This is a genomic window from Paenibacillus amylolyticus (genome assembly GCF_036894225.1).
Lineage (GTDB): Bacteria > Bacillota > Bacilli > Paenibacillales > Paenibacillaceae > Paenibacillus > Paenibacillus amylolyticus.
Map to the genome: position 1 here is coordinate 1,384,116 of NZ_CP145892.1, position 230,686 is coordinate 1,614,801.

The 230,686-nt window shown below is 46.0% G+C and carries 206 protein-coding genes and 1 other annotated feature (2 of these 207 only partly in view); of the genes, 152 read left to right on the forward strand and 54 right to left on the reverse strand.

The window, feature by feature from the left end; translation table 11 throughout:
• Positions 1–493, reverse strand: the 5' portion of a protein-coding gene (locus V6668_RS06090; RefSeq protein WP_338707951.1) for an MBL fold metallo-hydrolase. It extends 260 nt beyond the left edge of the window; 493 of the gene's 753 nt are visible here — the first part of the coding sequence; the start codon lies at positions 491–493; the stop codon falls past the left edge of the window.
• Between the two features lie 131 nt (positions 494–624).
• Here V6668_RS06090 and V6668_RS06095 point away from each other — a divergent pair, with 131 nt between their 5' ends.
• Positions 625–1,056, forward strand: a complete 432-nt coding sequence (locus V6668_RS06095; protein ID WP_036611514.1) for an Lrp/AsnC family transcriptional regulator — start codon at positions 625–627, stop codon at positions 1,054–1,056.
• 34 nt (positions 1,057–1,090) lie between these two features.
• Here the strand turns inward: V6668_RS06095 and V6668_RS06100 are convergent, their stop codons facing one another.
• The 3 genes from V6668_RS06100 to V6668_RS06110 form a co-directional block, all read right to left on the reverse strand.
• Entirely contained in the window at positions 1,091–1,591 is a 501-nt protein-coding gene (locus tag V6668_RS06100; RefSeq protein ID WP_338707952.1) for a hypothetical protein, read from the reverse strand.
• A gap of 104 nt (positions 1,592–1,695) precedes the next feature.
• Complete coding sequence (locus V6668_RS06105; RefSeq protein WP_338707953.1) at positions 1,696–3,513, reverse strand: ABC transporter ATP-binding protein; 1,818 nt, start codon at positions 3,511–3,513, stop codon at positions 1,696–1,698.
• Positions 3,506–5,248, reverse strand: a complete 1,743-nt coding sequence (locus tag V6668_RS06110) for an ABC transporter ATP-binding protein (RefSeq protein WP_338707954.1) — start codon at positions 5,246–5,248, stop codon at positions 3,506–3,508. Before V6668_RS06110 ends, V6668_RS06105 begins: the two co-directional genes overlap by 8 nt.
• Positions 5,249–5,609: 361 nt before the next feature.
• Here V6668_RS06110 and V6668_RS06115 point away from each other — a divergent pair, with 361 nt between their 5' ends.
• On the forward strand, positions 5,610–6,533 hold the full coding sequence (locus tag V6668_RS06115; RefSeq protein WP_047841909.1) for an S-layer homology domain-containing protein: 924 nt from the start codon (positions 5,610–5,612) through the stop codon (positions 6,531–6,533).
• Positions 6,534–6,986: 453 nt separating this feature from the next.
• Here V6668_RS06115 and V6668_RS06120 read toward each other — a convergent pair whose 3' ends face one another.
• Entirely contained in the window at positions 6,987–8,501 is a 1,515-nt protein-coding gene (locus tag V6668_RS06120) for a glycoside hydrolase family 43 protein (RefSeq protein WP_338708902.1), read from the reverse strand.
• 164 nt (positions 8,502–8,665) lie between these two features.
• Between V6668_RS06120 and V6668_RS06125 the strand changes: the two genes are divergently transcribed.
• Entirely contained in the window at positions 8,666–9,538 is an 873-nt protein-coding gene (locus V6668_RS06125) for a helix-turn-helix domain-containing protein (protein ID WP_405158697.1), read from the forward strand.
• Between the two features lie 80 nt (positions 9,539–9,618).
• On the opposite strand, the gene V6668_RS06130 is transcribed toward V6668_RS06125, so the two are convergent.
• From V6668_RS06130 to V6668_RS06145, 4 genes are all read right to left on the reverse strand, one after another.
• Complete coding sequence (locus V6668_RS06130) at positions 9,619–10,188, reverse strand: YdeI/OmpD-associated family protein (protein WP_036668782.1); 570 nt, start codon at positions 10,186–10,188, stop codon at positions 9,619–9,621.
• Positions 10,189–10,199: 11 nt separating this feature from the next.
• The gene (locus V6668_RS06135) at positions 10,200–10,709 is read right to left on the reverse strand and encodes a DinB family protein (protein WP_338707955.1); all 510 of its coding nucleotides are present in this window, start codon (positions 10,707–10,709) and stop codon (positions 10,200–10,202) included.
• Positions 10,710–10,792: 83 nt separating this feature from the next.
• A complete protein-coding gene (locus V6668_RS06140) occupies positions 10,793–11,710 on the reverse strand; it encodes a YafY family protein (protein ID WP_338708903.1) in 918 nt (305 codons plus the stop codon).
• Positions 11,711–11,985: 275 nt separating this feature from the next.
• Entirely contained in the window at positions 11,986–12,903 is a 918-nt protein-coding gene (locus V6668_RS06145; RefSeq protein WP_036668788.1) for an ArsR/SmtB family transcription factor, read from the reverse strand.
• A gap of 396 nt (positions 12,904–13,299) precedes the next feature.
• On the opposite strand from V6668_RS06145, the gene V6668_RS06150 reads away from it, so the two are divergent.
• The 6 genes from V6668_RS06150 (at position 13,300) to V6668_RS06175 (ending at position 20,691) form a co-directional block, all read left to right on the forward strand.
• Positions 13,300–14,211 carry a glycoside hydrolase family 43 protein gene (locus V6668_RS06150; RefSeq protein ID WP_051154000.1) on the forward strand — a complete coding sequence of 304 codons (912 nt, stop codon included), beginning with the start codon at positions 13,300–13,302 and terminating at the stop codon, positions 14,209–14,211.
• A gap of 132 nt (positions 14,212–14,343) precedes the next feature.
• Positions 14,344–15,684, forward strand: a complete 1,341-nt coding sequence (locus V6668_RS06155) for an ABC transporter substrate-binding protein (RefSeq protein ID WP_076319039.1) — start codon at positions 14,344–14,346, stop codon at positions 15,682–15,684.
• A gap of 157 nt (positions 15,685–15,841) precedes the next feature.
• Positions 15,842–16,732, forward strand: a complete 891-nt coding sequence (locus V6668_RS06160; protein ID WP_036611613.1) for a carbohydrate ABC transporter permease — start codon at positions 15,842–15,844, stop codon at positions 16,730–16,732.
• 26 nt (positions 16,733–16,758) lie between these two features.
• On the forward strand, positions 16,759–17,601 hold the full coding sequence (locus tag V6668_RS06165) for a carbohydrate ABC transporter permease (RefSeq protein ID WP_036611483.1): 843 nt from the start codon (positions 16,759–16,761) through the stop codon (positions 17,599–17,601).
• A 56-nt stretch (positions 17,602–17,657) separates the two neighbouring features.
• Positions 17,658–19,079 carry an arabinan endo-1,5-alpha-L-arabinosidase gene (locus V6668_RS06170; RefSeq protein ID WP_338708904.1) on the forward strand — a complete coding sequence of 474 codons (1,422 nt, stop codon included), beginning with the start codon at positions 17,658–17,660 and terminating at the stop codon, positions 19,077–19,079.
• A 628-nt stretch (positions 19,080–19,707) separates the two neighbouring features.
• Positions 19,708–20,691, forward strand: a complete 984-nt coding sequence (locus tag V6668_RS06175; protein WP_338707956.1) for a family 43 glycosylhydrolase — start codon at positions 19,708–19,710, stop codon at positions 20,689–20,691.
• A gap of 110 nt (positions 20,692–20,801) precedes the next feature.
• On the opposite strand, the gene V6668_RS06180 is transcribed toward V6668_RS06175, so the two are convergent.
• The 4 genes from V6668_RS06180 to V6668_RS06195 form a co-directional block, all read right to left on the reverse strand.
• Positions 20,802–21,464 carry an ABC transporter ATP-binding protein gene (locus V6668_RS06180; protein WP_338707957.1) on the reverse strand — a complete coding sequence of 221 codons (663 nt, stop codon included), beginning with the start codon at positions 21,462–21,464 and terminating at the stop codon, positions 20,802–20,804.
• A complete protein-coding gene (locus V6668_RS06185) occupies positions 21,461–22,576 on the reverse strand; it encodes a hypothetical protein (protein WP_338707958.1) in 1,116 nt (371 codons plus the stop codon). The genes V6668_RS06180 and V6668_RS06185 overlap by 4 nt, the downstream gene beginning before the upstream one ends.
• A 117-nt stretch (positions 22,577–22,693) precedes the next feature.
• Positions 22,694–23,683 carry an ABC transporter permease gene (locus V6668_RS06190; protein WP_338707959.1) on the reverse strand — a complete coding sequence of 330 codons (990 nt, stop codon included), beginning with the start codon at positions 23,681–23,683 and terminating at the stop codon, positions 22,694–22,696.
• Positions 23,684–23,784: 101 nt separating this feature from the next.
• Complete coding sequence (locus V6668_RS06195; protein ID WP_338707960.1) at positions 23,785–24,231, reverse strand: hypothetical protein; 447 nt, start codon at positions 24,229–24,231, stop codon at positions 23,785–23,787.
• Between the two features lie 201 nt (positions 24,232–24,432).
• Here V6668_RS06195 and V6668_RS06200 point away from each other — a divergent pair, with 201 nt between their 5' ends.
• Positions 24,433–25,278, forward strand: coding sequence for an EcsC family protein (locus V6668_RS06200; RefSeq protein ID WP_083669829.1), 846 nt, complete (start codon positions 24,433–24,435; stop codon positions 25,276–25,278).
• 58 nt (positions 25,279–25,336) lie between these two features.
• The gene (locus V6668_RS06205) at positions 25,337–25,825 is read left to right on the forward strand and encodes a prolyl-tRNA synthetase associated domain-containing protein (protein WP_076319041.1); all 489 of its coding nucleotides are present in this window, start codon (positions 25,337–25,339) and stop codon (positions 25,823–25,825) included.
• 422 nt (positions 25,826–26,247) lie between these two features.
• Here V6668_RS06205 and V6668_RS06210 read toward each other — a convergent pair whose 3' ends face one another.
• Positions 26,248–27,522 (reverse strand): MFS transporter, encoded by a 1,275-nt coding sequence (locus tag V6668_RS06210; protein WP_047841924.1) that lies wholly within the window; start codon positions 27,520–27,522, stop codon positions 26,248–26,250.
• A gap of 253 nt (positions 27,523–27,775) precedes the next feature.
• Here V6668_RS06210 and V6668_RS06215 point away from each other — a divergent pair, with 253 nt between their 5' ends.
• Positions 27,776–27,988, forward strand: a complete 213-nt coding sequence (locus tag V6668_RS06215; RefSeq protein ID WP_100530027.1) for a hypothetical protein — start codon at positions 27,776–27,778, stop codon at positions 27,986–27,988.
• 153 nt (positions 27,989–28,141) lie between these two features.
• Here V6668_RS06215 and queF read toward each other — a convergent pair whose 3' ends face one another.
• The 6 genes from queF to V6668_RS06245 all read right to left on the reverse strand — a co-directional run bounded on the left by queF (position 28,142) and on the right by V6668_RS06245 (position 32,269).
• On the reverse strand, positions 28,142–28,633 hold the full coding sequence (gene queF, locus V6668_RS06220; RefSeq protein WP_076319044.1) for a preQ(1) synthase: 492 nt from the start codon (positions 28,631–28,633) through the stop codon (positions 28,142–28,144).
• A 149-nt stretch (positions 28,634–28,782) separates the two neighbouring features.
• Positions 28,783–29,556, reverse strand: coding sequence for a 7-carboxy-7-deazaguanine synthase QueE (gene queE, locus V6668_RS06225; protein WP_100530026.1), 774 nt, complete (start codon positions 29,554–29,556; stop codon positions 28,783–28,785).
• Positions 29,549–30,040, reverse strand: a complete 492-nt coding sequence (gene queD, locus V6668_RS06230; protein WP_100530025.1) for a 6-carboxytetrahydropterin synthase QueD — start codon at positions 30,038–30,040, stop codon at positions 29,549–29,551. Before queD ends, queE begins: the two co-directional genes overlap by 8 nt.
• Complete coding sequence (gene queC / locus V6668_RS06235) at positions 30,037–30,717, reverse strand: 7-cyano-7-deazaguanine synthase QueC (protein WP_100530039.1); 681 nt, start codon at positions 30,715–30,717, stop codon at positions 30,037–30,039. Before queC ends, queD begins: the two co-directional genes overlap by 4 nt.
• Before the next feature lie 373 nt (positions 30,718–31,090).
• The gene (locus tag V6668_RS06240; protein WP_036611462.1) at positions 31,091–31,795 is read right to left on the reverse strand and encodes an AIM24 family protein; all 705 of its coding nucleotides are present in this window, start codon (positions 31,793–31,795) and stop codon (positions 31,091–31,093) included.
• Positions 31,796–31,813: 18 nt separating this feature from the next.
• Positions 31,814–32,269, reverse strand: coding sequence for a hypothetical protein (locus tag V6668_RS06245; protein WP_100530024.1), 456 nt, complete (start codon positions 32,267–32,269; stop codon positions 31,814–31,816).
• A 330-nt stretch (positions 32,270–32,599) separates the two neighbouring features.
• Between V6668_RS06245 and V6668_RS06250 the strand changes: the two genes are divergently transcribed.
• The 3 genes from V6668_RS06250 (at position 32,600) to V6668_RS06260 (ending at position 34,802) form a co-directional block, all read left to right on the forward strand.
• A complete protein-coding gene (locus V6668_RS06250; protein ID WP_165790126.1) occupies positions 32,600–32,767 on the forward strand; it encodes a hypothetical protein in 168 nt (55 codons plus the stop codon).
• A gap of 207 nt (positions 32,768–32,974) precedes the next feature.
• A complete protein-coding gene (locus V6668_RS06255; RefSeq protein WP_017690195.1) occupies positions 32,975–33,679 on the forward strand; it encodes a hypothetical protein in 705 nt (234 codons plus the stop codon).
• Between the two features lie 151 nt (positions 33,680–33,830).
• Positions 33,831–34,802, forward strand: coding sequence for a helix-turn-helix transcriptional regulator (locus V6668_RS06260; RefSeq protein ID WP_338707961.1), 972 nt, complete (start codon positions 33,831–33,833; stop codon positions 34,800–34,802).
• Positions 34,803–34,859: 57 nt separating this feature from the next.
• Here the strand turns inward: V6668_RS06260 and V6668_RS06265 are convergent, their stop codons facing one another.
• Positions 34,860–35,531 carry a 3'-5' exonuclease gene (locus V6668_RS06265; RefSeq protein ID WP_338707962.1) on the reverse strand — a complete coding sequence of 224 codons (672 nt, stop codon included), beginning with the start codon at positions 35,529–35,531 and terminating at the stop codon, positions 34,860–34,862.
• Positions 35,532–35,966: 435 nt separating this feature from the next.
• On the opposite strand from V6668_RS06265, the gene V6668_RS06270 reads away from it, so the two are divergent.
• Both V6668_RS06270 and V6668_RS06275 read left to right on the forward strand, forming a co-directional pair.
• The gene (locus V6668_RS06270) at positions 35,967–37,913 is read left to right on the forward strand and encodes an FAD-dependent oxidoreductase (protein WP_338707963.1); all 1,947 of its coding nucleotides are present in this window, start codon (positions 35,967–35,969) and stop codon (positions 37,911–37,913) included.
• 369 nt (positions 37,914–38,282) lie between these two features.
• Positions 38,283–40,067: a proline--tRNA ligase gene (locus V6668_RS06275; RefSeq protein ID WP_338708905.1), complete on the forward strand. Its 1,785-nt coding sequence runs from the start codon at positions 38,283–38,285 to the stop codon at positions 40,065–40,067.
• A gap of 597 nt (positions 40,068–40,664) precedes the next feature.
• On the opposite strand, the gene V6668_RS06280 is transcribed toward V6668_RS06275, so the two are convergent.
• The 3 genes from V6668_RS06280 to V6668_RS06290 form a co-directional block, all read right to left on the reverse strand.
• On the reverse strand, positions 40,665–42,464 hold the full coding sequence (locus tag V6668_RS06280) for a 5'-nucleotidase C-terminal domain-containing protein (protein ID WP_036611451.1): 1,800 nt from the start codon (positions 42,462–42,464) through the stop codon (positions 40,665–40,667).
• Positions 42,465–42,636: 172 nt separating this feature from the next.
• Positions 42,637–43,053 carry an ImmA/IrrE family metallo-endopeptidase gene (locus V6668_RS06285; protein WP_133386683.1) on the reverse strand — a complete coding sequence of 139 codons (417 nt, stop codon included), beginning with the start codon at positions 43,051–43,053 and terminating at the stop codon, positions 42,637–42,639.
• Between the two features lie 42 nt (positions 43,054–43,095).
• On the reverse strand, positions 43,096–43,539 hold the full coding sequence (locus V6668_RS06290) for a helix-turn-helix domain-containing protein (protein WP_082219000.1): 444 nt from the start codon (positions 43,537–43,539) through the stop codon (positions 43,096–43,098).
• A gap of 707 nt (positions 43,540–44,246) precedes the next feature.
• On the opposite strand from V6668_RS06290, the gene V6668_RS06295 reads away from it, so the two are divergent.
• From V6668_RS06295 to V6668_RS06325, 7 genes are all read left to right on the forward strand, one after another.
• The gene (locus V6668_RS06295; protein ID WP_017690187.1) at positions 44,247–44,729 is read left to right on the forward strand and encodes an ArpU family phage packaging/lysis transcriptional regulator; all 483 of its coding nucleotides are present in this window, start codon (positions 44,247–44,249) and stop codon (positions 44,727–44,729) included.
• A gap of 42 nt (positions 44,730–44,771) precedes the next feature.
• A complete protein-coding gene (locus V6668_RS06300; RefSeq protein ID WP_338707964.1) occupies positions 44,772–46,496 on the forward strand; it encodes a GAF domain-containing sensor histidine kinase in 1,725 nt (574 codons plus the stop codon).
• A gap of 18 nt (positions 46,497–46,514) precedes the next feature.
• Positions 46,515–47,249, forward strand: coding sequence for a response regulator (locus tag V6668_RS06305; RefSeq protein WP_036611442.1), 735 nt, complete (start codon positions 46,515–46,517; stop codon positions 47,247–47,249).
• A 187-nt stretch (positions 47,250–47,436) separates the two neighbouring features.
• Positions 47,437–48,012: an NAD(P)H-dependent oxidoreductase gene (locus tag V6668_RS06310; protein WP_338707965.1), complete on the forward strand. Its 576-nt coding sequence runs from the start codon at positions 47,437–47,439 to the stop codon at positions 48,010–48,012.
• Positions 48,013–48,059: 47 nt separating this feature from the next.
• Positions 48,060–48,518: a VOC family protein gene (locus V6668_RS06315; protein WP_036611437.1), complete on the forward strand. Its 459-nt coding sequence runs from the start codon at positions 48,060–48,062 to the stop codon at positions 48,516–48,518.
• Complete coding sequence (locus V6668_RS06320; protein ID WP_338707966.1) at positions 48,515–49,150, forward strand: VOC family protein; 636 nt, start codon at positions 48,515–48,517, stop codon at positions 49,148–49,150. The genes V6668_RS06315 and V6668_RS06320 overlap by 4 nt, the downstream gene beginning before the upstream one ends.
• A gap of 179 nt (positions 49,151–49,329) precedes the next feature.
• Positions 49,330–50,289, forward strand: a complete 960-nt coding sequence (locus tag V6668_RS06325) for a hypothetical protein (RefSeq protein ID WP_422395244.1) — start codon at positions 49,330–49,332, stop codon at positions 50,287–50,289.
• Between the two features lie 99 nt (positions 50,290–50,388).
• Here the strand turns inward: V6668_RS06325 and V6668_RS06330 are convergent, their stop codons facing one another.
• A complete protein-coding gene (locus V6668_RS06330; RefSeq protein ID WP_338707968.1) occupies positions 50,389–50,871 on the reverse strand; it encodes a hypothetical protein in 483 nt (160 codons plus the stop codon).
• A 536-nt stretch (positions 50,872–51,407) separates the two neighbouring features.
• Here V6668_RS06330 and V6668_RS06335 point away from each other — a divergent pair.
• Positions 51,408–53,258, forward strand: a complete 1,851-nt coding sequence (locus V6668_RS06335; protein ID WP_338707969.1) for a DUF4127 family protein — start codon at positions 51,408–51,410, stop codon at positions 53,256–53,258.
• Between the two features lie 4 nt (positions 53,259–53,262).
• Here V6668_RS06335 and V6668_RS06340 read toward each other — a convergent pair whose 3' ends face one another.
• On the reverse strand, positions 53,263–53,607 hold the full coding sequence (locus V6668_RS06340; RefSeq protein ID WP_338707970.1) for a DUF3139 domain-containing protein: 345 nt from the start codon (positions 53,605–53,607) through the stop codon (positions 53,263–53,265).
• Between the two features lie 434 nt (positions 53,608–54,041).
• Here V6668_RS06340 and V6668_RS06345 point away from each other — a divergent pair, with 434 nt between their 5' ends.
• From V6668_RS06345 to V6668_RS06565, 45 genes are all read left to right on the forward strand, one after another.
• Positions 54,042–54,965, forward strand: a complete 924-nt coding sequence (locus V6668_RS06345) for a hypothetical protein (RefSeq protein WP_338707971.1) — start codon at positions 54,042–54,044, stop codon at positions 54,963–54,965.
• A gap of 393 nt (positions 54,966–55,358) precedes the next feature.
• A complete protein-coding gene (locus V6668_RS06350; protein ID WP_017690177.1) occupies positions 55,359–55,559 on the forward strand; it encodes a hypothetical protein in 201 nt (66 codons plus the stop codon).
• Positions 55,559–57,022, forward strand: a complete 1,464-nt coding sequence (locus tag V6668_RS06355; RefSeq protein ID WP_338707972.1) for a phage tail sheath subtilisin-like domain-containing protein — start codon at positions 55,559–55,561, stop codon at positions 57,020–57,022. The genes V6668_RS06350 and V6668_RS06355 overlap by 1 nt, the downstream gene beginning before the upstream one ends.
• A gap of 49 nt (positions 57,023–57,071) precedes the next feature.
• A complete protein-coding gene (locus tag V6668_RS06360) occupies positions 57,072–57,479 on the forward strand; it encodes a phage tail tube protein (protein WP_036611426.1) in 408 nt (135 codons plus the stop codon).
• Between the two features lie 174 nt (positions 57,480–57,653).
• Complete coding sequence (locus tag V6668_RS06365) at positions 57,654–58,088, forward strand: phage tail assembly chaperone (protein ID WP_017690174.1); 435 nt, start codon at positions 57,654–57,656, stop codon at positions 58,086–58,088.
• A gap of 35 nt (positions 58,089–58,123) precedes the next feature.
• Positions 58,124–58,246 carry a hypothetical protein gene (locus tag V6668_RS06370; protein ID WP_255319811.1) on the forward strand — a complete coding sequence of 41 codons (123 nt, stop codon included), beginning with the start codon at positions 58,124–58,126 and terminating at the stop codon, positions 58,244–58,246.
• Positions 58,247–58,270: 24 nt separating this feature from the next.
• Complete coding sequence (locus tag V6668_RS06375) at positions 58,271–60,010, forward strand: hypothetical protein (protein ID WP_036611425.1); 1,740 nt, start codon at positions 58,271–58,273, stop codon at positions 60,008–60,010.
• 56 nt (positions 60,011–60,066) lie between these two features.
• Positions 60,067–60,699, forward strand: coding sequence for a LysM peptidoglycan-binding domain-containing protein (locus V6668_RS06380; RefSeq protein ID WP_036611596.1), 633 nt, complete (start codon positions 60,067–60,069; stop codon positions 60,697–60,699).
• Positions 60,696–61,682 (forward strand): XkdQ/YqbQ family protein, encoded by a 987-nt coding sequence (locus V6668_RS06385; RefSeq protein WP_036611423.1) that lies wholly within the window; start codon positions 60,696–60,698, stop codon positions 61,680–61,682. Before V6668_RS06380 ends, V6668_RS06385 begins: the two co-directional genes overlap by 4 nt.
• Positions 61,675–62,085: a hypothetical protein gene (locus V6668_RS06390; protein WP_036611420.1), complete on the forward strand. Its 411-nt coding sequence runs from the start codon at positions 61,675–61,677 to the stop codon at positions 62,083–62,085. The genes V6668_RS06385 and V6668_RS06390 overlap by 8 nt, the downstream gene beginning before the upstream one ends.
• Positions 62,078–62,533 (forward strand): DUF2634 domain-containing protein, encoded by a 456-nt coding sequence (locus V6668_RS06395; RefSeq protein ID WP_036611417.1) that lies wholly within the window; start codon positions 62,078–62,080, stop codon positions 62,531–62,533. The genes V6668_RS06390 and V6668_RS06395 overlap by 8 nt, the downstream gene beginning before the upstream one ends.
• A 4-nt stretch (positions 62,534–62,537) precedes the next feature.
• Complete coding sequence (locus V6668_RS06400; RefSeq protein WP_036611414.1) at positions 62,538–63,677, forward strand: baseplate J/gp47 family protein; 1,140 nt, start codon at positions 62,538–62,540, stop codon at positions 63,675–63,677.
• A gap of 137 nt (positions 63,678–63,814) precedes the next feature.
• A complete protein-coding gene (locus tag V6668_RS06405; protein ID WP_036611410.1) occupies positions 63,815–64,405 on the forward strand; it encodes a YmfQ family protein in 591 nt (196 codons plus the stop codon).
• Positions 64,405–65,358, forward strand: a complete 954-nt coding sequence (locus V6668_RS06410; RefSeq protein WP_036611408.1) for a pyocin knob domain-containing protein — start codon at positions 64,405–64,407, stop codon at positions 65,356–65,358. The genes V6668_RS06405 and V6668_RS06410 overlap by 1 nt, the downstream gene beginning before the upstream one ends.
• Positions 65,359–65,523: 165 nt before the next feature.
• Complete coding sequence (locus V6668_RS06415) at positions 65,524–65,967, forward strand: hypothetical protein (RefSeq protein WP_143781078.1); 444 nt, start codon at positions 65,524–65,526, stop codon at positions 65,965–65,967.
• A 15-nt stretch (positions 65,968–65,982) separates the two neighbouring features.
• Positions 65,983–66,309 carry a hypothetical protein gene (locus V6668_RS06420; protein WP_036611401.1) on the forward strand — a complete coding sequence of 109 codons (327 nt, stop codon included), beginning with the start codon at positions 65,983–65,985 and terminating at the stop codon, positions 66,307–66,309.
• A 3-nt stretch (positions 66,310–66,312) separates the two neighbouring features.
• On the forward strand, positions 66,313–66,450 hold the full coding sequence (locus tag V6668_RS06425) for a hypothetical protein (RefSeq protein WP_179088673.1): 138 nt from the start codon (positions 66,313–66,315) through the stop codon (positions 66,448–66,450).
• 22 nt (positions 66,451–66,472) lie between these two features.
• The gene (locus V6668_RS06430; protein WP_076319058.1) at positions 66,473–66,697 is read left to right on the forward strand and encodes a phage holin family protein; all 225 of its coding nucleotides are present in this window, start codon (positions 66,473–66,475) and stop codon (positions 66,695–66,697) included.
• Positions 66,698–66,778: 81 nt separating this feature from the next.
• Positions 66,779–67,210, forward strand: coding sequence for a phage tail terminator family protein (locus V6668_RS06435; protein WP_036611398.1), 432 nt, complete (start codon positions 66,779–66,781; stop codon positions 67,208–67,210).
• Positions 67,211–67,449: 239 nt separating this feature from the next.
• Positions 67,450–67,659 carry a hypothetical protein gene (locus V6668_RS06440; RefSeq protein WP_036611395.1) on the forward strand — a complete coding sequence of 70 codons (210 nt, stop codon included), beginning with the start codon at positions 67,450–67,452 and terminating at the stop codon, positions 67,657–67,659.
• Positions 67,659–68,975 (forward strand): phage tail sheath family protein, encoded by a 1,317-nt coding sequence (locus V6668_RS06445; RefSeq protein ID WP_036611392.1) that lies wholly within the window; start codon positions 67,659–67,661, stop codon positions 68,973–68,975. Before V6668_RS06440 ends, V6668_RS06445 begins: the two co-directional genes overlap by 1 nt.
• Before the next feature lies 1 nt (position 68,976).
• Positions 68,977–69,435: a phage tail tube protein gene (locus tag V6668_RS06450; protein WP_017690162.1), complete on the forward strand. Its 459-nt coding sequence runs from the start codon at positions 68,977–68,979 to the stop codon at positions 69,433–69,435.
• Positions 69,436–69,606: 171 nt separating this feature from the next.
• Positions 69,607–70,029, forward strand: a complete 423-nt coding sequence (locus tag V6668_RS06455; RefSeq protein WP_036611390.1) for a phage tail assembly chaperone — start codon at positions 69,607–69,609, stop codon at positions 70,027–70,029.
• A 201-nt stretch (positions 70,030–70,230) separates the two neighbouring features.
• The gene (locus V6668_RS06460; protein ID WP_036611387.1) at positions 70,231–72,204 is read left to right on the forward strand and encodes a hypothetical protein; all 1,974 of its coding nucleotides are present in this window, start codon (positions 70,231–70,233) and stop codon (positions 72,202–72,204) included.
• Complete coding sequence (locus tag V6668_RS06465) at positions 72,205–72,900, forward strand: LysM peptidoglycan-binding domain-containing protein (protein WP_036611385.1); 696 nt, start codon at positions 72,205–72,207, stop codon at positions 72,898–72,900.
• 13 nt (positions 72,901–72,913) lie between these two features.
• Positions 72,914–73,924, forward strand: coding sequence for an XkdQ/YqbQ family protein (locus V6668_RS06470; RefSeq protein ID WP_051447219.1), 1,011 nt, complete (start codon positions 72,914–72,916; stop codon positions 73,922–73,924).
• A gap of 6 nt (positions 73,925–73,930) precedes the next feature.
• A complete protein-coding gene (locus V6668_RS06475) occupies positions 73,931–74,188 on the forward strand; it encodes a DUF2577 family protein (RefSeq protein ID WP_051447218.1) in 258 nt (85 codons plus the stop codon).
• Positions 74,185–74,598 (forward strand): DUF2634 domain-containing protein, encoded by a 414-nt coding sequence (locus V6668_RS06480; protein WP_036611382.1) that lies wholly within the window; start codon positions 74,185–74,187, stop codon positions 74,596–74,598. Before V6668_RS06475 ends, V6668_RS06480 begins: the two co-directional genes overlap by 4 nt.
• On the forward strand, positions 74,591–75,649 hold the full coding sequence (locus V6668_RS06485; protein WP_036611379.1) for a baseplate J/gp47 family protein: 1,059 nt from the start codon (positions 74,591–74,593) through the stop codon (positions 75,647–75,649). Before V6668_RS06480 ends, V6668_RS06485 begins: the two co-directional genes overlap by 8 nt.
• Complete coding sequence (locus tag V6668_RS06490) at positions 75,646–76,191, forward strand: putative phage tail protein (RefSeq protein ID WP_036611377.1); 546 nt, start codon at positions 75,646–75,648, stop codon at positions 76,189–76,191. The genes V6668_RS06485 and V6668_RS06490 overlap by 4 nt, the downstream gene beginning before the upstream one ends.
• Positions 76,192–78,498: a hypothetical protein gene (locus tag V6668_RS06495; protein ID WP_051447217.1), complete on the forward strand. Its 2,307-nt coding sequence runs from the start codon at positions 76,192–76,194 to the stop codon at positions 78,496–78,498. It begins immediately after the preceding gene.
• Positions 78,498–79,100 (forward strand): hypothetical protein, encoded by a 603-nt coding sequence (locus V6668_RS06500; RefSeq protein ID WP_036611375.1) that lies wholly within the window; start codon positions 78,498–78,500, stop codon positions 79,098–79,100. Before V6668_RS06495 ends, V6668_RS06500 begins: the two co-directional genes overlap by 1 nt.
• Entirely contained in the window at positions 79,101–79,625 is a 525-nt protein-coding gene (locus V6668_RS06505; protein ID WP_036611373.1) for a hypothetical protein, read from the forward strand.
• Positions 79,626–79,776: 151 nt separating this feature from the next.
• Positions 79,777–80,004 carry a hypothetical protein gene (locus tag V6668_RS06510; RefSeq protein ID WP_051447216.1) on the forward strand — a complete coding sequence of 76 codons (228 nt, stop codon included), beginning with the start codon at positions 79,777–79,779 and terminating at the stop codon, positions 80,002–80,004.
• Positions 80,001–80,162, forward strand: a complete 162-nt coding sequence (locus tag V6668_RS06515) for a hypothetical protein (RefSeq protein WP_162158977.1) — start codon at positions 80,001–80,003, stop codon at positions 80,160–80,162. Before V6668_RS06510 ends, V6668_RS06515 begins: the two co-directional genes overlap by 4 nt.
• 320 nt (positions 80,163–80,482) lie before the next feature.
• Positions 80,483–80,980, forward strand: a complete 498-nt coding sequence (locus V6668_RS06520) for a phage holin family protein (protein ID WP_036611369.1) — start codon at positions 80,483–80,485, stop codon at positions 80,978–80,980.
• Positions 80,981–81,231: 251 nt separating this feature from the next.
• Entirely contained in the window at positions 81,232–82,179 is a 948-nt protein-coding gene (locus V6668_RS06525) for a glycoside hydrolase family 25 protein (protein WP_338707973.1), read from the forward strand.
• A gap of 945 nt (positions 82,180–83,124) precedes the next feature.
• Positions 83,125–84,771: an ABC transporter substrate-binding protein gene (locus V6668_RS06530; protein WP_338707974.1), complete on the forward strand. Its 1,647-nt coding sequence runs from the start codon at positions 83,125–83,127 to the stop codon at positions 84,769–84,771.
• A 206-nt stretch (positions 84,772–84,977) separates the two neighbouring features.
• Positions 84,978–85,982 carry an ABC transporter permease gene (locus tag V6668_RS06535; protein WP_338707975.1) on the forward strand — a complete coding sequence of 335 codons (1,005 nt, stop codon included), beginning with the start codon at positions 84,978–84,980 and terminating at the stop codon, positions 85,980–85,982.
• A 230-nt stretch (positions 85,983–86,212) separates the two neighbouring features.
• Positions 86,213–87,112 carry a nickel transporter permease gene (gene nikC, locus V6668_RS06540; protein WP_338707976.1) on the forward strand — a complete coding sequence of 300 codons (900 nt, stop codon included), beginning with the start codon at positions 86,213–86,215 and terminating at the stop codon, positions 87,110–87,112.
• Between the two features lie 1,252 nt (positions 87,113–88,364).
• A complete protein-coding gene (gene htpG / locus V6668_RS06545; protein ID WP_338707977.1) occupies positions 88,365–90,245 on the forward strand; it encodes a molecular chaperone HtpG in 1,881 nt (626 codons plus the stop codon).
• 594 nt (positions 90,246–90,839) lie between these two features.
• Positions 90,840–92,255, forward strand: a complete 1,416-nt coding sequence (locus V6668_RS06550) for a deoxyguanosinetriphosphate triphosphohydrolase family protein (protein WP_036668883.1) — start codon at positions 90,840–90,842, stop codon at positions 92,253–92,255.
• 21 nt (positions 92,256–92,276) lie between these two features.
• The gene (locus V6668_RS06555; RefSeq protein ID WP_422395245.1) at positions 92,277–93,302 is read left to right on the forward strand and encodes an MsnO8 family LLM class oxidoreductase; all 1,026 of its coding nucleotides are present in this window, start codon (positions 92,277–92,279) and stop codon (positions 93,300–93,302) included.
• Between the two features lie 285 nt (positions 93,303–93,587).
• On the forward strand, positions 93,588–95,300 hold the full coding sequence (locus tag V6668_RS06560; protein WP_338707978.1) for a methyl-accepting chemotaxis protein: 1,713 nt from the start codon (positions 93,588–93,590) through the stop codon (positions 95,298–95,300).
• A 337-nt stretch (positions 95,301–95,637) separates the two neighbouring features.
• Entirely contained in the window at positions 95,638–96,615 is a 978-nt protein-coding gene (locus V6668_RS06565) for a TRM11 family SAM-dependent methyltransferase (protein WP_338707979.1), read from the forward strand.
• Positions 96,616–96,738: 123 nt separating this feature from the next.
• On the opposite strand, the gene V6668_RS06570 is transcribed toward V6668_RS06565, so the two are convergent.
• A complete protein-coding gene (locus V6668_RS06570; protein WP_338707980.1) occupies positions 96,739–97,695 on the reverse strand; it encodes a D-2-hydroxyacid dehydrogenase in 957 nt (318 codons plus the stop codon).
• Positions 97,696–97,902: 207 nt separating this feature from the next.
• On the opposite strand from V6668_RS06570, the gene thpR reads away from it, so the two are divergent.
• Both thpR and V6668_RS06580 read left to right on the forward strand, forming a co-directional pair.
• Positions 97,903–98,505 (forward strand): RNA 2',3'-cyclic phosphodiesterase, encoded by a 603-nt coding sequence (thpR, locus tag V6668_RS06575; RefSeq protein ID WP_282319125.1) that lies wholly within the window; start codon positions 97,903–97,905, stop codon positions 98,503–98,505.
• A gap of 130 nt (positions 98,506–98,635) precedes the next feature.
• On the forward strand, positions 98,636–99,493 hold the full coding sequence (locus V6668_RS06580) for a cell wall hydrolase (protein WP_338707981.1): 858 nt from the start codon (positions 98,636–98,638) through the stop codon (positions 99,491–99,493).
• Positions 99,494–99,768: 275 nt separating this feature from the next.
• Here the strand turns inward: V6668_RS06580 and V6668_RS06585 are convergent, their stop codons facing one another.
• On the reverse strand, positions 99,769–100,983 hold the full coding sequence (locus V6668_RS06585; RefSeq protein ID WP_047841963.1) for a UDP-N-acetylglucosamine--LPS N-acetylglucosamine transferase: 1,215 nt from the start codon (positions 100,981–100,983) through the stop codon (positions 99,769–99,771).
• Between the two features lie 382 nt (positions 100,984–101,365).
• On the opposite strand from V6668_RS06585, the gene V6668_RS06590 reads away from it, so the two are divergent.
• From V6668_RS06590 to V6668_RS06605, 4 genes are all read left to right on the forward strand, one after another.
• Entirely contained in the window at positions 101,366–101,947 is a 582-nt protein-coding gene (locus V6668_RS06590) for a TetR/AcrR family transcriptional regulator (protein ID WP_036611349.1), read from the forward strand.
• A gap of 206 nt (positions 101,948–102,153) precedes the next feature.
• The gene (locus tag V6668_RS06595; RefSeq protein ID WP_047844153.1) at positions 102,154–104,436 is read left to right on the forward strand and encodes a YhgE/Pip domain-containing protein; all 2,283 of its coding nucleotides are present in this window, start codon (positions 102,154–102,156) and stop codon (positions 104,434–104,436) included.
• A 671-nt stretch (positions 104,437–105,107) separates the two neighbouring features.
• The gene (gene gltB, locus V6668_RS06600) at positions 105,108–109,706 is read left to right on the forward strand and encodes a glutamate synthase large subunit (protein ID WP_338707982.1); all 4,599 of its coding nucleotides are present in this window, start codon (positions 105,108–105,110) and stop codon (positions 109,704–109,706) included.
• A 230-nt stretch (positions 109,707–109,936) separates the two neighbouring features.
• On the forward strand, positions 109,937–110,092 hold the full coding sequence (locus V6668_RS06605) for a hypothetical protein (RefSeq protein WP_017690128.1): 156 nt from the start codon (positions 109,937–109,939) through the stop codon (positions 110,090–110,092).
• Positions 110,093–110,189: 97 nt separating this feature from the next.
• Here V6668_RS06605 and V6668_RS06610 read toward each other — a convergent pair whose 3' ends face one another.
• A complete protein-coding gene (locus V6668_RS06610) occupies positions 110,190–110,558 on the reverse strand; it encodes a helix-turn-helix domain-containing protein (protein ID WP_047841965.1) in 369 nt (122 codons plus the stop codon).
• Between the two features lie 378 nt (positions 110,559–110,936).
• On the opposite strand from V6668_RS06610, the gene V6668_RS06615 reads away from it, so the two are divergent.
• The 28 genes from V6668_RS06615 to V6668_RS06750 all read left to right on the forward strand — a co-directional run bounded on the left by V6668_RS06615 (position 110,937) and on the right by V6668_RS06750 (position 138,206).
• Complete coding sequence (locus V6668_RS06615; RefSeq protein ID WP_338707983.1) at positions 110,937–111,341, forward strand: hypothetical protein; 405 nt, start codon at positions 110,937–110,939, stop codon at positions 111,339–111,341.
• Between the two features lie 155 nt (positions 111,342–111,496).
• Positions 111,497–112,255, forward strand: a complete 759-nt coding sequence (locus tag V6668_RS06620; protein WP_036611338.1) for a tyrosine-protein phosphatase — start codon at positions 111,497–111,499, stop codon at positions 112,253–112,255.
• 32 nt (positions 112,256–112,287) lie between these two features.
• The gene (locus tag V6668_RS06625; protein WP_235193748.1) at positions 112,288–113,043 is read left to right on the forward strand and encodes a YveK family protein; all 756 of its coding nucleotides are present in this window, start codon (positions 112,288–112,290) and stop codon (positions 113,041–113,043) included.
• Positions 113,024–113,701 carry a CpsD/CapB family tyrosine-protein kinase gene (locus tag V6668_RS06630; RefSeq protein ID WP_036611333.1) on the forward strand — a complete coding sequence of 226 codons (678 nt, stop codon included), beginning with the start codon at positions 113,024–113,026 and terminating at the stop codon, positions 113,699–113,701. Before V6668_RS06625 ends, V6668_RS06630 begins: the two co-directional genes overlap by 20 nt.
• Before the next feature lie 187 nt (positions 113,702–113,888).
• Positions 113,889–114,791 carry a UTP--glucose-1-phosphate uridylyltransferase GalU gene (gene galU / locus V6668_RS06635; RefSeq protein WP_036611572.1) on the forward strand — a complete coding sequence of 301 codons (903 nt, stop codon included), beginning with the start codon at positions 113,889–113,891 and terminating at the stop codon, positions 114,789–114,791.
• Positions 114,788–115,486 carry a sugar transferase gene (locus tag V6668_RS06640; RefSeq protein ID WP_036668903.1) on the forward strand — a complete coding sequence of 233 codons (699 nt, stop codon included), beginning with the start codon at positions 114,788–114,790 and terminating at the stop codon, positions 115,484–115,486. Before galU ends, V6668_RS06640 begins: the two co-directional genes overlap by 4 nt.
• Before the next feature lie 34 nt (positions 115,487–115,520).
• Positions 115,521–116,897: an O-antigen ligase family protein gene (locus tag V6668_RS06645; RefSeq protein ID WP_338707984.1), complete on the forward strand. Its 1,377-nt coding sequence runs from the start codon at positions 115,521–115,523 to the stop codon at positions 116,895–116,897.
• Positions 116,894–117,352: a PssD/Cps14F family polysaccharide biosynthesis glycosyltransferase gene (gene pssD, locus V6668_RS06650; protein ID WP_091033847.1), complete on the forward strand. Its 459-nt coding sequence runs from the start codon at positions 116,894–116,896 to the stop codon at positions 117,350–117,352. The genes V6668_RS06645 and pssD overlap by 4 nt, the downstream gene beginning before the upstream one ends.
• Positions 117,349–117,828 (forward strand): PssE/Cps14G family polysaccharide biosynthesis glycosyltransferase, encoded by a 480-nt coding sequence (gene pssE / locus V6668_RS06655; protein ID WP_036668909.1) that lies wholly within the window; start codon positions 117,349–117,351, stop codon positions 117,826–117,828. The genes pssD and pssE overlap by 4 nt, the downstream gene beginning before the upstream one ends.
• A 38-nt stretch (positions 117,829–117,866) precedes the next feature.
• Positions 117,867–118,934 (forward strand): glycosyltransferase family 4 protein, encoded by a 1,068-nt coding sequence (locus V6668_RS06660; protein WP_338707985.1) that lies wholly within the window; start codon positions 117,867–117,869, stop codon positions 118,932–118,934.
• A 21-nt stretch (positions 118,935–118,955) separates the two neighbouring features.
• Positions 118,956–119,900, forward strand: a complete 945-nt coding sequence (locus V6668_RS06665; protein WP_338707986.1) for a glycosyltransferase family 2 protein — start codon at positions 118,956–118,958, stop codon at positions 119,898–119,900.
• A gap of 11 nt (positions 119,901–119,911) precedes the next feature.
• Positions 119,912–120,934 (forward strand): glycosyltransferase, encoded by a 1,023-nt coding sequence (locus V6668_RS06670; RefSeq protein ID WP_338707987.1) that lies wholly within the window; start codon positions 119,912–119,914, stop codon positions 120,932–120,934.
• Between the two features lie 43 nt (positions 120,935–120,977).
• Complete coding sequence (locus tag V6668_RS06675; RefSeq protein ID WP_338707988.1) at positions 120,978–121,883, forward strand: glycosyltransferase; 906 nt, start codon at positions 120,978–120,980, stop codon at positions 121,881–121,883.
• A gap of 8 nt (positions 121,884–121,891) precedes the next feature.
• Entirely contained in the window at positions 121,892–123,268 is a 1,377-nt protein-coding gene (locus tag V6668_RS06680) for a lipopolysaccharide biosynthesis protein (RefSeq protein ID WP_036668918.1), read from the forward strand.
• The gene (locus V6668_RS06685; RefSeq protein ID WP_338707989.1) at positions 123,255–124,283 is read left to right on the forward strand and encodes a polysaccharide pyruvyl transferase family protein; all 1,029 of its coding nucleotides are present in this window, start codon (positions 123,255–123,257) and stop codon (positions 124,281–124,283) included. Before V6668_RS06680 ends, V6668_RS06685 begins: the two co-directional genes overlap by 14 nt.
• A complete protein-coding gene (locus V6668_RS06690) occupies positions 124,280–125,662 on the forward strand; it encodes a sugar phosphate nucleotidyltransferase (RefSeq protein ID WP_338707990.1) in 1,383 nt (460 codons plus the stop codon). Before V6668_RS06685 ends, V6668_RS06690 begins: the two co-directional genes overlap by 4 nt.
• 32 nt (positions 125,663–125,694) lie before the next feature.
• The gene (locus V6668_RS06695) at positions 125,695–127,026 is read left to right on the forward strand and encodes a UDP-glucose dehydrogenase family protein (RefSeq protein ID WP_036611311.1); all 1,332 of its coding nucleotides are present in this window, start codon (positions 125,695–125,697) and stop codon (positions 127,024–127,026) included.
• A 13-nt stretch (positions 127,027–127,039) separates the two neighbouring features.
• A complete protein-coding gene (locus V6668_RS06700) occupies positions 127,040–127,960 on the forward strand; it encodes an LCP family protein (protein WP_036668922.1) in 921 nt (306 codons plus the stop codon).
• Positions 127,961–127,981: 21 nt separating this feature from the next.
• The gene (locus V6668_RS06705; RefSeq protein ID WP_338707991.1) at positions 127,982–130,141 is read left to right on the forward strand and encodes a hypothetical protein; all 2,160 of its coding nucleotides are present in this window, start codon (positions 127,982–127,984) and stop codon (positions 130,139–130,141) included.
• A 10-nt stretch (positions 130,142–130,151) separates the two neighbouring features.
• A complete protein-coding gene (locus V6668_RS06710) occupies positions 130,152–130,736 on the forward strand; it encodes a VanZ family protein (RefSeq protein WP_253506283.1) in 585 nt (194 codons plus the stop codon).
• 84 nt (positions 130,737–130,820) lie between these two features.
• Positions 130,821–131,342 (forward strand): hypothetical protein, encoded by a 522-nt coding sequence (locus tag V6668_RS06715; protein WP_338707992.1) that lies wholly within the window; start codon positions 130,821–130,823, stop codon positions 131,340–131,342.
• Between the two features lie 323 nt (positions 131,343–131,665).
• The gene (locus tag V6668_RS06720) at positions 131,666–131,845 is read left to right on the forward strand and encodes a hypothetical protein (RefSeq protein ID WP_036611302.1); all 180 of its coding nucleotides are present in this window, start codon (positions 131,666–131,668) and stop codon (positions 131,843–131,845) included.
• 32 nt (positions 131,846–131,877) lie between these two features.
• Positions 131,878–132,786, forward strand: coding sequence for an ABC transporter ATP-binding protein (locus tag V6668_RS06725; protein ID WP_036611301.1), 909 nt, complete (start codon positions 131,878–131,880; stop codon positions 132,784–132,786).
• Positions 132,779–133,570: an ABC transporter permease gene (locus V6668_RS06730; RefSeq protein ID WP_076319075.1), complete on the forward strand. Its 792-nt coding sequence runs from the start codon at positions 132,779–132,781 to the stop codon at positions 133,568–133,570. The genes V6668_RS06725 and V6668_RS06730 overlap by 8 nt, the downstream gene beginning before the upstream one ends.
• Before the next feature lie 177 nt (positions 133,571–133,747).
• Positions 133,748–134,821, forward strand: a complete 1,074-nt coding sequence (locus tag V6668_RS06735) for an AI-2E family transporter (RefSeq protein WP_081745953.1) — start codon at positions 133,748–133,750, stop codon at positions 134,819–134,821.
• Between the two features lie 216 nt (positions 134,822–135,037).
• On the forward strand, positions 135,038–135,433 hold the full coding sequence (locus V6668_RS06740) for a GntR family transcriptional regulator (protein ID WP_036611299.1): 396 nt from the start codon (positions 135,038–135,040) through the stop codon (positions 135,431–135,433).
• A gap of 24 nt (positions 135,434–135,457) precedes the next feature.
• Positions 135,458–136,558 carry a DUF1648 domain-containing protein gene (locus tag V6668_RS06745; RefSeq protein ID WP_338707993.1) on the forward strand — a complete coding sequence of 367 codons (1,101 nt, stop codon included), beginning with the start codon at positions 135,458–135,460 and terminating at the stop codon, positions 136,556–136,558.
• 58 nt (positions 136,559–136,616) lie between these two features.
• Complete coding sequence (locus V6668_RS06750) at positions 136,617–138,206, forward strand: stalk domain-containing protein (RefSeq protein WP_338707994.1); 1,590 nt, start codon at positions 136,617–136,619, stop codon at positions 138,204–138,206.
• 125 nt (positions 138,207–138,331) lie between these two features.
• Here V6668_RS06750 and V6668_RS06755 read toward each other — a convergent pair whose 3' ends face one another.
• Positions 138,332–139,690 carry a hemolysin family protein gene (locus V6668_RS06755; RefSeq protein WP_253506293.1) on the reverse strand — a complete coding sequence of 453 codons (1,359 nt, stop codon included), beginning with the start codon at positions 139,688–139,690 and terminating at the stop codon, positions 138,332–138,334.
• Positions 139,691–140,066: 376 nt separating this feature from the next.
• Between V6668_RS06755 and cls the strand changes: the two genes are divergently transcribed.
• Together cls and V6668_RS06765 are read left to right on the forward strand one after the other, a co-directional pair.
• Positions 140,067–141,506, forward strand: coding sequence for a cardiolipin synthase (gene cls / locus V6668_RS06760; protein ID WP_338707995.1), 1,440 nt, complete (start codon positions 140,067–140,069; stop codon positions 141,504–141,506).
• Between the two features lie 348 nt (positions 141,507–141,854).
• Entirely contained in the window at positions 141,855–142,766 is a 912-nt protein-coding gene (locus tag V6668_RS06765; RefSeq protein WP_036668942.1) for a YitT family protein, read from the forward strand.
• A 55-nt stretch (positions 142,767–142,821) separates the two neighbouring features.
• On the opposite strand, the gene ligD is transcribed toward V6668_RS06765, so the two are convergent.
• The 5 genes from ligD to V6668_RS06790 all read right to left on the reverse strand — a co-directional run bounded on the left by ligD (position 142,822) and on the right by V6668_RS06790 (position 148,169).
• Complete coding sequence (gene ligD / locus V6668_RS06770) at positions 142,822–143,712, reverse strand: non-homologous end-joining DNA ligase (protein ID WP_076251456.1); 891 nt, start codon at positions 143,710–143,712, stop codon at positions 142,822–142,824.
• A 71-nt stretch (positions 143,713–143,783) separates the two neighbouring features.
• The gene (locus tag V6668_RS06775) at positions 143,784–144,734 is read right to left on the reverse strand and encodes a DNA ligase (RefSeq protein WP_338707996.1); all 951 of its coding nucleotides are present in this window, start codon (positions 144,732–144,734) and stop codon (positions 143,784–143,786) included.
• Between the two features lie 35 nt (positions 144,735–144,769).
• Positions 144,770–145,882, reverse strand: coding sequence for an endospore germination permease (locus tag V6668_RS06780; RefSeq protein ID WP_338707997.1), 1,113 nt, complete (start codon positions 145,880–145,882; stop codon positions 144,770–144,772).
• Between the two features lie 177 nt (positions 145,883–146,059).
• Positions 146,060–146,929 (reverse strand): VOC family protein, encoded by an 870-nt coding sequence (locus V6668_RS06785; protein WP_036611283.1) that lies wholly within the window; start codon positions 146,927–146,929, stop codon positions 146,060–146,062.
• A gap of 325 nt (positions 146,930–147,254) precedes the next feature.
• Entirely contained in the window at positions 147,255–148,169 is a 915-nt protein-coding gene (locus V6668_RS06790; protein WP_074093934.1) for a Ku protein, read from the reverse strand.
• A 250-nt stretch (positions 148,170–148,419) separates the two neighbouring features.
• Between V6668_RS06790 and V6668_RS06795 the strand changes: the two genes are divergently transcribed.
• From V6668_RS06795 to V6668_RS06825, 8 genes are all read left to right on the forward strand, one after another.
• Positions 148,420–148,716, forward strand: coding sequence for a hypothetical protein (locus V6668_RS06795; RefSeq protein ID WP_076209630.1), 297 nt, complete (start codon positions 148,420–148,422; stop codon positions 148,714–148,716).
• A gap of 4 nt (positions 148,717–148,720) precedes the next feature.
• Positions 148,721–148,897 carry an H-type small acid-soluble spore protein gene (locus tag V6668_RS06800; RefSeq protein ID WP_338708907.1) on the forward strand — a complete coding sequence of 59 codons (177 nt, stop codon included), beginning with the start codon at positions 148,721–148,723 and terminating at the stop codon, positions 148,895–148,897.
• A 266-nt stretch (positions 148,898–149,163) separates the two neighbouring features.
• Positions 149,164–149,646 carry a tRNA (adenosine(37)-N6)-threonylcarbamoyltransferase complex ATPase subunit type 1 TsaE gene (gene tsaE, locus V6668_RS06805; protein WP_338707998.1) on the forward strand — a complete coding sequence of 161 codons (483 nt, stop codon included), beginning with the start codon at positions 149,164–149,166 and terminating at the stop codon, positions 149,644–149,646.
• A gap of 2 nt (positions 149,647–149,648) precedes the next feature.
• Positions 149,649–150,497: a tRNA (adenosine(37)-N6)-threonylcarbamoyltransferase complex dimerization subunit type 1 TsaB gene (gene tsaB, locus V6668_RS06810; protein ID WP_422395269.1), complete on the forward strand. Its 849-nt coding sequence runs from the start codon at positions 149,649–149,651 to the stop codon at positions 150,495–150,497.
• Between the two features lie 17 nt (positions 150,498–150,514).
• Entirely contained in the window at positions 150,515–151,036 is a 522-nt protein-coding gene (gene rimI, locus V6668_RS06815; protein ID WP_036668955.1) for a ribosomal protein S18-alanine N-acetyltransferase, read from the forward strand.
• Positions 151,033–152,088, forward strand: coding sequence for a tRNA (adenosine(37)-N6)-threonylcarbamoyltransferase complex transferase subunit TsaD (tsaD, locus tag V6668_RS06820; protein WP_017690086.1), 1,056 nt, complete (start codon positions 151,033–151,035; stop codon positions 152,086–152,088). Before rimI ends, tsaD begins: the two co-directional genes overlap by 4 nt.
• Positions 152,089–152,476: 388 nt before the next feature.
• Positions 152,477–152,623, forward strand: coding sequence for a hypothetical protein (locus V6668_RS32210; RefSeq protein ID WP_422395246.1), 147 nt, complete (start codon positions 152,477–152,479; stop codon positions 152,621–152,623).
• Positions 152,598–152,936, forward strand: a binding site (T-box leader). Its footprint overlaps the gene before it by 26 nt.
• Positions 152,937–153,271: 335 nt before the next feature.
• A complete protein-coding gene (locus V6668_RS06825; protein WP_036668956.1) occupies positions 153,272–154,831 on the forward strand; it encodes a 2-isopropylmalate synthase in 1,560 nt (519 codons plus the stop codon).
• Positions 154,832–155,483: 652 nt separating this feature from the next.
• On the opposite strand, the gene V6668_RS06830 is transcribed toward V6668_RS06825, so the two are convergent.
• A complete protein-coding gene (locus V6668_RS06830) occupies positions 155,484–157,442 on the reverse strand; it encodes an ABC-F family ATP-binding cassette domain-containing protein (RefSeq protein ID WP_338708000.1) in 1,959 nt (652 codons plus the stop codon).
• Between the two features lie 279 nt (positions 157,443–157,721).
• Here V6668_RS06830 and V6668_RS06835 point away from each other — a divergent pair, with 279 nt between their 5' ends.
• The 12 genes from V6668_RS06835 to V6668_RS06890 all read left to right on the forward strand — a co-directional run bounded on the left by V6668_RS06835 (position 157,722) and on the right by V6668_RS06890 (position 168,482).
• Positions 157,722–158,360 (forward strand): 5-formyltetrahydrofolate cyclo-ligase, encoded by a 639-nt coding sequence (locus V6668_RS06835; protein WP_338708001.1) that lies wholly within the window; start codon positions 157,722–157,724, stop codon positions 158,358–158,360.
• A 27-nt stretch (positions 158,361–158,387) separates the two neighbouring features.
• Positions 158,388–158,879, forward strand: coding sequence for a cyclic pyranopterin monophosphate synthase MoaC (gene moaC / locus V6668_RS06840; RefSeq protein ID WP_338708002.1), 492 nt, complete (start codon positions 158,388–158,390; stop codon positions 158,877–158,879).
• A 37-nt stretch (positions 158,880–158,916) separates the two neighbouring features.
• Positions 158,917–159,402, forward strand: coding sequence for a MogA/MoaB family molybdenum cofactor biosynthesis protein (locus V6668_RS06845; protein ID WP_017690080.1), 486 nt, complete (start codon positions 158,917–158,919; stop codon positions 159,400–159,402).
• A gap of 208 nt (positions 159,403–159,610) precedes the next feature.
• Positions 159,611–159,859 carry a twin-arginine translocase TatA/TatE family subunit gene (gene tatA, locus V6668_RS06850; RefSeq protein ID WP_036611264.1) on the forward strand — a complete coding sequence of 83 codons (249 nt, stop codon included), beginning with the start codon at positions 159,611–159,613 and terminating at the stop codon, positions 159,857–159,859.
• A gap of 78 nt (positions 159,860–159,937) precedes the next feature.
• Positions 159,938–160,720 (forward strand): twin-arginine translocase subunit TatC, encoded by a 783-nt coding sequence (tatC, locus tag V6668_RS06855; protein WP_017690078.1) that lies wholly within the window; start codon positions 159,938–159,940, stop codon positions 160,718–160,720.
• A 399-nt stretch (positions 160,721–161,119) separates the two neighbouring features.
• Complete coding sequence (groES, locus tag V6668_RS06860; RefSeq protein ID WP_017690077.1) at positions 161,120–161,401, forward strand: co-chaperone GroES; 282 nt, start codon at positions 161,120–161,122, stop codon at positions 161,399–161,401.
• A 73-nt stretch (positions 161,402–161,474) separates the two neighbouring features.
• Positions 161,475–163,109, forward strand: coding sequence for a chaperonin GroEL (gene groL, locus V6668_RS06865; protein WP_017690076.1), 1,635 nt, complete (start codon positions 161,475–161,477; stop codon positions 163,107–163,109).
• A 628-nt stretch (positions 163,110–163,737) separates the two neighbouring features.
• Positions 163,738–164,061 (forward strand): hypothetical protein, encoded by a 324-nt coding sequence (locus V6668_RS06870; protein WP_338708003.1) that lies wholly within the window; start codon positions 163,738–163,740, stop codon positions 164,059–164,061.
• Complete coding sequence (locus V6668_RS06875; protein ID WP_338708004.1) at positions 164,027–166,108, forward strand: hypothetical protein; 2,082 nt, start codon at positions 164,027–164,029, stop codon at positions 166,106–166,108. The genes V6668_RS06870 and V6668_RS06875 overlap by 35 nt, the downstream gene beginning before the upstream one ends.
• Before the next feature lie 434 nt (positions 166,109–166,542).
• On the forward strand, positions 166,543–166,779 hold the full coding sequence (locus V6668_RS06880; protein ID WP_100529979.1) for a hypothetical protein: 237 nt from the start codon (positions 166,543–166,545) through the stop codon (positions 166,777–166,779).
• A gap of 219 nt (positions 166,780–166,998) precedes the next feature.
• Positions 166,999–168,084 carry an NAD(P)/FAD-dependent oxidoreductase gene (locus V6668_RS06885; RefSeq protein ID WP_338708005.1) on the forward strand — a complete coding sequence of 362 codons (1,086 nt, stop codon included), beginning with the start codon at positions 166,999–167,001 and terminating at the stop codon, positions 168,082–168,084.
• Between the two features lie 50 nt (positions 168,085–168,134).
• Complete coding sequence (locus V6668_RS06890) at positions 168,135–168,482, forward strand: hypothetical protein (protein WP_338708006.1); 348 nt, start codon at positions 168,135–168,137, stop codon at positions 168,480–168,482.
• 281 nt (positions 168,483–168,763) lie between these two features.
• Here the strand turns inward: V6668_RS06890 and V6668_RS06895 are convergent, their stop codons facing one another.
• Together V6668_RS06895 and V6668_RS06900 are read right to left on the reverse strand one after the other, a co-directional pair.
• Positions 168,764–169,354: a hypothetical protein gene (locus tag V6668_RS06895; protein WP_338708007.1), complete on the reverse strand. Its 591-nt coding sequence runs from the start codon at positions 169,352–169,354 to the stop codon at positions 168,764–168,766.
• A gap of 254 nt (positions 169,355–169,608) precedes the next feature.
• Positions 169,609–172,728, reverse strand: a complete 3,120-nt coding sequence (locus V6668_RS06900) for a glycoside hydrolase family 2 TIM barrel-domain containing protein (RefSeq protein ID WP_338708008.1) — start codon at positions 172,726–172,728, stop codon at positions 169,609–169,611.
• Positions 172,729–172,833: 105 nt separating this feature from the next.
• Here V6668_RS06900 and V6668_RS06905 point away from each other — a divergent pair, with 105 nt between their 5' ends.
• The gene (locus V6668_RS06905) at positions 172,834–173,688 is read left to right on the forward strand and encodes an AraC family transcriptional regulator (protein ID WP_338708009.1); all 855 of its coding nucleotides are present in this window, start codon (positions 172,834–172,836) and stop codon (positions 173,686–173,688) included.
• 5 nt (positions 173,689–173,693) lie between these two features.
• Here V6668_RS06905 and V6668_RS06910 read toward each other — a convergent pair whose 3' ends face one another.
• Positions 173,694–175,748, reverse strand: a complete 2,055-nt coding sequence (locus tag V6668_RS06910) for a helix-turn-helix domain-containing protein (protein ID WP_338708010.1) — start codon at positions 175,746–175,748, stop codon at positions 173,694–173,696.
• A 496-nt stretch (positions 175,749–176,244) separates the two neighbouring features.
• Between V6668_RS06910 and V6668_RS06915 the strand changes: the two genes are divergently transcribed.
• The 6 genes from V6668_RS06915 (at position 176,245) to V6668_RS06940 (ending at position 181,573) form a co-directional block, all read left to right on the forward strand.
• A complete protein-coding gene (locus V6668_RS06915) occupies positions 176,245–177,465 on the forward strand; it encodes a metal-dependent hydrolase family protein (RefSeq protein ID WP_076327284.1) in 1,221 nt (406 codons plus the stop codon).
• A 56-nt stretch (positions 177,466–177,521) separates the two neighbouring features.
• The gene (locus V6668_RS06920; protein ID WP_036668987.1) at positions 177,522–178,688 is read left to right on the forward strand and encodes a hypothetical protein; all 1,167 of its coding nucleotides are present in this window, start codon (positions 177,522–177,524) and stop codon (positions 178,686–178,688) included.
• A gap of 255 nt (positions 178,689–178,943) precedes the next feature.
• The gene (locus tag V6668_RS06925) at positions 178,944–179,879 is read left to right on the forward strand and encodes a helix-turn-helix domain-containing protein (RefSeq protein ID WP_338708011.1); all 936 of its coding nucleotides are present in this window, start codon (positions 178,944–178,946) and stop codon (positions 179,877–179,879) included.
• A gap of 27 nt (positions 179,880–179,906) precedes the next feature.
• Positions 179,907–180,395, forward strand: coding sequence for a DinB family protein (locus V6668_RS06930; RefSeq protein WP_338708012.1), 489 nt, complete (start codon positions 179,907–179,909; stop codon positions 180,393–180,395).
• Positions 180,396–180,584: 189 nt separating this feature from the next.
• The gene (locus tag V6668_RS06935; protein WP_253506327.1) at positions 180,585–180,872 is read left to right on the forward strand and encodes a hypothetical protein; all 288 of its coding nucleotides are present in this window, start codon (positions 180,585–180,587) and stop codon (positions 180,870–180,872) included.
• 179 nt (positions 180,873–181,051) lie between these two features.
• On the forward strand, positions 181,052–181,573 hold the full coding sequence (locus tag V6668_RS06940) for a GNAT family N-acetyltransferase (RefSeq protein ID WP_338708013.1): 522 nt from the start codon (positions 181,052–181,054) through the stop codon (positions 181,571–181,573).
• 53 nt (positions 181,574–181,626) lie between these two features.
• Here V6668_RS06940 and V6668_RS06945 read toward each other — a convergent pair whose 3' ends face one another.
• Entirely contained in the window at positions 181,627–181,977 is a 351-nt protein-coding gene (locus tag V6668_RS06945; protein WP_036611232.1) for a hypothetical protein, read from the reverse strand.
• Positions 181,978–182,414: 437 nt separating this feature from the next.
• On the opposite strand from V6668_RS06945, the gene rhaD reads away from it, so the two are divergent.
• The 8 genes from rhaD to V6668_RS06985 all read left to right on the forward strand — a co-directional run bounded on the left by rhaD (position 182,415) and on the right by V6668_RS06985 (position 196,636).
• On the forward strand, positions 182,415–183,260 hold the full coding sequence (gene rhaD, locus V6668_RS06950) for a rhamnulose-1-phosphate aldolase (protein WP_338708014.1): 846 nt from the start codon (positions 182,415–182,417) through the stop codon (positions 183,258–183,260).
• A gap of 277 nt (positions 183,261–183,537) precedes the next feature.
• On the forward strand, positions 183,538–185,355 hold the full coding sequence (locus V6668_RS06955; RefSeq protein WP_282319086.1) for an APC family permease: 1,818 nt from the start codon (positions 183,538–183,540) through the stop codon (positions 185,353–185,355).
• A gap of 439 nt (positions 185,356–185,794) precedes the next feature.
• Positions 185,795–186,661: a carbohydrate ABC transporter permease gene (locus tag V6668_RS06960; RefSeq protein WP_372238423.1), complete on the forward strand. Its 867-nt coding sequence runs from the start codon at positions 185,795–185,797 to the stop codon at positions 186,659–186,661.
• The gene (locus V6668_RS06965) at positions 186,658–187,479 is read left to right on the forward strand and encodes a carbohydrate ABC transporter permease (RefSeq protein ID WP_336759487.1); all 822 of its coding nucleotides are present in this window, start codon (positions 186,658–186,660) and stop codon (positions 187,477–187,479) included. The genes V6668_RS06960 and V6668_RS06965 overlap by 4 nt, the downstream gene beginning before the upstream one ends.
• 381 nt (positions 187,480–187,860) lie before the next feature.
• Positions 187,861–189,219, forward strand: coding sequence for an ABC transporter substrate-binding protein (locus V6668_RS06970; RefSeq protein ID WP_338708015.1), 1,359 nt, complete (start codon positions 187,861–187,863; stop codon positions 189,217–189,219).
• A 186-nt stretch (positions 189,220–189,405) separates the two neighbouring features.
• Complete coding sequence (locus V6668_RS06975; RefSeq protein WP_338708016.1) at positions 189,406–190,560, forward strand: copper amine oxidase N-terminal domain-containing protein; 1,155 nt, start codon at positions 189,406–189,408, stop codon at positions 190,558–190,560.
• Between the two features lie 572 nt (positions 190,561–191,132).
• A complete protein-coding gene (locus V6668_RS06980; RefSeq protein WP_338708017.1) occupies positions 191,133–196,289 on the forward strand; it encodes an S-layer homology domain-containing protein in 5,157 nt (1,718 codons plus the stop codon).
• A gap of 134 nt (positions 196,290–196,423) precedes the next feature.
• On the forward strand, positions 196,424–196,636 hold the full coding sequence (locus tag V6668_RS06985; RefSeq protein WP_047842001.1) for an immunity 17 family protein: 213 nt from the start codon (positions 196,424–196,426) through the stop codon (positions 196,634–196,636).
• Positions 196,637–196,889: 253 nt separating this feature from the next.
• Here V6668_RS06985 and V6668_RS06990 read toward each other — a convergent pair whose 3' ends face one another.
• The gene (locus tag V6668_RS06990) at positions 196,890–199,478 is read right to left on the reverse strand and encodes a glycine betaine ABC transporter substrate-binding protein (protein ID WP_338708018.1); all 2,589 of its coding nucleotides are present in this window, start codon (positions 199,476–199,478) and stop codon (positions 196,890–196,892) included.
• The gene (locus tag V6668_RS06995; RefSeq protein WP_338708019.1) at positions 199,444–200,673 is read right to left on the reverse strand and encodes a glycine betaine/L-proline ABC transporter ATP-binding protein; all 1,230 of its coding nucleotides are present in this window, start codon (positions 200,671–200,673) and stop codon (positions 199,444–199,446) included. The genes V6668_RS06990 and V6668_RS06995 overlap by 35 nt, the downstream gene beginning before the upstream one ends.
• Positions 200,674–201,174: 501 nt before the next feature.
• Between V6668_RS06995 and V6668_RS07000 the strand changes: the two genes are divergently transcribed.
• Positions 201,175–201,750, forward strand: a complete 576-nt coding sequence (locus V6668_RS07000) for a GbsR/MarR family transcriptional regulator (RefSeq protein ID WP_036611216.1) — start codon at positions 201,175–201,177, stop codon at positions 201,748–201,750.
• Positions 201,751–201,878: 128 nt separating this feature from the next.
• Here the strand turns inward: V6668_RS07000 and V6668_RS07005 are convergent, their stop codons facing one another.
• The gene (locus V6668_RS07005) at positions 201,879–203,510 is read right to left on the reverse strand and encodes a helix-turn-helix domain-containing protein (RefSeq protein ID WP_338708020.1); all 1,632 of its coding nucleotides are present in this window, start codon (positions 203,508–203,510) and stop codon (positions 201,879–201,881) included.
• Between the two features lie 187 nt (positions 203,511–203,697).
• Complete coding sequence (locus tag V6668_RS07010) at positions 203,698–204,984, reverse strand: DUF5050 domain-containing protein (RefSeq protein ID WP_338708021.1); 1,287 nt, start codon at positions 204,982–204,984, stop codon at positions 203,698–203,700.
• A 278-nt stretch (positions 204,985–205,262) separates the two neighbouring features.
• On the opposite strand from V6668_RS07010, the gene V6668_RS07015 reads away from it, so the two are divergent.
• The gene (locus V6668_RS07015) at positions 205,263–206,249 is read left to right on the forward strand and encodes a Gfo/Idh/MocA family oxidoreductase (protein WP_338708908.1); all 987 of its coding nucleotides are present in this window, start codon (positions 205,263–205,265) and stop codon (positions 206,247–206,249) included.
• 3 nt (positions 206,250–206,252) lie between these two features.
• Here V6668_RS07015 and V6668_RS07020 read toward each other — a convergent pair whose 3' ends face one another.
• The 3 genes from V6668_RS07020 to V6668_RS07030 all read right to left on the reverse strand — a co-directional run bounded on the left by V6668_RS07020 (position 206,253) and on the right by V6668_RS07030 (position 208,915).
• Complete coding sequence (locus V6668_RS07020; RefSeq protein ID WP_256720035.1) at positions 206,253–207,047, reverse strand: MurR/RpiR family transcriptional regulator; 795 nt, start codon at positions 207,045–207,047, stop codon at positions 206,253–206,255.
• A 136-nt stretch (positions 207,048–207,183) separates the two neighbouring features.
• Positions 207,184–208,017 (reverse strand): ABC transporter permease subunit, encoded by an 834-nt coding sequence (locus V6668_RS07025; protein ID WP_076251509.1) that lies wholly within the window; start codon positions 208,015–208,017, stop codon positions 207,184–207,186.
• Positions 208,010–208,915: an ABC transporter ATP-binding protein gene (locus V6668_RS07030; RefSeq protein WP_338708022.1), complete on the reverse strand. Its 906-nt coding sequence runs from the start codon at positions 208,913–208,915 to the stop codon at positions 208,010–208,012. The genes V6668_RS07025 and V6668_RS07030 overlap by 8 nt, the downstream gene beginning before the upstream one ends.
• A 446-nt stretch (positions 208,916–209,361) precedes the next feature.
• Here V6668_RS07030 and V6668_RS07035 point away from each other — a divergent pair, with 446 nt between their 5' ends.
• Positions 209,362–211,197, forward strand: a complete 1,836-nt coding sequence (locus V6668_RS07035) for an HSP90 family protein (RefSeq protein WP_338708023.1) — start codon at positions 209,362–209,364, stop codon at positions 211,195–211,197.
• Complete coding sequence (locus V6668_RS07040; RefSeq protein ID WP_338708024.1) at positions 211,197–212,246, forward strand: hypothetical protein; 1,050 nt, start codon at positions 211,197–211,199, stop codon at positions 212,244–212,246. Before V6668_RS07035 ends, V6668_RS07040 begins: the two co-directional genes overlap by 1 nt.
• A 153-nt stretch (positions 212,247–212,399) precedes the next feature.
• Here the strand turns inward: V6668_RS07040 and V6668_RS07045 are convergent, their stop codons facing one another.
• From V6668_RS07045 to V6668_RS07060, 4 genes are all read right to left on the reverse strand, one after another.
• Positions 212,400–214,607, reverse strand: coding sequence for a serine hydrolase (locus tag V6668_RS07045; protein ID WP_338708025.1), 2,208 nt, complete (start codon positions 214,605–214,607; stop codon positions 212,400–212,402).
• Between the two features lie 50 nt (positions 214,608–214,657).
• Complete coding sequence (locus V6668_RS07050; RefSeq protein ID WP_076251515.1) at positions 214,658–215,428, reverse strand: DUF3169 family protein; 771 nt, start codon at positions 215,426–215,428, stop codon at positions 214,658–214,660.
• 1 nt (position 215,429) lies between these two features.
• On the reverse strand, positions 215,430–215,639 hold the full coding sequence (locus V6668_RS07055; RefSeq protein WP_017690042.1) for a helix-turn-helix transcriptional regulator: 210 nt from the start codon (positions 215,637–215,639) through the stop codon (positions 215,430–215,432).
• A gap of 174 nt (positions 215,640–215,813) precedes the next feature.
• Positions 215,814–217,094, reverse strand: coding sequence for an MFS transporter (locus tag V6668_RS07060; protein WP_338708026.1), 1,281 nt, complete (start codon positions 217,092–217,094; stop codon positions 215,814–215,816).
• Positions 217,095–217,187: 93 nt separating this feature from the next.
• On the opposite strand from V6668_RS07060, the gene V6668_RS07065 reads away from it, so the two are divergent.
• A complete protein-coding gene (locus V6668_RS07065; RefSeq protein WP_338708027.1) occupies positions 217,188–219,071 on the forward strand; it encodes an ABC transporter substrate-binding protein in 1,884 nt (627 codons plus the stop codon).
• Between the two features lie 243 nt (positions 219,072–219,314).
• Here the strand turns inward: V6668_RS07065 and V6668_RS07070 are convergent, their stop codons facing one another.
• Positions 219,315–220,808: a serine hydrolase gene (locus V6668_RS07070; protein WP_076319103.1), complete on the reverse strand. Its 1,494-nt coding sequence runs from the start codon at positions 220,806–220,808 to the stop codon at positions 219,315–219,317.
• 248 nt (positions 220,809–221,056) lie between these two features.
• On the opposite strand from V6668_RS07070, the gene V6668_RS07075 reads away from it, so the two are divergent.
• The 6 genes from V6668_RS07075 to V6668_RS07100 all read left to right on the forward strand — a co-directional run bounded on the left by V6668_RS07075 (position 221,057) and on the right by V6668_RS07100 (position 229,918).
• The gene (locus V6668_RS07075; RefSeq protein ID WP_076319104.1) at positions 221,057–222,253 is read left to right on the forward strand and encodes an outer membrane lipoprotein-sorting protein; all 1,197 of its coding nucleotides are present in this window, start codon (positions 221,057–221,059) and stop codon (positions 222,251–222,253) included.
• 394 nt (positions 222,254–222,647) lie between these two features.
• Positions 222,648–223,835, forward strand: a complete 1,188-nt coding sequence (gene alr, locus V6668_RS07080) for an alanine racemase (protein WP_127551307.1) — start codon at positions 222,648–222,650, stop codon at positions 223,833–223,835.
• A gap of 260 nt (positions 223,836–224,095) precedes the next feature.
• A complete protein-coding gene (locus V6668_RS07085; RefSeq protein ID WP_017690037.1) occupies positions 224,096–224,377 on the forward strand; it encodes a CopG family ribbon-helix-helix protein in 282 nt (93 codons plus the stop codon).
• 3 nt (positions 224,378–224,380) lie between these two features.
• On the forward strand, positions 224,381–224,731 hold the full coding sequence (locus V6668_RS07090; protein WP_024630714.1) for a type II toxin-antitoxin system PemK/MazF family toxin: 351 nt from the start codon (positions 224,381–224,383) through the stop codon (positions 224,729–224,731).
• A gap of 234 nt (positions 224,732–224,965) precedes the next feature.
• Entirely contained in the window at positions 224,966–227,155 is a 2,190-nt protein-coding gene (locus V6668_RS07095; RefSeq protein ID WP_338708028.1) for an alpha-galactosidase, read from the forward strand.
• Between the two features lie 540 nt (positions 227,156–227,695).
• Positions 227,696–229,918 (forward strand): Tex family protein, encoded by a 2,223-nt coding sequence (locus V6668_RS07100; protein ID WP_338708029.1) that lies wholly within the window; start codon positions 227,696–227,698, stop codon positions 229,916–229,918.
• A gap of 180 nt (positions 229,919–230,098) precedes the next feature.
• On the opposite strand, the gene cmpA is transcribed toward V6668_RS07100, so the two are convergent.
• Both cmpA and V6668_RS07110 read right to left on the reverse strand, forming a co-directional pair.
• On the reverse strand, positions 230,099–230,242 hold the full coding sequence (gene cmpA, locus V6668_RS07105) for a cortex morphogenetic protein CmpA (protein ID WP_017690033.1): 144 nt from the start codon (positions 230,240–230,242) through the stop codon (positions 230,099–230,101).
• Between the two features lie 184 nt (positions 230,243–230,426).
• Positions 230,427–230,686, reverse strand: partial view of a hypothetical protein gene (locus V6668_RS07110; protein ID WP_017690032.1) — the 3' portion only. It continues 97 nt past the right edge of the window; the window shows 260 of its 357 coding nt (coding positions 98–357); the start codon falls outside the window, past its right edge; its stop codon occupies positions 230,427–230,429.

Here is a 230,686-nt window from a genome sequence, read left to right on the forward strand (position 1 = left end):
CCTCAGCAGGTTCTTCACACCAGATCGTATCCCCCGCAATATAGGTGACAGGTTCTCCATCTGCTTCAAGTACGAAACCGGACACCTTGCCCATACGTTCGCCGATTTCACCTGTGCCATGATGCCCGGATGTGCGGGCGAATCGGACAGAGTGATGCTCATGTTTTTTATCTACAGCTGTTACATTCGTGAATCCGGCACCCAGAAATACATTCTCGTCCCCAGGCTGGCAGATCAGGGGAATGTCTTTGCCAAGTTGTTTTGCCGCGGCTTCGTCCCAGTGGTCCACATGGGTGTGTGTCACAATCAACAGATCCGGATTCAGATAATCCGTTTCGGTTTCGGGCAAACTCACTCTTGGATTACGTAGCTCATTCGGTGTGTTTGGAAAAGCAGGCATGACTTCGGCGTCCATCAGCATCGGATCAACGAGAATGTTCAGCCCTCCGTATTCCAGCCACAGTGTAGCATTGCGAATCAATTGAATTTTCATTATATTTGCACTCCTTCGAGTTGTTTAATAGTATTACCCTATATGGTATACAACCTGTTTAACGGCGTACATAACATGATGAATGGAATTAGGCCACGCTAATTTCACCGTGAAAGGATTGCTGAAGCAAGATGAATGAAATGATAGATGACACGGATATACGTATTTTGCAGATTCTGATTCAGGATGCCAAACGTTCTCACAAAGAGATCGGTGAAGAGGTTCATCTCACGGGACAGGCCGTTGGTGCAAGAGTGCGCAAGCTGCAAGATCTGGGTGTGATTGAAGGGTATACGGTAAAATGGAACCCGGAACGCCTTGGCCTTGGTCTACAGGCCTTTGTCACAGTTTTCTTGAACTCCGGCGACAGACATGCCGCCTTTCGTACATTCATTGCTGAACGTGAGGACATCGTTGAAGTCCATCGCGTCAGTGGAGAAGGCTGTTATCTGATGAGAGTGCAGACTGGCACCACAGAGCAGCTTGGCCAACTGCTTGAAGCGTTGTTGCCTTACGGCAATTACAAAGTCAGCCTGTCCATAGGTGTAGAGAAATCACAGTGATGTGTGGGGAGCTTGTCCTCATCCATCCCGGTACTCAACGATCCTGTTTCTGTTCCAGCAAAGTCTCCTGAAGTAAGGACACCGCCTGGTTCAGCTCTTTTTTGCTCAGCAGATGATCTGTCTGAATATGAGACCGTGTGCCGTCTTTTAAGTACAGGACAAACATGGGAGAAGCGGACAGGAGCCACTTGCTGCGGGCAGGTGAGGCGAGTTCGACTTTGCGAATCTGGCTCCAAGCAATCTTACGTTTGCCCGTGCTTAACGCATCATCATCCCAGGATAACAACACGGCAGGGGTTCTGGTTAGTCGTGACACAAACATGAAGAACAGCGGTCCGATCAACCACATACCCAGCACGGCTGCAATGGAATAGTATATGGTCTCCAGTCTTTCGGCTTGTCCGTCCACGATGATCCATAATAAGCTCACGCACAAGAGAAGGAAAAGGAAGCATAAACTTCCCTTCCATAGAGCTGTGCTGCGTTGGTAACGAATCTGCTGATGGTCACGCTTGGGTGTTTCGGGTTGTTGCATAGATGTTCCTCCTAATTAACAATGCTGATCGATATGCCAAACGTGCCGCCTGCATAAGCAGAGCGGCATGTTCAACGTTCTGTATTTACTATAACTCAGTTTCATTACCCTGATATAGCTGAATTTTTACCTGCATCACGCGCATGGGTGTACAAGTCTGCATATACACCTTTGGCTGCGATTAGTTCCTGGTGCGGTCCTTCCTCCACAATCTCACCATTTTCCATCACCAGAATTCGATCGGCATGCATCACCGTGGACAGACGATGAGCAATGACAATGGTGGTGCGTCCCTGGGATACCGATTCCAACGCCTGCTGAACAAGCTGTTCCGTGTGTGAGTCCAGATTGGCGGTTGCCTCATCCAGGATGAGTACTCGGGGCTGGAACACCACGATTCGGGCAAATGAAATCAACTGCCGCTCCCCAGCGGATAGTCCGCTTCCGCGTTCGGATAGATGTGTATCATATCCTTGAGGCAAACGTGAAATCATCGCATGTGCTCCGACAAACCGGCAGGCCTCAATCGCCTGCTCTCGCGTAATATCCTCACGAAACATTCTCACATTATCAATAATGGAACCGGAGAACAGGAAGGGTTCCTGTTGAATCAGACCCACGATCCGATGAAGCTTAGCCTGCGGCAGATGCCGGATATCAGTACCATCAATCTCGATACTGCCCTTGTCTACATCATAGAAGCGATTGAGCAGGGAGATCAGTGTGCTTTTGCCAGCGCCTGTTGTGCCTACAATACCTACCATTTCACCCGGATAGAGGTGCAGGTTCATCTGTTGGATCAAAGGCCGGTCTGCCCGATAACCAAACGACACATCGTTAAAATCAATCTGGCCCATCACATTTTGTGGTTCCAGCGAGGAGGCCATCACGGGTTTGGGATCGGCAACTTCAGGCCGTGTATTCAGAATGTTCCAGATGCGATCCATCGATACGGTCGTGGACTGGAATGTATTCCATTGCATCGTAATCTGGTTAATCGGTTGAAAGAACTGACGAATATAGCTGATAAACGCATACAATACCCCGACTTGCAGGGACTCACCCAGTACGGCGCGACCTCCAAGCCAGACCATCATAACCAGTGCCGCATTGCCAAGGATATCAAACGTCCGGTTGAAGATAACATTGGAGCGGGCTTGAGCAATGTTGGCTTTCAGGTGAAGTGCGTTCTGTTCCGAGAAACGTTTCTTCTGTTCTTCCTCTTGGTGAAAAGCCTGAATCAGAAACATACCGGACAAGTTCTCCGCCGTAAATGCGATCAGACGGGAAAGACGCGTACGGGCATTTTGATAAGCTTTTCGCAGTCGACTACGGAATAATACCGCAACCACCGCAATGACAGGCAGAACGATCAGGGAGTAACTCGCCAGCACCGGATCAAGTTGGAACATAAAGACGATAATCAGCACCAGCATCATGCCATCTCGAATCAGACTGAGCAGTACTTGGGTGAAGAAGCTGCTGATGGTCTCCGTATCACTGGATACGTTTGTGACCAGACTGCCGATATGAAAACGGTCAAAGAAGGACATGGACATCTTGGAGATATGCTTGAACAGGTCCTTTCTGATCCGGGATACAATGTTCTGACCCACATGCTGCAACAGATTATTCTGGATATAGGTAAAAATAAAACTGATGACAGCCAGCCCAAGAAAGATGGCTGTGAGCTGAACGAGAAAGCCCACACTGGTCTGGCCCACGGCCAGATGATCATCGATGGCGATCTTCACCAGATAGGGTTGCAGCAGATCTGCCGATATGCCAAGCAGTGAGCAGAAGAAGATACCGGCAAAAGCCCATTTATGCGGTTTGGCGTATGCCATCATCGCCTTAAACGAAGTTCGTTTACTCTGATCGGCCTCTGCATCTGGGTGAAGTTCAGCGTTAGTGTTAGACATGATGTAATCCCTCCTCCTGCAAACGGTAGGTGGCCGCATATAACCCCTTGGCAGCCATCAACTGCGCATGTGTTCCCTGTTCAGCGACTCGCCCTTCATCCAGAACGATAATATCGTCCGCATGACGGACCGCGCTGATGCGATGAGAGATGATTAATGTAGTCTTGCCCTTGCCAATCTCGCGCAAACTGCGCAGAATACCACTCTCGGTGACGGCATCAACCGCGCTCATACTGTCATCCAGAATAAGTAACTGTGCTTGTTTGATCAGTCCTCTTGCAAGGCTGGTTCGCTGACGTTGTCCACCAGACAGGGTGAGTCCACGTTCGCCAAGCAGTGTATCGAAGCGATCAGGAAAACGGACAATATTATCATAGATCATGGCTTGCCGTGCACTATGTTCCACTGTATCCAGCGATACTTCCCGGTCGCTAAATGCGATGTTATCTCGGATGGTGGTACTAAACAGGAATCCATCCTGAGGGACATAGGCGATGCGCGATCTTAGACTTTCCAGCGACAGCTGCCGAATATCGGTACCATTGATGCGAATTGTTCCTTCAGGTGGTTCATATGTACGCAGCAATAGCTTAACGAGGGTGCTTTTACCTGAGCCGGTCTTGCCTACAATACCGACCGTTCGCCCGGCACGGATATTGAGTTGAATGTTTTTGAGAGCAGGAGATGAACTGCCAGGATAGGAGAAGGTTAGATTCTCCATGGTGATATCTTGTACGGTTTGGAGCGCTGTGGCTTCAGGAAGTTCACGTACATCTGCTACTTCGCTGAGCAGGTCATTCACCCGCTCCAGTGATGCGCCTGAGCGCTGAACGGTATTAATAACATTGCCGATCTGTTGAAGCGGTCCCATAATAATGCGCAGATATAAGGTTAAGGCGACAAAACTCCCGAGTGTAATAGAATTCTGCATGGTCATAATACCTCCGACAAGCAGAGAAACGACCAATGAGATGGCTCCCAGCAGCGGGAGCAATGCTTGAAACAACGAAGACAGACGAACGAGTCGAAGCTGTTTGCTCTTGATCTCATCGACGGTGGTTCCAAAGCGTGCACGAGCACTGTCTTCGATGGCAAACGTCTTGGTTACGCGAATGCCACCCAGCTGCTCTTCCGCCGATTCCGTCATGGTTGCAAGAGCTTCCTGCACGTCGCGAGAGCGCTTGCGAATCCGCGGACCAAAAAACACGACCAGAAATGGGATCGCCAGCAAAGGGACAACACTGATTAAAATGAGCGTCAACGGAATCCCGCTAAGCAGCATCATGACAATGCAGGACAACAGCAGGAAGGTGGCATTGGTCATGAGTGTCACACCATTGGATATCGCTTCACGTACGGAAGTAACGTCATTCATGACATAACTGAGGAGTTTTCCGTTCCCCTGTTTGGAGAAATAATGTTCGCTAAGTTCGGAAAACTTACTGAATATACGCTCACGCGTCATGAATTCGAAGCGTCGACCGAGCTTCATAATCATGAATTGCCCGGTACCGAACAGCAGATTATACCCGATGGCAATAGCTAGAAGGGACAGGCTGTACCTTACGACCGTCTGCATCTGAAGCGTGTTCTGCATCAACTGATCCGTGAAGCTGCCGAGTATGCGGGGCAAGGATGCTTGCCCGACATTGGAGGCAATAATCAGAAGAACAGCAACCAGATAAACAGGCCAGTTCGACACAACATAACCGCGAAGTAATCCTTTCTTGGACATAAGCGTTGTTCTCCTTTTGTTATAGGTGAAGTCAGTTCAGCAGGTGGAGTCAAGAAAAGGGCCGACACCTGTTATTAGCGCGTCGTGCCCTCTTACTGTATGCGATCCAGTTCGTTGTTTATCCGTCATCCGATAGATTTCTCTATTCTTATTTTTGCGCTAATCCGATGGGATGTCAACGAAGCCACTTAGCAAAAAGCAGGTGATTTAGATTATCGGCGTTGGAGAAGGGTTCTATGCCGTGTTCTCGTGTTGTATTCACCAGATGTCGAAATTACTGAAACATTTTCTAGGGATGCCCCGTCTGTAGGAATGAAGAGGTAAAAAATAGGCTTTACTAATCATATGGAGGTGCCAGGAAATGAAACATAAAAAAGGATTGGCTGCAACGCTTGCGCTCTGCGTTTCTTTGACAGCAGGAGGTGCATCGGTATTTGCTTTCACAGATGTGAAGGATGAAGGTCAGAAGTCGGTTGTGGATTCATTGAAATCAAAAGGTATTGTTAACGGAGTAACGGCGGATCTGTTCCGTCCAGATCTTGCATTGTCCGAGCCACAGGGTGTTCAACTGATTGTGAATGCATTTGGTCTGAAAAATGAATTTGCGGAAGCATCCGCTCAGAATAAAATCAGTCCGGATACGTGGTATGCCGATGCGGTGCAGGCCGCTACTCAGAATGGACTGTCCATTCCGGTTGAAGTGAACCCGCAGGGCAAGATGACACGTGAACTGTTTGTCATTTTGCTGAATGAAGGGATTAACACAACCGGGAATTATCCGGTCATCATGAAGTATAATCTTGTTAAGGACGAAAATAAAATCGGTAAGGACGCCATATCTGCAGTCCAGAACCTGCTGAACATGAACATCATTGAACTGGATAAGGACGGTAACTTCCGTCCAGATCAGTCGCTTACCCGTATGGAGGCTGCAAGCATGATCTTTAATGCACTTGAATTTGTGGATAAACACGGCAATGGCGGCTCAGCAGAGCCAACTCCAACCAATCCAGGTGAAGGCCAACAAGCGATTGTACCTGAAGTAACAACGACCAAGGTTGATGACAAAACAACCAAAGTTAAACTCAGTGCTGAAATGCCGCACCCTGGTTATGGATTGAAGATTGATGATGTGAAATTGGAGAAGGATGGACGCGCCATCGTGCTCTATTCCATTATTCAACCTGATCCAGACATGATGTATCCAATGGTTATCACCAATGTGACTGCAGAAACGGATATCCCAACAGGGTATACAGCAGAAGCTCAACCTTCTGGCAAGTAAATTATTCTTTGAGATATCAAACTTGCGCTAAGCACAACGTCAATGAACAGAATATAGCTTAACTTAAAAACTCACCCTTCATGCGTGCATGGAGGGTGAGTTTTTAAGTTGCTGGAGAGGCGAGACCAATAACCAAGATCCAACTGATGCAAGGTGAGATATGCTAACGAACTCAGCGCACCTTATTTGGACGTTTATAGTGGTTATGCAATTCTAACGAACTTGAGACGCGTTATTCCCGCAAATAAGACTGGAAACAACATATAAAGCATCTAACAGGCAGGAATAACGCATCTACGATTCGTTAAAAATCCCAATCAGTGAAATAGCGTCGAATAACGTGTGCTGGGTTCGTTAGACTTTCCAGATTCACGACGCTTCTGCGAAAGGTAAATTAGTGAGAGGTTACATAGTTACAAACCTGATCGAAAGGTATTGGATCTAGCGGTTTGATTATTCGTCCAGAGGTTCATAGTCAAACCAATCGAAACTTGCAGGCGTACACTCCCCCGATGGAGCATAAGCGTACATGGCGATCATCACACCTGTGAAACCACTTGCCACTTCGGTAGATAACAGATGTGTTTCCCCTGAACCCACTTCGATGGCATCGGATGAACCTTGCTGGTAGAGGAACGTGAAGTGATTACGGTCAGCCTTGATTTGTAATACAACCGGCCCCGTGTCACAGTCAAGCACCTGTTCGGTTCGCAGAGAGCCGACGGTTCGCCGCAATACGATTTTCTTCTGACCGTCGATCTGTGTTACAGCCAAATCGTAATGATATTTATCATTCATAAATAAGGTTAATCCGGCTTCCTCACCGCTCGCATTTGGCTCATAACGTAGCTCGGTTGCCATATTGCATAAGAAATGGCTCAATCGACGCCCGACAAAGGCTGGATTTTGTCCGTCATCGAGTGAAACCGAATGACCACGGAGGATGAGCTGCCCGGGATTTTCTGTGAGTGTCCAACTATTCGGAGCCGGGTTCCGTAAGAAGATCCAGTTCATGTCCAAAGTTGGTTCGTCAAAATGATCCCGTATAGCCCGAGGTGACCAAGGATGCTCAGGCAATGAAGGTCCGGTCATCTCTGGTTCAATATGTCCGTCCACACCGATTATCGGCCAACCGTCATCCGTCCAAGTGACAGGTGCCAGGAAGGTTTCGCGTCCCAGATGGTGTCGCATGGGGTAACCTGCTGGACGAAGGCCCAGACATAAGGCCCACCAGCTTCCATCCTGGATCTGGACAAGGTCTGCATGACCGGTTGCGTGAATGCTGGATTTCATGCTCCGATTGGACAGAATCGGATTATGAGGACACGGATCAAATGGTCCGTATGGCTCTGTGCTCCGAGCAATGGTCTCCATATGACCATACTCGGTTCCACCTTCGGCGATCATCAGATAATAGAGGCCGTTTATTTTATACATGTGGGGAGCTTCGGGTGCTGCTCCTCCGGTTCCAGTCCAGATCAATCGACTATCGGTTAGTCTGGCTCCAGTCGTGATGTCTATCTCACACTGATAGATGCCCTCGCCTTCATTGCCATTACAAGCAGTTTGAAAGTATACACGTCCATCTTCATCAAAGAAAAAAGAGGGATCAATGCCGCCCTGATCAACAAAAAACGGAGCTGACCATGGTCCCTCGGGCTGGGCACTACGTACATAAAAATTTCCGCCGCCGCTGACATTGGTTGTTGTTATATAGAACCAGCCTTCATGGTACCGGAGTGTTGGGGCAAAAATACCGCCAGAACTGCCTGCGTTCGCTAAAGGGAGTTGCTCCGTTGTTGTGAGGACATGGCCGATCTGTCGCCAGTTCACAAGGTCTTTGCTGTGGAAGATGGGCACACCAGGGAAATATTCAAAGGTACTGGTTACCAGATAATAGTCTTCATCTACACGGCAGATACTTGGATCTGGATAAAATCCAGGAATGACCGGATTAGTATATTTCATCATTTATGCTCCTATTCATTTCGAGAGTTTAGTATGAATCTGGACACATTGAAAATCCCTGCTACAAGGCGAATTATAACGCTTATAAGTATATGGAACCTTGATTTTTCGGTCCTGGAATAGCATGATATAGACATTCAACCCAACATGGTTTGCGGAGGGGGATGCTTTTGAGTAATGCATATTTGAGATGGTTTACCTCGGACCATCAACAATTTCCGTTTTTTATTCAGTACGGTGGACATGTTGAGGACATGGAGCTTCATAATCATATGGATTTTACGGAACTTGTGATTGTTCTGAATGGTCATGCAACCCATGTGGTGAACACCGAAGAATTTTTTATTAAAAAAGGGAACGCATTTGTGATTAATGGCGACACCCATCATGCGTATAAAGACCCTCATGATTTTAGGATCTGTAACATTATGTTCAGTCCCGAGATGCTTGCTTCGGCGGGGCCCGATCTGAGAAAATCTAACGGCTTCCAGGCGCTGTTTGTTTTGGAACCGTTTTATCGTAATATTCACTCCTTTCCGAGTAAATTGGCGTTATCCATTTCCAGTCTGGAGTATGTAGAATCGCTGATATCGTTCATGATTGAGGAGTATCAGAGTAAACAGCAAGGGTATCAGACGATGTTGATCTCACGTCTTACGGAGATGGTTGTTTATTTGTCGAGGCAATATGATACACAGGAGAAAGGGATCGAAGGTAATAATCTGATGCATCTGGCAAATGCCATTTCATTTATTGAAGATCATTATCTGGAGCCACTGTCGCTAGAGGATATTGCGGGGAAGTCGAATATCTCAATAAGGCATCTGAACCGGATTTTTCGATCCTATTATCAGATGACCCCGATCTCTTATCTGCAAAAGTTGCGTCTGGAGAAGGCGTGTCATTTGTTGAAAAACGGGAATCTGTCCATCACGGAAATTTCGTATGAATGTGGATTTAACGACAGTAATTATTTCACCCGCCAGTTTAAGAAAGCCTTTGGCAAGTCTCCCAAAACATACAGGCAGACTCATTAATACATGACCGAATATAAAACACCAAAACAGGGCCTCCTCATATGGAGGTCCTGTCTGCTGTCTCAGGGAAAAGGGGGAGTTCAATAGTTCAAGAGCCGTCCGTTGTCATGCCACTGACCGTACATTTTATTTTCCTTTGTGTGGGTTATGAACTTATCCAATCTGCTCTGGAATAATGCTGGCTGATTCTTAACACTTTGGATCGTATCGATCCGAACGTTTTGGTACAGGGTAGGGAAGGCCATGAAATTTGCATAAACCTGATGATCTTCTTTCAGCCTTTGTTCGATCACACCATCAATTATGAAAGCATTTGGCTCCATAACAGGAAGAACCTTTCTACCCTCGTCATGCATGAGGCCCAACTTTTCAAGACGACGGACACGTTCCTTGTTCAATTCAGTCCATGAGCTGCGTTTACTTCTAGGAGATAATCTCTGTGCTAATTGAGTCTCGGATATTTTCTTTTTGACTCCATCGATCCAGCCAAAGCACAGCGACTCCTCAACCACGTCCAAATACAGCAGGGTATTCGGCACGGGTTTTATGCTTATCATTACCCAGCAAGAATTCTCAACTTTTCCATGCGTCTGCAACCAATTTCTCAATTCATCCCTCGACGTCACGGGGATACAATGTACATTTTCCATCCGATTGTCAACTATACCTGAGCCGGTTCCTGATACCAAAAGAGTGAATAGTCATTCATGATGGAGGCATGCCCCAATTGACGTAGCATGGTAGAAACATTGCCTCGATGATAGGTTCCGTGGTTAACCACATGGATTACTATATCGGATAAGCTGGTTTCGCGAACTCCTGCAAATGGATTATCGAGTAGAGTGGTTTGCTCCAGATCAGCATGGCCTCGTAACCACTCACTGTATTGTGTCGACAGGTCGGTAAAACGTTTGATGTACTCATCTACAGAACCGTGAATCTCACCATTAAGCAGTATACATGCTTGCAGTGCCTCGGGCATACTGGTGCCATTCAATACCTCGTACCACATTTTATCTACCGCGTAGATATGGCTGAGTGCGTGAGCAATGGTTGGAAATGAACTGTTCACTACCTGACTCAGTACAGAAGAGGGCAATTCCTTGATTCTGCCCAGGATCGTTTGGTTGGCCCATGCGTGGTAGTTATACATTTGTTCCGGATGATTCATTGATGATCGTCTCCTTTAATTTGGCTATAGATTAGGTTAACTTACTGAGATGATTATAAAAAAAGAAGTATGACAACAGCGTGTCATACTTCTTCATAGAGCTTAAGTGCGTTTCGAAGTTGTTCTTTCAGAATGTCTCTTAATTCAATCGGTTCAAGTACCTCGGCGCCACTACCTAAACTAAGTAGAAACGACCATAACCACTTGGCTTGTAACGGTTGATGAACCGAGATACGCATTGTCATACTTCCACCCTCGTGAAATTGCTTATCTTCCTGTTGAAAATGATCCATGGCTTCCGCGAGCGCTTCCGGGTTCACCCGAAATACCACATCACTTACCTGATCTTGCCATGACGGATCTGAGACAACCGTCTCTTGGGGAAGCTCAAGGTGGGGTTGGAAGTGTTCCGATGTCAGTTGCACGTTCATCATCCGGGACAGTCGGAACTCGCGATAATCCTGCCGTGTCTGGCAAAATCCGTATACATACCAATTACGATATTTAAAATGAAGTCTTACCGGTTCCAGATGGCGGGGTGTATGTTCATTCTTTGTATTGATGTAGTCAAAACGGACAACCTGATGATCCGTAATACCTTTACGCAGATGAGGAAGGGCATCCGGTTCTGTTCGGCGAGTCTCCAAATCCACCGACAGACTTGAGGTTTGATGCTCCGGTCCAATCGTTTGCAGACGTTCAATCGTGCCTTGTGCACGTGCATCTTCGAATACTGTGGATAGACTGCTCAGAACCGTGATCAGGGAATCCACATCATAAGAACCGAGCAAGCTTTTATCCATCTTGTATCCGTCCATCATGCCGTAGCCGCCTTTGAGTCCCTGATGGGAGACGACCGGGAAGCCGGCGGCACAGATTACATCAATATCCCGATAGATCGTTCTTGGGGACACCTGAAACTCTTCCGCCAAGGTGGAAGCAGACAATACTTCGTGGTTCAGCAGTTTGTATATAATTGAGATTAATCGCTCCAATTTCAAAAGGTATCCCCGCCCGTTATTCCATTTTGTCATTACAGGCCATTATTATATCACGCCAGGGTAAACAACATGGAGGATTACAGAGGGGCTATAGGAGTCATATCATCCAGTATGTTTTGTTCCAATATGATTGGACAAGTTCTTAGGCGAGAGCAAACAAAAAAAGAGTGCTGGATAGCACCCTTTTGAAGACACATGATTGTTGTTGTGTTGAACAGTTATGTTAGCAGATCGGTCGAACTTAATTAATATCGAGTGAAAAGTCAGAGCCGACTCTACTCTTCTTGCACGTTATAGAGAACCCGAGCGAGCAGATTCTGTCCATAGTTACCAAAGTTTTTGCCAAAGATCGTTAAGCCCCGTTTGTTCAAAGGTTCGTCCGTAACCGCAATGCGGAAGTGAATATCGCTTTTGTAATCCAGCCCAATCTGGTCCAACGTCACATCCGAGATGCGGCATCCGTCGATATAGCTGCCTTCCTGTGTAATCCGGATCAGCTTCAGCATGCCGTACTGATTCAAATGCGGAGGCCACCATTCCGGATTAAAGGTACCGCGTGTATTGCCAAAATCCCCCGGACTTGTCCAGCAGCCAATCTCAATCCCATTGACATAGAAGTAAATATCCGAAGGGTAATTGTCACAAAAGCCAGGGGCCTCCGAACCCAGTTCCATCGACAACTGAATTTCGCTAAACGACTGATTAGGCTTGAGATAGTTGGGAATCCGATATTCCAGATAACCTTCAGCCAGCCAGATCATCTCCGCATCAATTCGCAGTGGATCAGCAAAGTACCGCGGATCATCGAACTCTCCAACAATGCTGTCCCGGGTAGCGAGACCACATGTAGGTGCGGCCTGATAATCGCTGTAATGACCGACCTGAATTTCCACCTCATAACGATTGTTAATCTCTTGTGAACGCAGATCAACCATCAATTTTTCCTCATTGAGATAACATATCTTCTGAATTCCATGTTTGCCAACGGCGGTGTTGATCTCAATCAATCCGCTCTCTTCAAGCTTCTTGATATGCATCGTGATGGCGCCATTGCTCAGTCCCAGCTTGGTTGCTAGATCATTGAGATTAAGACTTTGGTTCTTGGCCAGCAGCTCGATGATCTGAATCCGGATTTCCGAACTAAGCGCTTTGAAGATATTCACACCCGACATCAGATCTTTAATATAAATCATAGGTGGATTTCCTTTCCCCGTTCTGAACAAAGTCTTCGACACAGACATTTGCACATTTATATGTTTTATTTCAGATAATTATAAATCATTCCCTCATGGAAGGGAAGGGTGGAGAAATAGAAGCCAAAACCCTTGTATATAGCGCAAATACGAGAATATAACCTATTTTTTGTCCACTATTCCGGTTAAAATAAGTGTTAATCAGTTCACATATATTTGAAATATACCATTGAAATGTCATGTAACCGCTTTTATAATCCTATTATACCTAAATTGATTCAATACTTCATGAACCTAATTAACCATTTGAACAGGAAAGGTGGAGTTGGTTTGGAAAAGTTAAGCAATGTGAAGAGGTTTAAGTGGAAACGGTTAGCGTTACCGGCATTATTTGTGATGGTATTACTGCTGGCAGGTCAGTCAAAAGCTTTGGCGGCATTCTGGAATCTGACCGGAGATACCGCTGTTCATGATCCGTCGATTATCAAAGAGGGCAGTTCCTGGTACACCTTTTCAACCGGCCCGGGCATTCAAGTATTGAAATCCGATAATGGTTCGTCCTGGTATCGTGTTCCACAAATCTTCTTAAGTAAGCCATCCTGGTGGGCTTCTGCCGTTCCGGGACAAAGCGGATTGGATGTATGGGCACCGGATGTAGAGCAGTATAACGGAAAAGTATGGCTCTATTATTCAATCTCCACCTTTGGCTCCAATCGGTCTGCGATTGGTCTTGCTTCTGCGAACAGCATTGGGGCAGGGCAATGGAAGGATGAAGGATTGGTGCTTCAAACCACGACCGCCAATAATTATAATGCCATTGATCCAAATCTGGTCATTGATGCTTCAGGCAATCCATGGCTGGCCTTTGGTTCTTTCTGGAGTGGCCTGAAGATTGTCAAGCTGGACAAAAACACGATGAAACCAACGGGAAGTATAACTTCCATTGCTGCGCGCCCGAATAACGGAGGTGCTATTGAAGGACCAAGTATTGTATATCGTGGCGGCTACTATTACCTGTTTGCTTCCATTGATTCTTGCTGCCAAGGTGTGAACAGTACCTACAAAATGGTCTATGGACGTTCGACCAGTATAACAGGCCCTTATGTGGACAAAAACGGAGTTAATATGCTGAATGGTGGCGGAACGATATTGGATACAGGCAATGTAAAATGGAAAGGTCCAGGTGGTCAGGACGTGTACAACGGCAATGTCATCGCAAGACATGCCTATGATGCAGAGGATAATGGCAATCCGAAATTGCTGATTAATGACTTGCTTTGGGACTCGAGTGGCTGGCCGAAATACTGATTTATTTTATATAAATATAAAATGTTTTATAAAAGTGTTGACTAAAGTGATCTGGATTTGATAAATTTAACAACAGAAATCTTATTTCATCCAATTGAATACGGTTACAAGTCCAGATCAGGAGGGGTTCAGATGGTAAAGAAAAAGAGTTGGGTCACATTTATGCTTCTTATGCTGGTAAGTGCACTGGTACTCGCAGGTTGCGGAGGAAGCAGCGGTGCAAGTGGGGACAAGGAGTTAACATTTATGTTCCGCGGCGGTACTGATGAGCAGAAAGCATACCAAGCGGTGGTCAAGAAATTCGAAGAAGATCATCCGGGTGTGAAAGTCAAAATTATTGTAACGGCTGCGGATCAATATGCAACCAAGCTAAGAGCGGCAATTACAGGCAACAGCTTGCCTGACGTATTTTATATCAATCCGGGTGACGTGAAAGCGTATGTGAACAGCAATGTGCTGATGAACCTCACTTCGTATATTGAAAACAATCCGGATGTTGATCTCGATAATATCTGGAAATACGGCGTGGACCTGTATCGATATGACGGCCAAATGGCAGGTCAAGGTGATATCTACGGTATGCCGAAGGATCTGGGGCCATTTGCACTGGGCTACAACAAAACGTTGTTTGAAAAAGAGGGCATCCCACTCCCTGACAAGGATAAACCATACACATGGGAAGAGTTCATCAAGGTGAATCAGCAAGCGACCAAGGATACCAATGGAGATGGTAAACCGGATGTATACGGTACTGGATTCAACGTACAGTGGGCACTGCAATCCTTTGTATGGAGCAACGGTGGGGATTGGTTGGATGAGACCAAAACAAAAGTAACGATTGATGATCCAAAATTCGCTGAAGCACTGCAGTTCTTCGCGGATATGCAGAATGTATACAAAATTACACCTTCCATTGAGGAAGCGCAAACATTGGATACGTATCAACGCTGGATGAAAGGTGAAATGGCTTTCTTCCCTGTAGGCCCATGGGATATGAGTACATTTGAGAAATTGCCTTTCGATTATGATTTGCTGCCATTCCCTGCGGGATCAACTGGCAAATCGGCAACGTGGATCGGATCTCTGGGAATCGGAGTATCCGCGAAAACGAAACATCCAGAAGAAGCAGCAGCATTGGTGAACTACCTTACGGCTTCGAAGGAAGGCATGCAGCAACTGGTAGATGCCAAGGTACAAATTCCGAACTTGCTTGATATGGCAGACGAGTGGGCCAAAGATACATCCACGAAACCAGCCAACAAACAGGAATTCATTGATATCGTTGAAGATTACGGCCGGGCTCTGCCAGGTAACTACACGTACAATGCGGAATGGTATGACCTGTTCTTCACGGACATCCAGCCGGTATTGGATGGCAAGATTACAGCCGCAGACTATGTGAAGCAGCAACAACCGAAAATGCAAAAACTGCTCGACAAAGCGGTTGAACAAGAAAAGAAATCTCAGAAATAGTAGATAGGAAAGGGTGATGCCGGCAGCCTGCAATCATGCTGCTGGCATCATTCGTATTGGAACTTATTGGATTCCATACGGGCATGTGGCATTCGTTGATCGACAAGGTTCAATCGAAGAATGCCACATGCTGATACTAGAAACAGGGGTGAACGCCGTGATTACGAAATCGAGTTTGTATCGCAAAGAGATGCTGTACGGATATCTGTTTATTTTACCTCCGATTCTTGGATTGCTGATCTTTGTCATGTTCCCGTTCCTCTACTCCCTTTATGGTTCCTTTACGGATTGGGACGGACTGGGACAGATGAACTTTATCGGTTTGGCCAACTTCAAGGATTTGCTCACGGATGACCTCTTTTACAAAGCGATGTTTAATACATTCTTCCTGATGCTTGGTATTCCAATTGGATTGTTGCTCGCATTATTGCTGGCGATGGGTCTGAATCGTAAAATTCCCGGCACCACGACATTCCGAGTAATCTATTACATCCCGGTCATTTCTTCCCTCGCTGCGGTGTCCATCATGTGGAACTGGGCGTACAACGGGGATTACGGTCTAGTGAACCAGTTCCTTGACCTGTTTGGGATTAAAGGGCCTAACTGGCTCGCGAACAAAGACACGGTCAAACCCGCTCTGATTATTATGACGGTGTGGAAGGGTCTTGGATACACGATGTTGTTGTACCTGGCAGCATTGCAAAGTGTATCACGTACATACTACGAAGCGGCTGAGCTGGATGGAGCCAATGGGTTCCAAATCTTCCGCAATATCACTTGGCCTATGGTGAAGCCGGTTACCTTTTTCCTCATTGTTACAAATATCATTGGTGGTTCCCAGATCTTCACCGAGATGAACATTATGACACCTACGGGTGGTCCTGAATATTCTTCGGCATCGATCGTTTTCTACATCTGGCAGAAAGCCTTCAGTAACTTGCAGATGGGTTATGCCTCAGCGATGGCCATGATTCTTGGTATTTTCATTTTTGTCATTACCCTGGTGCAATTCAAAATGAACGAAAAATCAGCCTATGATGGGGATTGATTGTCAAGGAAAGGAGTGAACCGGAGATGTCTTACAGTCAAAAGAGGAAATTAACAAACTCGATCATCTTTATCGTACTCGCGATTGGTGCGATTGCGATGATTGCACCACTGATCTGGATGTTGTCCACGTCATTGAAGGAGAAGCAGGATGTATTCGCGCTTCCGCCTGTATGGATACCTGAAGTATTCCAATTTGGAAAGTATAAAGAAATCTGGGAAGCAGGACCGCTGCTCAGCGGGATCAAAAACAGCCTCATCGTTGCGGTGAGTGTAACGGTGGTGGGTACGTTTACGTCCAGTATCGCAGCCTTTGCTTTTGCCAAGTTAAGATTCCCGCACAAAAACAAACTGTTTCTCGCGTTGCTGGCATCCATGATGATTCCTTATCCAACAGTCATGATCCCGCAATTCATCATGTTTGCAAAGCTGGGCTGGGTGGATACGCTGTTGCCACTGATTGTTCCTGGCCTGTTCGGTAACGTAATTATGATCTTTTTCCTGCGCCAGTACCTGCTTAGTGTACCTGATGCGATTATTGAGGCGGCCAAGATTGACGGTAGTTCCTACTTCCGGCTGTACTCCAGTATTACGTTCCCGCTCATCAAACCGGCGATTGCTGCACAGTTGATTCTCTGGTTCATGGGCATCTGGAACGATTATCTGGCACCAATTATTTATCTGAATTCACCGGAGAAGCAGACGTTACAACTCGTTATAGCAAACTTTAATGCCACGTATGCGATTCAAACCGATTACCCGCTTATTATGGCGGCGTCGATTGTGGCTCTGTTACCTGTATTAATCATCTTCCTGATCTTCCAGAAACAGATTATTGAATCGGTTGCGATTTCGGGAGTGAAGGGATGAAACAGCGGAAGAAATTCCGAGGATGGACATTTTCGAAGAGAGGGGTGGTTGCTTCCATGTTGCTGATGCTGATTGTTGGAGCTACGGGTTGTTCTGGAGAAGGAGCAGGAGAAACGGTGTCCCGTCCCGTCTTTCCTGAAGCTCCTCAAGATACTCAGTTGTATGACACTTCCATTTTGGATGATGAATCACGCTGGACGGTGAACAATGCGCATGATCCGGCCATTATCAAAACAGACCAGGGATACTACGTCTATTCCACAGACGTTCGTGTAGCAGGAGAAGCGAAACCCGGCGTCATGGTACGCAAATCAGATGATCTGATCCACTGGAAGTGGGTAGGTCAAGCTCTCCCGGGTATTCCGCAAGAAGCGCTGGACTGGACAGGTGCGGTCAATCTGTGGGCACCGGATGTGGTCCAGGCTGGTGATACCTATCGGATGTATTATTCGGCTTCTTCTTTTGGCAGTACCCAGTCGGCTATTGGTCTTCAGACATCTTCATCTCCCGAAGGTCCTTGGACAGATGAAGGACTCGTTGTGAAAACTTCTGCGAATGAACAGGACAAATTAAATGCCATTGATGCCAATCCCATCGTAGATGCCGAAGGCAATCCGTGGATGGTATATGGTTCATTCTTTGACGGCATCTACATTGCGCCACTTGATCCCGATACCGGGAAATTCAAGGACGAGGGTTACGGTACTCGCATTGCCGCTCGGGATCGTGCAACTGAAGAGGGCGCAGTGGAAGGTCCATACATTGTGTTTAACCCGGAGTTCAAAAAGTATTATCTGTTTGTTTCCTATGATTCCTTATTCGAGGACTATAACGTGCGAGTTGCGCGTGCTGATTCAATCACAGGACCGTACACAGATATGAACGGCATGAACATGCTGGATACGGATCATCTGCCGCAATATGAGATCGGCACCAAAATTCTCGGCGGTTATCGCTTCACAGAAGGCGAGGGCTGGGTTGCGCCCGGACATAACTCCGTTCTGAAGGACGGAGACGATTATTACATCGTGCATCATGCACGGGGCGAGACGGATAAAAACTGGCCCTATCTGCATGTACGCAAAATGTTATGGACCAAGGACGGCTGGCCTGTCGTTTCACCTGAACGTTATGCAGGTGAGACAGCACAGGACATTCCGAAATCCATGATTGCCGGGGAGTGGGAAGGCATGGCGCTTGATCCGTCCGTAGACGGGCAGATTCAAGCCGTGCCTTATACCCTAACAAGCAACGGCAAAATTAAAAGTGAAAAAGGTTCAGGAACCTGGACCTTTGATGACAAACAAACACTGACACTGAAGTGGAAAGAAAGCCCATGGGGCGGAGCTTCCACGGAAGAGCTGAAACTGCTCCCGTCCTGGGACTGGGAGCGAGACCAGCCCGCGCTGGTGGTAACAGGCCTCGATGACCACGGCGTGGCGGTCTGGGGCAAGCAGATCAGCGCAGCGGAGGAGTAAGGGGGCGAGCAGCGAGCGCTGTAAGAGCGGGCTGTTGCGCCAAGGTGCACAAGCAGTGAGGGGGAGGAAGGAGCCGCAGGAGCGAGTTTGGCATCCGATTTCAACCGTCAAGAGCGGTGGGGAAAAGAAATCGGAGGACAAGAGAGCACCAAGGCCCCACCACCCCCGAACGTCCGCTGTGCATGACAAAGTTGGCATGTTAAGGTGCGCTAACGCCAAGGTGTTGCAGCTTTTAGACACTCAAGATTCATCTGTGCTGGACTATGTCTGAGGCCAATCGTTTACTGAATATGGGGAGAGTTGACCCTGCGAAGTGGTCAACCCCATAAGACCGAGCCACCAAAAAGGCTCGAAGTGAGGTTGTGACCCAGCGAGCGCGGAAAGAGCGAGCTACTGCTCTGATGGTGCACAAGCAGTGAGGGGGAGGAAGGAGCCGCAGGAGTGAGTTTGGCATCCGATTTCAACCGCCAAGAGCGGTGGGAAAAGAAATCGGAGGACAAGAGAGCACCAAGGCCCTGCCACCCCCGAACGTCCGCTGTGCACCACCCCAAAAGGGTTTTCGCTTTTTCGCAATTGGGTTACATCCCCAAACTTCGAGCCAAACAACATTTGAAAGGGGAGCATTCCCATGACTGATTCCATTACATTTACTAATCCCATCCTGGAGCAACGCGCTGATCCGTGGGTGTACCGTCATACAGATGGTTACTATTACTTCTCCGCTTCCGTACCAGCCTTTGAAAGGATTGAGATCCGGCGAGCAGAGACTTTGGAAGAGTTAAGAGATGCTGAGCCGGTAACGGCTTGGACCAAGCGTGACACGGGGCCAATGAGTGCCAACATCTGGGCACCGGAAATTCATTTTATTGATGGCAAATGGTACATACACTACGCTGCCGCTCACACCAGTGAGACCAACGAAGGTCTGTTCGATCATCGGATGTATGTCCTGGAGAACGATTCCGCGAATCCACTCGAAGGAGAGTGGGTAGAAAAGGGACAGATACACACACGGTGGGAATCATTTGCGCTGGATGCAACAACCTTTGAACATAAGGGGATTCGCTATCTGGTCTGGGCGCAGAAAGATCCCGATATTGTGGGCAACTCCAACCTGTACATCGCCGAAATGGAGAACCCATGGACGCTACGCGGCGAACAGGTTATGATCTCTACGCCAGAGTATGATTGGGAGATCATCGGCTTTAAGGTCAATGAAGGAGCAGCCGTGATGCATCGGAATGGGCGTTTGTTCATCGGCTACTCGGCCAGCGCGACTGATTACAATTATTGTATGGGTCTGCTCACTGCAGATGAAAATGCCGACTTGCTTGATCCGGCCAGCTGGGTGAAATCACCCGAGCCGGTATTCCAGACTTGTGAAGCGAACGGCCAATACGGTCCGGGCCATAACAGCTTTACGGTGTCACCGGATGGCAAGACCGATATTCTGATTTATCATGCGCGTAATTACAAAGACATCGAGGGTGATCCCTTGTATGATCCGAACCGCCATGCCCGTGCTCAAGTGATTCATTGGCGTGAAGATGGCACACCTGATTTCGGTGTTCCGGTCCCAGATGGCAGCGCAGTAGTTGAAGTGAAAGGTTAAATTACAAGGTTGTGCGCCTTAATAACTCATTTACACACAGAAAGACCCGTAGAGAGCACTTGTTCAAAGTGCGCTTCTTACGGGTCTTCATTATGGAGAAGAAACTTATTTTACAGTTCAACCATTTTCCCATCGACAATGGTATATAATCTCTTACAAATATCGGATACCACCTGATTATGAGTCACGAGTACAATGGTAACACCTTCTGTTACATTTAGAGATTGAAGGATATCCAAGATGTTGGACTCGGCGGACTCGTCTAGAGCACCTGTAGGCTCATCTGCCAGGATGATTTTGGGTTTTCTGATAAGTGCTCTTGCAATAGCCACTCTTTGAGCTTCACCCCCGGAAATCTCATTGGGATATTTATGGACTAAATCAGAAATGTGCAACTGGTTGGTAATAGCTTCAACGCGATGTTTCAATTCCTTTTTGGGGGTGTTCTTACTTAGTAAAGGCAGGGCAATGTTATAAAAGATATTTTTTTCTTTAATCAGTCCATAATCTTGAACAATAAAGCCAATTTCATCTCGCCGTAACTTTGTTTTTCTCTTTTCATCTTTGGGTTTGATTAGTTGATTATCAAAGAAATATTCCCCTTCATCAGCTGTATCCATACAACCTAGAATGTTCAATAGCGTTGATTTTCCAGACCCGCTTCTGCCTATGATCCCTACCAATTCTCCATCCTCTACACGAAAGGAGACATTAGAAAGTATCATTCTTGTACCATAAGATTTATTGACGTTTTTTAAGGCAATTACACTCATTGGTTTCCACCCCGTATTGTTTTTGACAATTGTAGATGATTAATTGTTATCCATGAAGGAATAAAGGATATAACCGAAAGTATGATACTGAATAACAGCAAAGTTGGAATACTTATACTTTTAATCATTACATATGACAACAAAAAGGCCATAAGCAGGGAAAAGGTATTTACGAGAAATATCTCCAGAAGAATGGATAAATTAATGACCAATCTACTCACCCCGTTGGCAATCATGACCCCATACGTAAATTGACGCAGGCTGATTTTAGCGGCAATACTGGTAGATAAGCTGAACAGAGTCGTAACACCAATGACAAAGGCAAATATAATAAATACCTGTTGTAGTTGCTCTCCCTCAAGGCCCCACATCGTCAAATAAAAATTGGATACACCCTCTACGACATAAGGTTCCATGTCAAGTTGCAAACTTTTTTTCGTGAAAAGCTCCTGAATTGAATTTGCTGAGAGGGAAGAATGTATATACCCGCTGGTTTTATCCCAAAGTAGTCTCAACATAAACGTTCCATCATGAGCATAAATATCGTCTGCTTCAAAAGAAGGGAGCATAACGACCCGATCCAGGTATTTCAACGAATATCCATCATTGTAAAAACTGTGTTTCTCCAGAATGCCAATGACCTTGCATTTCAAATCTATCCCCATATAACCCACATCTAAAATTTGCCCAAGCTGAAGGTAATCCTTGTATTCGTAACCTGCAACAATAGGGATGATCGTGTTGTCTATATCGTAATCCCCTGCACGGAAAATACTGCCCTGATGAGTACGGATAGAAAAGTGGTCCATAAACGCTTGATTTATCTGAATACTTTCATAGGCGTCTGGAGTCTCTTGTCCAGCCTCATACCCATACTGGAATTTTGCAGGTAAGTCTTGAACATCTAAAAAAAGATGTTGTTTGCTTGCAACAATATACTTAAAAAGGGGATTGTTTTTTTCCCACTCGTACAGGTCATTTAAGGTTTGCAAATGATCAGATTGAGCGAGGAAGTCCCGTTCCTGTTCATCAAAATAATGATCATTGACTTTATACAGAGTGGATGCAGCATTTTGGACACTGGTTGAAAGTTCTTGTGTATTGGAATTCAAGCTCAATATCAAAATAATTAAAACGTATGATACGGTGCACTGTAATGCGATCCATATCGTTCTTCGCCTGCGTTCTTTTAATGATTCAATCAGCAAATTGAGTATCATAGATCACCTTTAGGCCAGCTTTCTATAGGAAATAAAAATCACAGATAATGAAAATGAACAAAACAGGATGATCATGCCTAGCAATGTATGTAGAACACTTACATGGATACTCTGTAAGTAACCACCTATAAACCAAGAAGAGCAAATTGCCAAAACTAAGGCTGTAGATAATAAAGGGGCGAAATCTTTCCAATTATCCATTATGATTTTCCGTTTAGAATATCCATTGTTCCACTTAATTCTCATTTCATTATTTTTCTTTTCGATCCAAAATAGTAGTACAGATAGACTATTAACTAGCAGTATAAAGATAAAAATAATGGAAGTGATCAATTGCCTGTTTCCTCGATCAACGAGATGCAGAATATTTACATTTTCTCTTTCAAACAGAGTGACTTGTCCAAACATGTTCTCATTTCCGATAAAATTAAGACTATCTTGTACGCTTGAACTACTAACAATATATTCGACACTTGACGTGATATTATCCGCGTTTAAATTAAGTAAAATGGTGCGATCCATCCGAGTTGGAAGGTTGTAACCTATGGTTCCGATAACTTCATAATTCAAATTGTTAAATTCAATCATCTTTTTGTTATGAACAGTCTTGCGAATAGGCACATCTTTACCAATGACCGCTAGATGCGCATTAGATGTAAAGTCGGTCTCCTCGAAGAATCTTCCACTTGTTATATTAGGTGAAGCGTAACTTCCTTTGTATACGACGCCACGTATATCCTCACCTCGTCCAAAAAATTTACTGAACAGTACACTGTTATGAGGAAGACTGTCATATAAAGATGTAAAATCAAAATTAGCCTGTGATGTTCTGAAAAATAGAGAATCCTCATCATAAAAATTATTACTAAGTTTCTGAATATGATTTACATTTTGATGATAAAACATCGTAAATAAACAAGAGAAACAGAATAGGCTCATAACAACTACCAAAAATATATCGAAAGCTCTAATTCTTGCTGTTAGACGAATAATATTCATGGGTATCCTCCAAGACAGGTCAAAAGGTGAATTAATATTATTATTTTTATAGCAAATATAGTAATGTATCGAGTGCAAAATTCAAATCAAACGAGAATTAATTAAATGCCGTAATATGTTTTAGCGACACCAGAGTTTGTTGTGCTATAGTATTCCCAATCGGAACGGGCATAAGATCTTCCTTTTTTGGAACTCCACACTCTACCAGAGTCTCCGTAAGATCCTCCACCCTGAAACCACGCACGCTCAAAGCGTGCTCTTGAGTAACTGTCTAATTTCACTGAGCCTTGTTTAGCTTGAGTATTTCCCCAAACTTGTCTGCTGCCTCGATCCCAATCTATTCCCGATTTGTGATCATAGGTGATAGATGAAGCTTGAATCACCTGGTCAGTAGCGAAAGTAACATTACCAGGGATCGTGATCTCTTCTTTCGTTGAAATAACCAGATTGGGATCGTTGGGTTGATTGGAATTTCCATCTGCATATGCAGGAATACTGCTTAATAATAGACATGAGCACATTGCAACTGCCATAATTTTTTTCTTCAAAATGAACCATCCCTTCTCTTAATTCACCTCGTTAACCTGTTATAACATTATACACCTATTCCATATAATAGAAAATAGTACAATCATTTGTTTTTGAAATAGACACAAATATACCTGATTTAATAGTAGTAACTCAAATGATTTTTTCACGTATATAACAGGTATGACTAGTGATAGATATAATAGATAGGAGGATCATATATGGATTCACGCGAGACGTTGGACAAGGAACTTGAACAGATTTTGAAATGGGAGAAACAACAGAAAGACTTGTTTATTTGGGATAAAATAGGGCGTTTGCCCTTTGCGATGTTGGATAAAGTGATGCCTAAAGCGCTGAAACAGAAGATCGGAGATTCCCTGAACGACGTGGGTCAGTATGTGCAGAATGGGGGCAAGTTCCTCGTACAGAAGAAAAAAGTAGCCAAGCTGTTGCAAGAGGAAGCCGGGAGGTCCGGTTATTCCATGATGGATACGACCTATCGTCTGGAGCAGGAATCTGAAGCGGAGGGGACAGCAAAGATTCATAGTGTAGAGAATCTGCCACTTCAGGTGCTGGACCAGGTGGCTGATAACATTACCGAGAGTCGAACGAAGTTTGCCGCGGCTCAGGGAGCAGCTACAGGGTTTGGTGGCATTGTAACCATTGCTGCAGATATTCCGATGGTGATGGGGCTTTCCTTGAAGGTACTGCAAGAGATGGCTCTGTGTTATGGTTATGATCCAGATGAACCGCTGGAGCGTATCTTCATTGTCAAATGTCTGCAATTCTCTTCCGCTGATATTGTAGGCAAGAAAGCGATCATTGAAGAACTGGCCGCTTATGATGATCCCGACAAACCCATTGAAGTAGTATCGCAGATGCAGGGATGGCGGGAAGTGTTTAACTCCTACAGTGAATCTTTTGGCTGGAAGAAGCTGTTCCAACTTGTGCCGATTGCAGGCATGGTGTTTGGTTCGGTGAGCAACAAAAATACAATTCGAGATGTCGCCGAAGCAGGCAAAATGTTGTACAAAAAACGGCTGATCCTTCAGCGTTTGAAGTAATATTACAGAAGAAGTCATATGATAGAAGAATATTTATATTGAAAGAGATGAATTTGATATGTTAAACAAACAGGGTTTCTATGATCTTTTAGATCGCAATAATATTGTTTACAAAAGTATTGAACATCCCGCAGTATACACGATGGAGGAAATATTCTCTTATCAGATTCCACATACAGAACGTATCGCTAAAAATCTGTTTCTGCGTGATGACAAGAAGCGCAACTATTATCTGGTGACGATTGCTGGGACGAAGTCCGTTGATTTGAGAAGTTTAAGCGAAAAGATACCTAGCCGCAAATTAAGTTTTGCCAGTGAAAAGGATTTGTTGGAGTTCCTCGGATTGGAAAAAGGGCACGTCAACCCTATGGGGGTTCTCAATAATATTCAGAAAAACGTGACCGTAGTTTTTGACAAGGATTTAGTTGGTCAGAAAATTGGAATTCATCCCATGGAAAATACGGCAACGGTATTTCTTGAATTTGAAGATGTGAAGGAACTGATTACAGCTCAAGGTAGCAGCGTTGTCATGTGTGACGTGGAATAAACGGTTGAAGCTAAATACGAGAAAAACATATATAACAAAAGGGTTCCTGCCAGTCTGTGAATACAGAGTTGGCAAGAACCCTTTTGTTATGGTTCAAACATTTTATTTAGACTGCAAATGTAGGTGACTAAAGTGAAATCTAACGAACTCAGCAGACGTTATTCGGCGATATTTCACTAATCACGATTTCTAAAGAATCTCAGACACGTTATTTCTGCATCTCACACGCACATTCCAAGGTTTTCGGCCTTTTTCTCGGGAATAGCGTTGCTCAGATTCTTTAGATTGGGAAACCGGCAGTATTCGTTCAAATAAGTGCTGTCATGTTCGTTAGCGCAAGATAACGTCTTATAAGGGCGATGCTGCCACGTAAGGATTGGATCTAATATAGAATAAAAAGTGGACACCTGTTGATGAATTTTTTACTCTTCACTACCGTTTTCTTTCGCCCAGATATTCAGTAATTTATCGGATGGAAGCAGGAATGTGAAAATCCCGAGCAGTGGTAGGAAGCTGCACATCTGCATTACCGGTGATACGCCGAAGACGTCAATCCAGTTCCCCAGCACGAGTGCGCCCAGGCCTCCCATACCAAATGCCAGACCAGTAATTAGACCGGAAACCGTTCCGATTTTGCCTGGAATCAGCATTTGCGCGTATACAACAGTAACCGAGAAGCTGGATAACATGATAAAACCAATAATGGTTAGCAGTACGCCTGTCCAGAACAGATTCGCATAGGGCAACAACAGAGCCAGAGGAGCAGCTCCGGCCATGGACAGGAAGATCAGGTTACGTTTGCCGAATCGATCCGCCAAGGGGCCTCCGAAGAACGTACCCAGTGCTCCGGCAGCCAGGAACAAGAAGATATAGATCTGCGCGTCCTCTGTGGACAATCCAAAAGTATCTTTCAGATTAAATGCATAGAAGCTGCCAATGGAAGCGATATACCAGGAACGAACAAAGACGAGCAAGATCAATAGCGTGATGGCGGCAGTAATCTTTTTGCGCAAAGCAGGATTGGGTGCACGACGGGCAGCAGCCTGTCTACGCAGATATCCTCCCGATTGCAGCATACGTCCATACCAACGGGCTATGTAGATTTGAACTGCAATCCCCATGGCAGCAATGCCTGTAAATCCAATGGCACCGAACAGTCCAAACGGGATAAAGATCCAGCGTGTAAGCAATGGGGCAAGGGACTGCCCGGCGTTACCACCAACTTGGAAGATGGACTGTGCCAGTCCACGGCGTTGACCAGCAGCCATATGGGATACCCGTGAACCTTCCGGATGGAAAGCGGCGGAACCTAGACCGACAAAGATAACGGAAATCAGGACAGCCATATAACTGTCGGCGAAAGCCAACAGCAACATGCCGGTAAATGTAAAACCCATGCCTATGGGCAGGATAGATGGTGTCGGTTTTTTATCAGCAAACCAGCCTACCACAGGCTGCATAATGGAAGCGGTAAAGTTGATAGCAAAAGAAATCCATCCGATCTGAGTATACGTGAGATGCATAGAGTCTTTCAGAATCGGAAAAATGGCGGGAATGACCGACTGGATCGAATCATTGAAGAGATGAACCAGACTTATTGCGATGAGTATCCGGTAAACGGTGCTTTGGGCATCCGATCCGGGTGGGGCTTTCGAACGCGCTGTGGCGTCCTTGGTTAATGAGGTTTGTGTAGACATGTACAATTCTCCTTTGGTCGCGGTCACGAGGGATCAGCGCCTGATGTTGTAATATATGCGTGTAAGCATATTGTTACATAATAGGATAGATTGATTGGACCGACAAGGGGAACAAGGGAAAACGTTGATGAATTCAACTCTATTTCTGAGGTGTTTATTAATAGCATTACATTTACAAAATAAACGTATTACTTTAGCATCTACTGTAAGAAGACCCATATTTATGTGTGAAAAGACCAGAGGAGGGATGGATGTGAAAAAGATATCACCTTATGCTTCTACCAAACGTGAGTTGGTGATGACCATTATATATATGGCTGTAATAACGTTTCAGGCTGTCTATGTTGCACCGAAATCTCTATCCGCTGCCATCGTCATATTTATCATTTTTCAATCGATTGGTGTGCTGATGTTGAGACATTACATTAAAAAAATCAAAGCACTAAAGGAAGATCAGTCTACTTGAATGCGCTGCGATCCAATTGCGTTGAGACACTTAGTCTCATACAGGTGTATACTAACCAAAGAAAAAGCCGGATCTCTTCAGGTTTTGAAGAGTTCGGCTTTTCTGTGTCCTATAATTTATTTTAGTTATAGCAGAGTTTATTTACCCGCCAGTTTAACGATTATCAATCGTCTCCGGGTACATATCATGGTTCATCATGCGGTGGTCGGCCATCTGCTCGTATTTCGTTCCAGGCTTACCATAGTTCGTATACGGGTCAATGGAGATGCCGCCGCGCGGTGTGAATTTGCCCCATACTTCGATGTAGCGGGGGTCCATCAGCTTGATCAGGTCGTTCATGATGATGTTCACGCAGTCCTCGTGGAAATCACCATGGTTACGGAAGCTGAACAGGTACAGCTTGAGAGATTTACTCTCGACCATTTTCACATCCGGAATGTAGCTGATATAAATCGTTGCAAAATCCGGCTGACCCGTAATCGGGCACAGGCTAGTGAACTCCGGGCAGTTGAATTTCACAAAATAATCGCGGTACGGATGTTTGTTATCAAAGCTCTCCAGGATGCCCGGATCATATTCAAACGTATATTTTACATTCTGGTTGCCCAGCAACGTCACATCTTGCATCTCATCAGGTTGTCTCATCGGTTCGTAAACGCTCCTTGTTTCCGCCAAAGCCCGAAGCCTCGCGGTATATATGAATAGGCAATTTTGCCTGATTAATTCTCTTTATTATCTGAGTGAATTTCATCCTCATCTGTACATCATGCCGCCCATTTCACCCATACTGCCCATTAAACGCCGCGTTTGTTGCCCCATACCAACGTATGTAGCTGCGGAAGAACACGAACATCATTCAGGTCATCGGAGGCACTAACTTGGTCGATCAGCCACTCATAACGAGCAAGCAGTGAGGACGCCAGATCTGGCGTATCGGCGGAAGTCACATCCGGGTTCCCGGTTTGTAAAAATAAATCCGTGCCCGGATACCGCGCATGCACACGGCGAGCATAGTCCAGGTCTGTCTCATCGAAGATCACGATCTTCAGACTGTGACTTCGTTCTACCGGGCCAGCGGCCAGCCGTTCGATCAGATCATCCAGCACGGCCCAATCGGTGTCCATGCCGGAGCTGGGTGGCTTAGGCGAGACGGTGACTTCGTCAATGTCCGTCAGCCAAGGCTGCCAGCGGGAGCCTTGTGTCTCCACCGCGGTGCGGATGCTGTTCTCCCGCAGCAGGACAACCAACCCGCCCAGCGAAGCGAGCAGGGCGGGATTACCGCCGGAGATGGTAACATGGGAGAAACGGGTGCCGCCAACGCGGCGCAATTCTTCCCATACATCCTCTGGCGTAATCATTCGAATCAGGTCCTTGCCACTGCCGTCCCAGGTAAAGGCCGAGTCGCACCAGGAGCAGCGATAATCGCAGCCCGCGGTGCGAACAAACATCGTTTTTTGCCCGATGACCATGCCTTCGCCTTGAACAGTCGGACCAAAAATCTCCATCACGGGAATACGAGCCTCTTTGCGAGATCCCGTCTCATTCACCTGGTGTGTCACACTACTCATGGATCATCCACTCCCGTCTCGCTTCCGCGTAACTGGTGGGTGTCTCGAAGAGTCGGACAAACTCCGTCCGCCCACCATCGGTCAGCCCAGCATAGGGCTCCGTCTGGAGCGCATGTTCCATCTGTTCAAACAGCCAAACGACCATATTTTCAGCCGTTGTATTCATTAAAGGAAGTGTTTCGTTGAGGTACTGATGATCCAGATATCCCTCAATCTGAGTTTTCCATATATCTTTGATATGTCCAAAATCAACCGTCAGCCCGGTTTCACCCGGATAACCGCTGATGCCAAAAATAACTTTATACGTATGACCGTGCAGGTTCTTGCACTTGCCTTCATAACAATGCAGGTGATGTGCTGCGTCAAAGGTGAATTCTTTGCTTACAAGCACACGTTTGCGGTGATAGCGCAGCTGGGTGGGGAGAATATCTTCTCCGATGCGTTGCAGATGCTCTACAATACGGAATGTTCCCGGCTCTCTCATCGTATATCCACTCCCGCCGATTCAGCAGCAGTACGTTGCTGTACATAACGATCCAGTCCGGCTTTGCGCAGCTTGCAAGCGGGGCATTCTCCGCATCCATCGCCGATCACGCCGTTATAACAGGTCAAGGTACGCTCGCGGACATAATCAAAAGCACCGAGATCATCGGCCATCTTCCACGTTTGGGCTTTGTCCAGCCACATGAGCGGGGTATGAATGACAAATGGATAGTCCATCGACAGGTTAAGTGTCACATTCATCGATTTCACAAATGAATCCCGGCAATCCGGGTATCCGCTGAAATCCGTCTCGCATACACCTGTAACCAGGTGACGTGCTCCTTTTTGCTTGGCCATAATGGCTGCAAAACTGAGGAACAGCAGATTCCGTCCATCTACAAATGTACTCGGCAGTTCACCTTCTTCATGCGTAATCTCCACATCCGTGCGAGTGAGCGCATTGGGGGCAAGCTGATTTAACAGGCTCATATCGAGTACCGTTTGCTGTACGCCCAGATCACGTGCGATCTCTGTTGCACATTCAATCTCTAACTTGTGGCGCTGACCATAATCAAACGTAACGACCTCTACTTCGGCAAACTGTTGTTTGGCCCAGAACAGACACGTGGTACTATCCTGACCGCCGCTGAATACAACGACTGCTTTTTCTTCGTTCAACATAAAAAAACCTCTCTATCTTCTTGAGATCAAACCATGCACATAGGCATAGAGTGTCGGAAGAACAGAGAAGTTCATGAACTGGCATCCATCAAAAAACACACCTTCTCGATAACCGCTTCAAAAAAGCAGGCAAGAGTAAGTGTCCTTAGTTTTTTACGTACATGATTGCATGGTGACCGCAACGTGTACGCAAGACTTATACTGACCATCACATGGTCAAGTCTTATAGAGGGAGTTCGCGAACCTCTCCCATGCCACAGGCATGGATTTTCTTCTTTAATTGTCTGAACCATTATAACATGAAACGGTGTGGTGACCACCCCACTGGAGCATAGTGGCAGCTAATTGGTCGGCTCCATCAACTAACAGCTTATTTGATCAATACATTGCCGAAAGGGATCACTTCTTTCAGAATTCGTTTGAACAGTCCCTCATCGTTAAGATCCTGTTCCAAGCGGTGATTCTCACGTCCAGCCTGAAAGAGTACAGATCCATGTCCTGTCATCTTCCAATGATAATTCATATGCTGACTGGCAAGGTTGTTACCATATACGGTGAGTTCCAGATGTGCATTTTCAGGATAGGCAATAATACTGCCAGCATCCACATAGAGTGGCGCTGTTGGATGAAGTTCCTGTTGGCAGACCTGACCTTGAGTGAGCAATCCGATTTTGCCTTTGCCGGAAAATTTCATTTTCACTGCATCACGGGTGATCAGCATGTTTTTGATTTTCTGGATTTTGGTATGCATGGTTACACCATCCGAGTAGAAGAACAGGTGGCGGAAGTCGTAGAGCAGATCACTGTCCTCCGTGAGCTCCACTTCCTTCATCGTGAATCCGGGAGGCAGGGCAGCCACAAATTGGCAGGGTCCGGTGATTTCGGATTTAATCAGCTTTTTTTTGCGATATATGCCCGTGATATTCATGAATTTGTCATTGCGACTCCCACTTGGACCGCGGAAGGCCACAATTTGCTGCGGATGCAAAATATGAAGGCGGTCATCTTTAATCAGTGAAAATGTGACGACTTGTCCTGCTCCGCTTGCTTCAGCATTGTTCAGGTGTATGTTCATGCAGTTGCTCCTGTTCTTTTATACTCGGCCGGAACGGCGACGCATTCCCCAGCGCATCACACGAATCAGAACAAAGTAACCCAATATGAGCGAAACGACAGTGATGATCGTCGTCTGAATTCGTTTGGTGGTAGCTGCTTTGGCATTCTGGTCGTCCTGTAATTTACTTACCATTTCAGTGAGTTTCTGGTTCTGAGCCAGCAGTTGTTCGTTCTGGGTCTTAAATGCTTCGACATTGGCCTGGGCTTGTCCCAACTGAGCAGACGTTTGATTTAATTGCTCCATCGTTTGCTTATAACTTTCCTGCAGAGCGTTCACTTCTCCGGGCAATTCGGAGACTCGCTCCCATCCACTGTATATATCCGTAAAAATATTGGCACTGGCAGCACTTACTGTCGAAACGATCGAAACGGTAAATAGAATGCATGTGGTGAATAACACCCGAATGAAATAACCCTGAATGGATTTTGGCATCGTTAACACCTCTTTCTTCGGTTAGATAGATCAAGCGCCGAATTCGTCGTCTATTGTTGAAATACGGCTCTTACATTATACGTCAAAACCGGGACGATGGGTTCAAGATGATATCGTGTTATTACCCGAAATATTTAAAATGATTTAGGAACAAGGCTGTTTAACTTACAAATCTGCCGGGTAATAGAACGATAGGCAAGCACACCGGACCGTTTAACAGATCTTTTACTTCAGTTCCGGGTGCATGCTATTCACAAATGCGCAATTTAATGAACGATACCAATATATCCGATTGAATATAAGATCGTGAACATGAAGGAGTAGAAACATATGTATACAGCAGATCAGAACACATCAACCAAAACAATCATGATCACTGTTAATGGAGAGCCAGTAGGGCGTAAGCTGGTCATTGACAGTGTCACCTATGCACCGGTAAACGAAGTAGATGGTGTACAATATTTACACAAAATGGGAAACGATCATCCTACTGTTTAATTTGGGACTTGTCATAGATAAGTGATTGATAAGCTTGGCCTAGTGCCAGGTTTTTTCGTCGTTTATTGTCGTATTGAGACGGATTTAGGGATATAAAACTAATATATTGGAAAAATTTAATGAGAACATGTGTTCCGTGACAATATAGTGTCCATTCACCCTGATAACTTAGAAGATAATACATATAAATCGGGGGAGAGACTACCAGTGAACTCAGTCTTTGAAGTATCTTATTCGTGGAATAAAGAGGCCATACCGACAGGGGGAGCCGACCCCGTATATATGATGGTAGAGTGGCGTAACGGTGCCCCTGCCAAAAGACTTAGGAAAATAGCACCCAAAATTGTATCAAGAGATTTGGAACTTTTGCTCAAACCGGAATATGGAGTACAGCTAAAAGGCATCTATGGATGTCGTTCCAAGGAAACGGATATTGGCTGGTTATTGAGGCTTGGGGATATGTACAAGGGAGAAAGTAAACAAATTTTGCTTGAATTCGTCATGGGACCCCGTGTATCAGGAAAAGCTGCCGTATGTTCAGCCTACTGGAGCACAAGGAAGTTGAAGCAAAGTCAACGTGTGTTGTTACGAAGAGAACAGTTGTATATTCAGTACACCAGTCATCTGGGCATGTTGCGACAGCCGGAAGATCCCAAGGTGGAGAAGACGATCAAATTAAGTGAAACCGTGCCCCTGATCAAACAAGCCCTGCGCGCCTACGAAAGAGGCCGGGTTCAGGAGGGAAGTAATATGTTGCGTCGCCATGCTGATGCGTTGTTAATTGAAGCTGCGCGGAAGCAAGATTTGGACTATTACGCGGAAGCCGAGATCGTTGAAAAACTACGTTATCACTATGAGATAACGTTTACAACGGGATATCATGATCGTGAAAAAAAGATATTAGGAGAATAGGGTTGATTTCAGATGGTGACGGTATAGAGAGAGTCTACATATTTGAAGGTGAAGTTTAGGAGAAGGTCGAATGTATGTATCAATATCATATTAAACAATGGATGGAGTTGTATCAAATTTATTGAAACAACATCGTGGAGGGTCCGGCAAAATGACAGACCGACTAATCCGATTAATGCGCATTATCACACTGGTGCAGGCCAAGCCGGGTATACTGGCACGTGAGCTCGCCCAGCGATGCGAGACGACGGAAAGGACGATATACCGCGACATGGAGGCCCTCAGTGCAATGCATATCCCGATCGCCAATATGGGACACGGACAAGGGTACATGTTTATCAGCCAATTTGCCATGTATCCGCTAAATTGGTCTGATGAAGAAGCCCAAGCTTTCATGCATCTTGCTGAAGTTATGGAGAATATTCGTCCTTTGCTGAAACCTGCTTTTGAGAGCGCTTATGAGAAAGTGGTTGCTGCGAGTCAGAAAAACAAAACAGAACGAGTGGAATGGTCGGAGCAAATTAGTGGATTGTTCAAAGCGGGATTGCCAGCATGGCAAAATGAAAACAACGATTCGCAGAATCAATCCATGATTACCCTGCTTCAGGCTGGCATTTCACAGAACACCATTGAAGGGGAGTATCTGTCTCAAGGTAAAAAAGGGATCGTACGTATAGATCCTTACTGTCTTATCCCTCGTGAATACAGATTTGAGCTGTTAGGGTATTGTCACCTGTCGGAGAAACTTCGAATATTTCAGGTGAGCCGGCTGCAAAGGATACGGATATTGCCACGCACGTTTCGCAAAGAGGATTATCTGATGCAATCGCACTTCCGCATTCCTTGGGCATACGAGGGAAGTGCGGAGTGGACTGCGTTCAAAATTCGATTTGCACCCCATGCTGTGGAGCGTGTGATGCAGGAGCAATTTTTTATGCGACCCATCCTAACCATTGAACCGGAAGGTAGCCTGTTATTTGAAGCCATATTAAGTGATGTTGACGAATTTCTTGTATGGATATCTAAATATGGACCTGATGCGGAAATTCTCGAACCTGAGATTTGCCGCATCAAGATGAAAGAACGCCTAAACTATTGGCAACAAATGTACAATAAAAGTTGAGATTAGAATGCCACCTATCCTAAGGCAAAACACGATTAAGTACTGTGCTGTGGACGGTTACTCTTTGGTTTTGAAAAGGCTTGCCAGATTGCCAAAAGGGGATTCTTTCTCTTCATCTTCTGTGGAGCTGGAATAGACAACCTTGGATGTAATGCCCTCATCATCGGCTGCACAGTTGTTTTCGAGAGTGAATCGGTCAAATTGATGCATAAACACCTTGGCTGTATTAATGGCATCATCCAAAGCACGGTGCTGGGTACCATCAAATTCAATTCCGCAGATTTCAAGAGCCTGAGCGAGACCGAGTTGACGGAATTTGCCTTCTTTGCGAACGGTACGGGACCATTGCTGCTGAAGATCGTTATGATTGGTGATCCAGGCCACATCAAGTTGATGGGTGCGACAATGAGAGATCAGTTTGCTGCGGTCATCGGGTCCCCAGGAACACATGTAATAGGGGGCACTTCCCATCCAGGCGATGAATTGATTCAGTGCTGCCGGAAAAAGGGGGGCTGCATCAATATCTTTCTGTGTGATACCTGTAAATTGAATTGTGTCAGTGGACAGAACAGACTTATTGGAAGGACGAACATACGTATGGAACGTATCCGTTACAACCAATCCATCCGCATTTTCCGTAACTTTGACGGCACCGATATCAATAATTTCAGAAGAATAGCGAGTATTGCGGCTTACCGTGAATTCAAGATCATATATGATATATGGCATAGGACAAGCTCCTTTATCGATTAATACCTGTGATAGATTTCTATTTCTCTATATTACAGGGAACGTGCTGCCATGTCAGCCATCGCCAGAGAATTCATTGTAGTCAGGATGAAGGAACAGTCTGAGTGTTTAATGATCTTTCTGATGCATTTCCGTTTTTGGTAAGTCTTTACTTCGCAAAAAGTGGTCGTTATAATGAGGAAAGTTAGGGACTTCCCTATATTTTGTTTGTATGTATGGCAACATAAAAGTAGAATTTTCCGTCTTATTATCAAAACTTCCTAACACCGTTTGAAGTGTTGGGGAGTTTTTTATTGTTTATAGCATACTCGTGTAGGAAAGGAGAAAAAGTTAGTCGGTTGTTGCTATAACATAGGAAAACTAATTCACGAGTTAGTATTATTGAATTTCAAGTACATATGGAGGTTTGTTTCTTTGATTAGTAGAAAATTGAAAATAACAGCAATTATAGCCAGTGTGTTTATTGTTTTAATGAGCGCTGCATATGGTGCATTCTATATCTGGAACAAGAATTATAAATTTAATAATAATTATGTATGGCAGCCTTTGGAGGACGTGCAATCTACACTAAACCTGAAAGATTCCTATAACGTTATTGTAGCCGGAACGGATCCGGAAGGTATTACTGCTGCCTTATCAGCTGCTCGTAATGGGATGCGTGTATTGCTGGTGGAAGCAAGAGATCGCAACATGTTGGGAGGATTGTTGACCGAGGGAGGTCTTAATACGCTGGATCTAAATTATTCCCCTGAACAACCGCAGTTATTGAGTAGTTTGCGGCAGCCTGACTTTTTGAACAAAGGTATCTTCCAGGAATGGTTCGACCAGATCGAGGGTAGTTCATTTGATACCAATACAGCGGCTAACATTTTCTATCGGATGGTTCGTTCTGAACCTAATATTGACCTGTTGATGAATGTTAAGGAATTAGTCCCCCTTACTGAACAATCTACGGGAGATCACACGACAATAACGGGTATGAGCATAACTAAAGAAGATGGAACAACTGTTCAGATTTCAACCCGCTCCATCATTGATGCAACGCAAGATGCGGATATTGCAGCCGCTGCAGGAGTTCCATACTCCATAGGTAGACAAGATATTGGAGATGGTAAATCCAAAATGGTCTCTACGCTTGTATTCAAGTTAAGCGGTGTTACTGATGTGGTATGGCAAAAGTTTAGGGAAAGAGAGGGAACCGGGGTTGATAAGATGAGTGCTTGGGGGTACGGTGATGCTAGAAAATATGAATCCTCCAATCCACAACATATTAAGATTCGAAGTCTGAATATCGGAAGACAAAATGATGATACAATCTTGATTAATACGATGCAAATCTTTGGGGTAGATCCGTTAGATCCGATATCTGTGAAAAAAGGTCTGGAAATCGGGCGTAAAGAAGCCCCACTAATTGTTGATTTTCTGAAGAAAAATTATGATGAATTTGCAGGGCTACAATATGCTGGAACAGCGAACGAACTTTACGTGAGGGAATCACGTCATATCTATGGCGAGTACCGATTAACATTAGCTGATGTCATGGAAAATCGTGATCATTGGGATGCTATTGGATACGGCTCATACGATATTGATATTCAGAGCACGAGTGTTGGAAATCCCGGCACGATTATGTTGAGTCCGATTCAATATGGTGTACCTTTTCGCTCGCTTGTACCGCTAAAGGTTGATGGTTTGCTCGTCGTTGGACGTGCAGCAAGTTTTGATACAATCCCACACGGTAGTGCAAGAGTTGTCCCACTGGGAATGGCAGAGGGAGAAGCAGCAGGAGCGGCGGTCAAGCTGGCATATATCCATAAGGAGTCCTTCCGCGAACTCTCAACTTCCGAAGAGCGAGCATCTGAACTACGTAAGATGCTGGAGAATCAGGGGATGGATCTGAAAGTACATCGTTTCGAGCAGCCTGATTATATGGAGCATAAGGATTACAAGGGATTGCTGGCTGCAGCGAGTATGTATATGACTTCAGGCGATTATAATAACGATGGTTGGGAACTGGATAAAGGAATGAATCCAGAACGATTTTTAAGTAAATTGAAAAGAATGCAAGCGATGTTTCCAGAAGCCTACACAGGCAGTGCCGACAAAGCTCTAGCAAATATGGAGAATGCCGTAACCCTACCTTTAACGTTGGATCAGGCTGCGTATATGTTATGTCTGGCAATGGGAACTTCAGAAACGGAAACTTCACTTGAACAGGCACTTGCTCAATTACAAACGCAAAACTTTATAAGTGCTGACACGCTTGCTGGCATTGCTGACAAGAACAATCTTACCAATGGGGATGCGTTTATGCTCATTCGTGATGTAGTGGAGTATTATTCTGGAGTTGTATTCGACTAATTGGTTGACAATTACTTGTAAATGAACTAATGTGGTCAAAAATGATAACAGCGTTATAACGAGGACATGATTGTGCAATCCAGCTTCAACAGAGAGGGAACAGTGTGGTGCAAGGTTCCTGTAGCTGCTTCATAAATTCCTACCTCGCGAGCTGCGGAAGAGAATGCCCCTACAGGGTTGCAACCTCCGCCGGCAGGGCCCGTTATGCCCCGTAGGACTGCATGTTACAGATCGCAAAGGTTGCGAACGGATTAATTTGCAGTTAAATAAGGGTGGTACCACGACACATTCGTCCCTTGACGGATGTGTCTTTTTGCTGTTTATGCGCCGTATTTTGATAACAAAAAGGAAGATTAGGAGTGTGTTATGATGCGTCAAAGTGAAATGCTTGTCCCAACATTACGTGAAGCGCCAGCGGAGGCAGATGCAGCGGGACATCGCTGGTTACTGCGTTCCGGTATGATTCGCCAACTGGCAGCAGGGATATACAGTTACCTGCCCCTCGGACGGCGTATATTGTTAAATGTTGAACGGATCGTTCGTGAAGAGATGGATCGTGCTGGATGTCAGGAAGTGTTGCTGCCGATTATGCAGCCTGCGGAGTTGTGGGAAGAATCCGGAAGATACACACAGTATGGTCCCGAATTGATGCGTCTGAAGGATCGTCATGCACGGGAATTTGCTCTTGGACCAACACATGAGGAAGTCGTAACCGCTTTAGCGCGGGACGAGGTGAGTTCGTATCGTAAGCTGCCATTCACCCTGTACCAGATCGGAACCAAGTTCCGGGATGAACGTCGTCCTCGATTTGGATTGCTGCGTGGACGTGAGTTCATCATGAAGGATGCGTACTCTTTTGCTTCGGACTGGGAAGAGCTGGATCGGACTTATCAGGCTATGAACACGGCGTATAGTCGCATTCTGGAGCGTTGTGGTCTGGACTATATCCGTGTTGAGGCTGACGCAGGAACGATTGGCGGTCAAGGAGAAACACATGAGTTCATGGCTCTTGCTGATGTGGGTGAGGACACAATTGTAACCTGCAAACATTGTGGATATGCTGCAAATCTGGAGAAAGCGGATTATCAGACTTCTGGAGATATGGAGAAAAAAGAAGGAAGCTTGGAAGTTCCAGCTGATTCTGCGAGTGCAGACTCCACGCTTCAAACGGATCAACATTCAGGAGCGGAGAACGTAGTACGCATCTCCACACCTGACGTTCGTACGATCGCAGAGTTAACCACTTTTGTGGGCAAAGGTGCTGAACATATGATCAAAACGTTGCTTTATGTGGCGGATGGTCAGCTCGTCGCTGCGCTTGTACGTGGAGATCATGAATTGAATGACATCGCATTAAAGCAGGTGTTGGGGGCAGAGGAACTGATCCTTGCAGACGATGCAGCCATTGCGGCACATCCAAATCTGAAGGTAGGATTCCTGGGTCCGATTGGACTAAATCTGCCGATGGTGGTGGACGCTGACGTGGCAGTGATGAAGAGTGCAATTACAGGAGCTAATGAAGTGGATGTGCATGTTTCCGGTGTACGCCCAGGGGTTGATTTTGCATTGGAGCGAGTAAAACGAATCCGCTTTGCTGCGGAAGGGGATGCTTGTCCAACATGTGGATCGCCACTTGTGTTTACCAAAGGCATAGAGGTTGGACACATTTTCAAATTGGGAACGAAATATAGTGATGCCATGGGCGCTTCATTCCTGGATCGTAATGGTCGCCAGTGTGCGCCCGTCATGGGATGCTACGGCATTGGCGTATCCCGCCTGATGGCCGCTATAGCTGAACAATATGCAGGAGATGAAGGCATACGATGGCCTGCCGCTGTTGCGCCTTATGATGTGCATCTAATTACAGTAAGTTGGAAGGATGAGCAGCAGCGTCAGCTCACCTTCGAACTGGAACAACAATTGATCGATGGCGGTTACTCTGTACTGGTTGATGACCGGGATGAACGTCCGGGTGTGAAATTCAAGGATGCAGAGCTGATCGGATTGCCTGTGCAGATCGTCATTGGCCGAGGAGCAGCCGAAGGACAGGTCGAACTGGGATCACACGCACTTGCAGCATCAGGTGAATCGAAACGAATCGGTTTGACTGCACAGGAAGCTGTGCTTTATGTGAAGGAACAGCTCACTTCCTAAATTCAGGGGATTTTCTAATTATATGAGTTCATATAATAGTACCGAATATGATGCGTTAGCTGATTTTGATTGCTGAAATTCCAATGAGAGCATGAAAAAGAGGGCTATAGGCATGTAATTTGGCAGGATTTTATGAGTGATATCATACGAAATAACTATATTTGGACATATGTATTTAGTATACACATGATTTTATAATTAAGGATCTGAAGATGATCATACTCAGGCGGATTTATGTGCAAGTATGCAATTTTGAGAAGATAGAGATGTCGAAATAAAAGTACAATAACCGCATGAACACGGTCATTCCGGAGAGTTTTTATATAGTTCGGTGTGGAAGGCACATGATGAAGTTGGTCCGTAAAGGCCTGGCTGGGATTTATTTTTGCCTCAGATGATTGTCAGGATCAGCAGGATATGTCCACAGGAAATGTTCAAGTATCTGATGTGGATTGATGTTTAAGAACAGAGATACAAAAGGGTGTCCCCTTAACCAGTAATCTGGCTTTGGGTACACCCTTTTAGTTATGACAAGATAGATCGGTATGCTGATGCACTATAAGCGGTCATGCCTATATGCACTTTGCTTTGCTGAGCTTAAGAAGCTGCAGGCAATTTCAATTGTTGACCTGGATAAATCCAGTGTGGATTTTTGATATTGTTCAGCTTTTGCAATGCCTGCCAAGTTGTGCCGTATTGTTTGGAGATAGAGTACAGGGAGTCTCCGGATTTCACAACATGCAGTTTGGCTGGAGCAGGTTTACTTGGTGTTGGTTTAGACGGTTTTTCCGGTTTTGGTGTTTCTGGTTTTGGCTTAGTTGGAGCTGGTGTTTCTGTTGCCGGAGTTTCCGGCTCTACTGCAGGTTTTACCGCTTCACTGATCCGACCATCTGTTTTGATGTCTACAGCGCCAAGCTTCTGCATGTAATTGATCAATGCTTCGTCCAGCGCGCCATACATACCCGTAGTTGGATATTTGGCAAACATGGTGTATTCGTCACCACCAACAGCTGTGAAATCATTCGTTGCCAGTGTATACGTTGCTTCCGGATCAAGGGCTTTATCGCCAACGGTTACGGAATGTACACGGCTACCTTCTGCAGCGGAAGTGTCGATTTTGAACTTGATACCAGATACTTGCGGGAATCCACCGCTTGGTTCCGGGTAGGAAGCTACACCGACTTCAAGGGCTGCCAGAATATCGGACCCTTTTACTTCAAGGGTTACCACTTGATTACCAAAAGGAAGCACTGTGATGATATCACCTTTGGTTACGATCCCTTTTTCGATGGAAGCACGGATACCACCACCGTTAGTCAGTGCAATATCGGCTTTGCTGACATCACGAATGGCATCTGCAAGCAGGTCACCCAGGTTAGTTTCACCTGCACGTACCTGTTCACGTTTACCATCCAGCAGAATAGCTGTATTTGCTACTTCTTCTTTCAAAATAGGTTCTTGTTCTTTTTGAATGGAGTTCACGAGAGTCGCGACTTTCTCATTTGGTTTGATGTCTTTTGCTTCCGTTTCATCAATTAATGTTGCTTGTTTCTTTGTTACTTTACCACCGTCTACCCACAGATCGATGACACCTACGTAGTTAGTGTATTCTCCTGCACTTGCAATCAATGTTCCGTTATCGGATACAAGTCCATCTTGCAGTACAGTGTGGCTGTGACCATCGATGAATACATCGATGCCAGGAACTTCTTTAACAACTTTAAAGCTAGTATCCGTGCTGGACGCGTCTTGTCCAAGATGTCCCAGAACAACAACAACATCTACTTTGCTGCGGATTTCGTTCACCAGAACTTTGGCTTCTGCAGATGGATCTGTAATATCAAGACCTTCTACGTTTTTCGGATTTGTTTTGTACAAAGTTTCTGGTGTAGTCAAAGCGATGATACCAATTTTCACGCCATCCACCTCTTTAATGAGGTAAGGATCGAAGAGACGTGTTCCATCTTTTTTCTTCACGTTGGCACTCAGCATGGGGAAGTTCATCATGTCTGCCAGTTCGATCAGGCGATCTGAACCGTAGTTGAATTCGTGGTTACCCGGTACGATGGCTTGGTATCCCATTTCATTCATGACTTTCACGATGCTCTCACCATTCACGAGAGTGGCAAATGTTGTACCATGCACAGCATCTCCAGCATCGAGCAAGAGTGTGTTCGGGTTTTCGCTACGATATTTGTCAGCGATTCCAGCTACTTTGGCAAAACCCATAGCAGGTGAAGATTCAACTGCACGGGCATGCGTATCATTCGTATGTAGAATGGTAATGTGTTTACCTGTGCCCGGAGTGGTATCCGTTGCAGCTGCGGCAATACCTACACTGCCAAACAGCAAACAGACCGTTAGCAGAAGTGAAACGTAATTCTTCCAGATTTTCATATGAATCCGAAACCTCCCCAATTAATAATCTACTTGAGCGTTCACACAGCTCACGTAGTATTTTAACAGACTATTATTAGGAAATCTCGCGAATTACGTAAAAATAAGTAACCTGAAAGTGACATGTAATTCTGCTGTTGGAAAATATAATCTTCGGAAAGAACGTATGTTCTTAAAGTGTGTAAAAAAAATGCTGCGCTTCACGCGGCAGTCCGGTACGTAAACAAAATTTCTCCAAAGATTCTTCGGGTTCAGGCATCACTCCGGAGGTTAGCAATTGAATGGCAAAACGATTGGCCTGTCTTTCCAGCTTGCCTGGAGCAAAATAGGAATGTTCCTCCAGAAAGAATCGATTAATCCCTTTATGAAGTCGGTCATGACCAAGCTCATGTGCGCACACGAACCTTTGCCATTCCGGCGGCAAATCATTGTGTATGACGATAAACCTGCGCCGGAGCTTGCGAAAGTACAGTCCCTTGGTGGACTTCCCCAAATTGGTGAAACGAATCTGTATTCCAACCGCGCGGGCAATGCTGAACGGGCAGTTGGTCCGGTGTTTTCGAATCAGCTTTGTTACGATGTCATCCATATGATCTCACCTGCTGCCTTATTAAATTCAGTGGGTCATGCCTCATGGGCGATTGTCCGATTCGTCTGTCTTTTTGCGTTTGTTCATCTGTTTGGCTTCCCAGAACAGACCTGTCAGCACATCCTTGATTCGTTTCTTGTCCTCTTCATCGAGTGGAATGCCGTCAAACATCAGATCATCATCGTCTTCCAGCATCTTTTTGAAATCACGACGGTCTTTGTATGTAGCCCATTCCGGTACGTCCTGAAGTTCAGCAGCACTCCCTGGTTCAATATAACCAGCCTGCTTCATCATCTCTGTATAGGGCACCGAGAGTGCATCTGAAATCTTGCGGATGGTCGCTGGTTTTGGTACACCCCGGACTCCATTCTCAATACGTGAAATCTGTGAGTTGCTTATTCCGGCTGCTTCGGCGAGCTGATTGATGCTGTATCCCTGTTGCTCGCGCAGTTGTTTCATATAAGGACCAAAAGCGTGCTCCACAATTATGCCAACTCCTTTGATTCGTACAAGTGCTTGAGTTATAAAGAAGACAGTTGGATGGGGGGGAGGTAGATGTGCGTTCTATGCGCCGTTCCGGATTCGGATCGTTCTTTTGATCGCTGTTATCCCCAGATTTCCTATTTCCCTCTCTAAAGGGAGAAATCCGGGGATAAAGGCGAACGCTTCGCTTCTACAGAATCGATTCCGTCTCCTTCACTGCGTATGCGCGTGATACACACCTAAGTCCCTTCCCTAAAAATCTCAGTGGCTTCTTTATAAAAATCAAATGACTTGTACGGAAGTTCATTAATTAAACAGTACTATAACGTATATATACCATTAGGTAAAGAGATATGAAACAATTATGCCAAAAGGCATAGGAAATGAGAGCGAAGGTTTTATTTTATCGTCAAAACGAACCAAAATGAAGGTTTACTCCGATCTCCAGAAAGTGGTATCCTCAAATAGAAATACGAACACTATACGAACAAAATGTAAAGTTGAGGCGGAGCGTGTATTTTGTAATCACCTTCTGAAAAGTGGAATTCCCCGGATTATAGCGGTTTGGAGTGATTCCAAAAGGCAACAGGGGGAAATTTAAAAAATGTCGTTACTTTTTTGGAGAACTGGACAACTCTATGAATAAGAGCGTTTTGTCATCGACTATTAGAAATTTATTTTATAAAGAATACTAAAGGAGGAAGATAAATATGGAATTGATGCTGCCCGAATTGGACCGACGCAAAACGCAAACAGCTGTTGAAGCTGCGCTGGAAAAATACCGAATCTATAAAACCATTGCATTTGAAGAACGAGAGGTTATGGTGACGGCAAGTTATGCCGAGCGTTTCCACGGTGCAACCAATGTGACAGGGGATTCCACGGCGAGAACGGCGATCTACAATGTGGACGTGCAGCGCGCGCGTCAAGCATACTGCGATACGATTGATTTTGTTGTGTCCCGGCTGAGTGAAAAGGAACGTGTACTCGTCTGTGAACGATATCTGAAAGACGATGATGTGTTTGACTATAAAGTGTATAACCATGTGTTTGATCCGCCTGTCAGCAAGGATACGTATACGAAGATTCGTACACGTGCTTTCTACAAAATGGCGCTGGCTCTGTCAGATCGAGGTCTGATTAATATGGAGCCTTTGTCTGTGTCCCGCAAAGAGCGACAGAAGCTGGGCTGAGTGAGCGATTGAAGAAGTTGATCCTTTAATATCCAAGGTGGATTGGTTACAATAGTTGAACAAACCACAGTTGGTACAGCCAAAGGAGAGAATTCTGCGATGTCGGAAGAAGTCGGAATGCAGGAAATGGTCACGTTGAAGATAATCGCGGAAACGCTCAATACGTCCAATGATCTGAACTTAATGCTGGATACCGTGGTCGGCAAATTACTGGAGTTGACCGGATTAACGGCAGGCTGGATGTTTCTGATTAATGAACGTGGAGACTATACCTGTGTTTCGGATTATAATCTGCCCCCGGCATTACTGCGTAAAGATAAAGAGCCCATGCGAACGGGTACCTGCTGGTGTGTGAACCGCTTTAAGGACGGTCAGCTCAATCATGCGGTCAACATCATTAACTGTAAACGGCTGGAGGATGCGGTGGAATTCCGATGGGGAGATACTCATGATATTACCCACCATGCAACCGTTCCATTAAGGTCAGGGGAGAAGATGCTCGGCCTGCTCAACGTGGCTGCGCCAGCCAAGGAACATTTCAGCGACAGTGAACTGGCACTTTTACAGGGCGTGGCGTACCAGATTGGTAGTGCGGTAGAACGGATGAGATTGTATCGTGCGGAGCAGCGAAGAGCTGATCTGTATGCCAAGCTGGGAGAGTTCAGCACGGCTTTGGGTCTTGCAGTGAACGAGTGCAGCAATTCTGATGCTTTTTGTTTAAAAGTTGTACAGCTGCTTGGGCAGCATTATGATTGGCCTTTTGCTACAATCATTCAGCAGAAAAATGGATTGTTCGTTGTGCAGGCAGCCTATGCAGATGATAAGGTTCGAGCGTTATCAAGTACTCCGTTATCTTCAGAAGTGACGAGCCACATTAACCATATAATCAATAGTCATCGTGTAACATCTTTGTCTGGGACAGAGATCGCTGAGATATTTACCCTGTGCAAGCCTGACCAGACTGCGAATTCCATTGCCTTGGGAATTGCTGCTCCACTTCCGTACCATACGCCAGGGGAAACGGGAATTCTGGTGATCGGAATAGGAACATCAGGTCCTGCGCAGGCAGACCGTGAAGTGCTGGAGGCATTGGCTGAACATATTGCGGCCTCATGGGAGAGTCTGAAGCTGGCGGAGAATCGCCGCGAACTTGCACGAATGGAAGAGAGAAACCGGTTGGCTCGCGATCTGCATGATTCGGTTAATCAGATTTTATTTTCACTATCGTTAACGGCTAAAGGCGCGGAAAGTATGTTATCCAGCTCGGAACAGTTGCACCCGGCAGCGGAAGCGATGAAGGATATTCGGGCTTTGTCTCAGGAGGCTCTCAAGGAAATGCGTGCATTGATTATGCAGCTCCGTCCCGCGGGACTGGAAGCAGGGCTGCTCCATGCGCTACAGGAATACGGTACCAGCCAGGGGCTTCAAGTGGTGATGAACCGGACGGGAATGCGGTCTTTACCGCGTAATATAGAAGAAGCATTGTGGCGAATCGGACAGGAAGCGCTGAATAATGTAAGAAAACACGCGGATGTTCCTTCTGCTGAGGTCACCCTCAAGTTAAGTGATCATGAAGTGGTGTTCACCATCACAGATCAGGGAAAAGGTGGTGCGAACAGGCCAAAAGCGTCGTCTGGAAGCTCCCTTGGCCTGTCCATTATGAAGGAACGGGCTCAATCGCTCGGTGGCAGCTTAGAAATAGTGAGTTATTCCCGCAAGGGAACGACAATAACGGCAGTCATTCCACTTCCGTTCGAATCTGTATAAAGTCAGGGGGAAGAAGAGATGCCGATTACGATTTTGCTCGCAGACGATCATGCGATGGTGAGACGGGGGCTGCACGTTTTTTTGACGACACAGCAGGACATGAAGGTTGTGGGCGAAGCATCGAACGGACAGGAAGCACTGGCTCAGGCGGAAGCGTTAAAACCTGACGTGGTATTAATGGATCTGCATATGCCGATCATGGACGGAATTGAAACAGCCAGAAGGCTGCGCACGTTATTGCCAGCAACGCGAATCATTGTGCTCACCTCGTTTTCGGATCAGGATCATGTCGTTCCTGCTGTTCGCGCAGGGGTGAAAGGATATCTGCTCAAGGATATTGAACCGGAGGATCTGGCCGTAGCCATTCGTAATGTGCATGCAGGTCAGGTGGAATTGCATCCCGCCGCAGCAGGTCAATTGATGCATGTGATGGCTTCATCCGATTGGTCTATAAATGAACAGCAACCACAGGATATACCGACAGATCAGTCAGCAGACAGTCAACATCAGGAGCCAAAGCAGAAGGGTAAATCAACTGAAGCGTCTCTTGGCGGACTGGATATGCTCACTCGCCGTGAACAAGAAGTCTTGGGGCTGATTGCTCAAGGATTGAGCAACAAGGAAATTGCAGTTCAATTGGTCATCACCGAAAAAACGGTCAAAACACATGTCAGTCATCTGCTCGACAAACTGGGACTGGCGGATCGGACGCAAGCGGCTCTTCATGCCGTAAGAAATGGCTGGGTCGTGTGACCAATTCCGACATATGTTCATACTTAAGTCGTATAAACTCAACCTAAAGGTTGAGTTTTTTGGCATTTCAAGTTAAGTCTATCTGCTGACGATTTGGATGCAAAAGAAAGGTAAGATAAGAGTAGAAATAACAGATCGGTTGAAACATGAGAGTTTGAATTATTAAAAAACCAAGGAGAGTGACTTTATGAATATCGTTATTTTGGCAGGCAGTAATCGGAACAATGCAACCAGTACACGTCTGGGAGAGTATGCTGTGGAGATTATTCGAGGTCAGGGACATCAGGCCAGCCTGTTTGATCTGTATCAGACACCACTCCCATTATATGCACCAGATGAAAAACAAGCGGATCATGAACATCTGGCAGATCTGAATACACGTATGCTCGCGGCTGATGCGATCATCTTGTCTACACCAGAGTATCACGGCAGTATTAGCGGTGTGCTCAAAAATGCATTGGATCACCTGAGTCAGGCTCATTTCAGCGGCAAGCCCGTCCTGTCCATCAGCTCCTCTGGTGGAGCGGTGGGGGTAAGTTCACTTTTACAACTGCAAGCGATTGTTCGCAATCTGCATGGCATTAATGCCCAGGAGTGGATATCCATTGGTGGTGCGCAACGCAGACGATTTGAAGCGACATTTGACGGATACGAGGAGTATGAAGGCAGTCAGGATATAGAGGACCGGGTGCAGCGGGTCATTGGATCGTTTTTAAATCTGGCCCAGACGTTAACGAATGCGCGGAATTCTACCATGAGTTGAGAACCAAGGAAGATGAAAAATCGGAAAAGGAAAAGAGGTTGAGCATTATGATTACAGGCATATTTGAAACACATTTAAACGTGACGGATCTGGAGAGATCCCATCATTTCTATGAAACGGTCCTGGGTTTACCTCATGCCTACGGGCAGAAAGAACGTGGGAACTCCTTCTACTGGATTGGTGGAAAAGGCAATGCCATGCTGGGATTGTGGCAAAAGGAACCTTCCGAGGTGAAACGTCAGCACTTTGCTTTTCATGTATCTCTGGAGGATATGAAACATGCGGTGGCTCACTTGGAGAACAAAGGGATCAAGACACAGAACTTCCTGAATGATGATATCGGTGAACTGTACGTCTTTGGCTGGATGCCTGCGGTATCTGTATATTTTAACGATCCGGATGGTCATATGCTTGAATTCATCGCCATGCTCCCGGATGAAGCGAAGCCTGAACTTGGCATGGTGCCGTGGAGTCAGTGGGAGGAGATGCAGGAGAAGACCGTATGATGATTGAAGAATTACAGTTATATACAACACGGCTGGAGGACCTCAAGCATTTTTATCGTGATACGTTGGGAATGGAGGTCTCCAATGCCACGGATCAGGCCTTCAACCTGCAGGTTGGAGGGACAAAGATGATTTTCAAACCGTGTGAAACAGATCGTGAGCCCTTTTATCATGTGGCCTGGTCGATTCCGACGAATCGGTTCAAGCAAGCGAAGAAGTGGGCTGCATCACGTGTTGTTTTAAGCAGAGAAGGAGATCGGGATGAGACGTACTCTACTAACTGGAACTCTCATTCTCTCTATTTCGAAGATCCGGCAGGCAATATTATTGAGCTGATTGCTCATCATCGTATTCAGAACGAGAGTGACCATGACTTCTCGACTCAAGATATATTACAGGTGTGTGAGATTGGCCTGGTGACGGAGGATGTTCTGTCTGTGGTGAATGAGCTTCAGCAGATTGGACTCACGCGCTGGGGTGAGGTTAGTGATACCTTCGCTCCTGTAGGAGATGTACATGGTTTATTTATTGTGGTGAGGAAGGATCGGACATGGTTTTTCTCCAAGCAAAAAGCACAGATCTATCCGTTGGAAGTATCCATCCTTGGCGTGGGCAAGCTTCGAATTGGCTAAACTTTACATTCCGGGGCAAAACGGGCATATGTGGAGCATTTCCATCATGTTATAGAAGTAAGCGCTCTATTTATTAATTAGGATATATAAGTTGAACTAAATTTAGACGATAACGGAGAGGACAAATCTTAGTTCAACTTATATAGTTTCTCTGATGGGTTTACATATAATGAAGGGTGGTGGCAAGCTTGGATCGACGTTTGTTGGAAGATGGACTAGCGATTATCGTTTCCAGTCGGGAACGTACAGGGGATCTGTGGCACGCCCATTATGGGGCGGGTGCGATTGCGGCATATTTTTGGTTGCGGGAAAATCGTCTCACTGCCCTTGCCGCCGGCAGTGTTACGGCCGAAGCAAAAGCCATGCTTCGCCAGCATGGAATCAGCCCTGGCCAGACCTCTCCGATTGGTGAAATGATGCCCAGGGAAGATGCCGAGGCGTGTATTACGGACGCATTGGATCGAACGATTGGAGAACTGCACTGGGTTGGACACCAGGCCATCTACGGGGCAATCAGTCTGAAAGCCATTCGTGAACTGGATGGATGGGGCACTACGGAGGATATTGGTCGGCTGGTTGAACTGATCGATTCATTCGATCGAACCATCCCGGGAAGATCCTGGATGAACACAACGATGAAAGAAATTCGCAGTCTGAAGCCGGAAAACAGCGATGGTTTCCCCGAGATCGAAGATCCAACGCAGTTGTCACGCCTGATTCTGGATGAGCTTGGTGCGTTCCAGACCATATATCACGCGGAAGCGCATCATGATCTGATCGGTCATATGCTGACCTATGGACATGCGCTTAACATATTATATGAATTGGGTTATCCGGCATTATTCCACAAAGGCATTCCGCCTTTCCTTACCATGGTGAAGGCACTACGCTTAAGCCGAGATGTGGATATTGAACAGGAGATGCCGACATTGCAATCACCCGTAGACCTGCTGCCACTAGAACGGGCGGAACGATCAGTGGCGCTCCCTCATGAACTGGAATATTGGCTCACCGACAGACGTTCCCGTGACTGGAACGGAGGTCATGTATTTAAATTCCCGTTCAGTTTCTATCATCATGCCAAGAACGGGGAACCTATACCGGAAACATGGGAGAATTTTCGTTATATCATCGCGTGAGATAAACATACATTTCAGAAGGGGTGTCCGACATGACGGACACCCCTTCTAGGCATTATTCTGGTCTACCGAATTGTAGGGTAGGCATCCTGTACCTTTTTAACGGGGCCAAATTTCAAGGATAAAAAGGATCAGCATGACTCTGGACACCAGCATGTATGGTGATTTTCGTATGGGCTGACGCGCTGCCCATATTCCCCAGGAACTCATAAGTGCAATACTCCCCCAGAACATCCATAAGGAGATGCCTTCGGGTGTAAATAGAAAGGACAGCTTGGGCAGTCCCCTGTTGCCAGCCCCAAGAAGAACAGTAGTCATATAGACGAGGATAAGGAAAAACAACTCGAAGAGCAGGGTTTGCAGCCAGAAATAATAGATGTTGAACACTCGTAGCATGATGACTGTGATTAGGATAAACAGGATACCAACGGATAAGAATGTTGCCGCGGTCCATCCAATGAGAGATGTTGTTACAACATCTGTTTCCTGATATAAGATGTACATCGCCAACGCATACATAGCGGGACCCGCCATATAACTGGTGACAGCAATCCAAAGATAGAAGAAATATCTCTTTTTCATGGTCATATCCATCCTTTATTGTTCGTAGGATTTGAAAGCTACTTATGTCATATAAACATCATCAGGATGGGTTTGGTTGGACTATCAATAGGAGTTTTCTCCAAGAAATCGGCATTTAACCACCCCGGACACGACTACATTCATGCGTAATTCATCCCGATTACCATCAGCGCGAGTGGGGAAAGGCGGTAAAATGGTATTATCGGATCAGCAGCAAGGAAGACACACCGACAGCTCATACGCTAACGTACAGCCGGCTAGGGGGCCGGTTTTTTAATTCGGTGATTGCATCCTTGCCCTGATCGGGTATTAAAGACTAGATATATAAGTTGAACTAACGATTTACACGAGAACGAAGAGGACAGAAATAACCTGAAGAAGCGGAGCGTGCGCCTTTATCCACGGATTTCTACCTTTATATAAGTGGATCAAGAAAATCCGGGGATAACAGCGATCGGAAGGTTGTTCTGTCATCGAAGTGGCAAGTGTAAATATTCTGTAGTTCAACTTATATAGATAACAGGAGGCTACGTGATATGAAAACAGTATTGTATGTTCCACTCGATGATCGTCCAGCGAATCTGGATGATGTGATTGTGCAAGGGAAAGCAGCCGGTATCCATATCGTTACACCGAACCTGAGTGATATTAAGAATCGTCTCGACTCGGAGAAAACCGTAGATGGCACAACGCTGCTCGGCACCTCCACGCCGGTTTATGGCAAACCGTCCAAGATTCACGACTTTATTCTGAAACATGCTGCCAAGGTCGACGGATTCATAATCTCATCCGATATGCTCGCTTATGGCGGTCTGATTGGCAGTCGTCAGCTCCGCGAAGATGGAGGAGGCACCTATCCTGAGTACGATGAGGAAACCACTCGTTTCCTGGATGTGATCCGCGTGATCAAGCAGAAATACCCACGCAAACCCGTATTTGTAATGGACACCATCATGCGTTTGGCTACGACCTCGTTTGCAGATGGCTTGGCGCTTGATGCATATAATGAGTCCCGTGCATTGATGCAGCAGCCACGTCAGACATACACCGAGTTTGAGGATATTATCGAAGGTTATAACCTGTCCCCGGATGGAGTGGAATATGGGACAACGACCTATTTTGATAAAGAACAGTATTACAATACAAGACAGCATAAATTCAAAACAAATCTGTACATTCTGGATCATCTGGCTCGCACAGGTTATATCGATTTCCTTGCAGTTGGAGTCGACGATGCTAACACGCAGGGTGTTCAGATCAATGAAATCAAATATGTAGAAGCGCGGATCAATGAATGGCTGGGTGGAACCAATGGGCAAAATCCGGATCGAGCTATCGTATTGCCGGATGCGGATGGTCTGGGGCACGCTTTGGTTGCTCGCATGGCTAACCAGTTGTTCCGAGGCGGGGCGAGGACACGTTACGCAGTGAAATATTTTGGTCCTCACGGCAATACCATCATTAACACGTATGAATACATGGATGTACACGAGAATGTGGTTCGTCATGTGGATATTGTAGGTGGTGTGCTTGTAGCGGATTCGGCATATCCTGAACCGGATGTGGTGACGGATGTGGGTGCTGGCTTGGAAAATGAACAGCTAGTGGCTGTAGCAGCCGATCAAGTTGTCCCGTTTGACATGACCTCCGAACTGGATCGTATGACGAAGGGTCACCCAGGTAATTCCGGGGAGAACACGGGCATCGACATTGAGATTATTGCCATTACGGCTCTGGATCAGGTGCAGGCTGCGTTGGAGCAATTGACGCTGAATAGTGAGCAAGGTCTGCCTTCGGTATTGATTGATTTTGTGGGTAAAGGACCAGCGAATGTCGATGTTGCCGAAGCATTGCTCAACAGTCCATATACCGGACGGGTTCTGGGTTACAGTGCATGGAATACACCAGGTAACAAGATCGGTATTGCTGTAGGTATGGGGCAGTCGAGGTACGCATTGATCACAACAGAGAAGCATGAGCATAAGTTGCGAGATGCGATGAATGCGCATGGCTCGCTGTTGTTTAAGCGTTTCCTGAAGGATTACTACTACAAAGCGGTAGCGATTGCGGACATCCGCACGTATTCCCGAACCCATGCGTTGTATACCAACGTGGCTACACTTTCGGATCAAAATATGTTGCTGTTCAACTCAGAGGAAGACTATGCCCATTTGCAAACATTGCTCCGTGACTTGATGCAAACTTACACAACGGCACTTGCGAATAAAACAGCCTTCCAGACAGGCAATGTGGCGATTAAGCAGATCTGTGATGACGAATTGTCTTATGCGACGTATAGCAGTGCGCTGCTGGAATATGGGAATCCTGATTTCATCTGGGGCCGTGCATTTGAAATTACGTTGAACCCGCAAGTTACGCTGAACTAAACTGTTATCTTACCATGGGCTTCTCATGTTTGGGATCATCACTGGTATGACTGTACTGCTTAATCTCGCCGTTGTTAAAAATGATATATTGGTACTTCGCTTCGAGTTCATCCGCGAATGTTACTGAGGCACCGTAAGGTGCTTCAGAACTTTTTGAGGAGTAAGTACCTTGTACTTCGATAAGCTGTTCGGGTGAGTAACCTTTCTGTTCAATCAGGTAAGTGGTTACCTGTTGTTCAGCATCATTTTTCTTGAGCGGATTACCAAGCAGTCCGAAGTAAGCCCAGCAGGATATCCCGAGTATAAATGCTAAGATGACAAGTGAAGTGATCTTGAATGTTTTACTCATAGGTATTTCTCCTTCTTTTACGTAAGAGACAATGAATTTGATAATAAAATATTAATATATTTGGATAAATTTATCAATTATTTGATCTTAAAGCTTACTTAGGTATTCTTTAAAATGATGATTCTAGAATCGTCTTTTTTCCACCCGAACGTCTCCCTTAATCGCACCGAAGTCGTACGGAACACCATCCGCGCTAGGAATGAAAGGGTGTAAGATTGTATTATCGGATCAATAACAAGGGACACACCGAAAGCACATACGCTAATGTACAGACCGGCCAGGTGGCCGGTCTTTTTGATGCGGTGAATGTAGTCCCGGTACTGGTTCGATAGCAATACAGACTCTGAGTTAAAAGGGGGAGTCTACTGCTGCTGCATTGTCGCTGCACGGTGTGGGCAGATCTCAAACTTGCAGCCAAAGGGGGCGAAATGAATGTGTCTATGAGAAATAAAATTAGCACTGCCATGAGCACCGGTAAAATGAGTACGCTCATTAAAAAAACGCTGAAACAGAAGCTTGCGGTACTTGTTCCAGATTGGAATGGTCGTGTGCTGGATGTACCTGCGTCAGGCGAAATGTTGGCCGGGCCTTGTGCAGTGGTTGCGTTTGCCGAAGAGGTGCCGAAGTCTGCTTGGGCGGGATATCGACGGATTATTAAAATCTCACCATACGCTCGTCCGGAAGATGGTGGCGCTGAACAAGTGGAAGCTTGGTCAGCCCATCTAATCGAAGGGTTGCACCAGGTAAGACTGGTGGATGAAGCAGGTGAGGCCTTCACTTGCATCTATTTGGGTTCTTCAGATAGTGACCGGGTGGATGCAGGGTCTGGAATGTTTACGCGCAGTCTGCGGTTCGGAGTGTATGTTCCCGAAGACTCGGGAGTTGTCCTCGCTGAAACAGGGGACGCGTGGTTAGCTGCGCTTCAAGACTGGACACAGTCGGAACTTGGTTCGAACTGGTCTGTATATGGTGATGCCTGGCCTAGAGGATATGAGATGCCGTCTGTGTTATGGCGATTGGCTGGATGCAGCACGTCTGTGGCGGGCACTTCGGCATTGGAGGTTCGACAACAGTGGATTGGGCATGTGCTAACCGATCATCCAGTACTAACACGTCAGACCGTTACTCGGTTGGTAGAGCAACTTGCAGTGCAATCTCGTCTTGCCGTCACTGAAACGGATGGCGAAGAGCACGAAGGTAACACGCGATATATCACAGTGGATGAGGTCACAGCAGATTTACAGGCAGATGCCTATCTGAATGGACAGATTCGTCTGACACTACAGCAGCGGATTCGCCGTCCCGGTACGAATGTACCTTTGATTCGTGAGATTCACCATAGCAAAGGTATGGAGTAAACGTTAGTCGAGAGGAACCTTCTATTAGAGGTTGTTCAAAAAGCCCGCTTTTGATTACAAAGGATGCCTAACGGCATCATCAGCATCGAATATGGAATTCAGCCGAATAAGCATAAGCTTACGAAGTATGTTTCCTTTGGAAACATTGTAGTTGCTCACGTAGTTTTCCATACGCTCTGCTACTCCATTTCTAACTTCATCCCATCTTCTCGGTACTGAAAACCGATCTTTTTGAACATGCACTTTTAAGAGTGGTTCCAGATTATAGCTTTGAAATGATAGATGTGGCTTCAATATTATAGCTTCATATTCATAGGATCAAAAATTCATAGATCAAGCTTAAAGATCATCGTTTCACGAAATTAGTAGTCCAACAAATGAGGTGAGATGGCAATGGCAAGCTCAGTGAAAAAAAGCAAACAGACAGCCCCGCGGTATACACGGGCAGAATTGATGAATCATGCAGAAGCCCTCTTTGCCGTTAAGGCAGAGGTGCTGTACGGTGCGCTGTACGAAGCGGCGCAAGAGACGTTTTCCATTGAAGAAACGCAAGAACGAATTAACCAATTTATGAAAGCGAAGGTGAAGGGATAATGGCAGGTGGAAATTGGGAGCAAACGAATCGTCCGGTCCTTCCGGGCTTATATATGAATTTTCAGGCGGCAGCCTCCTCGGCCATTCAGGCAGGTACGCGGGGAACGGTCGTGGTACCAATCAAGGCCAACTGGGGTCCTGTGGGGACTTTTGTTGAAGTAGGGAGCGAAGCGGCGATTGAACGTATCTATGCGGCGAATGTGCTGGATAACGGTACGGCTTATACTTCCTTGAAGCTCGCCCTGTTGGGTGGGCCGAAGAAGTTGCTCGCTTGTCGGGTAGCAAGTGCTGCGGCCAAAGCAGCCACGCTTACTTTGAAGGACAGCAGTGATGCCAATGTTCTGCAACTGGATGCGAAGTATCCGGGAGATCGTGCAAATAGATTCTACGTCACCATCCAGCCAGGTGTGATTGATAATACGAAGCATGAAGTGCGCCTTTTTGAAGGCAACCGGATGTTGTATGCGCTCCTGACAGCGGATATTACAGCAGCTTCTCTGGCAAAAGAGATCAACGCGGATGAACAAAATGTCTGGTTAACGGCTCAGGCGATTGGCGATGATGCAGGTGTAGTTGCAACAATTGCGGGTGCGGCATTCAAAGGCGGCGTAAGTGGCAACGATGACCTGACCAATGCAGAGTACATTGCTGTACAGGGCGCGCTGGAAGGGGAGCAATTCGACGTCTTGGCTTTGGATCAGGCGGCTGATGCACCTCTGCTTGCGAGTTTTGCGGCATGGGTGAAACGTGTGCGTAGTGAAGGTAAACCGGTGGTGGCTGTATTTGGCGGTTCCTCAGCGGATGACACTTCTGCTACAGCAGCACAAAAAGCGGCAGCACGTTCGCTTGCGCTCAACCATGAAGGTGTGATTAATGTCGGTACAGGCGTACGCCTTGGAGATGCATTCTACAGCTCGGCGGAAACATCCGCCTATGTTGCAGGTCTGATCGCCGGACAACGTCTGAACCAATCCACAACCTATGCAGCTACTCCGTTCGATGATGTGACACGTCGCTGGACGCGTGCAGAACAGGAGCAGGCGGTACAGAATGGCGTATTTATTTTCTTCCATGATGGACGCCAGGTGAAAGCACTTCGTGGTGTAAACACACTGGTAACGCCAGCCGCTGGACAGAATAATGCGTGGAAAAAAATCCGTTCCATTCGTGTTTTGGATGCGATCAACACGGATTTGCAGCGCTCCGCGGAAGATACGTATATCGGTAAAGTGAACAATACTGAAGAGGGTCGTCAAGCACTGATTAGTGCCATGAAGGCCTATTTGGCGTTGCTCGCACAGAGTAATGTGATTGAAGCTGACGGTTACGATGTCATTCTTGATCCGGCGTATTATGGCACTGCTCCAGTTCTCAAACCGGAAGCGGATCAGGTATTCCTGCAATGGAACGTGAAGCTGACGGATGTGATGGAGCAGTTGTTTGGCACATTTTACGTGCAATAAGGTTGTGTGAAAGGAAAACGCGATTTTTTAATTTTAAGGAGGAAAATATATGTTGGATGCGTCAAGAGTAATTCTCGGTACCCATGGTCAGTTGCATATCGATGGTGTGTGGCAGACAAACATTAACAAGTTGGAAGCGAGTGTGGAGATTGAAAAGCGTGAGCTGAACCTGGTCGGTAACGACTGGAAGGTGCACAAAAACGGCGCGAAAAAAGGAACAGGCACGATGACGGGCTACAAAGTCACTTCCGATATGATCCAGCGCGGCTTCACCAAATTCGAGATTATTTCCAAGCTGAACGACCCAGAATCGTATGGACATGAGAGTGTATTGCTGAGAGGTTGCATGGTGGACAAAATCCAGCTTGCCAACTGGACAGCTGGCGAAGAAGTACCGGAAGAAACAGGCTTTACGTTTGAAGGATTTGAATTGCTGAATCCGATTGTGGCGAACTAAACTTTGAAATAGGCAAGTGATTGAGTTAGTTGCTTAAGCTTGGTTGCATAGTTACTTCATATTAATATGGACACCAATGCGGGCCGAGATGATCTCGGTCTCTTTGTTGTCTCTACAGGCTTGGAAGCTGGCATAGATGAACCCATTTGTGAAATAAGAAGGAGATAACGCCCGATGAGTATGAATGAAAATATGTCCGAAGAACAGATCTTGGATCAGTTGTTTGAAGCAGCAGAACGTCTGCCAGAGGAGAATGTGCGCATTCAGCGTCTGGATCTGCTGTTGACTTTGCGTGGACTGACGTCTTCCAAAGTGGATCACATTCGCGAACGCTGTACGATTCGAAAAACGACCAAAGGCCGCACCGAGGAAAAGGTGGATACCGAAACGTTTAACGCGCTGCTCATTTCTGAAGCAACGGTGAAATTAAAAGTCCGCAGCCTGGAATTGTCCGGCTGGGGGGATACCCGTATTACTGGCCGTATGAAGCTATCTGGTGGCGAACAGGCGGTACGTCGTATGTTGCTGGCTGGTGAATTGGATGCCGTAGGTGATAAAGTGCTGGAGCTGTCCGGCTTCGGTGTGGAGATTGAAGACCTAAAAAACTGATTCACTCCGGCGGGATGACCACGTTCCTGTATCACATGTGGGTACGTCATCATCTCCGGCCCGGAGAGTTCTGGTCTTTGCCACGTGGGGAGCGCTCGCTGTTAATTGCGTTCTCGGAAGAGGAAATGTCAGCGATAACTTCGCAAATGAATCGATAACGAAATAGGCTAGGAGGTGAAAAAATGGCAGAAATGATTGTAGGTTTATCCAAATCTAATGCGGAAATGCGGACAACCCTTCGATACCTAGATCAGATCCAACGCTCAACCGAACGTCTGGGCAGAGTTCGTTATCAGAGTCTGATTAAGGTGAACAATGAACTGAGAACGACAGGACGCAGGTTGGAGCATATTTATAGTATGGCTGTGCGAATCAGCAGGCTGCGAATTACACCGACGATTGGGTTGATTGATAAGCTCAGTCCAGCGTTGGATCGCGCATGGGCGAAACTGAACAGTTTCAGGGACCAGATGGTTACGGCTTCGGGCACAGTATCGCTTGAGGTTCGGCAGAAGATCGAAGTGGCGATGGGCAAAGGTGGGCCAACTGGCCCAACTATGGCTGTCATGATCCAGAACAACAAAAACATTACTAACAATACGAAGGAAGAAGAACCTAAAAAGTGGTGGGAAAACGTACTTGCAGCGGTCCAAGCATTCAATGATTTGAAGGATGCAGCCTTTAATGTAGGAGATATTTTTAAATTGTTCAAAAAGAAAAAAGAAGAAAGTCCTGCATCAGATCCAACCAGAAGTCCAGCATCCAAATGCTGCTGTTGTACAGGTGGAAAGATGGGCAAGAACCGTAGAGTTCGTTCACCGAATGCGGATGGTGGTGGATCAGATCGTGGAAGACGAAATTACCGAAGTGGTAGAAGGTCTAGTAATCGTTCGAACCGGGGCCCATCACCAGTACCCAATCCTGTACCTGATACTCCGACTCCTCCGGCCGATCGCAACCGTAATAGGGGAGGCGGTAGAAGAATACGAGGAAGCGGTAGATTAGGATTTGCGGATGGTGGATTGGGATCTTTAACTGACATGCTGGCTGGTAATGGATTGATGGATAATTTAAGTAGTGGCTTTGCCAAAGGAGCAAAAAGGTTGCTTGGACCTATCAGCATGCTTGCTGATGTAGCGAATGTAGCGACAGCACCTCCGGAAGAGCGTGGCCGAGCGGTGGGTTCGATGATTGGCGGCACAGCAGGTACTGCGATTGGTAGCGCCATCGGTAGCGTTCTTTTGCCTGGCATCGGGACATGGGTTGGTGGTGCAGTAGGTGGTTGGGCCGGAAGTACAGCAGGTGGCTGGATTGGAGACAAAGCGAAGGATATTGGAAACTTTATGTCTAGTGCTACCGAAGGTGTAGGTGATGCATTGTCAGGTGCAGCCGATTACGTCTCTGAGAAAACAAAAAAAATCACCGATGGCATATCCAACTTCTTTGGTTTTGGTTCCAAAAAAGAAGAGAAGACGATCTCGGCAGCAACGGTGGCCGCACCGTCTCCAGTTGCAACAGGCCCCCAGATGGCCCCTGCCTATATGCCACCGGCACTGACTATGACAGGCCCAGCCGCATATATGAACAGCAAGGTAGGCCAGCCTACCTCTGCTGGATTCATGGGTACAAGCATAATGCAGAACCAAGCGATGGCGGCTGGTAACGGCGCGCAGACGACTGGAAAAACGTCCACGATGACGGTACGGATATCCGAAGACCAGATGAGCAGTCTGTCCGGTTACTTGAAGGATTTCAAAACCGAAACTACCAATCAGATTGCGATCAATATTCCACCAGGTGCGGTGCAGGTGACCGTGCGCGAAAATGCGATTGATTATGACGCAGTTTCTCACCAGGTGGGGCAACGGATATCTAACGAGTTCCGCCGTGCGATGCAAAATCGCAAAACAATTATGGCCTAAGCAGAAAGGAGGCCGCAGATATGTCTGTACTTGAAGATAAAGTTGGTCCTAACAAAATGTCATTTACGTTGAAGGATGGCAATACTCCATTTCAATTTCCGGTAAACCCTGAAGAAGTTAATATTTCCAGATCTAAGGGATATGAAACGGTCAATATGTTGGAGCATGGCGAGTTTGATTTTGCACAAGGGGAGAAGGTGAAGGAGATCACCTTCTCTTCTTTTTTTCCGAAACGATATGATCCGTCCTATTGCATGGATGAAAAATATTTTCTGGATCCACGCGTGGCGATGAATGTGTTGAACACTTTTCTCATCTCCAAAAAGCCGCTGCGTTTCATCATTTCAGAGACGGGCGTGAACGTGCCTGTTTTTATTGTTTCGCTTAATTCGAGCTTTCGTGGGGGGGAGACAGGGGATATTTATTTCGACCTGACCCTACGCACATGGCGGGATTCCAAGGTGGAGAAGGTGGGCTCTGCGGCATCCGCGAGCAAGTCAGGTTCGCGTACCGATTTGAAAAAGAACAGCAAGACCTACACCGTCAAATCTGGCGACTCCCTGTCCAAAATAGCAAAGCTTGAGCTGGGTAGCAGTTCCAAATGGAACGAGATCTACAAGCTCAACGCAAAGATCATCGGGAGTGATCCGAACCGGATCAAGCCCGGACAAAAGCTGGTGATGCCATGACCTACAAGGTCATTGTCGACGACAAATACGACATCACCAAGTTGGTGGAGACGATTACGCTGAAGGACTCGCTTGACCAGATTGCCTATCAGGCTAACATCCGGCTGGCGGTGTCTGCATCTTCCGGTCTGCCTTCGATCTCACCGGGTATGGCGGTGCGGATTAGCGGGGTTCCTTTTGGCGAAAAATCCATGGTTCATCTGCTGCATCCTGCGGTCATCTGGGAGGTGGAAAGCTCGAACAGCGGCACTAAGCGGCTATCTCTCACGGTGTACGACCGAATGATATATCTGGAAAAATCGGAGGATGAGTTCCTGTTGCCGAAGGATCAGACTGCTACGCAGCGACTCAAAACCTACGCCAAAGAGTGGAAGATTCCATACGCTACATTGCCGGAAACCAAGACAAAGCTGGGAAAAGCCGTGTATCGGTCACAGACGATCTTCTCGATGATGTTTGCCGATCTGAAGGAAACGGCGAAGTCCGGCGGGGAGATGTATCATCCACGGATGACCCCCGGCGGGTTGCAGCTCTTTCAGGTCGGAAGTAATGCAAAGGTATATGAGCTGGATCGACTAATTGATCTGACCCAGATGCGTACGCTCGAAGGAGCGGTTACCAAAGTTAAAGTCATGGCAGCTTCGGAGTCCACGAGTGGCAAAGAGGTCCCTTCCAAAGTGCTCGCGATTGAGCAGAATGGTGTGGAAGAACTGGGCACATTGCAAAAGCTGATTGAAGACGATCAGGTCAAAACAGCAACCGCCGCTAAGAAACTGGCGAAAAGTCATCTGACGGGGATTCAGGAGACCTTTACGATATCCGCACCGGATGTGAATACGATTCGCGCCGGGGACGCAGTGTTGTTGAAAGGATTGAAGCTAATCGTGATGTCGGTCAGCCGTGATCTGTCTGCCGGACCTGGAACGATGACGTTGGAGCTGGGGACTGCTGAGCTGGTGAAAAGGAGGTATTACCTTGAATAAAGATGATCCGTATGGGCATTTTGCCGACGTCATGCGGGGCGCGATGAGTACCCATTCTCGTCAGGCCTTGAGCGGTCTGGGAGCAGTACTGGGTACGATGACCTCATCCGGCGTGAAGCTGGATGATTTCAAGCACGAAGTGCAGGATTATCTCGTGGCCGAGTTACCGGGCACGCTTGGACTGCCGGAGCGCGAGGCTGCTGGCGCGATTTCCGGTATACCTGACGTGGCAAATGGCGGAACGACGGGCACGGGACGGTTTCTTTTGCAAGAAGAGGAAGTGGAAGAAGCGGTGTGGTCTCTTGGTAAAGGATTAAAAGCGGGAGATCGCGTGCTGGCGATGCGGGTGAATGGCGGTAACGACATTGTGGTGCTGTGTAAGGTGGTGAGTGCGCATGCCTAGTTTGTTCCCGGAAACGGGTGTGGTCTGGGGAGATGAGGAGGATCTGTCGGGGACGGCTTCGGATGAGGTACGCTTTGGACGGAGCTGGCGATTCGATTATGATGCAGGGGATTTTGTATTGACCCCGAGTGGCAAAGTAGCTGCGGCGGGTGCGCATGAAGCCTGGGTGCAGTGGTGTATTAAGGCAGTGAAAACGCCACGGTACAGACATGTGATTTACTCCCGGAACTATGGTTCGGAGCTGGAGGATCTGGTAGGGCAGGGTGATAGCCGGGGTGTGATGGAAAGTGAGATTACACGGATGGTGACGGAGACGTTGCTGGCTGATCCACGCACGGATTCGGTAGACCAGTTCACGTTCGATTGGAATCGGGAGCAGTGCATGTTCTCTTGTCGGGTGGCGAGTGTGCAGGAAGAGATGTTTATTCTGGAAAGTGAGGTGATCTGACGGGATGGCTGAGATTCCGCGTTATTTGGAGGACCAGACGGAGGAACAGATTATGCAGCGTATGCTGGATCGTCTGCCCGCGGATCTGGATAAGTCGGAGGGTTCGTTCCTGTGGGATGCGGAAGCTCCAGTAGCGTTTATGCTGTCTGAGGCGGCGTTGTGGGCGCAGGAATTACTGCGGCGGGGGTTTGCAAGTACGGCTGCGAGCAGTGATCCGAATTTTCGTTCGGAAGAGCTGGATCTGCGGGCGGGAGAGCACGGTATTACGCGGCGAGCTGCTGTGGCAGCTCAGGGTGCTGTGAGATTCGCGGGTACGCCGGTGAAAGTGGTGCCTGCTGGAACGGTCGTAGCTACGCTCGCGGATGAAGTATCTGCTGAAGCTTCGCTCGAATATGAGACGGTAGGACGTGTGGAACTGGATGCTGAGGGCTCCGGTGTGGTAGGCGTGCGAGCGCTTGTTGCCGGAAAAGAGAGCAATGTGCCTGCGGGCACGGTAACTGTGTTGTCTACACCTGTAAGTGGCGTGACCTCTGTCACGAACGTTGATGTGATCAAAGGCGGTGCGGATATTGAGGCCGATACGGCATTGTTGGAACGCTTTTATGCCAAAGTCCGCAACCAAGGGACAAGCGGCAACAAAGCACAATATGTGCAATGGGCCAGTGAAGTGCCAGGTGTTGGTGCAACGCGTGTGATTCCGTTATGGCAGGGGCCAGGCACGGTGGGATTGTATCTGCTTGACACGGACAAACGTGCTGCAGGTACTGATCTGGTGGCGGCTGTGCAGAAGTACGTCGATCCTACGCAGGATGGACAGGGTGAAGGTGTTGCCCCGGCGGGGCCAGTGGTGTCCGTGATGCCCGCCGAGGAAGTGCCAATGAACATTCAGGTGAAGTTGACGTTGGCAAGTGATGCGACATTGGCCGATGTACGGTCATTGATCGAACGCGGGGTGACCGCGTATTTGAAACAGTTGGCTTTTGCCGATCCGCTCGTTCGTTACACCCGTATTGCCGCGATTCTATTGGACATTCCGCCCATTATCGACTATTCGGAGCTGACCGTGAACGGTGTGAGTGACCAGAATATCGAGATGACCGCGAGTCAGGTCGCCGTGCTGGGGGCGGTGGATGTGCATGAGTAGTGTTGGGCAGATGGTGGATGAGGAAGTAGTTAGGGAATGTAGAGACCGAGGAAGATTGGGAGAAATACGCCGATCTGGGTTGGATCTGGTGAGCGAGACGCTCCATATTGATGTGCAAGGAAGGGAGGGGACAGGGCATGAGTGCTCCTTCTATTGTAGATGTTGGACTAACGAGTGAGAAAGGGCGGGAATTGTTCTCGTATTTGCCAAGGTACTATGAGACTTCTCGTGTAATGCAGGCCGATATGCAGGCCAAAGGCACCGAGATGGATCTGTTGTACCAGGCGTTGGATGAGACGCTGGAGCAGTTTTTTGTCCGCACGGCGACGTGGGGGCTGGACTTCTGGGAACAGGAGCTTGGCATTGAGACAGATCGTCTCAAACCTCTGGAGCAGCGGCGTGCGGTGGTGGAGTCGAAGTTGCGCGGGGCAGGAAAGTTTTCGTGCAGGCAGGTTGCGAATGTGGCTGAGGCGTATGCCGGGGGCAAGGTGGATGTAACTTTTCAGTCGGAAGCGTGGAGTTTTACAGTAAGCTTTGTGGATACGCTGGGCATTCCGCCTAATATCGATGACCTCAAACGGGCGATTGAAGAATTGAAACCGGCCCATATGGCCGTGGAATATGAGTATCGTTATCTGGTCTGGGATGATCTGGACAAGCGACAAAAAACGTGGGATGAACTGGATGCCGCGTCCTTGACGTGGAATGAACTGGAGGTGTGGGCGTAATGCCACAAGAAACGGATCGATTGAAGTTACCTCTACCTTTGGGGAACGAGAATGTGACCCGGGAGAGTATTAATGGAATTTTTGAAAAGATTGATGCTGGTGTTGCGACGCAGGCGGATTTGGATACGCTTCGTGAAGCGGTGAGTCAGATGGATATTCCTGATGCGTCTTTGACGCAGAAAGGGAAGGTGCAATTGTCGAATAAGACGGATGGCTCGTCTGAGACGGTGGCGGCGACGGAGAAGGCGGTAAGGGATGCGTTGACAGCAGCTAAAGCAGCAAGCTTGTTGCGTACAGGCGGAGCTATGACAGGACGATTGATTATGAATCAGTGGGGAACGTTTTCTGGCTCTTCAAATGGTTCGGTGTTGTACGGTAGTAACTGTTTTCTTGATGGGAATACATTCAAGTACGAAAACAATCATTCTAACTTAGGCGCTCGTGGTATTTACATGCGGTATTCAGGCGCTGTTGCGACGGAAGTTTACATGTTTGATACAGGCCCGGTCGCAACCACAGCAGGAGCGGTTTTCACGCCAAATTTGGCTCGAATTGTTCACATGGGGGACTTGTTCCAAAAGCACAAATTAACGGCTGATGATGGAAAAAACCAATCATTAGCGGCAGGAACTGACCTTAACTCTGTGGTGGTTAATGGACAGTATAATGGCTATAACTTAGTAAATTCGCCCTTACCGACAAATGCCGACGGATGGTGGTGGTACGTTGAAGTTCAATGCCACACAAATGGAAACGGGTATGTACTCCAAAGGGCTAGTCGGCTCAACGGTGGGGTACAAACTTTGTATCAAAGAACCAGAGAAAATAACACTTGGTCGCCTTGGAGTCCCGATCTTTTTCAGGCTGTGGCTGATGCTAAAAACAGGCATATTATCTCGTCTGTAGCGCCTTCTGGCGGCAATGACGGTGACATCTGGTATCAATACTCATGATAGAGGGGAGGAGCATAATGCATGGCTTTAGGCATTAAGGTTGGCGGGACTTGGAAAACGCCTAATAAGTTATCAGTCAAGGTCTCAGGGAATTGGCGGGCTGTCCAACAAATTTATGCGAAAGCCGGGGGAGTATGGCGACCCATTTGGTCAATCGCACCGACTATGCGTAAGGGTTACGTATGGGGTAGCAATTCATATGTGGTCAAACAATCGGACCATGTCGAATGCTACGCATATAACTCAAGCACGGGCGGCGGCGAGGCAGCTGTGGTGACAAACATACCAGTGGATTTAACTGGCGTTTCTTATGTGGTGTTCGATTACGCTCTAGAAGGTTCATCTGACATCCAATCGGACGGAATCTTTATTGCTTCCTCTTCGCAGATGGGTGGAGCTGGAACATTTGACGCTCGAACGTATCGTGGTTCACTGACGACAAGGACTACAGTCAGCTTAAGCGTGTCCAGTCTGTCCGGGCCCTACTATTTGCGGGCGCACGCTTCAAACAACGGCGGCGTAGCCGTATGGAAACGTGTGCGTCTTTACCGCATCTTGCTGGACAGCAAAGAGATTTGGAACGCCAGTGCGGGCGGATCTTACGTCTAATAAGGAGGCGCGATCATGTCCGATTACAATTATGTGCAATACTACGAGGAAACCGGTAACGTTGTGACCATCTCGACGACAGAACCACCAGCGTCGGATGTGTACGCGGTGGCCAAAACGGAGAAGGACAAGCCGGGCGACGAGTTCACATACACCATAACGGTATTGAATGTAGATATTGAAAAGAGGATTATTGATTCAGACTATTCAGTCCTGAACAACCCGAAGGCGGCGCGGCTTCTTGCTGACAATGCCGCATTGAAAGAGGAAAAACGCCGAGCTGAAAACTGCAGTAGCAGAACTGACTATGATGATCGCTGCAGGTCAGGCATGAGGGGATAAGCGATGACATTTACATCTAACAGCGGACTGGTCAAAGTTTGGGTCAGTTTGGTCATGACCGGCACGTATAAACTGGAACAGGTACCTAATCTATATAACCTTAAAGCAGTCGTGTCGGATGTTATTAACGCAACAGCATAAGCGCCGCAAGGCGTTTTTTATTATGTCCTCTGGAGCGGTCAGGAGGCTTTTCCTATTACAAAGAAGGGTTTGCGGCGGCAGACATGACAGGCACACCAAGAGTAATACTGGATTATTCGGGATCACACGTAAGATGCGCTCGCCTTTTTATATCGCAAATGAGTTGTTGTCCATTATTGAAAATGGAGGCAAACTGGGTGCGCCGATTAAGTCTCTCACAGGATCAGCTCTGAACGTATATTTATAACACGTAAGATCGGATGCTAGTCCTTGTTAAATAGGAGACCTGACTTAATTTCAGTTCTCACCAATAAAAAGGAGGTGAACCATGAGTACAAACCAACTAACCACTGCCATCGCAGACGCTCTGACGCGGCATTTCCCCAACATCCCGATCCAACCTGCAACAGGCGATACAAGCTCCACCTCAGACTCCAAAGGCATCACCTACCGCCTGCTATCCGCCCAACTTACCCGTGAACGAAGCGATCGCTTCGTGCAATCTTACGGCTTTGAAATCCGATGGCTCGATCCAAACGATATCCCGGCAACTCTACCGGACGAACTATTCGAAGCATTGGAAACCATCGACGTGGAGGGAACGTCCTATCGCGCAACGGAATTGCGTTGGGAGACTGAGAACGATACGCCTCGAATGCTGGTGTATTACACCATGCGAACCACCAAAGTGTCGGAGTCCGCCGCTACCATGCAACAACTGGAACAGCGTTCTACTGCACTTAAAGCTGCTAAAGAATAACTATATAAATTGAACTAACATTTACACGAAAACGGAGAGGACAGAAATAACCTGAAGAAGCGGAGCGTGCGCCTTTATCCCTGGATTTTCCCCTTTAAAAAGGGAGTCAAAAAAATCTGGGGATAACAGCGATCGGAAGGTTGTTCTGTCATCGGAGTGGCAAATGTAATTATTCTTTGGTTGAACTTAAATAATCAAATGAGGGGATTAACATGAAAGGAATAGGAGGCGCATTGGCGATGTTTACGAAAAAAGAATCGGACCCTAAAAAAACGGAAGCTCAACAGAAAAACAATCAAAAATACAGCAAAGCACAGTTCGCCGAATCCCGGCAACTTAGCCGGATCGAGAAAGATATTTTGGCAGCAGTTCTGCTGGAAAAACAAACATACACCATAGAAGAAGCGCAAGAACACATCCAACAATTCATGAATGGGGAGGCACAATAATGGCTGGAGGAACATGGACGACACAAAACAAGGTACGCCCTGGCGTATATATGAATTTTGCATCAGAGGGCTCATTGCCGGGAACGGTAGGAGAGCGGGGAACGGTGGCTTTGGCACTTCCATTGTCATGGGGGCAAACAGGCTCAATCCTGACGGTACAAGCAGGTGAAGATGTACAAGCCAAATTGGGCTATGACTGGACAGCACCGCAATTGCTGCTGATTCGCGAGGCATTGAAACGGGCGCAGACCTTGCTTCTTTACCGACTCAATGCAGGTACCCAAGCCAAGGCAACCTTGGATAAACTGACAGTAACAGCCCAACACGGCGGCGTACGCGGTAATGATCTGGCTGTTGTAATCTCTGCAAATATCAATGAACCGGAACAACTGGATGTCTCTACTTTGCTTGCGGGTAAAGAAGTGGACAAACAAACTTCGTCCAGCATCGAAGCTCTGGTATCCAACGCATACGTTACATTTACTGGTGAAGGTGCACTCACAGCTACAGCGTCACTTCCACTAACAGGTGGTTTGGATGGTACAGCATCTAACCAAGAGCATGCTGATTTTCTGACCAAGCTGGAAGTACTGGATTTTAACACGGTTGGTCTGATCTCAGACGATGCTACACTCAAGTCAGTCTACACAGCCTACATCAAGCGTTTGCGTGATACCGAGGGCAAGAAGGTACAACTGGTTCTGTCGGATTATCCGGCTGCAGATCATGAAGGCATTATCAGTGTCAAAAATGGTGTTGTGCTCGCAGACGGTACCGTTCTTACGCCAAAACAAACCGTAGCATGGACTGCCGGTGCAACAGCGGGAGCTAACCTGAATGAATCTCTGACGTTCCGTGCATATGACGATGCCGTGGATGTGAATGGCAGATTGACACATACTGAGACAGAAGCAGCATTGCGCAACGGCGAGTTTGTGTTTACAGCGAGCAGCAACCGCGCGGTGGTGGAGCAGGATGTAAATACGTTCCGTTCGGTGACACCGGATAAGGCACGTCATTTTGCCAAAAACCGTGTTGTCCGTGTTCTCGATGGCATCGCTAACGATATGAAACGGATTTTCGAGTCCTATTATATCGGCAAAGTGAACAATAACGAAGATGGGCGCAGCCTGTTCCGTTCCCAATGTGTCACTTATCTGAAGCAGCTTCAGGATATTGGGGCGATTCAAAATTTCGATTCCAAAACAGATATCACTGTTGCTCCGGGCAATGAAACTGACAGTATTCTGATCGAGATTCAGGTCCAACCTGTGGATTCCGTTGAAAAAGTATATATGAAAGTGAAGGTGGTTTAAGATGGCATTTTTGAAAGCAAGTGACACGATCTCCGGTCAGGAAGGCCGCGCATACGCAACGATTAACGGACAGACGGAAGAAATGTTCTATGTGAAGACGCTGGAAGCAACAGTGGAGAAACAAAAAGCAGAGGTCAAAACCTTGGGTCGCCGCGGCGTACAGCACAAAGCAACCGGTTGGTCTGGCTCAGGTTCCATGACGATCTTTTATACCACTTCCCGTTTCCGCGAGCTGATGCTCCAGTACATGCAGAATGGTGTAGATACGTACTTCGACATTGAAGTGACCAACGAAGATCCTTCCTCTACGATTGGCAAACAGACCGTTACACTCAAAGGCGTCAACCTCGACAGTGTGATTATGGCATCCCTGGATACCGAGGCCGAGGCGTTGGAGGAAGAAGTGAGCTTTACCTTTGAAGATGTCGATATGCCTGTATCGTTCAATCTGCCGAAGTAATGTAGCGTAGAAAGCATAATACCTTAAGATTTATAAAGAGTATAAATTAGCAGCGGGTTTGTAAAAGAAACCTGTTCCACTTGCCTGTGTTACGGGCTATTTGGCGTGTCAAAATACTGTTCTTCGCCGCTTCGTGCGGCGGGGGACCTAACTTTAGAGGAGGAACAATACATGAGTGGATTGAGTATGTTTTTTGCCCAAAATGCAGCAACAGATACAACGGAGGAGTTTATCGTATCCCCCCGATTCAAAGATGAGAAAGGCGAGCCGGTTGCATGGAAACTGCGCAGCATGACCGAGGACGAAAACCAGGAATGCCGCAAAGCGGCTACCCGCAAAATCAAGGGCAAGAACGGTGTCTACACACCCGACATCGATGCGAATGATTACATGGCTCGCCTGATGAGCGCAAGTGTCGTTTATCCCGATTTGAAAAACGCAGAACTCCAGCGTTCATATGGCGTGATGGGGGCGGAATCGCTTTTGCGGAAAATGCTGTTGCCTGGGGAATTTGCTTCGCTCGGTGAACAGGTCCAGAAGCTGAACGGCTTCAATCAGGATATGAACGAACTGGTGGATGACGTAAAAAACTAATTAAAGAGGGCGATTCCGAAGCCAATCTGGCTTATTACGCTCTCCATGAATTAAACATTTTGCCGCATGAGCTAATGGCCTTCTCTATGCGAGAACGAGCGGCAATCTATGCGATGATCTCCATCCGGGTGGAGGAAGAGAAGAAAGAACGGTCCAAGAATCGCGCCCGAAAGAAATAAAAAGGAAAGGAGGGAGAAATGAATGTATGCCATGTTTGCAAGACTGTACCTTACTTCAACACGTATAGTAACGCAATTTCAACAATTACCTGCTGCTATAAGTACCATGTTTAATTCTGCTCGACTGAACAGTATTGCAATGGCATCCAAATTGCTGCAGGGCGTATCCGAGGAACAAGCCAAAGTGAACGCGGCTTTTGCAGAAGGAGCCGGGCGTGTAAGAGCCTGGATCAGCATGATCAAGTCAGCAGGACAAGCGGTTCTTGTTCCAGCAGCACAAGAAGAGGATCTGAAGCATCGCTATATGGCTGCTACGGGTGATGATGCTCAGGGGGAGACGATCTTTAATCGCTACCGTGCGGAAGCTTTCAAGAGCGGACAGAATGTTACGGATGCTTTGAAAGGTACACTATCTCTCATTCCGTATGCACAGAATACGGATCAGGTTGACCAACTGAGAGATATGACTAAACGGTTGAGTATGCTTTCTCCAGATGGGAAAAGTATGTCAGATGCATCCAGTGCCTTGGTTGCTGCCATGAACGGAGACAATGGTGAACTTGCTAATTCTTTTAACATTCCTGCTGAAGCTCTAAGTGGAGCGGGTCTGCAACAAACTATCGATTCATCCAATCTGGATGGATTTATCACCAAGCTTGATGTCATTTTGCAAAAACAAGGCTATACCCAACAGGCTTTTGACACTATGCTGGATTCACCACTACAGAAGTGGAACATGCTTGTGAATCAGTTTAATGGGGTTCTGGGCCAGATTGGACAGGTAGCTCTTGTTGCCTTGACGCCTCTACTAGATCGATTAAATGAGGCATTTGCCAATGGTGAATTCACTGGCATTATTGAATGGCTTAGCAATGCATTTACGGTTGCGGCAAACGCGCTGACGATGCTGGTAAATGGCATTCTGTATATAGCAAGTGTGATCCAACAAAACTGGGATATTATTCAGCCGATCCTTATGGCGCTTGCGCTTGTGGCTCTGGCTTTGGTCATTATCCAAGTTTACAGTTTGGTTGCAGCCTGGTTATTACTGAATTGGCCTATTCTGCTCGTCATCGCTGCCATTGCAGCTGTTATCGGTATTTTAAGCATGATGGGAATATCGGGAACTGAGATTTTGGGAGCAATTATCGGTACATTTATGCTGCTTGGAGAGATGGTAAGGGTTGTGATTGCCACGATGTGGAATCGATTTGCTATATTCGCAGAGTTCATAGCCAATGTCTTCAAAGACCCATTCTATGCATTCCAAAAATTGCTTTACGATTTGGGAATGTTCGGGATGCAGATATTTTACAATCTTATTGTAGGAATTGAGGACTTTCTGGGCAAAGCGATGGGGGCAATTGGGAAGGTAGCTTCCTTTATTAATGATATCTTTGGTACAAATTTTGCTGTCATGTCCGAAGCCGATATCAACATTGCTAGCAAAAGCGTCAAGGGTTGGATGGATACACTGAAATCAATTGAGCCACAAAGTGACAAAGATGTATTCCACATGAAACGGATGGATGGAGAATTCGATCCAAAGGTTTCTGACAAGGGACAAGATATAGCAAAAAATCTATTATCAAAAATACCTTCTCTGCCTGTTCCAAGTTCCAAAGAAACAAAATTACCCGGAAACTTTGGCGGCTCAACTCCCAAAACGCCTTCCATGCCATCGATGCCAACTGCACCTGCTCCCAATATTGTTCCCAACAGCAACATGAGTAACATCAACAAAATCAACAATATCGGACAGGTGGACAAGATCGGTGACGTGGACGGCACAGTGGATGTGACGAGCGAGGATCTGAAACTGATGCGTGAGCTTGCAGAGATGCAGGCGATTCAGCGATTTGTCAGTCTGACGCCAACCGTTCAGGTCACCACAGGGGATATCAACAGCGGACATGATGTGGACAGCATCATCAGCAAAATCACCGATGGACTGAACAGTCAGATCGTCTCCAGTGCCCAGGGGGTGTATGGATAAGTGGAATATTATATTCAACTAAGCTTCAATAACCGCTCCGAATACATGTTTTTCCCGGTGACACCCGAGAGCATTGAGTTTTCGGATTCGGGAGATGGCAGTACATTTAACGTTAGCGCTTTGGGTGAAATTAACGTGATCAAGTCGCCGAAGCTGCGTGAAGTCAGTTTCAGCGGGATTTTTCCGGCAGACTACAGCCCGTATCATCTGAACTACGATGCAAGACATCCGGCAATTCAGAAGCAGTTTTACCGTGATCCCTATGAATATGTGAAAAAGATCATCCGCTGGATGCAGACGGGCAGACCCGTCAGACTGTTCTTTTCCAGTGCAAGGTACACTATTAATATGGCGGTTTCCATTGAGAGCTTCGACTGGAAGGAGACAGCGGGTACGGTGGGGGATATTCAGTATGATATCAAGCTGAAGCAGTTCATTTTCTATGCCGCCAAAAAAGTAGTGCCACTCAAGGACAGCAAGGATACGGCTGCTTCAAAAACAAAAACCAAATCCTCCCGGCCCAATGAAAAAATCCAGCCCAAGACTGTCACACTCAAAGCCGGAGACTCCTTGTGGTCTGTAGCCAAAACCCATTTGGGAGATGGATCTCGCTGGAAAGAACTGCAGAAGCTGAATGGCATCAAAGATGCACAACTGAAGAAGCTGCCGATTGGACTTGTGATCAAGCTTCCGTGAAAGGAGAGGGAATATGCAAGAGCAGATCAGGCTGGATGATAAGCTGGCAAACATGAAGGAACGGTTATTGCTGGATGACAAACAGGGCAACATCTGGGACATTAGCGAAATTGCCGGCGACATTACGTACAAAACCTCCCGTATCGGCAAGCCCTCCTCTCTGGAATTCACGTTGATCAAGGGCAGCCTGTACCAGAATAAGCAATTCACCTATGAGAATGGATTTGTCGTGAAATATATCAGCAACGAGGTAGGCATATTTTACGGATATATCTTCTCGGTGGATAGTGGCAAGGACGAAAGTGTCAAAATCAAAGCCTACGACCAGACTCGTTATCTAACCGCGAATCAGACTTACAAGTTCGTTAACGCAACGGCTACGGATGTGATCAAACGAATTGCCAAAGACTTTCTGTTGAAAACAGGTGATCTGATTCAGCCAAAGTATGTTATTCCGCGCATGTTATTTGATAACAAAAAGCTGATCGACATGATCTGTGAGGCGCTCGACCGAACGCTCATCTATGGTGGTAAAAACTACATCTTTTACGATGATTTCGGCAAACTTGTGCTTCGGGATGTGGAAGAGATGCCTTACGGCTTTGTTATTGGGGATAACAGTCTGCTCACGGATTACAGTTATACGCGGTCAATTGACGACCAGACGTATAACAAGATTAAGCTGTATCGGGATAACAAGGATACGGGAAAAAGAGAAACGTTTGTTCATCAGGATTCAGGCAGCATCCGTCAATGGGGGCTGCTTTTTTTGTACCAAAAAGCGGATGATGGCCTGAACGAAGGTCAGATTGATGAAATGCTCAAGACCCTGATGACCCTCCGCAATCGCGAGACGCAGACGTTGAAGGTGGATGCGCTTGGTGATTTCAAGGTGAGGGCAGGCAGTTTTGTCAACATCCAGATCGATGAACTGAAGATTAATCAATATTTTCTGGTAGACGAATGTACGCATAAGATACAGGGGGGCGTGCATACGATGTCACTGGATTTGAAGGTGGTGTAACGATAAATGATGCTGGACGTGATTAAAAAGGCGGCGGTGGCTGCCGTAGATGCCAAGTCTCCCGTTCAGATAATGTACGGAAGCGTGACAAACACGCAGCCTCTGGAGATTACCGTTGAACAACGGCTGGCATTGGCTGAGCCTTTTCTGGTACTGCCAGAGTCCGTAGTGAACAAAGCTTGGACCGTGGGTGATCATGTCTTGTTGTTACGTGTTCAAGGCGGAGACAGCTTTGTCGTGCTGGATCGGCTGGTGAATCCATGATTCCACAGGGTGCGCAGATAAGTGCAGAAGATCAGGAAGAAGCTGTTGTGCTTCCAAGTCTAACGTATGTATTTCAAGCTTCAGGACAACGAATTGGAAGATTGCAACTGGATGGAAAAGATGCGGTAAAACAGGCGGTGTATAAAGCGTTGTCTACACGCCGCTACGAGCATCTAATCTATTCCTCGGATTACGGCATGGAATGGTCCTGGGAAGGAATGGCCGGGAGATCCATGGTTGAATCGGAACTGGAGCGCTGGATTCGCGAAGCGTTGCTTCCGGATGATCGTATATCGGATGTAACGGAGTTCGATTTTGTCCACGAGGCCGATGGAGTAAGGGTTTCGTTTACCGTGGAAACAGATTTTGGCAGCTTCAGGGAAGAGACGGAGGTGAACATGAATGTATGAAGAGCAGACGTTTGAAGTTATTTTAAACCGAATGCTGGATAGGGTACCAGATGGTGTGGATAAACGTGAAGGCAGCATTATCTATGATGCGCTTGCGCCAGCGGCTGTGGAAATGGCTCAGATGTATATCGAGCTGGATGTGAACGCCAATCTGAAGTTTGCAGATACAGCCTCTGGAGAGTATCTGGATCGCGCGGTGGCTTGGTCGGGCATTAGTCGGAAGCCGGCCACGAAGGCGCGTTGGGTTGGTAGTTTTCGGGATAACGAAGGGAAGCCTGTTGAAGTTCCTTTGGAGAGTCGTTTTTCCACTGGGGATCGGGTGTATGTTGTTGTGGAACGCATCGCGGCAGGGCAATATGTGTTGGAATGTGAGGTCGCGGGAGCGGAAGGTAATGAATATACGGGGGCACTGCTGCCCATCGATTATATTGCTGGTCTTACCACAGCCGAATTGACACAGTTGCTGGTTCCTGGAGAAGACGAGGAAACGGATCAGGCTTTGTATGACCGATATCAGGACAAAGTTTCCCGTCCGGTCACGAGTGCGAACAAATATCAGTATGAGTTATGGGCACGGGAAAACTCCGGTGTGGGCAAAGCAAAAGCTTTTCCACTGTGGGACGGTCCCGGTACAGTCAAAGTGGCATTGCTGAATAACGAAATGCAAACACCTGCTGAGGCGGTCATTGAGGCAGTTCAGAAATATATCGATCCAACCCAGGATGGAATGGGCGAAGGTGCTGCTCCAATTGGACCTGTGGTTACGGTGGTGGGGGCGGAAGAAGTACCCATTGATGTGGAGGTGCAGGTCACACTTGCTTCTGGTTCAACGTACGAGGGCGTGAAGACACTAATTGAAACGGGAGTTATGGCGTATCTGAAAGAACTGGCTTTTGCCGATCCGTTGGTGCGTTGGACACGTATTGCCAATGTCATTCTGGATATCCCACCCGTGATCGACTATAGCGATCTGCTGGTGAATGGTGGTATGTCCAATCTGGAGATCGCCCCCGGCGCCGTAGCCGTTCTTGGGACGGTGAAGGTGACATGAGTAAATCAGAGATGTTAATGACTCTTTTGCCCCCGTTGTATGAAAATGTGCTTGAGATGCAGCTTCTCACGGAGACCGAAGGTGTAGAGCTGGACAAGCTTACGGTGGGTTTGGAAAGTGTGCTGGATCAATTCTACCCGGAGTCTGCGACCTGGACATTGGAACGTTATGAGCGGGATTTGCAGATTCCGACGAATCAAGCCAAGCCAGACGACCAGCGGAGATCCGTAATCATTTCCAAAATGCGCGGCAGCGGCAAAGTCTCTGGCTCGATGCTCAAGAACGTGGCGCAGGCCTACGAAAGCGGTGGGATTGATGTATCTGTGTCGCCCGAGGAATACTTGATCCGAATTCGCTTTATCGACACATGGGGCTTGCCGCCCAATCTGGACGATCTTAAGGCAGCAATTGAGGATATTAAACCGGCACATATGACCGTGGACTATCGTCTGCGGTATTTGACGATTGCGGAAGTGGAAAGCATGACGCTGGCTGAGATCGAACAGACCCGTCAGGATAAATTTTTAGGAGGTGGAGCTTAAATGAATGAACCAAAAACACCGAATCTTGGGTTGAATAAAATTGACCGTTCCTCGCCATCGACAACCTATTTTGATCTGGATAAGTATTTGGATCAGAACTGGGAGAAGGTTGATGACGGTGTAGGGCAAGTGGAAGAAAAGGCTGAGGAAACCGCAGCACAGGTGAGTAGTATTCAGGAGCGGTTGGATACCGAGAAGCGTAGATCGGTGACGTTGGAGCCTGGATTGCAAGTTGTTCATGCTAGACGTTCCTCGGCATTTAAATTGGAAGGATTGAAGGGTCGAACGCTTGTGAACTTGTTGGGGCGGGATGGAGGCTTTGAGGGATATAGTAACTGGGGTATAGGCGCTGCGTCAGCAACTTTAGACACTTCTACGTATGCCCAGGGAAGTCTGAGTTCATTAAAAGTAACCCTTGCCTCGACTAACAGCAACATAAGCAAGGAAGTGTCTACGTCAGTCGGTAAGACATATGTTCTAGTAGCTGATATCAAAAACGTATCAACTAGTAGCGCATTCGTTTCAATATCCACTGTAGTTAACGGAAATAAAGTAACGGGATCGACCTTTGGGACTTCATTCGCTAGCTTCACGGCGACAGCCTCAACCCATGCGATTGCAGTTGTTGGTAGCGGGGTAGCGGGGCAAGTATTCAATGCGGACAATGTCCGCCTTTACGAAGTCAGTGCAGCAGAATACGCAGCATTGAACAGCATGACTCCGGAACAGGTAGCAGATAAATATCCATACGTTGATAGTGTTCAACCTGTGCGGAATCCATACGTAATTCGTTATGGAGAGAATTTGTTGCCTTCATTTTATGAAGCTGCGTTAATTACCAAAAATTCCAAGATAATCAGCCCATATGTGTATGAACAAACATCAGAATCTACAGATCCATGGACACGGATCCTTGTCACTATCTGTCCACAAAAAGATTATCATTTATCTTTCTCAACTTTAAAAGGTAAGGGTATGTTAGCTGTTTTTTCTGTAGACGAGCAGACGGTACTACTTAATTACAGTAACAATGGCGGAACGTTCAATAGCGGTAATCTTACGCAAATTTCTGTTTATGTCAACGGCACGGGAAACCGTGCTGACACAATTATTAACCCAATGCTGACGCTCGGCAACATGCCAAAACCATTCAAACCACGCGAAGACACTATGCTCGCATTGCAAACGGATCTATACGCTGATCCATTGACCGAGACTAATGCTGATGAAGTTTTCGAGAAGGACGGTCAATATTTCAAATTAAAGAAGTGGCAAAATGTTGTCTTGGATGGAAGCAAGCTTACATCTTCAATAGTTGGCAATAAAGCAGGATATAAAACACTCTATCCTAAATTACCAGGAATCGATTATAACTATGATTCTGTAGGGGAAGCAGTTGCTGTTAAATACAATGGGAAAATCTTAACTTGGGGACAACACGAAGCAAGTGCAGATGGATGGGCAGTTGATAGGATGAATAGTAATTTTGCTATAAGCGTTTCTAACTCAGACAGTGGATGGGGAGACTCATACACGCCAACAGTCGAAGAGCGGTATGCATATTTCATGGGATGGACAATGCGTAACATGAGTGCCAGCGCTTACAATGATCCGACAAACGCGGCTCAAAAAACATGGACGCCGATAGGATATTCACCTCCAGCTAACTGGAATAGCACATGGGCACATTTAAGAACATCAGTACCAGTAAACGAGAGTTCTCCCTCTATTAAAGATGGGACAATTTCGTCATACCAGCTTGTATATCAACTTGCAACGCCAACTGTCGAAGCAATCACGTCAGAAGGAAAATTGACGTTAGTTGAAGGTAATAACCAAGTTGAAGTCGACACGGGCATCATGCTGCGTGAATATACGCCGGCCTCAGAAAATACGGTAAATATTGTCGGTAGACGTGAGATTAACTATACATCTGTTCCGCACTCATTGCTTAAAACTAAAGCAAGGAATATTCTCGCGATTTATAAAAATGGTGCTAAAGATGATCGATGGGCTATTGGTAGAAACGTGATGGATGCTTACGGAACAGCAAGAGCGAATCTGGTGAAAGATGCGTTTGATCCGTCAGCCACGTACACGGTAACTTACTTTATGCTGGACACGTCTCCGGTTGCTCAATTCGTCGGATCAATAGCCGAAAATGAAAAGGCATTGCTTACGGATATGAACGATCTCATGCGTCAAAACGCGGGGGCGGTGTCAGTGGTCGAGACCGCGGTTAACGAGGCTGTTCGTACTTTGCTGCAACAACAAAATAAACGAAACGTTTGGGGGCCGATTGAATAATGGCAGATACAATCAAAAATTTATTCGAAGGTAACGTACCTACCACGTCTTCGAAGGTATATACCGTCCCAACGAATAAGTATGCTGTGGTTAAGTCAGCTATTATTTGCAACTACAGTGCGTCTGACGCGTTATTTACTTTGACTATCGGCGGATCTCGTATCGCTCAAAACCATGTGATAAAGCCTGGCGCTACTTTAGTTCTTTCCGAATTAGATATTCCAATAATTCAAGGAGAAGAAATTTATATATCATCTAACATTTCTGGATTGTCCATATTTTTAACTGGATTCGAACGAAATTATGAACCGGCAGGATATCCTTTCGTAAAGGTAACAGCGACCAGTGCAGACTCTATTCCTTCAAATGACTTTGATTCTATCATTCGCTCTATTATCATTTGTAATGGACACGGAAGCGTATCCTCGGAGGTGTCTATGAATACTGGTTGGTATTTGATAAGTAAGAAAGTCATTAAAGCAAGAGACACGCTTATTGTTCCGTTGCCTAAGGTATTCTTACCTAAGGGAAGGCCGACCAACTTTATTTCAACTGGAACAAATAGTTGGGTGACGTTGATTTTAGAAAAGGCGGTGCAGTAAATGCCGTTAATTGATAATTACTTGCTGGACAATTACTTGATTGACGGGCCGAAGGTATTTCCCGCTACGATCAATGAGCGAACAATTTCTGTTCCGTATACCATAATATCTCCAAACTCAAAAAGAGATGTCTTCTTATTCGATATTCCTTTAGGGATTCGCATGTTTAACGCATTTTCGAAATTGGGTCCTATCATGAGTTTTGATAGTGTATATGCTACGCCTCAATTAGTATTAAGAAATACAACAGGTTCCGTGAATAGCGGAGTTGTGTTGAACGTACATCCTTACCCTAATCGCTTGTCTATGCTCATGGTCGATTTTGTGAAAGGGAAGATGAATGGAATCACCATCAATTCACAAAGTGATGGGTATGTTTTTTCTAACTTATCTACGATAGATTTTGCGGCCAGTGGCTTGAACTTGAACATGCCCTTTGGATTGTACATGAGAGGTACATCCACCACGGCTACTGGTGGCGGTATGTGGATTGATAGTGCCTTGTTAGAAACCTACTTCACTTAAGAGGGATTGGTTTTTTCCTCTGTAGTTTGGGAAGCTTTTGGGTGATCATAGAGAGATAAACAAGGGGGAAAGGGTGTGACGTTGTGAGCCGTGAAAGCTCATACCGCATACTCATTTTTGCCATATCAAAAACACGAAAGGTAGTGGAAAAATGAACGAACAAGAGCCGAAAAATAAAATCGGTATGAAGGTCTACTGCGACTTGCAATTCGGGAACGTATTCGTGATTACGCCAGAGAGCGCCGGGATCGTCGTCGAAACGACACGGGAGCAGGATTTCAAGTTGTATAAAGCGTTGGACGATAAAGTTCCCGATAGCATGGGTATGATTCAGCTTGAACATGGCGAATCATGTTTGACCGTGCCGAGGGCGGTATGATTACACGCGTTGATTTGGAAACATTGGAACCACTCTTTGACTACCCGCTAAAACCCGATGAAGAACCACAACCGCCTGCCATTTCATTAACGTCTCAAATTGCCGAATTGGCGGCAGAAAATCAGCGATTGCGGGAAGAAAACAACACGAATAAATAGGCGCTCATGGGATTACACATGTTGCTGCTTAGTTAGATGCCTAATGCGGAATAAACTTGCTTGGCTGCTGGATTTGATGGGCTGTAGCATTCATGATGGGAGGTGAGACTATGTTAGCTATATAGGTAATGATGGTTCATTAAGGAATGATCAAGTTGGAGTCTGTACCAGTTCAAAGCCGTGATAAAGTGGCGGAAGCTCTGCGAGTTGGAGATATGGACCAAAACGGAAAAATCACTTAACAAGCGTTCCGAATACGGAGCGCTATTTTTATGCCTTCTGGAGCATTTAGTATTTCAATATTAAAAGGAGGTGAAACCATGGAAAGATGGGACACCCTATGGAAATGGGGAATTGCACTAATGAGCAGCTCAGTAACCTACTTCTTCGGTGGTTGGTCAGGCGTACTCGGCGTACTACTTGTGTTCGTCATCCTCGATTACCTAACGGGCATTGCGGCAGCAGGCATGAGTGGCAAGCTAGAAAGTAACGTTGGGATGTTCGGCATCGCCAGAAAGGTGTTTATATTTGCAATGGTATCGGTGGCTCATCTGGTGGACGGTGTTCTGGGAGACGGACATTTGTTCAGGGATGCGGTCGCCTTTTTTTATATCGCAAATGAGTTGTTGTCCATTATCGAAAACGGGGGCAAGTTGGGCGCACCTATTCCGCCAGTGATTCGGCAGGCCATTGAAGTGCTCAAGGGCAAGGGGGGAACCGGGGAACTCCCCGGTAACTTCTCCCCAAGTGCCAAAGACACTTTTTCACAGGCAGATCCGGACGACATAAATTCACAGGCTGGAGATAGTAAGAAGTAATGTGACTATAGCAAGCTAGCACGTGAAAATACACATAACTCAACACATCAGGGACACGCACACAAGCAACCCCTGATCCAACCGCATTAACTATAGGAGCATTTTGCATCAATCCAGAGAGTGACATCCAATCAGCAATGTATAGATCAGAATGCTCTAATCTGTCTATACTTGTACCCGGGAACGCTTGAATCGAATGATGTAAAATGCTGATACAAACGGCAATTTGCCGCATAAAGGGTGTGAGAAACATGCAAACGAGAAGTTCGGGCAACACACAGGGCATTGACGTCTCCCGATACCAGGGCAATATTGACTGGGCGAAAGTGAAGGCAAGTGGCATGACATTTGTATTCATCAAGGCAACCGAGGGACAGACATATACCGATCCCAATTATCAGAAAAATGTAACCGGTGCACTTGCTGCGGGCATGCTGGTCGGAACATATCACTTCTTCCGTGCGACATCCACCGATGGTGCCAAGGCAGAAGCGGCACATTACGCCAATACACTTAACAAAGTGGGAGGCGCCAAAGCGTTACAACTTCCACCCGTCATGGACTACGAGAACAATCCCGGCAACCTGAGCAAAGCGCAGATGAATACAGTTGCCAAAGCTTTTTTAACCGAATTACAACGTCTGACAGGTGTGAAACCGATCATATACACGGGCAATTCATTTGCCAGGAATTTTGACACAACACTCAGCTCATATGATCTGTGGATCGCGCGCTACAGCAACACCCGTGTACCGGACGACCAGCCGGCATGGAAGCGTTGGACGTTCTGGCAGTATACGGATTCAGGCAAGGTGAATGGCATTAGTGGCAACGTGGATATGAATGAATTCGAGGGAACAGCGGCACAGCTCAGAGCAAGATACGCAGCAGCCACTCCGAAACCACCGGAGCCATCCAATCCAACGAATCCAAGTCATCCGAATCCACCAACCGAACCACCGAAAGGGGGCGAACCGATGACAGCCGAAGAGAAAGCAGCGTTTGATGCGCTCAAATCCCAGGTCGACAAACTGCAGGCGCGTCAGCAAATGGAAGTTCCAGTATGGGCAAGGGCAGCTGTGGATGCAGCACTAGCATATGACACTAAAAATCCATTGTTCAGCATCGATAATGGGGCGAGTTATGATTTTTACCGTTTTATTACCGTGATGCATCGCAGAGGTTTGTTTAAAAAGTGAGCTGATTCTTAGCAAATTAGAATGTTGATTTTATATAAATGTGGATGGAGTGGAGAAGGAACACGAGACGCTTTTTGTCGAACCGTGTTCCTTTTTTGTGTTTTGTGTAAGTGATATTAACGCATATAATAAAGTTGAAGACTTATGTCTGTAAATCTCTTGTCTAATTGATTAATGTGATGTAAAGTAAGTTACACGAAATTGTTTTTCACCACAGTTTATTTACACAATCCTCCTCATCATGACAAAACCATAACATATGAAGTTATTGTAATGTCTCCCTGTTGTACAATCCAACATCTCAAGATGACTCGTTCATACATTTTACACATCCAATCTGCAAGAGGAAGCCACCACCTTAAACAACTTACACGATTCATAAAACAACCTAGCCTATGTTGAGTTTCTTTCGTCCGTATTGCAAACGAACGATAACGATAACGATAACGATACTAATCCGGTCTCCACACTCCATGCTCAAGACGACACGCCCAAGGAACAGACTTTATTGCGTAGCCAGCAGCGTAGTATCCATATGCCCATCAGTATTTTTAATCTACCAACTTAAACTTGCTCTTACCAGTCCATACCCACTTGCTGTTTCTTATTGACCTAAGTTCAAATAAAACGCAACAATCTTATTCAATATCATAGATTCATCTCACAGGATACGTTGTTGAACGGTCTCTTTTTCTATAAAAGTAGTCAATCCACGTCCTCACTCAATGAGCACGGTCTGATATTTACCTGTATTCCATATGTATCCCATGCTGTTTTTACATTTTATACACATGCCTTACTTTTCCCAGAACATTAATTCAGGTATCGCAGGCATTTAAAGCCTTTTATATGATACATAGCACCAAACCGATTGCCAACATTGGAGATCTTTCATGCCAGCATCACACACATTATGAGACAGGGAAGGGTGTTGTACGTATGCGAATGAGAAAAAAATGGATGTCCGGTGTTCTAACGATGGCCTTGAGTACCGTATTGGTGTTGTCCGGTTGCTCCAGTAACGAGAGTGGAGAGAATACGCCTGCTCCGGCGGAAGGAACCGACCCTCCAACCGAAACGGTAGCACAGGATACGATGATTATGGGGCGTGGTGGGGATTCCGTAGCACTCGATCCGGCGATTGTGACCGATGGGGAGTCGCTGAAGATTGGGCATCAAGTGTTTGATTCATTGCTGGACTACAAGGAAGGCGGAACAGAGGTCATTCCTGGACTAGCAGAGAGCTGGGAGATTTCGGCGGATGGGCTCAAGTATGTGTTTAAGCTGAAGTCCGGTGTGAAATTCCATGATGGAACTGACTTCAACGCAGAGTCTGTTGTGTTTAACTTCAACCGCTGGGGCGATCCGGCGAGTGAATATAAATTCGAGGGAGATTCCTTCGATTATTACGATTCCATGTTTGGTCCAGAGGACGGACGTGTGATCAAGGAAGTGAAGGCGACGGACGAAACTACGGTGGAGTTCACATTGAACCAGCCACAAGCGCCTTTCCTGCAAAATATTGCGATGACGCCATTTGGCATTGCCAGCCCAACCGCGATTCAGGAGAAAAAAGAAAACTTCAAGAGCGAGCCTGTGGGCACCGGCCCATTTGTATTCAAAGAGTGGAAGCGTAACGACTCCATTACCCTGGAGAAAAATGCGGATTATTGGAAAGAAGGACTGCCAAAGCTGAACAAAGTGATCGTGCGTTCCATTCCGGATAATACCGCTCGCTTCAATGCCCTGCAAAACGGCGAGATTGATGTCATGGAAGACCTGAATCCGGACGATCTGTCCATTCTTGAAGGCAACAGCGAGTTGCAGAAGATCGAGCGTCCACCGTTCAACGTGGCGTATATTGGCTTTAACTTCAAGAAGAAACCATTTGATAATGTCAAAGTCAGACAAGCCCTCAATCATGCGGTGAACAAGCAGGCCCTTATTGATGCATTCTTTGCTGGACAAGCTGAACCTGCTGTGAACCCGATGCCGCCAACGCTGTGGGGATACAACGATACCATTGAGGATTACCCATATGATCTGGAAAAAGCAAAAGCTTTACTGGCCGAAGCTGGCTTCCCTGACGGATTGCCTGATCCGGTAACCTTCTATGCGATGCCGGTATCCCGCCCGTATATGCCTGATGGCAAGAAGGTAGCGGAAGCGATCCAGGCCGATTTTGAGAAAATCGGAGTGACCGTCACCATCGAATCACCGGAGTGGGCAACGTATCTCGAAGATACAAAGGCCGGGGAGAAGGACGACATTTACATGCTCGGCTGGACAGGTGACAATGGTGACCCAGATAACTTCCTGTATACACTGCTGGATAAAGATGCCATTCCAAGCAACAACCGCAGTTATTATGTAAACGAAGAATTACACACATTGCTGACGGGTGCACAGACAGAAACCGATCAAGACAAACGTGCGGAACTTTACAAACAGGCACAGGTCATTATCAAGGAAGATGCACCGTGGATTCCTCTGGTACACACGACGCCAATTCTGGCAGGTAAAGCCAACCTGAAAGGTTTCGTCCCTTCTCCACTGGGCACCGAATCCTATGCCGGTGCTTATTTCGAGTAAGCTGTAAGCTGAACTTATCAATTTCAGAATAACTGCGATCTGAAGATGGCACTACAGTTCGGAGTGATTACGTTTAATTCTTTCTTTCAAAGCGCTGGTGAGACGAAATGCTTGGCAGAACCCACATCCGGACGTAACTATCCAAAGCATGCGTTTTTGCCGGCGCTTTTTATTTTGCACGATATGTCGAAGGCAGGTGAACAGGATTGAACAGCTATATTGTCAAACGTGTGCTTGTGTTGCTGCCCGTACTGCTGGGCATGACCCTGATTGTCTTTTCCATCATCCACGCCATCCCGGGTGACCCGGCCGAGACCATACTTGGGCAAAAGGCAACCGAACAATCCAAGCAGGCCCTCCGTGACCAACTCGGTCTGGATAAACCCTGGTTCCAGCAATATTTCGCCTACTTGGGCGATTTGCTCAAAGGCGACCTTGGAACATCCATCCGCACCAAGGTGCCTATTGCCCAGGAAATTGTGCCTTATCTGACAGCAACCCTTGAATTAACGATGGCAAGTATGTTGTTTGCTGTCATTATTGGGGTGAATGCCGGGATTGTCAGTGCATGGAAGCACAACTCCTGGTTTGATTATTGCTGTATGGTCATTGCTTTGGTGGGTGTATCCATGCCGATCTTCTGGCTCGGTCTGATGGAACAATGGCTGTTTGCGAACAAGTTACAGTGGCTGCCGTCCATTGGGCGCATGAATGCGCGTGATCCGGTGGATGCCATTACGGGCTTGTATGTGCTGGATACGATGATTGCTGGACAATGGAATCAGTTGTGGATCGTAACAAAACATTTGATTCTGCCAAGTGCTGCACTGGGAACGATTCCAATGGCTGTTATTGCCCGGATGACGCGTTCCAGCATGCTGGAAGTAATGAGTTCCGATTACATTCGTACAGCAAAGGCGAAGGGACTGGGTCCGTTTTTTGTCGTATATGGACATGCGCTCAAAAATGCGTTTATTCCCGTCCTCACGGTTATCGGCATCCAGACTGGGTCATTGCTCGGAGGTGCGGTGTTGACCGAAACGATCTTTGCCTGGCCGGGCGTGGGACGTTATATATATGAAGCAATTAGTTCGCGGGACTATCCGGTGATCCAGAGTGGCATTCTGATCGTGGCGTTCTTTTTTGTGGTGATCAATCTGATTGTAGATTTGCTCTATGCCGTGTTTGATCCTCGTATTAGTTATAAATAGTTACTCCATAAAGAACCAATCTGCAGAAGCGAAGCTAAAAGCTTTCTAAAAGAAAGCTACATTGGAAGCATAGGCTGCGCATGTATCACCGGATTTTCACCTTTAAATAGGTGGATCAATATAATCTGGGGATAACAGCGATCAGAAGATGGTAATGCAATCGTAGTGCTTGAGTGTAATAGAACGCGTTGATCTTTTGTTATATTCATATCCAAGAAAGGAGACACCGCATGGCCAAATTATCGACCAATACCGGACCATCCATTGACGCTGCGTCGGCGAGCACATCCGGTCCATGGCGGGAAGCGTGGAGAACGTTTCGGAGAAATCGGCTTGCGCTTGCAGGTCTGATTATTATCGTATTTTTTATCCTGTTGGCCTTCCTCGCGCAATACATCGCACCTTACGATTACAAGGAACAGGTGCTGGTGGATCGGCTTCAGGCCCCTTCGGCAGAGCATTGGTTTGGTACCGATGATCTGGGGCGTGATGTATTTTCCCGAGTGCTGCATGGGGCGCGTATTTCCTTGTGGGTGGGGTTCTTCTCCGTCATTGGTTCCATTATCGCGGGTACGCTGCTTGGTTTAATTGCAGGATTTTATGGGAAATGGGCGGACATGCTTATCTCGCGTTTATTTGATATCTTGCTCGCCTTTCCCGGGATTTTGCTAGCCATCGCCATTGTGGCGATATTGGGCCCGTCTTTGCAAAATGCACTGCTCGCCATCGCCATCGTGAACATCCCGACCTACGGAAGATTGGTGCGTTCACGGGTACTCAGCTTGAGACAGGAGGAATTCATTACGTCGGCACGGACACTTGGAGCGGGCAACGGTCGAATCTTGTTTCGCCACATCTTGCCCAACAGCCTTACTCCGCTGATCGTGCAAGGTACACTCGGAATTGGGACTGCGATCATCGAAGCTGCTGCACTCGGATTTCTAGGCATGGGTGCACAACCACCCGACCCGGAATGGGGTAAAATGCTGTCAGACTCCCGTCAGTTTATACAAAAAGCACCGTGGACACTGATCTTCCCCGGCGTTTCCATTATGTTGACCGTTCTCGGCTTCAACCTAATGGGCGACGGCCTGCGCGACACCCTTGATCCTAAAATGGCGAAAAAGTAGAATTTTCAAACTCAAACTCAAACTCAAACTCAAACTCAAACTCAAACTCAAACCGTGACCATAACTTGTAACCCAAGCTCGAACTCAAACTGCAACTTTGATTGAAACCCTAACTCTGCAAGCCTAACTTTTTCTGTAACGCAGCATGCGTGCCAAAGGCAACGTTAACACTAACCGTAAGCACTAATTTTTATCACAATCCTATCTGAAGCTGTAACGCCAACACTTGCTTCAACTCTAAAGAACCCGGGAGCCCTTATTTTACGATTTCCAGCCAATTTCCCAGTCTAACGAACCTCACACGCGTTATTTTGCGAAAACCTGCGGAAAGTCTCAAAAGGTTGGCTAAAGTCGAGAAATAGCGTGTCTACGATTCGTTAGCTCACAAAAACCTCCCAAAAAGGCAATTAACGCCTCTGAGATTCGTTAGCGCGTGACTGTCATACTGCTCAAGACATTCAAGCAACCAAGATACCAACATATCAACATACCAAAGTACCAACATACCTACCAAAGTACCCATACAACATACATCAGTCTCAACACAGTAAGGCCGAGGATACTCCAAGGTACATTAGACGGAAATGTTTTGATACTAGCCGCTATAACAGACACAATAAAATCTTTCCCCATGCCGATTCGAACTCTGGTTCGAGTCGGCTTTTGTTTTACCTGCGGGATTACGGTAAAATGATTGGTGATGTGCAAAAGTTAAAGAGTTATTCGATCTTTTAGTTAAAATAACCGCCTACGTATTGACACCCAATTTTCCCATATGTTATATAAAAGGAAGGGATTAGCACTCCGATCATTAGAGTGCTAACGGAAGATGTTTTTATTATAAGCCTACATATGGAATGATTCTGTTTTTGAAAATAGAGATTGAACCTGAGTAGGACATGCGAAGCCAAGGAAGCAACAGATTCGAAGAAGCGAAATGTTTGCTTAATCAACAGAATCCATTTAAATAGAAGGATATAATCCTCAAACAAGTTCCTGATCAAATGCAAAAGGGAATCAAAAAAATCTGGGGATAACAGCGATCCGAAAAACGATTCGTAACCGGAACGGCTACATTGCAGAACGTCATGCATTTTTGAAGATTAGCCAATCTATTGGATCTGATGATCAAGCGTTTAAGCCACAAATGATTTTCTGGCATCCGTAAGTTTTGTATGAAAAACTCAAGGATTTACTTTCTATTTTCAATCAAATCATTCGATATCCCAATTTGAAAGGAGTCCAACCATTCATGGCTAAAAAAGAATTCCAGGCAGAATCCAAACGTTTGCTGGATATGATGATCAACTCCATTTACACCCAAAGAGAAATCTTTTTGAGAGAATTGATCTCCAACTCCAGTGACGCCATTGATAAAATTTATTACAGAGCACTTACCGACGATTCGCTCGTTTTCAACAAAGAGGACTACTTCATCAAGCTTACGATTGACAAAGAAAACCGCACGCTCACACTGACGGATACCGGAATCGGGATGACGAAGGAAGAGCTGGAGAACAACCTGGGGGTTATCGCGAAGAGTGGTTCCCTGGCGTTCAAGAAAGAAAATGAAGCAAAAGACGGCCACAACATCATCGGACAATTCGGGGTAGGTTTCTACTCGGCATTCATGGTGGCGGACAAGCTGACCGTAACAAGTAAAACGCTGGGCAGCGACGAGGCTTGGAAATGGGAGTCCGAAGGCGCGGATGGTTACACGATCACACCAGCTGAGAAAGATTCCGTAGGTACAGAGATCGTCCTGACGATCAAAGAGAATACCGAAGAAGATTCGTATGACGAATTTTTGGAAGAGTACCGCCTGAGATCCATCATCAAGAAATACTCCGACTTCATTCGCTACCCGATCAAGATGGATGTAACGGGTCAACGTCCAAAAGAGGGCGCGGAGAACGAGTTCGAGGAATACCAAGAAGAACAAACCGTGAACAGCATGGTGCCGATCTGGCGTAAAAATAAAAGCGAATTGACCGAAGAAGATTACAATAACTTCTATATGGAAAAACGCTACGGTTTTGACAAACCGCTTAAACACCTGCACATCAGCGCAGATGGCGCTGTGGTGTACAATGCAATCCTGTTTATTCCGGAGAACACACCGTTTGACTACTATACAAAAGAGTATGAAAAAGGCCTCGAGCTTTACTCCAACGGTGTATTGATCATGGATAAATGCGGGGATCTGTTGCCAGATTACTTTGGATTTGTTAAAGGTATGGTGGATTCGGAAGACCTGTCCCTGAACATTTCCCGTGAGATGTTGCAACATGACCGTCAGCTTAGCCTGATCGCGAAGAACATTAAAAACAAAATCAAGAGCCAACTGCAAAGTCTATTGAAGGACGAGCGAGAGAACTACGAGAAGTTCTACCAAGCGTTTGGTCGTCAATTAAAATATGGTGTATACAGCGACTATGGTGTGAACAAGGATACTTTGCAGGATCTGCTGTTGTTCACGTCTTCCAAAGAGAGAAAACTCGTGAGCCTGGACGAATACGTCTCCAGAATGCCGGAAGATCAGAAGTACATCTACTATGCATCTGGTGAGTCCATTAGCCGTATTGAGAAGCTGCCACAGATCGAGGGTGTTCTTGAGAAAGGGTACGAAGTATTGTACTTTACCGATGACATCGACGAGTTTGCAATCAAGATGATCACGAACTACAAGGAGAAAGAATTCAAATCCATCTCCAGTGGTGACCTGGGTATCGAAGATAGCGCAGACAAAGAAGAAACGGACGCTCAAGACAACGACAACAAAGAGTTGTTTGAAGCGATGCAAGCTCAATTAGCGGGTAAAGTCAAAGCCGTTAAAGCTTCCAAACGTCTCAGAAGTCACCCGGTATGTTTGTCCACCGAAGGTGAATTGACGATTGAAATGGAGAAAATCTTGAAAGCTATGCCGAACAGCGAAAACGTACAAGCCGACAAAGTGCTCGAAATCAACGTAAATCACGATGTCTTCAAATCGTTGAAAGACGCTTTCGCGCAGGATCAGGAAAAACTAAACCTTTACACAAGCCTATTGTACCATCAGGCATTGCTAATTGAGGGACTGCCAATTCAAGATCCAGTAGAGTTCACCAACGATATCTGTAAGGTTATGGTGTAATACCGTTACACCCACCATCTCCACCCCGACAGGGCGTTTCAGTCCTGTCGGTTTTTTTGTTTTTTACCCACAACGGGTAGGAGCGGGGGAGGCAGACCATCATTGCAGCGATCGATGAACATCGTAATGAAATTCTTTAGCCTTTCAAAGTTTTGAAGAATTCTCCCTTTATAGAGAATAGGGAATGTAATGACTTTGGGAGTGAATCAAACAGCAAAAGTAGTGAAGGGGACGGAATCGATTCTGAAGAAGCGAAGCGTTCGCCTTTGTCTCCGGGTTTTTCCCTAGTTAAAGGGAATTCAGAAAACCTGGAGACAACAGCGATCAGAAGAACGATCCGTAACCGGAACGGCTACCTGGTGTCACAGTGAGTACTTATGGTTGTTCTGCTATGGGAGCGAGCATATGTGAATAATGAGTTCAATTTTTTAGATGCACGGATGATAGTCTGGCAGGGTATAATAAGAGAAGATGACTGTTCATCACAAGTTGATGTAAGAAGAGATGACAATCGCAGACAGGTTTTACTTTTCGAAACCACAGATGTTGTGTATAATCACTCAAAATAGAGACAGTCGGCTAGGAGTGATCCCCATGCAATGGAACGATCTGAGAGAACATAGACAATATCCTGAATTAACCAAATTGGATGGATCTCGTGCAGCGTATGAACGGGACTATTCGAGACTCATTCATTCACCGACCTTCCGTCGGTTACAGGGCAAATCGCAGGTGTTTGGCGCAGGAACGGGTGATTATTATCGTACTCGTTTGACCCATTCCCTAGAGGTGGCACAGATTGCAAGAGAGGCTGCCCGAAGTCTGATTCGCCGTTTTCCAGAGGTAGACTGGGACCGCGCGGACAACCCCGGCCTTATTATTGATTCAGAAGTGGTGGAGTGCGCTGCAATCGCACATGATTTTGGTCACCCGCCGTTTGGACATAAAGGTGAAGAGGTATTAGATGGCATTCTGGATGACCTCATTAACACCGAGGCTAAGAAAATCATGAAAAAAAGCCGCAACGCCAAAGTTCCCAAGGTCGAGTCCGAGGTACGTGCTGAGTTAAAACGGAAATACGAGCATTTTGAAGGCAATGCGCACAACTTCCGTCTCATTATGCACTTGGAGAAACGTGAAGATATCGACGGACTGAATCTGTCTGATGCGGTATTACTAGGGATAAACAAGTATCCGTACCCTGGGACAGAGAGCAAAAAAGGCATGTATCATCATGAGTGGCAATATATTCGGGAGATCCGTGATCGCTGGAACGTACCGGCGGGCAAGAAGACGCTGGAAGCACAGCTGATGGACCTTTGCGACGATATTGCGTACTCCTCACATGACTTGGAGGATGGCATCAAAGCAGGCAAAATTGAAGTACATGAGCATTTCCTGCAAGATCCGCATGTGAATCGACTGATTGTGGATAAAATTACAACGCTGGAGGATCTGTTCTGGAACGGATGGACCCGAGAAGCGATTGGGCAAAAGGTAGAAGAGGTCCTCGCTTCGTTCCTGCGCATCTGGAATGAAAAGATGCCGTTCTGCGAGCATGATTACTCGCGTACCCGCCGTGAGGTGAAAGCCTACTGGGTGAGCTTTTTTGTAGGCAGTCTTGGCGTTATTGACGACGGCGACTGGAAGAAGGTAACCTTTGTCCGTGAAGGGGCTGAAGACCTCGATATGCTGCGTACGGTGAGTGTGCTCAAAAGTTTTGCCTGGGTAACCATGATTCGTGACCTGCGTGTGCAGCGGCTACAGAAGCGCAGTGAGTGGATGATTAAGCGATTATGGGATGCATTCCTCGATCCGGAAACGTCCAAATCCATTATTCCATCCGACTGGCTGCAGCGGTATGAGAAGGATCAAGCCAAAGCCCAGCCGATCTGGACTTGGGAACACATGGTGATCGATTATATCGCAGGAATGACGGATGCATTTGCCGAGAAAATATATAATGAACTCTACGGTCTGAAGGTGGGTTCGATCTACGATTTGGATTAAAATTAACCGATATAAAGGGAGATGAGACGCGTGGCTAAGCGAATGAGTGAGACGTTCAGTCTGGGCGTACTTGACCTTGTGCCAAGGTTAGACGATGTCACAGCGGAACAGGCGCTTCAACAATCGGTGACACTTGCGCAACATGCCGAGGCTTGGGGATACGCCCGATACTGGACGTCAGAGCATCATGATATGGCTGAACTGGCATCGGCCTCTCCCGAAGTACTGTTATCGCACATCGGAGCAAGGACAACAACGATCCAACTTGGCTCTGGTGCGGTCTTGTTGCCACACTATAGCCCGCTCAAGGTTGCGGAGTCGTTCCGCCTGCTGGCTGCGCTCTATCCGGGGCGCATTGAGCTTGGGCTCGGACGTGCTCCTGGCGGTGGACCTCATGCCACGATGGCACTCAGTGGCAATTACTTGCAGCATGTGTCCAAGCTGCCTGAATCACTCGCAGCACTCACAGAACTGCTCGAAGACCGTTACATGTACGAGGATCATTCCGTGACAGCTCGTCCGATTCCCGAGCTCCCGTTATCACTCTGGATGTTGGGAACTAACGTGAAGAGTGCAGAATTTGCGGCACGGTTTGGCATGGGATATGTCTTTGGTCAATTCATGAGTGATGCCGATGGTAAAGAGGCTGTAAGGCGATACCGAGAAGGATTTATGCCTAGTGCAACGATGAAGGAGCCTGAGGTTATGGTGGCAGTGAGCGTATTGTGTGCCGAGTCAGAGACGGATGCTTTGGACTGGAGTCGTGACATGGCGGAGAGGCGCAAGCTGAATGGGAAAGAAAATTCAACTGAGCCGAATTCAAGTGGTACCGCGGTCTCTAATACGAATGATGAAGCCGTTAGTGATCAAAATGAATCGGTGCGGCACTATGCAGGTACAGCTGAGCAGGTATGGGCGCGATTGCAACAGGTGAGTCGCAGGCTGGATACGGAGAGGTTGCTTCTGGTTACGGCAGGACCAGATTATAAGCGCAGGTTGGATTCATATCGATTGCTGGCTGAGCATAAGACGGCAATACTGAACTAGGCTGATCATTTTATGATGTTAGCCGTTGAAATCCGAACAAACCGAAGAGCTGCAGATCGGGACTTTACCGTATGCTGCAGCTCTTCGGTTTGGACTTTGTCAAGATTCAACAATTTTTTACAAAACCAAGCATCTAAATGACAAAATAATGTTATAATACGTTACGTCTATTTTCCTATCGATATAATATAGAGAAGTTCTTTTGACAAGAGGTCAAAAGAAGGGGAAAACAATGACATAAGCACCTGAATTCGGGATGACCGAAGAGGTCAAGGGGGAAATCATATGTTCAGCAGATTCAAGATCAAGAGTATCGGTCTGCGTATCAGCATCGCGTTCTACTTGTTAATCCTCTGTTTAATTATTTTGAGTGTCACGATTGTCACCCGGATGAATTCAATTGAAACCAACACTAATGAAATTACGAACAATTGGATGCCATCAATCCAGCAAATTAACCGATTAAATTATACCACAGAACATGTTCTGTCACTAAGTTATCGTCACTTTGACGCAGATCAAACAGACAAAGCATTTTTGTCAGAAGAGCGTACCAAGTATATTCGTGAAACGACGCAGGCGATTAAAATCTATGATCAGCAGGAGAAGTCTGCGGAAGAGCTCGAACACTGGAACGCGTTCAAGAACAAATGGGAAGCGTATCTCAAGATTAATACGCAATCGATCAAGCTGAGTGATGAGGGTCAGACACAGCTGGCGAAGGAAGTAGCTGATAAAGGTGCTGATTCCTTTGACACCATGCAAGTTGATCTTGATTATCTGGTGGAATACAATCAGGAACAATCCAATCTTGCGGCGGCCCAAACGATCAGATCAGTGCAAGATGGTAGATTAATCATCATTATTGGTGTTCTTGTCATGATTGCCATTACAGCGATCAGCATTCCGATTATTCGTTCACAGGTCGTGAAACCACTGCTACGTGTCATTAGTGCGGTGAAACTGATTGCAGAAGGCCAATTGAATGTTCAGGACATACATACCAAACATGAGGATGAAGTTGGTGTTCTGGCCAAAGCGGTGAATGACATGAAAGGTAACCTAACTTCCATGGTTCTGAGCGTCAGACGAATTGCGGAAGCTGTTAATCTACAAAGTGGGGAACTGGCAATATCCTCAGAAGAGGTTAAGATTGGTAGTCGCCAGATTGCTGTGACAATGGAAGAGTCAGCCAAGGCCGCAGAGAGCCAGGCAGAGACAGCCGTGGAATCAGCTCGTACGGTTGAAGTGTTGAATGATCACATTCAGAGTCATACGGAACAAGGCAGCCAGCTGCGCGTCATGTCGGATCGTGTACTGGAACAAGGGCTGAATGGTCGCAAGGTGATGGAACAGTCGGTGCAGCAGATGCAACAGATTTCTGGCTCGGTCTCGGCTTCCATGGACAAAATGGAACGGTTGAATCGTAAAAATGAAGATATTTCCAAGCTGGTTCAGGTCATTCATGACATTGCACGCCAAACCAATCTGCTGGCATTAAATGCCTCCATTGAGGCAGCGCGTGCGGGAGAGAGTGGACGCGGATTCGCCGTAGTGGCATCAGAAGTGAGGAAGTTATCTGAGGCTGTGCAGACTTCGGTTGAAGAGATCACGGCGATTACCGAGGATATTCAGCAGGAGTCACAAGGGGTGGTTGCGGAATTACGTACGAACGTTCAGGAGACCGAACTGGGTCAGGAACATGTGCTTACTTCAGGTCAACTCTTCCGTACAATTAATGAATCGGTGGAAGGCATGGTTGGTGTCATCGGCACTATGACAGATGGTCTCGCAGGCATGCAGGAAGCAAGCGGAAGAATGAATGATTTCAGTCAGCAGATTTCCGCTGTTTCGGAACAATCGGCAGCGAGTGTGGAAGAAGTTTCTGCATCGGCGGAAGAGCAAGTAAGTTCTATGGAAACGATTAGCGGCAACATTCAAAGTCTGAAAGAATTATCGGAAGATTTGCTTACATCCATTGAAAAATTAAAAATATAATCTTCTTATAATAGAAGAAGCTGGAATCATGCAGGCGGCTAATGGTGAGAAATCAGTATGATATATGAGCTGTTGGCCTATAACGTTTACTGGCAAGAACGATTAGATTTCCAGTGTTATAATCTCAAAATAAAGTAAGGCGTTCCTCAACATGGGAACACCTTATTTTTTTTCTTCCAAATAGATACGTGCAAGGAAATGGATAGTTGTCTAGGAGCCTAACATTGTATACAATGACTACCTGAAAGCAAACGTATGAGTCGTATTTGATATGTCTTCAATGAGCTTACTATTTATATAGAAGAAACATGATTAATGAAGGAAGGAGAGGGGGATTTTGCCTGATGAAACACTTGGTATGTACGCTACTTCTGGGAAACACCTCTACACCTTTGCTTGCCACGAGAACGAGCAAGAATTATGCATGCTGGAGCTGAATACGCTGCTTGTGTCGAGTTCGGAGATCCGTATGGATACGGGATCGTATGTGTGGTCTGAACGATGTATTCCACCTGGACGCAGTCCTTTTATCCATGGCAGACTGGACGTGATCGGCGAAGGGAGCAGGGTGACTGATCTGCTTCCTTTTGCCAGAGATATTCATCTGTTGCCAGATGAGACATTCAAGGTAGTTTGTCTAAAAGAAGGGGATCAAGCCCCTGATTATGCACAGTCTCGTCAACTGGAAAAAGAAGTTGGCATGTGCATTAAAGGCAAGGCACAGATGAAACAACCTAAGGTGACTTTCGGCCTAATCCAAACAGGAGAAAAATGGATCTTGGGCCAGTGGACAGAAGCGGACCGATCATGGCAGATTCATCGGCAGAAGCCGCAAAATTACTCAACTGGATTTGGCATCACGCTTGCGAGAGCGCTGGTTAACATTGCTGTTCCGAGAGTAGAAAACCATCGGTTGCTTGATCCATGCTGCGGTATGGGAACGGTTGTGATTGAGGCTTTATCCATGGGAATTGATGCAAAAGGTAACGATCTCAATCCTCTGGCTGTCCGAGGTGCACGTATCAATCTGCCGCATTATGGATATGATTCGGATCGAATCACACTGGGGGATATGAATGAACTGCAAGATTTGTATGATGCAGCAATTCTGGACATGCCCTATAACCTCTGCTCTGTACTTCCGGATGCTGAGCAACGAGCCATGCTGGAGAGTTTGCGCAGATTGGCAAAACGGGCAGTGATTGTTTCCACAGAGTGGGTAGAAGAGCACTTGTTGGAAGCGGGATGGACTGTAAAAGAGTACCGAACAGTACACAAAGGCACGTTTATACGTCATATTTGGTTGTGTATGTAAGCGTGAAAAAACAAAAACTCTACCTCTGAGGAAATTTCCAGAGGTAGAGTTTTTTACTGTGTACATATCCATTGATATCGTTGATCTGATTTGCACAATATTGCATGGGAACGGGTGTTTGTGTTAATATTTATGACTATAATCCACAAGGTTCACCGGCAGGGTATCGCCAGCGACGTAAGCTTCCAGATTTTTGACGAAAATATCGACTGCTCGATCCGCGTATTGCTCTGTACTTCCTGCGATATGAGGCGTAATTAACACGTTATCCATGCCCCATAGCGGGTGGTCTGCAGGAAGAGGTTCTTCTTCGAACACGTCCAGTGCGGCGAAGGCAACTTGGCCGTTTTGGAGTGCATTCAGCAACGCTTCCGTTTTCACACTGGGGCCACGGCCTACATTGACGAAGCAGGCACCGGATCGGAACTGCTCAAATGCAGTTTGATCATATATATGTTTGGTTTCATCAGTTAGCGGTAAAATGTTAATTACATAATCGCCTTGGTTCAAGGCTTCATGTAAACCGGTCATGTCGTACATTTGGTCCACATTGGGGACATCCTTACCTGAGCGGCGAACTCCGATCGTGCGCATGCCGAGGGCTTTGAGAATACGGGCTGTTTCCGTACCGATCTCACCTACACCAACGATGACCGCTGTTTTGCCATGCAGTTCCGGCAGTGGTTTGGCAGGAGCTTTCCATTCGGCGTGCTGTTGATGCAGCATAGCTTGTCTCAGCCAGCGACTGTGGGATAACATCATGCCCAGAATAATTTCGGTGATTGGAATCGCGTGAACTCCATTTGCACTGGTGACCTGAACGTTCTTTTGTTGCAAATCTGCGAAGGGGAGATTGTCCACACCAGCAGACCAGACCTGAACCCACTTCAACAGGCTGTCCTGTTTCAATGCATGTTCTGTGACGAGTGGGGACCAGCCGAGAATAATCTCAGCTTCTTTCAACTCAGCAGGGTCCAATTCCTTGGCTTTTCCGAATTTCAGGGTGTATTCTGGTGCGGCATTCTGAATGCGTTGTTGCTGTTCTTCGGATAGAGATGGAAAACATACAATTTTACCCATAATGTGTGGTCCTCCTGAGATAAATAGTTTGATGAGTTTGATAATTAAAGTGTATCAGATTTGGTGTTGGATGTGCATTAAGGTGGGAAATGCAGGAATCTAGCCTTATTTGCAAATGGTTATATTTGTGTCACTCTATACTTACCCAACTTGAAACGATATGTATAGTTATGAAATAATAGAGCGAACTTTAGAGAGGTGTATGCAATGAATAACCAATCACATCAGGATCATTCATCCCGACGGGAAAGATTGTTTGTAGCCATTCGTCTTCCTGTTGCTGTTCAGCAGTCTCTTCAGATGGATGCGAGGCTTGTACAGAACAAGCTAGATTTTCGTAAATGGACAGATCATAGAGATTATCATATAACCTTGCAATTTCTGGGGGATACATTAGTTAGTGACATCGGGCACCTGCGAAAAGCATTGCGCTCAGCAGCAAGCGGATTTCAGCCGTTTGAACTTCAGCTTTCCGACTGGGGCACATTTGGACTTGAAGAAGCACCTAAGGTACTTTGGAAGGGTGTTAGCGGAGAGATAGAGCACTTGTTTTCATTGCAAAAACAAATCGTGCAGGCGACTTCGCCCCTGGGGTATGAAGCTGAATTAAGACCTTATGCTCCCCACATTACCATTGCCAGAAAATATTTGGGACAGCTTCCAGGTAATGAAAATAAAGGGATATCTGGAGTGCTTCCGGAACATTCCACAGGTGTTAATTCATGGATGGTGGAGGATATTGTACTTTATGTGACAAGGCTGGGACAATCGCCAATGTATGAGGTCGTGGATACGTTCACTTTTTCCTGATAATCATTTTTATGCCATAAAATCACATTGACATAACGTTTATCCCTATGTAATATTAGCCATCGTTATTCAAATTCTTTTTTTTGGGTTACTTAGTTAAGGGAATTGTTTCGACAGGAGGAATCTTCGAATGAACATTATAAGCAAAAATCGTTGGGTAGCACCGATGTTATCAGTGCTGCTTGTATGTATAGTGGGGGTAAATGTCGTTCAGGCGACGGGGAAGTGGAATGAAGCTAGTGATAGTAAACAGATGACCGAACTTACGGCTTCTGTGCAAAATAACCAAACATCTACGCAAGAAGAGAGGCGCATGATGGAAGATGGGACAAGTCTGTCCTCTAATCTGTCTGCCCAAACCGTAGCGTGGACTGAATCTCTGCCAGCGAAGAACTGGCTTACGACTGCTCAAGAAGAGCAGGAACTGCAAGAAGCCAAGGCCAAGAACAAAGCTAGAGCGGTAGCTGCGGCCAAAGCCAAAAAAGAAGCTGCACTGAAATTGGCCAAAGTGAAACGTGCCAAAGAAGTCGCTGCTGTAACAACTCCCCCCCAAAAACTATACTTTACACGGACCAAACTTCTGAACCAGGAAGACTCGAAACTTGCAACCTGGTCATACAGTGTGTCCGATAAAGAACTGCATCTGCTGCAAAAAATTGTCATGGCAGAAGCGGAAGGTGAACCGTACGAAGGCAAAGTGGCAGTTGCCAATGTTGTCTTAAACCGGCTACGGTCAGCCAATTTTCCCGATACCATTTACAAGGTCATCCATCAGAAATCCCAGTTTAGTCCTGTAGCGAACGGACGTATGAAACGTGTGGTTCCCAACGAGGACAGCATCAAAGCAGTGAATGCTGCGTTGAATGGGAAGAAGGAAGTTGCCGATGATACGTATTATTTTTTATCATTGACGCTTGCCGACGATCTGACAGTTGCTCGCTCGCAGAAAAAAGTAAAAACGATCGGTCATCATACTTTTTACAAGTAATCGACCCGTAAATTCTGCAAACAGGCAGGGTAGTTAACTGTGTGTGCTTCACACGGCCCTTGAAAAAGCCTGAATCGTAGTTTTATTTCGTTATTAAAAAATATCATTATACTCTAAATTACCCTTTTTTCTGCCAAATCATACGGTGGAATTAGTGAAAATAAAAGAAGGTTCCCTTCCAAAAATTCGGAAGGGAACCTTCTTTGTATATCGTGAGCAATTGTCTTGTCCCCTATAACACCTCGTGAGAGCTGTTCTATAGGTCCGTAGAGGCGTCAGAATGGTATTCTGGTACCTGACAAGGAAGTGGCAGTAATTCCGGCTGTGAAGCGCTCCAAGGAGGTTGTTGTGACTTCGGCTGTCGTCGGAAACAATAAGTCATGAACAGCTTGAGCACAGCACTTCGGATCATAGACCGAATGGTTACCTGAATGATGCGCTACGTTCAGCGGGCTTTCAGTTTGAGTAGATGCCTGCTCCACTAGTTGTCTGAAACGATTGGTGATCACGTCGGCAGAGTGAATGACGTGGCCGTATCCGGCTTGTACAAAGTATTCACAGTTCTCTTCCTCTTGACCTGCAATCGGAGGAATGAACAACATCGGTAGACCCTTGGCCAACGCTTCAGTGCAGGTCATGCCACCTGGCTTCGTAATCAGCACATCGGATACATCCATCAGTTTGCTTACTTCCCGTGTATATCCCAGAATACGAATATTCGGGTGCTGGAAGCAAGGCATTTCCTTCATTTTTGCGATCATTTTTTCATTGCTCCCTAGACAGAAGACCAATTGAACACGATCTGCCCAAGACGTGAGAGCTTTCATATGATCCTCATCAAACGAAAGTCCCCATCCGCCACCCATAAGTAGCGCTGTAGGCATGTTCTGAAGCCCCATCTCTTCCCGGAGCTTCACCTTATCTCCAGCTTCCCAGAAGTCTGGATGCACAGGGATTCCCGTGATCTGAATATGGGAGGGATCTACACCCCGGATTTCAAGCAATGCTTTGACCTGAGGGGTAGAGACCAGATATTTGTTCACTTCCGGATTAATCCATGTTCCGTGCACGTCATAATCCGTCACGACCGTATAGAGCGGGATATTCAGACCCTGGCGTTTGAGCCGGGAGATGACAGCATTCGGAAAAGGATGGGTACAGATCACCGCATCGGGTTTCAGTTGGGATACGACCTGTGCCGTCTGTGTATAGAAAATTCGGTGCAACGCCAGCTTGGTAAAACCATTTAATGATTTATTGTACTGTGTGCGGTACAACAGGCTGACCAGTTTGGGTTGAACCGATAGTGTCTTTCGATATGCAGAGAAAATTAGTGGAGCTACCGTTGGGTTCAAAAATTTGCCTAGTTCAATGACACGACTGTGAACATGTGGACTGACTTTTTTGATGCCATGTGCCAGCGCATGAGCGGCCTGAGTGTGACCGGTACCGAAACCTTCCGATAATAAGAGCACTCTTGGTTTTCGCATGAGTTCACCTTTATTCATAAGTTTTAATTCAAAATGAAGATATTCATTGTTTATTCTAGCTATGGAATGCGTTACTACATGAATATACATTGAAGCACAAAATCATGTTTCTTCTATGAATATTTACACCATATATCATACAATGAGACAACTTAAACTTCATTATATACACGTATTATCTGAGTCATCTTACACTATAGACGACGACAGAAGGAGTTTCCACTGCATTTAGGTTAAAAAATATTAACACAATTTTTAAAATGTTAGGGTTGCAATCTGTTTTCGAAGGTGGTATTGTAGTTTTTGACCGAATGACCGAATTGTATTTCTGGTCATTTATGTAGAGCGATTGAACAATGAATGTGATTAAAGGAGGGATTAGATGGCTCCGATTGACAGGAGACAGCAGGTTATTCATGCAGCAGCCCAGTCGTTTGCCATGTTTGGATACAAAGCAACGACGATGGATCAGGTCGCCAAGATTGCGAACGTTGGCAAAGGAACGATCTATACGTTTTTCACCAATAAGGAACAATTGTTTGATCAGATCCTGGTAGAAGTGATTCAGGAAATGAAAAACATCGCGCATCGTGAAGTACATCAGGAAAGTGCATTTTTCGATAATCTGTTTCGGGTACTGGATGCCTTGTTGGAGTTTCGTCGTGATCACGATCTGCTCGTTAAGTTATCTCAGGAGCTGAAGGACTTTGGAACGCTGCAGGCCAAGGAAGGTTTGGACAAGGTGGAGAAAGTAATCTCCGACTTTCTGGCTAAGGAGCTTGAGAAAGCAAAAGACAATGGAGAGATTCGAGATTGTGATCCGCAAGTCGTCGCATTTATGATGATTCGCCTGTATATTGCACTCACCTCAGACTGGAGCAAACAACATCAACCGCTGAGCAAAGAGGAAATCAAGACTTACTTTCGCCTTTTCTTAATGGAAGGAATTGCTGCTGTAACGTAATCCAAATTTAATCTACTATAATATAAGGATTTTCACGCGTATCAAGCAGGGAGGCTTGTCGGAAGACAGGTTGTTTTTTTGTCCTAAAGTGACCGTTTGAGGAAAGTGGTCACTTCGTGTTTCAGTATGTTTTCTGGAATGCGACATTGTATTTCATTATGGTTATTCCTGCTCATGGAGCAGAGAGATTAAGGGGAGAAAATGACATGAAATCTTTATCCGTGTTTTTCAAGGATGTGGGATCGGCCGTGAGAAACCCGAAGGTGTTGATCCCTGTTATTGCAATTATGTTTATACCGATCCTGTATAGTGGCATCTATCTGGCAGCCTATTGGGACCCGTATGGTCATGTGGATGAGATGCCGGTTGCCGTTGTTAATCTGGACAAAGGCGCTGAGCTGGAGGGCAAATCCCTCCATGTAGGTAGTGATCTGGTGGATGAGTTGAAGAAAAATGCCGATTTTAAATGGGATTTTGTCAGTGCCAGTCAAGCTAAAGAAGGCATGAGTAATGACAAATATTATATGCAAATTACGATTCCGGAGAACTTCTCATCTCAGGCAACAACATTGCTGGATGACAAGCCGGAGCCGGCTGATCTGATCTATGAACCGAATGGCAATTACAGTTTTGTCGGTGCACAGATCGGTAAGACCGCTATTAAGGACCTGAAAGCAAAAGTCTCAGCCAAAGTAACGGAATCCTATGCAGAAACATTGCTCGACAAGTTCTCCGAAGTATCGGATGGCTTGGCTGAAGCAGGCGATGGGGCGGGTGAACTGAATACCGGCGCAGGCAAACTGGATGATGGTGCTGTTAAGCTCAAGGATAACCTGGCGAAGCTTGCATCCGGAACGCTTGAACTTCAGGAAGGACTTTCTCCATTAAGTGATGGTGTTAACGCGCTGCACACAGGGGCAACCAAGCTTGAAAGTGGAACATCAAATCTTGTATCCGGTCTGCAACAGCTTCAGGCAGCTGCTTCGAGCCAGCTTCAAAGCGGAGCAGATCAGTTGAAGGATGGTAGCGCCAAGTTGGAAACTGGACTCCAGTCTTCACTGGATGGCACAAGTAAGTTGCAGGCTGGTCTGAAATCATCAGAACAGGGCAGTGCGAAGCTGTCGGATGGTCTGCAAAGTGCTGTTCAGGGCAGTGGCACTCTGGCAACAGGCCTGCAATCGGCTGTAGATGGCAGCTCCAAGGTTGCTGATGGTGCACAGGGTGTAGCCGCCGGATTGAAACAGCTTGCTGCATCGAACCCCGAACTGGCTGAAAATGCGGATGTACAGAAGCTGCTTGCAGCAAGTGAAGCTGTTGCTGATGGCAGTGCACAACTGCATGAGAGCGAGCAGAAGCTGGCACAAGGTGCAGATCAGCTGCATCAGGGCAACCAGCAACTGGCTGCGGGTGCAACCGAGCTTCATGGAGGTCAGGAGCAACTTCTTGCTGGTGCGAACCAGCTGGTGGATGGTCAGAAGCAATTACTGGCTGGTGCAGGGCAGCTTAGTCAAGGAGGAGCGAAACTCTCCGATGGTCTGAAGCAGTTCAGCGGCAAATTGGGTGATGCTGCAAGTGGCGGTACATTGCTTGCAGATGGTGCCAAGCAGCTGGGCTCAGGAACAACAGCTTTGCAAACGGGTGTAGGTAAACTCAGTGGTGGCGTTAGTTCACTAACCGATGGTTCCAAGCAATTGGGTGATGGCGCGGGCAAACTGGCTGACGGCCTTACTGAGCTAAAAGATGGCTCGAGTGAATTGGAAACCAAGCTGAATGATGCCGCACAGAAAACATCTGAAGTTAAGAAAACGGATGATGTAGTGAACATGTTCGCTGAACCGGTAAACTCCTCGGAGAATACAGCAGAGAACGTGAGCAATTATGGTACAGGATTGACACCGTTCTTCCTGTCGATCGGTCTGTTTGTGGGATCGTTGATTTCCACAATTGTATTGAAAATGCGGGAAACGTCCGTACCTGGTGCAACAGGCTGGAATCGTTTTGTCAGCCGGACACTGGTATTTGGGTCCGTAAGTATTTTCCAATCAGTTATCGTGGCAAGTTTCATGTTATATGGTCTTGGACTGGAGACGCACAGCGTAGGGCTGTTCTATCTGTTTACCATTATTACGGGGCTGACCTTCATGTTGATTGTTCAGGCACTTGTAACCTGGCTGGATCTCCCTGGACGTTATGTTGTCATTCTGCTTCTGGTCTTCCAGCTTGCGGCTAGTGCAGGAACCTTCCCGGTAGAACTGATTCCATCATGGCTTCAGGCATTTAGCCCTTGGTTGCCAATGACACACAGCATTATGGGCTTCAAAGCCGTGGTATCGAGTGGTAATCTGGATGTGATGTGGCATCAGGCAGGTATTCTTAGCATCTATGCAGGTGTATCCATTCTGCTGACGCTTGCTTACTTCCTCTGGAATGGCAGACGTCCGAAAAAAGAAGTCGAACAGGCTGATTCTGGTCAAGTTGTGACGGCATAAGTCGAACCTGATCTTCAGCAGGGTCATATTTTTGAAAAAAACTTTATTTTCTTGTAGTGAAATTATGCAATATAGTAGTCAAATAGTGCAAATAGCCTGTGACCCCAAAAAGGGGTTGCAGGCTATTTTGTATACAAATGCATAGAGAAGTAAAGTTTCGCTGGATTAAGCAGTGAAAATTTGGTGGAATTATGGATAAACGTAGGCGGCACATGGAACGATTTTCTTCTGTCAGCAATTTAATTCAGTTGTACTCTGGCTTAAAAAGTGTATAATTATTCGAAAAAGAGATGAATTTAAACGTCACTACTGTAAAGCTGTACTGCAAAACATTTCTTATCAGAGGTATTAAAAAGTTTAAATTGCGCTGATGTTAGGTCGGTGTTAAAATAATAGAACTATATCAAAAAAACGTCGCTCCATTTCAGTAGCCGTGCCAGCGGCTGCGTGTTGATTTATACAGGCTGTTTGCCGGATCGTCCGGATCAGCTCATCTCATTTAATGGCTTCTGCCCAATAGCAGGCATTATTTTTGACAGTCTCATGCTGTCACCTCTTCTATCTAGCAGGCTCTATCGCAAGCGAAAGGCCAGCTCCTCCCGTTTCATTGTTGCCTGTTGCCTATGTTCTTGATCTTTCCGAAATACTTCATTATAGAAAGGTTGCGTTCCATGAGACACATCGGATTACCTCCAAAACAGGGTCTGTATGACCCGCAGTTCGAAAAAGACGCATGCGGAATGGGTTTTGTTGCCAACATCAAAGGAGTACCTTCACACGATATCGTTAGTCAGGCACTGACCATGCTTAGTAACATGGAACACCGTGGAGGACAGGGAAGTGAGCCGAATTCCGGTGACGGAGCAGGTATCCTGATTCAGATTCCACATCGCTTTTTTGCAGAGGAAGCGAAACGCCTTGGTTTTGCATTGCCTGAACAGGGATTCTATGGCGTAGGGATGTTGTTCCTTTCCCAGGACCCTGCCATTCGCAGTGCGCATGAAGAGAGCCTTAAGAAGATTATTGAAGAAGAAGGTCAGACGTTCCTGGGTTTCCGGGATGTTCCTACTTTTGATGAAATGCTTGGCCGTTCTGCGCTTGCAGCAAAACCTTATGTACGTCAGGTGTTTATTGGAAGATCCGCAGATGTGAAGGATGAGCTTGGATTCGAGCGTAAGCTGTATGTTATTCGCAGACGCGCTGAGCTGGCTATTCGTTATTCGGCAGATGAAGCAGAAGGTGGTTCGTTCTACCTTCCGAGCATGTCTTGTCGTAAAATTGTATATAAAGGCATGCTGACAACTGAACAAGTTGGCGGGTTCTATCTGGATCTGCAGGAAGAACTCGTGGAATCGGCCATTGGACTTGTGCATTCCCGTTTCAGTACCAACACCTTCCCCAGCTGGGAACGTGCCCACCCGTATCGCTTCATGATCCACAACGGTGAGATCAATACGATGCGTGGTAACGTGAACTGGATGCATGCACGGCAATCCTTGTTCGAGAGCGAGTTGTTTGGTAACGACATCACGAAAGTAAAACCGGTTATCAATCCGGACGGTTCGGATACAGCCATGTTTGATAACACGCTGGAGTTCCTGTATCTGAGTGGTCGTTCCCTGCCACACGTGGCCATGATGATGGTTCCTGAACCTTGGAGCACAGATGAGGGCATGGACCCTGCCAAAAAAGCATTTTATGAATATCACAGCACGATGATGGAGCCTTGGGATGGACCAGCAGCAATGGCCTTTACAGATGGTTTGCAAATTGGTGCAACACTTGACCGTAATGGATTGCGTCCAGCTCGTTATTATGTAACCAAGGATGACCGTATTATCCTGTCCTCCGAAGTTGGGGTACTTGATATCGCGCCGGAAGAGATCCTGTACAAAGATCGTCTGCGTCCAGGTCGGATGTTGCTTGTGGATACACAAGAAGGCCGCATCATCGCGGATGAGGAAGTAAAAGCAATCATTGCAGCCGAGAATCCGTACCAGGATTGGCTTGATGAGCATTTAATGGATCTGAGCGAGTTGCCGGAAGCACCGGAACTTCCTGATCCAAAACATGATAACGTGACCCAGCTTCAGCTGGCATATGGTTATACATTTGAAGAACTGCGTAAAATCCTGGAGCCGATGGCAACAACAGGTATGGAAGCTACGGGTTCGATGGGTTATGATGCACCGCTGGCTGTGCTGTCGGATCGTCCGCAGCGTCTGTACAACTATTTTAAACAGATGTTCGCCCAGGTAACCAACCCGCCAATCGATGCAATCCGTGAAGAGATTGTAACGTCTACAGCAACAACCATTGGTCCTGAGCGCAACTTGCTGAACCCTGAACCGGAGAGTTGTCGCCAGATTCGTCTGGATACACCGGTATTGTCCAATGAAGACTTTGCGAAGATTCGCCATGTGCGTCGCCCAGGCTTCCGCTCCATGACGATTCCAATCTTCTTCACCGCTGCGGAAGGAGCAGAAGGACTTCGCAAAGCGATGGATTTGCTCTTCGAAGCTGCAGATCGTGTCATCGACAAAGGTCATAACATTCTGATCCTGTCTGACCGCGGTGTGGATGCAGAGAATGCTGCTATTCCTGCATTGCTTGCTGTAGCAGGTCTGCATCACCATCTGATTCGCCAGGGAACCAGAACCAAAGTCAGCATTATGCTTGAATCGGCAGAACCGCGTGATATTCACCACTACGCGTTGCTGCTGGGTTACGGTGTAAGTGCGGTGAACCCTTATCTGGCCTTTGAAACGCTGGATGACATGATTCAGCAAGGATTGCTGCGTGGTATCTCGCATGAGAAAGCAGTGAAAAACTACATTAAAGCAGCTACCAAAGGTGTTACTAAAGTGTTGTCCAAAATGGGGATTTCTACGATTCAATCGTATCGGGGAGCTCAAATATTCGAAGCGGTAGGTCTGAAATCAGATTTCGTTGACCGTTACTTTACCTGGACACCTTCCCGTATCGGTGGAATTGGGTTGGAAGAAGTGGCAGCCGAAGCGTTGACACATCATAACCGTGCCTTTACGGAAAAAGACGGTAACGATAAAGTATTGGATTCCGGTGGGGATTATCAATGGCGTAACGACGGAGAAGAGCATCTGTTCAATCCGCAAACCATTCATACCCTGCAACATGCAGTACGCACTGGGGATTACAAGCTGTATAAAAAATATTCCAAACTTGTGCAAGGTGAGAATGATCAATTGTTGACCATTCGCTCCATGCTGAAGCTGAAACCGGTAGGAGCTTCCATTCCACTCGAAGAAGTTGAATCCGTAGAAGATATCATGCGTCGATTCAAAACAGGTGCAATGTCCTTCGGTTCGATCAGTAAAGAGGCGCATGAAGATCTTGCCATCGCTATGAACCGTGTTGGAGGTAAATCCAATACCGGTGAAGGTGGAGAAGACCCGGCTCGCTTCATTAAAGATAGCAACGGGGATTCCCGTCGCAGTGCGATTAAACAGGTAGCATCCGGACGTTTTGGTGTTACATCCAACTACTTGGTTAATGCCGACGAGATTCAGATTAAAATGGCTCAGGGAGCTAAACCAGGTGAAGGCGGACAGCTGCCAGGACGTAAAGTGTATCCTTGGGTTGCTGAAGTTCGTGGATCTACACCGGGTGTAGGTCTGATCTCGCCACCACCGCATCACGATATCTACTCGATCGAAGATCTGGCTGAGTTGATCTATGACTTGAAAAATGCCAATCCGCGTGCTGAGATTAACGTGAAGCTTGTATCGGAAGTGGGCGTAGGTACCATCGCAGCTGGTGTAGCCAAAGGCCGTGCCGACATTATCCTCGTCAGCGGCTATGACGGTGGTACAGGTGCATCACCGCAAGGTTCGATTCGCCACGCAGGTATGCCTTGGGAACTGGGTCTTGCAGAGACACATCAAACGTTGATGCTGAACAATCTGCGTGACCGTGTTGTCCTCGAAACAGACGGCAAAATGCTTAACGGCCGTGACCTGGCGATTGCAGCCTTGCTTGGAGCAGAAGAGTATGGTTTCTCTACAGCACCGCTCGTTGCACTTGGCTGTATCATGATGCGTGTCTGTCAGATGGATACCTGTCCGGTTGGTGTAGCGACACAGAATCCGGAATTGCGTAAAAATTATATGGGTGATCCAGCTCATGTGGTTAACTTCATGCGATTTGTTGCTGAAGATGTGCGTGAGATCATGGCTGATCTTGGTTTCCGTACTATTCAGGAGATGGTCGGGCGTACAGATTGCCTCGAAACGGTAGAAGCCGTAGATCACTGGAAGAAAAAAGGTGTGGATCTGTCTGTATTGTTGCACGTGCCTGAAATGCCGGAAGGCTCTGCACGTTACCGTACACAACATCAGAATCACCAATTGGAAGAAACGCTGGATATGCAACAATTGTTGCCACTGGCACAGTCTGCTATTGAATCCGGTCAACCGGTTGAAGCGGTGCTTCCAATTACAAACGTTAACCGTGCAGTAGGTACCATTTTGGGTAGTGAGATCACACGCAAATATGGACTCGCAGGATTGCCTGAAGATACGGTTAAATTCAAATTTGTCGGCTCTGCCGGACAAAGCTTTGGGGCCTTTGTACCTAAAGGTATGACCTTGACCGTTGAAGGGGATTCCAATGACTACGTAGGTAAAGGACTGTCCGGAGGTAAACTGATCGTGATGCCTTCTCCGAAAGCAACGTTTGAGGCGGAAGATAACATCATTATCGGTAATACGGCTCTCTACGGAGCAACAAGCGGTGAAGCGTATATCCGTGGTATTGCGGGTGAGAGATTTGCTGTACGTAACTCGGGCGCCAAAGTAGTCGTTGAAGGTGTAGGCGACCATGGTTGTGAGTATATGACAGGTGGACGTGTCGTTGTACTGGGCGATACAGGTCGTAACTTTGCAGCAGGGATGTCCGGAGGTATTGCCTATGTGTATGATCCGGAAGGCACATTCCTGAAACGTTGTAATCTGGAAATGGTTCTTTTGGAACGTATCGAAGATGTGGCCGAAAGTGCAGATCTGCGAGGCATGATTCAACGTCATGTTGCCAACACAGGAAGTGCTGTCGGTCAGCGCGTTCTGGATAACTGGCAAGATGCGCTGAATCAGTTCGTTCGGGTTATTCCGAAGGACTTCAAACGTATGACAGAACAGATCGAACGGATTCAGGCAACAGGTTTGACTGGAGAAGCAGCGCTGCTTGCAGCGTTTGAAGCGAATATGCGTGAACTTGCACGTGCTGGAGGTTAATAACTTCCTTGTTCAAAGTTATAAGTGCATGAACAGGTTGTATTAAGAATAATAGGAGCAATATGGTTGCCATTCCGGCACCATATTGCTCCTATTTTGCTTTCGACAAAATTAGAACCCCATCAAAAAACGTTATCGCCATGAGACGACAACATCGAGGAACTTTCTCAAGTATAATAAGGCTAGTTTTGGAGGGCAGGGAAAGTATAAAGATAAGAGAGGTTAGCGGAATGAATATGAAGCATCCAAACAGGGACGATCGTAGGCCGACAGGTAAACAAGTCGAAGCAACCCAGATGGACATCATGAAGGTGTTACTGCAATGCGGAATCGACCCGGAGCGTTGGAACCATTTCGTATCCTCCGTCAACAACAAGCGTCCTTGACACAATAGACAAGCATGGAATGAAAAAGAATTAAGACACAAAAAAAGCCCAGAAGCCAGAGAGGTTATCTCTCGGGAACTGGGTCCTCTTTTCGGGTTTAGTCCATGCTGCGTTCCATTCGGACAAATGCAATAAAACGACGTGCCTCTTCTTCTGTTAAAGACTTCCCATCAATCATCAGATCAAAGCGTTCTAACACTTCTTTGTCCGATAACTCCAAGGTATCCACGAATTCACGTACGTCTTCATCCATCACGACATCACTTTGCTTTGTACGTCCTATAAGATAATCAATAGACACATCAAAGATGTCAGCAAGTCTCGTTAACACTTCGAAATCCGGTTTACGTCGATTCTTCTCGTAGTGGGAGAGAGCAGCTCTTGTAATATGAATGGAGCTCGCAAGTTCTTCTTGAGTAAGTCCCCGCTGTTCCCGTAATTCCGCAATGCGATTTCCGTAGCTCATAAGCTATTTCCCCCTGAACGACATCAAATATATATTGAAACAATCCTGAGCCAAGTGTTTGATCAGGGCAGCTTTCCTGCAAAAGAGTAACTCCTCATGTGTTTCCTTTAACCCATTTCCATTTGTAAATAGGTCTGTCTAAGGACATCTCAAATTGTCGTAAATCAAAAGAACCATGTCCAAATACCGCTTGACATGATACGTATTGTATCGTAAATTGGACGTATGGAGTTACAAAATGTATCATTTGGAATATTTTAAGTATCTCCTGGTTGCCTGGACCATATACCTGTGAGAAGGAAGTGGAGGCAGTCCATGTAGGCTAATCCATTCTAAAGGAATGAAACCATGTATTCAATAATTCAGGAATGGGCTGATATGAAATTAAATGTCCATATGTACATTCGGGAGTTTCACGGGAAAATGGTAGACCGCAAAAGACGCCCTGTTCTGTTACTTGGAATGGACACTCAAGCAATCACCTTCCTGAGCGACCTGAACTTGCCGGTATCATCAGAAATGCTCATTGGTTTGGATGTTGAAGATCATCATGTATGTGTACGACTTCGCGCAAGGTTGCAATGGAAACAGCCCTTCGGAGAGCTCACAATGTATCATTCAAACTTGCATATTCAGCACGAACAGAAACTATATATAACTGGACAGTTAAACACAATGCTTACTGAAGTTCAGTTTCCCACGGTTTCCCGTTTTCAGTATGAAAAGGCAACAGAACAAAAGGCTCTGCAAGAACCCTATCATTACATTGATTTCACCATATAATTCCAAGTCGATTCTTAACATTTTCTGAACAAAACATGTACTTAACGCCATTTTACTATATTTCATAGCGTTATGCATTAGTTCTTTAACACCAAAAGCATTTGCGCAATGAATAAAGGGGCGAGGGGGCTCATACTATTTCAGGAAGTTTGGATATGGTTGAAATGCACTGCCACATATTATCCGGCCTAGATGATGGTCCTGTTCGAATGGAGCAGTCCGTTGCGATGGCTGAGAAGGCGGCAGCCTCAGGAATTACCTCCATTATTGCTACTCCGCATCACCTGAACGGGCAATACAACAATGAACCGATGGTGGTCAATCAGGCCGTGAACCTGCTTCATGCAGAACTTCGCAAACGCAACATTCGCCTGGAGATCCGTCCCGGACAGGAGATCAGGGTGCATGACAACCTGATTGGAGACTTATATGCAGGAAAGTGCTGCACACTCGCCGGAAGTCGTTACATGTTGCTGGAACTACCCTTTGGTCATATTCCCTCACAGTTCCCCAGGATACTGCATGAATTACGAATAGCGGGAATTACCCCTATTATTGCTCATCCGGAACGCAATCGTGTCATTTTGAAGAAGCCAAAGTTGTTGGCTGATTACTTGAGTCAAGGCGGACTATGTCAGCTTACCGCTCAATCTTTCACTGGGCTTTTCGGACGGAAAGTTCGGCAGTGGTGTTTTCATTTTTGCAAAGAAAACGGGTTTCATTTCATTTCATCAGATGCACATGATACGTGCAAAAGGACATTTGCCATAAGTGAAGGAGAGCGGGCCATTGAGCGTCGATTTGGAGCTGAAGCCGTTAAGAGGCTGGCAGAGAATGCGTCGCACATTCTATCGAATTCGTGTCTGGTCACAGAACGCTGGAAACCTCGCAAATGGCTACTGTCCATCTGGTAGTTACATAGGATAGATCACAACGTATAGGAGGAATGAAAGTGGAACTGAAAGGATATTTTCGACTCTTACAAAAGAAACTGTGGTTGATTGTTGCAATTGCTTTGATAGCCGGTGTGGGTGCAGGGGTCAAAAGCATTTTCTTCACCCAGCCCATCTATGAGGCAAGTTCCAAACTGATCGTGAACCAGACCTCTAACGTTCAAGGCCAAGCGATGATGGACTTCAGCATGATTCAAACCAATATCAAACTCATTAACTCATACAGAGAAATTATTAAATCTTCCGCCATTATGGATAAAGTCGCTACCACGTATCCGGACCTAGGCTTAACCTCTGCACAGCTCATGAATAGCACCTCCGTCTCTACAGCCAGCGAATCCCAAGTGATGAGCATAACTGTACAAGGAACTACCTACGAAAAAGCCGCAAAAACGGTCAATGCCATCTCCAACGTGTTCCAATCTCAAATCCCCCTAATCATGAAAATCGATAATGTGGCTATCCTCAGTGAAGCAAAAGTGGATAGTAACGCATCTCCAATCAATATGAAAACCACATTAAGCATCATTGTCAGTCTGTTCGCAGGTCTTGTGCTCGCCATTGCACTTGTATTCCTGATGGATTATCTGGATGACACATTCAAATCCGAAACTGAACTTGAAAAAGAGCTGGGCCTGCCTGTGCTTACCGTGATATCCAAAATGAAAAAAGACGATCTGAAAAATACGAAAAATTACGTATCTCAACAGAAAGTGGGGGATGGCAAATATGTCGCGGCTAACCAATGAAAATAACAGTCTGGTGACCTATTTTAACTCCAAATCTCAGATCTCGGAGGGATACCGTAAATTACGGACGAACATCCAGTTCTCCTCAATCGACAGTCATATCAAAAAAATCATGGTGGCTTCCGCTGAATCCGGCGAAGGCAAGACCACAACCATTAGCAACCTGGCGGTAACCTATGCCCAGGAAGGGAAAAAAGTTCTGCTGATCGATGCGGATCTGCGTAATCCTTCCTTGCACCAGGTGTTTTCCGTACCGAATCATATCGGTCTTAGTAGTGTGCTGTCTAATCAGTACAGTGTGGAAGATGTGCTTAGAGAGAGTTATATCGACAATCTCCAATTATTCACTTCTGGCCCAATTCCGCCGAACCCTTCCGAGATGATTGGTTCCAACCGGATGAAAAGGCTGATTGAGAAGTTAGAGGATCAATATGATGTCATCATGTTTGATACACCGCCGGTGCTCGCGGTAACGGATGCACTCATTGTGAGTTCGCTGTGTGATGGTGTGCTACTGGTCGTGAACTCGGGCAAGGTCAAGAAGGAACTGGTGAAGAAGACCAAGGCTGCTCTGGAGCATGTGAATGCACGAATTCTGGGCGCAATCCTGAACAATATCAAAAACGCTGCAGTTCCGGTGGGCTACGGAGAGAAGTAAACCTTCCATCCAATGCTCCCAAGTAAACAGGTAATGTCTACTGCACCTTTATCACTGTAGGCACTCGGTCATGCTGTGGGTTCAATGAACCTTAGACGTTAATCGTCGAAGGTATGACGTGAGGACGGGTTAGATGCCCTGGTTCAACTTTTATCAAACTAAAAAAAAAGAGGATAGGGTGGTATTTATGAAAAAAGTGAGAAAAGCAATCATTCCTGCAGCTGGACTAGGTACACGATTTTTGCCAGCCACAAAAGCGATGCCCAAAGAAATGCTCCCTATTGTGGACAAACCAACCATACAGTATATCGTTGAGGAAGCCATTGCCTCTGGAATTGAAGACATCATCATCGTAACGGGTAAAGGGAAGCGGGCAATTGAAGATCATTTCGACAACGCTTTTGAATTGGAACATAACTTGCTGGAAAAAGGGAAACTGGGCTTGCTTGAAGAGGTCCGCAAATCTTCTAACGTGGATATCCACTACATAAGACAAAAAGAGGCCAAAGGACTTGGTCATGCTGTCTGGTGTGCACGTAACTTTATCGGTGACGAACCTTTTGCCGTGTTGCTCGGAGATGACATCGTCGTATCGGAAGTTCCATGCACCAAACAATTGATTGATCAATATGATCAGGTTCAACATTCCATTGTTGGCGTACAAACCGTACTTGCTGAACAAACAGACAGATACGGCATTGTAGACCCGCTTCAATCGGATGGCCGTTTGACAGAGGTTCTCAGGTTCGTAGAGAAACCTGCCCAAGGCACAGCGCCTTCCAACCTGGCGATTATGGGGAGATACGTACTGAGTCCAGAGATTTTCGAACATCTGGAGCAACAAGAGATTGGTCAAGGGGGAGAGATTCAATTAACAGATGCGATTCAGCGCTTAAATGAGACACAAGGAGTGTATGCTTACGATTTCGAGGGAGTACGTTATGACGTGGGCGAGAAACTGGGATTCATTTTGACAACCATCGACTTCGCTCTGCAAAAACAGGAACTTAGAATTCCAATGCTGCAAGCTCTGCAACAGATTCTGGAAAAAGAGTCGGTAGAACATGTAGCCGGGGGGGAGTTTGAATGAGTCCATCTCCCCAAACGAAGGAAGCGGAGATCGTTATGGACCCAAGTCTGGGGTACAATGCATCAACGATGTCAGGACAAAATGCGGATAAAGTGTATCTATTTATGAAAAGAATGCTCGATTTGCTGGGTTCTTTCATAGGTTTGATCATTTTGTGCCCCTTGTTTGCGGTCATCGGATTACTGATCAAAATTGAGGCCCCGCAGGGGTCTGTTTTTTTTCGTCAGGTACGGGTCGGACAGAATGGAAAAGAGTTTCATATGTACAAATTCAGGTCCATGGTTGCGAATGCAGAAGATCTGCTGGAACAGCTGATTGATCAGAATGAAGTGAACGGGAATATGTTCAAAATGAAAAATGATCCCCGCATTACCCGGATTGGCAAGTTCATTCGGAAAACCAGTCTGGATGAGCTGCCACAGTTGTGGAACGTGTTCAGAGGAGAGATGAGTCTCGTTGGACCCAGACCGGCTCTGCCCAGAGAAGTGAAGAACTACACTTCCTATGACAGACAACGTCTTCAGATGATCCCGGGATGTACGGGATTATGGCAAGTCAGCGGACGAAATAGTGTTGGTTTTGAGGAAATGGTGGAGCTGGATCTGACGTATGCCCGTGAGCGCAGCATGATGGTGGATATCAAAATTATCTTCAGAACGTTCAAGGTGCTGGTAGGTTCGAAGGATGCGTTTTGAAACACGATTCTGGCTTTGAGGTGGCATAGCAGATATGCAAAAGACCGGTATACTTGCTGCATTAAATATGAAGTCGTTTAATATCATTCTTTTTTCGCTGGTAATTGTCTTCGCAGCAATCTATCTTCCGCTAGTCTCGGTTGTTGCACTCATAGCTGTGATTCTGCTGGGTGTTTATATTAAACAGCCCAGCTGGATTTTTATGATTCTCATCGTAAGTTTTTCATTATCCATTGATAAAATATTTAGCATTCATCTGGCAGGACTGGATTCGCTGTCCTTCTACAAGCTGGCGATTCTGGGTTTTGTCGTCTCTCTTTTTCTACGCTTTGGTATTCGCAAAGAGTTGATATATCCTGCACTGGCGATTGGTTTTTTATTTGTGGAGAGTTATTTTCTATCTGATCTGCCCAGTAAGGTTAGTCCGCTCGATCCATTCAAGGCCTTTCTGGGAGTCATTGTTCCTTTTTTGTTGCTGATGCCCCATTTTTCAAGAGAGATCAGTCAACGAATTATACGTGTACTTGCATGGTTGCCGCTGTTCAGTCTTGCTGGTGGTTATATTCTGCAACTCGCCGGCATATTGTCCATTACTAACCTGGAGATGTCGGGAGTAACCCGGTTACAGGGTGCTAACATCGCCGCGCATCTGGCCATGTTGTGTTTTATCTCGATCTGCGTCTGTCTGATTCAGATCAAGCAAGGCCATCAGGTTGTTCTGTATTACATGCTTACCTTGACACATCTGGTCATTCTGGTACAGACGGGAACAAGGGGGCCACTTATTGCGCTTATACCGATTATTCTGGTCTATCTTTTTGATCAACTGAAAGCCTTCATCAAAGGCAGAGTCAGTGCCATTATTCCTCTCATTCTGTTTGTTGTCGCTGTGGCCTATATGGTGATTGCGCAGTGGGACAATTATGAGATGAGGTCAGAGAGCAAAGGCTTGTCGGGAAGGGATGTAGCCTGGAATTATTTTATTGGCAAAGCAAATGAGTATCCGATATTTGGACGTGGGCTCGGCTCAACTCTTGTAGCGAATGATGGAAGTATTTTTTCTGGCTTCGTCGTTCCGCATAATGAATACATTCGTTTTTATTACGATGGCGGGTTAGTTGGAGCCATTCTGTTGTTTCTATCGCTGCTGCTGGTGTTTCGGGCTGTTTACTTCCGATTGGGCGGCATGATCCGGTTGTATTTTGCCGGTATGATTATCGGTTTCCTGACCTATTCCTTTTTTGACAATACCCTGTCCACGGTTCATCTGATTGCTCCATTCTGTATCTTCCTGAACGCGTTATATGCTACGGGAAATGGAGTTCATTCCAAGTCAGAGGCTGAAGCAGAAGTGGATATACAGATACAGCGAGCCAAGGACGTATCCTTTTCAAAGGAGATTAGAACATGAAGGTCTGTTTGATCAGTTCTACAGGCGGCCATTTTGATGAATTAACCAAAATTATTCCTGCGGTTGAAGAACATGATTATTTCCTGATTACCGAGAAAAATAAAAGCAGAAAAGTAGATTCGTCTCAGGGCAAAGTATACTTCTTAATGCAGCAAGAGCGTAAAAACGCGATGTTCTTGCTAATCTTTGTGGCTAATATTATCAAATCGTTCTTTCTATATCTGCGTGAGCGTCCAAAGGTGATCATTACAACAGGGGCGGGAGCCACATACCCTTTTTGCCTCATTGGTAAAATCTTCGGTGCCAAGCTGATTTATATCGAAAGTTATGCCAAAATCTATTCCTCCAGCGCAACCGGGAGATTGATGTACAAAATCTCGGATGAGTTCTTCATTCAATGGGAAACGTTGCAGGATAGCTATCCCAATGCGAAGTACAGGGGGGCTTTATTTTGATATTTGCTATCGTTGGAACCCAGCGTTTTCCCTTCAATCGGATGTTTGAGCTTATTGATGAGGCGATTGAGGCAGGAATTATTGAAGAAGAGGTTGTTGCCCAATCCGGATATACCGAGTATCAGCCGCGGAATTTCACTGTGATTCCCTTCCTTACCCAGGAAGAGATGAATGAATATGTGGAGCGCAGCAGATGCATTATTTCTCATGCGGGTGTTGGCTCCATTACAAATTGTCTTGAACGTGGCAAGCCCGTTATTGTCATTCCACGCCGGAAAGAATGGGGCGAACATGTGGATGACCATCAGCTTGAGATCTCCAAAGTTTTTCAGGATAACGGCTATGTGGCCGTCGCGGAGAGTCGGGCTGAATTGCAAAAGTTGGTTCCTTGCATAGAAGAGCTGAAGTTCCAGCCTTATGTGAGAAAACAGTCTGATCTGATCTCATCCATTAAAAATTACGTGAATAGTCTGTAAGAGGTATGAAGATTAACCATGAAAAAAAGGAGTCTATCATGAAACCAAAAGTATTGGTTGTTGGATCATCCTTGAAGGATATGGGTGGAATTGTGAGTGTCATCAAAAACATTGAGGATTCCTCCATCTCGGAAATGTATGCCATGCAGCGGGTCGAAACGTATATCACGGGCAGCGTGTTCTCACGGCTGCTTATTTTTATACGGGGATTCATGCAATTCTGGATGAAGTTGTACACGTTCAAGCCGGATATCGTGCATATTCATATGGCAAACAACGGGAGCTTTTATCGGAAGTCTCTATTTCTGCTAACCGCACGAAAGTTGTTTCGAAAGTCAGTTATTCTGCATATTCATGCGGCCAGCTTTGATGATTTCTACAATCAATTTGCTCTGCAGCGCAAGTATTGTCACTACATTCTGAATCAGGCAGACAAGTTGATTGTCTTGTCCCAGACGTGGAAAGAATACTTTGCTACGATTGTGCCGGAGACAGCCATTGAGGTTCTTTATAACGGGGTCTTTGTCAAAGAACCGTTTGTAAGAGAACAACAAACAGCCGTTAATGCTCTCTTCATGGGCAGACTGGGTGAGCGAAAAGGAGTCTACGATCTGCTTCAGTCCATTCAGCAATTAAAGGAGCTGGGCGTTACAGCTACCTTTAATCTGGCAGGGGATGGCGAAGTCGAAGAAGTCAAAGCAATCGTGCAGCAGTATGGAATAGAGGATCGTGTCAATGTACTCGGCTGGATTAACGGAGAGCAAAAGGAAAAGCTGATGCGGGAAGCGGATCTACTGGTCCTGCCTTCTTATCATGAGGGATTACCTATGGCCATACTTGAAGCAATGAATTGTGGCTTGCCCATTATATCGACCACCGTCGGAGGCATCCCCGAAGTGATTACATCCGGTCATAATGGGCTGTTAATCGAGCCGGGAGATGTGCACGGGCTGACATCAGCGCTGGAATATCTCATCACGGATGAAGAGGTTAGAGCAAGAATGGGTTCACATAACAGAGAGATTATATCGGATAAGTTCGATATGAATCTTCTCGTGGGCAGATTATCAGGAATATATGATGCACTTCAAGTGAAGGTATCCTAGTGAACAGGAAAAGGTGATGAAATGAACCCCTTGGTATCTTGCATCATTACGACCCATAACCGGGCCGATTTATTGAAAAATGCGTTGAGAAGTGTACGTGAGCAAACACATCCGTATCTGGAGATTTTCATTGTGGATGATGGTTCAGAAGATCAGACGCCAGAGATCTGTCAGGCTTGGACCCGGGAAGATTCACGGATTCGGTACATCCGGGTTCCATATCCCAAAGGAGCCAACCATGCACGGAATGTAGGGATATCCCAAGCCAATGGCAAGTACATTGCCTTCCTGGATGATGATGATGAATGGCTACCTGACAAAATAAAAACCCAGGCGGAAGTGCTGGAACGAACAAAGGAATCATTCACCTTTTGCAGCAAGTATCTCGCATACACGAATGAGCAGCATCAGGTGGTCAAACGGAAATTGTCGGTGGAACCTCGCGATGTTATCCGGTATGAGGATCTGCTTACATTCAACTGGATTGGGGAAACGTCCAAAATCATGGTACTTACCTCACTGGCCCGTGAAGTTCGATTTGATGAAAATCTGACATCCGCTCAGGATTATGATTTTTATCTGCGTATATTGAAACGAGGTTACATCGCCGTGAATGTGAAAGAACCGCTGGTGGATATCAACATCCATAGTGGTCCACGAATTTCAACCTCTACAACGGCCAAGTACAAGGGCCAACGCAAGATTATTTTGAAATACTACAATGACATGTCCAAGGAACAGAAGCGCCGTCAGTTACACCATTATCGAATGCTCGAATGGTCGAGAAATACACTTCGCAATAACGTTTATTTGAAAAAAGCACTGTCGCTGTACCCTTGGTGGAAAGATTGGGTGCTGCTCAAGCGTAATACCAAAATTATGATGCAAGGATTTCTAAAGAGATTTCATGCAAGACGCGCAGTTGGTACGTATACAGAGGAACCTGTGCGAATGAAACTAAAGTAAGAGGTGCCTGGATGGAAAATCCGACGGTGTATATGCTGCCCAAGATGATTGAGAACAATAAATTCAATGAGCTGTTATCCGATTCCATTGAGAACAAGGGATGGGAAGTGAAACAGTTTACCAAAAGAGATCTAATCAAACTGAAAAAAAATGATGTGCTGCATTTTCATTGGCCCAGCTTCTATTACAGAGGTTCATCCCTGCTGACAACAGTGATCAAGTCCATTCTATATGTATTGATGATTTGTTTTGCACGCTTGCGAGGGGCCAAATTGTTCTGGACGGTGCACAACATCTGGCCACACAACAGCGGCAAGACGCGGTTTGATTATTGGATGAGAAAAATACTGGTCCAAAATTGCTCCAAGCTGATTGTCATGGGTAAACCCTTGATTTCTGAGATCTGTTCGACGTTTGGGATTGATTCCAGCCGGATCGAGGTTATTCCGCATGGACATTACAAGGGAGTGTATCAGGGGAAAGGTGTGAATATCCGCTCCCGGTTTGGCATCCCGGAGGATAGTTATGTGTATGCGTTCTTCGGTCAGGTGTCGCCGTACAAGGGCGTGGATGATTTGCTGGAGGCATTCAAGGATCTGGATTCCGAACAAGCCCATCTGTTGATTGCCGGTAAAAAGGTAAAGGACTACGATCTTGGAGATGAATTTCTCAAGAGTGGACATATTCATACCCATTTTCATTTCATCGAAGATGATGAATATTCGGACTATTTTGATGCAGTTGATTCTATCATTCTTCCATACAAGCAAATTGCAACTTCAGGCAGTGCAATTCTGGCATTGACCTTCTGTAAACCGGTGGTGGCACCACGGATTGGCTTGTTGGAGGAATACCTGCCGGAAGATTGTGCGGTACTCTACGAACCTTCGGATCCGGATGGATTGCTCAAGGCAATGAATATGATCCGGTTAAAACAATCGGAGTTTCAGGAAGGCAGTGGTTTTGTCAAAGCGTTGGAGCGGCTGGATTGGCCAGTGATTGCCCAAAGGACACTTACCCTGTACTCCAGTTAGTGCAGATGAACGAGTGGACCTAATTGAAAAATATGGGGATGAAATGATGAAGGTAACCGTCGCGATCTGTACGTATAACCGTGCACATGATGCGGTAGAGGCCATACGAAGTGCAATACAACAGAATTACGCAAGCAGCGACTATGAGATTATACTCATTGATAACAATTCAAAAGACAACACACGGGAAGTCGTGCTTCAAACCATCTTGCAGCATGAGAACCATTCGATCCGGTATGTGTTGGAAGAAAAGCAAGGCTTGTCTGTAGCCCGTAACCGGGCCATTCACGAGGCACGTGGCGAGTATATCCTGTTCCTTGACGATGATGCCTTTGCTTGCAGGGACTGGATTCACCAGATTGTTAGTGTGTTTGAGATGAATGAAAATATCGGTTGTGTCGGTGGCAAGATTGATCCGATCTGGGAAGTGCCTGAGCCAATGTGGATTCCACCGGAGAACAGGTCGCTGTTCACCATTCTGGATTTTGCAGATGAAGTCACTGAAATGAAAAGTCCCTATATTCCATTTGGTGCCAATGTGGCTTTTCGTTTATCTGTCTTTGATCAACTGGCTCCCTTCCGTGAAGATCTTGGAAGAGTGGGGAACAACCTCCTCTCCAGTGAAGAGAGTGAGTTAATTGCAAGAATACGGACAAAGTTCAAGGTATATTACACGCCGTATGGCGCGGTACAACATAAAGTAGCCAAAGAGCGAACGACAAAGAACTGGTTTCTACGCCGAATCTATTGGCAGGGTGTGAGTGATGCCATTCGTGATCAGGATCGTGGTGTTGTGCGTACGGCCAAACATGGCATCAAGCTTGCACAAGGGATCACAACCTCACTGATCTACATTTATAATGCAGATCGGTTCACACGTCAGCTTGCCAAAGTATGTTACCGAAACGGCATGATTGTTGGGTCGCTTCGTCAAAACAGTAAGGGATGAGGATCGCTATGGCGCAAGTTGCACTTCGCAAAGTATTCAGAGGAAACGGCTTAATGAGTGCCATATTTCAGACAAGTGGAACCAATCTGCTGGTCATGACACTGACGATGTTGTCTTCCATTTTGACGTCACGCATGTTCGGCGTAGAGGGAAAGGGTGCATTCTCGGCCATCCTGTTCTGGCCAGCGCTCTTAACCGGATTGGTCGGATTTGGACTACCCACTTCTATCATTTATAACATCAAACAGAGCGCAACCGAGAAGAGTGCGCAGTATGTTCGGTTAAGCTTTCTTTTTCAAGTTCCGGTGTGCATCATCATTGGCATTGTGGCCTGGTTTGGATTGCCTTTCTGGCTCTCCAGCTTTCCGCCGGAAGTAGTGCAGATATCCAGATGGTATACAATTGCTACCGTTCCTGTACTTATTGTCATCAATCTCATATCAGCCCTCTCGCAGAGTCGGGAGAAATTCGCTGTATATAATGGTATCCGGTTAATGATCCCCCTGTTTAATGTAGGCGGGCTTTTTGTGTTATGGGGCCTGGGGATGCTGAGCATTCAGCTCGCTGCTGCGATCTATTTTGTAACCAGCTTCTCCGTGGTGGCGTGGGCTATCTATGCCAACCGTAATGAATTGAGACTGAGATGGTTCAAGGATCGGGTGGACCAGAGTTCGGCCAAGAAGCTTTTTGGTTATGGCAGCAGGGTGTATGGTGTTGAATTGTTAGGAACGCTGTATACCCAGTTTGATAAAATCATTATTTTGGCTTTGCTCACCCCGCGTGATTTTGGACTGTATTCCGTCGTATTTGCGTTATCCCGAATCTACAATGCGGTTCAGACGGCGATTAGCAATGTTGTTTTTCCAAAAGTGACCGGATTGCCCCAAGAGCAGATTATTCGAACAGTTGGCAGAGCCTTCCGCATCTCGCTCATGGTCATGATGATCATTGTAATACCCACCATGTTTGTGGGGAACTACCTGATGGGTCTTCTGTTTGGCTCCGAATTTTTGGAAGCGAGCGTAGCATTTTATATTTTGGCTGTGGAATGCATCATTGGTGGTGGCTCCTGGATTCTGGCATCCGCATTTAATGCACTGGGTCGGCCTGGACTTGTGATGATCAGACAGCTCATTGCACTCTCGGTAACGGTGGCTTTGTTCTTTGTATTCACCCCGTTGTGGGGGCTCAACGGAATTGCGATTGCCTTATTGATCGGGTCCATTGTACGAATGGTGGTTACTGTGGCTGCGATGAAGATTGTATTTAAGGTGAAGTTTGCCGCCATGTTCTATGACAAGGAAGATCTGACGTTTCTCTATGAACGGTTAAATAAAAAAAGAAGAAGAGTCACCCAAGGAGGAGATGGAGATGCTGGGCACTAACAATATTCATCCAATGGAAGAGTTGAAGGGACATTTACGTCAGATTTTGAAGGTCATTCCACCGCGTACCGAAATCTATTATTTGGATTACCCGGTGCATAGCAATGGCGGCGACTTGTTGATTATGAAAGGTACTGAGGCTTTCTTCCGGGACAATGATATTCATGTACGTGCCAGATACAGCATTCTGGATTGCCCTTTATCCCTCAAGGTTCCGGAAGGTATCACGATTGTGTTGCACGGGGGGGGTAACTTTGGTGATCTGTACCCTGCCCATCAGAAATTGAGAGAGCGCATGATTGCCCAGCATCCGAATCACCGGATTGTCATTCTGCCACAGACGATGTTTTATAAGAGTGATATTGAATTGAAAAAGACAGCCCAAGTATTCAATCGTCATAAGGATGTACACTTTTTTGTCCGGGATACCTTATCTTATGAGATAGCCAGTAAAGAATTTCAACAAACCAATGTGTATCTATCTCCGGATATGGCGCATCAGTTGTGGCCTCTTAAGTCCAAGAGCAAGCCTACCGCAGAGATGTTGTATTTCTTCCGGAAAGACATTGAGAAAACTCAGAATCAGGTGCATTACGAATCCGTCAGTGGACCTAAGGCCACGTTTAAAGACTGGGAGACATTGTACAACCGGGTAGACCGGAAGGTCATTCGTATGATTACGTCCCGGTTAAAGTCAGGGAAAGGCAGCTCTTTCGCCCGCTGGTTGTGGTACAAATACTCTGATCGGATGGTACATACGGCCATTAAGGAATTCAATCAATACCAAACCATCACGACATCCCGTCTGCATGGACATATTCTGGCCTGTCTCCTGGATCAACCGAACATCCTGCTAGATAATTCATACGGCAAAAACTCGAATTATTATGCAGCTTGGACCAAGAGCAATCCGGCAGGTAGACTGGAATCCAATCAGACCAGCACATATAACAAGCCAACCGAGACCGGCAAGGGAGCAAGTACGGTTGTGCTGTCGGATGGTGCGGCCCTATGAGAAGTATTCTGTTATCCGGTGGTTCTGGCAAGCGTCTCTGGCCGTTATCCAACGATTCCAGATCCAAGCAATTTCTTAAAGTTCTTCATGGGCCAGAGGGAAATCCGGAATCCATGGTACAGCGGGTATGGCGACAGCTGAATTATGCCGGACTTGCATCAGAGGCACTTATTGCGACCAGTTTGCCACAGGTGGAGATTCTGACTTCTCAGCTGGGAGACGATGTGAGACTGGTTGTGGAGCCCGAGCGCAGAGATACGTTTCCTGCGATTGCGCTGGCAGCCTCCTATCTGTATTCCGTAGAGAGTGTGAGTCTGAATGAGACAATTGCAGTGTTGCCTGTAGATCCCTTTGTAGAAAAAGAATTTTTCGAAGTGCTGGCAACCTTACCGGAGATGCTTGATAAGTCTGGTGCTGATCTGGCCTTGATGGGAGTTGTGCCGACGCACCCGTCAGAGAAGTACGGATACATCATTCCGCAATCCCAATCTTCCAGTGAAAATAACAATGAATACGTGAATGTAGCGAAGTTCCAGGAGAAACCCTGCGAATCCGATGCGGTCCTCATGATTGAGCAGGCCGCATTATGGAATTGCGGGGTTTTTGCTTTTAAGCTGGGTTATTTGATTAATCTGCTCATTGAGATGGAACTGCCGATCCAGTATGACGAAATGCTGAAGCAATACGGAAGATTGAACAAGATCAGTTTTGATTACCAGGTTGTCGAGAGAGCCAATCAGATTATCGCTATTCCGTATAACGGTTTCTGGAAAGATCTAGGCACGTGGAACACACTCACGGAAGAGATGGGAAGCTCGGTTGTAGGAAAAGGGTGGATTACGGGAGATTCCCTGAATACTCATCTGGTCAATGAATTGAACATTCCGGTTGCCATATTGGGCTTGTCGGATGTGGTGGTCGCCGTGAGTCCGGATGGCATTCTCGTCAGTGACAAAGAGGCCAGCCCACGGATCAAGGAAATCTTGAAGAATGAGGATCAACGCCCCATGTATGAGGAGCGTAGGTGGGGTTGCTACCGGGTTCTGGATTACACAAGAAACGAAGCTGGCGGCGAGGTTCTCACCAAACGCATCTGCATCAGTGCCGGGAAAAACCTGAGTTATCAATACCATTTGCTTCGCAATGAGGTATGGACGGTTGTATCGGGAACTGGGGAATTGATTCTGAATGGGCAGAGCCGAATGATCGGGCAAGGAGATACGGTGATCATTGACCGGAGTATGCTTCATTCCGTCAGAGCCGTTACGGAACTGGAGATCATTGAGGTACAGATCGGCAGTCAGCTGATTGAGGAAGATATCGTTAGAGTGTCTACCGAATGGCAGGACATTGTTCAGACATATGTGAAGCACGCGTAACCAACACATTAGAACATGGGGGAGATTATGGAATGAATATTACGGTGATTGGCACAGGGTATGTGGGTTTGGTATCGGGCGTATGTTTTTCGGAACTGGGAAATAACGTGATCTGTGTCGACAACAATGTGGAAAAAGTGAATATGTTAATGGACGGCCATGTTCCGATCTATGAACCGGGTCTGAAGGATATCATGAATGCCAATATGAAAGCAGGAAGGCTGTCCTTCACCACCAATATTCAGGATGCTATCAGTCGTTCGGATATCATCATTATCGCAGTGGGTACGCCATCCCTGCCTAATGGCGAAGCAAATCTGAGCTTTATTGAGCTTGTCGCGCGAGAAATAGGTTCTTATATGGATAATTATAAAATAATAATGACTAAAAGCACTGTTCCTGTCGGAACTAACGATCGTATTCAGGAATGGATCAGCAGTTTGACGAATCATCCATTCGACATGGCATCGGTACCAGAGTTCCTGCGAGAAGGTACCGCTGTCCAGGATACGCTCTATCCTGACCGGATAGTCATTGGGACACATAGTGAGCGGGCAGTCGCCACGTTGAAAGAGCTGCATCAGCCATTAACCGATCAGATTATTGTTACGGATATTCGCTCGGCCGAAATGATTAAATATGCATCCAACGCTTTCCTGGCAACCAAGATCTCATTTATCAACGAAATCTCTAACATCTGTGAAAAAGTAGGAGCAGATGTCAGCCGTGTTGCCGAAGGCATGGGCTATGACAGACGAATCGGTGCCTCCTTTCTCAAGGCAGGCATTGGTTACGGAGGTTCCTGTTTCCCTAAGGATACACAAGCTCTGATTCAAATTGCAGGTAATGTGGATTATGACTTCAAACTGCTGAAGTCCGTGGTGGAAGTGAACAAAGATCAACGCTTCAACATCATTCGTAAACTGGAAGATGCACTAGGCTCACTCGAAGGGAAGGAGATTGCCATCTGGGGGCTTGCTTTCAAACCAGATACCGATGACGTTCGTGATGCTCCGGCGATTGAGATCATTCAACGTTTGCTTGAGCAGGGAGCGGTGATTCGGGCATATGACCCCATCGCTACCGAGAACTTCCGCAAAGAGGTGGATTCCCCATCCATTACGTGGGAAGAGCGTGCCATGAAAGCGGCGGAAGGTGCTGATGCACTCTGTGTTCTGACGGAATGGAAAGAGTTCATGGAGGTTAATCTGACTGATTTGGCAGCGCATATGAATCAACCCATCCTGATTGATGGAAGAAACATCTACGGAGAAGATCAGATTAAAGATACGTCCTTTCAATACTACTCCGTTGGTCGTCCAGGTCTAACCAATATCGATGGAAGAAAAACGGCAGTCATCTGACGGAGGCCATAACATGAGACGCGGGATCAAAATAACATTAGGTGCCATTTCCCTTGTTGCAGTTGTCATGATTGGATATTCTGTGTATCTGTATTCGCATGTTAAATCAGCGGCGGATCAAATGTATGAACCCCGGGAACCCATCAAGCAGGTATCTATTGTAGACCAGCGGGGTGGGGGAGATTTCCCTGTGGACATGGAGAATGAAGAACCTTTTAATGCTTTGATTCTGGGTGTGGATGAACGTTCCAATGATCGGGGGCGCTCCGACACCATGATTGTATTAAGTGTTAATCCTGCGAAAAAATCCGCACTTATGTTTAACATTCCCCGAGATACCAGAACGAATATTGTTGGTCACGGCACGGAGGATAAGATCAACCATGCCTATGCTTTTGGGGGCGTTAACATGTCTGTGCAGACCGTGGAACAATTGCTCAACGTTCCCATACATTACTACATGAAAGTGAATATGGAGGGCTTTGCACAAGTCATCGACATGGTGGGTGGAGTGGATGTGAATAACCCGTTTGCATTTGACTATGAGGGTTACCGGTTCGAGCAAGGGAATATTCATCTGGATGGTGAAGCTGCTTTGGGATTTTCGCGGATGCGTTATGATGATCCGAAGGGAGATCTCGGGCGGAATGACCGCCAGCGGGAGATCATCAAACAAGTGCTGAAGAATACGGTTCAGGTATCCAACGTATTGCAACTGGAGACGTTGCTGGACGAAGTCAGTGCTCACGTCAGAACCGACGTTACCTTTGATGAGATGAAGCAGATGTTCTCCAATTATCGTTCGGTACTGGATCATATTGAATCCGTTGAGATTAAAGGCACGGGCAAGAAAATAGACGGAGTGTATTACTATATCGTGGAACAATCGGAACGAGACAGGATACATCAGATGATTGAAGAACATTCAAAATGATCGGATAGGGCGGTGAACCAGATGCGTATCTCCAGGCTAATGAAATTGTCCCTGATTGTGCTACTAATGTATATGCTCATGATACCGGCAAGTACAAATTATGTTCAATCAGCTCAAAACTATCAATGGAATAATATACCTATTGGTGGTGGGGGGTACGTTACAGGGGTGGTTATCCATCCGACTGAGCCTGATCTGGTTTACGCTCGAACTGACGTTGGAGGAGTATATCGGTTGGATACAGCTTCAGGAGATTGGGTTCCACTACTGGATCATTTTGGAGATGAGGACAGCAATCTGTACGGCGTGGATGGAATTGCGCTGGATCAGCAAAACCCTAATGTCGTGTATATCGCTGCTGGGAAGTACGGTAACGTGGGGCCGAGTGATATTCTGAAATCCACAGATCGGGGAGAGACCTGGACTCGAACCGGACTTAATCTTCGGAATGAATCAAATGGAAATATCCATCGAGCCATGGGAGAGAGCATCGCGGTTAATCCCACGAACTCCAATTACCTGCATGTGGGTACACGATATGATGGATTGTACACTTCCAGTGATGGTGCAGCCACATGGAGCAAGGTATGGGATGTACCTAGCGGACTGTCCGGTGAGGGAATTCGGAGTGTAGCTTATGGATTGAATCCCGTGACGAAGCAAGGTCAAGTTGTGTATGCGGGGGTTCGCGGCATTGGTGTGTACAGCAAAGCACCAAGAAGCAATGGGCAGACCACTTGGCAACTTACCGGGAGAAGTCCCGAATATCCTGCACGTATGACTGTGGCGAAGAACGGGACGTTGTATGTGACCACGGATAATCAGGGCGTCTACAAGTTCAATGGTGTGCAGTGGACAAATATAACACCCAGCTCCAGTTACTCATCTTATTATGGAATCACGATTGATCCCAATAATGATAATCACATCCTGGCAGCCGTTCGAACAGGCGGAGATAATCTGCCACTGTATCGTTCCGTTAATGGCGGACAGAGTTGGACAACAGTGAGCAAAACGCTGGTATCCAAACCGTCCTGGTGGACACCCAACATGTTTTTCTCAGCCACATCCAGTATCAAGTTTGATCCACATAATCCGGGCACCGTATACGCTACAGACTGGTTTGGCGTGTACAAGACGGAAAATATCAATGGTACCACTGGATTGACTGGCAATACAGCGAGTACTTGGGAAGCCATTACCGATGGTCATGAAGAAGTTGTCGCACTCACGGCATCCACACCACCTCAGGGTGTTTCATTCTTTAGTGGTTTAACGGATCAAGTCGGATTTAGACATGAAAATGTAACCGATGTTCCTCTTAATAAAATCCCGCTCGCAGGTATGCGAGAAATTGTGAGTATTGACTATCACGAGGCAAATCCGAATTACATGATATTTCTGGGAAGCAGTGACTGGTATGGTACCACCACACGTTTATTTGTCTCTTCCAATAACGGAGTTACAGTAACTCCAATGAATGTTCCGGCTGGCTCCAAACTGGGGAGGGTCGCCTATTCAGCCATTAATCCAAATGTAATTGTTTATTACCCCCAGACCGGTAATCCGGTCAGAAGCACGAATCGTGGTGCAACATGGCAAAATATGAATGGTGCCCCTTTTCAGGCCATCGGGGGGAATATGGTCTTTGCCTATAATCATCCACTGGCTGCGGATCGCATCAATGGATATAAATTTTATATGTATGCTGCTGGTTATCTGTATCGGTCTACGGATGCAGGTGCCAACTGGTCCAAAGCGAATACGGTTCGTCTTCCGATTAATACGGATATCAATACAAGCTTCATTAAAGTCGAGGCTGCACCTGGCGTGGCGAATAATGTATGGGTGAGTCTGGGAACCGATGGATTATATGCATCAACGAATTCAGGAAATACATTTTCCAAGATCCAGGGTGTGCAGAATTCCAAATTATTTGCCTTTGGTAAAGCTCAGCCCGGCAGATTGGTTCCAGCTGTCTATGTATATGGCACCGTAAATAACGTGCATGGATTCTTCCGTTCCGATGATATGGGGATAACCTGGAACAATATAGGTCCTTTAGGTAATGGAATCGGGCTGGGCAATGAACCGCAAATTATGGCGGCAGACCGTCAAATCTATGGTCAGGTATATGTAGGTACAAATGGCAGAGGCATGTATGTTGGATCAATAGAATAACGAGAGAGATATGAAAGTGGTGAAGATCAAAATGATGGAGGAGGGTTCCGGGCGCACGAGACAAAAGCATGTACGAAGAACGTACGGATTTCTCATTGCTCTGCTGTTGATTGTGATCTGGATTCTGGTCATCTGGTCCATGTCCACGCAATCCTCTCAACAGCAAGACATTCAGCCCTGGCTTCATAAATGGTCTCAAAAATTGCACATCGGTTTTACACTTCCCGATGTGCAATTCACTTACGGGGAGTATGAGTATTCGCTGAAGCAGCGGCCGTATGATTTTGCAGAGTTCATCTTTCGCAAGAGTGCGCACTTATTTGTATACGCTGTGCTCGCCGTGCTTGTGTACGGCGGGCTGCGGTACAGAAGAACATCCCTTGTGACCAGTATCGTTTCTGCTCTGGCTGTGGTGTTTGTTATAGCCTCCATTGATGAGTATATTCAGCAGTTCAGCCCGGACCGGACAAGCTCGATACGTGATGTTGGAGTAGACTTGCTCGGCGGCTGCTGTGGGATTGCCATATATGCAGGACTTCAGTCCATGATACGAAGGATCAGAAAAGGAAAGCGTACTTCCATTCACAGCGAGTGATTTCCCAGGAAATTAGATGTATCGTTCAACTTCTACTTGTCTGCTATCCATCATAAGTATGGAGTAGGACAAGGAGGACTGGACATGCTGCGAAGAAGGAACCGGAATGCTTTGCTCAAAAAGATCGGCTTCATCGCGATCATTGTATTATTGCTGTGGTTGATTGCCAGAACCATTCCGTATTTGTTTCAGGCAGATACATCGGATGAAGCTGCTGCTGTTGCCGAAGAGTTTTACAAATATGAGCAGACAGGTGACTTCGGCAGTTCGTGGGAACTCTTTCATCCCCTGATGAAAGAGCGGTTTCCCAAGAGTGCTTACGTACAGAACAGAGCACATATATTTATGCAGCATTTTGGCGTGGAAACGTTTGAGCTGGAGATGGAGAAGCCAGAGCGCGAGTTCGATGTAACCGTGATTGATGGCGTTAAGCCATTTTCTGAAGCCTACAGAATCCGGGTCACGCAGAAGTACTCAGGTACCTTTGGCCAATTCGATATTGTGCAGACCTGTTATCTGGTAGAGGATGGCGATGAGTGGACCTTACTCTGGTATTATCCAAATCAGAAAAATGAGGATACCTCGCAGGTCGACAAAAGTGACTGATCAGGAAATAGTATTAACCCATACATTGAACCGAATTGTATCATTTACCTAACATGAGGCTCCATAAATGCGAGACTTTTGTCGCATTTTTGGAGCTTTTTTTGTGTTTTGCTTGTTTTTATAGCTTTAAAGCCTTGACATTAGTCCCGGTGTCAAGTAAATTACGAGATAGATACAAAATGTATCAATTTTCAGCGTCTAACGACAAATAACAAGGACTTCTAAGCTCCTTGTGAGGGGAAGGAATATCATTGATCGAAACGGGCCGCTTTTACTGTGTCAGTTGTGGGATGATTGTGTCGGTCACTAGAAGCTCTGTCGAAATGAAGGAAGAGGGCAATGGAGGCAATCACGTATTTCGCACCGGATTCTACCGGAGTGAAATGCCGCTTGGATGCTGTGAAGCGTGTGTAGTTGAAGCGAAACGTCAGGGGAAATCCCAGTTTGCGGGACAATATACTAAAGATTATGATACACTATGTTCATATGAGAAACGGGCATGAATGATGTGCTCGTCCATGAAGGAGGGGATTGAATGCAGCAGGAGCCGGTCGTCCGGATTCAGGGCGTCAGCAAGATCATATCCTCCCGATCATTGGTCAGCGACCTGACTCTGGATATTTCTCCGGGGCAGGTTTTTGGTTTTTTAGGACCCAATGGCGCGGGAAAAACAACAACTATTCGAATGATGGTTGGACTGATGTCCATCAGTAAAGGTGATATTTTCATCTCGGGACACAGTGTAAAGAATGAATTTGAGCAGGCGGTAGCCCAGGTAGGAGCTATTGTGGAAAATCCGGAAATGTACAAGTTTCTGACCGGGTACCAAAATCTCGTTCACTTTGCCCGCATGTCGCCGGGAGTTACGAAGGAACGTATTGCGGAAACAATTGAGCGTGTGGGGCTCACAGCCCGTATTCACGATAAGGTCAAAACCTATTCACTTGGCATGCGCCAGCGTCTGGGGGTCGCGCAAGCGATATTACATAAACCGAAGCTGCTTGTACTGGATGAGCCGACCAATGGTTTGGACCCACAGGGTATACGGGAACTGAGAGATTATTTGCGTCAGCTCACCCAAGAGGAAGGCATTACGGTCTTTGTATCCAGTCATTTATTGTCGGAGATGGAGCTGATGTGTGATACGGTGGCCATCATCCAGAATGGCAAGTTGATTGATGTAAGAAACCTTCGGGCTGAAGCCGGTTCGGATGCATTAATCGAAGTTGCTTTTGAGCTGAATGATGCAGACCGTGCTGCGGATCTGATTCAGGGTGCTGTCGTACAGGGCAATGTCCTGGTGATGCGGGTGTCTCGTGAGCAGATTCCGGATATCAATGCCAAGCTGGTTAGCGAAGGGTTTCAGGTGTACGGTATTCGTAACGTGACTCACACCCTGGAAGAACAATTCTTGCAAGTCACTGGGGGTGGAGGCATTGGGTAGTTTTGGTAATCTGATATTGAACGAGAATATGAAAATTTTCCGTCGTCCCCGTACCTGGATCATGTTATCAATTCTGGCGCTGATCTCGCTATTAATGCCAGTGTTACTGCGAGAAGGCATGGGGTCCAATGAAGTTTTGTACTGGGAAGCGGCTGTAACGACCATCCAGGTTACATTTTTCCTGAACACGATCTTTTGTGTCGTGATTGCAGCGGAATCGGTCGCAGGCGAATTTACTTGGGGAACCATTAAGCTATTGCTGATCCGTCCATGGTCACGAAGCAAAGTTCTTGCTTCCAAATATCTGACCGTCGTTGGCTTCAGTATTGTCAGTACATTGTTGGTCATCGCGATGGCCATGCTGATGTCTTATATCCTTTTCTCCCATGATGCTCCGGGAGGAAGCGGTAGTCCGGCTACGAATGCTCTGACGTTATGGGGATATTTGTACGTTGATCTGTTCATTACGCTTGCGATTGCCTTTATGGTGTCCTCCGTATTTCGTTCAGGTGCACTTGCGATTGGATTATCTCTGTTCATTATGTTCTCACAGAGTATCTTCTCACTCATATTCAATCCGGTCCGTTATGAGTGGGCCAAGTATGTTCTATTCAACAACATGGATCTTAGCAAATACATGACCTCTGGGGCAGATTTTGCGCTAATGGGTGGTCCGAGTGCAGGAATGACACTGGGTTTCTCCATTGCAGTTCTGGCGGTGTATTACGTTATTTTCATGGTGATTTCCTGGGTTGTATTCAGCAAAAGAGATGTGGCAGGCTAACGCCTGCTTCTTTTTTTTGCTCCAATGTTTGTTTTGGAAAGAAAATAAGTGTATATTCAGCATCGCCTGTGGCATGACTGTCATTTAAGGGTACTTAGTATCATAAGTAAATGACTAGATATACATATGAACGCCGCAGACACTTTGGCAGAGCAGCGCATGGAGGGATCACGTTTCTTGATAAATAACAAGTTCTACCGCATATGTACAGCGATTATTCTGCTGCTGCTCATCGTGTATCTGGGGGAAAAAGTGAACTTTATTTTCAGCCCCCTGACCTCACTGATTCACATCATCATCATTCCGCTGCTGATTGCTGGTTTCTTCTATTATCTGCTGCGCCCGCTTGTCGATTATATGGAAAGGCATAAGATCAAACGTGCATTGTCAGTTCTGATTATTTATGTCGTAATTGCACTAATACTTGCAGGTTTTAGTGTGCTTGTATGGCCTTCCCTGCGTGAACAATTGATGAATTTCGTAGAGAATGCTCCAGCGTTGGTTACTTCACTCAGCGATCAGTTGAATGCACTTGAAAAGAGCAATGTTGTATCCAGATACCTGCCTGATGATTCCAATCTATTCTCACGTTTATCCGATGTTCTGAGTCAAGGGATCACTCAGGTAACCAATTATGTCTCCGGGTTATTCTCCGTGGTATCCAATCTGGTTATTATTCTGGCAACGTTCCCGATCATGTTGTATTACATGCTCAAGGAAGGCAGCAAGTTTGGAACGAATCTGACCTTATTGTTGCCAAGACATTATCGGAAGGATGGGGAAGAAACCGTCCATGAGATTGATGAAGCACTAAGTAACTATATTGTTGGCCGGGTTATTGTTAATGTAGCCTTGGGGATTCTGATGTACATCGGTTTTCTCATCTTAGGTTTGCCTTACGCATTGCTGCTGACGGTTGTATCCATTATTCTGAACTTCATCCCTTATGTGGGTGCTTTGCTGGCAGCTATTCCGGTTGTCATTGTTGCGTTTATCGAATCACCTTCGATGGCGATCTGGTCACTGGTCATCATTGTAATCGCACAGCAAATTCAGGATAACCTGATCTCACCGTATGTCTATGGCAAACAGCTCGATATTCATCCACTGACTACCGTTATCCTTTTGCTCGTGGGTGCTGACTTGGGAAATATCTTGGGTATGATCATCGTGATTCCCCTATATATGATTCTGAAAATTATAGTTCGCAAAATCCATTATCGAATTGTCGAAGATAAGACTGAAACTTAAATGGAATTTGAAATACAACGCTATCATGTGTGCCACTACTAATGTCTGTTATTGAATCACATCGATAAGCTCATCAGGATAAGCCGCATATCAATGGTGAAGGGGCAAGCAAGTTTGCCCTCGCCATTGATATGCGGCTTTTTTTCATACATATTGTTCACTCGTGTTATATCTGTTATACTTGATATATAACAGATAACAAAAGAAGGTGAACCCTTGATTATTCAACTGGATATGCAATCCGAACTTCCCATCTATTCACAACTTGTTTATCAAATTATTGAAGGTATTGCTAGTGGTGAGTTACAGCTAGGTGAGGCGTTACCTTCGGTTCGGAATTTGGCCGCAGATATCGGTGTTAACCTTCACACCGTCAATAAGGCTTATACACTACTCAAGCAAGATGGATACATTTTGGTTCATAGACAAAAGGGAGTTGTAGTGAACCCTGATGGAATGCCTGGTTTAACGGATGATTTTTTGAAAAAGCAGCAAAGAGAATTAAGACCGATTATTGCGGAAGCGATCTGTCGAGGAATGACCAAAGAAGAATTATCTGCGGTGTTAGACCAAATGTATGATGATGTGAAGATGGGTCACAACAAAGAATAATGGAATCAAGGGAGTGTGTTATGTATGCAGCTATTTAGTATATTACCTATCATTTTAATCTTTGCTCCATTAGCCTTACTTCTATCTTTTACACCATATCTGACAAGGGAAACCATTAGCTTCGGGGTTACGGTAAGTCAATATAATTACTATACACCCATCTTACGTAAGCTAAGAAGTACGTTTGCTACAGTAAGTCTGATCGGAAACGGGATGATTATACTTGTCTGTCTGTATTTTCTCCGATCTGCTAATGAAGATGCTACCGCAATGATTACCGGTGTTAGCACAATGATATTTATTGTGTACTGGACAGCGCTACACATCTTATTTCATTTCAAGATGAAAAAGATAAAAGGAACACTTACAACTGTAGAAGCACCTCAAAGAGTTAAAATCGATACCACCTTTCGCCAAAATAAACTCACCTATTCCAACTATTGGTTTCTCATTCACATGGCTATTATTGTTGCCATTGCGATCATTTCGATCCTGAATTATAAGGCACTACCTAACGTCATTCCAATAAAATATGATCTTCAAGGCCATGTCACTTCCAGTGTGCCTAAAACTTACCTCTCGGTACTGGCTATTAATCTTGTACAGCTAGGAATCATTGCACTTATGATGTTGGTTAACTGGAGTATTAAATCAAGTAAACAACAGCTTACTACGTCTAATCCGGGCCAATTTGCTACTGAAAATATTCAATTCCGCCGTAAATGGTCCCTATTTACGCTTGTAACAGGATTACTTCTTACCATCTTATTTGCCTTTATTCAGATCAATATGTTCGTCCCTAATCTGGTCTTGTTAACAGCTATTAGCTTCATCACTCCTGTGGTGATCGTGTTAGGTGTTGTATGGCTGTCTCTCACAGGCAGACAAGGCGGTGGCAAAATTCGTAATCAACAAGAGGATCACGAACGATCTAAGGAGCAGCCTGTGAATGACGATGATCATTGGAAGCTTGGGTTTATTTACTTCAATGCCAATGATCCTTCTTTAACCATAGAAAAGCGTTATGGAATAGGCTGGACAATTAACTTCGCTCGTCCACTATCTTGGGTCCTGTTGTTATTCATCATTGCTATTGTTGTTATAAGCATAGTCCTGAGCCAATAAATGCTCATAATGCTATGCATATAATAGATGAAATTAATTATTAGGAGGAGTTATTACAATGAACAATTGGAAAAAGCTATTACTTTCTCTTACTTTCGTAGGTCTCATCCTTCCGGTAACATCCATCTCAGAAGCTGCTGAAAAATCCGCTGGTAGTGAAAATCTTGTTCCTATTCGTGAGATTGCAGAAAAGAATGGGGCAGAGGTATCTTGGCAACAAAAGACAGGAGAAATCACAATACGAAAAAGTGAGCTTACGATTGTAGTTAAGGTAGGAGAGAAACAGGCGATGGTGAATGGGCAAGCCATATCCTTAGACAATCCTGTTCAGTTAACGAAAGGAACTACCTATATGGATGGGGCATTTCTTTCCGAGACGCTGAAGGCAGCACCTGAGGATATATTCATTTCCCTTATTAGTGAGGGCGATGGCAAGGAGGCTGCCAAGTATGTTCATACCTCTGTGAGTGGAGTGTTGTCACCCACGTTGTTGAGTCAGCTGTGGGGAGCTTTAGAAGGACAAAATGGCAATATTACAAGTGAAGCCATAGCTAAGCATGTAGAAAATAATACAGTGCATCGCAATGTTACCTATACGTTCAAAACAGAGCTAACTCGTTTAAATATTACGGTCAGAATGAATCATAACGGACTTGTGGATGATTTGCATATTGCCGCCGCTACGCCAGATGTGTATCAAAAACCAAGCTACGACGACCCATCTACCTATACAGAACAAGACATTACGGTTGGTCAGGGTGATTTAGCTTTGCCAGGGACATTAACTTTGCCCAAGGGAGAGGGACCTTTCCCGGTTGTCATTCTGGTACACGGATCTGGGCCTAGCAATCAAGATGCTGCCATTGGTGGTGCAAAGCCGTTTCGCGATCTTGCGGTAGGTTTAGCTTCACAAGGAGTTGCTGTATTAAGATACGATAAAGTTACGTATGAGCATACCTATAAGGTGGCTTCACAGCCTAAATTCACATTAAAACAAGAGAGCGTAGATCAGGTAAACGATGCATTGGAATTGCTTAAAAAGAATGCACATATTGATTCTACAGCGATTTTTGTAGCTGGACATAGTCAAGGCGGGTTTGCAATGCCATTAATCATTGCTGAGGATAAACAACATGATATTGCAGGAAGTATTCTACTTGCTGCACCAAGTAGTAGCTTTGCGGATGTGCTTACCGAGCAGCAGGACGAATTAGTAGAGCGGATGAAGCAGCTTGGTTTAGACACGGATGTCATTCAAGGGCAAGCTGATTTTTATAAAAATGTGGCTGCGATGGTTAAAGATCCAAAATATTCTGTAGATCATCTTCCTGAGGCGTTTCCACTTCAACCTGCTTATTGGTGGTTTGAGCAGAGAGATTATGTGCCTGCGGAACTGGCTAAAACACAAAATACACCTATGCTTGTTATACAAGGCGAAAACGATGTGCAAGTGTCTATGAATCAATTCCAAACCTGGAAATCGTCTCTCCAAGGTCATTCCAATGTAACGTACAATAGCTATCCAAAGGTAAATCATCTTTTATCCAGCTATGATGGACTTTCTATCGGTCAAGAGTACGCTGAGCCATCTAATGTCTCCAAAGCCATTATCGATGATATTGCGAAGTGGGTATTAAAATCAAACTAAAAATGGGAGTTCCATTCTTGGGTTGAATGATAACTTGGAGAAGTGACGGATAGGGCGAGATATAATAAGAAGAGGAGCAATTACCAAAATAGGCAAGTGCTCCTCTTCTTATTTATAAATTTGCTTTATTTAGACCAATTGGACTCTTTCTCGTCTTCATCAGTATAATCAGACATGGTCAGTGGTTCCTTGGGAACAACGGCCACTTTGTAGAACCGATTCTTGTCTTTTTCCAGCAAAACAAAGATTAGATTCTCGAACTCATATTCTTCCTGTTCGTTCATCTCGGGACGATGGCTGTAGAGCCATCCACCAATGGTGTCCCACTCATCTGCATCCAGGCTGGACATAAACATGTCGTTCACCTTCGATAAGGAAACCTTGCCATCCATAATGACATAGTTCTCATTGATGACTTGAATATCTTCCACTTCGTCTGCGTCGAACTCGTCGCGAATCTCACCAACAATCTGCTCAAGCACATCCTCGATGGTTACAATTCCGGAAGTTCCTCCATATTCGTCGACAAGTACGGCGATATGTACGCCATCCTTCTGCATTTTCTTGAGCAAGTCCTTCACAGGAGTTGTTTCGTGAACAGCCGATACAGGCTGAATCAGGGAGGATAGATCAACAGGTTCATCGTTTCCGTAAAGTTCCAGGAAGAATTGTTTCGTATTAATGATACCGATGATATCGTCTTTACTCTCATTCACTACTGGAAAACGTGTATATTGTTCTTCACGGATGATCTCCAGGTTTTCCTCGTTTGTTCTATTCACATAAAGGCAGACCATATCGGTCCGGGGTACCATGATTTCTTTGGCTAACATCTCATCAAAAGCAAAAATCCGGCTTACATAACCGAATTCGGCTTGGTTGATTTTACCACTTTCAAAGCTTTCATTAATGATGATCTGCAACTCTTCTTCGGAGTGTGCATCTTCATGTTCAGAAGCAGGTTTGATTCCGAACAGTTTCACCAGTTGGTTCGCTGAGCCGTTTAACAGCCAGATAAAAGGATACATAATTCGGTTAAACCAGATGATAGGTGTAGACGTTAGCAGTGCAACAGTCTCGGCTTTCCGGATTGCAATCGTTTTTGGAGCGAGTTCACCAACCACAACATGCAGATACGTGATGGAAGCAAACGCGATAACAAACGATAAGAATGAAGAAACCGCCTCAGGAATTTGCAAGCTTTCGAACACAGGGTGGAGAATCTTCTCTACCGTTGGTTCACCCAGCCAGCCCAGTCCCAGAGATGTGATCGTGATTCCAAGCTGGCAGGCAGACAAATATCCGTCCAGATTGGCAACGGCTTGTTTAACAGCCAGCGCACGCTTGTTTCCTTCTGCAATCATTTGATCGATCCGGCTCGGACGAACCCGTACCAGAGCGAATTCCACTGCGACAAAAAACGCCGAAAGTCCTATCAAAAAAGCAACCAATACTAAATTTAACGCATACCTCTCACTGTCCATTCACTGCTCTTCTCCTTTAGGTAATAAGTTTTTAACGATTATTATATCTAATTTTACGTAAGAAGACCACCTCCAGACAAAGAAATGAGGAAGAGTCTGGAAGGTGAAATGAGCAGATTGGCGTCACAATGCGAATCTGCTCCATCATTAAACTGATATGTAGAAGGTAACACAGTCAGAATATACAATGAACGAAGTACAAATTTGAATTTCCAGAATCAAGTATTCCGTCTGCTTATGTAAAGTTTTATCTAAGCAAACGTTACGAATAGGGGGTACATTGGGTATCTATGATTAGCTGTATACATAATCGTCAAAGATGTGTAGGTGAGAGAAAGGCAAGGCCATGAAGCTTGCCACTTGAGGAGGAAGCCGAATGTTCTGGCTGGTCATTATATTACTCGTATTTATTTTCCAGGCAGCCACAATTCTTTTGCTGGAATTTCGTAATCCGGCAAAAGCTGTGGCTTGGCTGTTTATTTTGTTCTGCGTGCCTTTGATCGGTTTTGTGGTGTACTATTTCGTGGCGCAGGATTATAACAAACGAAAAAAACTCCGTAAGGGTGGATCGCGCATCTTCCGTGAAATGAAGGAAACGATCTGGGAACAAGCCCACATCATTGGAGATGTCGAACAGATGCCTGGCGATCGTTTCAGCCACCAGCATCGATTGTTTAACCTGTTATCCCATCTGTCGGAGAGCCCGATTACAGGTTGTAACCACAGTACGGTGCTCACAAATGGTGAAGAGGCATTTGCGGCAATGCTGAGGGAAATGGAAAAAGCAAAGCACCATCTGCATGTGGAATTTTACATTTTTCGTGATGATGTCATCAGCACCAAGTTTCAGGATGTCATGATTCGCAAGGCACAGGAGGGCGTGAAGGTTCGGTTTATTTGTGACGGTCTCGGAAGTCACAAGATGAGCTGGAGCTTTATCCGCAAACTGCAAGATGCAGGTGTGGAATTCCATTATTTTCTACCGCCACTGATTGCCACGATTGACCGAAGAGTCAACTACCGGAATCACCGTAAAATTGTTGTTGTGGATGGACAGGTTGGTTTCGTAGGTGGCATCAATGTAGGCGATGATTATCTTGGACAATATCCGGAGATTGGTTTCTGGCGGGATACACATGTGCAGATTGAGGGAGATGCCGTATATTTCCTCCAAAGTACATTCCTGAACGACTGGAAATTGGCTTCCGGTGAGCGAATTACCGAACCCCAGCTTGCGGAATTATTTCCACCCCATATCTGTAGCGGGGAAGAACGAATTCAGATTCTGGCCAGTGGGCCGGATCAGGACTGGGATGCCATTCAGGAAATGTGTTTTGGGGCGATTTCGGTAGCGTGTGAGCGGATTTATATTACCACACCTTATTTTATTCCTGATCCTGCCCTGTATGAGGCACTCAAAACAGCTGCTGTCAGTGGCGTTGATGTGAAAATTATCATTCCATATCAATCCGATTCAAAGCTTGTTCATCTGGCATCCCTTTCATATGTAGAGGAACTTCTGCGAGCAGGTGTTGAGTTCTTCCAATATCGCAAAGGTTTTGTACATGCCAAAGTGATGATTGTGGATGAGTTGCTTGCAACGGTAGGCACGGCCAATATGGATATGCGCAGTTTTTTTTGCAATTTTGAGTTAACGGCTGTCCTGTTCGAGTCCTCTCCGATTCGTCGTTTGATCACTGACTTTGAACGTGATCTCGGGGAATGTAGTCAGATCGATGGGGAGGTATTTCAGAAGCGTTCACGACGGCAAAAAGGCGCAGAAATGCTTTCTCGGATGCTTTCACCGCTTCTTTAGCCGATTTAGGGCAGATTTCTGAAGATAAGTTCACTTTTTGTGAATTTATCTTCTTTTTGCTAAGTATTTTGCGCAAATTTGATCTTTTATGATATAATAGATATATAAATCATGTCTTGGCGAAGGAGGGGAGTCTGCGGGAAAACAGGCTCCCTTTTGCTCTCTTTTGAAAGTGCAAACCGGGATGAATAACATTTTGAATCCATTTTATATCGCCTTTAGATGCTTGCGCTGTATAGCCAGGGTACATATAGAACGCAGTTTGCTGTTCTCCATATGTAGATTCACCCTGAGTATTTAAATGATTTATAAAATGGATTCACACACTGATTTAACGGGGGGGATACCATGTCCAATGTAACGGTGAAAGAACTAACAGCCAAGCAAGCTGACCGCGGGGTCAAAAGCTCGGTGTTTACATTAAAGTTGCTGCAACGTATTGTGATGATTCTGATCGGTGCTGCACTAATGGCTGTATCGCTTGAAGTGTTTCTCGTACCGAATGGTGTTATTGATGGTGGGATTACGGGGATTTCAATTATGGTGTCAGAACTTACACATCTGCCACTCGGAGTGTTCCTGACCTTGCTTAACTTGCCTTTCCTGATTCTGGGTTACAAGCAGATTGGTAAAACATTTGCGTTATCCACGCTGCTGGGGATCGTGGTCATGTCCATCGGGACATCATTATTGCACCATGTACCTGCATTAACACCAGGGGAGCCTTTGCTCGGAGCTGTATTTGGCGGATTGATCCTGGGTGTGGGTGTTGGACTTGTCATTCGGTCTGGCGGTTCACTGGATGGTACGGAGATTGTGGCGATCTTGCTTAGTGAGAAGTCACCTTTGTCTGTAGGACAGATCGTATTGTTCATTAACGTGTTTATTTTCGCAGGTGCAGGATTTGTATTCGGCTGGCCGAATGCCCTGTATTCCATGATTGCATATTATATTGCGATGAAGATGATTGATATTGTGAATGAAGGACTTGACCAGTCCAAATCGGTATGGATCATTAGTGAGAAATATCGTGATATCGGTTCAGCCCTGACAGACCGTCTTGGTCGTGGTGTAACTTTCCTGGATGGAGAGGGCGGATTCAGCGGGGACGAGAAAAAGATCATTTTTGTCGTGATTACCCGTTTGGAAGAAGCGAAGCTGAAGACCATCGTTGAAGATTGGGACCCGCAAGCCTTTGTGGCTATCGGTAACATTCATGACGTGAAGGGCGGACGTTTCAAGAAAAAAGGTATCCATTAGCGATTGATATATACATGAATGATAATAGCCGACACCCTTGTGATGAGGGAGTCGGCTATTTTTTCTTCAAATGTTTGAGAATGAGCTCTACCGGTTGGGGTTCAACAGCTGCGATTAAATCACCGGTTTGGTTCAAGCGTTCAATAATGTTCATCAGATGGTAATCCTGGATGGAGACGTTGCTTCTAACCTCATCCCAAGTAAGGGGTGTAGAGACAGTGGCGCCGGATTTGGCACGTGGTGTATAGGGAGCGGCAAGGGTCTTGCCTCCATAATGCTGGAGATAGTCAAAATAAATGCGGTCTCCACGGTCCTTTTTGAGTCGTTCCAGTGTGAACAGATCCGGGTGCTTCTGAGTAACATATTTGCCTACAAAATAACCAACCTCTCTCAATTCATCAAAGGTTACTCCCTGCACAATGGGAACGATGATCTGAACTCCTGTTGCGCCCGAAGTTTTGGGAATGGACCTCAGACCAAGGGAAGTCAGGGTTTCGCCAACGATGAGTGCAGCTTGCATGATCCGGGGTTCATGTTCCTGAGAGGGGTCCAGATCAATCATCCATTCACTGGGCAGATGGCTTCCCACAGTATGCAGAGAAGGATGAAATTCAAGTGCAGCCAGATTACCAAGCCATAACAATTCGGGAAGTCCATTCATGACCACATAGCGGATGCCGTCGTGAACTTCAGTGCGCACATAATCTGGTACAGGCTCAGGGGCATTCTTTTGATAGAAAAATGTTCCTCCAGCGCCGTGGGGATACCTTATCGTGGTGAGAAGTCGATTGCTCGTATACGTGAGCAGATAAGGAGCCAGAGCGGCCAGCTTTTGCAGATAGATGGCTTTGGTAACGCCCGCTTCCGGCCATAAGAGCTTGTCCGGGTTGGTGACCGTCAGCTCAGTGCCTTCTATTATGATGGTTCCCTGGATCTTGGGGGCCATGTGGAACACCTCCTATGTGCTTAATGAATTATTGAAACATGGGCCGAAACACGAGTGAAGCGAACTCTTCATCATTGAAGAAGCTGGTTCGCCAGGCAATCCTCGCGGGTTACATCCGCGAAGGTTTGAATACTGGGATGGCGTAGAGTGTTATGATGAGTCAGCTCCATATATTGCACTTTGACTCCTATGCGCGGTTCCACCCAGGTGGTCTCTGCACTGCGCTCGGGTACATTATGGAAGGGTCTGTCCTGCCTGATCAGAGGCTCGACTTGATGTGTGAGTTCCCGCCACGTATTGGCGTTCAATTTGCCAGTCCCGACATGACCAATATAGACAAAATCAGGCCCATCATATACACCGACCGCGACGGCATTCACAATACCGCTCCGGTACGTGACTCCCCCGATCATGGCATATACGTCATGCATGATTTTGACCTTCTGCCAGCGCTGATCCTTGCCCTGTATGCCATAACTGCTGGTGAGATCTTTGCAGACAATGCCTTCCATCTGATGTTGTCTCATGACCGTAAGCAGGGAAGCGGCATCAAGTGTATTGGTGACCTCCTGAACATGGGGAGCGGTGTTAAGGACCCCGTGCAACAGGCGCTGTCGATCTGCCAAAGGCTGATCCGTCACCCATTTCCCCTCATAGAACAGGATATCAAATACCATATATGTGACCGGAATCTGATGTATGGCTTGGGCGATACCTTCGGGTCTGCTCATCCGATCCCGCCGCAGAACGTGATAAAACGAAGGTTTTCCGGTGTCTGGGTCCAGCGCAATAACTTCTCCATCTAAGATATAAGAGGAGCCTGAACATAGATTGCGTGGTGTTACCAGCTCGGGATACTGTGCGGTTCGATCATGTAATCTGCGATTCACCAGGCGCAGCTCATGCCCGTCCTCATAGGCAAGCATGCGGACTCCATCCCACTTGATCTGGGCAATCCATTGCGGCCCTGTGGGCAAAGTATCTCTGGATATGGGTTCGAACGGAATCAGCGGTTTGAACATGGGGAACTCCTCTCTCGTACACCAATTAGCTCAGGTTAATTCGGAATTTTACTATAATTTTTGAAGCGGGACTTCATATGATGCACCAGAATGAGCAGTAACGGAAGTGCTATACCACAGGTCAGATCCCAATCAATCCAATAGGGAATAACGACCTTGAGATAAAAGTTCTCGTTTGGAGAGATTAGAATAGACATGGCGAGAATAAGCATGGCACCCGGCAGGATCAGAGAACGGTGACTGGACAAGCGAAACAGATGAGCGACGCCCAGGACAAAACCGTAGAAGAACAGAGCGGCTTTGAAGAAAACAGCAATAATCCAGACCGATGCTATGAAAGCTTCGATGCGTTGCATAAAGTTTCCGATATTGATCTTCTGTGAAAGGTTGAATGAAGCGAACCAGTGATGCTGGGTCATCCATGGTCCCATAACGAGCAGACACATACTTAGCGTCAGTGTGAGTAACAATCCGCCAATCATCCCTGCTAACAGGATGTCCTTCTCCAGATGGGGCTCATTTTTAGTGTAGGGAAAAAGCATCATGAAGATGCATAGCTCACAGTAGGGATAGGTGAGTACAGCAACAAAACCTTTGAATGGATCAAGAAACCCTTGTGCCAGCACAGGTTGGATGTTGGCCAAACGTACATGGGGGATTAGACACACCGTCAGAACAAGCAGAAACAACACGATCAGAGGAAGAAAGACCTCAGCAGTTTTACCAATGCTCTCCAGACCCGACAGAAGCCCCCAGACAAGCGCACACATAAAAACCAAATGCAGAATCAGTAATGGAGATTCCGGCAAGATCTGGGTAGACATAAAATCGCCAATCTCCCTAATGAACGTTGAGGTACTGATCAGGAAATAAAAGAGATAAAAAGAACCAAACAAGGTCCCGATCCAGGGTCCCAGTGTTCGAAGGACATTTTGAATCAGATTCAACCGGGGATGCAGTTTGTAGGCAACAAGCATAATGAAGAGTATGCCAAGGCCCCCTGCGACACCCAACAAGGCTGATAACCAGGCATCCTGATGAGCGTAGGATGTGATCATGGAAGGGAAGACCAGAATCTGCTCCCCAATTGTGCACAGGAACATGAGTGAAGCGAGCTGTCTAACAGTCAAACGTCCCTTTTCGATCATGAGGTATCTCCTTAACATATCTTGTCTATGTATTGGTTAGAATGCACCAATTGTGTCAGTTTTATAAAAGCCAACTCAAAAAGCCCGGGTAACTGATCTCTCTGTGATGTAGAGAAATCAGTTACCCGGGCTTATTAAAATGAGGTTAAGCAAACATATTGTAACGCCTAAACTAAATCAGTTCGCAGTTGTCAGACGTATACGAATATTTTGTGGGTCTACCGTAAACCAGGTACCCTCCACTTGGGTAACGACTGCACCGGATTGACGCAATTGCTCAAGTGCCTGATCCAATTGTTCCTGTGTGGCGTACACAATGGTGAAGTAGTCAATTCCTGTAGCGTTATCTGGATTAACAGGTGCGTTCACTCCCGCCCAGATATTAAGTCCCAGATGATGATGATAGCCACCTGCGGATACAAAGAGTGCTGACATGTTGGCGAAGTTACCCACGATATCAAAACCGAGTATGCCGGTGTAATAGTTGCGTGCTTCTTCCAGGCTGCGGACGTGGAAATGTACATGACCAATAACGGTGCCAGCAGGCAGGCCCTGCCAAGGTTCATTCTCCGAGATGGCAAACAGGCTTTCCACATCAACAGGATCACTTGCCATCACGTAGTTATTGTCGCTATCCCGTTTCCAGGTATCACGTGCACGGTCGGCATAGATCTCAATCCCGTTCTGATCGGGATCGGAGATATAGAAGGCTTCGCTGACCAAGTGATCGCCTTGACCGATATCGATGCCGGATGCAGCCAGATTACGAAGAGCAAGACCCAGGGACTTGCGGTCAGGCAGCAGGATGGCGAAATGATACAAGCCAGCGTGTGAGCGTTCCGGCAGGGTAATTCCATCCGTGAGCTCTTCCAATCGCAGCAGGGACTGTTTTCCGTCGGCTGTCAACGTGGCCACTTTGCCACTACGCTCCAGTAATTTTAATCCAACCACTTCGGTATAGAACTTAATTGAACGGTCTAGGTTCATAATTCGCAGACTCACTTCACCCAGATGGGTTGTGGCAGGGATTTGATACGTTGTATTCATGATGGTTTCCTCCTGATTATGTGACTATAGATAATAGGGCTTAGCGTTTGGTTGCTTGTATGCGTTGAAAACGGATTATGGAAATTGCATATTGTTGAAGCAGAATTACAGCGTGACTGTATATTTATAAATAAGTTACTTTTCATAAGTTAATATAAAATATAAATCAGCTTTCGTCAATCGTATTTTACGATTAAAACTGGAGTTTTGTTGACAAGAACTGCTTCAATAGTTCTGTAAAACAAAAAAATCCGACTGTAAAGCCGGACTTGAGTTGAACGCATTACACATGCATATAACGGAATCGGTCTTGCCTTAGCGACATTCAAACTTTTGGTTTAGGTGTCGCCTTTTTTCTTTTGGCTGGTGTAGCAGGTGTATCGGATTCTCCTCCGGCAACCGCTTGAGCAGGCGTTTTTCGTGGCGCACGTTTCTTAGGCTTGGCCGTTGTTGTCCCAGGGTCAGCCGGAATAGGCTTCACCGCCTCGATACTTGCCTGCAAGGCAGCCATTAAATCCATCACATTGGCTTCAGGTTTGGCTGGAGCAATCTTGATTTCTTCGCCCGCCACTTTGTGCTGAATAAGATCCAGCAGTTTGCTGCGATAGTCATCGGTGTATTTACCGGGTTCAAAAGGTGTGGACAATTGATCAATCAGCAACTTTGCCATCGTGAGTTCCTTTTCATTCACGTTCTGCACTTCCGGCAAGTTAGGCACCTGGGAGACAGGACGAATCTCATCCGGATAGAAAATCGTCTCCATGGAGAGGCAATCTTCCAGCACACGTATGGCAGCCAGACTGCTCTTCGAGCGGATGGAGATTTTGGCAATGCCAATTTTGCCGGTATCCCGCATTGCGTTCATCAACAGCTGGTAAGCATTTCCCCCAGCCTGATCGGGCGATAGGTAATATGTTTTCTGGAAATATATCGGGTCAATCTCGGTCAAGTCGACAAAATCCAGTATGGTAATGGTTTTACTGGTGGAATCATTTAACGCTTCCAATTCATCTTTCTCGAAGAGAACAAACTTTCCTTTTTCATATTCATAGCCTTTGGTGATCTCTTCCCACTTCACGTCCACTTCACAGGAGGGACATTGACGAACATAAGCGAGCGGGCTGCCGCAGACTTTATGGATGTAGCGCATGGAGATGTCTTTGTCTTCGGTAGCCGAGAACATTTTGACAGGGACATGCACAAGGCCAAAACTGATTGCACCTTTCCAGACGGTATGCATAGATCGGCTCCTTTCAAAAGGTTGTTCAAAAATTCCATCTTCTCGGTACTGAAAACGGACTTTTTGAACACGGATTTATATTCAATAGTATGGGCATCTGGCGCAAGGGATAATCGTCTTGTAGCCGAACGAATTCGTATGGTTCGGCGAGACTCGGGGATGATAACAGAAACATGTTTGGATTCCGACAGGAATACGAGCATGGGATTAGGTAGTTATTCTCGCAGCACATATGCCGGGAGGTGCAATATTGAAGAATAGACGTGATGAGGAAGAAGCACACAAGCATGCATTTTCTCCGTATCCTCTTGCCAAAGCCGAAAGTGCTGAAGAATTCTATACACCTGCTACAGCTGTAAACTGGGAAGCGGTCACTTCGGAAGAATTGCCCCTTGATCGGGAGTCGTTCATGCTCGACATTGACCGGATGGTGAATGAAGGGTTAGGCGGGGGACAGGTTACGGAAGATAACGGTTATATTGGTGAAAGTACAACAGATAGCATGGTTCGAGAGTCACATGATGATCCTGAAGGGGAGTATGAATAAGATGATGGATGCAAAGCGCGCCAGAGCGATCTATGATTCGAAGGATACCATTGCCGTTACGCTGGAGGGAGATCCAGTCTGGATCGAGAATGTGGATGAAGCCAATGGTATGGCAACCGTTCAGGTTGGCAGCAGGCCGGGAAATACCCAGACGGTTCGTGTGGATCGCTTGGAGGAGTAGATACAAGTAGCATATCGTTATAGAGGAATTAGAGAATGAATAAACGCAGAAATATATGCATAACACGGCCGGTACCGAGAGGTGCCGGTTTTTGGTTTTTCCTAATAGGAGTCTGAAACTTCGAAGGAAGCGAGTTTTGAGACACGTCTAATAATGCATGTTATATTTCCGCTTGCCTCCTTGGATGTTGCGGGGGAAGAAAGGGACCGATATAATAAGGTTCAAAGTGAACTCAGGCGGCTGGACCGCCAAAGGTGGGGCGAATATTGAATCAGACGCACGAGCAGTGGGTGTATCAATCCCATGGCATTGCAGATACAGAAGCACTCGCTTCCGCACTCGCCAGACAGGCAAACGCCGGCATGGTGATTGCTTTGGATGGTGATCTGGGCGCGGGAAAAACGGCATTTTCACAGAAATTTGCCTGGCATTTGGGTGTACGTGATGTGGTAAGCAGTCCCACATTCACACTAATTAAGGAGTACGAAGGGCGTCTGCCTTTATATCACATGGATGTATATCGCATATCGCTGGAAGAAGCGGATGAGCTTGGACTTGATGAATATTTCTATGGAGCCGGAGTCAGTCTGGTGGAGTGGTCGAGTATCATTCCCGAATTGCTGCCGCAAGAGCATTTGCATGTGCAGATTGACACAACGGGCCTGGAAGATCGAACGATTACGCTGGATGGGTACGGCGAGACTTATGCAGCCATATGCCGACAGTTCAGACAGAATGGAGTCAAATGATGATGGAAGATTTACAAAAAGAGCCGCGTCAGCGGTTTTTGGCGTTGGATACATCCACCGCAGTGATGGCAGCTGCGATGATGGAAGATCATGCGCTTCTGCAAGAACGCAATGAACGGGCTGAGCGCAACCATTCGGTACACGTCGTACCGGTGATGGAGCAGCTGCTGGCCGCCAGCAACACACAACCTGGCCAACTGGACGGCATTGCCGTTGGCGTTGGCCCAGGCTCGTACACGGGCATCCGCATTGCGGTGACCGCGGCGAAGACACTGGCCTGGGCGTGGGACATCCCCGTAGCCGGGGTGTCCAGCCTTCAGGCCATCGCCTGGGGCGGCTGGCACAGCGGCCTTGCCGCCAAGGCGGAAGCTGCGGCAGAGGATGCCGCAGCAGGGGCTGGCGGAACGCCATCCGCGGACCAGGGCAGCACAGGTGCTGCCCCTGTCCACTGGATCGTTCCGCTTGTGGATGCACGGCGCGGTCAAGCGTGCACCGCGCTGTTTGCCTCCGCCGGGAGCGATGCGCCCCGGCGTCTGGCGCCTGATGCCATCCGCAAGATGGACGGATGGCTGGAAGCCCTCGCCGCCCGCATGGCGGAGGCGGCGCCGGAAGAGCGGCCCGTAGCCGTCTGGATCGTCGGCGAGACGGGCCCTCATGCTGCGGCAGCGGCGGAGCTTCGCTGCCCCGCAGGAACGGCGCTCCAGCTCGTACCTTATGAGCTGGAAGGCCGCTGGGTTGGGCGCCTTGGCGCCGCCGCGCTGCTTGCAGGTCAGCGTGATGACGTGCATGCGCTGGTGCCGAACTACACCCAGCTGTCTGAAGCGGAAGCCAATCTGCTGCGCAAAGGCTAAAGGGGGAGGGGAAGCAGATGGACAATGTGGCGAATAATAAGCAGGAAGCAACGCTTCAGTTCAGGTTCATGACACTCGCGGATATTCCCGATGTGATGGAGATTGAACATGAGGCCTTTACCCTGCCCTGGACGGAAGAAGCATTTCAAAATGAATTGACACACAATCATTTTGCTAAATATATGGTGATGGAATTAGAAGGAAAAGCCATCGGCTATGCAGGTATGTGGACAATCATGGATGAAGCCCATATTACCAATATTGCAGTCAGAGGCGCGTATCGTGGACGCAAGCTTGGCGAAAAGTTACTGGATGAATTAATGAGCACAGCGGCTTATCTCGGGATGGAACGAATGACGCTGGAGGTCAGAGTCTCGAACAGCATTGCTCAGCGTTTATATCAGAAAAAAGGGTTTGAATCGGCGGGTCTTCGTAAAGGATATTACTCCGATAATGGGGAAGATGCGATGATTATGTGGGCGAACTTGCCGTCTGCAGGCCGGAGCGGCGAAGAGGAAGGAAGCGTACTGGATTCATGAACGAACTTAATGAAAAAATAAATTCTGCACCATCCTATATTTTGGCGGTGGAGACAAGCTGTGATGAAACATCGGTAGCAGTAGTCAAAGATGGACGGGAAGTGTTGTCCAATCTGATCTCAAGTCAGATCGAGACGCATAAGGCATTTGGTGGTGTTGTACCTGAAGTGGCTTCACGGAAACACGTTGAAGTCATTACGTTGATGCTGGAACAGGCGATCGAACAGTCCGGCATTCGTCCACGTGATCTAAGTGCAATCGCCGTGACGCAAGGTCCGGGGCTGGTCGGAGCACTGCTGGTGGGTATCGTTGCGGCTAAAACGATGGCGATGGCACTGGGCAAACCGCTCATTGGCACACATCATATTGCCGGGCATATCTATGCCAACCGACTTACTCATGAACTGCAATATCCAGCGATGGCACTGGTCGTATCTGGTGGACATACAGAACTCGTGCATATGGAATCCGAGGGTAAGTTCAAACTGATTGGTCGTACACGTGATGATGCCGTAGGCGAAGCGTATGACAAAGTAGCACGTGCACTGGGTTGTCCTTATCCGGGAGGCCCGCATGTGGACCGGATGGCGTCTGAAGCGGAGGATGTAGTGCCATTACCACGGGTATGGCTGGAAGCAGGTTCGTATGATTTCAGTCTCAGTGGTCTGAAGTCTGCTGTACTGAATGTGCTCAACCAGGCCAAAATGCGCGGAGAAACCTTGGAGCCGTCTGCGGTTGCACGTGGTTTCCAGGAAGCTGTTGTTGAAGTACTGGTGGAGAAAGCCGTTAGAGCAGTTCGTGAATATGGTTCACGTCAACTGTTATTATGCGGTGGTGTTGCAGCTAACCGGGGGTTACGCTCGGCATTACAGGAGCGATGCACGAAGGAAGGGCTTGAACTGTTGATCCCGCCAATGGAATATTGTACAGATAATGCGGCCATGATTGGAGCGGCTGCGTATCTGAAATGGCAGCGGGGAGAAATTGCTGAATTTGATGCGAAGGCAGATCCGGGACTTTCCCTTGAGGAATGGTCCGTTCAGTCCGTATAGCTAAGCAGTTTGAGATTAAGAGTTGACAGCAGGGATGTAAAGAATGTATATTTAGTTACAAATTTAAACAGGAATTCAGATTCCTGAACTGATAAACGCGATGAACAGGAATAGTAAGGTCATTCCCGGTCTTAGAGAGCTGCGGTATGGTGCAACGCAGTCGAAGGAAACCTGAAACTCACCTGGAAGCGGAACGATGGAACACGGTGACTCCCCGGGAGAATCCGAAGGCCGATCATGGCCCAAAGTACATGGTTACGGGTTGCCTCCGTGAATGGGCCGTTGTCGGTAGGACCGTTATTATAAGGATCAACTGACGATAACTGAGGGGGCTTTCAGGCTGCTTCAAGTGATCCGGATATGCGAAAGCATTCAGGGGTTGTCTTGAATGAACAGGAAGGAAGTCAACAAGAGTGGTACCGCGAAGGTGAACAGCCTGTCGTCTCTTGCATTATTGCATGAGGTGGCAGGCTTTTTTGATTTTCAAAATAATGAAGTTAGGTCATATTATAAATGTGATGAACGGGAGCAGTAGAATGATAAAGCGCTCAGAGAGCTGCGGGGTGGTGCGACGCAGTGGCTGGAATCATTCGAATCTCGCCCGGGAACGGAGTTGTGGAAACGTGGGGACGATATCAATCGCCCAGTTGTCCTGATGGACAACAACATGTGTTACACAGCAACGGTTAACCCCCGTTATAGGGTGTTTCTCCGAATGCGAGTAGTGTCGTGCGTGCACGCACATCCAGCGGATTTCGGAGACGACGAGGTGGATGGAGTCCGGCGCAAGCCTGGCCCATCAAGCGAGAGTGGTACCGCGGAGGGGATAATAACCCGCCGTCTCTTATATGAGATGGCGGGTTATTTGTGTTTGCTGCCGGCAGCAGGGTGGGCATGGGAAGAACCATATGGGGATTAAAAAATCAGAAGGTCAGGGTGTAAGTCGACGTACACTCTGTCATGAAGGTAAGCAGGATATACAACGAACGAGTAACGGACATTGAACAACAAGTATAGGCACGAAACATTCAACAGGTATTACTGATCACCAAGGACTAAGCTACAAACAACATACGCGTTTACAAACAAAATATATAACAACAGGGACGGCGATTAGCGGGTGTTCTGTGGCACGTGGATCGTAACGAAAATATTTATAAAAATTTGATGGAGGTTGATGGATATGACAACAACTAATAACAAACGCATGATTGAAATTTTTGATACAACGCTGCGTGATGGAGAACAGGCACCGGGAGCAAGTCTGCAGCCCGAGCAAAAGATTGAACTGGCACACCAACTGGCTTCTCTGGGTATCGACGTCATTGAGCCTGGATTCCCGATCTCCAGTCCAGGTGAGTTCGCGGCGGTTCAGGCGATTTCGAGACAGTTGCAGAACGTGGAGATCTGTGGATTCGCGCGTGCGGTCAAAGGTGATATCGATGCAGCTGTTCAAGCAACAGCGGATGCAGCACGGCGCCGAATTCACCTGTTTATCTCTTCTTCGGATATTCATATTGAGCATCAACTGCGGCGTCCGCGCAGTGAAGTGGTGGCTACCGCTCGTGAGATGGTATCTTATGCACGTCAGTTCACGGACATTGTAGAGTTCACAGCCATGGACGCTGCTCGTACCAAGATGGACGATCTGATTGAAATGGTTGAAGTCGCCATTGAAGCTGGAGCGAGCATTATTAATCTGCCGGATACGGTCGGATATGCCCTGCCACATGAGTATGGTGAGATGTTCCGCCGGGTGCGTGAGGGTGCAAGAGGTGGCGATCAGGTTCGTTATAGTGCTCACTGTCACAATGATCTGGGCCTGGCCGTAGCCAATAGTTTGGCTGCGATTGCCAATGGAGCTACCCAGATTGAAGTGACCATCAATGGTATCGGAGAACGGACGGGGAACTGTGCACTGGAAGAGCTGATTATGGCGTTGGAGACTCGGGGAGACGCAATTGGTGCAACGACGAACATTAAGCTGAATCAGCTGTATGAGACTTCACGTCAGATTAGCCGTGCGATGCACTTCCCGATTGCGTACAACAAGCCAGTGGTGGGACGTAATGCATTCCAGCATGAATCCGGCATCCATCAGGATGGTCTGCTGAAGAATCGGAGCACCTATGAGATTATGGACCCGGAAGCGCTGGGTATCCCACGCAGCATGATTATTTTGGGCAAACACTCCGGTCGTCACGCCCTGAAAGATCGGGTTCGCAAATACGGTTTTGAGCCGGATGAGCAACAGATGGAGCAATTGTATGAGGTGTTCAAAGAAACCGCAGACCAGCAAAAAGTGGTCAGTGACGACCAGTTATTACAGATGGTTAGCCAGACTATGAATATTCCTGCACAGGACTATGAACTGGTTGAATTGCAGGTGACAGCGGGCAGTATGACGGATCGAATGGCCGCCGTTCGCATTCGCACAAGCGCTGGAGAACAATCTTACTCCGCTGTTGGCGGTGGACCCGTGGATGCAACCATCCGTGCGATTGGTCAGAGCATTTCCGATGATATTGCATTTGTAGATATGGAGATGCATGCCTTGAGTGGTGGAGAGGGTGCAAGTGCAGAAGCTGTAGTTACCGTGGAGCGTGCAGGACGTGAGTTCCGGGGAACAGCAACACATAATGATATCGTCATGGCTGCCGGTTTGGCGTATGTAGCGGCTTGTAATGCTGCTGGGCTGAAGGCCGAGTCTTCCGAACATCATGAACAAGAAGCACATGCGTAAAACATCTATTGCCAGATCGCATCTACAGCGGCAATAGTAGCAATTGCAATTCGATATAAATATGCATGGCATATAGTAAATAAATGACGGGCAGGCCTTGAACGACAAAGGTCTGCTTTTGTCTTATTATGGAGGTATATTGAGGAGTGGAAGGATGCATTTGTCAAGGTGTGACTATAGTTATCCACATATCCAGTGTAATTTGTGGGTAACTATCCCAAAGCCAAACCAGCATAGTTTTCGAAACGAAAAGGGTTTAGGGGATAGAATGACTCCTTACTATCCACAAAGTTGTGGATAAAGTGGATAACTTGGTGGATAAATATGGTTTTTGTGTGAAAAAGGCTATTCTACCGCTGTATAATTAAGCTTATTAATGTGCTTGCTATCTTGCTTTCTTGTGGATAAGTGTGAGGGACAGGGGGATAAAAATATTTCTCTTCATTCGAGTAAATTTGACAAAAGTCAAAACAGCTCCCCTAACCTCCGTATGTTAGAGTTCAATCTCAAGGAACATAAAGAACATAAGGTGCATAGCTTCTATACGCATCCTCAACAAACAAAAAGCTGATCCCAATAAGGAATCAGCCGGTGGTATAACTATACTTGCATGGAGCCGATCAAGCCATGTTCTGAGTCTGTACTATTCGTACTATTCCATAGCTAGTTCTTCCCAGTCCTCGTATGCCTTGGTGAGTTCTGCTTTGTGTTCCTCCGATTGTTGCTGGAGTTCTTGCAGCTTCATATAATCCTGATAGATTTCAGGCAGAGCCATCTGTGCCTCAAGTTCGGTAATCTTTGTTTCCAACTCTGCAATCTGTTGTTCCAGAGCTTCCTGCTTGCGTTGTCGGTTGCGCTCTTCACGCTTCGCCTGTTTTTCCGCTTCGAATGAAGCCGCTCCGGATTTTTCGGTTGTGGCTGTGTTCAGATCGGATTTGGACGAGTTCTTGGACGAAGCCTGACGTGCCTCAGCAGCTTCACGTGCGATGTCCTCAAGCTCCTGTTTTTTCTCCACATAATCATCGTAATTACCGAGATATTGCTCTGTGCCGCCTGGATGAAGTTCAACAATGCGTTCAGCCATTTTGTTGAGGAAGTACCGGTCATGGGAGATGAACAGCAGGGTGCCTTCATAATCCATTAATGCCGCTTCCAGCACTTCTTTGGCAAACAGGTCGAGATGGTTCGTAGGCTCATCCAGAATGAGCATGTTGGCTTCCTTCAGCATCAGCTTGGAGAGAGACACACGTGCCTTCTCACCGCCGCTGAGGGAAGAGATTTTCTTGAGCACATCGTCACCGCTGAACAAAAAGTTCCCCAGTACGGTTCGAATGCGTGCTTCTTCCATCCCGGGATAGGCACTCCACAGTTCTTCCAGAACCGTGTTAGACGGATTGAGTCCAGTCTGTTCCTGATCGTAATAGCCAATCTGTACTTTCGTTCCCCATTGGATCTCTCCGGTCACCGGACGTAAACTTCCGGTGAGACACTTCAGCATGGTTGATTTACCAATACCGTTTGGTCCAATCAGAGCAACCGTTTCCCCGCGTCGCAAATCAAAGGATACGTTGCGGAACAATGGAGAAGCCTCGTCATAAGCGACGGATAGCTGATCCACTCGAAGCACTTCCTTGCCGGACATAACGGCGGTTTCGAAGGAAAAATGGGCTTTTTTCAAATCTCCCATCGGTTTATCAAGCCGCTCCATTTTGTCGAGGGCTTTACGCCGGCTTTGCGCCCGTTTGGTCGTCGAAGCACGTACGATGTTTTTCTGAATAAAATCTTCCATCTTGGAGATTTCACCCTGTTGTTTCTCATATTGCTTCATCTGAGTTTCGTACTCGGCAGCTTTGAGCTCCATATAACGGCTGTAATTGCCCGTATATTTTTTGGAGCGGTGACGTTCGATCTCAACGATGGTCGTTACGAGTCGATCAAGGAAGTACCGGTCATGGGATACCACGAGCAGTGCGCCTGAATAACCTCTCAGATAATCTTCCAACCAAGTAAGGGTGGCGATATCGAGATAGTTGGTAGGTTCGTCCAGCATGAGCAGATCGGGTGCCTGAAGCAAAATACGAGCAAGGGCAAGGCGTGTCTTCTGCCCGCCGCTCAGAGTAGCAATGGGGGTGTCTGGCGAAAATTCGCCGAATCCCATCCCGTGCAGTACGCTGCGAATGCGGGTTTCCATTTCATAACCGCCATGGTCCTTGAACCAATCGGATCGTTTCGCATAACGTTCCAGCAGGTCCGCATACTTTTTCTCATCTTCCATCTGGGCAGGGTCGGCAATATCGCGTTCCATCTGACGCAAATCGGCTTCAGCCTGTGTCAGGTGAGCGAATACGTTCATCATTTCTTCCCAGATGTTACGGTCGGATTGCAGCCCGCTGTTCTGAGCGAGGTAACCGAGTGTCGTTTCTTTGGACTTGAAAATCTGTCCTCCGTCATAGGACATTTCACCGGCTATAATTTTGAGCAAAGTGGATTTCCCGGCACCGTTTACACCAACGAGGCCGATGCGCTCGCGTTCTAATATTTGTAAGTTCACGCCGTCCAGGATTGGATCGACACCAAAACGTTTGATAATTCCGGATACTTGCAGCAGCATAAAATTAAGTTCCTCCATAGGTCCAGTTCTTGATATGACAACTATATCCCAGTTTACATGAAATACAGAGCAATTGCACCGATTGGGAACGCATGGGGTATGTAGTCTTTTTGATCAATCAATGATAAACTGAAAGAAGGCATGTTATTACATGAGGATTTTGCAGAAAATGAATCATTTTAACCATTTCAACAAGATGACAACTGGTCATAACATATAAATTGTTTTTAATGAGAGCTTTTTTCTACCTTCCCTATCAACAGGAGGTTATTCAAGGATATGCAGGATCATGCGGAACTGAAAAGTCAGCTTCGATCCAGACTAAGACAGAGCCGTGATCTGATGGATGCAAGCATGCGTCAGCAGGCGATGACTAAGATTAATGCTGGAGTGAAGCGGGAGCTGGAGCGCCTTAGACAGGCCAAGAGCAAGGTTGTGAACAAACCACTCGTCATATTCAGTTATCTGTCCTATGGAAGCGAAGCGTCCACAGCTTTTCTGTTTCAAGAGGGCTGGAATCATGGAGATGTGATGTTTGCACCAAAAGTGTTGGCGAATCCACCTCGAATGGAGCTACGGCGAGTGACCGGAGAACAAGATCTGGAGCCAGGCATATGGGGGATACCCGAACCTAAGGATTCCTGTGAAGTCCTGACGCCTGATGATTGGCCGGATATCGATCTCGTATTGGTACCGGGGCTTGGTTATGATCTCCACGGCGGGCGTATTGGTTATGGTGGCGGTTATTATGATCGTTTTGCCGAGACGCTTGCAGCAACATGTGTGATGACGGGCAAGAAACCGTTGATGGCTGCGATGGTATTGCCGGGTCAGTTACAGGAGGAGATCCCGATGGACCTGCTCGATCTGCGGATTGATCTGTTGATAACAACCGAAGGTATATTACATATCGAATAAAGGGTTGTGATGTGATTGAGTTCAGAAGTGAACAACGGCCAGGCTTCGGGTGGCAAACTGACCCATTTTAATGAACAGGGGCGGGCCCGGATGGTTGATATCTCAGGTAAGGAAATTACCGTACGTACGGCTGTGGCTGTAACCAAAGTGACGATGAATCCAGATACACTGGAAGCGATTCGGGAGGGCCGAATCGGCAAAGGTGATGTTCTGGCTGTGGCTCAGATTGCCGGGATTCAAGGCGCGAAAAAAACGTCGGACTGGATTCCGATGTGCCATCCGCTGGCACTGACGGGTGTGGATATTCGTTTTCATGATAATGGAGTGGATGAATTACACATTGAAGTTACTGTCAAAACTGAAGGCAAAACGGGTGTTGAGATGGAGGCGCTCACGGCAGTTTCGGCTGCGGCACTGACGGTCTATGACATGTGCAAGGCCATGCAAAAAGATATGATTATCGGTCCAACCATGCTTAATTCCAAGAGTGGTGGCAAAAACGGTGATTACAGCCGATAGGCAATATTTATTTTCATAGAGGAGAAGGGTGATCTTTATGGTGTGGAGAACAGCAATCCTGACAGCCAGTGACAAAGGAGCCCGCGGGGAACGTGAGGATACGAGTGCACAAGTCATTCGGGAGCTGGTGGAAGAAGAGCTGGGTGGTCAAATCGTGGAGTACCGTATCGTTCCGGATGAACCCGATGAGATTATTGCGGCTTTGATTGAGATGACGGATTATTTTCACGCCGATCTGGTGCTGACTACCGGTGGCACGGAGCTGGCCATTCGTGATATTACTCCGGAAGCGACCCGGCGCGTAATTGAGCGGGAAGTTCCCGGGATGGCAGAGGCCATGCGGTACAGTGTAATGAGCAAAAACCGTTCTGCAATGCTGTTCCGCGGGGTATGTGGCATTCGTGGACGCACGCTGATTGTGAATCTGCCAGGTACACCAAAGGGTGTGCATGAACATCTGGCTGCCATTATGGATCAGCTTCCGGAAGCGCTGCTGATGGTTACGGGTCAGTTCAAGCAATAATTGAGCACGGACTTTGGGGCAAGATATCCGATTAGCCATGACCGTTGTTAGACTGTTCTAGTGACATCTCTTATTTGTGAATTTTGCGGGTTATGTAAGTGGTTACATCTATGGTATGATGGGCTTAAATTAAGAACGCAGCAGAGACATCTATGAACATCTGGCCGAGTATGCGCATCTTCGAAGCTTGAGACGAGGAGGAATATCAATGTTAAGTTCCATTGGACCTACGGGTTTTATTTTGCTGGCCGTGATTGCATTGTTGTTGTTTGGACCCAACAAACTTCCGGAACTGGGACGTGCAGTTGGGCGTACCTTCCGTGAATTCAAAGAGGGCGCTCGCGAGATTATCTCTGAGGATGACTCGTCCAATCGCAAAGAGCAGGAGAAGGCGAAACCGCTGGCGGCTGAGAGCACACCTGCAGACAAGCCTGCTGATAAACGCCTGCCGGAATAATCTTGACGGCAATGAAAGAGAAATCCCTTCCTGCCGGAAGGGTTTTGTATTTTAAGCTGGCAATAATGGGGGGCAGGCATGACGCAGCAAATGGAAGAAATGTCGATTACGGAACATCTGAGTGAGCTGCGCAAGCGGCTGATCTATGTACTAAGCATTTTTGTGCTGGGACTGATTGCAGGATTTTTTGTGGCGGACCCGGTATACCAATATTTGACCAAGGCAGAGTCGGCAAAAGGTTTTGTATTACATGCCTTCTCGTTCTGGGACGGGATTGGCATCTATATGAAGATTGCAGGGTTGTTCTCACTTATTATTACACTGCCGTTTACGGTGTATCAGATCTGGAAGTTTGTTAGTCCAGGGCTAAAGCCGCGCGAGCGAAAAGCAACGCTGAAGTATGTGCCCTATGTGTTTCTTTTATTTCTGACAGGTATGGCTTTCTCGTATTATGTTATTTTTCCCATGGCACTCGCCTTCACAACAGCGATTACGGAGAAGATGGGGCTTGTGGAGACCTACGGGATGAAACAGTATTTCAGCTTCCTGTTTGGCATTGTGTTGCCTGTGTCCCTGTTATTTGAACTTCCTTTACTTATTATGTTTCTGACAGGACTGCGGATTCTGAATCCAATTCGTCTTCGCAAGATGCGCAGAGTCTCTTATTTTGTTCTGATCTTCATTGCAGTGGTCATTACACCTCCAGACTTTATTTCCGACCTTCTGGTGATGATTCCCTTGCTCTTGTTATATGAGATCAGTGTGTTATTATCCGCAATCGTATATCGCAAGCAGCTTGCAGCCGATGAAGAGATCGAATCCCGCTACGTTCGTGCCGAGGATAAGAAACATGCGGGCTGAATGAGGATAAGCTGTAATGTGCCCGGAAAAGACGGTATGTTCTTATCCGGGCTATTTCTGTAGACTGCCGACAACACGACAGGACAAGCAGGCATATTATGTCCAACAATGGATACAATGGGGAAGGGACTGTCTGTTAACGTTGCAGAAGGGTTAAACAATTTCGTAGAATAAGATTAGTGAATTGCAACATAGAACCAGGCACAGCGGGTGTAATTTGGCTATGTTTGTGTAAATTCAACGTAAATTCTCGCAGGAATTCGTCAAAAGGACTTGAAATCATGCTTCAAGTTGAGTATCATAAAGTTGGTTGTTAGCACTGAACACTGTCGAGTGCTAATACATATGGCTACAACCTACAATGTAACGTTATATAATTTCAAAAGGAGGCTATTTTTCATGATCAGACCTTTAGGTGAACGCGTATTGGTAGAACCACTGGAGCAAGAACAAACAACTTCTTTCGGGATCGTACTCCCGGACTCCGCCAAAGAAAAACCGCAAGAGGGTAGAATCATTGCAGTTGGTGCTGGAGTATTGAAAGACGGCGTACGTGTAGCTCTGGAAGTGAAAGAAGGAGATCGCGTTATTTTCTCCAAATATGCCGGTACAGAAATCAAATTCGAAGGTAAAGAATATTTGATTATGAAAGAAAGCGATATTCACGCGATTCTCGACTAATTCAAATTTAATCGGATAACCGAACCATATAGCACTACCATTTTCCAACAAAAACTAGGGAGGTTTTCTTAACATGGCTAAAGACATTAAATTCAGTGAAGACGCTCGTCGCTCCATGCTTCGTGGTGTGGACGCATTGGCTAATGCAGTAAAAGTAACACTCGGTCCTAAAGGCCGCAACGTGGTTCTGGAGAAAAAATTCGGAAGCCCGCTCATCACTAACGATGGTGTAACCATTGCTAAAGAAATCGAACTGGAAGATGCATTCGAGAACATGGGTGCACAACTGGTTAAAGAAGTAGCAACAAAAACCAACGATGTTGCCGGTGACGGTACTACAACAGCAACTGTATTGGCGCAAGCGCTGATCACAGAAGGTCTGAAAAACGTAACTGCAGGCGCTAGCCCAATCGGTATCCGTAAAGGGATCGACAAAGCGGTTAAAGCTGCGGTTGCTGAATTGCAATCCATCTCCAAACCAATTGATTCCAAACAATCCATCGCACAAGTTGCAGCAATCTCTGCAGCTGACGAAGAAGTAGGCGAACTGATCGCTGAAGCTATGGAAAAAGTGGGTAAAGATGGCGTTATCACTGTAGAAGAATCCAAAGGATTCGCTACAGAGCTTGAAGTGGTTGAAGGTATGCAATTCGACCGTGGATACATCTCTCCTTACATGATCACTGATACGGACAAAATGGAAGCTGTTTTGGACAATCCGTACATCTTGATCACAGACAAAAAAATCTCCAGCACGCAAGACATCTTGCCATTGCTTGAGAAAATCGTTCAACAAGGCAAACCGCTGGTATTGATCGCTGAAGATATCGAAGGCGAAGCACTGGCTATGCTGGTTGTGAACAAATTGCGTGGTACATTCAATGCTGTAGCTGTTAAAGCTCCAGGATTCGGTGACCGTCGTAAAGCCATGCTGCAAGACATCGCTGCCCTCACTGGTGGCCAATTGATCACGGAAGAACTGGGTCTGGACCTGAAATCCGCTGTTGTGGAACAACTGGGTACAGCTCGTCAAATCCGCGTAACTAAAGAAAACACAATCATCGTTGACGGTGCTGGTAACAAATCCGATATCGATGCACGTGTTAGCCAAATCCGTACACAATTGGAAGAAACAACTTCCGAGTTCGACAAAGAGAAACTGCAAGAGCGTCTGGCTAAATTGTCCGGCGGTGTAGCAGTAATCAAAGTTGGTGCGGCTACTGAAACAGAATTGAAAGAACGCAAACTTCGCATCGAAGATGCCCTGAACGCAACTCGCGCTGCGGTTGAAGAAGGTATCGTATCCGGTGGTGGTACAGCGCTCATGAACGTATATAGCGCGGTTGCGGCTGTAGCTCTGTCCGGTGACGAGCAAACAGGCGTAAACATCGTCCTGCGTGCTCTGGAAGCACCAATCCGTACAATCGCAGCTAACGCTGGCGAAGAAGGTTCCGTAATCGTGGAACGTCTGAAAAAAGAACAAACTGGCGTAGGCTTCAACGCTGCAACTGGCGAGTGGGTTAACATGATCGAAGCTGGTATCGTTGACCCTGCGAAAGTAACTCGTTATGCATTGCAAAACGCTGCTTCCGTAGCAGCAATGTTCTTGACTACTGAAGCAGTTATCGCTGACAAACCAGAACCAGCAGGTGCTGGTGGCGGAATGCCTGATATGGGCGGTATGGGTGGAATGGGCGGCATGATGTAATAAAGGTGTAAAAACCTTTATTACATCATGTGCCTGGCAGAGTGAATTCTCGGTCAATTTGATTGAGAGTTCGTGAAGCAGCACTGTTACAAATGATAAATAAAACAAAAACCACTTCTTAGTAATTATTAAGGAGTGGTTTTTGTTTTGGAATTTGTGTTTTCACGATCTTATTGCACATATTATACATATTCTCCCATTTTGGAGTTGTGTTTTTTGATGTAACAATATTCGTTTTCATATTCTCGTTTGACTGCTCTATTAAGCTACCAATAGAAGATTTAAGGAGGTGTGATAGTTGTTATTGTTGTTGCATTTCAGCAACCTCTAGTTGCTTGGATATATTTTGTTCGAAAAATTCAAATGAAAAGAACCTACTGATCAGATATAAATATTCCTGACTTCTTACCGCCCTATTAACTCGTCGAAATGAATTAGATTTGATAGTATGAAGTTAGTATTAAATTTTCATTTTAAAGCGCTTCATTTTTCTGAGAGGCTTGAAATATTAGTGATAGCAGTAATATCTGTACCTTTTTCTACAAGCTTTTAGCTATTTCAATCACTTGTTTATGCGGTTTTTCTCTTCTCTTGCGGCAGTGAGCAAAAGGGAGTATTCAGCTAACAAATGATTGCTATACTCATTACTATTCGAAAAACGGGAATAAATACTTGTAATGAGCATCACGGGATGCAAAATGTGAGTTCTAAGAGAGGTGAAAATGTGGATTTTTTTAATCCTTCAACATTAGAAGGTTCATTAACAATTGGTATAATCGCTGGCTTAATAAGTGGAGCAGTAATAGGTTTTTTTAGTGGTAGAGTTTACGAGAAAAATAGTATAGTGAAATCAAATATAAAACAAAAAGGCAACGGAAATGTGGCAATTCAAAATTCTAAAGTAGGGCGGAATGTATATGTTCGAGAAGAAAAAGATAACACAGAAGGGTGAGGGGAATTATGCCATAATAGATTCTCAACTGAATATTTCATTAAACATTGCCGGTAACTCTGATCTCAATTTTGAAAAATATTCTGAAGAACTTGATAAGGATTTTCAAGAACAATTTTTTGAAACAAAGTATTATAAAAAAGTGCTAGATTCGTTTAACAAAAATTCAATTGTCTTTTTACTTGGGATACCTGGAATTGGTAAGACATTCACTTCAAAACAGTTATGTTCTGAGTATGAAAAAAGGGGATATTTCATTTTATATTCAGAAAACATAAATGAAAATAATCAAGTTAGAGAGATTATTGACTTTATTTCGAAAAACTCAGAACTCAATATATTTATTTTGTTGGATGATTTTCTCGGTCTTATTTACAAGTTAATAAAAAGTGGAAAAGATCAAGAAATTTCAAAGTTAATAAAAAAAGTAAAAAAAGAAAAAAGTAGAATCAAAATGTTGATCAATTCTAGATTTGCAGTGTACAACGAGTTTAAATCTACGAGTGAAAGAACAACACAAGCAATTGAAAGTAGCGGAATCCATGAAATCACTATTGACCCTTTAGATTTTTGTGATAAAGCCGGTATTTTTTACAATCATCTAATAAAAGCTTATAAAGAAAGATCTATTTCAGAAAAACATTACTTTGCGTTATTAAATGAAAAAAAATATTTGAAAATAATTTTGAATCCAAAATTTAATCCAAGGGTCATTGAATATGTTACAGTAATATCAAGAGATGTGAAGGATATCGCTCCTGAAAAATATTTTGAGTATATTATTTTAAATTTAGTAAATCCCGATAAAATTTGGGATCTGGAAATTAAAAATTTACAACAGCTTGACAGGGTTTTTATTTTCACACTTTTTTCATTAACAAAAACTAATGTGAATCTTAGTATTCTTAGAGACTGCTTTGATAAACGAATCAAAGATGAAAACTCTTTAAATCTAGATACTACAATTTCTCAATTTGAAGTTGTTTCTACACGTTTGCAAAATTCAATAATAAAAATTGATGAACATTTTGAAAAGGTTGGTGTATTAAATCCTTCAATTAATGACTGGCTATACAAAAATTTAATGAGTAACAGTTTTGAAATCAACAAAATAATTACAAGTGCATTGTATCATGAGCAGATAGAATGCTTTGATTCTACATCGTATTATAAAAAACCTCTTATTGAATTAATAAAAAATAAGGAATTTTCAAAACTGTATACCTTACCTAAACCAATATTTAAAGGGTTTAATGAACAACATACTACGCCGTCGTATCTTTATAAATTGAAAATGTTATTATGGAAACTTGATGATACAGATTTAGTTAAACTAGGTTTAGATAATGATAGCGTAGAAAATTTTATATTAGGAATATTTACAAGTGAAAATTACAATTTGATAGAGTCCGAATCAAGATTGTATAATCCATTAAAAAGTTCAGAAATATTTTGTAAATTATTTTCCGAACCACTAGTAAGTAAATACAATCTTACAGAAATTATTACTAATAAAAAATACTTAGAGGTAATACTAAATTCTGCTGCAAGAGATGAAGTCTACTTCAGTATTTTAAATAATATCTGCATAAAATATAAAAATTGTTTTGAAGAAGATTTTTATAACCTGGTTCAAGTAAAAAATGCAACGATAAATAATATAGTGCTCTATGTAGGTAATGAAATTTATGATCAATTAGTTTCAATAATCAAGGAGTGTGCAGTTAGTAATATTGACGATTATGTAGGAAAACCCTTCGATGATTTTGTTGACACTATTTATGAAGAAATTCGCGTTGAGCTCGAAGATATGATACTTAACATTATATCTGAAAAGTTATATAAGGAAAATATTGAATGGATAGATGAAAAAGATTTCGATGTTGATACAATAATCAGTGATGAAATTGAGTTGAATGATATAATTTTTGATACATGTTCAAAGTATTATCAATCTGAAGTTTCAGAATATAACGATAATAAGGATGTAGAACAAGAAATAATTGATTCTATTGAAATGTTTGAAAGTGCAAAATTTTTGAATTAAACAGAACATATTCCTAATGTGGAAAGCCCCTCTTAAATGATATCTCCAGTACACCGAGGTGGGTATGTGCTAATTAGCCGATGTTCGATGTTCCTGATACGATACTTATACCTAATTAATACGATGCTACAGATAACCGATGAACTCTACTCAGCATCGTATTCATTTAGATATAGAACTAATCTCAGAAGAAAATCGGATTGTACATACAAGAAAAGACTCAATAAAATTAATATTGAGTTAGTATCATGGGCTTTATGTAAGCAAAAATTTTAATCTTTGTAATGCCGATAGATGAAAGGTTTCCGAGGCAGATTTATTTAAACAATTACTAGGGATAATGTTAGCCCTGAGATTGAAACCTCGTTCCTATGGTTTCGTATGTACTGTGATACATAGAGAGCTTATCAGTAACGACTTGAGGAGGAAATGATTTGAGAAAGGGTACAAAGTGGACATTATGGATTCTGGGCTTGATGCTCGCTGCAATATTTATCAACTTTTTTATGAATCTATATAGCTTTGCTTATGCACTGATTACTGTGCTTATACTTGCCTTTATGGGGTGGGGTTTCTTAGCGAAATTAAAGAACGACGTTCGTCAGCATGAAGATTACCATAGAAGAGAGCATCAGTATGCGAACGATGACATCGATAGATACACCAGGTAGAATTCAACCAACCTATCATACTTAGCACGTAGCATACATGAGAAGTTATAAGAAACTTGCCCTGAAATGATTAAAGGCTCCCGTGAGGGAGTCTTTTTAATGGCTAATCTTGTAAAAAGGAAGTAGTGATGTTTTCTTCTATTGCTAAACAGATAGTTGTTAAGTAAAATAAACATATGAACAAGTGCTCATATATTAATACATATAACGATATTGGGGATGATACATATGTACGATGTATTGGTTATCGGAGCTGGACAAGCAGGCTTGGCAGCAGGTTACTATCTTCAGCAGTCGGGGTTAACCTTTTTAATCGTTGACGCTGCTTCATCTATCGGAGAATCTTGGCGTAAACGGTACGATTCCTTGCGTCTTTTCACCCCACGAATGTATGATGGCTTACCGGGAATGCCTCTTAGTGGAGATAAAAATAGCTTGCCAAGCAAAGATGAAATTGCAGATTATTTTGAAAGTTACGCTAAAAAAATGGATCTTCCAATAAAGTTAAACTGTAAAATCTCTCGTCTCACGAAGCAAGATGAGGTGTACTATGCTGAAACCAATGATGGAACGATTGAAGCGCGCAATATTATCGTTGCCACGGGGCCTTTCCAGACCAAAAATGTTCCTCATTTTGCGAAAGCATTATCCGAGCATGTGATTCAGCTTCACTCATCAGAATATAAAAATATGTCTCAATTGCTTCCTGGAACAACAGTAGTTGTAGGCGGAGGGAATTCAGGTGCCCAAATCGCCGTAGAGTTGACATCAGATGATAAACAAACCGTATACATATCCATAGCTCGAAATATTACCTTTAGGCCTTTGCATATTATGAGACGAAGTATATTCTGGTATTTTGAAAAGCTCGGAATATTACGTGCAAGTGCAGATCGTATGGTTGGAAAATGGTTGAGAAATCAGCCTGAGTACGTATATGGCTATGAGTTAAAAGAATTGATGACCCAGGGAAAAGTTAACCTGCGCCCACGTGCCATTAATGCAATAGATGACCGCATCCTATATGAGGATGGTAGTGAGACACGAATAGACAATATTATCTGGGCGACTGGGTTTAAGCGAAATGACGGTTGGATCGATATCGATACTGCTTTTGATTCCCAAGGTGTAATTTTACACGAGAGAGGAGTCTCGCCGGTTGCTGGACTGTACTTTATAGGGCTACCTTGGCAAACATCACGAGGTTCAGCATTGTTGGGATGGGTCAAGTACGATGCTCAGAGAATCGTTAGTCATATCAAAGGTAAGTCACATTATACTAAAATAGATGCTAGGGATGATTAGCAAATATCATAACTCACATTTTTGGGTATATTCCTAAAAGGAGGGATATTATGAAATTATTTAAACTGCCAATGATTCTTTGTGTTATAGTGCTTGTATCTATTGTCTCAGCTTGTGGTGCGGATGATAGACTACACGGAAAGAGCGATAACTGGGATGTTTCTCTACAGAGATCAACAGGGAGCTATAGTATTACTTATATAGGTGATGAAAAGCGTATAAAGGATTTTGTGTTTGACCTTACCGGCAATAATATAAAACAACAGGGGAAAGCGCTTGAGGAACAAGGGGTACCGTTCAGTATGTCGGGAACGGTTACTGAGGCGGAGAAAACGAAAGACCCGATTACCTTTAAAATGAGTTGGAACAATCAAAGCGAGATTGTAACTTTTGAGTAACTCTCGCATGCGGGAGGTGTTCATCATTGGACTTATGGCAACTATTAATCACCTGGATAGGCATTGTTTGTTGGATTCTCACTTACAAAGATAAGATCAGTAAATGGATACTGTACCCTGTATCGCTTTTTTGTATAGTGATCACTTTAATTTTTTGGCTTACTAATCAATAAAATAGGAAAATGTTAGATCAGAGACTGTGACTACTGAATTATCCAAAGAAAGTACATATCACATGTTAGGCCGTTCCTTCACGGAGCGGCCTTTTGCACAATCGTATCTTATTTCGCAACAGTTATTTCAAAAGTAGTGTGATCAGAATCCTGTACGCTGAAGCGATATTCCAATCCGTTGCGAATAGTCGCTCCATCAAAATCAGACTGATTCACATCACGATCCAATAGACCGATATCCTGGATGGCATCTTGTGCATCGTTATACGTGTACTCACTATTGGTTGTGAGAATGAGTGTGGCGATAGCAGTCAAGAAAATTCCACCTGTTGGTTTACGCGTATCACCAGTTGCGGACAACCTGACTTCCTGTATGCTCTCATCTGCATTCACTGTACCAACCAAACGCAACTCGTCATTGAATACATACTCGAAAGTGCCAGTGCCCTGCTCGGAAGAGTCTTGTATATTCAAGCGGGTAATACTCAAACCATTCAGTCGGTATTTGCCTACGGCGCCATTAAACTTGTTTTTAAATTCATCGGTAGTCATATGGAGGCCAGAAAGTTTAATCTGGGATGAAGGGGTCTGATCTATTTCAGACTGAGTAGAGTTCGAAGATAAATTCAGCATGCCATACAAACCTATTGAAGCAATCGCAAAACAGGCCGTTGTTAGAAAAATAAATCTGATTGGCAACCTATTACCTTTGCGAATAGACAAGATCATCCCAACAACAAATCCCAAGAAAGCGATCAAGCCAAAAATGAAGAGAGTGGTAAACAGATATTGCAAAGTCTCACCTCGTAATAGAGTAATAGCTGGTACGAATCTTTCTTGCATCTCATTCATTGTAATGTTCCCATGACAAAGTTCAAACTCATACTACTAACCACTCATTGCCCCAACAAAAAAAGCACTGCCGGCATGCTGCCAGCAGTGCTTGCTTGATGTTATACAGGTCTTACCGTAAAGGTGAAGTGATACGCGCGGTTGGCTGGCAAGGTGTATTCGACATGGGTACGTGCGCTCCAGCTGTCATCTCCGCCAACACCCATTTGTTTGTAATTGATGCGGGCGACAGTCTGTGTGCTCTGAGGTAATTTGTACACATGGTCGTTTGCTTCCAGTTCTTCCGGTGTCCACGGCAACGCATTAATTTCAAAGGGTATAGTGGCTTCAACATGAAGGCCAAGCTGACCATCTTCTGACGTAATTTCTGCAAAACGTACATCCGTTTTGTTACCACACTCTTGTGGTTTCAGATATGGAACAAATTGATCTCGAACCGCACCTGTGTAATAACCGAGACGTGCACTGGTCAGACGGTCTGCATAATTATCATGCGGGCCTCTGCCGTACCAAGAGATTGTATCCAAGCGGTTAATCAGTTGTAGCAGCATACCAAATTCCGGTAGATCAGGTAAGCCTACGCCTGGAATAAGGGTTTGACTGATTTCCAATACACTATCCGCATCAATTCGGTATGTGATGGACAGCGTACATCCCGGATGTTGATCCCACGTATAATCGGTAGTTACGAGAATACCTTGCTCGTCTGCATGGTGCTCAAAGCGAATTAATCTGCTGGTAGCGTGAGCATCTCTCCAGAAGGCAGAACGCTCATTCAGGCGGTTCCCCATATCATTGTCTGTCATGGCTCTCCAGAAATTCGGCCGGACAGGTGCGAGCAATTGCTCCTGATTGTTAATCTGATAGGATGTTAACGCGCCAGTGGCTGGATTGAAGCTCAACGTGACTTGGCCTGTAGTCACTTTCAATTCATCTTGCAGATCCTGTACCTGCGGCGCATTGTCTTGTCCTTGACGTATCGGTTGGATTGGACGCAATCTCGGAGATACCACGAACTGATCCCAGGCAATCTCATGACCTACTCCTGCCCATTTGGTTGCCACTTTGGTAACCAGAGATACAGTCAGCACCGCTTCCTGGAACAGATCGGAAGATGGCGTATAAGGGATTCGGACTTCAACCGATTCGCCAGGAGGTACCGCGATATCCAACGTACCGTTCTCTACAGATTTGCCATCGTGAGTTACTGTCCATACGAGCGAATATTCGCTCAGATCCGTGAACAGGAACTGGTTTTTGATGCGCAGCAGGCCGTCTTTGACATCAACGGTTTCCATACGAACGTTCTGATAACATTTCTTCACTTCTTCCAGCTTTGGTGTAACCGTCTTATCCGCCAGAATCAATCCGTTCCCGCAGAAATTGCCATCATGAGGAGATTCACCGAAATCGCCACCATAAGCAAAATATTCTACACCGTCTGCCGTAGTGGTACGAATGGACTGATCAACCCAGTCCCAGATGAATGCACCCTGCAACACATCATATTTATCGAACAAATCCCAATACAGATGCAGACCTCCACAAGAATTACCCATGGCATGGCTGTATTCACAGATGATGTAAGGCTTCTTAGGTCCCTTCATGCGCGCGTATTGCTCCACATCTTGTGGGCTGATATACATCGTTGATTCAATATCGCTTGCCGAATCGGAAGGGCGATAATGGAAGGTCCCTTCATAATGAACGAGACGGGTTGGATCGACTTGTTTCAGATAATCGTACATGGCGATGAAGTTATCGCCGCCGAAGGACTCATTACCCAGAGACCAGATAATAACGGACGCATGGTTTTTGTCCCGCTGGAACATCGAGTTACAGCGATCTATTACGTTATTACGCCATTCCGGCTTGCTCGCGGGAATATTGTTCTCGTTCATTTCCTTTTGCCCATATTCCCAGGTACCGTGAGTTTCCAGATTCGTTTCGTCAATGACATAGAGGCCATATTCATCACACAGTTCGTACCAGAGTGACTGATTTGGATAATGGGATGTACGCACCGCGTTAACGTTATAGGACTTCATCAACTCGATGTCACGGATCATGTCTTCCCGCCCAATGGCTCGACCCTTATCCGGGGAAAATTCATGACGATTGACGCCTTTAAATACAATGCGTTTGCCATTGATTTGCATCAGGCCGTCCTTCAGTTCAAACTTACGGAATCCGATCCGGCTACGAACTGCTTCCAGTGTTTCGCCTGATTCGTCATGAATGGACAGCACAAGTGTATACAGGTTAGGGGACTCAGCGCTCCATAGTAGCGGCTTCATAACCTCTGCTGACAACTGGAATGAAAGTTCATCCTCGCCCTGGAAAGTAACGGCCGCAGTAAGTGGCTGCTTCAGTACAGTCTGCTGCTGTGCATCATACAGCTGCGCCTGAACGGACAATCCGGCAGTATTCTGCGCGGCATTATGATTAAATAATTTTAAATCCAGCAGTAGCTCCGCATCCTGATACGCGTCATCCAGTTCAGTACGAACAAAGAAATCGGCGATCTGAACTGGTGAAGGTGAATGCAGGTATACACTACGGAAGATTCCGCTTAACCGCCAGAAGTCCTGATTCTCCAGCCAGCTCGCATCACACCAGCGATATACCTCCACAGCGAGCTTGTTCTCACCTTCCGTTAGATACGAAGTGATATCAAATTCTGCGGGTGTGAACGTGTCTTCACTATAACCGACGAGTTCCTCGTTGACCCATACATAAAAGGCGGATTCAACACCCTCGAAGTGCAGCAGGACAGGACGGTCTTTCCAGTCAGCAGGAACAGTAAACGTGCGGATGTACGAACCCACCGGATTATAAGTTGTTGGTGCAAATGGTGGCTTCAATTCAGGCTCACGCTCGACCCACGGATACGTCATATTTGTATAGTGGGGATAATCGTACCCTTGTAGCTGCCAGTTAGAAGGAACGGCGATCTCGTCCCAGTCACTGGCATCATAGTTGTTCTCATAAAAGGATGTAATCCGTTGCTCCGGTGTCTCCGCAAAGGCAAACTTCCACGGACCATTCAGTGATTCGTACCATGGCGATGCGCTGGAATCATTGGACAATGCTTCTGTTATAGATGGAAACGCTACCATAGAAGCATGTGCGGGTAGACGGTTTACTTGAAAAGTCTCGGGATTATTGTTCCATTCCGGGTATCCATTTGCCGGAGGGGTGTGTACCAGTTTCTTTCGCATAACAGCAACTCCTTCTGAAATGTTATAATATTGTCATTATAGAATTGAATGATGACTTAGAGAATAAAGAATATTGCCCATATATATCACAATATGAAACTAACGATGGAGAAAGTGGTGTACTGGATGGATACCCGGATTTTTTTTGGTAAAACAGAAGAAGCTGCTCGCTTGCCGATCTATATGACCACGGTTGGTTACTGGGAACACCAATATGAAACCGAGCGTCCAGAGGGATTCCCGGATTATCAGATCCACCAGATTATTCATGGTCAGGGGAGACTGATCATACAAGAAGACGAGTATATCGTCGGACCGGGTGACGTTTTCTTTCTGTATCCCGATGTTCCGCATCGATATATGCCCATCAGTGAACGCTGGGAGCTGGCGTGGGTCTCGTTTCAGGGGAGAGAGGCCAGCCAGTTATTATCTTATGCGGGGATAACCGGTTCACGCGTATGCAGACTCAGGACAGCCAAGCTGCTGCGTGGGCTGGAACAACTTCTGGTTAGAGGAGAGAATGGAGGGGATACGGATTACGCAGATTACGATGTGGAATGCTCCAAACAATTATATGCCCTGCTGCTGGACCTGAAGCCACTGCTCATCGCATCCGGCAATTATAATGATGAACTGGAGCGCTTGAAGCCTGTGCTGCGTTATATCGCAGAGCATCTGGATCGTTCACTATCGTTGAAGGAACTGGCCGATGTGGCTGTGGTATCTCCCCAATATTTGTGCAGGCTGTTTCAGAGGGCACTCCATACCAGACCTGTATTTTACGTGAACCAGGAACGGATCAATCGAAGCAAACAACTGATGTTCAGTGAGAGAGAGCTTCGAATCTATGAAGTTGCTGATCGGGTGGGCTACGAGAACGCCAGTTATTTCTGTGCGATGTTCAAAAGGCATACAGGCATGAGTCCAGAGCGTTTTCGCAAACTGCACGGACTGAATTGATGGAGTTACAATTTTAGTGCTCCACTCGCGGTAGGAGCAACAGAGTATACTTCGCTTAAATGACATGCCAGATACACCTTCATCCAACCCTCGGAATCGTTCAGATCAACACCTAGAATCTCCTCTATTTTGCGCAGGCGCAGATACAACGTATTGGTATGAATATGCAGACGTTCGGCTGTGGCTTGCACAGATCGATTCGCGGCAATGTAGGTTTTGAGTGTGAGTTCAAGCTCTCCTGATTTTTGCTGTTGAAGAGGGGACAGAATTTCGTGAATGTAGTTCTCGATATCGGAAGGTTCCTGGTTCAGAAACAACCGATTGATCCCGATTTCTTCGTAGAGCATCAGGCCCGCTTTGTTTTGTTTCAGCAAAAAGGACAATGAGCGTGTAGCCTCGTCATTGCTTTTGGACACATACTCAAGCCCTTGATACAGTCCACCGATGCCGATAGATAGGGCAGGAGTCTTGGAGGTGGTCCATTTCTCCACAGCCGTTTCCAGCCTGCTGATGATCCAGTGTCTAACCTTGGGCTCGGATGCCGCAGCCAAAATCGTAATTTTGTGATGTGCACTGAACAATAGATGTTCGCGGGTGCCCAGCTCCTTTTCGATAAATCCGATCAACTTGCGCACCCAATTTTCAGTTGTTTTCATGTCGGGATATTCCCCATAGAGCTGCAATTGAGCGACGAACAAGGACTGATGGGCTGGCAACTGAAAGCTGGAAAGTCGTGCCTCCAACTGCTGTGGTTCTCTATATTGCACGAGATCGCTGAAGAAATCATGGTTTTTCCGATAGGACATCTCGGTGAGTGAGTAGGTATTCACCATCTCCAGCATCACAATAGCTCCGCCTTGTTCCAAAATCACATGATCCAACTGACCTAACGGATGATCTAATTGGATGGCAAAACAGCCAAGCACCAGAGATCCGTTCACAATGGGATAGAGGTAATAATCGCTATGATCCGTTCCACCGGATAAGGTGATGGGGTTAAACTGACTGTCCAGAGCGGTATAGATATCGAGCTCACTTAGCAAGACACTTTCCGGGATGAGCGGGTACCAGTCATTTCTCGCCATGTCCACATAATAGGTGGGAAGTTTCAGCATCGACCCAACCGTCTCAATGATATGTCCGAGGCTCACATGTTCAATGGAAAGTGCCGTGAATTGATTATGAATTTCATTTCGGCTAACGAGATATCGGTTCGTCTCCAGCAGTTCTGAATACATGGTGGCGTTGGAGATGGCAATGGCTGCCTGATCCGCAAATCCCTGCATCACATTCAGATCATGTGGGGCAAATCGTCTGTTTTGTTCAAATTGGTATACCAGCATTACACCGATTTTGTGAGTATTCATTGTCACGGGAACGGCGATAAGTCCTTTTGCCATAATACCGTCAGGCAGTGAACTTACAATGATATCCGCATTCTCCTGACTAACATTGCTCATATCTTTAAAGGCATCATCCGGTGTGCTATACATTCGGCCAATGCCTTCCTCGTATACTTTTCCCGTAATGCCCTCATCCAGCTCGCCCTGATATTGGTACACACTATCCTGAAAACCGACTTTGGCTCTAGGAATCATCTTGCCAGAGTCCGGATCAACCATCATGAACAGTCCGCAGGAAAGGGAGGGGATGACATGGAGCGCATTCTCCATGATTTTGAGTAACAAATCGTTCAGCTCCAGGGAACAGGTCAGCTCCCGCAGTCCGGTCAACCATCGATCATTGTGTGCACGTTCCTTCTCAATCTGTTGCTTCAGCAGTCCTTCCCGAATCAAAGCCTCCAGACGTTCACTCTGTAGCAGGGTAAGTTGTTTCTGGGTATCGATAACCACACGAATGTTGATGTTAGACAAAAAAACAAACGTGTACCTGAGAATCTTCCAGGATGACTCAATCTGTTCTTGATCTGTATATTCAGGTAGCTCTCCTTCACGCAGCCAGTTATTCCACTGGAAATCATATTCATCCTTGATCCAAATTCCGTACGGAACAGACCCAAAGACTTGAACCATAAATGAGCGAACCGCTTCATGAATCATAGCAAACGTACTCCTTTTGTGTTCACATGGCAAAATGCTTACATATATAACATGATCTTCACTATGCTGTGTGATTTATATTTTATATTGTGTATATCACCATAATTAATATTAGAATGCTGTTGCTATCAACAATGACATTATACATTTGCAACTTATATAATGTCATTAACTTTAACACGATACAATTTCATCGTAGTAAAACAGTAGAGCTGTAAATCGAACAGATATACGTAATATTTAAGTTCAACTTAACTTTTTACACGAGCACGGAGAGGACAGAAATAACGTGAAGAAGCAAAGCGTTCGCCTAAAAGCTTTCGCAAGAAAGCTACTTCGGAAGCATAGGCTATCCCCGGATTTTCCCTTTGGAGAAGGGAATCAAAAAAAATCTGGGGATAACAGCGATCGGAAGGTTATTCTGTCATCGGAGTGGTCAGTGTAAATATTCTTTAGTTGAACTTACAACCAAGTCTGAAAATGAGGTGGAGTACAGATGAGTCAAATTACTGCTTTTGTAGGTGCATTGTTGATTGATGGACAAGGTGGAGAACCTGTTTCCGATAGTGTGGTCCTGGTTGAGAACGGGAAATTCATAGCAGCGGGTGCAAAAGCAACCGTTCCAATTCCGGAACATGCCGAGCTTGTTGATGTAACAGGCAAAACGGTGATGCCAGGATTAATCGATGCCCATGTCCATGTACACGGGGCCAAAAATCTGAATATGGCTGCGGTGGCGCTGGAAGCCAATGAACTTCAGATGGGAAGAGCACTTCAGGATCTGCCGAAGCTGATCAACGCAGGATTCACAACCGTCAGGGATGTCGGTAGCCATGTTGCTGTATACATTCGCGATCTGATCAAGGAAGGTGTGGTGAAGGGGCCGCGGATTAAAACTTCCCGTCATATGCTCTCTCAGACGGGTGGGCATGCAGATATCCATATGATCCCAACGGAACTGAATATCTTCACCGTATGTGACGGCGTTCCGGAAGTCATTAAGGCAACACGCACGCAGTTCCGTGAAGGGGCGGATTTCATTAAAGTGTGTTCCACAGGCGGTGTACTTTCGGAGAAAGATGACCCTCGCTGGTCGCAATTCCGCATGGATGAGCTGAAGGCGATCGTGTATGAAGCGGAAGCGGTACAGTCTTATGTGGCTGCACATGCGCAAGGTACACAGGGGATCAAAAATGCGTTGGAAGCGGGCGTACGCACCATTGAACACGGGATCTACATTGATGAAGAAGGCATTGGCATGATGCTGGATCAAAAGGCGGTTCTGGTTCCAACGCTGGCGATTGTACATCGGATCATCAAAGAAGGGCATAAATACGGTGTTCCCGAATTTGGCATCCGCAAAGCCAAAAGTGTATATCAGGAGCATATTGAGAACATGATTATCGCACGTAAGGCAGGCGTAACCATTGCAGTAGGGACAGACTTCTGCACGTGTGCACCTGTTGAGCATGGGGGGAATGCACTCGAACTTCGATTGCTTGTTGAAGATGTTGGATTTACGCCGATGGAAGCGATCGTAGCCGCAACAAGAGATGCGGCGAGAGCGATGCAGATGGAAGCGGAGATCGGTACGATTGAGCCTGGCAAAGCTGCTGATCTGCTGGTATTGAATGTGAATCCGTTGACGGATATTGGACTGCTCGAAAACATAGAGAATATCGAACAGGTCTATTTATCGGGTGAGCGCTTGAAATAAGAAAGATGGTTCTACGTGTACTGAACTGACAACATAGAGAATGGGGAGAAGCCACCATGTTTAGTCAACCGATATATATCGCCACAGTATTGCTTGTTATTTTAGCTATAGGGGAACTGGTTTCGATCTGGTCCAAAGCGCGAATTCCTTCCTTGCTTGTTATTCTGATCGGATATTTGCTGCTGAACTGGGCGGGGTTATTTCCTAAAGGAGTGGTATCCAGCTCTGCTCTGACGGCGTTCGGGGCTCTCATGGTGGCTCCGCTGATTGTACACATGGGGACATTAATACCGCTGAAATTAATACGTTCCCAATATAAAGCAATACTGATCTCATTGTTCGCATCACTCACGGCGACAGGTCTTATCCTGTTAATCGTATCACCGTTCTATGGTTATCCTACGGCTGTTGCCGGATCAAGTCCGGTTGTTGGTGGCATTATCTCTTATCTGATCACAACCACGAAGTTGCAGGAGATGAATCTGGGTCATCTGATTACAATTCCGGCTGTTATTCTGGGTATTCATTCCCTCGTGGGGATGCCGATTGCAACCAATATGTTGCGCAGATATGCGTTGAAACTGCAGAAGCAGGGCGCTTTTGAGAACAAGGTTGCAGGGGAAGGCCATGTGAACATTAAAGAAGCGAATGCCAAAACATTCCTTCCACAGCGATTCCAGACCGCACCTATTCTGCTGTTGCTCTTGTTCATTATGGGGAGTCTCTCCATTTATCTAGGCAATGTAACCGGACTTAGCTACAGTATCTGGGCTCTGTTGCTTGGGGTTCTCGGACATCTGATCGGACTGTTCCCATCTCGTATTCTGGATAAAGCAAGTACATCGGGAATTGCCATGATAGGTCTGATCGTAGTCGTTATGACAAGTATGGAGTCGATCACTTTTGATGCGGTGGTTAGTTCCATTATTCCAGTGTTGTTCATTATCGCAATCGGTGTAATTGGGGTGCTGATCGGTGGATTTGTTGGCTCCAAGCTGTTCAAATGGGACCCGCTTAAAGGTCTGCCTGTGGCACTGACTGCACTATTCGGTTTTCCGGGGGACTACATTATCTGTGAGGAAGTAAGCCGTTCAGTTGGACGTGATGAAAATGAACGCAAAGCCATCCTCGATGAGATTTTAACGCCGATGCTGGTAGGTGGATTCACAACGGTCACAACAGCATCCGTGTTAATTGCGTCCATACTGATCAAGACACTTTAAGAGGTTGTCAAAAACGGTCTTTTTGAACACGCACTATAAGAAAAATTGATGTTCTTTTCATCCCAATTTCAGTTTCCATTAAGGTTGGGAAGGTAAGATAAGTCTTGTAAACCCCTTCTCGTGTTAAATAGATGTGTGACTGGCCCTATCGGATTGTCCTCCGGTAGGGCACTTTTTTTCTTCATTTCTGCGGTTGATGGTATGATAGATAAATACATAATGTGTAACCAACTCTAGTGACCGGAGGATGGAATTGTGGATCACAGTTTGCACCCGTTGTTTAAACCTATTCAGATGAATGGAACGTACCCTAACAGTTATTATGTTGAGAAAGTACCTGCTGCTGGTCTGATGGCTTATGTGGCCTGTTATTGGGAATCAGGATCTCTTCCGAACACACATGCGGATGTTGCTAAGAGAGAAGGTCCAGAGCGATCGATGATGACGGTACCTGCCCGGGTATTACCGGATGGTTGCACGGACATGCTGATTACATACGACCCGGTCTGTTCAGAGCACTCCTATGCTTACTGTGGCAATTATACACAGCCGTTCGCTGTACCTGAGCCAGCCGATGATGGTTCCCCTGCTGGAGACTACACCTTTGGTGTCCGGTTCTTCCCGGGTGGAGCGCATGTCTTCCATGGCATGCCTCTGGAGTGGTTTACGGATAAGCGAATTGCCCTTCAGGAATGTTGGCCGGAGGAGCTGAACGAGCTTCAGGAACGGATGTCCGAAACGAATCATTTTGCAGAGCGAGTAGAGGTTATGAATGCGTACTTGAGTCCGTTGCCTGTGCAGGCAAGCACATCGGAGAACGATCTGATGAAAAACGTGCTGCACCGCATCTTTATCGATGGGGGACGTATGAGTGTCCAAGAGCTGGCGATGCGTGAAGTGATCAGTGAGCGGCAGTTGCATCGCAAGTTCTCGGAATGGGTGGGAATCAGCCCCAAGCGATTCAGTGAGGTGGTTCGTTTTCATCGTGTGCTGAGTGATATTCATCAAGGGAACACGGCAGACTGGGCAATGCTTGCCCAGAATCATGGATTTTTTGACCAAGCCCATCTAATTCGGCAATTTCGCAAGTTTTATGGAGAGACTCCGCTGACGGCAGCCAGGGAGCATGGCAGAATGTTGTCCGATTTGTACAATAGATCTGTAGCACCTTCGGTTATACTGAATTCGTGAGAATAAAAGATAAGGGAGACATCATATATGAATGGAACATTGCAGATTCGGGATCACTTGTTAAATGAATTGGAAACAGGCGTACGGACGGGGGCTTCGTTAATTCGCTTGATCCGTTCGGAGGATTGGTCGTATCGTCCACAGGAGAATATGCGTTCAATGGTGGAGCTAGTGCATCATTTTATCCAGATTACCGCATCCGATCTTGCTATTATGCAGGAAAAAGGTGAAGCTGAGGTTGGGCTGGTGGAGAATAGTCTGTCGGGGATTGAGGATATCGAGAAGCTTGAAGCAACATTATGGAGCAATTTCGAATCCTACAAAGCCTATATCACGGGATTGAGCGAAGACGACTTTTTGAATCGTTCAACAAAAGCTTTTTATATGGAACATGGTCACTTGCAGGTTCAATGGCAGATTGAAACGGTAACGCATGTATTCCATCACCGTTCGCAGCTGTATAACTATCTCAAGCAGCAGGGCCATGAACTGAACTTTTTCATGCTGTATGCGTAATTAAACCTGTAATATTAAAGTAAGCTTAGTTGGCTCCACCGGATGGTCCGGTGGGGCTTTTTTGCGTACATTCGTCTATCAATCTATGGAGTCTATCAAAATTGGACATTATGACCCTGGTAATTCACCGTTGCTTTAATAGATTTCAAGCATAGAATACCGTATCAAAGCAAAAAGGAGGTGAATTCAATGGCCATCCTTTTACCGATACAAAATTACAACCTTCCTGCCGGAGTAGGCAAGTCCTACTACGAAAACCTGGCTGGAGGCACAAATGCCAGCGCTACAGTGAACAACTTTGGACCTTTTCCGGTATCTCTCGTGATCACACGTGTTAATGCACCAGTAGTCACTTACGTTGTTCCTGTAAACAGCAGCCTTACCATTTCTGCAGGTGGAGTTCTGGTGTTTGCCTTGTTAGCTAACCTTGGAGGCGCAGCTTCCGGAACAATTCAATTTGCCGTAGGTGATTTGTAATTGATGTAGACTGGAATGGAATGACCTCTGTCGGACATCTTGTCGGCAGGGGTCTTCTTTTTTTTATGGATATACATAGATTTAAATTAATTAAGTGGCTTGTTTACTTTGGCGTTCATTCGATTAATTTAAGGTATAAGCTGCACGTGAACTGGTGTTGGCATACAGGAGGTTAGTGGATGATGAATAGAACAATCTTATTTGAAACGGAACGGTTGGAATGTGCGACTTGGAATGAAGGAGATCGTGCGCTGGCGTTTGCATTGTGGGGCGATCATGAGGTTGCCAAATGGATTAGCAGCAAGGGATTTCTGAGCGAGGATGAAGTAGAAGCGCGATTGACACAGGAGATTCAAAGGCAGAAGGAAGCGGGGGTGCAATATTGGCCCCTTTTTGAGAAAGAGTCGGAGGTGTTTGTCGGTTGCTGTGGCCTGCGTCCGTATTCTCCTGAAGAGGAGATCTATGAATTGGGATTTCATCTAACCCGGGATCACTGGGGGAAAGGGTATGCACAGGAAGCGGCACGGGCGGTAATTGGTTATGCCTTTGACACAATGAATGTGAATGCACTGTTTGCCGGGCATCATCCGGATAATGAAGTATCACGTCACATCTTGATCAAGCTAGGATTTGAGTATACAGGTGATGAACGTTATGAACCGACAGGAAAGATGCATCCATCGTATGTGCTGCGAAAATAAGAAACCCCCGACCAATGAAGGACAGGGATTGAGGGCATCCGGTTTCCTCTTTCTTATAGAACAAGTTCATTCGAAACAATCCGATGTGCGGTGACGATTTGCCCGGTGCTGTCTTTTCCCCACACTGAAATTTCAGTTGATGCAGCTGCGCCTCCACCCGTTGTGAATACATATTCGTATCCATCCAGGTTGGCATAGTAGGTTTGAGAGAAGACTTGCCCGGGGGTCAGATTAACGGATTGCAGCACATATAAGGTCCTCGTTCCATTCAGGAAATAACCTTCAATGAGTACATTGGACGTATTGATGGAATCGGTGTTGACCATTTTGATGGTGACCTGTTGTGTAGGCCTGCTGCCACCGGAGAGGTTGTTCTCGATCGGGCCTGTAGAAAGGACTGCCATAGGTCCAACTCCTTTTTTATGAATGACTTTTTCTGAGAAAAGCTAGAATAGCATATGCTAGAATTGACAAAAGCGTTTGGACAGAGGGATATATGTACTGAATGAAAAGGAGGAACTGAATCTTCTGTCCCAAGGAGATAAATGTTTTCATGCTTTTTTTATTTCGCTTTCAGCTTCTATTAAGGTAGCAGAGGTAAGATAAGTCTTGTAAACCCCTTCTCGTGTTAAATAGATGTGTGACTGACCCCGCCGGGCGCCGGTGGGGTATTTTTTTGTTTTATTTTCAAATAAACAAAACTAAACAAAAATAAATTAAGGATTATTTCTGTGTTTGTTATTGACTACCAAAGATAAACAAAGGTATAATGAATGTGAAAAAAGGAACTTACTATGTACGTGGCAAGCCATATTATTTTCAATATAAGGAGAGATTGATCATGAACGTGACCCTTACCAATGAAAAAACGCAGGCTGCAGGTTTCCATATCCCATTCGTCCGTGAGATGGCTGAGATTACACAACATATGTGGAAAAATGGCTGGGATGAGCGCAATGGCGGTAATGTCAGCTATCTGCTGGAGGAAGAGGAAGTTGCCCAATATATCGATATCCATCATGTGATTCGCAAGATCAAACCGGCATTTTCGGTGCATGAGATGGCAGGCAAGTATTTTATCGTGACCGCATCGGGCAAATATTTCAAAAATGTACTCGCTGATCCGGAGAGTAATCTAGGGGTGCTGCGTGTATCGCAAGATGGACAGGAGCTGGAAGTGCTCTGGGGATTGAAGTCGGGCGCGAATCCAACAAGTGAGTTGCCTACACATTTCATGAGCCATATCGAACGTTTGAAACTGGACCCGAACCACCGGGTTGTCATGCACAACCATGCCACTCATGTATTGGCTATGACGTTTATCCACGAATTGGATGAAGCAAAATTCACGAAGACGCTGTGGCAGATGTGCACGGAGTGTGTGGTTGTATTCCCGGATGGGATCGGCATTATTCCATGGATGATTCCTGGATCAAACGAGATTGGACGCGAAACGGCTGAGAAAATGAAAGAATACCACGCAGTCATCTGGCCGCAACATGGCATCTTTGGAACAGGAACAACGATTGACGAGGCATTTGGTCTGATTGAGACGACCGAGAAGGCAGCCCAAGTGTATATGCTGGTCGCTGGTCACGAGATCCGGCAGAGAATTACAGATGAGCAGCTGACCACACTGGCACAAGCGTTTGGTGTTACCCCTCGTCCCGGAATTCTGAGCAGTTAAGGAAAGCTGTATTGTTTTATAGTCAACGCATAGATAAGGAAGTGGTCTTTGGTTCATTGAACCAAAGGCCATTTCCTTTTTTTTGACGAACAATCGTCATTTTGGTTCAAAAAAGTTCAAATTGCTGAACAAGAATGGCTTTGTTATCGATTATTGAATCGTAGAATGCATTATCACGCGCTGGCGAAATTCGGGTGAAATGACGTATTGTCAACGGCTCTGCGATTTTGCATAATAACAATGCTTCACAGATGAGAGACGGAAGGAAGTTATGATCATGCTTGGCAAAATGAAGAGAATCTTAATAGGCAAGCCCATGAAATCGGCTGAACTGGATGGAGAAAAATTGGGGAAATGGAAGGCACTCGCCATCCTGTCCTCGGATGCCCTATCGTCCGTTGCCTATGGTACGGAACAGATTTTGCTGGTGCTCGTTGCGGCCGGATTCGCCGCCCTGTGGTACTCCGTTCCGATTTCTATCGCCGTGCTGGGATTACTCGTCATTTTAATTTTTTCCTATCGCCAGACGATATTTGCTTATCCAACAGGGGGCGGCGCTTATATCGTAGCCAAGGATAACCTGGGTACAACATCCAGTCTGATTGCCGGAGGATCTCTGCTGGTCGATTATATTCTGACCGTTGCGGTAAGTTCGTCCGCAGGGACGGATGCGATTACGTCGGCTTTTCCTATGCTGCATGACTACAGTGTTGTGATTGCTCTGATTATGATTGTTTTTCTAACCATTATGAATTTGCGGGGAGTGACGGAGTCAGCGTCTGTGCTGGCGATCCCCATTTATCTATTTATCTTTTCGATTGCGGTTCTGATTATCTCGGGTGGAATCAAATTTCTTGCCGGGGGGATGGAAGCAGCTGCACCTGAATTCGGAACAAGTCTATCCCATGTGAGTATGTTTCTGTTGTTAAAAGCATTCAGCTCCGGTTGTTCGGCCTTGACTGGTGTGGAAGCGGTAAGTAACGCGATCCCAAACTTCAAGCAGCCTGCCGAGAAAAATGCCGCGGGTACATTACTGCTTATGGGTTGTATATTGGGAGCCATGTTCATCGGTATCACCTTGCTGGCTTATGGGTACGGAGTGAAGCCTGATCCCAAAGCAACGGTCATTTCCCAGATTGCTGAAGCGACGTTTGGCAGGGGCACGATGTATTTTATCATCCAGGGTGTGACGGCACTGATCCTGTTCCTCGCAGCCAACACAGCTTATTCGGCTTTTCCGCTGTTATCCTTCATGATGGCAAAGGATAAATACATGCCGCATGCATTTATGGTCAGAGGAGACCGCCTTGGTTTCTCAAACGGGATCATTTTCCTCAGTGTGATGTCTGCGCTGCTGGTGGTCGGGTTCAAAGGGAATACGGAAAGCCTGATTCCGCTCTACGCGGTTGGGGTGTTCATTCCATTTACCCTGTCACAGCTCGGTATGATGATTCGCTGGATCAAAGTCAAGCCGTCTGGCTGGCAGATGAAGTTGCTGGTCAATACCGTCGGTATGCTGACTACACTATCGATTACCCTGATTTTTATTTTCACCAAGTTCACGCAGACATGGGTCATCTTTATCTTTTTGCCGTTCGTTGTGTATGTGTTCATGCGTATTCACCGTCACTATTGCAACATTGCAGATGAGCTACGGATTGATATTCAGGTTGATAAGCCAGCCAAAAAAGGCAATACGATAGTCATTCCTGTTGCGGGCATTACCCGGGTCGTTATGAATACGATCAGTTACGCCCAGACGATGTCGGATCACGTGGTCGCGCTGTACATTGGATTTGATGATGAGGCGATACGCAAGATGGAGCAGAAGTGGGAAGAGTGGAATCCAGGCGTTCGTCTGGTCGTGATCAAATCGAGATACCGTAGCATTATGGGGCCGCTGAAGAAATTCATTGATACAGTAGAGTGGAAAACGGCTGAGACCGATCACATCACCATATTGATTCCACAATTCATCACCAAGCACTGGTGGCAAAATGTACTGCACAACCAGACCAGCTTCATGATCAGGGCCTATCTGATCAATTACAAAGACGTGATTGTCACCACGGTGCCATATCATCTTAATCGTTAACTCGAACGGTTAATCGCTTTACCTCGTTTGGAAGATTTACAGATTATTGTAAAATGAGTCGCTTTTATTAATAGACAAACGTTCATATTCCATTTACACATCAAACCGCAGGGATATCTCCAAACAGGGGAGTTCCTGCGGTTTTTTGTCATGAAATCTAATTCTAATTCCGGCGTAGAGTTGATCCCTGGTTCCGTAAAGTCCCTTGTCCATGATTAACGTTACGTTGATTCAGAATGAATTTTGCTGTGACATTCGACTCTTACACTAGATAACGTGGTGCTGAAGTTGATCTAACATTTCACACACACTGAATGCGTGAAACAAGGGGGAAGAAAATCCGATGAGTGAGCTTGATAACCGGATCAGCTTGCCCGCCGCCAAACGGCGCGTATCCGGTACGAGTGCGCGCCGGACAGCCTCGCTGCGTGTGCAGCGAATGCGGGAGAATCTGCTGGCCTATGGTTTCCTGGCACCATCGCTGCTTTTGTTTGCAGTGTTTCTGTTTTACCCGATGTTTAAGTCCGTGTACCTGAGTCTGCATTCCACAGATCCGACGGGGCAGATTGCGGCTTATGTAGGACTGGATAACTTCAAGGCCGTGTTCCAATCAGGACTGTTTATGCAAGGGATGAAAGTGACATTACTATTTGTACTGTTTACAGTGCCTACGGGCATGCTGGCTGCTCTGATTCTGGCTGCACTGACTCACAATCGATTTAAGGGAATGCGTGTATTCCAATTTGTATTCTCTCTGCCGGTGGTGTTGTCCGTCGGTTCATCAGCGGTCATCTGGAAGTTTCTATTCCATCCGACCCTGGGCATGCTGAATTATCTGCTTGGCAAAGTAGGCATCGATCCAATTCCCTGGCTTACCAGCCCGGATTGGGCATTGATCTCAATCTCCATCATGACAATCTGGATGAACCTTGGATTCAACTACATTATTCTATCCAGTGGTTTGGCGGGCATCCCGGATGAGATCTACGAGAGTGCCAAGATTGACGGAGCAGGACCATTGCTGACGTTTCGCAAAATTTCGATGCCGCTACTGTCACCAACGTTATTTTTTGTTACGGTCGTATCGATCATTGGCGCTTTTCAATCGTTCGGTCAGATCAACATTCTAACCCGGGGTGGCCCGATGGACAGTACAAATGTTTTTGTCTATTCCATCTATCAGGAAGCCTTTGTTAATTTCCGCTTTGGTACAGGTAGTGCGCAGGCACTGATTCTGTTCGTGGTGATTATGTTGCTGACCCTGATCCAGTTCAAATGGGTAGAAAGGAAAGTGCATTACCAATGAGTGCGACATGGACCAAAACGCTGTTGTATGTATTACTGACGATCTGTGCGGCGCTTGTGCTGTATCCGGTGATGTACACCTTTTTCATGGCCGTGATGACGCCGGAAGATGCGAGTGCTTATCCGCCGCATATCATTCCAAATTCAATCGATCTGTCCAACTTTAGCGAAGTATTTGATATTGTTCCGATCGGTCGATTTATCGGCAATACCTTTCTTGTCGCAGGACTGACAACGCTTGGTCAATTGATTACAGCGAGTATGGCAGCCTATGCTTTTGCGAAAATGCAGTTCAAAGGCAAAAACGTCATCTTCAGCATGTTTGTCGCCACCATGATGATTCCATGGGAAGTGACGATGATCCCCAACTACCTAACGGTTCGCAGTTGGGGCTGGCTAGATAGTTACCAGGGGCTTACCGTGCCGTTTCTGGCAACGGCGTTTGGTACATTCCTGCTAAGACAGTTCTTCATGCAGCTACCCAAGGAATTGTTCGAGGCGGCGAAGATCGACGGTTGTGGTCATATTCGCTATTTCATATCGCATGTCTTGCCTTTGTCCCGTCCGGCACTTGGAACACTGGCAATCTATTCATTCTTAAGCATGTACAATTCGTATCTCTGGCCGCTGCTGGTGACAAACACACCGGAAATGAGAACCGCACAGATCGGAATCTCGATGCTGGAGTTCCAGGAATCCACAGCGTGGAATCTTGTATTTGCCGGAACAGCCATGGTCATTCTACCATCCTTACTGCTATTGATCTTCGGGTTGAAACAGCTTGTCCGCGGAATGGCCGCAGGCGCGCTGAAGGGGTAGGGAGAGAAAGTTTTACAACTATTTAATTGAATTGAAGTGGAAACTCTGAAGGTTTTGATCTAAAGATTTTAATTTAGAGGTTTTGAATTAAACCTTGTATCTTCTTACAAGGTCCACGGTTTGGATACCAGGAGCGAATAAAATGAGGCTCGTGCTTCAAATAAAATGTTGAAATGAACGATGGTAGTAGTGGAGGGGACGAAATCGATTCTGAAGAAGCAAAGCGTTCGCCTTTATCCCCGGATTTCCCCCTTTGAAAGGGAATGAAAGAAATCCGGGGATAACAGCGATCAAAAGAACGATTCGTAACCGTAACGGCCACACCGCGTCATCCCCAAGATTTTATTGTACGCGAGCCATATAAAAGGAGAGCGATTTCGTTTGAAAAAAAGAGGAACATTCGCATTAATGCTGGCTGCACTCATGTTGGTCATTTCCGCTTGCGGAACAAAAGCTGAAACAAGTAGCCCGGCAAGTGGAGCACAAGCAGAAGCGGCCGCAGCTGAAACAACACAATTGACGTGGTGGCATTCCATGTCTGGCGCTGGGGAGAAAGCCATTAACCAACTCGCTTCCGATTTTAACGCTAGCCATCCCGACATTCAGGTGAAACCCATCTATCAAGGGAAGTACGATGAAAGTCTGAACAAACTCAAAGCATCCATGGGCTCAGACAGCGGTCCAGACATTATCCAAGTCTATGAGATTGGTAGCAAGTTCATGATCGATTCGGGCATGATTACGCCAGTACAACAGTTCATCGACAAGGATCAGTTCGACCTGTCCCAACTGGAGCCAAACATCATCCGATACTACACCATCGATGGCAAATTGAACGCCATGCCGTTTAACACATCCAACCCGATCCTGTATTACAACAAGGATATGTTCAAAGCAGCAGGTCTGGACCCGGAGAACCCGCCGAAGACGTATGAAGAGTTTGAGCAAGCAGCAAAAGCACTGGCGAAAGACGGTAAGCCAGGTGCATCCATGGCGATCTACGGCTGGTTTATGGAACAGTTCTTTGCAAACCAGAATGCAGATTATGTAAACAATGGAAACGGAAGAAATGAAGCAGCTACAGAGTCTCTGCTGAACTCCGAAGCTGGAGGGAAGACTTTAACGTGGTGGAAAAAGATGATTGATGAGAAGACCCTCTCCAATCTGGGACGTAGCACAGACGATACAACAGCAGCATTTACCGCTCAGCAAATCGGTATGACTCTTGATTCCACAGCTGGCCTGCGTAAAATCGTAGAAGGTTCAGGTGGCAAGTTTGAACTGGGAACAGGCTTCCTGCCTCGTCCAGCGGATGCCAAAGAAGGCGGCGTTGTAGTGGGTGGAGCGAGCTTGTACATCATGAATAACAAATCGGAAGCGCAACAGCAAGCGGCGTGGGAATTCATCAAGTACTTGGCTACACCAGAGGTACAAGCGAACTGGAGTGTTGCGACAGGATACTTCCCTATTACGACAGCAGCCTACAATGAGCAAGTATTAAAGGATAATATGGCGAAGTACCCGCAATTCCAGACAGCAGTCGATCAATTGCACGCTTCGGCCGATTCGACAGCAACATCAGGGGCATTAATGGGTGTATTCCCGGAAGCCAGACAACTTGTCGAAGGAGCGATTGAAACGGTCCTGAATGGACAAGGTACACCACAGGAAGCATTGGATGCAGCAGCTAAACAAATTACAGACAAGATTGCGCAATATAACAGCACGGTGAAGAAATAATTTAATTCATATCCATGTTGAATGCAGTGATTAAGCTGCATTCAATTTTTTCGTTTTACTAAAAAGAAAGACTAACATTTTTTGTTAATGATTCCGAAATAGAATAGGAAGCTGAAAGGGGTATCCCAATACATGGATTCATGAAAAGTAATGGACAATATTAAAAATAAGAAGGAGTACAAGTGAATGAAAAGACTAACGCTTCTAATGATGGTATTTATGTTGTTGTTTGTCTCAAGTGTTTATGGAGAGGAACTTAAAGTTAAAAATATTGAACTCATCCCTAATACTACAGTTTCGGTCGGTTCTAAGATTAATCTTAATATAGTTGTTGTGTATGATGACGAAAATTCAATACATAGCGATAACGATCCATACTACAGAAGAAATACAGGTCTTACAAAAACAGTTTATACGATCAGTGAACCTCATATACTTCAAGTGCTGAGCACTGGGATGGTAAAGGTAATAGGTGTAGGTTCTTCAACAATTACTGTTAAAGTCGAAAATGTTGAAAGATCAGTTACTATTTCAGGTAGTTTGGATGAAGCAATTGATGGAGGATACATAAAAAATGGTGTGACTCTTGTTCCGATGAAAGAGGTATTTAAGGCACTGGGAGGGAGTGTTAGTTACATTGCTCAACAGGACGCCTTCGAGATTAAAGTTGGTTCTACCAAACTAACTCTCCCGAAAACGGGAACAAAAGCAACGTTAAATGGAGAGCCATTAACTCTCAAGTCCCTGTTGCTTGTTCAAAATGGCGTAACTTTGTTTCCTGCTTCTGTTCTCTCAGATGCTCTGGATGGAACTGTGACTTATAACTCTAAAGCTAAGCAGATGCAAGTATCCATTGGTAAAGGTAAAATGACTATTAATATTGAACAACCTCAAAAACAAAACAGTGTAACAGGAACAACTCCAACAAAAGGGAAACTTTATGCTGTGCCAGCTACTGGAGATATGAAAGGGTGGAGCATTCTCAAGGGTCATCCTTACGAAAAAAGCATCCGTGTGTACTTCAAAATCAATGGGTCAAATGTACAAATATATACTAAGGATATAAGGAAGGTAGATCTGAATAAAAAAGTAACATGGACCGATTTAGAGGGGAAAAAACACACGAATACGGTAAAACAGTTATATACTGTTTTTGGGGAATTAAGTAATGAATATACTAGTGACATACTATATAAAATGTTTGGAAAAACATATTCAGACTGGATCGGGTCAACTTCACTGAATGCAGATCGATACGTTGACCAATACTTGGAGCAACAAGGATTAATTGAACCCTATGGAAGTAATATTACTTTGACACCAGACACAGAAGTGTATTGAAAACCGTCTGTAACATTTCGAAAAAGTGAAATTAGTATCATTTTTCATATTTTATATTATCCCACAAGAAAGTCTCTGAGAGTAATTGGAGATGTTCTTGTGGTTTTTTTTTAACATTCTATTAACTCATACTGATTTTGCGCTTAATAGTTCTCTTTTATACTCAGTTAATGTGGTGATCTAAAGTGATCCGTACATATCGTTTTATCATGTGAAAATGCATGTCTCAAGACTCAGGTTTTAGTGGGTTTAAAGAAATGAGTACTGTCACTAAATGTCGAATTCGTATATATATTCAGTATAAATGTCAATTTAATTGACGTTAAGTAACCGTATATCTAACATTTATATAACTTTAATAGGCTTAATAACGTGTTTTTAGTTAAAAGTTAGTACTATTTATTCATTATTATAGAGGTTAGTTTAGAAGATGTAATATAAGTGTTCTATTTTCTTTCATAACGAAGAAATATTCTTTACACAAGTATGTTATTCAGTTATCTTATATTTGAACTAATGTACAAGCTGTCTGAACAAATGATTGCCAAGTTGAAAACATGGGGGTAGGACGAATGAACAACAAGCAAGTGAAACGTTGGGCACAAGGGTTTCTGGTTTTCGTTCTTGTCGTTACAGGTGCGGCACCAATAGGTGGATTAAGTAGCACCGCATATGCTGATGAGGAAAGTGTAGTAGCGGAAGAGCAGCACACAAGTGATCAGGAGACCTCCATACCGAATACTGTCCCAACTGAAGAATCGCCAGACCTCGAGGGGACAGAGTCACCAACTAACGAAGATGGTGATTTTGATGGAACTGAAAGTGAAGAACCAGTTGAGACGGATAACTCAGAAGTACAGGAAGCAGACGAGACTGGAATCATATCCATTGCTGATGCGAGAGTCCTTGCACCAAATACAAATGTAGCCGTTTCAGGTGTCGTAACGTACAGTGAACTCTCCGGAGAATTCACGAATTATTATATCCAAGACGAAGAGGCTGGCATTGTAGTCCGAGCGAAAAATCAAGTTGACGTGGGGGATCGCATTGAAGTGTATGGTCCAATTACCCACTACAGCGGACTCGTCCAGATCGAGAAGGATAAGTCAGGTTTTTCCGAAGGATACATGAAGGTCACTGAGCAAAATATAACACTCCCCGAACCCAAAAATATGGTGTCCACAGACTTTATCAGACCAGCAGACCAAAGTAACAAAGGTCCGGGCGAAAAGTATGAGGGAATGTTTGTCGAAGTAAGAGATATTCAGGTAACACGGGGCAGTAGTTCGACGTTTTACGCTACGGATAGTCATGGTGCTGAGATGACGATTTATGCCAAAAACTCTCCTACCGCGCTAACTGTTGGCAAAACCTACGAATATGTGCAGGGTGTTCTGACATTCAACAGTAATTACGGATTAGAGATTTTGCCTAGAACAGCCGCAGATGTTGTAGAAAATAGCCTGTCTGTGATGGCGAGTATTCCATCTGGCGGGATTCCCCGGAACAATGAAGTCACATTAACCTCTCCAGCCAAGAGTGCAGTTGTACATTACACGACGGATAATACAGAGCCTACTTCTTTTTCCGCCGTGTATAGTAGTCCGATAGTGATTGATCAAGACATCGTAATCAAGGCTGTTGCCATTCTTAATGGACAATCCAGTGCAGTGTACACCTTTACGTATCAAATACTTCCTGATAAAGAAAACGTGCGTATCCATGATATTCAGGGCGCAGGACATACTTCTGTTTTTAACGGATACGATGTTAAGGATATTGAAGGTATTGTTACCTCTGTCAGTACAAGCAGTTTTTACATGCAAGAGCTTCCGGGCGAGATGGACGATGATAACCGGACATCCGAAGCCATTCAGGTTTATAAACCAAGTCATGGAGTTATCGTTGGCAATCAGGTGAAGGTATCTGGGAAAGTTACGGAATATGGGGCGGTTAACGAATTAACCACCACGCAGATTACGGCGAGTGCCATTGTAAAAGTAATAGATAAGGTAGATCTACCTGCACCTGTGAAGTTGGGTGTCAATGGACGTGTAATTCCAACCGTCATTGACTCAGACTCTTTTGCAGAATTTAATCCCGAGACGGATGCTATAGACTTTTTTGAAAGTTTGGAAGGTATGCGTGTTGAACTGGAAAAGCCTGAAATTATAGGTCCTTACTCCAGTCAACCGGGTCTGGCCGTTGTTGTGGATAATGGTGAGAATAATCCACTTCGCACACCTAACGGTGGTGTTATTCTGACCGATAACAAGAAAGATATGAATGAGAGTGATCTCAATCCGCAGCGTCTATTTATCGGCAAGAAACCTTCCAAAGCAGTAAAAACAGGCGATAAGTTGGATGGTAATGTAGTCGGAGTAATGACCTACTCTAGTGGAAATTTCAAGGTGAGTCCTGAAGGGAATTTACCAGCAGTTATCCCGGGAGAAACGAAACAAGCGACTACTTCCATTGAACAAGCGGCAGATAAACTGACCATTGCTACGTTTAATGTGGAGAACTTCAGCAAAAAAGATTCAACACGAGCCAATAAAATCGGTAACATCATCGTGGATAATCTGAACACGCCAGACATCATTGGCATCATGGAAGTTCAGGATAACGATGGCGATGCCGACACGGGCACAACAGCGTCCAATGAGAGTTTTCAGACGCTAATTGATGCAATCAAAACGAACAACGGACCAACATATCGATATAGTGAGATTTCTCCGGAAAATAACAAGGATGGCGGGGCACCTGGTGCCAATATTCGTGTAGGGTTCCTTTATCAGCCGAACCGTGTATCGTTGGCTAACGGTATCGGAAAAGGAAATGCTACGACAGCGATCACAGTCAAAGCTGACGGCAGTCTCTCCAATAATCCGGGTCGTATTGCACCAGGGGACGAGGCGTTCGCCAGCTCCCGCAAACCGCTCGCTGCTGAATTCGAATTCAATGGTGAACGTGTAGTGGTGATTGCCAATCACTTCAATTCGAAAGGTGGAGACCTGAAACCTTTTGGAAGTATACAACCTGCCACTCGAAGCAGTGAAGTTCAACGTGCGAAGCAAGCTGCATTGGTGAATGGGTTTGTGAAAGAGTTACTGAACAAAGACCATGAGGTAAATGTCGCTGTTCTTGGTGATTTTAATGATTTCCAATTCTCGAATACTTTGAACATTGTTGAAGGTAATGAACTGGACAATCTGGTAAACGAACTGCCAGAAAATCAGCGGTATTCCTACATCTATGATGGAAACTCCCAGACACTGGATCACATTTTGGTGAGTAAAAATCTGACTGAGACGGCAGCCATCGAAGTGGTACATGTGAATGCCGATTTTGAGACAGCAGATGGACGAGTGAGCGACCATGATCCATTGCTTGCACAATTGAGTATTGGAGATCCAGTGGAAGAAGGGGACTTCAACCTGCGCGTACTGCACACAAACGACACGCATGCGCATCTGGATAACATCCCACGCCGAGTAACGGCAATTAAGGAAGCGCGCAATGATAATACCCTGGTGCTGGATGCAGGGGACGTATTCTCTGGTACATTGTACTTCAATCTGTTTAATGGTCTGGCTGATCTGGAGTTCATGAACATGATCGGATATGATGCCATGACCTTTGGTAACCATGAGTTTGATAAAGGTCCAAGCGTACTGAAAGCATTTATTGAAAAAGCAGAGTTCCCGTTTGTAAGTGCTAATATTGATTATTCAAAGGATGCGAGCTTGAGTGGTTTGTACAACAATAGCATCGGTGATCCGGGTGAGAAAGCTGAAATCTATCCGGCGATTATTACGGAAGTGAATGGTGAGCGAGTCGGTATTTTCGGACTGACAACACCTGATACGGTATCTCTTTCTTCACCAGGAGATGACTTGAAGTTTGCGGATTACAAGGCAAATGCACAAGCAACTGTACAAATGCTGCAAAATGAAGGTATTAATAAAATCATTGCTTTGACTCACCTTGGCTACTCTGAGGATCTGAAATTAGCTGAAGCCGTAGAAGGAATCGACATTGTGGTAGGTGGTCATTCACACACCATTCTGAACGCACCAGTTTTGGTGGATGCCCATGCGGACCAAACTTTGGTTGTGCAGACTGGGGAATATGACGTTTCTCTTGGTCAATTGGATGTTACGTTTGATGAAGCAGGCGTATTGAAGAAGTGGAACGGCAAATTATTGAGTCTGGATGCCAAAGATGCTAACGGCCAATTCGTCTATGCTGATGATGTGGAAGCCGCAAACAAGCTGAAAGAATATGCGCCTCAGCTGGAACAGTTCAAGAAAACGGTTATCGGTAAAACAAATGTCTTCCTGGATGGAGAACGGGGCACTGTGCGGAAACAGGAAACCAATCTAGGAAATCTGATGACAGATGGCATGCTGGAGAAAGTGAAATCCATTGTGCAGGAAAACGACGTCAAAGGATACGTCGCGATCCAGAACGGCGGTGGCATTCGTGCTTCATTCCAGACAGGTGATATTACGCTGGGTAATCTCCTTACTGTGATGCCATTCGCTAATAATCTGTCTGCGTTGAAAATGACAGGCAAGGAAATCACAGCCGCGCTGGAAAATGGCGTTAGTGGTGTGGAAACGGGAGAAGGGCGCTTCCCACAAGTGGCAGGCATGCGTTTCTACTACGATTCCACGAAACCAGGCGAGAAAATTGATGCAACGACCAATACCGTGACCCAAGTGGGTCAACGTGTGGTCAAAGTTCAGATTAAGAATACAGATGGTACGTACTCGGATATCGATCCGAACGGGTACTATATCGTCGCTACCAATTCATTCATGGCTAACGGCGGAGACTTCTATCGTGCTATGAGAACAGCGAAAGATGATAATCGATTCTACGAATTAAATCTGGTCGATTATGAAATCTTCCATGAACATCTAGACCGTGTAGGTAATGTGAATCAAGTGACGGAAGGACGCAGCACGGATCTGAAAGGTACGCCACTTCCGGGGGGCGGAAATGGAAGCAATCCTGGTAATGGTGGCGGCAATAATGGAAGTAATCCGGGCAGTGGTAACAGTGGTGGAGGGTCTACAACACCTACTCCGCCTGTAACTCCAACCACACCAACCAATCCTACAAACCCAACTACGCCAACTGTTCCGGGTAGTGGGGAAGGTACTAATCCAACCACTCCGGTTGTAGACCTGAAGGACGTCGGGAATCACTGGGCAGCAGTTGCCATTGAACAGGCCATTTCCCGGGGAATTGTGAAGGGGTATCAGGATGGTAATTTCCGTCCGAATGCACCAGCCACACGCGCAGAATTCATTGTGATGTTGGGCAGAGCATTTGAACTTCCAGCCAGCAACAAGGCATTGACGTTTAAGGATGCTGCTGGGATACCTGCATGGGCACAATCCTTTATTGCTCAGGCAGTGGATCAAGGCATCATTAGTGGATATACGGATGATACGTTCCGTTCATCGGGCAAAGTATCTCGGGTAGAGATGACGGTTATGCTCGTCAGAGCACTCGGCCTTCCAGTGGAGTCCGATCCGGCACTGAGTTTCGCGGATGCAGATAAAGTACCTGCATGGGCCGTTCCGTATATCGCTGCTGCATATGATGCAGGACTGGTGAAGGGAACAGGCAAAAATATGTTTAACCCCCTCGCTGAAGCAACACGTGCTGAAGTGGTAACCTTGTTATTGTCAGCAAGCGAGTTGCAAAAGCAATAAACGCATGATAAAAGACGGTTTAAAACAGCTTGCAGACTCCCATCTGCAAGCTGTTTTTTTACTAATTAATGCCTGTTAATTTTCACCAAGTGAAGGTATAGTAGACAGGATTATATTAAAGGAGTGTTGACGTAATGCAAGATCAACCCGTTTTAATCGCACTATTTGCCATAGCGGCAGGAATTTTTAGTTTGCTCGGTGGTATCAACAATTGGGATTGGTTTATGAAGAGCTTTAGAGCAGGAATTTTTGTGAAGACCATTGGACGGCAGGGCGCAAGAGTGGTATATGGTATTCTCGGTGTAGTCATGATTGTCATTGGTGTATTACTGTTACTGATCGGATAGTTATTGGGAAATAAACGAACTAACCAAGTGTCATCTACATACGATGTTCATGATTTAAGGCAAAGTAAGAGGATATGTGAGAAGAGTCAAATGGAAAAAGCGTTTGAATGCTTAAAGTAGCAGTATGCAGTAAGACCAGGATAGAATATCAAATCAAATAGCATGCCTGAAAAAAACATAGCCATAACAAAAAGACCACCGAAAAATTTCGGTGGTCTTTTACCAAATTCAGGTTTATCCATCTCAATCTGGTTTAATTATCTTTTAAGTCTTCAACAGAGTTGATATCCATGTACGTTGGAACAACCAGACCTTGTTTAACTCCTGTCATGCTGACAGCGATATCTTCAATCTTGTCTCCATATGTCTTCCAGTAGTCCCCATGTGTAAGCGGGAGCCAAACGGCTGGAGAAGCATCGATATCACCTGCTGCCAAGCCTGCCCACATGGGGCCAGCTTCGACTTGCAGTGCTTTGACTGTGTAACCCAGATCCGTCTCAAGCACATACTTCATCAGGTTGGTACTCGCAATTTCAGAGTCCCATGCAACATAACCGAGACGTAAATTTTCACCTTTAACCGGGGTTAACCCCTTGGTCCATTCTTCAATTTGGTCCGGATGTTTTTCTGCATAAGTCTTGGCAGCTTCTTCAGGCGAAACGCCCTTTTGAATGTCTACCATGATTTCACTCATTTGATCCGCAGTCCAATTAAAACGAGAGAAGAACTCATAGGCAACGGGATGATCTTCTTTGATTCCCTTACGTCCAACCGTGTGAACTTCCTCTGCATCGCCGAAAATTAAGTCGGGATCATCCAAATACTTCAGATCATACTGATTGAACATCCAGTGTGGAGTCCAACCCGTAACGATGATGGGTTCTTCATTTTTATAAGCTTTGTCCAACGATGCAGTCATTGCTGCTCCAGAACCTTCAATCAGATTCCAGTTAGACAAATCATAATGCTTGATGGCGTTTGCTGTGGCCTTCATCAGACCTGCACCCGGGTCAATACCAACAATCTGGTGATTAACCTCTTCGCCCACATTAGCACTTGCCGATGGAGTGGAAGAAGCGGCACCGGTCTCCAGATCTGCAATCGAGTTTACTTCAGTCATGTACTTAGGAACCACGAGGCCTGTACGTACACCTGTCATATTAGCCCCCAGATCGTCCACCTGGTCTTTGTAACGTTCCCAGTAGTCTGCGTGTGTCAATGGCAGCCAAGCTGCTGGAGAGGCATCTACGTCGCCTGAGGCAACACCCGTCCACATTGGTCCGGCTTCGACTTGCAGAGCGTTAACTTTATAACCCAATTTGTTTTCCATCACATATTTCAGCAAGTTTGTACTTGCGATTTCGGAATCCCAAGCCACATAGCTGAGTTTGAATGCATCACCGTTCACTGGAGTCAGACCTTTGGTCCACTCAGCAATCTGATCGGCATGTTTCTCAGCATAAGCTTTAGCTGCTTCTTCTGCGGATGTGCCATCTTGGATAGCAGTCATCATTTCACCCATTTCATCCGATGTCCATTGGAAACGGGACAGGAATTCAAACGCAACAGGGTGATCTTTTTTCAGACCTTTACGGGCGATGGTATGAATTTCTTCAGCATCACCGAAAGATTTCTCTGGATCTTCCAGATATTTCAGATCATATTTGTTGAACATCCAGTGTGGAGTCCAACCTGTAATAATGATTGGGTCTTCATTTTTGATGGCTTTGTCCAGCGTGGCCGTCATGGCTGCACCAGAGCCTTCAATCAGAGTCCAGTCAGTCAGTTTATAGTCTTCGATCGCTTTTGCAGCAGACTTCATGATACCAGCCCCTGGATCGATACCAATAATCTGATAATTCACTTCTTGACCTACAGCATTGGCTGCTGAATTGTTGCCACCAGCCGAAGTTGTGCCACCAACGAAGTATTGTGAGAAACCAGCTACAAGCACAAGGAATGTTGCCGCAGCAGTGATCCATGCTTTTTGCTTGGCTGTAATGCGTGAAGTCTTTTTACGACCTGGCATAAACACATTTTGTGTAAAACGGTCCAGAACAATCGCGAGTACAACAACGGCCAGACCGGCTTCGAAACCTTTACCGATTTGAAGCTGTGTTACAGCACGATAGACTTCCGCACCAATACCTTGAGCACCGATCATGGATGCAATAACAACCATGGACAGTGATAGCATGATGGTCTGGTTAATACCGGACATCACGGTAGGCAAAGCGAGTGGGAGCTGTACTTTGAACAACTTTTGCATGGAAGTTGAGCCGAATGCATCAGCTGCTTCAACCAATTCACTAGATACCTGTCTGATCCCCAGGTGAGTCAGACGAATCGTTGGCGGAATCGCAAATATAACAGAAGCGATAACACCTGGAACGACACCTAGACTAAAGAATGTGACCGCAGGCAGCAAGTAGACAAATGCAGGCATCGTCTGCATGAAGTCAAGCAGCGGTGTAATGATACGCGCCGCAGTTTTACTGTATGCGAGCCAGATTCCGACAGGTACACCAAGCAGGATCGAAACCAATCCCGAAGTGATAACCAGACCGAGTGTGTCCATCGATTGGGACCAGTATCCCAAGTTATCTACGAGCAAGAACCCGATAACCGTAAATAGTGTCAGTGGGAGTCGTCCTACGAGGAACGCAAGAACACCCAATATGGCAATGAACAGGAGTGGATGGGGCAGCATGAACAGCCCGGAGAAAAATCCAACTACTGCCTGAATAACAATAGAGATTACATTAAACAATCCGGAGAGCGAGGAGCTCATCCAGTCAACGATGGATTCAATCCACGATGCTAGTGGTATTTTGGGAATCATTCGCAAGTTCCTCCTTTACTGCAACTTCACCGCTAAGTGCACCCAGCAGGGCACCGCGGACGATAACACCTTGCAGACGGCCATTCTCACCAACAACAGCGAGCGGCACATGGGCTGAACTTACAATCTCAAACAATTCATGAATCAGGGTTTCAGGCGACACCGTCGGCCCGTCCGTGATCAGAATGTCATTTAATACTTTATTTTCGCGCATTGCACGGGTTGCATCTTCTGCAGTAATGACACCAAGTAGCTTCTTCGAACGGTCAATGACAAACAGATTAGAGACACCATTTTCGCGCATGAGTTCGAGGGCTACCCGAGGACCTCGGTCAAGTGTGATTGTCTCAGGGCGACGCATGACGTGAGCGGCAGTGAGGACCTTGGACAGATCCACGTCTTCGACGAAGCGGGCCACATATGAGTTGGCCGGTTGAATCATGATTTCTTCCGGTGTACCGATCTGCACAACTGCGCCGTCTTTCATGAGGGCAATACGATCGCCGATGCGCAGCGCTTCGTCCAAGTCATGGGTAATGAAAATAATGGTCTTTTTCATTTTATCCTGAAGCTCGATCAACTCATCTTGCATATCACGGCGAATCAATGGATCAAGTGCACTGAAGGCTTCATCCATCAGTAGTACTTCCGGGTCATTGGCAAGTGCACGCGCCAAGCCGACACGTTGCTGCATCCCGCCACTGAGTTCATCTGGCATTTTGTCTTCCCAGCCCTTAAGGCCAACCAGCTCAAGTGAGGTTTTTGCCTTCTCCCGGCGTACTTCCTTATCTACTTTTTGTATTTCCAATCCATACTCCACATTATCAAGAACGGTACGGTGCGGGAACAACGCAAACTTCTGGAAGACCATGCTAATCGTTTTCCGGCGCACTTCGCGCAATTGTTCTTTGTTCATCTTGCGTAGATCCTTACCATGGACCAGAATTTCTCCGGATGTTGGTTCAATCAGACGATTGAACATCCGAACCAGTGTGGATTTACCACTCCCGGACAGTCCCATAATAACGAAAATCTCGCCTTCCTTAATGTCCATGTTGACCCGGTTGACACCAACCGTTATCTGTTTTTCTTTGGCCAACTTTTCTTTACCCCAACCTTGCTCCAGTAATTGCAGACCTTGCTCGGTTTGGGGTCCAAACAATTTACTTACGTTTTTCACTTCAAGTATGGTCATGTTTTCACCCCTTCTGATGTGTTGTGCACTTCGAACGGCTTTCAGCATCCATAAGCCCATACACTTATGCGCCCAGCCACGAAATCCGGTAATTGTTGCTTCGCTTCCCGTCTTTCTGGGTAACGTTTTTAAGTCTAACAATACTTAACCAGTATATCAACCGAATAAACAGTACATAATGTTTGTACAGTAAAAACTGTACAAAGTTTTTCGTCCAAATACTCCGTCATTCTCCTTATTCTGGCTAATAAGGCAGCTTTACATTTGACATTGCTTTTCCTACAATAGAAAATGAGCTGAATTGAAGCTGAATTTTTTGGTTAAAAGATAGTCATAGGCAATTGTAGCCTGGTAAAGTTCCCATTTTCATACATTGGGTGAATGAAAGCCCTCTGGCATATATGATGTCCGGCCGAGTGCTTTCCCATGTAAGCAGGACTTTTAAAGTGTTGCAATTATTTCGCCAAAGACTGTGGAATGTTCAGAATGGAGGTTGCAAGCATGGGCTTGGACCATTTACAAGAGGAACAGCAGGCAACCGTGCTGAAGATTCGTAAGCGCGTCATTGAAGCCATTGGACGTAATATGGATCTTTACGGCGTTACGCTGTCGACGGGACACTTATATGGATTGCTATTTTTTGCAGACAAACCAATGACCCTTGACGATATGGGACGGGAAATGGAAATGAGCAAAACGAGTATGAGTACAGGTGTACGAACACTGCTGGATTTGAAAATGGTAAATAAAGTGTGGAGCAAGGGCTCCAGAAAAGACCTATATGAAGTGGAATACGACTGGCATCAGACGTTTACGGATTATTTTGCGATTAAATGGAGAAAAGCCGTGGAGAGTAACCTTCAGATTCTACGCAAATCAATTGAAGAACTGAATCGGTTAGTCGAAGGTCTGGATGAGCAGGCAGACGCTGAACTTATCCACATTCTGATGGAAGACAAACACAAAGTTTTGCAAGCGGAAGCATATTACAAATGGTTGGATCGGTTGATTGATACCATGGAAAATGAAGAGATATACAAGCTGGTTCCGAAGGAAGAGATTAAGGAACATTCATAATTACATGCAAAGGGCCCTTTCCGTTATAGGAGAGGGTCCTTTGGCCTGTGCAATATCTTACTGAATTATTAATGAAGGAACACGATGTAAAAGATAATCTTGCCCATCGTATCGACCTATGTTCACATCTAATGTCCGATCAGACCCGCCTGAGGAAAGACTACAGACTGCTGAGCAAGCTGTTCCAGTTCGTTCAGAATCTGCAACCGGCCACCCGGGGTCCAGCATAACCGTTGCCAGTTCGAAATATCGTGAACGTTACCATACAATACAGCAGGGGATCGATTCCATGATGCCGTTTGTTTCATGCGTCGGAACACCTTTTCACTGACAGGCTGGAGCGAAGCACGATGGATCAACAGGTAATCCGTGTCCAGCACGGGAATACTATCCGCTACATACTCATTTCTGGAACTTTCGGGAGATACGAGCTGAGCAGGCTGGAGTCCCAATTCAGCATACAACAAGTGATTTAATGGATGCTCGCCAGTCCCTTGTAAGCGAATGAACTGATTCGTAACCTCCATCAGAGCCAACCGTTTTTGTCCGAAATAGGGTTGCAGGTTCAGGCTTGCTTCAAGCTTGCGAAATTCAAGTTCTTTGAAATTCAGCAACGCTTGCTTCTCACGTCCGACTAGTTCGGCTATGCGAATATGGTTCTCTTTCCAGTCATCAGTGGACTCCAAGATGATGGTGGGTGCAATACTTTTCAGGCGATCATAGTAGGGCTTGTGGTAAAAGTCACCGATGATCAAGTCTGGCTTCGCCTGCCGAAGTTGATCGAATTGTCTGGTTAATCGGCGTTCTTGTTCATATTCATCCGATTCTCGGTCAAACACACCTTCACCTTCCAGCACAGCTACCGGGCGCAGTCCAAGCGAGGCCAAGTTCTCATGGAATCCCATAATGGATGCTGTAGCTACGCGAAGTTGATCTCTTTTCATATATACGCTGGGAGCAATCCCCAAGGTTTGTTTGAATTTGCGGCTAAAATAATACTCATTGCCATACCCGACAGATACCGCGACGTCTTTTAGGACACAGGATTCCTCTGTCAGCTGTTTTTTGGCTTCGTTTATACGTAAACGATTCAGGTAATCGGTCGGTGACATGCCTTTGGCCTTCTTGAAACTGCGTGAATAAGAGCTGGGCGTGAGTCCAGCAATCTTGGCAAGCTGATCCATGCTGATTCCTTCACTCATGTAACGTCGCATATACATAATACTGCGTTCCAAGGCAGGGTCCACTTTCTCATGATTGGCTTCCAGCCGGTTCTCTGAGAGAAATTGCAACAGTTCATGCAGCTGGCTATGTATGCTGATAAAGTGATCGGGTTGAAGGCCGCGATAGGTTTCATACAGTTGTTCCAAACGTAATACAGCCTGCTGCTCATGACGAACCAGTAACCTGCCTGTATGCCAATCCAGCGGGAAGGCAGGTGAAGAGGTCATTTTCCATTCACCGCGCACTTGTTGCAAACAAACCGTATCCATGCTTAGCAATATACATTCGGTCATATTCGAGCGTGCAGCGGCCTCGATGGTTGTTCCTGGCTTCAGTACAAACAAGCTGCCCGCTTGCGCCGTGTAGACTGTATCATTCAGGACCAGAACACCGTCTCCTTGCAAAATAAGACAGAGCATGGGCCGTGACACCGTCTGGCCTTGCACACGGAAATTCTCCCCACGACGCACACGGCACATGGAGGAGAGGAGCGGTAGAGATGAGGTTTCAGCAATGAAGGGAAACTGTTCAGTCATACGGACCATCCTTTTGTCTTATTTTTCTTAATGATAACAATTATCATTCTCATATGGAAGATGTTTTTGAAAAATAGTTTTCGACAACCAAAAAAGGACTACCAAGAGCCGTTATGGCTGCATGGTAATCCTTTTTGTTATGGACAAGTCCGTTGAATGGGCTATACGCCTGAATCAACAGGATATGTTAGTACGGTGTCACCAATAGAATATTGTCGAGGAAAACGTCGCTCATTACTTTTTTCCCTGTTCCACCCGTTTGCACGTGATACAAGCGATATTGATCTTTGGCATTGATGTAGAAGAGGCCCGCAACATCATCTCTGATATGGAATGCATCCCATTCGTCCCCGGTAAGTTTCGTTACTTTGAGAGCTGTATTAACCGAATAGAGCCCGTTGTTGCCCGAGATGTATGCAGCCGTAGATGTACCATTGGTCAATTGATTCGCCACATACGTTACATTTGTCAGGTTCAGGTTGGCAGACTTGGTCACTTTGTTGCCCGAGACCGTTTTGGCATAAGCCTTTTTGTCTGCATCAATAAGGACAACCTTGTCTGTACCTAAGGCACTTGCTTCACGAACGCTCTTGTTATGAAGCTGAAGTGTTTTGGCTGAAGTGGTTAACGCAAACGCTTTGCCTTTGGCATAATTGTAATCCTTATTGCTGTCGAGAACGATTCCTTTATTATACACGTAAAGATTGTTTCCCCAACCACCGGAATATACAGCATTCACATCCAGTTTGGCTTTGGGATTAACCGCAGTTGCTTTGCCAGTGTTGTATTTCACCTTATACATGACAACAGCATTGGTGGAGTAAAACTCCTCGTAGGGGTCTGTATTTACCATCAGTTGCAGTTCGTTTTTGGCTTGATTCGTAAAATAACGTCCTTCCACTGCGCCTGCGGCAATCCGCTGCACAGCTCCAGCACCGTTGGACGTTTTGGACACGATCCACGTGTTTCCATTAACCAACGCATTATAGTAGGCACGCCCTTTGGTTACCAGGAGGAATGGGAAGTCGGTATCAGCCTTGTCAGCAATCTTGGTGACAGATGAAGCGTCACTATTGCCATTCGCGCGATAAATGGTACCTGTAGCATCCAGATAATAGATGAATCCGTTATCCGTGTAATAGCTGAGTACATCTGTAGCAAATGTCTCTGCCGCATCGCTGGACCCGTCATTCGGAACCCGAAGCAAGGTTGTGGAAGAAGCAGTCTGCGTGTAGTAGAGATAAGAGCCTGCCGCGAGCAAGTCCACACCATGGAAATCAATTAATACTTCTGTTGTATTGCTGCCATCCGCCGATACTTTGTACAAAACTCCGTCGGACTCATAATACACTGTGGATTGGCTAAGTGAAGCTGCCTGGGCTGAGGTTCCACCTCCCAATGTCACTGCTGCAATGAGTGTAAATAACAGCAATGTACAGATGGTGCGTTGTACGTATGTATACCTTGTTTTCATTCGTTCATCGTCCCCTTCGTTCTTCTATATGTATGTCGTTAATTCCTTATGTTATATCGGTAAACTATGGAAGATATGTTAGCTCTCAAACATGAAAAAAAGAAGAGATTGAAATTGAATTTCATAGTCATTCAAACCTGAAATCAAATTGCGCATGATGCTGCCAATCCCGTCCCAAAGCATACTCCGCCTGACTTGATCGTGATAACATTACACTCAACCAGAGCAGCGAAGAGAGCCAACTGACAAACAACCAACGACAGGAGCGAAACGATATGATGAATATAGCAACGATTGGTACAGGGTCCATTGTGGATGCCATTTTGTCTGCGATCAATGAGCTGGAAGATGTTACGTGTACAGCGATGTACTCCCGGAAGAGAGAGACAGCACAGGAGCTTGCGGGTAAGTATGGGGTCGATACCATCTATACGGACCTGGAATCCCTATTTTCAGATACAAATGTAGATCTCGTATATATTGCTTCACCAAACAGCATGCATTACGAACAGGCCTATCAGGCACTTCAACATGGCAAACATGTCGTCTGCGAAAAACCGTTCACGTCCACGCTTGAGGAAGCAGAAACGCTGATTGCACTTGCAAAAGAAAAGAATCTGTTGCTGTTTGAAGCCATCTCCAACATTCATCTGCCCAATATTAAAGTCATACAGGAGCAACTACCAAAGCTTGGTCCGATCAAACTCATCCAGTGTAACTACAGTCAATACTCGCGCAAATACAATGATCTGCTTGCAGGGGAAACGCCGAACGTATTCAATCCACATTTCTCTGGTGGCGCGCTGATGGATATCAATATTTATAATCTGCATCTGGTCATGAATCTGTTTGGCAGTCCGAATACCGTATCGTATACCGCGAACAAGCATGCAAACGGCATTGATACGTCAGGTGTAGTGGTTCTTAAGTATCCGGAGTTTATTGCGGAATGTGTAGGTGCCAAAGACACAAACAGCATGAACTTTGTGCTCATTCAGGGGGAGAAAGGTTATCTTCAGGTTGTGGGAGGAGCAAACGGTTGCCGGGAGATCAAGCTTCAGATCGGGAATGAGCCTGCTGAGGCGTATAATGCGCAGACCAAATCCAATTGGCTGTACTATGAGTGGGAAGCGTTCAGGGACATCCATGCAAATGGGGATCACAAACGGTGTTACGAACTGCTCGAACACAGCCAGTCTGTAATGAGTGTACTTATGAGTGCACGTAAGGATGCCGGGATTGTATTTGCAGCAGATCAGCTGTAGACGTTAATACGTGTCGCTAATACTTCCCATGTACAACATGTCGAAAATGTAGAGTACCGAGACCATCGAAGACATTTTGGACAGTCTTAACTGTTCATTGTATCCGTAAGCCAGCAGCGTTTCATCACAATGTCTGGACAGGGTTGAATGGTTGTTGCCCGTGATTGCGATGACTTTCATCTGTTTGTTGCTCAGCACTTTGGCGGCTTCAATCATGGATTGGTTCTCACCTGTGTGCGATATAACAAAAGAGAGCGTCAGGCTATTGGGATTCATCGTGTTCAAGTAATGCATGTTCGGACTATTGTGAGCAATCGCAGATATGCCGAGTTCATTCCACTTGGCACAAGCCTGTTGAGCCAGATAATAATTCATATCACTGCCATAGACATCAATGCGTACGGATTCTTTGACCCAGTTCGCGATTCGTAGCAAAACAGGAGCATTTAACATCCGGCGGGTATCATCCAGCGCTTGCTGGTACAGGTAAGGAACCGAGTCGATGGCAGCCAGCACGTTGCCTTGTTCTGCAATTACATGATCCTGCGTCTGCAACGCGGAAGGTATCTGTTGATATTCAAGAGCAAGTTTTAACTGAAAGTCTGGGTACCCCTTGGTACCCAGCTTTTTGCATAGGCGAACAATGGTGGAAGAGCTTGTATAGGTCTGCTGAGCCAGTTCATGGGCTGTAGAATCAAATACAACTTCGGGGTTACTCAGGATATAGTCCACAATATGTTTCTCCTGTGCCGTTAATTGTGAAGCATATTTTAATTTTTGAAGTAGTTTGGATTCCATACAGTTGTTCCATTCCTCTCTAAAATCATCCCATAGCATATATCTCCACATCATAACCTGCGTTTATTTATTTCTCAATCTGTATAGCGGAGCGACAGTGTAGATTGTTGAATTTCGTCGCTACACTCCACATCATTCAGATCTGACTTTCCGCCAGTTGCTGACGACTATTCCACGACGTGACCAGATGAAGAAGAACCACACTTATGAGCAGGAGCGCTGCTCCAATCATGAGTAACATCCAAGGACCAATCAGCAGCATGCCACTGGCTTGACCAGCGACTAAGGCGATGAGGGGAAGGACAATTAATCCGCCGAGCTGATAGGCTTCCTGGAATCCACGGACCTTGGCTGAGATCAGGACGTTCAATAAAATGACCATAAGACTGCAAGCGGGAACAACCCACACGACAAGTATTATCCAGTTCAGATTGGGAAACATCAACGTTCCAAACATGGGGTACATCAGAATATTGGCAATGATTCCATAGATCAGGAAAGTAACCCAGGATAATAGAATGGAAGGGATCAGGGCAGCTAGCACTTTGCCTTTAAAAAGAGTGTCCATGCTGATCGGTGTGAACAACAATCCTTCCAGCGTCTTGCGTTCCTTCTCACCAGCGAAACTATTGGCCGTCAGAATACTGGAGGCCATTACCGGAATGATGAGAAACAAGGGAGCGAACATATACATGGCTAAGTAATAGACAATACGATGATTATCTGTAGGCATGGAAGCAAGCTGAGGAATCTGTCCACCATGGGTTAACGCATCCAATGATTCGAGTAGAAAGCTGATGTTGCCCAGAGAACGAAGTTCCATTCTGGAGGCCGCCCACAGGAGAGCAGAGGGCATAATGATTCCGATAATCAGTGGAACGATCAACATGGGCAACCAGAGCTGAACGCTGGCTGTGACGGACCGGATATCTTTACGTACCAGTGCACGTATGGCTTGGCGGTTATTCATGGTGGTGTGCCTCCCTTATGGCAAAATAGATACTTTCCAGATCACTGCCCGTGATGCGGGCCTGATAGACTTGACCATGCTCCGTTAATTGCCTTAGCAGTAATGGAATATCTTCACGCGATGTAAGCTGAAATACTGCTTGATGTGCGGAGATTATTTCAGGTGTAAAGTCGGTTGCCGTGTGCCATCCATCGGGTATGTCGGCTTCTACTTCGAGTTTCGGAGTGGACAGGTACCGGCTAACAATCTCCTGTTCCGTGCCTTCCTCCACGATGCGCCCCTTTTCCATGAAAATATAATGATCACAGACGGCTGACAGTTGGGACAGCACATGGGATGAGACCAGGATTGTCATCTTTTCTTCCTTATTTAACTGACGGATAATGCGTAGCACCATCTGAATTCCATCCGGATCCAGGCCATTGGTGGGCTCATCCAGAAACAGGATGGAAGGACGGTGCAAGAGTACTCGTGCAAGGCCCAAGCGTTTCTTCATGCCTGTACTATAGGTGCCGACTTTTCGATGCTGATAATCCTGCAACTCGAACAGAGTTACAAGCTCGTCGATTCGTTTCTTGGCATGCTTCAGGCCAAAAACATCTGCGAAGAAAGTCAGATTGTCACGCCCGCTCATATTTTCATATAATCCACTTTGCTCGGTAAGAGTGCCACACATGGCCAGTACTTTCTCCGCCTCACGAGCGGTGTCCAATCCGTTAATGGTTACCTGTCCACCGGAAGCGCCCAAGACTCCATTCATGATACGGATCAGTGTGGTTTTGCCCGAACCGTTGGGTCCAATCAACCCGGTGACACTGCCTTGTTTAACTGTAAAACTGACATCATGCAGTGCTTGATGCACTTTGAATTGCTTGGATATGTTGCGTACTTCGATCATGTATATTCACCGTCCGATCTGAGTTTGGAGATTATACGTGTGGTAGGCTGATATCGTTCAAATGGACGACAAAAAAGATCTATTCCTCCTTCAATAGTCCCGAATGTAAGATGCACATTTACCCTGAAGTCTGTCTGAAATCGGGTCTCAGGTTTGTTTTCACTCTGCCTTGTAACATGTATCCTTATTTTAGGGTAGAACATCCGTTTCATTGCTATTCATAACGTGGTAATGAAAGATAAGGCCTTACGTCTCATGAATGCCTGAAATATGCATATAACGCCGGTCTTGGTTATCCAGGGCCGGCTTGACGTGATGTTTTGGCGTGCCTGTCACGGGGAACGTCTGTTTCTAACGATTACATAATGAATTCGTCTAACACATCCATATGAATACATCGTATGGGTGCATATTGTGTATTGGACGTAGAGGAAGGTGAGTGAGTCATGACAGCATCCAATGAATATCGTTTTCAAGTGAACCTGAGCGGGATGATCCAGATTTTATCCAACCATCTATATAGCAGTCCTAAAGTGTTCTTGCGCGAACTGATGCAGAATGCGACGGATGCGATTACCGCACGAACGGAGGCGGAGCCAGGGTATCAGGGTGAAGTGCGTGTTGAACTGACGGGAACAGGTGAGCAATTGACCATGATGGTGGAGGACAACGGCATCGGCTTGACTGAAGCTGACATCCATGAATTCCTGGCGATGATTGGACAATCCTCGAAGAGGGGGCAGCAAGCGCTGCTGGATGGAGAGACTTCCTTTATCGGGCGTTTCGGGATCGGGTTGTTATCCTGTTTTATGGTGAGTCACGAAATTGTCATGCTGACGCAATCCGCGAAGGGCGGCCCTTCGATGGAGTGGCGGGGCAAGCCGGATGGCACCTATACGATTCGACAGTTGGACACACAGCTGTCCCCGGGGACCAAAGTATATCTGCGTTGCACACCGGACGCGGCGCACTACTTTGAACCAGAGTATGTGAAAGAAGCTCTGTTCTATTACGGAGCATTATTGCCGTATCCGGTCACGCTGTATCATGACGGCGTGCAACATGTGGTGAATAGCGAGACACCGATCTGGCTGATGGACCCTGCACTCGCATGTTCACGCAGAGCGGAGGTATTGGCTTTTGGTGAACGTCTGCTTGGTGAGCAGTTCCAAGACTTCATTCCGTTGACGACAGCTTCAGGCCGTACCGGAGGTATTGCTTTTGTACTGCCACACGCGGTTAATCTGAATGCCAAGCGTTCTCACCGGGTTTACCTGAAGCGAATGCTGATTTCGGAGAAGGCTGAGAACATTTTGCCAGAGTGGGCTTTCTTCGTGAAATGTCTGATCTGGACAGATGAGCTTCAACCGACGGCATCACGGGAACATTTCTATGAAAATGAGAAGCTGGAGGAAGTTCGCTCCGAACTCGGAGACGCACTTCGCAAGGGACTGGCCGACATGGCTGAGAGCCAGACGGAACGGCTTCAGAAGCTGATTCGTCTGCATGCTCTGTCCATGAAGGCATTGGCTGTGCAGGATCAAGCATTCTACGCGATGATTCATCGCTGGTTGCCATTTGAGAGTACGAGGGGGCACCGTGAACTGGGTGAGCTAATCGATGAAGGAGAGACATTGTATTTCACGTCCTCTGTTGATGAGTACCGTCAGATTCATCATGTAGCTTCCGCACAATCGATGCTGGTAATTAACGGTGGTTATATCTATGACAGCGATTTGATAGCGATACTGCCGATGACCGTGCACAACGTACACACGGAGCGGCTACAGCCGGATCAGGTCTCGATGAGTTTCACCGATGTGCCACCTGCTGAGCGTAATCAGTATTATGATGCCTTGCGACTGGCCGATTCTGCCTTACAGCGCTTCCGTTGTCGGGCTGAGGTGAAAGGTTTTAAACCTTCGGATCTGCCGGTGTTGTTCACGCTGTCTCAGGAATCCTCAACACTTCGTGCGCTTGAAAAAGCAAGCGAGGAGAGCACGGAATTGTTCTCGTCTGTTCTGGGTTCATTATCTTCTAACATGAGTTCAGCAGGGTACTCAACCTTGTATTTGAACGTGAGTAATCCGATCATTCAGCGGGTACTGACATCACCGGATGACCAGATGACACCGATTGCCATCGAAATGTTATACGTCAATGCACTGATGATGGGGCATTATGCCATGAGCAAGCAGGAGCTTGAAGTGTTAAATCAGGGCATTGTTCGTTTTATTGATTGGGGTTTACGTGCAAATACAGATCGTAAGGGGGAAGCCTGATGAAGACAGAGATGGATTTTGAAGAACTGATGGACGAAGCCTATGGTTTGCCCAATGGTCCGGCGAAGCTTGGTATGCTGGAGGAAGCGGCAAGAGTTGCCGATGTGAACGGCATGGAGGAAGAGGCATATGAAGCAAGATCGGAGATTGTGGAGACAGCAACATTCTGTGGTTATCCAATGAAAGCACTGATTGCTTTTTCCTGGCAGTTGGGCAAGTTCGACCAACAGCCCGAAGAATATGATGAAGAAACGTTAATGTGGTCGTACAAATGGATATTGGGCAAGATGCCCGACTTTCCGGAAATATCACGCGAGAAGATCCTGGAGCTGTTGGAGGATTTCGGACGGCGCTTCAAGTCCTACGGTTACAGCGAACGCTCCTACTGGTATTATCGGTTCCGGATCTTTATGGATTTTGGGGAGCTGGAGGAAGCGGGACGCAGTTATGATCGATTCAGAACGATGGATCGTGACTTTATGAGTGACTGCGAAGCCTGTGAGCAGGATGAGATTATGCGATATTTCTTGTTAAAAGGAGACGATGAGAAGGTGTTGGAGGCGGCACAGCCTATCCTGAAAGGGCGTATGAGCTGTGCAGAGATTCCGCATCTGACTTTGTCTGAAATTTTGATGCCGCTATATCGACTGGGACGGACTGCGGAAGCAGATAAACATCAGACCAAGGGATATCGCCTGATCAAAGGCCAGAACGATTTTGTGCAGAGTTTTGCGGAGCAGATGGATTATCTCACACGTACGAACCCGGCGAAAGGCATTGATGTGCTGGAGGAAACACTGGTGTTCGCTGCTGATCATGAAGATCCTTACGCTAAAATGTTTTTCTATGCCAGAGCGGCATCGTTGCTTCGCCGCTGGGTGGAAGAATCTCCAGAATACCGATTGCGTTTGCCAGCATCCTTCCCGTATGAAGGTGACCCGGGCGACCTGCTCAAGCTGGCCGATTACTTTGCGGAGCATGCTCAGACCGCTGCAGCCAAGTTTGATCAGCGCAACGGGAACCTCCATGTATCTTCGTTGATCGAATAGAGACGGATATAACTCATTAACCGATCGCTATAATAAGTTATGAAAAGTAACGAAACAGGCTTGTTCGAGAAGGATCGTATCCTTCTGAACAAGCCTGTTTTTTTCTTGCATCATAAGCATGATCAATCTAATCGGTATGAAGATGTTTTATTTTTATTGTGCTGAAGTCACAGAAGGGACCGGCGCTGGTACAGGAACCGGCGCAGTTTCAGATGTCTCATCTGCAGGCTCAGCTCCTTCAGCAGGTTCTGCTTGCGGTTGTTGAGCTGCCATCAGTTCAGCGACAATTTGATCTGTTGGTTGAGTAAGCAGCGCATACATAATCGCAGCCTCTTCCTGACGAATCAGAGGTTTGCGGGAAAGGAAATCAACAGAACCATCCTCCATTACCTTCACCTCGGGTCCATGGATACCAAGCTTCGCCATCATCTGAATGGCTGGTACAGCCCATGCATCTGTGTGCCCCGCAAGTTTCACATCATTGAACAGTTCGCTAGGATATTGTAGTTGCATAATTCTCCACATCATGACCATTGCTTCCTGTCGGATAATCACTTGATCCGGCTTAAATTGCTGTTCGTCCGTGCCAGTAATCATACCCAACTCATATCCGAGTTGAATATATCCGGCTGCTGCATGATCTGCCCAGTCGGTGCCAGCAGGAGGCGTAGTTTTGCTGGGCTTCAATCCACTCAGTTTAAGGGTGTTCTCAATAAATTCAGCTCGTGTCACACCTGTTTTTGGTTGGAAGGACTTGTTGCCATCATTCTCATAATATCCAAGAGATTGTATGGCATAGATGGCTTCGGCATAAGGACTGTTCTCACGAACATCCCGGAAGCCCATAGGCTTTTGACCTTTTTTCTCATAACCCATAGGGTTGAGGTAAGGTTCTTTCATGTATGTGGTTCCATCTGCATATTCTTTGAATGCTGTGAATTGACCAGTCAATTCATCTTTGAAGAGATTATCTTCCACCTGAATCAGGTTGCGTTGACCCAGGAATACATCGTTAATGCTCAGTTGTCCTGGCTTATCCCCGCCACCTTTCAGGGAACTTACAATCGTGCTAAGTCGAAGATCGGCGTACAATCCGGTGAAGCGTTGCAGCTCAGCTGCGGATTGCGGCGTGTAATCCTTGAACTGTACAGGATCTGCATATTCCGGGAAGAAGCTCTGGATGAATGCAGGGTAGAACAGATTACGAAGTGCTCCATTCTGATTATACGTCAGGAAAACGCCTGTATTTTGCTCGGGAATAAGGAAGAGATAAGAGCTGAATCCGGTCAGGTCGCCTCCTTTTGTAATAACTTTTGGACTACTTCCTGCTCCGGGAAGCTGAAATGCAGCTTCGAATCCATACGTCGTGTTTGGTAACAGTGGATGAATGGAAGAACGGTACTGTTCCATGCTTTTCACTGTGGAATCCTTGAAAATTCGTTTGTTGTCCTTCACGCCATCATTCAGGAACGCAATCATGAACTTCCCGATGTCCTCAGCGGTAGACAACATGCCACCTTGAGGCATTGGTGTTGGAGAGATGGTGTACAGATCAAGCGGATTGTGTGCCGCATCATAGCCTGTGGCCAGCTGCTTTTGGAACTTTTTGTCCAGCATGAAACTGCTGTTATCCATTCCTAGCGGTTTGAAGATATGTTGTTGCATGTAGGATTCAAAGGGTTCGCCGCTTACATTTTCAACAATCATGCCAAGCAGCAAAAACGAGAAATTATCGTACATATAGGCGCTTCCAGGCTCGCGAACGACAGGAGGCATGTGTTGCTGTGCGTAATCCTCCATCGCTATGTACTTATCAAAATCAGTATGGATGTCTTCCTGTTGCGGATCACGGATCTCGAATCCGGTCGTGTGTGTGAGCAGGTTCTCCACAGTTACAGGTTTGTCAAAAGGATTATCAAATTTGAGCCCTTTCACATAGGTCTGAAAGTCAGCTTGCAGATCAACCTTGCCTTGCTCTACCAGCTGCATTACAGCTGCTGACGTGAACGTTTTGGAGACAGAGGCTACGCGGAAAGCGGTATTTTTGGGATCGATCGCTGTTTTACTCTCCACATCGGAGAAGCCATATCCTTTTTCCGCCAGAACTTTGCCATCCTTCACAACAACAACGGAGGCTCCCACATAATGGGCTTTTGCCTCAGGTGAATCGAAGAATGAATCCAGAAATGCTGTAGCTGATTCGGTTGTCAGCGCTTTCGTCTTTCCTTGTTCAGCAGCTACTGGAGTTGCGGTCTCCGCCTGAACTGCGGGTACCCACAGACTGAGAGACAGAACCACAGCCATAAAAGCTCCTGTTAGGGAGGTGAACCTGAAACGGGTCTTTCGTTTGGATAAATGCATGCAAACACTCCTTTATGAAAATATTTACAAAATAGTTACCTAACCATGTATTACTGATTACTCGCACGATAGGTTTCACGATAATAGATTCCGATGTTGGCAATCCAGATCACAGAGAGCATTACAATCGGGAATGGAGCAAAGGTAAAGAGCATCGAATATAGAACCATAGAGACCATTCCAACACCAAGAAGTACATTCATCATCTGAAAAGAACGATAGGCTGCGCGATAGACAATCCATTTCTCGCCTTCATCCAGCTTCTCAAAATGATCTTTCTTCATATTGCGCGAGTTCAGATCCAGAGTGCGTTCAGGATAATAACGGTTGTATCGCTTCACAGTCAGAGTTTGCACGACCACGACGATGATAATAGAGATACACGAAGCAACAAAATTCAAGAGGTTGAACAGTTCTGGAGAATTCGGCATGGTTCGGTTGGATGCATACAAGGACAAGGCAAGTGCTGCCCAGGTAAACGTAAGAATAACGCTGAATCCGCTGAGGATCATCGCTTTTCCGAGGGAGCGCTCTGCGGGAGAGATGAGTGAATCGGAATCTCCATAAGCGTCATCTTCCATGGGAGGGACAGATGGCGTGCGGGAGAGACTGAAGATGTTCCACACCGTCATAACTACCACAAGAGCCGCCAGGATTGCGAATAAAAGATCATAGTCATAATACACGGACAGCGTCCAGTTCAAGTCAGAAGGGAGTTTACTGACTCCGCTAGCGCCGAGAAAACCAACTACAGCGCCACCGGCTGCATACAAGGGAAGACGCAACCGCTTTTTAATGGACGAGGATGATGAATTTTTCATTTTAATCTCCACCTTTCAGTTCAAAGATTTTTTCGACAGGTTCACGAAATACATGTGCTATTTTTAGTGCCAGAACGACCGACGGAGAGTAATCTCCACGCTCAATCAGGGCAATGGTTTGACGGGATGCACCAATGAGTTTGGCCAGTTCTGCTTGGGATAGCCGGTCTCTGGCTCGTAACTCCCGAACGTGATTGTGTAATTCTTCCACTTGCTCACCTCCATGAACCTAATGTACATGATATTTGACTAAATGTAAACTATAATATACAAAATGTTAAAGATAATTTACTTCTAAACGTTGATCATGGACATGAAAAAGAGAGCCAGTTGGGCTCCCTAGGATGATTATTTTGTTGTCGGAAAAGTTGCCAGAAAAGTGAAATCAAGATGCATCTGCACACGGCAGATGTTGATTCTGTTCCTCTGCCCTCCGAAGTAACATTCGGAAAAAGACGAGCGCTCCAAGCCCCATCAGGATATACAGACCAGCCATCGCATAGGAGGGCAGAAAGGCTCCAATGGTTAACCCGAGACTGCCGAGAAGGGCAGCAGCGTTGTAACTCAACCCGTCAGCAGCCATATAGGCAGCACGGTCCGAATCTGGAATCATACCCGCGAGCATGACCTGACGAACAGGGGCGTACATCAATTCTCCAATGGTTAGCAATATAGCGGATGAGATGAGTAACCAGGCCCAGTTGCTGAAAGCAAGTACGGTGAAACCTGCGGTATAGAGGAGCATACCAACAGTCATAATAGATCGGGACTGGAAGCGACCTATCCATCTGGTGAATGGAATGGCAACTAAGGCAACCATTACGGTGTTGATGACCATGATCAGGCTGAACATATGCAGACCTGAGATATCTGAGCCGAGCAGTTGTGCGGTGAATTCATTTTTTAGACGAACAGCGATGTATTTATCCAATTGAAATTCCAGGGAGACTGCAAGTACAGTAGCCGTGAAAAATATCATGAAACGTTTGTCCTGAAAGACCGCCCAGTAGGTTTTCAATATGTTCCTCTGGATGGGAGCATCGCCATAACCTGATTCACGTTTATCCATTGTTTCACGAATCATAAAGATCAAAATAAACAGGGTAGCTAGGCTTTCAAGGCATACCAGACTGAACAATAGGAAACGAAATGATTCGAAAAACAGCCCGCCCATCAGTGCACCAAAAGTTACAGCAACATTTGTTGTCCAATATTGCAACCCATATACATAATGACGTTCATGTTCACTGCTCACGTCGACAATCATGGCATTAGCAATCGGCACGGTGATCCCTGAACTGAGACTGCTGAGCAGAAACATGAGGCAAGTGACGATGATCGAATCCATCCACGGCGAATTGGCGATGGCCAAGCCGAGTAGAGCCATGACTTGGAGACTTTGTGCGATCACCATTAATTTTTTTCGTCCAATTCGGTCAGACCAATATCCTGCCCACAATCCCACAATCATGGAAGCCACAATATTGACCGTCAGCAATAACCCCGCCAAACCTGCGCCAATCTGAGTACTCAGATAGATCGCCATGAATGGAATGATGGACTTTTGGGTCAGATCGGTGAAAAAATCAGTAATGATACGTATCCTGATGTTCGGGTGCAGATCGGCGTATTTCATAAATCGTTGTTCTTCCTTCCCACTGGTCATGTTGATGTTACTGAGTATAATGGAGGAAAACCTGAAGAAAAACTGTAGAAGCATCCGAATGGATTTCGTATTTTAGCAGAAGGTAGGGTAACTATGGACGTATCAGAACATTACATTCAACTGCGATTAAACTTTCCACATGTACATGATGAACAAGAAGTACTTACAACGGTAGGTGAACTTGCCGATCTTTTATGTTGTACCATGCGCAATATGAACCTCATTATGAACAAATTCAAGGAGAACGGATGGGTCAGGTGGAACCCGCAACGCGGAAGAGGCAAAAAATCGATGCTGGTATTTTGTGTCCCGTTGCTTGAAGTGGCGCGTGAACGGTTTGACCATCTCCTGGATGGGAACAGGATGGAGGATGCCTATGAACTGGCCACCACCTTACCAATTACGATGAGAGAACATCTGATGCAGCAAATGCAGCATCAATTCGGTCTGCGTTCGAATGGAGGGGACAGAGGACGAGTGGATACATTGCGGATTCCACGGAATATCCCTTTTAAGACATTGGATCCCACGCAGACGGCCATGTGGGGAGAAGTTTTTATTGTTGCGGAGGTTTTTGATCGTTTGGTTCGTTATAATGCTGAACACCAGGTCTGTGAACCGAGTCTGGCTGTGGCATGGGAGAGTCATTCGGAGGGGAGGGAATGGACCTTTTATCTGCACAAAGGTATACCCTTTCATCATGGCAGAATATTGGATGCAGAGGACGTGAAGTTTACCTTTGATCGCATTATCTCTGACAATAGTAACCCGTGCAGGCCTCTGTTTGGATCTATTGAGCGCATAGAGACGTTGGACGAATTGACTGTACGTTTTGTGTTAAACAAGCCAAACTTCATGTTCCCGGATCTGATGAGCAGTATGTCTGCATCGATCTTGCCGAGAGATGTGGAGATGAATCCGCTCCATCCGATTGGAACAGGACCTTATCGGTTGACGCGTCATGATTCCAAGCTGCTTGTGTTGGAAGTATTCCCTTCCTACTTCCGAGGCCGAGCCTATATTGACCGCGTTGAAATATGGCAACTTCCCCATTCTGGGAGGGTGGAGTCCGTCATCAAGCATAATATATTTCCGGATGCGGAGCCTCGTGCCGTGCAGCATGAGATGCAGGGTGGCATGTATATGACGTTTAATATGCAAAAGGAAGGGCCACAGCATGATGTGAATTTTCGCCGGGCTGTTCAACAGCTATTGAATGCGCAGGAGTTGTCGCAAGCGCTCGGAAGCACGAACACGCAGGCTGCCTATAGTCTGATTCGAGGACGAGTACAGCAACCTTTAAAGGTGGGTTCAGATCAAGGGGAGCCATGGAAACAGCAATCGGAACAACCGGATGGTTCGGTCACACCTGTACCTGACCTTTCCGTGGAGACCTCACTGGTGCGGGCCTCAGCATTATTGCGTCATAGCTCTTATCAAGGGCAGAGTTTAAGTCTGTGGGTGGAAGAAGGAGAGAAGATGGAGACGGATATGGTCTGGTTTGCAGAGAGATGTAAACAGATTGGCCTACATATCAACATTATGCCGGGAGATCCGGTCCACGCAGTCTATCAAGATGGGTTTGGGGATTGTGATCTGATCTATACAGGAGAAATCTTCAATGATAATGTCGTGCTGAGTCTCGTGACGATGTACACCTTCCAGAACACGTTATTCCTGATTGCGATGAATGATTACTGGAGACATGAACTGGAACAGGAATGTGGACGAGTGGTCATGATCCAGGAACCTGCGGAGCGGTTGAATAGATTGATTCGGCTAGAAGATCGACTGATTCAGGAGGCATTGCTTCTGCCCACATACAGCTTCAAGGAAGAACACGCCCATCATGATTCACTGAGAGATTATCGTCTTGCGGGGTATGGTCTGCCTGATCTGTGCAGATTGTGGGTGAAGAGAAGCCCTGGGGCCGCTGAAGAGAATACGAGTTATCCGGTGTATATTCCGTTGTGGTAGGATTAGCTGCCACAACGGAAATGAATCAGGCGTTTTCTATATAAATTGAACTAAACATTTATACAAAACGGAGAGGACAGAAATAACCTGAGGAAGCAGAGCGTTCGCCTTTATCCCCGGATTTTCACTTTATGAAAAGAAATCAAAAAAATCTGGGGATAACAGCGATCAGAAGGTTGTTCTGTCATCGGAGTGACCAGTGTAAATATATTCATTAGTTCAATTTATATAGTTTCAGATCATTTACGAAACCCTGATGAATTCAATAGGCTTTGTACCCGGTTCAAGCAACAAAGGAATGGAGATGGATTGAGCAACTTCTGAAGATTCATTTAGGGTAAATGTATACGTGATCTTCAGACCGAATAACACAAATTCGACGGAAAACGTATCTTTCCCGGTGTATTCCATGGGCATTTCAATGGCGTTAAAGGTTGCTTGCAACCCGTCCGTTGTCTCTTGAATCGACATCTCGCCATAACCAGGATGCGTGTAAATACCCGCATAAGCGGTGTAAGGGCGATCACAAGGTATGATGTGAGGTTCTTCAATATTTTCCTCAACGGCAGTGTCTGCTTGAATAGGCACTTCCAGAGGATTCTCCGGATTAGCCTCCGTTTCTGTTGATTCTTTCCCCATTAATTTTCTCAATTTGAAACTCCAATTGACGGGCTCTAATCCAAGCAGTCGGTCCATGATATGAAAAGCAACCGTATAGGGAATTATACTTCCGTTGGTATTACTCAGAACCACGATTCCAATCTGCTCCTCTGGCAAAAAGGCAACTTGTGATGCAAAGCCATCAATAGCCCCACCATGATGAATCATGGCATGTCCACGATAAGGCTCAATCATCCAACCCAGACCATATGTACTCATAGGCAGTTCTTGGCTTATAAACGGCGAATCACTGGGCATCTGAGGACTATGCATAATCTTCATCTGTTCCTTAGATATCAATGACGTTCCTTCCCATTGACCTTGATGCAACTGGAATTGAAGCCATGCAATCATATCGATTAGATTGCTGTTAATGGAACCAGCAGGTCCTATGGCATCAATGGCTCGAAAAGGTATTCTCGTATTCTGACCATCCTTCTCCATATAAGGGTAAGCATAGTCAGGCTGAAGTTGCATTTTTTCAACAGAGAACAGACTTGAGTTCATACCCAGCGGATTAAATAGAGTCTTCTGAACCATCTGCTCCCACGAAGTTTCATTGAGCTGTCCAACCAGATAACCTGCCGTCATGTACATCAGGTTCTGATACTGCCATTTGTTTCGGAAATCCTGATTTGGCTCCAGATACTGTAATGTTCGAACAAGTTCTTCTCTTGTACGCGGGGAGTTGTACCATACCAACTCATGCCTTGGAAGACCCGAACGATGACACAGCATGTCGCGAATAGTTATACGTTCTGTTGCGACCGGATCAAACATCTGGAAGTCTTTCATATACGACTTCACAGGGGTATCCCAGTCCAGTATCCCCTGATCCACAAGCAGAGCAGCAGTTGCTGCGGTAAAGGCTTTGGTACTTGAACCGATGGCAAACAACGTATTAGGGGTAACTTCAAGTTTGGACTCCAGGTCACGATAACCGTAGCCTTTTTGCCAGACGACTTCATCCTTATGGACCACCGCCACCGCTGTGCCGACACCATTCCATAATTGAAGCTGCTCGTCGATGAATTCATCCAGTCCTTCCAGTGATGTGCGAAGCTTTGTTGTCGTCATACCTTTTCCTCCTAATATTCAATAAAAAGAATAATCTCCTACAATTCACTATGCCTTTTCTGGATAAAGTTAACATCCTCCCTGAGACTGATTTTGCGCAGCAATGCCGTATTAACGGACTTCACCGATTGCTTGTCAAACTAGTCCGCATATATCGAACAAGTCCCTCATAACATGTACTAATCAAGTAGGGGTTCTGCTGCAAGCACAATCCTGAAGTGAAAACATGTGCTAAAGGGGATGATGTCATGCGCCGAATATCATGGATGCTTGCCATGGTATTGGTCTTATCGGCCTTACTTGCCGCCTGCGGGAAGAAGGATGCGGCAGCTGTGGTCAAAGATCTGAACGAAGTCGTAGGAGAGATGGAAAGTTACCAGGGGGCAGGCGTGATGACGCTGCATACCGGAGATACGCCGCAGCAGTACAAGGTCGAGGTATGGCATCAGAAGCCTTCCTATTATCGTATTGCGTTAACGAATGCAAAAAAGGATGTAACACAGATTGTACTGCGTAACGATGAAGGCGTGTTTGTTTTGACACCGAGCCAGAACAAAAGCTTCCGTTTTCAGAGCAATTGGCCAGATAATCAAGGACAGGTATATCTCTATGAAACATTGATTCGGAGCATTACGGGGGATACAACCCGTCAGTTTGCGGATGAGAAGGAGAGCTATGTTTTTGATGTAGCTGCCAATTATAATACACATGCACTCGTCAGACAGAAGATCTGGCTGAACAAAAGTGATTACGCACCGAAACAGGTTGAGGTATCCGACTCCAATGCCAATGTGGTCGTGGATGTGAAGTTTGATTCCTTCAAATTTGGTGCTGCATTTGAGAAAGACGCCTTTGACATGCAACGTAACATGACAGCAGCTACAAAAGAGGGCGGCCAAACAGGAACGGATTCTGGTGTAACTCCTGCGGAGCAAACAGGTGAGGGCGGTAAAGAACCTGCCAATCCTCAGACTGCGCCTGAACCTGATGGAGCCGTTACTGATGGACAGTCGGGTGTAGGTGGTGACACAGAGCAGCAAGGTACAGAAGGTGCTGCGACAGGTCAGGAAGGCGAAGAGCCGACACTTGCAGAACCGGAAGGGGCAGACAGCTTCGGCGTGATTCAGCCGACCTATGCGCCGGAAGGCGTGCAGCTCAAGGACGATCAGATTCTGGAAGAAGCGGGAGACTATTCGGTTATGCTTCGTTATGAAGGAACGTATAATTACACGATATTCGAAGCCAGACCACAGGATCGAGCTGTATCACTTGCTCCATCCAGTGTAGTAGATCTTGGATTCACACTGGGGATGATCAGCGGAGATGCATTGAAGACTCTGACATGGATGACAGATGGCATAGAATATCGGATCACCAGTGCCGACCTGCCTCAGAACGAAATGGTACGCATTGCAACATCGATGCAGGAAGAGTCAGGCAAATGATTTTTGAACAAATGAACGAATAGTAGCATAAACATAAGGAATGCTAAGAAGCATCGGAGACCTGTTCTCCGGTGCTTTGCTTTGATGTAAGAAAGGTATTCATTTAGCGCTGTTTTTCTTACCCGATACACTCAATAAAGCAAAATGCGCTTCTACGCAGAGGGAACCGGGTAAATAATCGATATAAGCAGATTTTGCTTGGGTGAAAAGTGGGATTTTGCCCTGCTAATCTCGCTTATCGGTCTTCTTCTGTGTTCGCATTTGTTCTTCAAAAGGCGCACCTTACATCTGTTTTTGGATGCGAAACTTCGGTTCATTTGACAGTCACATGCTGGAGCATTACGATGGAGTCTGACGTGAGCCGGATTAAGATGATTAGAGAAGGTGACTTAACGTGCAAGGACAATATCGGCCGACCCAAGCGGAGATTAATTTGGATCATTTGTGTACTAACGTAGAAGCTTTCCGCGAGGCATTGCCTCAGGGCATGAAATTCCTCGCCTGTGTGAAGGCCAATGCCTATGGACATGGAGCGGTGGAGACGGCTAGGGAACTGGAACGAGTGGGTGTGGATTACTTAAGTGTGGCTTTTCTTGACGAAGCTCTAGAACTGCGACAACATGGGATTACGATTCCAATCCTGGTACTGGGATATACGCCGCCTGAAGGGATCGCTGTTGCATGGCAACATGATGTGACCGTCACACTGTTCAGCAGGGAAGTGCTTGACGCCATTCGACATCTGGATGCGAGCACATTCGCTAACCAACTGAAGGTTCATATTAAAATCGACAGCGGCATGGGCCGATTAGGTCTGTTGCCTGGCGATGAGGCATTGGCTTTCATTCAGGAAGTAGCTTCGCTCAATCAGGTGATGCTGGAAGGTATGTTTACCCATTTTGCCAGAGCAGATGAAGAAGACAAAACCTATACACTGGAGCAGTATAGACGGTTCCAAAGCGTAGTTCATGCGCTCAGGGATCAGGGATGTTCCATCCCGATTATACATACGGCGAACAGCGCCGCTGCCATTGATACACCGGAATTGTCCTATGACATGGTACGTGTGGGAATAAGCCTGTACGGACTGTATCCTTCGGCTGAGGTGAATCATCAGGTGGTGAAGCTGTCCCCGGTATTGACGCTGAAGACAAAAGCGGTTCTGGTCAAAACACTGCCACCCCATTGGGGGATCAGTTACGGAACCCGTTATTTTACGCAAGGTTACGAACGAATAGCGACCCTGCCGATCGGCTATGCAGACGGATTCTCCAGAATGCTGACAGGTAAAGCAGAAGTGCTTGTACGCGGACGCCGCGTCCCTGTCGTCGGTACAATCTGCATGGATCAGTGTATGGTGTCGTTACAATCTTTCGCGGAAGAGGCGGAAGAAATTCAAGTCGGCGAAGAGGTTGTCCTCATCGGTCATCAGTCTGGTGGCGTAATAACCGCAGACGAGGTGGCATCTCAGCTCGGTACGATTGCTTATGAAGTGATCTGCATGATGGCGCACCGCATTCCGCGGGTATATACCCGCGGGGGAGCAGTAGTCGCCAGAATCAATCCACTTTTGACATCCTGACAGGTAAACTCGACGTCATTCCCAATAAACTTTTTTTCAGAACAGAAGGAAAACTGTCGGAGCATCTCGAATTATGTATGACGGTAAGGATTTAATTCCTGAATTGAGATGTTTGGTCTGTACGAATATTGTTCCCCGTGTTTATAATGGAGTACAGCATACTTGATATACTCGGGGCATATATATTCCTTTGTATAAAAGTTCTGGAAAAACGTAATACTGGTTCACAATGGCGAAAGGTTTGTGGGGGTGGAAGAAAGGTGGCCAACTTGCAGAACACCAAGCGGATCATGATCAGTTTACCTGATTATCTTTTGCAGGAAGTGGATGGCATCGTAGCGCTGGAGAATTCCAACCGCAGCGAATTGATTAGGCAGGCTATGAAGCTGTATTTAACGGAGCGTAAGAAACGTTACATCCGTGAAACGATGCAGCGAGGGTACATGGAGATGGCAAAAATTAATCTGACCATGGCATCCGAAGCCTTTCATGCGGAGGAAGATGCGGACAGCACTCTGGACCGCTTAGTTAGCGGGGTGTAGACATTGATCGTAAAACGTGGTGACGTTTTTTTTGCGGATCTTTCTCCCGTTGTCGGTTCCGAGCAAGGTGGAGTCAGGCCGGTTCTGGTGATCCAGAATGATATCGGCAACCGGTTCAGTCCAACTTGTATTGTGGCGGCTATCACCGCCCAAATCCAGAAGGCAAAGCTACCAACGCATGTTGAAATTGATGCGGCGGCACACGGCTTTGACCGGGACTCGGTTATTTTGCTCGAACAAATACGGACGATTGATAAACAGAGGCTGACTGACAAGATTACCCATCTGGACGAGGAGACCATGAAATTGGTCAACGAAGCCTTACAGATCAGCCTTGGTTTAATCGATTTTTAGGCAGCAACCAGCGTCTTGTACGCTGCCCTGCCGTCCGTTGGCAATGGATGTTCCTGTAAGGGAACACACTGAATTCAGACTGTAACCAAAAGAGCGTATGACATCCTTCGGGCTGTTATGCGCTCTTTTGATTAAAGCTTGATGAAAGCGTAGAACATTGGCGATCTTTTCGCTATAATGAAACCTGAGAAACCGTTTACCCGAAAGACCTATATATAGAGGTGGAGGAGACATATGAGCATTTACATCAATCAAGAGAAACTTCAGTTTCATTTACAGACCCGTGAGGCCAGTTACGTATTTCAGGTACTGCCTTCAGGATATTTGGTGCATTTGTATTATGGCAAAAAATTACGCGACACCGATCTGAGCTGGTTGCATGTTCGTACAGAACGAGCATCTTTCAGTCCGAATCCGGTACCAGAGGACCGTACGATTTCATTTGATACATTGGCTGTGGAACTACCCGTGTATGGCACGAGTGATTTCCGTAATCCGGCAATCCAATTGGAACTTGAGAATGGCTCAACGGTTTCGGAGTTTACGTATACAGGCCATCGATTAGTCAAAGGAAAGACAGCGCTTACTGGACTGCCAGCAACGTATGTTGAATCCGATGATGAAGCGGAGACGCTGGTTATTGAGTTGGAAGACCGCGTTGCTGGTATCAAGATCGAGCTTTCTTATACAGCCTTTACAGCATTTAATGCGATTACACGCTCCATGCGTATCGTTAATGAGAGCGCTACCTCAGTGAATGTGGTGCGTGCGCTCAGTTCTTCTGTTGATTTCCCGCATGCTGATTATGAATTGTTGCAATTATCAGGTGCATGGACACGGGAACGTGATATCGTTCGCAGACCACTTGCGTCAGGACTACAAGGGATTGAGAGCCGTCGCGGTTCAAGCAGTCACCAGCAGAATCCATTTATTGCGCTGATGACACCTGGCACGGATGAAGACCAAGGTGAAGTTTACGGATTCAGTCTCGTCTATAGTGGCAGCTTCACCGCACAGGCTGAAGTGGATCAGTTCCACACCACCCGTGTATCACTCGGGATCAACCCGTTCGAGTTCAGCTGGAAGCTGGATCCACAGGAAGCGTTCCAGACACCTGAGACGGTTATGGTATATTCGGATGCAGGTCTGGATGGTATGTCTCAGTCCTACCACGAATTGTATCGGGAGCGTCTTGCGCGTGGTAAGTTCCGCAATGCGGAACGTCCGGTTCTGGTCAATAACTGGGAAGCAACCTACTTTGGATTCAATGCAGATAAGATTGAACAGATCGCTCGTGCTGGACAGAAGCTGGGTATTGAGCTGTTTGTCTTGGATGATGGCTGGTTTGGACACCGGGACAGTGACAACTCCTCGCTGGGCGACTGGATTGTAGATAAGAACAAATTGCCACAGGGACTGGATGATCTGGCTAACCGCGTAACAGGTCTGGATATGCAGTTTGGATTGTGGTTTGAGCCTGAGATGATCTCACCAGACAGTGAGCTGTATCGTGCGCATCCGGACTGGTGTCTGCATGTGCCTGATCGTCGCCGGACAGAAGGGCGTCAACAACTGGTACTCGACTTCTCTCGTCAGGATGTACGTGATGAGATTGTACGCATGTTAACAGACGTACTTGGTTCTGCACCAATCACTTATGTGAAATGGGACATGAACCGCAATATGACGGAAGTGGGTTCTGCGTTGCTTCCGGCAGATAGACAGCGTGAGACAGCGCATCGTTACATGCTGGGGCTGTATGACGTTATGGAACGAATCACTTCGGCGTTCCCGAACATTCTGTTCGAAAGTTGTTCAGGTGGTGGTGGCCGCTTCGATCCAGGTATGCTGTATTACATGCCACAGACGTGGACAAGTGATAACACGGATGCTATATCCCGTCTTCGGATTCAATACGGTACGAGTCTTGTGTACCCGGTGAGTTCCATGGGATCGCATATCTCAGCGGTACCGAATCATCAAGTCAACCGGATCACTTCGCTTGAGATTCGGGGACATGTTGCGATGTCGGGCAACTTCGGGTATGAACTGGACCTGACAAAATTCACAGAAGAAGAGAATGACATCGTGAAAGCCCAGGTTGAGCTGTACAAGGAGATTCGTGGAACGGTTCAATATGGAACATTCCGCCGTTTGCTCAGTCCGTTTGAAGGCAATGAGACAGCGTGGATGTTTATTGCACCAGACGGAAGCGAAGCAGTTGTATTCTACTTCCGCGTGCTCTCTGAGCCTAATGCGCCACTTCAACGCTTGAAGCTGAAAGGATTAGATCCTAATGCGGATTATCGTCTGAAAGGCGGATCAGAAACCTTTACCGGCGATGCCTTGATGTATGGTGGTATTTCGGTAGGCAGCACATCAGGAGACTATCTGAGCGAGATGTTCCGGTTCGAGCGCGTCTAGATAAGTGAACTGCATTTTATTTACACGGATACTACGATGACAGAACAACCTTCCAATCGCTGTTATCCCCAGATTTTTTGATTCCCTTTTCTCAAAGGGAAAATCCGGAGATAGCGTATGCTTCCGATGTAGCTTTCTTTCAGAAAGCTTTTAGGTGAGTGTATGCTTTCGAAGTAGCTTTCTGCAGAAAGCTTGTAGCTTCGCTTTTTCAGGTTTTTTCTGTCCTCTCCGTTATTGTGTAAATGAGCAGTTTCACTTATTAGATTGCTATTTTATTTAAAGCTTTAAAAAAAAGGAAGGACCGGGGAGCGTCGTGATGACGTTTTTCGGTCTTTTTTTGACGTAATGGGGAAGGCTGGAGGATGACATCATTCTGTCAGAACTTGTATGCTTGCGGATTGATGGAAATCTGGACGTGATTCTGTGATAATATAGGGTAGAGTGGAAGAAACAAATGGTTCAACTATACTGTAATTACAGCAGCAAAGCTGCCCTGAAATGATTGTAACGAACGATTCAGGAAGGAAAGAGGGATTTATTTTGTCTGAACAGGAAACGGTTCTGGAACCCAATGAAGAAACAATAAAGGCAGAACGCCATGAACGAATCATCAAACAGGTAGCCAAGGAACTGTCACTGTCCTTGAAGCAGGTCCGCACAACGTCGGAGCTTCTGGACGAAGGCAATACGATTCCATTTATCGCCCGCTACCGTAAAGAAATGACTGGAGAGCTGGATGAGAACCAGCTGCGATCGATTGAAGAACGCATTGTTTATCTGCGCAATCTTGAGGATCGCAAATTGGAAGTCATCCGTATTATAGAGGAACAGGGCAAACTGACCGGAGAACTGAAGCAATCCATTACGCAAGCTGTGAAGCTGCAGGAAGTGGAAGACTTGTATCGACCTTACCGTCAGAAGCGGAAAACGCGTGCCAGTGTGGCCAAGGAAAAAGGTCTTGAGCCCCTTGCTGTATGGATCTGGGGTCAACCCAAACAAGGAGATGTACTCCAGGAAGCTACGAAATATATCAATGCTGAACTGGGTGTAGAAGATGCGGAGTCGGCGCTTCAGGGAGCCAAAGACATTCTCGCGGAGAATATCGCAGACGATGCTGCCATTCGTGCCTGGATTCGTCGGTACACCTTGGATCACGGGATGCTGACTTCAGAAGCGAAGGATGCTCAAGAGGAGTCCGTGTACGAGAATTATTATGATTACCGCGAATTAGCCAAAAAAATGCCTCCACACCGTATTCTCGCAATTAATCGCGGTGAACGTGAGAGTATCCTGAAAGTCGGCTTGGACGTACAGGCAGAACCGGCCCATCGCCATATGGAAGGACAGATCATTCGTGGTGCTTCTGCCGTGCAGGATATCCTGCGTGATGTGATTGAAGATGCATACAAGCGGCTGATTGCGCCTTCCATCGAGCGTGAAGTTCGTGGAGAACTTACGGAAAAAGGTGAAAATCAGGCCATATCGGTATTCTCGGCCAATCTGCGTAACCTGTTGCTTCAACCGCCGATTCATGGCAAACGTGTGCTGGGTGTCGATCCGGCCTATCGTACCGGTTGTAAACTGGCTGTAGTAGATGATACGGGCAAACTGCTGGAAGTGGCTGTGACCTACCCAACGCCACCACACAACAAGAAACGTGAAGCTGCGGAAGTATTCCATCGCATGATCAAGCAATATGATATCGGACTGATCGTCATTGGTAATGGTACCGGATCACGTGAGACGGAGCAATTTGTTGCCGAGATCATTCAGGAGAACGGTGATGAAAGTCTTGTGTATCTGATTGTTAACGAAGCAGGCGCGAGTGTATATTCTGCATCCAAGCTGGCCCAGGAAGAATTCCCTGATCTGGATGTTGCGGAGCGCAGTGCAGCTTCCATTGCTCGCCGGGTACAAGACCCGCTGGCGGAGTTGGTTAAGATTGATCCAAAAGCCATTGGCGTGGGTCAATATCAGCATGACGTATCCCAGAAGATTCTCGAAGAAAGCCTGAAGGCTGTCGTGGAATCGGCAGTTAACCATGTGGGTGTGGATGTGAATACAGCATCACCTTCGTTGCTGTCATATGTTGCCGGAGTTAACGCTACGATTGCCAAAAACATTGTGAAGTACCGTGAAGAAAATGGCCGGTTTACGAACCGCCGTCAGCTTCAGAAGGTGCCACGTCTGGGTGCCAAAACCTATGAGCAGTGCGTAGGATTTATGCGTATTGGTGAGGGAGAGAACCCGCTGGACCGTACACCTATTCACCCTGAGTCTTACAAGGTAGTGGATCAGCTGTTCAAGGAGCTTCAGGTTGCACTGGACAAGCTGGGCAGCAAGGAACTGTCGGTATTACTGTCAGAGCAACAGCCAGAACAATTGGCTGTGAAACTGGACGTAGGTGTGCCTACATTGCGTGACATTCTGGACAGCTTGCAGCGTCCGGGGCGTGACCCGCGTGAAGAAATGCCGTTGCCAATCTTCCGTACAGATGTATTGAAAATTGAGGATCTGGTGGAAGGTATGGAGCTGCAAGGTACGGTTCGGAACGTTATTGATTTTGGTGCTTTTGTTGATATTGGGATCAAGAGTGATGGGCTTGTCCATATTTCACAGCTCAGCAACGGGTATGTTAAACACCCGATGGACGTTGTATCTGTAGGTGATAATGTAACGGTCTGGGTTATGAATGTGGATACCAAAAAAGGCCGTGTCGGCCTTACGATGAAGAAGCCAGCTTCTGCGCAACAGTCTTCTTAAATAGTAGGATTGGAGAACAGCCTTCCCTAACCAGGAAGGCTGTTTGTTGTCGACAGTAATAGTCCCGTTATCCGTTCTAATTCCTCTAGTAAGTACGGTGGGCAATATGTGCATTTTCTTAAAGTGCGTGCTCAAAAGGCCATCTTTCGTAATCCAATGCAGACTTTTATGAACAACCTCTTAAAGTTCGTTCTCCGCGCTGCGTGGTGTGCCATTTGCTGGTTTGTTACGATAAAAGAACCAGCATTCGTTCAGCAACTTGATTTGCCGGCTGTCCTTTTTGTGAAATGCACGCATCAGTTGATTGCAAAGCCATTGAGGCAAGGGTATCTCCTCCTCTTGCATAATTCATCTGTACGTTAGCATATGTGGCAATAGCCTGGACTGTGCGGGATAAGTGGAGACCTCCGGCAAATCAATGTCTCGTTGACTCAAAAAAAAGCACAAATCCCAATTCAGGGAGATGTGCTTTTCGTTCTCATCATTATAAAATGATAACTGCAGTGAATTAGAGAGCTTCCATCTCTTCTTCATACCATTGTTCCAATTGGGCCTGAAGAGCCCGGATTTCGGTAAGCAGAGAAATCAAAGGATAATGGCTTTCACGTAGTGCTGCAAAAGATTCTTCAAGCGCATTGATATAATCAAGGCCGCCGATGATAGTAAGATTTTCGTTTAGGAGATCGAGGCTGTCACATTCGGCGATCGCCCAAGGCAGGACAGGGACATCTGCTGCAGTGAGTTTATCAATTTCCTTGTGCAGGCGCA

What these genes read in the sequence shown, in the direction of transcription:
- V6668_RS06095 (WP_036611514.1), top strand. Translation starts at nt 625, where the DNA reads ATGAATGAAATGATAGATGACACGGATATACGTATTTTGCAGATTCTG.
- V6668_RS06100 (WP_338707952.1), bottom strand. Translation starts at nt 1,591, where the DNA reads ATGCAACAACCCGAAACACCCAAGCGTGACCATCAGCAGATTCGTTAC.
- V6668_RS06105 (WP_338707953.1), bottom strand. Translation starts at nt 3,513, where the DNA reads ATGTCTAACACTAACGCTGAACTTCACCCAGATGCAGAGGCCGATCAG.
- V6668_RS06110 (WP_338707954.1), bottom strand. Translation starts at nt 5,248, where the DNA reads ATGTCCAAGAAAGGATTACTTCGCGGTTATGTTGTGTCGAACTGGCCT.
- V6668_RS06115 (WP_047841909.1), top strand. Translation starts at nt 5,610, where the DNA reads ATGAAACATAAAAAAGGATTGGCTGCAACGCTTGCGCTCTGCGTTTCT.
- V6668_RS06120 (WP_338708902.1), bottom strand. Translation starts at nt 8,501, where the DNA reads ATGAAATATACTAATCCGGTCATTCCTGGATTTTATCCAGATCCAAGT.
- V6668_RS06125 (WP_405158697.1), top strand. Translation starts at nt 8,666, where the DNA reads ATGCTTTTGAGTAATGCATATTTGAGATGGTTTACCTCGGACCATCAA.
- V6668_RS06130 (WP_036668782.1), bottom strand. Translation starts at nt 10,188, where the DNA reads ATGGAAAATGTACATTGTATCCCCGTGACGTCGAGGGATGAATTGAGA.
- V6668_RS06135 (WP_338707955.1), bottom strand. Translation starts at nt 10,709, where the DNA reads ATGAATCATCCGGAACAAATGTATAACTACCACGCATGGGCCAACCAA.
- V6668_RS06145 (WP_036668788.1), bottom strand. Translation starts at nt 12,903, where the DNA reads ATGATTTATATTAAAGATCTGATGTCGGGTGTGAATATCTTCAAAGCG.
- V6668_RS06150 (WP_051154000.1), top strand. Translation starts at nt 13,300, where the DNA reads ATGGTATTACTGCTGGCAGGTCAGTCAAAAGCTTTGGCGGCATTCTGG.
- V6668_RS06155 (WP_076319039.1), top strand. Translation starts at nt 14,344, where the DNA reads ATGGTAAAGAAAAAGAGTTGGGTCACATTTATGCTTCTTATGCTGGTA.
- V6668_RS06165 (WP_036611483.1), top strand. Translation starts at nt 16,759, where the DNA reads ATGTCTTACAGTCAAAAGAGGAAATTAACAAACTCGATCATCTTTATC.
- V6668_RS06170 (WP_338708904.1), top strand. Translation starts at nt 17,658, where the DNA reads ATGTTGCTGATGCTGATTGTTGGAGCTACGGGTTGTTCTGGAGAAGGA.
- V6668_RS06175 (WP_338707956.1), top strand. Translation starts at nt 19,708, where the DNA reads ATGACTGATTCCATTACATTTACTAATCCCATCCTGGAGCAACGCGCT.
- V6668_RS06180 (WP_338707957.1), bottom strand. Translation starts at nt 21,464, where the DNA reads ATGAGTGTAATTGCCTTAAAAAACGTCAATAAATCTTATGGTACAAGA.
- V6668_RS06190 (WP_338707959.1), bottom strand. Translation starts at nt 23,683, where the DNA reads ATGAATATTATTCGTCTAACAGCAAGAATTAGAGCTTTCGATATATTT.
- V6668_RS06200 (WP_083669829.1), top strand. Translation starts at nt 24,433, where the DNA reads ATGGATTCACGCGAGACGTTGGACAAGGAACTTGAACAGATTTTGAAA.
- V6668_RS06205 (WP_076319041.1), top strand. Translation starts at nt 25,337, where the DNA reads ATGTTAAACAAACAGGGTTTCTATGATCTTTTAGATCGCAATAATATT.
- V6668_RS06210 (WP_047841924.1), bottom strand. Translation starts at nt 27,522, where the DNA reads ATGTCTACACAAACCTCATTAACCAAGGACGCCACAGCGCGTTCGAAA.
- queF (WP_076319044.1), bottom strand. Translation starts at nt 28,633, where the DNA reads ATGAGACAACCTGATGAGATGCAAGATGTGACGTTGCTGGGCAACCAG.
- queE (WP_100530026.1), bottom strand. Translation starts at nt 29,556, where the DNA reads ATGAGTAGTGTGACACACCAGGTGAATGAGACGGGATCTCGCAAAGAG.
- queD (WP_100530025.1), bottom strand. Translation starts at nt 30,040, where the DNA reads ATGAGAGAGCCGGGAACATTCCGTATTGTAGAGCATCTGCAACGCATC.
- V6668_RS06240 (WP_036611462.1), bottom strand. Translation starts at nt 31,795, where the DNA reads ATGAACATACACCTGAACAATGCTGAAGCAAGCGGAGCAGGACAAGTC.
- V6668_RS06245 (WP_100530024.1), bottom strand. Translation starts at nt 32,269, where the DNA reads ATGCCAAAATCCATTCAGGGTTATTTCATTCGGGTGTTATTCACCACA.
- V6668_RS06250 (WP_165790126.1), top strand. Translation starts at nt 32,600, where the DNA reads ATGTATACAGCAGATCAGAACACATCAACCAAAACAATCATGATCACT.
- V6668_RS06260 (WP_338707961.1), top strand. Translation starts at nt 33,831, where the DNA reads ATGACAGACCGACTAATCCGATTAATGCGCATTATCACACTGGTGCAG.
- V6668_RS06265 (WP_338707962.1), bottom strand. Translation starts at nt 35,531, where the DNA reads ATGCCATATATCATATATGATCTTGAATTCACGGTAAGCCGCAATACT.
- V6668_RS06275 (WP_338708905.1), top strand. Translation starts at nt 38,283, where the DNA reads ATGCGTCAAAGTGAAATGCTTGTCCCAACATTACGTGAAGCGCCAGCG.
- V6668_RS06280 (WP_036611451.1), bottom strand. Translation starts at nt 42,464, where the DNA reads ATGAAAATCTGGAAGAATTACGTTTCACTTCTGCTAACGGTCTGTTTG.
- V6668_RS06285 (WP_133386683.1), bottom strand. Translation starts at nt 43,053, where the DNA reads ATGGATGACATCGTAACAAAGCTGATTCGAAAACACCGGACCAACTGC.
- V6668_RS06295 (WP_017690187.1), top strand. Translation starts at nt 44,247, where the DNA reads ATGGAATTGATGCTGCCCGAATTGGACCGACGCAAAACGCAAACAGCT.
- V6668_RS06305 (WP_036611442.1), top strand. Translation starts at nt 46,515, where the DNA reads ATGCCGATTACGATTTTGCTCGCAGACGATCATGCGATGGTGAGACGG.
- V6668_RS06310 (WP_338707965.1), top strand. Translation starts at nt 47,437, where the DNA reads ATGAATATCGTTATTTTGGCAGGCAGTAATCGGAACAATGCAACCAGT.
- V6668_RS06315 (WP_036611437.1), top strand. Translation starts at nt 48,060, where the DNA reads ATGATTACAGGCATATTTGAAACACATTTAAACGTGACGGATCTGGAG.
- V6668_RS06320 (WP_338707966.1), top strand. Translation starts at nt 48,515, where the DNA reads ATGATGATTGAAGAATTACAGTTATATACAACACGGCTGGAGGACCTC.
- V6668_RS06330 (WP_338707968.1), bottom strand. Translation starts at nt 50,871, where the DNA reads ATGAAAAAGAGATATTTCTTCTATCTTTGGATTGCTGTCACCAGTTAT.
- V6668_RS06335 (WP_338707969.1), top strand. Translation starts at nt 51,408, where the DNA reads ATGAAAACAGTATTGTATGTTCCACTCGATGATCGTCCAGCGAATCTG.
- V6668_RS06340 (WP_338707970.1), bottom strand. Translation starts at nt 53,607, where the DNA reads ATGAGTAAAACATTCAAGATCACTTCACTTGTCATCTTAGCATTTATA.
- V6668_RS06350 (WP_017690177.1), top strand. Translation starts at nt 55,359, where the DNA reads ATGGCAAGCTCAGTGAAAAAAAGCAAACAGACAGCCCCGCGGTATACA.
- V6668_RS06355 (WP_338707972.1), top strand. Translation starts at nt 55,559, where the DNA reads ATGGCAGGTGGAAATTGGGAGCAAACGAATCGTCCGGTCCTTCCGGGC.
- V6668_RS06360 (WP_036611426.1), top strand. Translation starts at nt 57,072, where the DNA reads ATGTTGGATGCGTCAAGAGTAATTCTCGGTACCCATGGTCAGTTGCAT.
- V6668_RS06365 (WP_017690174.1), top strand. Translation starts at nt 57,654, where the DNA reads ATGAGTATGAATGAAAATATGTCCGAAGAACAGATCTTGGATCAGTTG.
- V6668_RS06370 (WP_255319811.1), top strand. Translation starts at nt 58,124, where the DNA reads ATGTGGGTACGTCATCATCTCCGGCCCGGAGAGTTCTGGTCTTTGCCA.
- V6668_RS06375 (WP_036611425.1), top strand. Translation starts at nt 58,271, where the DNA reads ATGGCAGAAATGATTGTAGGTTTATCCAAATCTAATGCGGAAATGCGG.
- V6668_RS06380 (WP_036611596.1), top strand. Translation starts at nt 60,067, where the DNA reads ATGTCATTTACGTTGAAGGATGGCAATACTCCATTTCAATTTCCGGTA.
- V6668_RS06385 (WP_036611423.1), top strand. Translation starts at nt 60,696, where the DNA reads ATGACCTACAAGGTCATTGTCGACGACAAATACGACATCACCAAGTTG.
- V6668_RS06395 (WP_036611417.1), top strand. Translation starts at nt 62,078, where the DNA reads ATGCCTAGTTTGTTCCCGGAAACGGGTGTGGTCTGGGGAGATGAGGAG.
- V6668_RS06400 (WP_036611414.1), top strand. Translation starts at nt 62,538, where the DNA reads ATGGCTGAGATTCCGCGTTATTTGGAGGACCAGACGGAGGAACAGATT.
- V6668_RS06405 (WP_036611410.1), top strand. Translation starts at nt 63,815, where the DNA reads ATGAGTGCTCCTTCTATTGTAGATGTTGGACTAACGAGTGAGAAAGGG.
- V6668_RS06410 (WP_036611408.1), top strand. Translation starts at nt 64,405, where the DNA reads ATGCCACAAGAAACGGATCGATTGAAGTTACCTCTACCTTTGGGGAAC.
- V6668_RS06415 (WP_143781078.1), top strand. Translation starts at nt 65,524, where the DNA reads ATGCGTAAGGGTTACGTATGGGGTAGCAATTCATATGTGGTCAAACAA.
- V6668_RS06420 (WP_036611401.1), top strand. Translation starts at nt 65,983, where the DNA reads ATGTCCGATTACAATTATGTGCAATACTACGAGGAAACCGGTAACGTT.
- V6668_RS06425 (WP_179088673.1), top strand. Translation starts at nt 66,313, where the DNA reads ATGACATTTACATCTAACAGCGGACTGGTCAAAGTTTGGGTCAGTTTG.
- V6668_RS06430 (WP_076319058.1), top strand. Translation starts at nt 66,473, where the DNA reads ATGTCCTCTGGAGCGGTCAGGAGGCTTTTCCTATTACAAAGAAGGGTT.
- V6668_RS06435 (WP_036611398.1), top strand. Translation starts at nt 66,779, where the DNA reads ATGAGTACAAACCAACTAACCACTGCCATCGCAGACGCTCTGACGCGG.
- V6668_RS06440 (WP_036611395.1), top strand. Translation starts at nt 67,450, where the DNA reads ATGTTTACGAAAAAAGAATCGGACCCTAAAAAAACGGAAGCTCAACAG.
- V6668_RS06445 (WP_036611392.1), top strand. Translation starts at nt 67,659, where the DNA reads ATGGCTGGAGGAACATGGACGACACAAAACAAGGTACGCCCTGGCGTA.
- V6668_RS06450 (WP_017690162.1), top strand. Translation starts at nt 68,977, where the DNA reads ATGGCATTTTTGAAAGCAAGTGACACGATCTCCGGTCAGGAAGGCCGC.
- V6668_RS06455 (WP_036611390.1), top strand. Translation starts at nt 69,607, where the DNA reads ATGAGTGGATTGAGTATGTTTTTTGCCCAAAATGCAGCAACAGATACA.
- V6668_RS06460 (WP_036611387.1), top strand. Translation starts at nt 70,231, where the DNA reads ATGTATGCCATGTTTGCAAGACTGTACCTTACTTCAACACGTATAGTA.
- V6668_RS06470 (WP_051447219.1), top strand. Translation starts at nt 72,914, where the DNA reads ATGCAAGAGCAGATCAGGCTGGATGATAAGCTGGCAAACATGAAGGAA.
- V6668_RS06475 (WP_051447218.1), top strand. Translation starts at nt 73,931, where the DNA reads ATGATGCTGGACGTGATTAAAAAGGCGGCGGTGGCTGCCGTAGATGCC.
- V6668_RS06480 (WP_036611382.1), top strand. Translation starts at nt 74,185, where the DNA reads ATGATTCCACAGGGTGCGCAGATAAGTGCAGAAGATCAGGAAGAAGCT.
- V6668_RS06485 (WP_036611379.1), top strand. Translation starts at nt 74,591, where the DNA reads ATGTATGAAGAGCAGACGTTTGAAGTTATTTTAAACCGAATGCTGGAT.
- V6668_RS06490 (WP_036611377.1), top strand. Translation starts at nt 75,646, where the DNA reads ATGAGTAAATCAGAGATGTTAATGACTCTTTTGCCCCCGTTGTATGAA.
- V6668_RS06495 (WP_051447217.1), top strand. Translation starts at nt 76,192, where the DNA reads ATGAATGAACCAAAAACACCGAATCTTGGGTTGAATAAAATTGACCGT.
- V6668_RS06500 (WP_036611375.1), top strand. Translation starts at nt 78,498, where the DNA reads ATGGCAGATACAATCAAAAATTTATTCGAAGGTAACGTACCTACCACG.
- V6668_RS06505 (WP_036611373.1), top strand. Translation starts at nt 79,101, where the DNA reads ATGCCGTTAATTGATAATTACTTGCTGGACAATTACTTGATTGACGGG.
- V6668_RS06510 (WP_051447216.1), top strand. Translation starts at nt 79,777, where the DNA reads ATGAACGAACAAGAGCCGAAAAATAAAATCGGTATGAAGGTCTACTGC.
- V6668_RS06515 (WP_162158977.1), top strand. Translation starts at nt 80,001, where the DNA reads ATGATTACACGCGTTGATTTGGAAACATTGGAACCACTCTTTGACTAC.
- V6668_RS06520 (WP_036611369.1), top strand. Translation starts at nt 80,483, where the DNA reads ATGGAAAGATGGGACACCCTATGGAAATGGGGAATTGCACTAATGAGC.
- V6668_RS06525 (WP_338707973.1), top strand. Translation starts at nt 81,232, where the DNA reads ATGCAAACGAGAAGTTCGGGCAACACACAGGGCATTGACGTCTCCCGA.
- V6668_RS06530 (WP_338707974.1), top strand. Translation starts at nt 83,125, where the DNA reads ATGAGAAAAAAATGGATGTCCGGTGTTCTAACGATGGCCTTGAGTACC.
- nikC (WP_338707976.1), top strand. Translation starts at nt 86,213, where the DNA reads ATGGCCAAATTATCGACCAATACCGGACCATCCATTGACGCTGCGTCG.
- htpG (WP_338707977.1), top strand. Translation starts at nt 88,365, where the DNA reads ATGGCTAAAAAAGAATTCCAGGCAGAATCCAAACGTTTGCTGGATATG.
- V6668_RS06550 (WP_036668883.1), top strand. Translation starts at nt 90,840, where the DNA reads ATGCAATGGAACGATCTGAGAGAACATAGACAATATCCTGAATTAACC.
- V6668_RS06555 (WP_422395245.1), top strand. Translation starts at nt 92,277, where the DNA reads ATGAGACGCGTGGCTAAGCGAATGAGTGAGACGTTCAGTCTGGGCGTA.
- V6668_RS06560 (WP_338707978.1), top strand. Translation starts at nt 93,588, where the DNA reads ATGTTCAGCAGATTCAAGATCAAGAGTATCGGTCTGCGTATCAGCATC.
- V6668_RS06570 (WP_338707980.1), bottom strand. Translation starts at nt 97,695, where the DNA reads ATGGGTAAAATTGTATGTTTTCCATCTCTATCCGAAGAACAGCAACAA.
- thpR (WP_282319125.1), top strand. Translation starts at nt 97,903, where the DNA reads ATGAATAACCAATCACATCAGGATCATTCATCCCGACGGGAAAGATTG.
- V6668_RS06580 (WP_338707981.1), top strand. Translation starts at nt 98,636, where the DNA reads ATGAACATTATAAGCAAAAATCGTTGGGTAGCACCGATGTTATCAGTG.
- V6668_RS06585 (WP_047841963.1), bottom strand. Translation starts at nt 100,983, where the DNA reads ATGCGAAAACCAAGAGTGCTCTTATTATCGGAAGGTTTCGGTACCGGT.
- V6668_RS06590 (WP_036611349.1), top strand. Translation starts at nt 101,366, where the DNA reads ATGGCTCCGATTGACAGGAGACAGCAGGTTATTCATGCAGCAGCCCAG.
- V6668_RS06595 (WP_047844153.1), top strand. Translation starts at nt 102,154, where the DNA reads ATGAAATCTTTATCCGTGTTTTTCAAGGATGTGGGATCGGCCGTGAGA.
- gltB (WP_338707982.1), top strand. Translation starts at nt 105,108, where the DNA reads ATGAGACACATCGGATTACCTCCAAAACAGGGTCTGTATGACCCGCAG.
- V6668_RS06605 (WP_017690128.1), top strand. Translation starts at nt 109,937, where the DNA reads ATGAATATGAAGCATCCAAACAGGGACGATCGTAGGCCGACAGGTAAA.
- V6668_RS06610 (WP_047841965.1), bottom strand. Translation starts at nt 110,558, where the DNA reads ATGAGCTACGGAAATCGCATTGCGGAATTACGGGAACAGCGGGGACTT.
- V6668_RS06615 (WP_338707983.1), top strand. Translation starts at nt 110,937, where the DNA reads ATGAAATTAAATGTCCATATGTACATTCGGGAGTTTCACGGGAAAATG.
- V6668_RS06620 (WP_036611338.1), top strand. Translation starts at nt 111,497, where the DNA reads ATGGTTGAAATGCACTGCCACATATTATCCGGCCTAGATGATGGTCCT.
- V6668_RS06625 (WP_235193748.1), top strand. Translation starts at nt 112,288, where the DNA reads ATGAAAGTGGAACTGAAAGGATATTTTCGACTCTTACAAAAGAAACTG.
- V6668_RS06630 (WP_036611333.1), top strand. Translation starts at nt 113,024, where the DNA reads ATGTCGCGGCTAACCAATGAAAATAACAGTCTGGTGACCTATTTTAAC.
- galU (WP_036611572.1), top strand. Translation starts at nt 113,889, where the DNA reads ATGAAAAAAGTGAGAAAAGCAATCATTCCTGCAGCTGGACTAGGTACA.
- V6668_RS06640 (WP_036668903.1), top strand. Translation starts at nt 114,788, where the DNA reads ATGAGTCCATCTCCCCAAACGAAGGAAGCGGAGATCGTTATGGACCCA.
- V6668_RS06645 (WP_338707984.1), top strand. Translation starts at nt 115,521, where the DNA reads ATGCAAAAGACCGGTATACTTGCTGCATTAAATATGAAGTCGTTTAAT.
- pssD (WP_091033847.1), top strand. Translation starts at nt 116,894, where the DNA reads ATGAAGGTCTGTTTGATCAGTTCTACAGGCGGCCATTTTGATGAATTA.
- V6668_RS06660 (WP_338707985.1), top strand. Translation starts at nt 117,867, where the DNA reads ATGAAACCAAAAGTATTGGTTGTTGGATCATCCTTGAAGGATATGGGT.
- V6668_RS06665 (WP_338707986.1), top strand. Translation starts at nt 118,956, where the DNA reads ATGAACCCCTTGGTATCTTGCATCATTACGACCCATAACCGGGCCGAT.
- V6668_RS06670 (WP_338707987.1), top strand. Translation starts at nt 119,912, where the DNA reads ATGGAAAATCCGACGGTGTATATGCTGCCCAAGATGATTGAGAACAAT.
- V6668_RS06675 (WP_338707988.1), top strand. Translation starts at nt 120,978, where the DNA reads ATGATGAAGGTAACCGTCGCGATCTGTACGTATAACCGTGCACATGAT.
- V6668_RS06680 (WP_036668918.1), top strand. Translation starts at nt 121,892, where the DNA reads ATGGCGCAAGTTGCACTTCGCAAAGTATTCAGAGGAAACGGCTTAATG.
- V6668_RS06685 (WP_338707989.1), top strand. Translation starts at nt 123,255, where the DNA reads ATGCTGGGCACTAACAATATTCATCCAATGGAAGAGTTGAAGGGACAT.
- V6668_RS06690 (WP_338707990.1), top strand. Translation starts at nt 124,280, where the DNA reads ATGAGAAGTATTCTGTTATCCGGTGGTTCTGGCAAGCGTCTCTGGCCG.
- V6668_RS06695 (WP_036611311.1), top strand. Translation starts at nt 125,695, where the DNA reads ATGAATATTACGGTGATTGGCACAGGGTATGTGGGTTTGGTATCGGGC.
- V6668_RS06700 (WP_036668922.1), top strand. Translation starts at nt 127,040, where the DNA reads ATGAGACGCGGGATCAAAATAACATTAGGTGCCATTTCCCTTGTTGCA.
- V6668_RS06705 (WP_338707991.1), top strand. Translation starts at nt 127,982, where the DNA reads ATGCGTATCTCCAGGCTAATGAAATTGTCCCTGATTGTGCTACTAATG.
- V6668_RS06710 (WP_253506283.1), top strand. Translation starts at nt 130,152, where the DNA reads ATGAAAGTGGTGAAGATCAAAATGATGGAGGAGGGTTCCGGGCGCACG.
- V6668_RS06715 (WP_338707992.1), top strand. Translation starts at nt 130,821, where the DNA reads ATGCTGCGAAGAAGGAACCGGAATGCTTTGCTCAAAAAGATCGGCTTC.
- V6668_RS06720 (WP_036611302.1), top strand. Translation starts at nt 131,666, where the DNA reads ATGAAGGAAGAGGGCAATGGAGGCAATCACGTATTTCGCACCGGATTC.
- V6668_RS06725 (WP_036611301.1), top strand. Translation starts at nt 131,878, where the DNA reads ATGCAGCAGGAGCCGGTCGTCCGGATTCAGGGCGTCAGCAAGATCATA.
- V6668_RS06745 (WP_338707993.1), top strand. Translation starts at nt 135,458, where the DNA reads ATGCAGCTATTTAGTATATTACCTATCATTTTAATCTTTGCTCCATTA.
- V6668_RS06750 (WP_338707994.1), top strand. Translation starts at nt 136,617, where the DNA reads ATGAACAATTGGAAAAAGCTATTACTTTCTCTTACTTTCGTAGGTCTC.
- V6668_RS06755 (WP_253506293.1), bottom strand. Translation starts at nt 139,690, where the DNA reads ATGGACAGTGAGAGGTATGCGTTAAATTTAGTATTGGTTGCTTTTTTG.
- cls (WP_338707995.1), top strand. Translation starts at nt 140,067, where the DNA reads ATGTTCTGGCTGGTCATTATATTACTCGTATTTATTTTCCAGGCAGCC.
- V6668_RS06765 (WP_036668942.1), top strand. Translation starts at nt 141,855, where the DNA reads ATGTCCAATGTAACGGTGAAAGAACTAACAGCCAAGCAAGCTGACCGC.
- ligD (WP_076251456.1), bottom strand. Translation starts at nt 143,712, where the DNA reads ATGGCCCCCAAGATCCAGGGAACCATCATAATAGAAGGCACTGAGCTG.
- V6668_RS06775 (WP_338707996.1), bottom strand. Translation starts at nt 144,734, where the DNA reads ATGTTCAAACCGCTGATTCCGTTCGAACCCATATCCAGAGATACTTTG.
- V6668_RS06780 (WP_338707997.1), bottom strand. Translation starts at nt 145,882, where the DNA reads ATGATCGAAAAGGGACGTTTGACTGTTAGACAGCTCGCTTCACTCATG.
- V6668_RS06785 (WP_036611283.1), bottom strand. Translation starts at nt 146,929, where the DNA reads ATGAATACAACGTATCAAATCCCTGCCACAACCCATCTGGGTGAAGTG.
- V6668_RS06790 (WP_074093934.1), bottom strand. Translation starts at nt 148,169, where the DNA reads ATGCATACCGTCTGGAAAGGTGCAATCAGTTTTGGCCTTGTGCATGTC.
- V6668_RS06800 (WP_338708907.1), top strand. Translation starts at nt 148,721, where the DNA reads ATGGATGCAAAGCGCGCCAGAGCGATCTATGATTCGAAGGATACCATT.
- tsaB (WP_422395269.1), top strand. Translation starts at nt 149,649, where the DNA reads ATGGAAGATTTACAAAAAGAGCCGCGTCAGCGGTTTTTGGCGTTGGAT.
- rimI (WP_036668955.1), top strand. Translation starts at nt 150,515, where the DNA reads ATGGACAATGTGGCGAATAATAAGCAGGAAGCAACGCTTCAGTTCAGG.
- tsaD (WP_017690086.1), top strand. Translation starts at nt 151,033, where the DNA reads ATGAACGAACTTAATGAAAAAATAAATTCTGCACCATCCTATATTTTG.
- V6668_RS32210 (WP_422395246.1), top strand. Translation starts at nt 152,477, where the DNA reads ATGAACAGGAAGGAAGTCAACAAGAGTGGTACCGCGAAGGTGAACAGC.
- V6668_RS06825 (WP_036668956.1), top strand. Translation starts at nt 153,272, where the DNA reads ATGACAACAACTAATAACAAACGCATGATTGAAATTTTTGATACAACG.
- V6668_RS06830 (WP_338708000.1), bottom strand. Translation starts at nt 157,442, where the DNA reads ATGCTGCTGCAAGTATCCGGAATTATCAAACGTTTTGGTGTCGATCCA.
- V6668_RS06835 (WP_338708001.1), top strand. Translation starts at nt 157,722, where the DNA reads ATGCAGGATCATGCGGAACTGAAAAGTCAGCTTCGATCCAGACTAAGA.
- V6668_RS06845 (WP_017690080.1), top strand. Translation starts at nt 158,917, where the DNA reads ATGGTGTGGAGAACAGCAATCCTGACAGCCAGTGACAAAGGAGCCCGC.
- tatA (WP_036611264.1), top strand. Translation starts at nt 159,611, where the DNA reads ATGTTAAGTTCCATTGGACCTACGGGTTTTATTTTGCTGGCCGTGATT.
- tatC (WP_017690078.1), top strand. Translation starts at nt 159,938, where the DNA reads ATGACGCAGCAAATGGAAGAAATGTCGATTACGGAACATCTGAGTGAG.
- groES (WP_017690077.1), top strand. Translation starts at nt 161,120, where the DNA reads ATGATCAGACCTTTAGGTGAACGCGTATTGGTAGAACCACTGGAGCAA.
- groL (WP_017690076.1), top strand. Translation starts at nt 161,475, where the DNA reads ATGGCTAAAGACATTAAATTCAGTGAAGACGCTCGTCGCTCCATGCTT.
- V6668_RS06870 (WP_338708003.1), top strand. Translation starts at nt 163,738, where the DNA reads ATGATTGCTATACTCATTACTATTCGAAAAACGGGAATAAATACTTGT.
- V6668_RS06875 (WP_338708004.1), top strand. Translation starts at nt 164,027, where the DNA reads ATGTTCGAGAAGAAAAAGATAACACAGAAGGGTGAGGGGAATTATGCC.
- V6668_RS06885 (WP_338708005.1), top strand. Translation starts at nt 166,999, where the DNA reads ATGATACATATGTACGATGTATTGGTTATCGGAGCTGGACAAGCAGGC.
- V6668_RS06890 (WP_338708006.1), top strand. Translation starts at nt 168,135, where the DNA reads ATGAAATTATTTAAACTGCCAATGATTCTTTGTGTTATAGTGCTTGTA.
- V6668_RS06900 (WP_338708008.1), bottom strand. Translation starts at nt 172,728, where the DNA reads ATGCGAAAGAAACTGGTACACACCCCTCCGGCAAATGGATACCCGGAA.
- V6668_RS06905 (WP_338708009.1), top strand. Translation starts at nt 172,834, where the DNA reads ATGGAGAAAGTGGTGTACTGGATGGATACCCGGATTTTTTTTGGTAAA.
- V6668_RS06910 (WP_338708010.1), bottom strand. Translation starts at nt 175,748, where the DNA reads ATGATTCATGAAGCGGTTCGCTCATTTATGGTTCAAGTCTTTGGGTCT.
- V6668_RS06915 (WP_076327284.1), top strand. Translation starts at nt 176,245, where the DNA reads ATGAGTCAAATTACTGCTTTTGTAGGTGCATTGTTGATTGATGGACAA.
- V6668_RS06920 (WP_036668987.1), top strand. Translation starts at nt 177,522, where the DNA reads ATGTTTAGTCAACCGATATATATCGCCACAGTATTGCTTGTTATTTTA.
- V6668_RS06930 (WP_338708012.1), top strand. Translation starts at nt 179,907, where the DNA reads ATGAATGGAACATTGCAGATTCGGGATCACTTGTTAAATGAATTGGAA.
- V6668_RS06935 (WP_253506327.1), top strand. Translation starts at nt 180,585, where the DNA reads ATGGCCATCCTTTTACCGATACAAAATTACAACCTTCCTGCCGGAGTA.
- V6668_RS06940 (WP_338708013.1), top strand. Translation starts at nt 181,052, where the DNA reads ATGATGAATAGAACAATCTTATTTGAAACGGAACGGTTGGAATGTGCG.
- V6668_RS06945 (WP_036611232.1), bottom strand. Translation starts at nt 181,977, where the DNA reads ATGGCAGTCCTTTCTACAGGCCCGATCGAGAACAACCTCTCCGGTGGC.
- rhaD (WP_338708014.1), top strand. Translation starts at nt 182,415, where the DNA reads ATGAACGTGACCCTTACCAATGAAAAAACGCAGGCTGCAGGTTTCCAT.
- V6668_RS06955 (WP_282319086.1), top strand. Translation starts at nt 183,538, where the DNA reads ATGCTTGGCAAAATGAAGAGAATCTTAATAGGCAAGCCCATGAAATCG.
- V6668_RS06960 (WP_372238423.1), top strand. Translation starts at nt 185,795, where the DNA reads ATGCGGGAGAATCTGCTGGCCTATGGTTTCCTGGCACCATCGCTGCTT.
- V6668_RS06965 (WP_336759487.1), top strand. Translation starts at nt 186,658, where the DNA reads ATGAGTGCGACATGGACCAAAACGCTGTTGTATGTATTACTGACGATC.
- V6668_RS06975 (WP_338708016.1), top strand. Translation starts at nt 189,406, where the DNA reads ATGAAAAGACTAACGCTTCTAATGATGGTATTTATGTTGTTGTTTGTC.
- V6668_RS06980 (WP_338708017.1), top strand. Translation starts at nt 191,133, where the DNA reads ATGAACAACAAGCAAGTGAAACGTTGGGCACAAGGGTTTCTGGTTTTC.
- V6668_RS06985 (WP_047842001.1), top strand. Translation starts at nt 196,424, where the DNA reads ATGCAAGATCAACCCGTTTTAATCGCACTATTTGCCATAGCGGCAGGA.
- V6668_RS06990 (WP_338708018.1), bottom strand. Translation starts at nt 199,478, where the DNA reads ATGATTCCCAAAATACCACTAGCATCGTGGATTGAATCCATCGTTGAC.
- V6668_RS06995 (WP_338708019.1), bottom strand. Translation starts at nt 200,673, where the DNA reads ATGACCATACTTGAAGTGAAAAACGTAAGTAAATTGTTTGGACCCCAA.
- V6668_RS07000 (WP_036611216.1), top strand. Translation starts at nt 201,175, where the DNA reads ATGGGCTTGGACCATTTACAAGAGGAACAGCAGGCAACCGTGCTGAAG.
- V6668_RS07005 (WP_338708020.1), bottom strand. Translation starts at nt 203,510, where the DNA reads ATGACTGAACAGTTTCCCTTCATTGCTGAAACCTCATCTCTACCGCTC.
- V6668_RS07010 (WP_338708021.1), bottom strand. Translation starts at nt 204,984, where the DNA reads ATGAAAACAAGGTATACATACGTACAACGCACCATCTGTACATTGCTG.
- V6668_RS07015 (WP_338708908.1), top strand. Translation starts at nt 205,263, where the DNA reads ATGAATATAGCAACGATTGGTACAGGGTCCATTGTGGATGCCATTTTG.
- V6668_RS07020 (WP_256720035.1), bottom strand. Translation starts at nt 207,047, where the DNA reads ATGGAATCCAAACTACTTCAAAAATTAAAATATGCTTCACAATTAACG.
- V6668_RS07025 (WP_076251509.1), bottom strand. Translation starts at nt 208,017, where the DNA reads ATGAATAACCGCCAAGCCATACGTGCACTGGTACGTAAAGATATCCGG.
- V6668_RS07030 (WP_338708022.1), bottom strand. Translation starts at nt 208,915, where the DNA reads ATGATCGAAGTACGCAACATATCCAAGCAATTCAAAGTGCATCAAGCA.
- V6668_RS07035 (WP_338708023.1), top strand. Translation starts at nt 209,362, where the DNA reads ATGACAGCATCCAATGAATATCGTTTTCAAGTGAACCTGAGCGGGATG.
- V6668_RS07040 (WP_338708024.1), top strand. Translation starts at nt 211,197, where the DNA reads ATGAAGACAGAGATGGATTTTGAAGAACTGATGGACGAAGCCTATGGT.
- V6668_RS07045 (WP_338708025.1), bottom strand. Translation starts at nt 214,607, where the DNA reads ATGCATTTATCCAAACGAAAGACCCGTTTCAGGTTCACCTCCCTAACA.
- V6668_RS07050 (WP_076251515.1), bottom strand. Translation starts at nt 215,428, where the DNA reads ATGAAAAATTCATCATCCTCGTCCATTAAAAAGCGGTTGCGTCTTCCC.
- V6668_RS07060 (WP_338708026.1), bottom strand. Translation starts at nt 217,094, where the DNA reads ATGACCAGTGGGAAGGAAGAACAACGATTTATGAAATACGCCGATCTG.
- V6668_RS07065 (WP_338708027.1), top strand. Translation starts at nt 217,188, where the DNA reads ATGGACGTATCAGAACATTACATTCAACTGCGATTAAACTTTCCACAT.
- V6668_RS07070 (WP_076319103.1), bottom strand. Translation starts at nt 220,808, where the DNA reads ATGACGACAACAAAGCTTCGCACATCACTGGAAGGACTGGATGAATTC.
- V6668_RS07075 (WP_076319104.1), top strand. Translation starts at nt 221,057, where the DNA reads ATGCGCCGAATATCATGGATGCTTGCCATGGTATTGGTCTTATCGGCC.
- V6668_RS07095 (WP_338708028.1), top strand. Translation starts at nt 224,966, where the DNA reads ATGAGCATTTACATCAATCAAGAGAAACTTCAGTTTCATTTACAGACC.